General features: G+C 61.9%; 239 protein-coding genes, 4 tRNA genes and 1 pseudogene (2 of these 244 only partly in view). 110 read left to right on the top strand and 134 right to left on the bottom strand.

Annotated elements, in window-relative coordinates; all coding sequences use genetic code 11:
• The 9 genes from HL657_RS02745 to HL657_RS02705 form a co-directional block, all read left to right on the top strand.
• Positions 1 to 263, top strand: the final stretch of a protein-coding gene (locus HL657_RS02745; protein WP_317295301.1) for a ribonuclease III family protein. The gene continues 520 nt to the left of window position 1, outside the view; only the last 263 of its 783 coding nucleotides appear in the window; its start codon lies off the left edge, out of view; it ends in the stop codon at positions 261 to 263.
• A 4-nt stretch (positions 264 to 267) separates the two neighbouring features.
• Complete coding sequence (locus HL657_RS02740) at positions 268 to 1,446, top strand: DUF362 domain-containing protein (RefSeq protein WP_317295300.1); 1,179 nt, start codon at positions 268 to 270, stop codon at positions 1,444 to 1,446.
• 49 nt (positions 1,447 to 1,495) lie between these two features.
• Positions 1,496 to 1,861: an HIT family protein gene (locus HL657_RS02735; protein WP_317295299.1), complete on the top strand. Its 366-nt coding sequence runs from the start codon at positions 1,496 to 1,498 to the stop codon at positions 1,859 to 1,861.
• Between the two features lie 155 nt (positions 1,862 to 2,016).
• Positions 2,017 to 3,927 carry an NADH-quinone oxidoreductase subunit 5 family protein gene (locus HL657_RS02730; protein ID WP_317295298.1) on the top strand — a complete coding sequence of 637 codons (1,911 nt, stop codon included), beginning with the start codon at positions 2,017 to 2,019 and terminating at the stop codon, positions 3,925 to 3,927.
• Positions 3,924 to 4,802, top strand: coding sequence for a respiratory chain complex I subunit 1 family protein (locus HL657_RS02725; RefSeq protein WP_317295297.1), 879 nt, complete (start codon positions 3,924 to 3,926; stop codon positions 4,800 to 4,802). Before HL657_RS02730 ends, HL657_RS02725 begins: the two co-directional genes overlap by 4 nt.
• Before the next feature lie 5 nt (positions 4,803 to 4,807).
• Positions 4,808 to 5,290 carry an NADH-quinone oxidoreductase subunit B family protein gene (locus HL657_RS02720; RefSeq protein ID WP_317295296.1) on the top strand — a complete coding sequence of 161 codons (483 nt, stop codon included), beginning with the start codon at positions 4,808 to 4,810 and terminating at the stop codon, positions 5,288 to 5,290.
• The gene (locus HL657_RS02715; RefSeq protein ID WP_301676659.1) at positions 5,287 to 5,667 is read left to right on the top strand and encodes an NADH-quinone oxidoreductase subunit C; all 381 of its coding nucleotides are present in this window, start codon (positions 5,287 to 5,289) and stop codon (positions 5,665 to 5,667) included. The genes HL657_RS02720 and HL657_RS02715 overlap by 4 nt, the downstream gene beginning before the upstream one ends.
• Positions 5,652 to 6,731, top strand: a complete 1,080-nt coding sequence (locus HL657_RS02710) for a hydrogenase large subunit (protein ID WP_317295295.1) — start codon at positions 5,652 to 5,654, stop codon at positions 6,729 to 6,731. Before HL657_RS02715 ends, HL657_RS02710 begins: the two co-directional genes overlap by 16 nt.
• A 7-nt stretch (positions 6,732 to 6,738) precedes the next feature.
• Entirely contained in the window at positions 6,739 to 7,152 is a 414-nt protein-coding gene (locus tag HL657_RS02705) for a 4Fe-4S binding protein (protein WP_317295294.1), read from the top strand.
• A gap of 713 nt (positions 7,153 to 7,865) precedes the next feature.
• Here HL657_RS02705 and HL657_RS02700 read toward each other — a convergent pair.
• The 5 genes from HL657_RS02700 to HL657_RS02680 form a co-directional block, all read right to left on the bottom strand.
• Complete coding sequence (locus tag HL657_RS02700; RefSeq protein WP_317295293.1) at positions 7,866 to 8,264, bottom strand: hypothetical protein; 399 nt, start codon at positions 8,262 to 8,264, stop codon at positions 7,866 to 7,868.
• 449 nt (positions 8,265 to 8,713) lie between these two features.
• The gene (locus HL657_RS02695; protein ID WP_317295292.1) at positions 8,714 to 10,084 is read right to left on the bottom strand and encodes a dihydrolipoyl dehydrogenase family protein; all 1,371 of its coding nucleotides are present in this window, start codon (positions 10,082 to 10,084) and stop codon (positions 8,714 to 8,716) included.
• 96 nt (positions 10,085 to 10,180) lie between these two features.
• Positions 10,181 to 11,968: an SLC13 family permease gene (locus tag HL657_RS02690; RefSeq protein ID WP_317295291.1), complete on the bottom strand. Its 1,788-nt coding sequence runs from the start codon at positions 11,966 to 11,968 to the stop codon at positions 10,181 to 10,183.
• Positions 11,969 to 12,061: 93 nt separating this feature from the next.
• Complete coding sequence (locus tag HL657_RS02685; protein ID WP_317295612.1) at positions 12,062 to 12,772, bottom strand: YkgJ family cysteine cluster protein; 711 nt, start codon at positions 12,770 to 12,772, stop codon at positions 12,062 to 12,064.
• A gap of 88 nt (positions 12,773 to 12,860) precedes the next feature.
• Positions 12,861 to 13,622 (bottom strand): SagB/ThcOx family dehydrogenase, encoded by a 762-nt coding sequence (locus HL657_RS02680; RefSeq protein ID WP_317295290.1) that lies wholly within the window; start codon positions 13,620 to 13,622, stop codon positions 12,861 to 12,863.
• 125 nt (positions 13,623 to 13,747) lie between these two features.
• Between HL657_RS02680 and HL657_RS02675 the strand changes: the two genes are divergently transcribed.
• Together HL657_RS02675 and HL657_RS02670 are read left to right on the top strand one after the other, a co-directional pair.
• A complete protein-coding gene (locus HL657_RS02675; RefSeq protein ID WP_317295289.1) occupies positions 13,748 to 14,677 on the top strand; it encodes a calcium/sodium antiporter in 930 nt (309 codons plus the stop codon).
• A gap of 615 nt (positions 14,678 to 15,292) precedes the next feature.
• Complete coding sequence (locus tag HL657_RS02670; protein ID WP_317295288.1) at positions 15,293 to 17,212, top strand: beta-propeller domain-containing protein; 1,920 nt, start codon at positions 15,293 to 15,295, stop codon at positions 17,210 to 17,212.
• Here HL657_RS02670 and HL657_RS02665 read toward each other — a convergent pair.
• Both HL657_RS02665 and HL657_RS02660 read right to left on the bottom strand, forming a co-directional pair.
• Positions 17,170 to 19,929 carry a cation-translocating P-type ATPase gene (locus tag HL657_RS02665; protein ID WP_317295287.1) on the bottom strand — a complete coding sequence of 920 codons (2,760 nt, stop codon included), beginning with the start codon at positions 19,927 to 19,929 and terminating at the stop codon, positions 17,170 to 17,172. The genes HL657_RS02670 and HL657_RS02665 overlap by 43 nt on opposite strands.
• Before the next feature lie 236 nt (positions 19,930 to 20,165).
• On the bottom strand, positions 20,166 to 20,501 hold the full coding sequence (locus tag HL657_RS02660) for a cupin domain-containing protein (protein ID WP_317295286.1): 336 nt from the start codon (positions 20,499 to 20,501) through the stop codon (positions 20,166 to 20,168).
• Between the two features lie 195 nt (positions 20,502 to 20,696).
• On the opposite strand from HL657_RS02660, the gene HL657_RS02655 reads away from it, so the two are divergent.
• From HL657_RS02655 to HL657_RS02645, 3 genes are all read left to right on the top strand, one after another.
• Positions 20,697 to 20,924 carry a type II toxin-antitoxin system HicB family antitoxin gene (locus HL657_RS02655; RefSeq protein WP_231476498.1) on the top strand — a complete coding sequence of 76 codons (228 nt, stop codon included), beginning with the start codon at positions 20,697 to 20,699 and terminating at the stop codon, positions 20,922 to 20,924.
• Positions 20,921 to 21,154 carry a type II toxin-antitoxin system HicA family toxin gene (locus HL657_RS02650; protein WP_048111751.1) on the top strand — a complete coding sequence of 78 codons (234 nt, stop codon included), beginning with the start codon at positions 20,921 to 20,923 and terminating at the stop codon, positions 21,152 to 21,154. The genes HL657_RS02655 and HL657_RS02650 overlap by 4 nt, the downstream gene beginning before the upstream one ends.
• A 92-nt stretch (positions 21,155 to 21,246) precedes the next feature.
• A complete protein-coding gene (locus tag HL657_RS02645) occupies positions 21,247 to 22,365 on the top strand; it encodes a TIGR04084 family radical SAM/SPASM domain-containing protein (protein WP_317295285.1) in 1,119 nt (372 codons plus the stop codon).
• 26 nt (positions 22,366 to 22,391) lie between these two features.
• Here HL657_RS02645 and HL657_RS02640 read toward each other — a convergent pair whose 3' ends face one another.
• On the bottom strand, positions 22,392 to 23,183 hold the full coding sequence (locus tag HL657_RS02640; RefSeq protein WP_317295284.1) for a hypothetical protein: 792 nt from the start codon (positions 23,181 to 23,183) through the stop codon (positions 22,392 to 22,394).
• 157 nt (positions 23,184 to 23,340) lie between these two features.
• On the opposite strand from HL657_RS02640, the gene HL657_RS02635 reads away from it, so the two are divergent.
• The gene (locus HL657_RS02635; RefSeq protein WP_317295283.1) at positions 23,341 to 23,505 is read left to right on the top strand and encodes a hypothetical protein; all 165 of its coding nucleotides are present in this window, start codon (positions 23,341 to 23,343) and stop codon (positions 23,503 to 23,505) included.
• Between the two features lie 3 nt (positions 23,506 to 23,508).
• Here HL657_RS02635 and HL657_RS02630 read toward each other — a convergent pair whose 3' ends face one another.
• The 3 genes from HL657_RS02630 to HL657_RS02620 form a co-directional block, all read right to left on the bottom strand.
• Positions 23,509 to 24,951 carry an ATP-binding response regulator gene (locus HL657_RS02630; RefSeq protein ID WP_317295282.1) on the bottom strand — a complete coding sequence of 481 codons (1,443 nt, stop codon included), beginning with the start codon at positions 24,949 to 24,951 and terminating at the stop codon, positions 23,509 to 23,511.
• Positions 24,952 to 25,253: 302 nt separating this feature from the next.
• Complete coding sequence (locus tag HL657_RS02625) at positions 25,254 to 25,829, bottom strand: flavin reductase family protein (RefSeq protein ID WP_317295281.1); 576 nt, start codon at positions 25,827 to 25,829, stop codon at positions 25,254 to 25,256.
• Between the two features lie 87 nt (positions 25,830 to 25,916).
• Positions 25,917 to 26,846 (bottom strand): DUF475 domain-containing protein, encoded by a 930-nt coding sequence (locus HL657_RS02620; protein ID WP_317295280.1) that lies wholly within the window; start codon positions 26,844 to 26,846, stop codon positions 25,917 to 25,919.
• 122 nt (positions 26,847 to 26,968) lie between these two features.
• On the opposite strand from HL657_RS02620, the gene HL657_RS02615 reads away from it, so the two are divergent.
• Positions 26,969 to 27,421 carry a CBS domain-containing protein gene (locus HL657_RS02615; protein WP_317295279.1) on the top strand — a complete coding sequence of 151 codons (453 nt, stop codon included), beginning with the start codon at positions 26,969 to 26,971 and terminating at the stop codon, positions 27,419 to 27,421.
• Positions 27,422 to 27,467: 46 nt separating this feature from the next.
• Here the strand turns inward: HL657_RS02615 and HL657_RS02610 are convergent, their stop codons facing one another.
• From HL657_RS02610 to HL657_RS02595, 4 genes are read right to left on the bottom strand one after another with little or no spacing between them, the layout of a single operon-like run.
• Complete coding sequence (locus HL657_RS02610) at positions 27,468 to 27,926, bottom strand: YbhB/YbcL family Raf kinase inhibitor-like protein (protein WP_317295278.1); 459 nt, start codon at positions 27,924 to 27,926, stop codon at positions 27,468 to 27,470.
• Between the two features lie 57 nt (positions 27,927 to 27,983).
• Complete coding sequence (locus HL657_RS02605) at positions 27,984 to 28,451, bottom strand: YbhB/YbcL family Raf kinase inhibitor-like protein (RefSeq protein ID WP_317295277.1); 468 nt, start codon at positions 28,449 to 28,451, stop codon at positions 27,984 to 27,986.
• Positions 28,452 to 28,504: 53 nt separating this feature from the next.
• Positions 28,505 to 28,996, bottom strand: coding sequence for a YbhB/YbcL family Raf kinase inhibitor-like protein (locus HL657_RS02600; protein WP_317295276.1), 492 nt, complete (start codon positions 28,994 to 28,996; stop codon positions 28,505 to 28,507).
• A gap of 16 nt (positions 28,997 to 29,012) precedes the next feature.
• The gene (locus HL657_RS02595) at positions 29,013 to 29,717 is read right to left on the bottom strand and encodes a phosphoribosyltransferase (protein ID WP_317295275.1); all 705 of its coding nucleotides are present in this window, start codon (positions 29,715 to 29,717) and stop codon (positions 29,013 to 29,015) included.
• A gap of 140 nt (positions 29,718 to 29,857) precedes the next feature.
• On the opposite strand from HL657_RS02595, the gene HL657_RS02590 reads away from it, so the two are divergent.
• Together HL657_RS02590 and tsaA (HL657_RS02585) are read left to right on the top strand one after the other, a co-directional pair.
• Entirely contained in the window at positions 29,858 to 30,283 is a 426-nt protein-coding gene (locus HL657_RS02590; protein ID WP_317295274.1) for a ribonuclease HI family protein, read from the top strand.
• A gap of 4 nt (positions 30,284 to 30,287) precedes the next feature.
• Positions 30,288 to 30,725 (top strand): tRNA (N6-threonylcarbamoyladenosine(37)-N6)-methyltransferase TrmO, encoded by a 438-nt coding sequence (tsaA, locus tag HL657_RS02585; protein ID WP_317295273.1) that lies wholly within the window; start codon positions 30,288 to 30,290, stop codon positions 30,723 to 30,725.
• A gap of 10 nt (positions 30,726 to 30,735) precedes the next feature.
• Here tsaA (HL657_RS02585) and HL657_RS02580 read toward each other — a convergent pair whose 3' ends face one another.
• Positions 30,736 to 32,535, bottom strand: a complete 1,800-nt coding sequence (locus HL657_RS02580) for an aldehyde ferredoxin oxidoreductase family protein (RefSeq protein WP_317295272.1) — start codon at positions 32,533 to 32,535, stop codon at positions 30,736 to 30,738.
• Between the two features lie 451 nt (positions 32,536 to 32,986).
• On the opposite strand from HL657_RS02580, the gene HL657_RS02575 reads away from it, so the two are divergent.
• Together HL657_RS02575 and HL657_RS02570 are read left to right on the top strand one after the other, a co-directional pair.
• Positions 32,987 to 33,889: an Mrp/NBP35 family ATP-binding protein gene (locus tag HL657_RS02575; protein ID WP_317295271.1), complete on the top strand. Its 903-nt coding sequence runs from the start codon at positions 32,987 to 32,989 to the stop codon at positions 33,887 to 33,889.
• A 1-nt stretch (position 33,890) separates the two neighbouring features.
• A complete protein-coding gene (locus HL657_RS02570; RefSeq protein ID WP_011843179.1) occupies positions 33,891 to 34,208 on the top strand; it encodes a hypothetical protein in 318 nt (105 codons plus the stop codon).
• Between the two features lie 82 nt (positions 34,209 to 34,290).
• Here HL657_RS02570 and glnA read toward each other — a convergent pair whose 3' ends face one another.
• Positions 34,291 to 35,619, bottom strand: a complete 1,329-nt coding sequence (glnA, locus tag HL657_RS02565) for a type I glutamate--ammonia ligase (protein ID WP_317295270.1) — start codon at positions 35,617 to 35,619, stop codon at positions 34,291 to 34,293.
• A gap of 104 nt (positions 35,620 to 35,723) precedes the next feature.
• Between glnA and HL657_RS02560 the strand changes: the two genes are divergently transcribed.
• The 8 genes from HL657_RS02560 to HL657_RS02525 all read left to right on the top strand — a co-directional run bounded on the left by HL657_RS02560 (position 35,724) and on the right by HL657_RS02525 (position 42,990).
• Positions 35,724 to 36,776: a class II glutamine amidotransferase domain-containing protein gene (locus HL657_RS02560; protein WP_317295269.1), complete on the top strand. Its 1,053-nt coding sequence runs from the start codon at positions 35,724 to 35,726 to the stop codon at positions 36,774 to 36,776.
• Positions 36,773 to 38,290, top strand: coding sequence for a glutamate synthase-related protein (locus tag HL657_RS02555; RefSeq protein WP_317295268.1), 1,518 nt, complete (start codon positions 36,773 to 36,775; stop codon positions 38,288 to 38,290). The genes HL657_RS02560 and HL657_RS02555 overlap by 4 nt, the downstream gene beginning before the upstream one ends.
• A 5-nt stretch (positions 38,291 to 38,295) precedes the next feature.
• Complete coding sequence (locus HL657_RS02550) at positions 38,296 to 39,033, top strand: GltB/FmdC/FwdC-like GXGXG domain-containing protein (RefSeq protein WP_317295267.1); 738 nt, start codon at positions 38,296 to 38,298, stop codon at positions 39,031 to 39,033.
• A gap of 5 nt (positions 39,034 to 39,038) precedes the next feature.
• Entirely contained in the window at positions 39,039 to 40,058 is a 1,020-nt protein-coding gene (locus tag HL657_RS02545; protein WP_317295266.1) for a Coenzyme F420 hydrogenase/dehydrogenase, beta subunit C-terminal domain, read from the top strand.
• Positions 40,059 to 40,412: 354 nt separating this feature from the next.
• Complete coding sequence (locus tag HL657_RS02540) at positions 40,413 to 40,907, top strand: class I SAM-dependent methyltransferase (RefSeq protein WP_317295265.1); 495 nt, start codon at positions 40,413 to 40,415, stop codon at positions 40,905 to 40,907.
• Between the two features lie 37 nt (positions 40,908 to 40,944).
• Positions 40,945 to 41,205: an AbrB/MazE/SpoVT family DNA-binding domain-containing protein gene (locus tag HL657_RS02535; protein ID WP_317295264.1), complete on the top strand. Its 261-nt coding sequence runs from the start codon at positions 40,945 to 40,947 to the stop codon at positions 41,203 to 41,205.
• Between the two features lie 49 nt (positions 41,206 to 41,254).
• Positions 41,255 to 42,238: an ATP-binding cassette domain-containing protein gene (locus tag HL657_RS02530; protein WP_317295263.1), complete on the top strand. Its 984-nt coding sequence runs from the start codon at positions 41,255 to 41,257 to the stop codon at positions 42,236 to 42,238.
• Positions 42,239 to 42,240: 2 nt separating this feature from the next.
• Positions 42,241 to 42,990 carry an ABC transporter permease gene (locus HL657_RS02525; RefSeq protein ID WP_317295262.1) on the top strand — a complete coding sequence of 250 codons (750 nt, stop codon included), beginning with the start codon at positions 42,241 to 42,243 and terminating at the stop codon, positions 42,988 to 42,990.
• Positions 42,991 to 43,036: 46 nt separating this feature from the next.
• Here HL657_RS02525 and HL657_RS02520 read toward each other — a convergent pair whose 3' ends face one another.
• A complete protein-coding gene (locus tag HL657_RS02520) occupies positions 43,037 to 43,264 on the bottom strand; it encodes a hypothetical protein (protein ID WP_317295261.1) in 228 nt (75 codons plus the stop codon).
• A 460-nt stretch (positions 43,265 to 43,724) separates the two neighbouring features.
• Here HL657_RS02520 and HL657_RS02515 point away from each other — a divergent pair, with 460 nt between their 5' ends.
• Positions 43,725 to 45,119 carry a sensor histidine kinase gene (locus HL657_RS02515; protein WP_317295260.1) on the top strand — a complete coding sequence of 465 codons (1,395 nt, stop codon included), beginning with the start codon at positions 43,725 to 43,727 and terminating at the stop codon, positions 45,117 to 45,119.
• Positions 45,120 to 45,148: 29 nt separating this feature from the next.
• On the opposite strand, the gene cca is transcribed toward HL657_RS02515, so the two are convergent.
• Both cca and thpR read right to left on the bottom strand, forming a co-directional pair.
• Entirely contained in the window at positions 45,149 to 46,522 is a 1,374-nt protein-coding gene (cca, locus tag HL657_RS02510; protein ID WP_317295259.1) for a CCA tRNA nucleotidyltransferase, read from the bottom strand.
• The gene (gene thpR, locus HL657_RS02505) at positions 46,519 to 47,058 is read right to left on the bottom strand and encodes an RNA 2',3'-cyclic phosphodiesterase (RefSeq protein WP_317295258.1); all 540 of its coding nucleotides are present in this window, start codon (positions 47,056 to 47,058) and stop codon (positions 46,519 to 46,521) included. Before thpR ends, cca begins: the two co-directional genes overlap by 4 nt.
• Positions 47,059 to 47,432: 374 nt before the next feature.
• Here thpR and HL657_RS02500 point away from each other — a divergent pair, with 374 nt between their 5' ends.
• The 3 genes from HL657_RS02500 (at position 47,433) to HL657_RS02490 (ending at position 53,789) form a co-directional block, all read left to right on the top strand.
• Positions 47,433 to 47,561 carry a hypothetical protein gene (locus tag HL657_RS02500; RefSeq protein WP_317295257.1) on the top strand — a complete coding sequence of 43 codons (129 nt, stop codon included), beginning with the start codon at positions 47,433 to 47,435 and terminating at the stop codon, positions 47,559 to 47,561.
• The gene (nrdD, locus tag HL657_RS02495) at positions 47,558 to 52,618 is read left to right on the top strand and encodes an anaerobic ribonucleoside-triphosphate reductase (protein WP_317295256.1); all 5,061 of its coding nucleotides are present in this window, start codon (positions 47,558 to 47,560) and stop codon (positions 52,616 to 52,618) included. Before HL657_RS02500 ends, nrdD begins: the two co-directional genes overlap by 4 nt.
• Before the next feature lie 133 nt (positions 52,619 to 52,751).
• Positions 52,752 to 53,789, top strand: a complete 1,038-nt coding sequence (locus HL657_RS02490; protein WP_317295255.1) for a DUF1786 domain-containing protein — start codon at positions 52,752 to 52,754, stop codon at positions 53,787 to 53,789.
• A 165-nt stretch (positions 53,790 to 53,954) separates the two neighbouring features.
• On the opposite strand, the gene HL657_RS02485 is transcribed toward HL657_RS02490, so the two are convergent.
• The 9 genes from HL657_RS02485 to HL657_RS02445 all read right to left on the bottom strand — a co-directional run bounded on the left by HL657_RS02485 (position 53,955) and on the right by HL657_RS02445 (position 64,110).
• Positions 53,955 to 55,418 carry a hypothetical protein gene (locus HL657_RS02485; protein ID WP_317295254.1) on the bottom strand — a complete coding sequence of 488 codons (1,464 nt, stop codon included), beginning with the start codon at positions 55,416 to 55,418 and terminating at the stop codon, positions 53,955 to 53,957.
• A gap of 304 nt (positions 55,419 to 55,722) precedes the next feature.
• Positions 55,723 to 56,172 carry a NusA-like transcription termination signal-binding factor gene (locus HL657_RS02480; RefSeq protein ID WP_317295253.1) on the bottom strand — a complete coding sequence of 150 codons (450 nt, stop codon included), beginning with the start codon at positions 56,170 to 56,172 and terminating at the stop codon, positions 55,723 to 55,725.
• A gap of 3 nt (positions 56,173 to 56,175) precedes the next feature.
• Positions 56,176 to 56,463 carry a 50S ribosomal protein L30e gene (locus tag HL657_RS02475; RefSeq protein WP_317295252.1) on the bottom strand — a complete coding sequence of 96 codons (288 nt, stop codon included), beginning with the start codon at positions 56,461 to 56,463 and terminating at the stop codon, positions 56,176 to 56,178.
• 11 nt (positions 56,464 to 56,474) lie between these two features.
• Positions 56,475 to 57,635, bottom strand: coding sequence for a DNA-directed RNA polymerase subunit A'' (gene rpoA2, locus HL657_RS02470; protein ID WP_394804641.1), 1,161 nt, complete (start codon positions 57,633 to 57,635; stop codon positions 56,475 to 56,477).
• An 8-nt stretch (positions 57,636 to 57,643) separates the two neighbouring features.
• Positions 57,644 to 60,292 (bottom strand): DNA-directed RNA polymerase subunit A', encoded by a 2,649-nt coding sequence (locus HL657_RS02465; RefSeq protein ID WP_317295250.1) that lies wholly within the window; start codon positions 60,290 to 60,292, stop codon positions 57,644 to 57,646.
• Positions 60,293 to 60,311: 19 nt separating this feature from the next.
• The gene (rpoB, locus tag HL657_RS02460; RefSeq protein WP_317295249.1) at positions 60,312 to 62,126 is read right to left on the bottom strand and encodes a DNA-directed RNA polymerase subunit B; all 1,815 of its coding nucleotides are present in this window, start codon (positions 62,124 to 62,126) and stop codon (positions 60,312 to 60,314) included.
• Positions 62,123 to 63,664: a DNA-directed RNA polymerase subunit B'' gene (locus tag HL657_RS02455; RefSeq protein ID WP_317295248.1), complete on the bottom strand. Its 1,542-nt coding sequence runs from the start codon at positions 63,662 to 63,664 to the stop codon at positions 62,123 to 62,125. Before HL657_RS02455 ends, rpoB begins: the two co-directional genes overlap by 4 nt.
• Before the next feature lie 42 nt (positions 63,665 to 63,706).
• Entirely contained in the window at positions 63,707 to 63,958 is a 252-nt protein-coding gene (locus HL657_RS02450) for a DNA-directed RNA polymerase subunit H (RefSeq protein ID WP_317295247.1), read from the bottom strand.
• 78 nt (positions 63,959 to 64,036) lie between these two features.
• A tRNA-Lys gene (locus tag HL657_RS02445) sits at positions 64,037 to 64,110 on the bottom strand.
• 191 nt (positions 64,111 to 64,301) lie between these two features.
• Here HL657_RS02445 and HL657_RS02440 point away from each other — a divergent pair.
• Positions 64,302 to 64,733 (top strand): phosphate-starvation-inducible PsiE family protein, encoded by a 432-nt coding sequence (locus HL657_RS02440; RefSeq protein WP_317295246.1) that lies wholly within the window; start codon positions 64,302 to 64,304, stop codon positions 64,731 to 64,733.
• Positions 64,734 to 64,864: 131 nt separating this feature from the next.
• Here HL657_RS02440 and HL657_RS02435 read toward each other — a convergent pair whose 3' ends face one another.
• Positions 64,865 to 65,500, bottom strand: a complete 636-nt coding sequence (locus HL657_RS02435) for a response regulator (RefSeq protein WP_317295245.1) — start codon at positions 65,498 to 65,500, stop codon at positions 64,865 to 64,867.
• The gene (locus HL657_RS02430; protein ID WP_317295244.1) at positions 65,500 to 65,859 is read right to left on the bottom strand and encodes a roadblock/LC7 domain-containing protein; all 360 of its coding nucleotides are present in this window, start codon (positions 65,857 to 65,859) and stop codon (positions 65,500 to 65,502) included. Before HL657_RS02430 ends, HL657_RS02435 begins: the two co-directional genes overlap by 1 nt.
• A gap of 209 nt (positions 65,860 to 66,068) precedes the next feature.
• Here HL657_RS02430 and HL657_RS13425 point away from each other — a divergent pair, with 209 nt between their 5' ends.
• The 5 genes from HL657_RS13425 (at position 66,069) to HL657_RS02410 (ending at position 68,803) form a co-directional block, all read left to right on the top strand.
• A complete protein-coding gene (locus tag HL657_RS13425; protein WP_394804638.1) occupies positions 66,069 to 66,359 on the top strand; it encodes a helix-turn-helix domain-containing protein in 291 nt (96 codons plus the stop codon).
• Positions 66,360 to 66,780: 421 nt separating this feature from the next.
• Positions 66,781 to 67,566 (top strand): cell division ATPase MinD, encoded by a 786-nt coding sequence (gene minD / locus HL657_RS02425; RefSeq protein WP_317295243.1) that lies wholly within the window; start codon positions 66,781 to 66,783, stop codon positions 67,564 to 67,566.
• A gap of 74 nt (positions 67,567 to 67,640) precedes the next feature.
• Positions 67,641 to 67,766 carry a hypothetical protein gene (locus HL657_RS02420; protein ID WP_317295242.1) on the top strand — a complete coding sequence of 42 codons (126 nt, stop codon included), beginning with the start codon at positions 67,641 to 67,643 and terminating at the stop codon, positions 67,764 to 67,766.
• A 63-nt stretch (positions 67,767 to 67,829) separates the two neighbouring features.
• Positions 67,830 to 67,903: transfer RNA gene (locus tag HL657_RS02415), tRNA-Pro, on the top strand.
• Positions 67,904 to 67,945: 42 nt separating this feature from the next.
• On the top strand, positions 67,946 to 68,803 hold the full coding sequence (locus HL657_RS02410; RefSeq protein ID WP_317295241.1) for a damage-control phosphatase ARMT1 family protein: 858 nt from the start codon (positions 67,946 to 67,948) through the stop codon (positions 68,801 to 68,803).
• Positions 68,804 to 69,541: 738 nt separating this feature from the next.
• On the opposite strand, the gene HL657_RS02405 is transcribed toward HL657_RS02410, so the two are convergent.
• From HL657_RS02405 to HL657_RS02340, 14 genes are all read right to left on the bottom strand, one after another.
• The gene (locus HL657_RS02405) at positions 69,542 to 70,756 is read right to left on the bottom strand and encodes a phosphoglycerate kinase (RefSeq protein WP_394804637.1); all 1,215 of its coding nucleotides are present in this window, start codon (positions 70,754 to 70,756) and stop codon (positions 69,542 to 69,544) included.
• A gap of 22 nt (positions 70,757 to 70,778) precedes the next feature.
• Positions 70,779 to 71,405, bottom strand: coding sequence for a V-type ATP synthase subunit D (locus HL657_RS02400; protein ID WP_317295240.1), 627 nt, complete (start codon positions 71,403 to 71,405; stop codon positions 70,779 to 70,781).
• Between the two features lie 6 nt (positions 71,406 to 71,411).
• The gene (locus HL657_RS02395) at positions 71,412 to 72,797 is read right to left on the bottom strand and encodes an ATP synthase subunit B (RefSeq protein WP_317295239.1); all 1,386 of its coding nucleotides are present in this window, start codon (positions 72,795 to 72,797) and stop codon (positions 71,412 to 71,414) included.
• Between the two features lie 2 nt (positions 72,798 to 72,799).
• On the bottom strand, positions 72,800 to 74,554 hold the full coding sequence (locus tag HL657_RS02390; protein WP_317295238.1) for an ATP synthase subunit A: 1,755 nt from the start codon (positions 74,552 to 74,554) through the stop codon (positions 72,800 to 72,802).
• Positions 74,554 to 74,856, bottom strand: coding sequence for a V-type ATP synthase subunit F (locus HL657_RS02385; protein WP_317295237.1), 303 nt, complete (start codon positions 74,854 to 74,856; stop codon positions 74,554 to 74,556). Before HL657_RS02385 ends, HL657_RS02390 begins: the two co-directional genes overlap by 1 nt.
• A 1-nt stretch (position 74,857) precedes the next feature.
• The gene (locus HL657_RS02380; RefSeq protein ID WP_317295236.1) at positions 74,858 to 75,916 is read right to left on the bottom strand and encodes a V-type ATP synthase subunit C; all 1,059 of its coding nucleotides are present in this window, start codon (positions 75,914 to 75,916) and stop codon (positions 74,858 to 74,860) included.
• Positions 75,917 to 75,928: 12 nt separating this feature from the next.
• Positions 75,929 to 76,507, bottom strand: coding sequence for a V-type ATP synthase subunit E family protein (locus HL657_RS02375; RefSeq protein WP_317295235.1), 579 nt, complete (start codon positions 76,505 to 76,507; stop codon positions 75,929 to 75,931).
• Positions 76,508 to 76,518: 11 nt separating this feature from the next.
• Positions 76,519 to 76,776 (bottom strand): ATPase, encoded by a 258-nt coding sequence (locus tag HL657_RS02370; RefSeq protein ID WP_317295234.1) that lies wholly within the window; start codon positions 76,774 to 76,776, stop codon positions 76,519 to 76,521.
• 4 nt (positions 76,777 to 76,780) lie between these two features.
• Positions 76,781 to 78,724 (bottom strand): V-type ATP synthase subunit I, encoded by a 1,944-nt coding sequence (locus HL657_RS02365; RefSeq protein WP_317295233.1) that lies wholly within the window; start codon positions 78,722 to 78,724, stop codon positions 76,781 to 76,783.
• Complete coding sequence (locus HL657_RS02360; RefSeq protein WP_317295232.1) at positions 78,711 to 79,040, bottom strand: V-type ATPase subunit subunit G family protein; 330 nt, start codon at positions 79,038 to 79,040, stop codon at positions 78,711 to 78,713. The genes HL657_RS02365 and HL657_RS02360 overlap by 14 nt, the downstream gene beginning before the upstream one ends.
• A 51-nt stretch (positions 79,041 to 79,091) precedes the next feature.
• On the bottom strand, positions 79,092 to 79,628 hold the full coding sequence (locus HL657_RS02355; RefSeq protein ID WP_317295231.1) for an alpha/beta hydrolase: 537 nt from the start codon (positions 79,626 to 79,628) through the stop codon (positions 79,092 to 79,094).
• Positions 79,612 to 79,764, bottom strand: coding sequence for a hypothetical protein (locus HL657_RS02350; protein ID WP_292367173.1), 153 nt, complete (start codon positions 79,762 to 79,764; stop codon positions 79,612 to 79,614). The genes HL657_RS02355 and HL657_RS02350 overlap by 17 nt, the downstream gene beginning before the upstream one ends.
• A 68-nt stretch (positions 79,765 to 79,832) precedes the next feature.
• A complete protein-coding gene (locus HL657_RS02345) occupies positions 79,833 to 81,770 on the bottom strand; it encodes a type II secretion system F family protein (RefSeq protein ID WP_317295230.1) in 1,938 nt (645 codons plus the stop codon).
• Positions 81,770 to 83,416 carry a type II/IV secretion system ATPase subunit gene (locus tag HL657_RS02340; protein WP_317295229.1) on the bottom strand — a complete coding sequence of 549 codons (1,647 nt, stop codon included), beginning with the start codon at positions 83,414 to 83,416 and terminating at the stop codon, positions 81,770 to 81,772. The genes HL657_RS02345 and HL657_RS02340 overlap by 1 nt, the downstream gene beginning before the upstream one ends.
• Positions 83,417 to 83,693: 277 nt before the next feature.
• Here HL657_RS02340 and HL657_RS02335 point away from each other — a divergent pair, with 277 nt between their 5' ends.
• The gene (locus tag HL657_RS02335) at positions 83,694 to 84,530 is read left to right on the top strand and encodes an RAD55 family ATPase (RefSeq protein WP_317295228.1); all 837 of its coding nucleotides are present in this window, start codon (positions 83,694 to 83,696) and stop codon (positions 84,528 to 84,530) included.
• Positions 84,527 to 85,222 carry a KaiC domain-containing protein gene (locus tag HL657_RS02330; RefSeq protein ID WP_317295227.1) on the top strand — a complete coding sequence of 232 codons (696 nt, stop codon included), beginning with the start codon at positions 84,527 to 84,529 and terminating at the stop codon, positions 85,220 to 85,222. Before HL657_RS02335 ends, HL657_RS02330 begins: the two co-directional genes overlap by 4 nt.
• A gap of 82 nt (positions 85,223 to 85,304) precedes the next feature.
• Here HL657_RS02330 and HL657_RS02325 read toward each other — a convergent pair whose 3' ends face one another.
• The 5 genes from HL657_RS02325 to lonB form a co-directional block, all read right to left on the bottom strand.
• Entirely contained in the window at positions 85,305 to 85,931 is a 627-nt protein-coding gene (locus HL657_RS02325) for a hypothetical protein (protein ID WP_317295226.1), read from the bottom strand.
• 242 nt (positions 85,932 to 86,173) lie between these two features.
• Entirely contained in the window at positions 86,174 to 86,437 is a 264-nt protein-coding gene (locus HL657_RS02320) for a pro-sigmaK processing inhibitor BofA family protein (RefSeq protein WP_317295225.1), read from the bottom strand.
• Positions 86,438 to 87,730, bottom strand: coding sequence for a TldD/PmbA family protein (locus HL657_RS02315; RefSeq protein ID WP_317295224.1), 1,293 nt, complete (start codon positions 87,728 to 87,730; stop codon positions 86,438 to 86,440).
• Positions 87,727 to 89,055: a TldD/PmbA family protein gene (locus tag HL657_RS02310; RefSeq protein ID WP_317295223.1), complete on the bottom strand. Its 1,329-nt coding sequence runs from the start codon at positions 89,053 to 89,055 to the stop codon at positions 87,727 to 87,729. Before HL657_RS02310 ends, HL657_RS02315 begins: the two co-directional genes overlap by 4 nt.
• A 6-nt stretch (positions 89,056 to 89,061) precedes the next feature.
• A complete protein-coding gene (lonB, locus tag HL657_RS02305) occupies positions 89,062 to 90,999 on the bottom strand; it encodes an ATP-dependent protease LonB (RefSeq protein WP_317295222.1) in 1,938 nt (645 codons plus the stop codon).
• Between the two features lie 81 nt (positions 91,000 to 91,080).
• Here lonB and HL657_RS02300 point away from each other — a divergent pair, with 81 nt between their 5' ends.
• The 5 genes from HL657_RS02300 (at position 91,081) to thsA (ending at position 95,781) form a co-directional block, all read left to right on the top strand.
• Positions 91,081 to 91,938 carry a ribose-phosphate diphosphokinase gene (locus HL657_RS02300; protein WP_317295221.1) on the top strand — a complete coding sequence of 286 codons (858 nt, stop codon included), beginning with the start codon at positions 91,081 to 91,083 and terminating at the stop codon, positions 91,936 to 91,938.
• Positions 91,925 to 92,911 carry an RNA 3'-terminal phosphate cyclase gene (gene rtcA / locus HL657_RS02295; RefSeq protein WP_317295220.1) on the top strand — a complete coding sequence of 329 codons (987 nt, stop codon included), beginning with the start codon at positions 91,925 to 91,927 and terminating at the stop codon, positions 92,909 to 92,911. The genes HL657_RS02300 and rtcA overlap by 14 nt, the downstream gene beginning before the upstream one ends.
• On the top strand, positions 92,908 to 93,363 hold the full coding sequence (locus tag HL657_RS02290) for an NOB1 family endonuclease (RefSeq protein ID WP_317295219.1): 456 nt from the start codon (positions 92,908 to 92,910) through the stop codon (positions 93,361 to 93,363). The genes rtcA and HL657_RS02290 overlap by 4 nt, the downstream gene beginning before the upstream one ends.
• A gap of 22 nt (positions 93,364 to 93,385) precedes the next feature.
• Positions 93,386 to 94,000, top strand: a complete 615-nt coding sequence (locus tag HL657_RS02285; protein ID WP_317295218.1) for an orotate phosphoribosyltransferase-like protein — start codon at positions 93,386 to 93,388, stop codon at positions 93,998 to 94,000.
• A 191-nt stretch (positions 94,001 to 94,191) separates the two neighbouring features.
• Positions 94,192 to 95,781, top strand: a complete 1,590-nt coding sequence (gene thsA, locus HL657_RS02280) for a thermosome subunit alpha (RefSeq protein ID WP_317295217.1) — start codon at positions 94,192 to 94,194, stop codon at positions 95,779 to 95,781.
• 1 nt (position 95,782) lies between these two features.
• On the opposite strand, the gene HL657_RS02275 is transcribed toward thsA, so the two are convergent.
• Positions 95,783 to 95,986: a thiamine S protein gene (locus HL657_RS02275; RefSeq protein ID WP_317295216.1), complete on the bottom strand. Its 204-nt coding sequence runs from the start codon at positions 95,984 to 95,986 to the stop codon at positions 95,783 to 95,785.
• Between the two features lie 51 nt (positions 95,987 to 96,037).
• On the opposite strand from HL657_RS02275, the gene HL657_RS02270 reads away from it, so the two are divergent.
• Together HL657_RS02270 and HL657_RS02265 are read left to right on the top strand one after the other, a co-directional pair.
• Positions 96,038 to 96,122, top strand: a tRNA-Ser gene (locus HL657_RS02270).
• Positions 96,123 to 96,532: 410 nt separating this feature from the next.
• Positions 96,533 to 98,422: a PAS domain S-box protein gene (locus tag HL657_RS02265; RefSeq protein WP_317295215.1), complete on the top strand. Its 1,890-nt coding sequence runs from the start codon at positions 96,533 to 96,535 to the stop codon at positions 98,420 to 98,422.
• An 18-nt stretch (positions 98,423 to 98,440) separates the two neighbouring features.
• Here the strand turns inward: HL657_RS02265 and HL657_RS02260 are convergent, their stop codons facing one another.
• Together HL657_RS02260 and HL657_RS02255 are read right to left on the bottom strand one after the other, a co-directional pair.
• Entirely contained in the window at positions 98,441 to 98,632 is a 192-nt protein-coding gene (locus tag HL657_RS02260) for a hypothetical protein (protein ID WP_317295214.1), read from the bottom strand.
• 42 nt (positions 98,633 to 98,674) lie between these two features.
• Positions 98,675 to 99,529, bottom strand: coding sequence for an Mrp/NBP35 family ATP-binding protein (locus HL657_RS02255; protein WP_317295213.1), 855 nt, complete (start codon positions 99,527 to 99,529; stop codon positions 98,675 to 98,677).
• 326 nt (positions 99,530 to 99,855) lie between these two features.
• Between HL657_RS02255 and HL657_RS02250 the strand changes: the two genes are divergently transcribed.
• The 4 genes from HL657_RS02250 to HL657_RS02235 are packed head-to-tail and all read left to right on the top strand — an operon-like array spanning position 99,856 to position 102,218.
• Positions 99,856 to 100,944 carry a (Fe-S)-binding protein gene (locus HL657_RS02250; RefSeq protein ID WP_317295212.1) on the top strand — a complete coding sequence of 363 codons (1,089 nt, stop codon included), beginning with the start codon at positions 99,856 to 99,858 and terminating at the stop codon, positions 100,942 to 100,944.
• 18 nt (positions 100,945 to 100,962) lie between these two features.
• Positions 100,963 to 101,454: a pyridoxamine 5'-phosphate oxidase family protein gene (locus tag HL657_RS02245; RefSeq protein ID WP_317295211.1), complete on the top strand. Its 492-nt coding sequence runs from the start codon at positions 100,963 to 100,965 to the stop codon at positions 101,452 to 101,454.
• Between the two features lie 5 nt (positions 101,455 to 101,459).
• On the top strand, positions 101,460 to 101,939 hold the full coding sequence (locus tag HL657_RS02240; protein ID WP_317295210.1) for a hypothetical protein: 480 nt from the start codon (positions 101,460 to 101,462) through the stop codon (positions 101,937 to 101,939).
• A gap of 6 nt (positions 101,940 to 101,945) precedes the next feature.
• Positions 101,946 to 102,218, top strand: coding sequence for a 4Fe-4S dicluster domain-containing protein (locus HL657_RS02235; RefSeq protein ID WP_317295209.1), 273 nt, complete (start codon positions 101,946 to 101,948; stop codon positions 102,216 to 102,218).
• 662 nt (positions 102,219 to 102,880) lie between these two features.
• On the opposite strand, the gene mch is transcribed toward HL657_RS02235, so the two are convergent.
• Complete coding sequence (mch, locus tag HL657_RS02230; RefSeq protein WP_317295208.1) at positions 102,881 to 103,825, bottom strand: methenyltetrahydromethanopterin cyclohydrolase; 945 nt, start codon at positions 103,823 to 103,825, stop codon at positions 102,881 to 102,883.
• 134 nt (positions 103,826 to 103,959) lie between these two features.
• Here mch and thiM point away from each other — a divergent pair, with 134 nt between their 5' ends.
• Together thiM and thiE are read left to right on the top strand one after the other, a co-directional pair.
• Positions 103,960 to 104,799, top strand: coding sequence for a hydroxyethylthiazole kinase (gene thiM / locus HL657_RS02225; RefSeq protein ID WP_317295207.1), 840 nt, complete (start codon positions 103,960 to 103,962; stop codon positions 104,797 to 104,799).
• Positions 104,799 to 105,434: a thiamine phosphate synthase gene (thiE, locus tag HL657_RS02220; protein WP_317295206.1), complete on the top strand. Its 636-nt coding sequence runs from the start codon at positions 104,799 to 104,801 to the stop codon at positions 105,432 to 105,434. The genes thiM and thiE overlap by 1 nt, the downstream gene beginning before the upstream one ends.
• Here thiE and HL657_RS02215 read toward each other — a convergent pair.
• Positions 105,431 to 105,799 (bottom strand): nuclear transport factor 2 family protein, encoded by a 369-nt coding sequence (locus HL657_RS02215; RefSeq protein WP_301676596.1) that lies wholly within the window; start codon positions 105,797 to 105,799, stop codon positions 105,431 to 105,433. The two genes, thiE and HL657_RS02215, sit on opposite strands and share 4 nt — an antisense overlap.
• Positions 105,800 to 105,965: 166 nt before the next feature.
• Between HL657_RS02215 and HL657_RS02210 the strand changes: the two genes are divergently transcribed.
• From HL657_RS02210 to HL657_RS02190, 5 genes are read left to right on the top strand one after another with little or no spacing between them, the layout of a single operon-like run.
• Positions 105,966 to 106,769, top strand: coding sequence for a molybdate ABC transporter substrate-binding protein (locus tag HL657_RS02210; RefSeq protein ID WP_317295205.1), 804 nt, complete (start codon positions 105,966 to 105,968; stop codon positions 106,767 to 106,769).
• Positions 106,766 to 107,257 carry a tRNA (N6-threonylcarbamoyladenosine(37)-N6)-methyltransferase TrmO gene (gene tsaA / locus HL657_RS02205; RefSeq protein ID WP_301676594.1) on the top strand — a complete coding sequence of 164 codons (492 nt, stop codon included), beginning with the start codon at positions 106,766 to 106,768 and terminating at the stop codon, positions 107,255 to 107,257. Before HL657_RS02210 ends, tsaA (HL657_RS02205) begins: the two co-directional genes overlap by 4 nt.
• A gap of 2 nt (positions 107,258 to 107,259) precedes the next feature.
• Positions 107,260 to 108,072, top strand: a complete 813-nt coding sequence (locus HL657_RS02200; protein ID WP_301676593.1) for an ABC transporter permease — start codon at positions 107,260 to 107,262, stop codon at positions 108,070 to 108,072.
• Positions 108,073 to 109,122 (top strand): ABC transporter ATP-binding protein, encoded by a 1,050-nt coding sequence (locus HL657_RS02195; RefSeq protein ID WP_317295204.1) that lies wholly within the window; start codon positions 108,073 to 108,075, stop codon positions 109,120 to 109,122.
• A gap of 32 nt (positions 109,123 to 109,154) precedes the next feature.
• Positions 109,155 to 109,676: a hypothetical protein gene (locus tag HL657_RS02190; RefSeq protein WP_317295203.1), complete on the top strand. Its 522-nt coding sequence runs from the start codon at positions 109,155 to 109,157 to the stop codon at positions 109,674 to 109,676.
• 103 nt (positions 109,677 to 109,779) lie between these two features.
• Here HL657_RS02190 and HL657_RS02185 read toward each other — a convergent pair whose 3' ends face one another.
• From HL657_RS02185 to HL657_RS02165, 5 genes are all read right to left on the bottom strand, one after another.
• On the bottom strand, positions 109,780 to 109,941 hold the full coding sequence (locus HL657_RS02185) for a rubredoxin (protein ID WP_317295202.1): 162 nt from the start codon (positions 109,939 to 109,941) through the stop codon (positions 109,780 to 109,782).
• Positions 109,942 to 109,945: 4 nt separating this feature from the next.
• Positions 109,946 to 110,164, bottom strand: a complete 219-nt coding sequence (locus tag HL657_RS02180; protein WP_317295201.1) for a hypothetical protein — start codon at positions 110,162 to 110,164, stop codon at positions 109,946 to 109,948.
• Positions 110,165 to 110,287: 123 nt separating this feature from the next.
• Positions 110,288 to 110,446, bottom strand: coding sequence for a rubredoxin (locus HL657_RS02175; RefSeq protein ID WP_317295200.1), 159 nt, complete (start codon positions 110,444 to 110,446; stop codon positions 110,288 to 110,290).
• An 86-nt stretch (positions 110,447 to 110,532) separates the two neighbouring features.
• Complete coding sequence (locus HL657_RS02170) at positions 110,533 to 112,152, bottom strand: ATP-binding protein (RefSeq protein WP_317295199.1); 1,620 nt, start codon at positions 112,150 to 112,152, stop codon at positions 110,533 to 110,535.
• 87 nt (positions 112,153 to 112,239) lie between these two features.
• Positions 112,240 to 113,616, bottom strand: coding sequence for an MFS transporter (locus HL657_RS02165; protein WP_317295198.1), 1,377 nt, complete (start codon positions 113,614 to 113,616; stop codon positions 112,240 to 112,242).
• Positions 113,617 to 113,748: 132 nt separating this feature from the next.
• Here HL657_RS02165 and HL657_RS02160 point away from each other — a divergent pair, with 132 nt between their 5' ends.
• Positions 113,749 to 114,969, top strand: a complete 1,221-nt coding sequence (locus HL657_RS02160; RefSeq protein WP_317295197.1) for an MFS transporter — start codon at positions 113,749 to 113,751, stop codon at positions 114,967 to 114,969.
• Here HL657_RS02160 and HL657_RS02155 read toward each other — a convergent pair.
• The 5 genes from HL657_RS02155 to HL657_RS02135 all read right to left on the bottom strand — a co-directional run bounded on the left by HL657_RS02155 (position 114,959) and on the right by HL657_RS02135 (position 118,195).
• Positions 114,959 to 115,306, bottom strand: coding sequence for a DUF5518 domain-containing protein (locus HL657_RS02155; protein ID WP_317295196.1), 348 nt, complete (start codon positions 115,304 to 115,306; stop codon positions 114,959 to 114,961). The genes HL657_RS02160 and HL657_RS02155 overlap by 11 nt on opposite strands.
• 70 nt (positions 115,307 to 115,376) lie before the next feature.
• A complete protein-coding gene (locus HL657_RS02150) occupies positions 115,377 to 115,715 on the bottom strand; it encodes a DUF5518 domain-containing protein (protein WP_317295195.1) in 339 nt (112 codons plus the stop codon).
• 63 nt (positions 115,716 to 115,778) lie between these two features.
• Complete coding sequence (gene arcC / locus HL657_RS02145; RefSeq protein ID WP_317295194.1) at positions 115,779 to 116,723, bottom strand: carbamate kinase; 945 nt, start codon at positions 116,721 to 116,723, stop codon at positions 115,779 to 115,781.
• 4 nt (positions 116,724 to 116,727) lie between these two features.
• Positions 116,728 to 118,026: an arginine deiminase family protein gene (locus HL657_RS02140; RefSeq protein WP_317295193.1), complete on the bottom strand. Its 1,299-nt coding sequence runs from the start codon at positions 118,024 to 118,026 to the stop codon at positions 116,728 to 116,730.
• 4 nt (positions 118,027 to 118,030) lie between these two features.
• Positions 118,031 to 118,195 (bottom strand): hypothetical protein, encoded by a 165-nt coding sequence (locus HL657_RS02135; protein WP_317295192.1) that lies wholly within the window; start codon positions 118,193 to 118,195, stop codon positions 118,031 to 118,033.
• A 222-nt stretch (positions 118,196 to 118,417) separates the two neighbouring features.
• Here HL657_RS02135 and HL657_RS02130 point away from each other — a divergent pair, with 222 nt between their 5' ends.
• Positions 118,418 to 118,618 carry a hypothetical protein gene (locus tag HL657_RS02130; protein WP_317295191.1) on the top strand — a complete coding sequence of 67 codons (201 nt, stop codon included), beginning with the start codon at positions 118,418 to 118,420 and terminating at the stop codon, positions 118,616 to 118,618.
• 36 nt (positions 118,619 to 118,654) lie between these two features.
• Here the strand turns inward: HL657_RS02130 and HL657_RS02125 are convergent, their stop codons facing one another.
• On the bottom strand, positions 118,655 to 119,149 hold the full coding sequence (locus tag HL657_RS02125; protein ID WP_317295190.1) for a hypothetical protein: 495 nt from the start codon (positions 119,147 to 119,149) through the stop codon (positions 118,655 to 118,657).
• 346 nt (positions 119,150 to 119,495) lie between these two features.
• Here HL657_RS02125 and HL657_RS02120 point away from each other — a divergent pair, with 346 nt between their 5' ends.
• From HL657_RS02120 to HL657_RS02065, 12 genes are all read left to right on the top strand, one after another.
• A complete protein-coding gene (locus tag HL657_RS02120) occupies positions 119,496 to 120,446 on the top strand; it encodes an ATP-binding cassette domain-containing protein (RefSeq protein WP_317295189.1) in 951 nt (316 codons plus the stop codon).
• Between the two features lie 2 nt (positions 120,447 to 120,448).
• The gene (locus HL657_RS02115; protein WP_317295188.1) at positions 120,449 to 121,285 is read left to right on the top strand and encodes an ABC transporter permease; all 837 of its coding nucleotides are present in this window, start codon (positions 120,449 to 120,451) and stop codon (positions 121,283 to 121,285) included.
• Between the two features lie 26 nt (positions 121,286 to 121,311).
• Positions 121,312 to 122,178: a DUF4097 family beta strand repeat-containing protein gene (locus HL657_RS02110; protein WP_317295187.1), complete on the top strand. Its 867-nt coding sequence runs from the start codon at positions 121,312 to 121,314 to the stop codon at positions 122,176 to 122,178.
• Positions 122,179 to 122,223: 45 nt separating this feature from the next.
• Positions 122,224 to 123,177, top strand: coding sequence for a chemotaxis protein CheW (locus HL657_RS02105; protein ID WP_317295186.1), 954 nt, complete (start codon positions 122,224 to 122,226; stop codon positions 123,175 to 123,177).
• Positions 123,178 to 123,301: 124 nt separating this feature from the next.
• On the top strand, positions 123,302 to 125,683 hold the full coding sequence (locus HL657_RS02100; RefSeq protein ID WP_317295185.1) for a methyl-accepting chemotaxis protein: 2,382 nt from the start codon (positions 123,302 to 123,304) through the stop codon (positions 125,681 to 125,683).
• Positions 125,684 to 125,694: 11 nt separating this feature from the next.
• Positions 125,695 to 127,959, top strand: a complete 2,265-nt coding sequence (locus tag HL657_RS02095; protein ID WP_317295184.1) for a hybrid sensor histidine kinase/response regulator — start codon at positions 125,695 to 125,697, stop codon at positions 127,957 to 127,959.
• Positions 127,960 to 127,979: 20 nt separating this feature from the next.
• Entirely contained in the window at positions 127,980 to 129,296 is a 1,317-nt protein-coding gene (locus tag HL657_RS02090; RefSeq protein WP_317295183.1) for a hybrid sensor histidine kinase/response regulator, read from the top strand.
• A gap of 54 nt (positions 129,297 to 129,350) precedes the next feature.
• Positions 129,351 to 130,757, top strand: coding sequence for a PAS domain S-box protein (locus tag HL657_RS02085; RefSeq protein WP_317295182.1), 1,407 nt, complete (start codon positions 129,351 to 129,353; stop codon positions 130,755 to 130,757).
• A 10-nt stretch (positions 130,758 to 130,767) separates the two neighbouring features.
• Positions 130,768 to 131,244 (top strand): GNAT family N-acetyltransferase, encoded by a 477-nt coding sequence (locus tag HL657_RS02080; RefSeq protein ID WP_317295181.1) that lies wholly within the window; start codon positions 130,768 to 130,770, stop codon positions 131,242 to 131,244.
• 56 nt (positions 131,245 to 131,300) lie between these two features.
• Entirely contained in the window at positions 131,301 to 132,404 is a 1,104-nt protein-coding gene (locus tag HL657_RS02075) for a DUF362 domain-containing protein (protein WP_317295180.1), read from the top strand.
• A 1-nt stretch (position 132,405) separates the two neighbouring features.
• Positions 132,406 to 132,975, top strand: a complete 570-nt coding sequence (locus HL657_RS02070; protein WP_317295179.1) for a flavodoxin family protein — start codon at positions 132,406 to 132,408, stop codon at positions 132,973 to 132,975.
• A gap of 52 nt (positions 132,976 to 133,027) precedes the next feature.
• Complete coding sequence (locus tag HL657_RS02065; RefSeq protein ID WP_317295178.1) at positions 133,028 to 133,375, top strand: 4a-hydroxytetrahydrobiopterin dehydratase; 348 nt, start codon at positions 133,028 to 133,030, stop codon at positions 133,373 to 133,375.
• Here the strand turns inward: HL657_RS02065 and trxA are convergent.
• Positions 133,372 to 133,788, bottom strand: coding sequence for a thioredoxin (gene trxA, locus HL657_RS02060; RefSeq protein ID WP_317295177.1), 417 nt, complete (start codon positions 133,786 to 133,788; stop codon positions 133,372 to 133,374). The two genes, HL657_RS02065 and trxA, sit on opposite strands and share 4 nt — an antisense overlap.
• Before the next feature lie 196 nt (positions 133,789 to 133,984).
• Here trxA and HL657_RS02055 point away from each other — a divergent pair.
• A tRNA-Met gene (locus tag HL657_RS02055) sits at positions 133,985 to 134,059 on the top strand.
• A gap of 280 nt (positions 134,060 to 134,339) precedes the next feature.
• Here the strand turns inward: HL657_RS02055 and purF are convergent.
• From purF to HL657_RS02040, 3 genes are read right to left on the bottom strand one after another with little or no spacing between them, the layout of a single operon-like run.
• Positions 134,340 to 135,776 carry an amidophosphoribosyltransferase gene (purF, locus tag HL657_RS02050; protein WP_317295176.1) on the bottom strand — a complete coding sequence of 479 codons (1,437 nt, stop codon included), beginning with the start codon at positions 135,774 to 135,776 and terminating at the stop codon, positions 134,340 to 134,342.
• 9 nt (positions 135,777 to 135,785) lie between these two features.
• On the bottom strand, positions 135,786 to 135,968 hold the full coding sequence (locus HL657_RS02045) for a 50S ribosomal protein L37e (RefSeq protein WP_011843084.1): 183 nt from the start codon (positions 135,966 to 135,968) through the stop codon (positions 135,786 to 135,788).
• 14 nt (positions 135,969 to 135,982) lie between these two features.
• Entirely contained in the window at positions 135,983 to 136,210 is a 228-nt protein-coding gene (locus tag HL657_RS02040; RefSeq protein ID WP_317295175.1) for an LSM domain-containing protein, read from the bottom strand.
• Positions 136,211 to 136,320: 110 nt separating this feature from the next.
• On the opposite strand from HL657_RS02040, the gene HL657_RS02035 reads away from it, so the two are divergent.
• From HL657_RS02035 to HL657_RS02020, 4 genes are all read left to right on the top strand, one after another.
• Complete coding sequence (locus HL657_RS02035; protein ID WP_317295174.1) at positions 136,321 to 136,818, top strand: RNA-binding protein; 498 nt, start codon at positions 136,321 to 136,323, stop codon at positions 136,816 to 136,818.
• A gap of 50 nt (positions 136,819 to 136,868) precedes the next feature.
• Complete coding sequence (locus HL657_RS02030; protein WP_317295173.1) at positions 136,869 to 137,246, top strand: cell division protein SepF; 378 nt, start codon at positions 136,869 to 136,871, stop codon at positions 137,244 to 137,246.
• Entirely contained in the window at positions 137,246 to 137,773 is a 528-nt protein-coding gene (locus HL657_RS02025) for a ZPR1 zinc finger domain-containing protein (RefSeq protein WP_317295172.1), read from the top strand. Before HL657_RS02030 ends, HL657_RS02025 begins: the two co-directional genes overlap by 1 nt.
• Before the next feature lie 77 nt (positions 137,774 to 137,850).
• A complete protein-coding gene (locus HL657_RS02020) occupies positions 137,851 to 138,087 on the top strand; it encodes a hypothetical protein (protein ID WP_317295171.1) in 237 nt (78 codons plus the stop codon).
• Between the two features lie 214 nt (positions 138,088 to 138,301).
• On the opposite strand, the gene purM is transcribed toward HL657_RS02020, so the two are convergent.
• Together purM and HL657_RS02010 are read right to left on the bottom strand one after the other, a co-directional pair.
• Positions 138,302 to 139,300: a phosphoribosylformylglycinamidine cyclo-ligase gene (gene purM, locus HL657_RS02015; protein ID WP_317295170.1), complete on the bottom strand. Its 999-nt coding sequence runs from the start codon at positions 139,298 to 139,300 to the stop codon at positions 138,302 to 138,304.
• A complete protein-coding gene (locus HL657_RS02010) occupies positions 139,293 to 140,681 on the bottom strand; it encodes an aspartate kinase (protein ID WP_317295169.1) in 1,389 nt (462 codons plus the stop codon). Before HL657_RS02010 ends, purM begins: the two co-directional genes overlap by 8 nt.
• A 72-nt stretch (positions 140,682 to 140,753) precedes the next feature.
• Between HL657_RS02010 and tfrA the strand changes: the two genes are divergently transcribed.
• Together tfrA and tfrB are read left to right on the top strand one after the other, a co-directional pair.
• Positions 140,754 to 142,385 carry a fumarate reductase (CoM/CoB) subunit TfrA gene (gene tfrA / locus HL657_RS02005; protein WP_317295168.1) on the top strand — a complete coding sequence of 544 codons (1,632 nt, stop codon included), beginning with the start codon at positions 140,754 to 140,756 and terminating at the stop codon, positions 142,383 to 142,385.
• On the top strand, positions 142,382 to 143,845 hold the full coding sequence (tfrB, locus tag HL657_RS02000; RefSeq protein WP_317295167.1) for a fumarate reductase (CoM/CoB) subunit TfrB: 1,464 nt from the start codon (positions 142,382 to 142,384) through the stop codon (positions 143,843 to 143,845). Before tfrA ends, tfrB begins: the two co-directional genes overlap by 4 nt.
• Positions 143,846 to 143,884: 39 nt before the next feature.
• On the opposite strand, the gene HL657_RS01995 is transcribed toward tfrB, so the two are convergent.
• Entirely contained in the window at positions 143,885 to 144,034 is a 150-nt protein-coding gene (locus tag HL657_RS01995) for a hypothetical protein (protein WP_317295166.1), read from the bottom strand.
• A gap of 97 nt (positions 144,035 to 144,131) precedes the next feature.
• Here HL657_RS01995 and HL657_RS01990 point away from each other — a divergent pair, with 97 nt between their 5' ends.
• Both HL657_RS01990 and hepT read left to right on the top strand, forming a co-directional pair.
• Positions 144,132 to 144,527 (top strand): nucleotidyltransferase domain-containing protein, encoded by a 396-nt coding sequence (locus tag HL657_RS01990; RefSeq protein WP_317295165.1) that lies wholly within the window; start codon positions 144,132 to 144,134, stop codon positions 144,525 to 144,527.
• Entirely contained in the window at positions 144,524 to 144,973 is a 450-nt protein-coding gene (gene hepT, locus HL657_RS01985; RefSeq protein ID WP_317295164.1) for a type VII toxin-antitoxin system HepT family RNase toxin, read from the top strand. The genes HL657_RS01990 and hepT overlap by 4 nt, the downstream gene beginning before the upstream one ends.
• Before the next feature lie 128 nt (positions 144,974 to 145,101).
• Here hepT and ablB read toward each other — a convergent pair whose 3' ends face one another.
• The 3 genes from ablB to HL657_RS01970 form a co-directional block, all read right to left on the bottom strand.
• Complete coding sequence (gene ablB, locus HL657_RS01980) at positions 145,102 to 145,941, bottom strand: putative beta-lysine N-acetyltransferase (RefSeq protein WP_317295163.1); 840 nt, start codon at positions 145,939 to 145,941, stop codon at positions 145,102 to 145,104.
• Complete coding sequence (gene kamA, locus HL657_RS01975) at positions 145,931 to 147,244, bottom strand: lysine 2,3-aminomutase (protein WP_317295162.1); 1,314 nt, start codon at positions 147,242 to 147,244, stop codon at positions 145,931 to 145,933. Before kamA ends, ablB begins: the two co-directional genes overlap by 11 nt.
• A 141-nt stretch (positions 147,245 to 147,385) precedes the next feature.
• Positions 147,386 to 147,637, bottom strand: a complete 252-nt coding sequence (locus HL657_RS01970; RefSeq protein ID WP_317295161.1) for a hypothetical protein — start codon at positions 147,635 to 147,637, stop codon at positions 147,386 to 147,388.
• An 80-nt stretch (positions 147,638 to 147,717) separates the two neighbouring features.
• Here HL657_RS01970 and HL657_RS01965 point away from each other — a divergent pair, with 80 nt between their 5' ends.
• Positions 147,718 to 148,128 (top strand): hypothetical protein, encoded by a 411-nt coding sequence (locus HL657_RS01965; RefSeq protein ID WP_317295160.1) that lies wholly within the window; start codon positions 147,718 to 147,720, stop codon positions 148,126 to 148,128.
• Here HL657_RS01965 and HL657_RS01960 read toward each other — a convergent pair.
• Entirely contained in the window at positions 148,031 to 148,633 is a 603-nt protein-coding gene (locus tag HL657_RS01960) for a CDP-alcohol phosphatidyltransferase family protein (RefSeq protein ID WP_317295159.1), read from the bottom strand. The genes HL657_RS01965 and HL657_RS01960 overlap by 98 nt on opposite strands.
• A 140-nt stretch (positions 148,634 to 148,773) precedes the next feature.
• Between HL657_RS01960 and HL657_RS01955 the strand changes: the two genes are divergently transcribed.
• Complete coding sequence (locus HL657_RS01955; protein WP_317295158.1) at positions 148,774 to 150,213, top strand: ATP-binding protein; 1,440 nt, start codon at positions 148,774 to 148,776, stop codon at positions 150,211 to 150,213.
• Between the two features lie 8 nt (positions 150,214 to 150,221).
• Here the strand turns inward: HL657_RS01955 and arsM are convergent, their stop codons facing one another.
• On the bottom strand, positions 150,222 to 151,058 hold the full coding sequence (gene arsM / locus HL657_RS01950) for an arsenite methyltransferase (RefSeq protein ID WP_317295157.1): 837 nt from the start codon (positions 151,056 to 151,058) through the stop codon (positions 150,222 to 150,224).
• A gap of 15 nt (positions 151,059 to 151,073) precedes the next feature.
• Complete coding sequence (hgcC, locus tag HL657_RS01945; protein WP_317295156.1) at positions 151,074 to 151,355, bottom strand: HgcAB-associated protein HgcC; 282 nt, start codon at positions 151,353 to 151,355, stop codon at positions 151,074 to 151,076.
• A 111-nt stretch (positions 151,356 to 151,466) separates the two neighbouring features.
• Between hgcC and HL657_RS01940 the strand changes: the two genes are divergently transcribed.
• Positions 151,467 to 151,661 carry a hypothetical protein gene (locus HL657_RS01940; protein ID WP_317295155.1) on the top strand — a complete coding sequence of 65 codons (195 nt, stop codon included), beginning with the start codon at positions 151,467 to 151,469 and terminating at the stop codon, positions 151,659 to 151,661.
• Between the two features lie 7 nt (positions 151,662 to 151,668).
• Here HL657_RS01940 and HL657_RS01935 read toward each other — a convergent pair whose 3' ends face one another.
• Together HL657_RS01935 and HL657_RS01930 are read right to left on the bottom strand one after the other, a co-directional pair.
• Entirely contained in the window at positions 151,669 to 152,844 is a 1,176-nt protein-coding gene (locus tag HL657_RS01935; RefSeq protein WP_317295154.1) for an FAD-dependent oxidoreductase, read from the bottom strand.
• A gap of 112 nt (positions 152,845 to 152,956) precedes the next feature.
• A complete protein-coding gene (locus tag HL657_RS01930; RefSeq protein WP_317295153.1) occupies positions 152,957 to 153,457 on the bottom strand; it encodes a rubrerythrin family protein in 501 nt (166 codons plus the stop codon).
• 87 nt (positions 153,458 to 153,544) lie between these two features.
• Here HL657_RS01930 and HL657_RS01925 point away from each other — a divergent pair, with 87 nt between their 5' ends.
• Positions 153,545 to 154,453: a cation diffusion facilitator family transporter gene (locus tag HL657_RS01925; RefSeq protein ID WP_317295152.1), complete on the top strand. Its 909-nt coding sequence runs from the start codon at positions 153,545 to 153,547 to the stop codon at positions 154,451 to 154,453.
• Here HL657_RS01925 and HL657_RS01920 read toward each other — a convergent pair.
• Positions 154,445 to 155,035 (bottom strand): flavodoxin family protein, encoded by a 591-nt coding sequence (locus HL657_RS01920; protein WP_317295151.1) that lies wholly within the window; start codon positions 155,033 to 155,035, stop codon positions 154,445 to 154,447. The two genes, HL657_RS01925 and HL657_RS01920, sit on opposite strands and share 9 nt — an antisense overlap.
• A 104-nt stretch (positions 155,036 to 155,139) precedes the next feature.
• Between HL657_RS01920 and HL657_RS01915 the strand changes: the two genes are divergently transcribed.
• From HL657_RS01915 to HL657_RS01875, 9 genes are all read left to right on the top strand, one after another.
• On the top strand, positions 155,140 to 155,382 hold the full coding sequence (locus HL657_RS01915; protein WP_317295150.1) for a zinc ribbon-containing protein: 243 nt from the start codon (positions 155,140 to 155,142) through the stop codon (positions 155,380 to 155,382).
• A 10-nt stretch (positions 155,383 to 155,392) separates the two neighbouring features.
• The gene (locus HL657_RS01910) at positions 155,393 to 155,518 is read left to right on the top strand and encodes a desulfoferrodoxin FeS4 iron-binding domain-containing protein (protein ID WP_048183354.1); all 126 of its coding nucleotides are present in this window, start codon (positions 155,393 to 155,395) and stop codon (positions 155,516 to 155,518) included.
• 5 nt (positions 155,519 to 155,523) lie between these two features.
• Complete coding sequence (locus HL657_RS01905) at positions 155,524 to 155,874, top strand: carboxymuconolactone decarboxylase family protein (protein ID WP_317295149.1); 351 nt, start codon at positions 155,524 to 155,526, stop codon at positions 155,872 to 155,874.
• A 3-nt stretch (positions 155,875 to 155,877) separates the two neighbouring features.
• Positions 155,878 to 156,522 (top strand): peroxiredoxin, encoded by a 645-nt coding sequence (locus tag HL657_RS01900; RefSeq protein ID WP_317295148.1) that lies wholly within the window; start codon positions 155,878 to 155,880, stop codon positions 156,520 to 156,522.
• Positions 156,523 to 156,727: 205 nt separating this feature from the next.
• The gene (locus HL657_RS01895; RefSeq protein ID WP_317295147.1) at positions 156,728 to 157,552 is read left to right on the top strand and encodes a universal stress protein; all 825 of its coding nucleotides are present in this window, start codon (positions 156,728 to 156,730) and stop codon (positions 157,550 to 157,552) included.
• Positions 157,542 to 159,035 carry a BCCT family transporter gene (locus HL657_RS01890; protein ID WP_317295146.1) on the top strand — a complete coding sequence of 498 codons (1,494 nt, stop codon included), beginning with the start codon at positions 157,542 to 157,544 and terminating at the stop codon, positions 159,033 to 159,035. The genes HL657_RS01895 and HL657_RS01890 overlap by 11 nt, the downstream gene beginning before the upstream one ends.
• A 50-nt stretch (positions 159,036 to 159,085) precedes the next feature.
• The gene (locus tag HL657_RS01885; protein WP_317295145.1) at positions 159,086 to 159,697 is read left to right on the top strand and encodes a flavodoxin family protein; all 612 of its coding nucleotides are present in this window, start codon (positions 159,086 to 159,088) and stop codon (positions 159,695 to 159,697) included.
• A complete protein-coding gene (locus HL657_RS01880) occupies positions 159,694 to 160,302 on the top strand; it encodes a flavodoxin family protein (RefSeq protein ID WP_317295144.1) in 609 nt (202 codons plus the stop codon). Before HL657_RS01885 ends, HL657_RS01880 begins: the two co-directional genes overlap by 4 nt.
• A 214-nt stretch (positions 160,303 to 160,516) precedes the next feature.
• Positions 160,517 to 164,593, top strand: coding sequence for a PAS domain S-box protein (locus HL657_RS01875; RefSeq protein WP_317295143.1), 4,077 nt, complete (start codon positions 160,517 to 160,519; stop codon positions 164,591 to 164,593).
• A gap of 47 nt (positions 164,594 to 164,640) precedes the next feature.
• On the opposite strand, the gene HL657_RS01870 is transcribed toward HL657_RS01875, so the two are convergent.
• Complete coding sequence (locus tag HL657_RS01870) at positions 164,641 to 165,225, bottom strand: site-2 protease family protein (RefSeq protein WP_317295142.1); 585 nt, start codon at positions 165,223 to 165,225, stop codon at positions 164,641 to 164,643.
• A 95-nt stretch (positions 165,226 to 165,320) separates the two neighbouring features.
• Here HL657_RS01870 and HL657_RS01865 point away from each other — a divergent pair, with 95 nt between their 5' ends.
• Complete coding sequence (locus tag HL657_RS01865; RefSeq protein ID WP_317295141.1) at positions 165,321 to 165,605, top strand: chorismate mutase; 285 nt, start codon at positions 165,321 to 165,323, stop codon at positions 165,603 to 165,605.
• A 68-nt stretch (positions 165,606 to 165,673) separates the two neighbouring features.
• On the opposite strand, the gene argB is transcribed toward HL657_RS01865, so the two are convergent.
• The 7 genes from argB to HL657_RS01830 all read right to left on the bottom strand — a co-directional run bounded on the left by argB (position 165,674) and on the right by HL657_RS01830 (position 171,278).
• Positions 165,674 to 166,543 (bottom strand): acetylglutamate kinase, encoded by an 870-nt coding sequence (gene argB / locus HL657_RS01860; RefSeq protein WP_317295140.1) that lies wholly within the window; start codon positions 166,541 to 166,543, stop codon positions 165,674 to 165,676.
• Entirely contained in the window at positions 166,540 to 167,679 is a 1,140-nt protein-coding gene (gene argJ, locus HL657_RS01855; RefSeq protein WP_317295139.1) for a bifunctional glutamate N-acetyltransferase/amino-acid acetyltransferase ArgJ, read from the bottom strand. The genes argB and argJ overlap by 4 nt, the downstream gene beginning before the upstream one ends.
• The gene (locus HL657_RS01850) at positions 167,676 to 168,158 is read right to left on the bottom strand and encodes a CBS domain-containing protein (RefSeq protein WP_317295138.1); all 483 of its coding nucleotides are present in this window, start codon (positions 168,156 to 168,158) and stop codon (positions 167,676 to 167,678) included. Before HL657_RS01850 ends, argJ begins: the two co-directional genes overlap by 4 nt.
• Before the next feature lie 10 nt (positions 168,159 to 168,168).
• Entirely contained in the window at positions 168,169 to 169,155 is a 987-nt protein-coding gene (argC, locus tag HL657_RS01845; RefSeq protein WP_317295137.1) for an N-acetyl-gamma-glutamyl-phosphate reductase, read from the bottom strand.
• A 26-nt stretch (positions 169,156 to 169,181) separates the two neighbouring features.
• Complete coding sequence (locus HL657_RS01840; RefSeq protein WP_317295136.1) at positions 169,182 to 170,087, bottom strand: ADP-ribosylglycohydrolase family protein; 906 nt, start codon at positions 170,085 to 170,087, stop codon at positions 169,182 to 169,184.
• Positions 170,088 to 170,292: 205 nt separating this feature from the next.
• Complete coding sequence (locus HL657_RS01835) at positions 170,293 to 170,805, bottom strand: hypothetical protein (protein WP_317295135.1); 513 nt, start codon at positions 170,803 to 170,805, stop codon at positions 170,293 to 170,295.
• Positions 170,806 to 170,969: 164 nt separating this feature from the next.
• Positions 170,970 to 171,278, bottom strand: coding sequence for a hypothetical protein (locus HL657_RS01830; RefSeq protein WP_317295134.1), 309 nt, complete (start codon positions 171,276 to 171,278; stop codon positions 170,970 to 170,972).
• A gap of 236 nt (positions 171,279 to 171,514) precedes the next feature.
• Between HL657_RS01830 and HL657_RS01825 the strand changes: the two genes are divergently transcribed.
• From HL657_RS01825 to HL657_RS01815, 3 genes are all read left to right on the top strand, one after another.
• Positions 171,515 to 172,099, top strand: coding sequence for a nucleotidyltransferase domain-containing protein (locus HL657_RS01825; RefSeq protein ID WP_209727679.1), 585 nt, complete (start codon positions 171,515 to 171,517; stop codon positions 172,097 to 172,099).
• Complete coding sequence (locus HL657_RS01820; RefSeq protein WP_209727678.1) at positions 172,099 to 172,581, top strand: HEPN domain-containing protein; 483 nt, start codon at positions 172,099 to 172,101, stop codon at positions 172,579 to 172,581. Before HL657_RS01825 ends, HL657_RS01820 begins: the two co-directional genes overlap by 1 nt.
• Positions 172,582 to 172,854: 273 nt before the next feature.
• Positions 172,855 to 174,579 carry a M28 family metallopeptidase gene (locus HL657_RS01815; protein ID WP_317295133.1) on the top strand — a complete coding sequence of 575 codons (1,725 nt, stop codon included), beginning with the start codon at positions 172,855 to 172,857 and terminating at the stop codon, positions 174,577 to 174,579.
• Positions 174,580 to 174,631: 52 nt separating this feature from the next.
• Here HL657_RS01815 and HL657_RS01810 read toward each other — a convergent pair whose 3' ends face one another.
• The 15 genes from HL657_RS01810 to HL657_RS01740 all read right to left on the bottom strand — a co-directional run bounded on the left by HL657_RS01810 (position 174,632) and on the right by HL657_RS01740 (position 187,456).
• A complete protein-coding gene (locus HL657_RS01810; protein WP_317295132.1) occupies positions 174,632 to 175,543 on the bottom strand; it encodes a hypothetical protein in 912 nt (303 codons plus the stop codon).
• A gap of 257 nt (positions 175,544 to 175,800) precedes the next feature.
• Entirely contained in the window at positions 175,801 to 176,001 is a 201-nt protein-coding gene (locus tag HL657_RS01805; protein WP_317295131.1) for a hypothetical protein, read from the bottom strand.
• 221 nt (positions 176,002 to 176,222) lie between these two features.
• On the bottom strand, positions 176,223 to 176,639 hold the full coding sequence (locus tag HL657_RS01800; protein WP_317295130.1) for a hypothetical protein: 417 nt from the start codon (positions 176,637 to 176,639) through the stop codon (positions 176,223 to 176,225).
• A 1-nt stretch (position 176,640) separates the two neighbouring features.
• A complete protein-coding gene (locus tag HL657_RS01795; RefSeq protein WP_317295129.1) occupies positions 176,641 to 177,636 on the bottom strand; it encodes a hypothetical protein in 996 nt (331 codons plus the stop codon).
• Between the two features lie 345 nt (positions 177,637 to 177,981).
• Positions 177,982 to 179,088, bottom strand: coding sequence for a hypothetical protein (locus HL657_RS01790; RefSeq protein WP_317295128.1), 1,107 nt, complete (start codon positions 179,086 to 179,088; stop codon positions 177,982 to 177,984).
• A 4-nt stretch (positions 179,089 to 179,092) separates the two neighbouring features.
• The gene (locus tag HL657_RS01785; protein ID WP_317295127.1) at positions 179,093 to 179,674 is read right to left on the bottom strand and encodes a hypothetical protein; all 582 of its coding nucleotides are present in this window, start codon (positions 179,672 to 179,674) and stop codon (positions 179,093 to 179,095) included.
• Complete coding sequence (locus HL657_RS01780) at positions 179,671 to 179,979, bottom strand: hypothetical protein (RefSeq protein WP_317295126.1); 309 nt, start codon at positions 179,977 to 179,979, stop codon at positions 179,671 to 179,673. The genes HL657_RS01785 and HL657_RS01780 overlap by 4 nt, the downstream gene beginning before the upstream one ends.
• Before the next feature lie 250 nt (positions 179,980 to 180,229).
• A complete protein-coding gene (locus HL657_RS01775) occupies positions 180,230 to 181,087 on the bottom strand; it encodes a hypothetical protein (protein ID WP_317295125.1) in 858 nt (285 codons plus the stop codon).
• 9 nt (positions 181,088 to 181,096) lie between these two features.
• A complete protein-coding gene (locus HL657_RS01770) occupies positions 181,097 to 181,507 on the bottom strand; it encodes a transglutaminase-like domain-containing protein (protein WP_317295124.1) in 411 nt (136 codons plus the stop codon).
• Between the two features lie 314 nt (positions 181,508 to 181,821).
• On the bottom strand, positions 181,822 to 182,376 hold the full coding sequence (locus HL657_RS01765; RefSeq protein WP_153020038.1) for a hypothetical protein: 555 nt from the start codon (positions 182,374 to 182,376) through the stop codon (positions 181,822 to 181,824).
• Between the two features lie 76 nt (positions 182,377 to 182,452).
• Complete coding sequence (locus HL657_RS01760; RefSeq protein ID WP_067077882.1) at positions 182,453 to 183,394, bottom strand: calcium-dependent protein kinase; 942 nt, start codon at positions 183,392 to 183,394, stop codon at positions 182,453 to 182,455.
• 1 nt (position 183,395) lies between these two features.
• On the bottom strand, positions 183,396 to 184,184 hold the full coding sequence (locus HL657_RS01755) for a hypothetical protein (RefSeq protein WP_317295123.1): 789 nt from the start codon (positions 184,182 to 184,184) through the stop codon (positions 183,396 to 183,398).
• Positions 184,185 to 184,999: 815 nt separating this feature from the next.
• A complete protein-coding gene (locus HL657_RS01750; protein ID WP_011842993.1) occupies positions 185,000 to 185,446 on the bottom strand; it encodes a hypothetical protein in 447 nt (148 codons plus the stop codon).
• Positions 185,447 to 185,473: 27 nt separating this feature from the next.
• A complete protein-coding gene (locus HL657_RS01745; RefSeq protein WP_048115122.1) occupies positions 185,474 to 185,923 on the bottom strand; it encodes a hypothetical protein in 450 nt (149 codons plus the stop codon).
• Between the two features lie 171 nt (positions 185,924 to 186,094).
• Positions 186,095 to 187,456 carry a hypothetical protein gene (locus HL657_RS01740; protein ID WP_161485897.1) on the bottom strand — a complete coding sequence of 454 codons (1,362 nt, stop codon included), beginning with the start codon at positions 187,454 to 187,456 and terminating at the stop codon, positions 186,095 to 186,097.
• Between the two features lie 442 nt (positions 187,457 to 187,898).
• Here HL657_RS01740 and HL657_RS01735 point away from each other — a divergent pair, with 442 nt between their 5' ends.
• The 5 genes from HL657_RS01735 (at position 187,899) to HL657_RS01715 (ending at position 191,185) form a co-directional block, all read left to right on the top strand.
• On the top strand, positions 187,899 to 188,591 hold the full coding sequence (locus HL657_RS01735; RefSeq protein ID WP_317295122.1) for a hypothetical protein: 693 nt from the start codon (positions 187,899 to 187,901) through the stop codon (positions 188,589 to 188,591).
• Positions 188,592 to 188,606: 15 nt separating this feature from the next.
• Positions 188,607 to 189,383, top strand: coding sequence for a PepSY domain-containing protein (locus HL657_RS01730; protein ID WP_317295121.1), 777 nt, complete (start codon positions 188,607 to 188,609; stop codon positions 189,381 to 189,383).
• Between the two features lie 26 nt (positions 189,384 to 189,409).
• Complete coding sequence (locus HL657_RS01725; RefSeq protein WP_317295120.1) at positions 189,410 to 190,225, top strand: hypothetical protein; 816 nt, start codon at positions 189,410 to 189,412, stop codon at positions 190,223 to 190,225.
• 119 nt (positions 190,226 to 190,344) lie between these two features.
• On the top strand, positions 190,345 to 190,818 hold the full coding sequence (locus tag HL657_RS01720; protein ID WP_317295119.1) for an ArsR/SmtB family transcription factor: 474 nt from the start codon (positions 190,345 to 190,347) through the stop codon (positions 190,816 to 190,818).
• Between the two features lie 190 nt (positions 190,819 to 191,008).
• Positions 191,009 to 191,185 carry a hypothetical protein gene (locus HL657_RS01715; protein ID WP_317295118.1) on the top strand — a complete coding sequence of 59 codons (177 nt, stop codon included), beginning with the start codon at positions 191,009 to 191,011 and terminating at the stop codon, positions 191,183 to 191,185.
• Between the two features lie 525 nt (positions 191,186 to 191,710).
• Here the strand turns inward: HL657_RS01715 and HL657_RS01710 are convergent.
• From HL657_RS01710 to HL657_RS01690, 5 genes are all read right to left on the bottom strand, one after another.
• Positions 191,711 to 192,085, bottom strand: a complete 375-nt coding sequence (locus HL657_RS01710) for a hypothetical protein (protein WP_317295117.1) — start codon at positions 192,083 to 192,085, stop codon at positions 191,711 to 191,713.
• A 19-nt stretch (positions 192,086 to 192,104) separates the two neighbouring features.
• Positions 192,105 to 193,109, bottom strand: a complete 1,005-nt coding sequence (locus tag HL657_RS01705; RefSeq protein ID WP_011842981.1) for a hypothetical protein — start codon at positions 193,107 to 193,109, stop codon at positions 192,105 to 192,107.
• 502 nt (positions 193,110 to 193,611) lie between these two features.
• On the bottom strand, positions 193,612 to 194,187 hold the full coding sequence (locus HL657_RS01700; protein ID WP_011842980.1) for a hypothetical protein: 576 nt from the start codon (positions 194,185 to 194,187) through the stop codon (positions 193,612 to 193,614).
• A gap of 38 nt (positions 194,188 to 194,225) precedes the next feature.
• Entirely contained in the window at positions 194,226 to 195,182 is a 957-nt protein-coding gene (locus tag HL657_RS01695) for a hypothetical protein (protein ID WP_245526620.1), read from the bottom strand.
• 15 nt (positions 195,183 to 195,197) lie between these two features.
• Positions 195,198 to 195,941, bottom strand: a complete 744-nt coding sequence (locus HL657_RS01690) for a DUF6345 domain-containing protein (protein WP_011842978.1) — start codon at positions 195,939 to 195,941, stop codon at positions 195,198 to 195,200.
• A 484-nt stretch (positions 195,942 to 196,425) separates the two neighbouring features.
• Here HL657_RS01690 and HL657_RS01685 point away from each other — a divergent pair, with 484 nt between their 5' ends.
• Complete coding sequence (locus HL657_RS01685) at positions 196,426 to 197,358, top strand: AEC family transporter (protein ID WP_317295116.1); 933 nt, start codon at positions 196,426 to 196,428, stop codon at positions 197,356 to 197,358.
• Between the two features lie 35 nt (positions 197,359 to 197,393).
• On the opposite strand, the gene HL657_RS01680 is transcribed toward HL657_RS01685, so the two are convergent.
• From HL657_RS01680 to HL657_RS01640, 9 genes are all read right to left on the bottom strand, one after another.
• Positions 197,394 to 197,834, bottom strand: a complete 441-nt coding sequence (locus HL657_RS01680; protein ID WP_317295115.1) for a hypothetical protein — start codon at positions 197,832 to 197,834, stop codon at positions 197,394 to 197,396.
• 158 nt (positions 197,835 to 197,992) lie between these two features.
• On the bottom strand, positions 197,993 to 198,712 hold the full coding sequence (locus HL657_RS01675) for a hypothetical protein (protein ID WP_317295114.1): 720 nt from the start codon (positions 198,710 to 198,712) through the stop codon (positions 197,993 to 197,995).
• Between the two features lie 178 nt (positions 198,713 to 198,890).
• The gene (locus tag HL657_RS01670) at positions 198,891 to 199,745 is read right to left on the bottom strand and encodes a prenyltransferase (protein ID WP_317295113.1); all 855 of its coding nucleotides are present in this window, start codon (positions 199,743 to 199,745) and stop codon (positions 198,891 to 198,893) included.
• Between the two features lie 6 nt (positions 199,746 to 199,751).
• Positions 199,752 to 200,576 carry a phytoene/squalene synthase family protein gene (locus HL657_RS01665; RefSeq protein WP_317295112.1) on the bottom strand — a complete coding sequence of 275 codons (825 nt, stop codon included), beginning with the start codon at positions 200,574 to 200,576 and terminating at the stop codon, positions 199,752 to 199,754.
• Positions 200,577 to 200,584: 8 nt separating this feature from the next.
• Positions 200,585 to 202,060: a phytoene desaturase family protein gene (locus HL657_RS01660; protein ID WP_317295111.1), complete on the bottom strand. Its 1,476-nt coding sequence runs from the start codon at positions 202,058 to 202,060 to the stop codon at positions 200,585 to 200,587.
• Positions 202,061 to 202,134: 74 nt separating this feature from the next.
• On the bottom strand, positions 202,135 to 202,887 hold the full coding sequence (locus HL657_RS01655) for a carotenoid biosynthesis protein (protein WP_317295110.1): 753 nt from the start codon (positions 202,885 to 202,887) through the stop codon (positions 202,135 to 202,137).
• A gap of 73 nt (positions 202,888 to 202,960) precedes the next feature.
• Positions 202,961 to 203,116 carry a hypothetical protein gene (locus HL657_RS01650; protein ID WP_161485896.1) on the bottom strand — a complete coding sequence of 52 codons (156 nt, stop codon included), beginning with the start codon at positions 203,114 to 203,116 and terminating at the stop codon, positions 202,961 to 202,963.
• Between the two features lie 188 nt (positions 203,117 to 203,304).
• Entirely contained in the window at positions 203,305 to 203,535 is a 231-nt protein-coding gene (locus tag HL657_RS01645) for a hypothetical protein (protein WP_317295109.1), read from the bottom strand.
• Positions 203,536 to 203,692: 157 nt separating this feature from the next.
• Complete coding sequence (locus tag HL657_RS01640; RefSeq protein ID WP_067077850.1) at positions 203,693 to 203,923, bottom strand: hypothetical protein; 231 nt, start codon at positions 203,921 to 203,923, stop codon at positions 203,693 to 203,695.
• A 266-nt stretch (positions 203,924 to 204,189) separates the two neighbouring features.
• On the opposite strand from HL657_RS01640, the gene HL657_RS01635 reads away from it, so the two are divergent.
• Positions 204,190 to 204,675 carry a helix-turn-helix domain-containing protein gene (locus tag HL657_RS01635; protein WP_067077845.1) on the top strand — a complete coding sequence of 162 codons (486 nt, stop codon included), beginning with the start codon at positions 204,190 to 204,192 and terminating at the stop codon, positions 204,673 to 204,675.
• 14 nt (positions 204,676 to 204,689) lie between these two features.
• On the opposite strand, the gene HL657_RS01630 is transcribed toward HL657_RS01635, so the two are convergent.
• The 7 genes from HL657_RS01630 to HL657_RS01600 form a co-directional block, all read right to left on the bottom strand.
• Positions 204,690 to 205,502 (bottom strand): hypothetical protein, encoded by an 813-nt coding sequence (locus HL657_RS01630; protein WP_317295108.1) that lies wholly within the window; start codon positions 205,500 to 205,502, stop codon positions 204,690 to 204,692.
• 1 nt (position 205,503) lies between these two features.
• Entirely contained in the window at positions 205,504 to 206,601 is a 1,098-nt protein-coding gene (locus HL657_RS01625) for a carboxypeptidase-like regulatory domain-containing protein (RefSeq protein ID WP_317295107.1), read from the bottom strand.
• Positions 206,602 to 206,635: 34 nt separating this feature from the next.
• Positions 206,636 to 207,082, bottom strand: a complete 447-nt coding sequence (locus HL657_RS01620; RefSeq protein WP_317295106.1) for a hypothetical protein — start codon at positions 207,080 to 207,082, stop codon at positions 206,636 to 206,638.
• Between the two features lie 20 nt (positions 207,083 to 207,102).
• On the bottom strand, positions 207,103 to 207,504 hold the full coding sequence (locus tag HL657_RS01615; protein ID WP_292561830.1) for a hypothetical protein: 402 nt from the start codon (positions 207,502 to 207,504) through the stop codon (positions 207,103 to 207,105).
• Positions 207,505 to 207,712: 208 nt separating this feature from the next.
• A complete protein-coding gene (gene lon, locus HL657_RS01610) occupies positions 207,713 to 210,094 on the bottom strand; it encodes an endopeptidase La (RefSeq protein WP_317295105.1) in 2,382 nt (793 codons plus the stop codon).
• Between the two features lie 56 nt (positions 210,095 to 210,150).
• On the bottom strand, positions 210,151 to 210,570 hold the full coding sequence (locus HL657_RS01605) for a MarR family winged helix-turn-helix transcriptional regulator (RefSeq protein WP_317295104.1): 420 nt from the start codon (positions 210,568 to 210,570) through the stop codon (positions 210,151 to 210,153).
• A 288-nt stretch (positions 210,571 to 210,858) separates the two neighbouring features.
• Complete coding sequence (locus HL657_RS01600) at positions 210,859 to 211,524, bottom strand: hypothetical protein (protein ID WP_317295103.1); 666 nt, start codon at positions 211,522 to 211,524, stop codon at positions 210,859 to 210,861.
• Between the two features lie 285 nt (positions 211,525 to 211,809).
• On the opposite strand from HL657_RS01600, the gene HL657_RS01595 reads away from it, so the two are divergent.
• Positions 211,810 to 212,544 carry a winged helix-turn-helix transcriptional regulator gene (locus tag HL657_RS01595; RefSeq protein ID WP_317295102.1) on the top strand — a complete coding sequence of 245 codons (735 nt, stop codon included), beginning with the start codon at positions 211,810 to 211,812 and terminating at the stop codon, positions 212,542 to 212,544.
• Positions 212,545 to 212,585: 41 nt separating this feature from the next.
• On the opposite strand, the gene HL657_RS01590 is transcribed toward HL657_RS01595, so the two are convergent.
• Positions 212,586 to 213,266: a hypothetical protein gene (locus HL657_RS01590; RefSeq protein WP_317295101.1), complete on the bottom strand. Its 681-nt coding sequence runs from the start codon at positions 213,264 to 213,266 to the stop codon at positions 212,586 to 212,588.
• Positions 213,267 to 213,609: 343 nt separating this feature from the next.
• Between HL657_RS01590 and HL657_RS01585 the strand changes: the two genes are divergently transcribed.
• Complete coding sequence (locus HL657_RS01585; RefSeq protein WP_317295100.1) at positions 213,610 to 214,578, top strand: ABC transporter permease; 969 nt, start codon at positions 213,610 to 213,612, stop codon at positions 214,576 to 214,578.
• Positions 214,579 to 214,754: 176 nt separating this feature from the next.
• Positions 214,755 to 215,303 (top strand): YIP1 family protein, encoded by a 549-nt coding sequence (locus HL657_RS01580; protein WP_317295099.1) that lies wholly within the window; start codon positions 214,755 to 214,757, stop codon positions 215,301 to 215,303.
• 66 nt (positions 215,304 to 215,369) lie between these two features.
• On the opposite strand, the gene HL657_RS01575 is transcribed toward HL657_RS01580, so the two are convergent.
• The 5 genes from HL657_RS01575 to HL657_RS01555 form a co-directional block, all read right to left on the bottom strand.
• Complete coding sequence (locus HL657_RS01575; protein ID WP_317295098.1) at positions 215,370 to 216,281, bottom strand: energy-coupling factor ABC transporter ATP-binding protein; 912 nt, start codon at positions 216,279 to 216,281, stop codon at positions 215,370 to 215,372.
• Positions 216,278 to 217,042 (bottom strand): cobalt ECF transporter T component CbiQ, encoded by a 765-nt coding sequence (cbiQ, locus tag HL657_RS01570; protein WP_317295097.1) that lies wholly within the window; start codon positions 217,040 to 217,042, stop codon positions 216,278 to 216,280. Before cbiQ ends, HL657_RS01575 begins: the two co-directional genes overlap by 4 nt.
• Positions 217,043 to 217,068: 26 nt before the next feature.
• The gene (locus HL657_RS01565; RefSeq protein WP_317295096.1) at positions 217,069 to 217,542 is read right to left on the bottom strand and encodes a hypothetical protein; all 474 of its coding nucleotides are present in this window, start codon (positions 217,540 to 217,542) and stop codon (positions 217,069 to 217,071) included.
• Positions 217,539 to 218,168 (bottom strand): cobalt transporter CbiM, encoded by a 630-nt coding sequence (cbiM, locus tag HL657_RS01560; RefSeq protein WP_301676441.1) that lies wholly within the window; start codon positions 218,166 to 218,168, stop codon positions 217,539 to 217,541. Before cbiM ends, HL657_RS01565 begins: the two co-directional genes overlap by 4 nt.
• A gap of 93 nt (positions 218,169 to 218,261) precedes the next feature.
• A complete protein-coding gene (locus HL657_RS01555; RefSeq protein ID WP_317295095.1) occupies positions 218,262 to 218,915 on the bottom strand; it encodes a PGF-CTERM sorting domain-containing protein in 654 nt (217 codons plus the stop codon).
• 392 nt (positions 218,916 to 219,307) lie between these two features.
• Here HL657_RS01555 and HL657_RS01550 point away from each other — a divergent pair, with 392 nt between their 5' ends.
• Together HL657_RS01550 and HL657_RS01545 are read left to right on the top strand one after the other, a co-directional pair.
• Positions 219,308 to 219,874 carry a hypothetical protein gene (locus HL657_RS01550; RefSeq protein WP_317295094.1) on the top strand — a complete coding sequence of 189 codons (567 nt, stop codon included), beginning with the start codon at positions 219,308 to 219,310 and terminating at the stop codon, positions 219,872 to 219,874.
• A 147-nt stretch (positions 219,875 to 220,021) separates the two neighbouring features.
• Positions 220,022 to 220,912 (top strand): annotated as a pseudogene (locus HL657_RS01545) (Na/Pi cotransporter family protein); the annotation flags it as partial.
• 723 nt (positions 220,913 to 221,635) lie between these two features.
• Here HL657_RS01545 and HL657_RS01540 read toward each other — a convergent pair.
• Positions 221,636 to 222,736 (bottom strand): ATP-NAD kinase family protein, encoded by a 1,101-nt coding sequence (locus HL657_RS01540; RefSeq protein ID WP_317295093.1) that lies wholly within the window; start codon positions 222,734 to 222,736, stop codon positions 221,636 to 221,638.
• 10 nt (positions 222,737 to 222,746) lie between these two features.
• Positions 222,747 to 223,379, bottom strand: the 3' portion of a protein-coding gene (locus HL657_RS01535) for a TrpB-like pyridoxal phosphate-dependent enzyme (protein WP_317295092.1). The gene runs 726 nt beyond the window's last position; the window shows 633 of its 1,359 coding nt (coding positions 727–1,359); its start codon lies off the right edge, out of view; its stop codon occupies positions 222,747 to 222,749.

The following is a 223,379-nucleotide window of genomic DNA, read 5'->3' as shown; positions in this document are numbered from 1 at the left end:
TCGTGCTCGCGATCTTTGAGGAAGAGATCGCGGGATGCGACGTCCACCGGAACTACCGCGGAAGACTCCAGGAGTATGTTGCCCGGGAGAACCTCGGTGAGCTCGAGTACGCCTTTCGCCAGACCGGACCCGGGAGCTCCCCGGTCTGGGCCGCACGGGTGGCCGTCGGGGGAAACCTCCTCGGCGAAGGAGAGGGACGGACCAAGCAGGGGGCGGCGATGCTCGCGGCAAAAGAGGCCCTCGGCCGCCTCGGAGGGAGGTAAGGCGGTGCTGCCGACCGAAGGCGACGCGCCCGTCGCGGTCGCCCGGTGCGACGGTTACGTGCCGGGAGAGGTCGAAGCGGCCGTCCGCCGTGCAATCGACCTCGCCGGCGGCATCGGGAGGTTCGTCTCGCCGGGACAGCAGGTTCTCCTCAAACCGAACCTCCTGCAGGGGCAGGAGCCGGAACGGTGCGTCACCACCCACCCGGAGGTCGTCGCTGCCGTCGCCCGGCTTCTTACGGAGCACGGGTGCCAGGTCGTCATCGCCGACAGCCCGGGAGGGGGAATTGTCTACAGCGAGGCGAACCTGCGACGTGCATACGCGCGCGCGGGGTATATGGTGGTGGCCGAAGAGACCGGCGCCGCCCTGAACTACGATACCGGGTCGCAGATCGTGTCGTTCCCGGAAGGCGAGGTGATGAAACAGTTCTCCATCATCACCCCCGCCGTAGAGGCCGACGCGATCGTGGTCGTCTCGAAAGCCAAGACCCACATGTGGACGCGAATGACGGGTGCGACGAAAAACCTCTTCGGACTCATCCCGGGACTCGAGAAACCGGTCTTCCACTTCCGGTTCCAGGACGAGTACGCCTTCGGGAGGATGCTCGTCGACCTCAACGAGTGCATGAAGCCCCGGCTCCAGGTCGTGGACGCGGTTATAGGAATGGAAGGGGACGGCCCGCAGGCAGGCACCCCAAAAAAGATCGGGGCGATCCTTGCCGGGAGCGATTATGCGGCCGTGGACACCGTCCTCGCGCGGCTCATCGGCATGGACCCGCTCGAGATCGGGAGCATCAGAAGCGCGGCTGATCGCGGGCTCCTCGATCCCGCGGCCGTCCGGACGGTCGGCGACGACCCGGCGGGGTTCGCAGTCCCGGACTTCCAGAAACCTTCGACCTATGCCGGGGGCAGGACGGGCATCTGGCGGCGGGTGATGCTCGCCGTCGTCCAGCGTTTCGGGAGAACCTACGCCCCCCGCCCCGGTGTGATCGCTTCTTCGTGCATCGGTTGCCGGAAGTGCGAGCGGATCTGCCCCGTGCACGCGATCACCGTCAGGGAAGGCAAGGCGACGATCGATCTATCGCGCTGCATCCGGTGCTACTGCTGCCACGAGATGTGCACTGAGCACGCCATCGCCCTTTCGCGGGGCCTCACCGGGAAGCTCCTCGCCCGCCTGCTCGGGTGAAGACGCCCCCGCCAAAAGACTCATGAGCGATCGGGAAAGAGCGGGGGCCATGCCATGCCCGTTCTGCAACCCTGCCCCGGAAGATATCGTTGTCGCAAACGACCTCTGTTACGCCCGCTACGACATCCACCCAGTCAGCCCCGGCCACCTGCTTGTCATACCGTTCCGGCACGTCGGGAGTTACTTCAATACGACCGATGAAGAGAGGATGGCCATAGCCTGGCTCATCGACGACTGCAGGGCCCTCACCGACCGCGACCTCGCCCCCGACGGTTACAACATCGGCGTCAATGTCGGTGAGGCCGCGGGGCAGAACGTCATGCATCTCCACATCCACTTCATCCCGCGCTATCGGGGAGATGCCGGAGAGCACGGAGGGGGCGTGAGGGGCGTGATGCCGTGCAAGCCGGAGTAGCGACGAAGAGCGACCTCCGGGCATAATTTCCGGATATGTCATCGTGCCGCCGTGCCCGGGGCAACGGCACCGGGCGTTTACCGGCCGATGCCCGGATGCCCATTTAGAATGATTAATTATGCAAGTAAGGCATAGTTACCCTACGAGGGACTTTAGTGCAGACGCTGCTCTTCCTAATACTATTCCCCATCCTCGTCGCGTGTCTTTTATTGTTCGTGAAACGGACGACACTGCGTTACGCGGTGGTTGCCCTCTCCGCTCTCATTATCGGCGGGGCATCGATATACCTGCTTATACGGTATGCGTTCGAAGGCGTGGTCTACTTTGCCGCGCCCTCGGAGGCGGCCAGCCTTGCTATGGTGGCCATCGAGATGGGCCTGGCGCTCTTTATTATCTACATGGGCGCAAAGTTCAGGAACTACCTGGCAATCGTGCTTGCCGTCGTCCAGGCGGCGCTGGTGGTATACCTTGAGACAACGTTTTCGGGGAACATTCACGCGGTTAACAACCTCTTCATCGACCAGTTCTCCATCATTATGGCCCTGATCGTGGGGCTCATCGGGAGCCTCATAGCCGTGTACGCGGTCAGGTACATGGAGACATACCACCACCACCACCCGGAGGTGCGCGACCGGCAGAAGATGTTCTTCTTCGTCATCTTCATCTTCCTTGCCGCGATGTTCGGCCTGGTATTCTCCAACAACCTCATGTGGGTCTTCTTCTTCTGGGAGATCACCACAATCACATCGTTCCTGCTGATAGGTTACTCGGAGACCGAGGAAGCAACAAAGAATGCTTTCCTTGCGCTGGTGATGAACCTTCTCGGCGGGGTCGCGTTCGTCGCTGCGCTCATCTTCCTCGCCGCAACCGAGGCAACGAGCGGGGGCATCGATCTCGCCCGGGTGCTCGCCTCAGGGGACACGGCCGTCATCCTGATTCCGGCCGTCCTGATCGGGTTTGCCGGGATAACGAAAGCCGCGCTGATGCCGTTCTCCTCCTGGCTCCTCGGGGCGATGGTGGCCCCGACCCCGGTCTCGGCCCTGCTCCACTCAAGCACCATGGTCAAGGCCGGTGTCTACATCCTGGTCAGGTTCTCACCGGTCTTTGCCGGGACGTTCGCCGGATTCTCCATCGGCCTCGTCGGCGCCGTGACCTTCGTCGTCGCATCCGCGATCGCGATATCACAGAGCAACGCTAAACTGGTTCTCGCCTATTCGACGATCGCAAACCTCGGCCTGATAGCCGCCTGCGCGGGTGTCGGAACTTACATGCTCGTCTGGGCGGCAATCCTCCTGATCATCTTCCATGCCGTCGCGAAGTCGCTCCTCTTCCTCGGGACCGGTGCGATCGAGCACCGGATCGGGAGCCGGGACATCGAGGACATGGAAGGCCTGATCGTCCGGATGCCCAGGATGGCGGTGATGATGTTCATCGGGATCGCCGGCATGTTCCTTGCACCCTTCGGCATGTTGATCTCCAAGTGGGCGGCGATCGAGGCGTTCGTCCAGGTCCAGGCTCCTTTCGGCCTGGTCTTCATCGCGCTCCTCGCCTATGGGAGCGCCATCACGGTCTTTTTCTGGGCGAAATGGATGGGCAAACTCATCGCGATCACCAGGAACAGGGAACAGGTCGAGAAAGGGTTCTTTGAGGAGCCCTGGGCTCCCCTCTACATCATCACCGGCCTCGTGGTAGCGGCCGTCCTCCTCTTCCCGGTCATCTCCTCGACGCTGATCGAGCCCTACGTCCTTGCAATCTATGGGGTTACGGCACGCCTTGCAGAGGCGAACGTCGCCATCATGCTCCTGATGATGGCCCTCTTGCTGATCCTCCCGGTCTCGTTCCTCCTCTTCAGGAGGAGCGCAAAGCATCTCCCGGCCTACATGAGCGGGAGAACCGCCACGCCGGATCTGCACTTCACCGGGTCGCTCGGCCTGACCCGGGAGGCACAGACGCGGAACTACTACCTCACCGAGTACTTCGGCGAGGCAAAACTCTTCCTTCCGGGAGCAGTGGTCTGCACCGTCCTGATCCTTGCATCGTGGGTTCTCGCGGGGGTGGCGCTATGACCTGGACCTGGCTCATCGGGGCAGTCCTCTTCCTCGTCCTCGCGCCTGTCATCGGCGGCCTCATCGCGGGAATCGACCGAAAGATCACCGCGCGGATGCAGGGGAGAGTCGGACCGCCGCTCCTGCAGCCCTTCTACGACGTCGGCAAACTCTTCGAGAAGGAGAGCGTCGTCGTCACGACGGCGCAGAACTTCTACATTCTCGTCTATCTGATCTTCATCGCCCTCTCCGGCGCGCTCTTCTTCGCGGGAGGGGACCTCTTACTGATCATCTTCGCCTTCACGCTCGCTCACGTCTTCCTGGTGCTCGGGGCCTATGCGGCCCACTCCCCCTACAGCCACATCGGGGCCGAGCGCGAACTGATCCAGTTGATGGCATATGAACCGATGATCATCCTCGCGGCCGTCGGATTCTACATGGTCACGAACAGCTTCTACGTCTTCGATATCGCCGTCTCGACCGTGCCGGCCATCCTCTACCTGCCCGGCGTATTCCTGGGCTTCGCGACCATCCTCACGATCAAACTCCGGAAGTCCCCCTTCGACATCTCGACGTCGCACCACGCGCACCAGGAGATCGTCAAGGGCATCACGACGGAGTTCTCGGGATCGACGCTCGCCCAGGTCGAAATCGCCCACTGGTATGAGAACGTCTTCCTCCTCGGGTTCATCTACCTCTTCTTTGCCTGGAACCCCGTGATCGGGATTATCGCGGTCGTGGTCACGTATCTCGCCGAGATCTTCGTCGACAACGTCACGGCACGGGTTCGATGGCAGGCGGCGCTGAAGAGCGGGTGGCTCGCGGCAGTACTCGGCATCGTGAACCTGGCGATCCTCGCCTATATCCTCGCCTATATGATGACTGGAGGTGCATAAGTACCATGGCATTCCTGAAGCGATCACCCTGGATCCTTCACTACGATGCGTCCAGCTGCAACGGGTGCGACATAGAGGTGCTTGCATGCCTCACCCCGCTCTACGATGTGGAGCGGTTCGGTATGATCAACACCGGGAACCCGAAGCATGCTGACATTCTGCTGATCACCGGCGGAATCAACACGCAGAACCGGGAGGTGGTCGAAAACATCTACGAGCAGATGCCGGAGCCGAAAGTCGTCATTGCAGTTGGTATTTGTGCCGCAACCGGCGGCATATTCCGGGAATGTTACAATATCGTAGGGGGCATCGACAAGGTTATCCCCGTGGATGTCTACGTTCCGGGATGCGCGGCAAGGCCGGAGCAGATCATCGACGGTGTCGTAACAGCGCTCTCGATTCTCGAGGAGAAACGGGCGAAGATGACCGGGGCGGCGAAGACGAGAGAAGAAGAGCAGCACGCGGAACAGGCAGGTGAGAGCACATGACGGTTAACGAAGAGCAGACTACCACCGGTATCGCGCTGGAGGATCTCCTGCGAGAGGTCGAGGCGCTTCACGCCGGAGGATACCGCCTCGTCCAGATCGGGTGTACGGATCTCGACGGGTCTTACGAGCTCAACTACTCGTTCGATAAAGGCTACCAGTTCAGGAACCTCCGCCTGACTGTCGGGCCGGAGACGGAGGTTCCAAGCATCTCCGGGATCTACTGGGGGGCGTTCGTCTACGAGAACGAGATGCACGACTCCTTCGGGATTCCGGTCAAAGGAATTAATATCGACTTTAAAGGAACGTTCATCAGGACGGATGAAAAATATCCGTTCAGCGTCACGAGAAGGGGAGGCGACCGATGCCAGAACGCATAATCGTGCCGTTCGGACCCCAGCATCCGGTGCTGCCGGAGCCGATCCACCTCGACCTCGTTCTCGAGGACGAGAAGGTGGTGGAAGCGATCCCCTCGATCGGCTACATCCACCGGGGACTCGAGCGTCTCGTGCAGAAGCGCGAGTATACCGAGTATGTCTACGTGGCGGAACGGATCTGCGGGATCTGCAGTTTCATCCATGCGCTCTGCTACAGCCAGGGCGTCGAGCATATCATGAAGATCGAGGTTCCGGACCGGGCACGGTATCTCCGGACAATCTGGTCGGAGTGCTCGCGTATCCACTCGCACCTCCTCTGGCTCGGGCTCTTTGCGGACGGGATGGGTTTTGAGAATCTCTTCATGCGATCCTGGCAGCTCCGGGAGAGCGTGCTCGACGTGCTCGAGGACACCACCGGCGGAAGGGTCATCCAGGGTACCTGCAAGGTCGGCGGGGTCAGGCGCGACATCGGGCAGGAGAAACTCGACGAGATGCACCGGACACTCGATCCCTTCGAGCAGAAGTGCCGGGATCTCGGCGATGTCTTCCTAAACGACGATACGGTGAAATACCGTCTCAAGGGACTCGGGGTCATCTCAAAGGACGAGGCCTACGACCTCGGGGCGGCGGGGCCGACCGCCAGGGGGAGCGGGGTCGCGATGGACCACCGCGAGACCGGCTACGCGGCCTACGGGGATCTCGGCTTCAAGCCGGTCGTCGAGACCACCGGCGACTGCTACGCCCGGTGCGCTGTTCGGGTCAAGGAGGTTTACGCGTCCATCGACCTGATCCGGCGGGCGATCGAGGAGATGCCCGAAGGACCCATCGATGTGAAGGTGAAGGGAACGCCCGACGGCGAGTACTTCTCCCGCGCGGAGCAGCCCCGGGGCGAGGTCATCCACTACCTCAAGGGCGACGGGAGCAAGCACCTTGCCCGGGCCCGTATCAGGACGCCGACGCTCGCGAACATCCCGCCGCTCGTGAAGATGCTCCCGGGCATCCAGCTCGCGGATGTCCCGGTCGTCGTCCTCTCGATCGACCCCTGCATCGGCTGCATGGAGAGGTGAAGTGAGAATGGGAATTTTTCAGATGACAAAGACGGTTCTCCGGAACCTTGCAGGCGGTCCGGCCACCCGGCAGTACCCGGCGGTGCCGGCACGGACATCCTCCCTCACCCGGGGGCACATCGTCTTCGACCCGGCCACCTGCCGCTCCTGCAGCCTCTGCGTGAAACGGTGCCCGTGCGAGGCGATCCGTCTCGATAAAGAGGCGAAGGTCTGGGAGATCGACCGCATGCGGTGCATCGCCTGCGGCGACTGCGTCGAGGGCTGCCCGTTCGGGAGCCTCACGATGGAGCAGAGTTACCACCCTCCGGTGACGGAGCACGTGGTGGAGCGCTACACCATCACCTACGTGAAGCCCGAGAAGCCCGCGAAGAAACCGGCCGAAGAGAGCACAAAGGAAGAAGGCGTCGGCGAGAGCGCGTGAGAAGGGGGCGGGGCCCTGGAATCCCCGGCGCGATCTTTTTTTAACTACTGTTTCTATCCAGCAGCAGAAGCGTTAACAGTTGATGGCATCTCGAGCGCCGCCTGCTTGCGATTGCAACAGCCGGAGTGGCTGGAACTATGGGGAGATCCGGCAGGTGGGATTCTGGCTGCCGAAACAACCGAAACTATGGGGCGACCCCGTACACTGGACCATGGGGATATCGCCACGAGGGGGAAGGGGCTGACGGGGAGGGGGGAGCATCCCCCCTCCCCTGTCCCCACGTTACACCTTCAGACTTCATTGCTGCAGACTGTTCTACTCCTGCAACCCCCACTCGAAGACCTCCGGTCTTCTCTAGCTCCGGTTCTAACGAACCGTCGCACCCCGCCCGGCCTCCGGCCTCCTCAGTTGCACCTGCGGGGCTCATGCTCCGGCCCGTCGGCCCGTCGCAACTCGCACCTGCGGTGCTCGAACTCCTTCCCCTTTGGGGAAGTCGCACCCCACACCTCAGGGTGGGGGCAGTGCGTGGCGATACCCCCTAGTAAGCCGTGTATGAGTTGTGACTGGTGCGGGTGTTCATAAGGACAAAATCGGAAACTCGCATAGAATAAAGTTTTTGGCAGCAGACAAACAAATACTACATCGTTGTATGCGCCATACGAACCGATAAATTGGAGTTTAGTTGCTTTAGTGTTATGCTTATAACACGGATATTATTCTATCTGCTCTTTTCCGGCACCTATCTCCCTAAGTGCCTTTGTTAACAATGGGAGAGTTATATAGAGTGCTTTAAGATTATTACTTAGCATTGTATGTTGCCAAGTACCTTGCGCTAATTTTTTCTGCGCTTTCTCAGATTTACTAATCAAAGAATCTATTGACGCAAACGCTTTTTTCAAATCATCTTTTGAATAATAATCCAAAGCATCACTTTCGGCTAATTCTTCTGAAATCAAAGATAAAGCTATATTAAGCGCTTGAAGCCGGTTCTTTTGTAACGTATGCTGAGGAGTACCTTGTGCGAATTTTTCTTTTGCTTTCTCAGTCTTGCTAATCATTGAAGTTATGACTCGGAGTGCTTCCTCCATATCTTTCTTTGTAAAATTATCCATAAACTCAACCCCCGGATCCGCAATTTAAACTACCCGATAAGTTCCTGTTTATCTATGTGCTTTTTCAATTAAATCATGGCAGACTGCAAAACAAAAAGAAAGATAAGCAAACAAAAACAGGCTGATGATGTGTCGGCCTGTTTTTGTCCTTAATTTTTGTCCTTATTAACATCCATTGACTGGAGGGACAGGACCCGAACACCAGAGAACGACAAACCTCCAGGAACAGAGCTCGAGCACCGAAGAACGACGTTCCGGTAGGAACAGAGTTTGAGCACCGTCAGGTGCGAAGGTGCGTAGCCCCCACGGTCCAGTGTACCGAGTTCCCTCATGTTCGGTCGTTTCGGCAGTCACAATCGCACCTGCCATGACCCCAGAAGTACAAGGACCGTTTTTTCTGGAACGGGGTGTCTACCACCTAGCCTTTTTGCATCACCTTCCAGTTAACCTCACTTCCTCACCAGCGGATACACCATGTGGATGATGTCGTAGGTGTTGCTCGGGTAGGCCCACGGGATCGCGTCCAGCGTCAGATCGTCCACCGTCAGACCATGTTTGATCGCGAGGGCGAAGATGTTGATCACCTCCTCGACGTGGGGCCCGATGAGGTGGGCGCCGAGGATCCGGCGGGAATCCTCGTCGACCAGGAGTTTGTAGCCGGCGTGCTTCTGGCCGATGCTCCGGTTCGTGAACCGCCCGGAGAGGTCGCCGGCGTTGGCGACGTAGGAGATCCCCTTCTCCTTCGCCGCTTCTTCCGTGAGCCCGACGGAGGCAATGGGCGGATTCGTGAAGACGGCGCTCGGGACGACGGAGTAGTCCGCGACGCGGGCGTTGCCGCCCAGGATGTTGTCGACAACGATGTGGGCGTCCATCACCGCCACCGGGGTCAGCTGCGGGCTCCTCGGGTTCGCGTCCCCGGCAACGTAGACGGCGGGATTCGAGACGCTCCGGAGACGGTCGTCGACCACGATCCCCCGGCGGTCGGTCTCGACGTTCCCGGCCGCAAGGTCGAGCTCCTCGACCGCCGATACCCTGCCTGCGCCGTGGACGACCATATCGGCGCCGAAGGTCTTCTCCTCTCCCTTCCTCCCGGCCCGCACACGAAGGCCGGTGCCGTTCTTCTCGACCGAGACGAGCGGCATGTTCACCTGCACGTCGATCCCCACCTCCCCTGACGCCAGCAGCAGCCGGTCGACGATATCGGGATCGAACTCTTTGAGCACCCGCCCGCTCCGCTGGAGGATGGTCACCGCCGACCCGGCAGCAACGGCGATGTGGGCGAATTCAAGCGAGATGTAGCCCCCGCCGACGAATATGATCCGTTCCGGGAGCGCTTCAAGGTAGAAGAAGTCGTCGCTTGAGGTCATCAGGTCCTCGCCCGGGACGTTTAAGGGGCGGGGGTGCGCACCGGCGGCGATCACGATGTACCGGCCCGTGAGCGTATCGGCGGCGACCGCCACCCTATCCGGCCCGGTAAAGCGGGCAAGCCCGTGGTAGGTATGGATCCCCGCACTCCGGAAGCCCTCCTCCTTTTGCCGGGGAACGGGATCGGTGAAGGTCCTCTCAAAGGCGATCAGTTCCGGCCAGTCGATCGCGATCGCACCCCTGATACCGTTCCCCTGCTGGTCATGGGCACGGGAAACCACCTCTGCGGCACCGGCGAGCACCTTTTTGGGGACACAGCCCCGCAGGGCGCACGTCCCCCCGTAGTCCCGGGAATCAACGATCGCTACCTGCATCCCGGCCTTCCTGCAGTGCCAGGCGATGTCAGAACCGGCGTTCCCCGTTCCGATAACGACGACGTCGTACTCCCGCTCCATGGTGTGAGTCCGGTCGCCATGGACCGGCATAAAGGTTTACCCGGGTAGGAAGAATGCGGCACCGCCAGCTGCCCGGTCCGAGGACGGCACGGGAAGTCAGAAGTAGAAAAGAGAGACGATGCCGACGGCGACGAAGATGAAGACGATCGTCAGAGCACCCCCCGCCACAAGATAGTCCCGGGTCCGGTAGTTCCCCGGGCCCATCAGGAGGGCGTTCACCGGGTGCGTCGGGAGGAGGAAGGAGTTCGACGTGCAGATCCCGACGAGGAGCGCGAGGCCGCGGGGATCGAGCCCGAACGAACCCGCCATAACCAGCGCGAGCGGGACCAGGAGGACGGTGGCGGCGATATTCGACATGACAAGCGAAAAGGCGGTCGCGAGAACCGCAACCGCGATGAGGATGAGGGGCGTCGGATATCCGGCGACCAGGCCGGCCGTCTGGTCGGCGATGAATCGGGCGGTCCCGGTCGTGTCCATGGCGATGCCGAGGGGAAGGAGGCCGGCAATCAGCGCGAGCGTCCGCCAGTCGATAGCGCGGTAGACCTCGCCGATCGGAACGATCCGGAGGAGGATCATCGCGAGCACTCCCGAAAGAAGGCTCGTCGCGATCGAGAGCCCGGTGTAGGTGAGGCCGACGGCGGCAAGAAAGCAGAGGACGGCGGCGGCCGCACCGCGCTCGCGAACCCCCGCCCGCCCCTCGACAGGGGTCACCATGACGAAGTTCCGATCCGTGGCGAGCGCCCGCAGCCGTTCCCAGCGGCCTAAAACGACCATTGCGTCCCCCGCCTGCAGCGGGCGGTCGGCAAGGTTTTGCCGCTGCTCCTCGGTTCCGGAGAGGAGGATCAACACCTCGACGCCGTAAGTCACCCGGAACTCGAGATCGCGAAGCGTTTTGCCGACGATCCCGCCATACGGCCGGACGATCACCTCCGCAAACCCCACGTTCGGGTCGGCCATGACGTTCGCGGTGCTCTCCCCCGCCCGAACCCACTCAAGCCCGAAATCGTCTACAAACCGCCTGACATCCTCATCCTGTCCGAGAATGCCGAGTTCCTGCCTGGCGGCGAACCGGGTATGCCGCCACGGCGTGTAGGTGATCTCGCCCCGCTCGGCGAGGGAGATGAGGTGGAGGTTGTAGCGCGAGATCATATGCACCGCCTCACGTGTCTTCCCGACGATAGGGCTCCCGGGTGGGGCCCGCAGGTAGGATATGCGGCACGGTGGACACCATGTCCGGATGAGTTCCTCCTGTGGGCTCAACCGCGTCTTCTCGCGCCGAGGAAGGACCCGGTCCCCGAAGAAGTAGAAGAAGACGATCCCGGCAAGCAGGAGCGGCACCCCGACGGGGGTGACCGCAAAGAGCCCGAAGGGCGGATATCCGGCCTGCCGCAGAAGGTCGTTGAGGATGATGAGGGTGCCGGCCCCCACCATGCTGACGGTGCCCCCGATGGTCGCGGCGTAGCCGACGGGCAGGAGGAGGCGCGATGGCGCGATACCTGTAAGCGACGAGACCCGCAAAAGTGAAGGGAGGAAGACGGCGGTGGCCCCGACACTCTGCATGAACGCCGAGAGAGAGCCGGCGACGAGCGAGGCGGCGGCGGTCAGCCCTCGTTCGCCGCGACCGGCAATCCCGACGATCGCCCGGGCGATGCGGATGGTCACCCCGGTCCGGTCGAGCCCGCGGCCGAGAACCATCACCGAGAGCATCGCGATGACCGCGTTGCTCGAAAAACCGGAGAGGGCCTCTTGCGGGGTGACGATCCCGAGCCATGTTAGCGCGAGGGTCACGAGCATGGCAGCGACGTCGACCCTGACGATGCCGGAGATGAAGAGAACGGCAGTGCCGGCCAGCACCAGCAGGGTGAGGAGGATCTCGGTCTCCATCGGGCACCCTGCGCGGGAGGAGCTAAAAAAAGGTGAGGCCGGTCCCGGTAGGGGAGGTACCGGACGGGTTACCCCGAACGAGGCAGGCCCCCATCACTCGTACACGTCGCGGGTGACCCGATGCGGCTCAAACCGGCCACGGTGAAAGACCCGGACCTCGACCTCGGCACCTTTCCGGAAGTCCCGCATCAGGAGATCGTAGGTCCGCCGGACGTAGCGCAACCCCTCCTGTGCGAAGAGATCCCTGAGCGATTCCCGGAACCGGATTGCCTGGTCGAGAAACGCCGCCTCGTAAGCCCGGGTCTCCCGGGCAATCCGGGCGCACTCGGCATCGTCAATCGGGTTGTTGTAGCATCCGTGTTCGTTCAAACCCCCGATCTGCCGCCAGTCGACGGTGCCCGTCTCGTCGGCCTCCCGATGGAGCATGTAGGGGTAGACACGGCAGATGGCGAACCGCCGGTCGTAGATGCTGCACCTGCCGCCCTCAAGGAAGATGCAGGAGCCGTCAGGCTTTGTCCAGAGGGCGTAGCCCGAGACGTAGAACCTCCCCTGCTGGTCGCAGGCATCAAAATCGGGTGCCGGAATGATGGCGTCGGGCGCAAACGAGCGGACGCTGTCGGTATCCTCCTCCAGCAAAAAGACGTGGCCGTTGAACTCCCGTGTGCAGCACCGGCCGCAACAGTCGCAGGAGAACCCCACCTCCCGGATGATCGCGATGAACTCGTCTTCCGGGAAGCGGAGAAGCCTTTTGCGTTCTGCTTCAAGAGCAGCAATCTGTTCGTCGAACGTGAACGTAACCGGCAGCCTCCGTTTGTCGGCCCGGCGCGAATGCCGGGACTCTTCACTCAGGTGTTGGACGGGGAGGTGGATATGCCCTTCGGCACCCGCCTTCTTACGGTTTTTTCCCGACAGCCGCAACGTAGATCAGGAACTGGCGTTCGCCGTCGATGCCGAGAAGCCGGTTCATCGCCGCGTCGTCGAAGGCGGCGATCGCGCAGACGCCGCACCCCACGCCCGATGCCGCCAGGTAGAGGTTCTGGCAGACGTGGCCGGCGTCGAGATGCATGTAGCGGTAGCCGCGCTCGCCGTAGCGCCATGTCATCCGGTCCGGGACGGCGGTCCAGAGGAAAGTGACGGCACTCTCGAGGATATGCGGCTGGTTCAGGCACCCCGCCGTTACCAGCTGCGCGATGCCGGGGTCGCGCGACTCTTCGGCGAGGCGGTGCTCCAGTGCCAGGTAGCGGTAAAGTCCTGGGGGAACATTCTCGACCCGGTTGACCAGCAGGTAGGTCTCGAACGCGTGCCGTGCGCCTGCTGACGGGACGGTGCGGAGGGTGAACGTCCCGTCGACGGCCTGCCGAACCCCCTGGGTGCACCAGAGGAGGAATGCAGTTTCCGCAAGCGTGAGCGGTTCCGTCGTGTAGTTCCTGACGCTCTCCCGCTGCTCGATCGCGTCCCGGAGATCGACGTCAGGAATAGCAATATCGTCGGGCGCGGGCAGCGGAACGACCGTCTTCGCCTTCGTGTACGGGACCTCGAGAGGAGGAGGCGGGCGGCCCAGCATCTGGTCCGACGGGGGCTGGGTCCCGTACTCGGTCCTCTGCATGAACTCCCTTCCTGCCCCGCTCAGGGACCGGGCGCCAGGATTGAACATAGTGGTCCGGTGGTTGACGGGAGAGATAACCCTTTGCCCGGCACGCCGCCCGGAACCCGGATTCGGAAACGTATTAGCAGACCGCATCCAACGTATACCATCACTCCCGAGGCATCGTTGTGATCGTGACCGTTATCATATTCATCGTCGGCGTTGCCCTCCTCGTTAAAGGGGCCGACCTCTTCGTGGGCGGGGGGAGCGGCCTCGCCCTCCGCCATAGCATCTCCCCGGCCCTGATCGGGTCGACGATCATCGCGTTCGGCACCTCGCTTCCCGAACTCGTCGTCAGCACGAACGCAGCAGCCACAGGAAACTCCGACATTGCGCTTGGAAACGTCATCGGGAGCAACATCGCAAACGTAGCTCTCGTTCTCGCTCTCTGCACCTTTATCCAGCCCGGCATGGTTGCCGCTTCAGGGACTTCGCGCTCTGCGCTCATCCGGCACACCATGCTGATGCTTGCCGCAACGGCAGCATTCGCTCTCTTTGCCTTAAGAGGCACGCTCGACATCGTCGCCGGAATGGTCTTCCTCCTCCTCTTCGTCGGTATCCTCTTCATCCTCCTGCGGGAAAGGCGTGAAGAGGGGGAGGTCGTGATCAGGTCCCACGGATGGGCCGACGCCCTCTACATCGGCCTCGGGCTTGTCGCCGTCATCATCGGGGCACAGCTGGTCGTCGACAGCGCTGTTGCGCTCGCAGAGGTCTTCGCAATCCCGGCCTTCGTCATCGGCGTCTCGGTCGTCGCCGTCGGCACGTCGCTCCCTGAACTTGCGACCTCCCTCGTCGCGGCCGTGAGAGACGAGGGCGCCATCTCCATCGGCAACATCCTGGGGAGCAACATCTTCAACCTCCTCCTGGTCCTCGGGATCAGTCTCCTCCTCGCCCCGGCCGCCGTCGGGTCGCCCATCGACATCATCGTCGTCGTCCTCATCTCGGTCGCGATCCTCCCCCTGCTCTTTGCCCGCCCCTCCGTCGTCCGGGGCTGGTCGGCCCTCCTGCTCCTCGGCTACGCCGCCTACATCGCCTGGAACTTCGGGGCGGTGCCGATCGGGTGAAAGTTTCTTTGTGAAAAATGGTTGACCGGACATATCCGCGATACACTCCCGGATCCGTGCCCGGTTCGCATAACTGAAAACCCAGGTCTTCTCAAGTGCATAGGGTTCCGTTCGTCGTGAAGAGAAGAACGTCAGTTGTCTCACGCTCTGCACTCTCGATGCTCAAATCGGCGTTTCATTCGTCTTTCCTTAAAACTCTCCAGGTTTCTCACGGCTCATTGTCGCTCAGTACGTTTGCACCTCGAAAACCTTCGGACATCTCAAACCCCGGAAGTTATGTCAGTCACACCTTAGATCAGTTGTACTGAGTATCGTAAACCCATCCACGGCTTTCCACCGGATATCGCGACTGGGGGAGGGGTTGCAGGGGAGGGGGGATGCCCCCCCTCGAAACTCTTCGAGTTTCTCATGCTCGCTACGCTCGCACTCCCCTTTGTCCCCACCCCCCATGGCGATACTCCCACGGTCCACTGTACCGAGTTACTTGGAAAATATACCTGACTCCGCCTCCCCGAACTCACCACCACCCCACCGGAAGACTTCGAAAATATTCGTAGGTTACGCAAACCTGAAGCATAGGGACGTGCATCTCCCTCTATCGGAAGGTGAACGGATATGTGGAACCGAAACGCGGTGCTGGTGGCCGTCCTCGGGTGTCTCGTGATCGCCGCGATCATCGGGACCGCCCTCGCGTCGGAGGGCGGCGGGGAGGAGACCCTGGGGGATTTAAAGAAGTTTTCGTCGAAAGAAGAGATCGAGGTGTTCCTGAAGGAACACGCGCAGGGAACGAAGGGCAGTAACGGCTACCCCTGGATGACGGGGACCGGACAGGAGACTGCCATGGACGCGCCTGCACCGACGAGTGCGCCGCCCGCCCCGTCGGCCGCACGCGACTACTCAACCACGAATGTGCAGGTGCAGGGCGTGGACGAGGCCGACTTCCTGAAGAACGACGGGAGATACATCTACATCATATCGGGCGAGACGCTCTCGATCCTCGAAGCATTCCCGGCAGAAGATACCAGGATCGTATCCGAAACCCGGATCGAAGGATTCCCGACGGCGCTCTTCCTTGCCAGCGACCGCCTGGTGGTCTTTGCCACCGGGACAGAAGATCGCACGACCTCCGTGAAAGGGAGTGTAACACCCGTCCCCGTCCAGCGGACGGTGACACACGCATACATCTACGACATCGGCGACCGGAGCAATCCCAACCTGGTCCGGACCCAGACCTTCACCGGCAGTTACTACGACGCCCGGATGATCGGCGAAAACGTCTACATCATCACGCAGGAGGCCCCCGTCTGGATACGGGACGAGATCGTCCTCCCCGAGGTGCGGACGGACGGCGGCGAGCCCATCCTGCCCGACGTCTACCGCCCCGGGACTCCGCTGCAGAACTACGTCTTCTACACCGCAAGCGCCTTCTCCGTCAAAAACGACAGGGACACCCCCGACGCCGAGACGTTCCTCCTCGGCTACGACACCACCCTCTTTGCATCGCAGAAGAACCTTTACATCGGCTACCGCTACATGGGGACCGCCTCCTCCGGCCCGGCCGCAACGATGCCCGACTACGCCGGCAGCCGTGAGGAGACGATCGTCCACCGGTTCGCGATCGATGACGCAAGGATCGACTACAGGGCTATGGGCAGGGTTCCCGGGCACCTCTTGAACCAGTTCTCGCTCGACGAATACGGGGAGAACCTCCGGGTGGCGACGACCGTCGAGGGATGGACGCGTGAGGGGTCCTTCCAGTACAACAACGTCTACGTCCTCGACCCCGCGATGGAGACCATCGGGACGCTCGAGCATATCGCGCCGGATGAGCGGATCTACGCTGCCCGGTTCGTCGGCGACCGGCTGTATCTCGTGACGTTCAAGCGGATCGATCCTCTCTTCGTCATCGATCTCTCGGACCCGAAACACCCGGGCATCCTCGGGAAACTCAAGATCCCCGGCTACTCCGATTACCTCCACCCCTATGACGCCGACCGCATCATCGGGATCGGCAAAGAGACGAGCGAGAACGATTGGGGCGGCGTCTCGGTGGAAGGCCTCAAGATCGCGCTCTTCGACGTCTCGAACGTGAATAATCCGATCCTGATCGACAGCATCGTGATCGGGGAGCCCGGAACCGACTCGGAGGCTCTCCGCGACCACAAGGCCTTCCTCTTTGTAAAAGAGAAGAACCTCCTCGTCATCCCGGTGAGCGAGATAAAGCGGGTGGAGAACCCCGAATCGAGGTACCCCGGCTCCTACGGCACCACGACCTGGCAGGGCGCCTACGTCTACTCGGTGACCCCGGAGGAGGGGCTCACCCTGAAAGGCACGGTCGCCCACGCCGAGAAGGGATCCCCCTACACCTGGGACTCGCCCGACGCCGTGCGGCGATCGCTCTTCATGGACGACACCCTCTACACGGTCTCGGCAAGAAGCATCGTCATGACCGACCTTGCCGACGGCAGCCGGGTGAACGAGGTCTTCCTCCCCTACCGGTGGGGGATCTCCCCGACCCCGGTTCCGGTGGGGTGACCGGGGGGGCGGTGTCTCCGGACCCCCTTGAAGATCTCCATCACGATCACAACCGAGGAGGCCAGGGCGATCAGTACGAGCCACTCGACCAGGGAGACGGGCTGCAACTGGAGGACGTCCTGGAGGAAGGGGACGTAGAGTGCGAGGATGTGGATGCCCTGCGCGGCAACGACGCCGGCAATCAGGAAGTAGTTGCGGCTGATGGGAACGTGGAATGCGGAGAAGTACTCCGACCGGCAGTTGAAGACATGGAAGTTCTCGAAGAGCACCATCAGCAGGACGAGCAGGTTCCGGGCCGCGAACTCGTCCCACCCGTTTGAAAGGAGCCAGTACCAGGCACCGAGCGCGACGAGAGCGATTGCCACGCCGGAGATGACCGTCTCCTCGATCATCAGCTGGTTGAAGATCCCCTCCTCCGGCCTTCGCGGCGGCCGGTTCATGACGCGGGGGTCTCCGCCCTCGAACGCCAGCGCCACGTCCTGGATGCCATTCGTCACCAGGTTCAGCCAGAGGAGCTGTACCGCAAGGATAGGCAGCGGCAGGCCTATGAGGAGGGCAAGCATGAAGAGGAGGACCTCTGCAAACCCGGTCGAGATCAGGAGATAAACAACTTTACGGACGTTGTCGTAGGCATACCGACCCTCCTCGATCCCGGCGACGATCGAGGCGAAGTTGTCGTCGGTGACGATCAGCGACGCCGTGTCCTTGGCGACGTCGGTCCCGGAACCCATCGCGACCCCGATGTTCGCGCTCCGGAGCGCCGGCGCGTCATTGACCCCGTCCCCGGTGACCGCGACGTATGCCCCGCTCTCCCGGTAGGCCTCGACGATCCGGAGTTTCTGCAACGGCGTCACCCGGGCGAAGACCCGGGCACCCTGCACCCGGTCGATGAACGCGGGCAGCGTCGGGAGTTCGTCATCACCCAGTTCCATGCCGGTGACGACCTCGTCTGGCGAATCCGTGATCTTGAGGTCCCGCGCGATGGCGAGCGCCGTTGCGGGGTGATCCCCCGTCACCATCACCACGTCGACCCCGGCGTCGCGGCACCGCCGCACGGCGTCGGGCACGTCGGGCCGGATCGGGTCGATGAATCCGATCAGGCCGAGGAGCTCGAGACGAGGGAGCTCTGGGTTCTCCGCGGAGACCACTCCTTCCGCCCGACCGTGAGCCACGGCAAGGACCCGGTAGCCCCGGGAGGTGAGGCTGTCGAGGTCCTCCTGCACGCGGTCCGAGTCGAGGGGCACGCTCCCTTCCTGCCCTACTGCGGTCATCGTCCTGCAGAACGGGAGAACCGTCTCAACGGCCCCCTTGACCGCCACCAGGGTCTCCTCCCCCTCCCGGTACCAGACGGCGGCATACCGGCGCTCGGACTCAAAGGGGATCTCGGCAACGGCGGGCGCACTCTCACGGATACCGGCAGGGTCGAGCCCCAGTTTGTAGGTGAGCGCGAGAAACGCCACGTCGATCGCGTCGCCCCGGTGTGTCCAGTCCCCCTCATCGGTCCGCTCCAGGGCGGCCTCGTTGCTGATCGTTGCGGCCCGGGCCAGATGCTCCAGCCGGCTACGGGCGGGACCGGATACGGGGCTCCCCTCCTCGCTAACAACCTCTCCCTCGCCCGCGTACCCGGCCCCGGTGACCGAGAACATTTCGCCCGTGGGCAGGGCGACGACCCGGGCGGTCTGCTGGTTCACCGTGAGGGTGCCGGTCTTGTCGCTCGCGATCAGCGTGCAGCTCCCGAGACTCTCCACGGCGGCGAGGAACCGGACGATGACGTTCCGCCCGGCCATCCGTGACGTCGCGATCGAGAGCGCGACGGTCAGGGCGACCGGCAGGCCTTCGGGGATCGCCGAGACCGCGAGCGCGACGGCGAGGAAGAAAACCTCAAGGGGAGGTACTCCCTGGCCGAGGACGATGATCGCAAGCACCCCGGTGGCGACAAGGACAGCGATGCTGATCTTTCTGGAGAAATCTTCCATGCGCAGGACGAGCGGGGGTTTCCCCATCTCGGACGCCGTGACCGTCTCTGCGATCTGCCCGATCTCGGTGTTCTGGCCGGTCGCGACCACGACTCCCATGCTCCGGCCGGTCATGATAGTGCTGCCGGCATAGAGCATATTCAGACGGTCGGCCAGGGGCAGCGAGGCATCGAGGGCATCCGGACGCTTTTGAATCGCATGCGACTCACCGGTCAGGAGCGACTCGTCAACGGCGAGTGATTGCGCCCTGACGATGCGGACGTCGGCAGGAACCCGTTCGCCCGACTCCAGGACGACGCGATCGCCGGGAACCAGATCCTCCGCCGGGACAGTCGCCTCCCGCCCGTCCCGCCGCACCCGTGCATAGATCTTGAGCATCTGCTGCAATGCCGTTGCGCTCCGCTCCGCTTTCACTTCCTGGAACGTCCCGATGACGGCGTTAATCAGGATGACGATGAAGATGAAGACCGCGTCGGTGAAGTCGGCGAAGAGGATGGAGATAATCCCTGCTGCAAGGAGCACGTAGATGAGCGGGCTCGTGAACTGGCGAAGGAAGACCTCAAACACCGTCGGAGGGCGCTTCTGTGGGAGGGCGTTCTCCCCAAAGATCCCGCGCCGCCGGGCGACCTCCTCATCCGTAAGGCCCCCCTCCGGCGAGGCGAGACGCCCGGCTGCTTCGTCCGGCGGTAGGGCGTGCCATGCCGTCGTCCGGGACTCTTCGGGCGAGAGGGATGTATCCATACGATCATCTCACGGGTCTACGCCACAGGATGCAGGTGCCCCGGAAGAAGAAGTGCACCGGCCATGCCGAACGATCCGTATCAGCAGTAAATCGACCGGAGGGTGAAGTCTTTCCGCCCGGTGAGGCCTGGAATGCCGTCAACACCGATCTCCCGGAACCTACCAGGGAGGAGATCCGTCGCCCGCATATAAAAAACCTGCAGACCGGTTTTGAGAGAAGGCCTCTTCCCGGCGGATCACGCGTGGATCATCGTCAGCATCATCTTGAACCGCGTGACGGTGTGGACGGCGTGGGGTTTTTCGGCCGGCATGATGATCAGGTCGCCTGTCTTCATCGGATACTCCTTGCCCGCGATGGTGACGAGGGCCTCCCCGTCGATGACCTGGAGGACGGCGTCGTAGGGTGCGGTGTGCTCCGAGAGGCCTTCGCCCTCGTCGAAGGCGAAGACCGTGATGGTGCCGGACTTCGTGTAGGCGAGCATCCGGCTGACGATGGAACCGGGCTGGTAAGCGACGAGGTCGCGGGGATCGATGATCTGTTCAGTGAGATTCTCTTTCTTCGCTTCAGGCATAGGAGTCCGTTACTCCCTGCAGGGTATTCTGTCTTGCGCCTGAAGCGACGAACAGGCATACAAACTCCTAACCCTTATGGACAGTCTGAAGGTATGACCCACTCTCAAATCCGATCACCGCCCGATCCCCGGTGAGAAGAATATTATAACGGGTGAATGAACTGTTAATGGTCGAAGGTGATACCATTGACAAAGGTGCGACTAACTATTCTGATCTGGGAGGAAGAGGGGACCTATGTTTCAAAGTGCCAGGAACTCGAGGTTGCCAGTTGCGGCGATACTCCGGAAGAAGCGCTGGATAATATCCGTGAAGCGATCGAGCTCTACCTGGAGAATGCAAGAGAACTCGGGATGCTGCAGGACATTGAGCCTATCCTGACATCGCGGCACAAGTTCACCTCGGTCATTGAGGTCGAGGCATGACGAAGCTGCCTCAGATCTCTTCCGATGACGTCATAAAGAAGTTGAAGGCAATCGGGTTCGGTTACGCTCCTCACCGGGGAAAGGGAAGCCACGTAGCTCTCTATAAAATCGGGGACGACGGGAGCAAACTGCTTGTCATCGTTCCTCGACGCGATCCAATTCCCCGCGGGACGCTTCTCTCGATCCTGAAGCAGGCACGCCTTACAAAAGAAGAGTTCCTTGATCTGTAAAAGTTCAGCACCGGAGTCGTCCGGAGAAGATTTGAAAGTCCCACATCCTCACCTTTTTTTCACCCGGCCCACCAAATAGTAAGAGACCCTCCGTGTACTACCACCTCATCCTGACCGACAACTGCAACCTCTGCTGCACCTACTGCCGGGGGAAGGCATTCACCGTCGAACCGCCGGAACTGCCCGATATCGTCATCGACGAAGACCTTCCGGTCGACCTCGATATCGACCTTCCCGACCTTTACCGGTTCCTTGCAAAAGATCCCGACGCCGTGCTGACCTTCTACGGCGGGGAGCCCCTGCTCGCCGCCGATCTCATCCGCGAGATCGCACGCGACGCCCCGGTCTCGGCGCTGATCCTGCACACCAACGGCACGCTTCTCGACCGCCTCGAACCCGGGGTCGTGAACGGGTTAGATACGATCCTGGTCTCGATCGACGGCCCGGAGGAACTCACCGACACCCACCGCGGGGAGGGGACGTTTGGGCAGATCATAAAAAACCTCAACCACCTCATGGCGGGTGGATTTTCCGGCGAACTGATCGCCCGGATGACGGTGACCGAGGATACCGATATCGTGGAGGCCGTGCGCTACCTCACGGAGAACGACTTGTTCTCCTTTCCGGCCGTCCACTGGCAGATGGACGCGAACTTCTGGAACGATTACCACCTGCGGGATTACGCCGCGTGGGTGGAGGAGAGTTACAACCCCGGCATCCGGTCGCTCATCGCGTTCTGGGTCGAGACGATGCGCGACGAGGGGCGGGTGCTCCGGTGGTATCCCTTCATCGGCCCGGTGGAGGATATGCTGTTATCGCGGCCAAGCATGCTCCGGTGCGGGTGCGGCCACGCAAACTACAGTATCATGACCGACGGGCACATCGCCCCCTGCCCGATCATGGTCGGGATGAAGGACTACTACGCCGGACACATCGCCACCGCCGATCCGCTTCGCCTCCCGGTGACGGACATCGGGGGTGCCTGCACAGAGTGCGATATCCGTGACTTCTGCGGCGGGCGATGCCTCTACTCGAACATCACCAATCCCTGGCCGGAGGAGGGGCGGCGGATCGTCTGCGGGACGGTCAGGAACCTCCATTCCGCGCTCTCGACGGCGCTCCCGGAGATCCGGGACCTCATCCGCGACGGGAGAGTCCGGATGGAGGATTTCGCTCACCGGAAGTACAACAGTTGCGAGATTATACCCTGAAAAAAGAATTCAGGAGAAACCGAACCTTATTCGGCGGCATCAAGGAGTTCCCGGGCTCCGTCCACCATGGCGCGGGCGGCTTTCGCCTTTGCCTTCACGATGGCGTGGTTGCTGTCGCCGAGCGCCGCTTCCGCTTCCTGGTAGAGGGTCTCAGCCCGGTCGGTCCGCGCTCTGGACTTCCTGACGTCCTGCCCCTCGGTGGCCGCAAGCTCGACCTCTTCCTGGACGGCGAGGAGATCGCCGTAGAGTTCCTCCAGGAGTTCGCGCAACTCTTCGGTCTTTGCCAGATCCTCCTCTCGCTTCTGCCGGCCGCGCTCGCGGAGAGCCTCACGGGCCTCCTCCTGCCCTTCGAGGATTGACTGGAGTTCGTCCTCCACGTCTTTGACCGCCTGCGCGAGCACCTCGGCGAACGCCGTCCTCTCCTCCCGGGAGGCCTCATAGCCGTCATAGGCCCCGTACGCCCCGCCGGCCGCCGCACCGCCGAGAGCGCCGCCGATGACGTCGCTGACGTCCCTGCCTCCTCGTACGATACCCCCAAGGAGACCCCCGAGGCCCGCCCCGGCGATGGCTCCCGCGATCCCCTTCTTGACCTCTTTATGCTCCCGGTCGACGGTGTAACTCACCCGGACGTTCTCGCGGTCGACCGTGACCTCCATCTGCCCCTCTTCGCCGGTATGCCGGACATCCATCCTCGAAGACGCATCCCCGATATTCTGGTGCGTGATCTCCGTACCCCTGAGCGCGAGCTGCGACATCAGCCGTTCCACGAAATCGCCGTAAAGAGACGATACTCCCTGCCCGTAGTAAATAAACGCCATAGGATCACCCGTTATGGTTTTCGATTGTAGAAGATCGTTTTGTATTCAATAAAAACCTTCCCGGACGCCCCCGGAGGGAACGTCGGCACAGGAGCGGCTCCTCGCAGGGAGAAGCCAACATTCATCCGTCCGGAAGGAAGATTATTTGCAGAGACCCATGACGGCCATCGGACAGATCCTCTGCAGAATTGGCCTCCACCGGTGGGGCAGGAAGCGGGGATACGACGAATATTCCTCAAACGTCATCGAATGGGAGCAGCGATGCGAACGGTGCGGGAAGAGAAAGCGGTGGGTCGAGGTGAAGCAGGACCGGCGGCGGTGAGAATCAGGCGGCGGCACCGGCATCCCGGACCCGCCAGCCGCCTTCCGGCACCAGTATCTCGAACCGTGCCCCTTTCCCGGGCTCCCCGGTCTCCCGGATGGCAAGCCCGGTGGCCGAGAGGATCTCCCGGACGAGAAAGAGACCGAGACCGGTGTTCCTACCGAAGCCACGTATGAATATCTTCTCTTTGTCTTCCGCCGGGATACCAGGGCCGTTATCCTCGATGACGATGATAAGGCTTCCCTCCTGGCGACGGCACCGAACCCTGACCGTCGGGGCCGGTCCGGCATACCGGATCGAATTCTCAAAGAGATTGTAGAATGCCTTCTCCAGCATCGGATCGGCGTAAATCTCGACCCCCTCGACTTCGGCAAGGAGAGTGAGATCCCGGGAGTTGAGGTCCGCCGCCGCACGTGCCACGCATTCTCGAAGTCCCCGGTAATCCGGGGTCCGGACCCCGAGGTCCTGATAGTCCTGGGTGAACGCAATCTGGTGATTGATGAATCCGACGGTCTGTTCCTGCCGGTCCAGGTATCCAAGGAGAACCGGATCGGTGATCCGCTCTCTCATGAACTCCAGGTTGCCCTGAAGGACGGTCAGCTGGTTGAGGATGTCGTGCCGGGTGATGCCGGAGAGGAGGTGCATCTTCCGGTTCGCAGCTATCAGCGCGGCTTCTGTCTGCTTCCGTGCGGTGACATCCCGGACGATGGCCTGAAGACGGCGCGGACCTTTCACGTCCAGCCGGCTCGCGCTCATTTCCACGTCGTAACGCTTCCCGCTCGGCGTGGCGATCCGCCATTCGAAGAACTGCGGTTGCCCGGAATACGCCGCGCGCATCTTCTCGACAACGCTCGTAAGCGCCGGGAGACCGTCCGGCTGAACGGGGCTGGAGAGTTCCCAGGGTTTCTTCCCGATGAGGAACTCCCGGGTACACTGGAACGTCTCGAGGGCTTTTGAGTTGCAGTCGGCGAACCGGTCTTCCTCAAAGATGAATATGGGATCATTTGCCCCCTCGAAGAGGGCGCGGTATCGTTCCTCGGAGTCACGCAGCGCCTGGATGGCACGCCGGCGCTCCACTGCCTGCACGACACGGTGCTCAAGCTCGGCAAACAGGGAGCGGGAGTCGCCTCCTTTCTGGATGTAGCCGTCCGCACCGCAATTGAGCGCCTCCACGACAACCTCTTCGCGGCCGCGCCCGGTAAAGAGAATGAACGGGATATCACCGAAGTGCTGGCGCACCTCTTTCAAGAGTTCGATGCCGTCCATTCCGGGCATCTGGTAGTCAGTGATGATAGCGTCGCAGGCCCGCTCCCCGAGCCGGCTCAGGGCTTCCCGGGCCGAGGAGATGGTCTCGATGGTGAGCGCACCCGAGCGCTCAAGAAATATTTTACCGACTTCGAGAAGGGCTGGTTCATCATCGACATAGAGTACAGAATACTGAACCATCTGCAACGCTTCCAGTTCCCAATAATACCCGAGCAACCATATAATAACTTATCGGAATAGTGCGACGGCGCTGAGATGCATAATTCAGAAGTTAAATCACAAATATAGAGTTTTTTTACCGAAAAGCAGCGCTCCCGAGACCGATCCGTGTAACCCTGTATTATACGACGTCGTTCCCGGGGCAAACGGCAACCGCTCCGGTGTCGATGCCGCTCCAACCGGCACCGGGGAGGCCCGAAAAGAACGGCTCCATCCTGTAGCGTCCGGAAAAACCTGAGGTATCACGTAAGGCGAAAAAGGAGTTATCGCTTGAGTTCCTTCCCCGCAGAGAAGGCCTTTGCGATCACGCCGCCGAATCCGTAGTACTCCTGCCGCATCGAATCGTAGGCGAACGGCCGGATCTTTCCGATATCGGGTTTGCCGTCCTCTCCAAGGACGCTCTCGTCCACCTTCACGTCCAGGATCTCCCCGATGAACTGGGTATGCACGCCGATCTCGACCGTCTGGAGGAGCCGGCATTCGAGGACGACCGGAAACTCCCCGACGTACGGCGCGTTCACCAGGTCACCTTTCACCGGCGTAAGATTGGTCGCGGCGAACTTATCCGTATCCTTGCCGGAGACGATGCCGAAGTAGTCCGCCTCCCTGACGTAGTCCGTCGAAGGTATGCTGATCGTGAACTCGCGCTGCTCCATTAAGTTCGCGTAGGTCTGCCGGGCCTTCTGAACCGAGACCGCCACCGCCGGCGGGCGGGACGAACAGATGCCGCCCCATGCGGCGACCATCGCATCCGGCCGCCCGGAAGCATCGTAGGTCCCGATGATCAGGTCCGGATGAGGGTAGAGGAGTGTCCGTGGGCCAATCGATCGTTTCGTCATGGAGATACGATTCGTACCCTGACCCGGATAAACCTTTTCAAACCCGATACGCCGGACGGGAAGAACGGGAGAGAGGAGGGGGGCAGGTCACGCGGCACCCGCCGGCCCCATCTTCTGCTCCTGCACCGAGCGGTAGAGGAAGTAGCCGACGATGGCGAATGTCGCCACCGGTGAGAGCCAGGCGGGGATATGGAACCCGAAACTGTCCGCGAGCATGATCGTCCCGAGCACCAGGATGGAGTACATCGCCCCGTTCTTGAGGTAACAGTAATTCCGGATCCGGTCGACGCCGCGGACAGTCAGTTCCCTGACCACGACCGCCCCGATGCCGTTGCCTATCAGGATGAGCGGGACCGAGAGGGTGAAGGCGAACGCACCGATGACGCCGTCGATAGAGAAGGTCGCGTCGAGGACTTCGAGATAGGCAACCTTCGAGAGATCCGACATCCCCGGCTTCCGGAGCCGGGCCTCCTGCACCTCGGCGTTCTGCCTGAATCCGTGGACAATGAAGAAGGCGGTCGACCCGAGCACGGCCGCGAACCCCATCATGACGTTGACCTGCAGGGCGAACCAGACAAGGATCGCAAGCAGGATCGAGACGACAGCGTAGAACCAGACGCTCTGCCGGGAGAAGAACCGTTCGCTCCGGAGTCCGCAGGTCTTCTCCTCCACGAAGAGCCAGTGGAAGAAGAGGAAGACGAGGAACGTCCCTCCGAAGATCAGGAGGATCGGGGCCGAACTCTCGATCGCCTCGGTGACCGCGAGATCGTTTGAAAACGTCGCGAGCAGCGCATCGACAGGACCGAGCGACGGTGTCGTCGCCCAGACGATCAGCCACGGCAGGAGCCCCCTGACGACGAAGACTGCAAAAATCAGGCCCCAGAGAAGGAACCACCTGCGGGCCTTCTCCCCCATCGTCGCGAGGACGTCGGCGTTTATGATGGCGTTATCGATGCTTGAGACAATCTCGAAGACCGAGAGACCCGCTACGGTAAGAACGATCAGCAGCCAGTCCATTTTGTGTGGTGTACAATCTACCGCTGATTGCATATAAGGGAAGGCGGCCGGGCCGGGCGGTACGGGTTACGTTCATATACCATACCGGCATGAATCAGTCGCCGTCAACGGAGGAAACAGATATGGGACTTGTGAAGTGCTGCCGCGAGCAGGTGGTCGCCGTCTCGCCGGACACGCCGGCAGTGGAGGTGGCGAGGATCATGGGGGAGAAGAACGTCGGAAGTGTCGTCGTCGTCACCGGCGATAACCGCCCCACGGGCATACTAACCGACCGCGATCTTGCAATCCGGGTCATGGCGCAGGAGAAGAACCCGGGCGAGATCCGGGCGGAGGATGTCCTGACCCGGGACGTGATCACGTTCCAGGACAGCATGGGGATCTACGAGGCCATCCAGAAGATGACCGATGCAGGCATCCGGAGGATGCCGATCGTCGACGACGCCGGGAAGCTGATCGGGATCGTCACCATGGACGACATCGTCCGGATGCTCGGGGAGGAGATGGCCGCAATTGCAAAGAATATCGAGAAACAAAGCCCCCCCATGCAGAAGCCGAGCGCGCCCATACCCATGTGAGGGGGCCGAAACCCCCTTTTTGGATGTTGGCCGCGAGTCCGGCCACCTATCCGGTGGCGAAGACTACGGCCTCCCCGGACTGGTTCATCGACCCCTCTATCGCCCGGACCATCTCCTCCCAGGTCGCCCCGGGCGCGAGCGCGAGATCGAGGTCGAGTGCATACACCCTGAAGAGGTACGCCTCGGCCTCCCCGGTCTCCGGGCAGGGACCCCGGTAGCCGATGCTGCCGAAGTCGTTCGTCCCCTGGACGGCATGGAGCGGCGATTCCACCACCTCCCCTTCCGGGAACCCTTCCGGGATCCGCGGGACGGCAGGGAGGTTCCAGAGGACCCATGCCACCTTTGACGGCCCTTCCTCGGGGCTCGTTGTCGCAAGAATTGCGAGCGATTTGATGTTCGGCAGGATCCCCTCGACCCGGATCGGGGGCGACCGGTTCGCTCCTTTGCAGGTGTAGTCCAGAGGAAACTCATCGAAATCCAGTTTTACTACCAGTTTTTGCGTCATGCCAGGCTCCGTCGACACTCTCCTTCCGGAACCATGGTATAAAAAGGGTGCGTGCGGTCACCGGGAGTACATGGCGGCGGTCTCGCCGAACCCGAGGACATGCCCCTGCATCGCGGCGATGAGGTCGTGCTTGCCTGCGCCGGCCGCCAGATCAAGCATGGCATCGAGCCCGTAGACCTTGAAGAGGCAGCGGTGCGTCTCGCCCGGAGGGGGGCAGGGGCCGCGCCAGCCGAGGGTTCCGTAATCGTTCGTCCCCTGGACGGCATTCAGCGGGGCCGTCACGACATCCTGCGGCGGGATGCCCTCGGGGATCAGGGGCGACGGCGAGAGGTTCCAGATGATCCAGGTCGTGAAGGAGCACCCGGGTTCGAAGGGGTTCAGCGCAAAGACCGCCATCGATTGTGTCTCAGGGGTGAGTCCCCGGATCCTCAGTTCTGGCGAGAGATCGGGGCCGTCGCAGGTGTTCCAGACGGGAAACTCCGCCGAACGGAGGGAGACGACCAGTTTGGCAACTCCAGGGGTCATGTGGAGGCTTTCGGCGCAGGGTGATTAAAAAGGTTGCGGGGGCCTTGAGCGCCTCACGTCCGGTGCCCGACCGGGGGCCGGGGGCCGGGGACCTTTCCGGGTTCGTAAATCGCCACTGTCTCGCCGTACCCCGTGGCGGCGACCGCGAGCGTGTCCTCCAGGCGCGACCGACCGGCTCCCGGCGCAAGATCGAGTTCCTGCCCAAGACCCCAGACCCGGATGAAGAAACGGTGCGACGCACCCTTCGGCGGGCAGGGACCGCCGTAACCGATCCTCTGGAAGTCGTTCGTCCCCTGGACCGCAGGAACCTGGTGGGAGACCCGGGGTTCCAGGGGGATCCCGCCCGGGATCTCGCCGGTTGCCGGAATGTTCCAGGCAAGCCAGTGGGTGAACGTGCCCATCGATGCGTCGAGGTCTTCCATGACGACTGCAAGATACGGTGCTCTGACGCCGAGGACCGTAATCTCCGGCGAACGGTCGGCGCCATCGCAGGTATGCTCCGGCGGGAAGACGCCGAAGCCCAGTATCACCGTTAAGGGCTCCATCGCCATTCCGCATCCATCATAAGAGCCCCATGTCCCGGGCCTGGATCAGCAGTTCCTGCACCTCCTGGTCGGTGACGTCGTGCCACTGCTCGTATGCCTGCGCCACCGCAAACGTACGGCTGGTTCTGACGTTTAAGCAGATGACGAGGTCCGCCTGCCGGGCGATGAAGTTGACGGCGTGGAGGGAACCGGTGGGAACCGCCACGACGACCTGACGGGGCGACCCGGCCCGGGCCGCCTCGATGGCGGCGAACATCGTATACCCGGTTGCGAGGCCGTCGTCGATCAGGATCGCGTCCTGACCCTCGATCTCCGGTTCTTCCCGGCCGCTGGCGAACTTCTCTATCCGCTCCGCCACGTTCTTTCTGGCTTTTGCGATGGCGGCGTTCACTTCGGCCTCAGAGAGGTCGAGACCGGTCATGAGGGAACGGTTCAGGAAGACTCGCCCGTTCCAGGTCACGGCACCGAACCCGGCCTCCGGGTCCCAGGGAACCTGCACCTTCCGCACCACCGCCATCCGGAGTGGGGCCTTCAAGGCCCGGGCCACCTCAAGCCCGGGCGGCACCCCCCCGGCAGGGATGGCACAGATCACCGGTTCGGCGATCGTCTCGAGCGTTGAGAGGGGCGCGGCAAGTTGCCGCCCGGCGTCGGTCCGGTTCTCAAAAACGCTCAGCCGGTCCCGAAGCGATCTATCCTCAATGATTCGGCCCGTATCCAGCATAGGTCCGCCTTTACTGCACCGGAATATTAACGTCTTCCGGTGGGCGGCCTCCTGCCCCCGAGAACGATACCAATAACTCTCAAAAGATCGATTATCAACCGGCATATGATGGTTACAGAGAGAGGCCGGAGGGGGCACCGGTGACGGAAACCAGTGCGGTGACGCTGTATACCGACGGCGCATCGCGGGGAAATCCCGGGGACGCCGCCTGGGCATACGTGATCGTGCGGGGTGGGTCTGTCATGGCCGGCCGTTCGGGGTTTATCGGGACGGCGACCAACAATGTGGCAGAGTACCATGCCGTCATCAACGGCCTTGACGCCGCACGGGAGTTCACCAGCGGCGGGCTTATAGTCAGGTCGGACTCGGAACTCGTCGTCCGCCAGCTCACCGGCCGGTACCGCATCACCAAAGAGCACCTTGCAGACCTCGCCGAGGAGGTGCGGCGGCGGATGCGCAGCTTCGCAGAGGTCAGGTTCGAGAGCGTCCCGCGGGAGCACCCCTGCATCCAGGTCGCGGACCGCCTCTGCAACGAGACGCTCGATGCGGAGAAGCGGAGGAGGTAGAGGTATGGCTGCGATCGAGTGCATCCCCATCGGCGTTGTCCGGTCGCCCTACCGGGCCCGGGGCGACGCCCCTCGCCAGGGACGCCTCGCGGATACCGTCGCGGAGATCCATGTCCATGACGCCTACGCCGCCGGGCTTGAGGACGTGGAGCGGAGCAGCCACCTCATCGTGCTCTACTGGCTTGATCGGGCGGAGCGGGGACAACTCCACGCAAAGCCGCCGGGAGAGAGCCGGGAACGAGGAGTTTTTTCGACCCGATCGCCCGCCCGACCGAATCCGATCGGTCTCGGGATCGTCGACCTGGTCCGGCGGGAGGGAGGCGTCCTGGTAGTCCGGGGGCTCGACGCCCTGGACGGGACGCCGGTGCTGGACATCAAACCCTACTCTCCCGAGATCGATTGTATCCCGGAAGCGACGGGCGGCTGGCACATTAAAAAATGAGCGCTCGGGGTCAGGGTGCAGGCACTGCCTCATGCCCCAGACCGAGGTCGCGGAGTTTCTCCGGCGTGGGACGGCCCTCCCGGTCCCATCCCCGGACCCGGTAGTACTCATCGAGAAGAGGCTCCCGCTCCCAGACCCGGCCTTTCGGGGCGCCTTCGGTGAGCGGCTCCCGGAGGAGACGCGGCGGCAGGGTGTCGTCCTCCCGGGTGCACCCGGCTCTTATGTTGAAGACCTTCTGCAGGTTCCAGATCCGCTCGCCGATCCGGAGCACTTCGCCGGCATCGATGTCGTAGCCGGTGACCGCCGAGACCATGGCCCCGTAATCCGCCGCCCCGAGCGGGAACGAGGTGAAGAGACAGCTTCCCGACGAGTCGATGAAGGCGGTGAGATCCTGGAACGTCTTCGTCCAGACAGCTTTCCCCTCGCTCGAGTAGGGGTCGAGTTTCTCCGGCGACCCGAGCACTTCGGGGGCGATCAGGTAGGCGTAGACATGGTCGCCGCCCCGGACCGAGGTGGCGTAGGCAAGACCGTGCCCCTGCAGTCCCCGGGGGTCGTAGGCAGGGAGTTCCTGCCGCTTGACGCTCATAGAGAGTTCTGGGTGCCCGTGTTTCCTTGCGAAGCGGAAGGATCCTTCGGCGAGTTCGTCACCGATGCCGTCGCGGTAGCCGATCCGGTGGACGAGGTCGAGCATCCGCTCTGCATCGCCGAACCGGAGCTCCTCGTCGATGTAGCCCTTCTCCGAGAGTTCCATGGCGCAGGCGATCGTCGATCCGGTGGAGATCGTATCGAGGCCGAGGTCGTTGCAGAGATTGTTCGCCTCCACAACAGCCGCAAGGTCATCGATCCCGCAATCGGGGCCGAACGCCCAGATCGTCTCGTACTCGGGACCTGCCGTCCGCTTCCCCCCGACCTCAACCTCGCGGCCGCACCGGATGATGCAGCCCTGGCATCCCATCTTTCCGGCGAGGATGGTATCGGCCATCCGCTCCCCCGAGACGTTCTCCGCTGCGGGGAAGTGTGCGGTCTGGAAGTTCCGGACCGGGAGGATGTAGTTCTCGTTGATGATGTTCACGAGGACCGCCGTCCCGAACTGGGGCAGCCCGCCGCCCGAGATGGCATTCTCCCGGATCTTTTCGGCGATCTCTGATTTAAGGGCAAGGAACCGGTCGCGATCGGCGACGGTGCACCGGCCGCTCCCCCGGGCGGCGACCGCTTTCAGGTTCTTGGACCCCATCACGGCGCCGACACCCCCGCGCCCTGCGGCCCGCGAGGTCTCGTTGATGACGCCGGCGATCCGGACGAGGTGCTCGCCCGCGGGGCCGATGCAGGCCACGCTCACACCGGGATCGCCAAGATCCTCCCTTATGGCCGCGGCCGTCTCGCTCGTCGTCATGCCCCACAGCTCCGAAGCGTCCCGGACCTCCGCATGCCCGTCGTCGAGGAGGAGGTAGACGGGCCTCTGTGCCCGACCCCGGATCACCACCGCATCGTAGCCCGCACGTTTCATGCTGGTGCCGAACTTCCCGCCGGAGTTCGCGCTGGTCATCGTCCCGGTCAGCGGGGACTTCGTGACGATGTCGTACCGGGACCCCAGGGGAAGGCCGCTCCCTGCAACCGGCCCGGTGGCGAAGACCAGCACGTTCTCAGCGCCGAGAGGATCGCTGCCCGGGTTCACCAGGTCCCCGATGATGCGAACCCCAAGCCCCCTCCCGCCGATGTACGCCCGCCTCCACTCTTCGGGAAACGGTTCCTCCATCGTCTGTTCTCTCGCGAGGTCAACGTGGAGGATCTTCTCTGCATAGCCGTTCATAGGTTGTCACCATGTCCATATGACCTCGTTTTGGGTAATAAGACTGCGGGACGAAGAAAATGGTTAACTTCCCCTTAAAAGAAAAGACATCACATCATACCCGGGCGCCAGGAAACCCTCTCAGCCGGATGTGCACGAGGGTAGACTGTTCCGCAGGATACGAGCGAAGAAAGACACCGTAACGGTGAAAGACAGGGCCTACTCGTCAACATCTTAAAAAACGGCAGGAACGCCCTCGAAAGCGGCGATCTCGAACCATCACTCAAAGGCAACGGCACGGTCGACCCTCTCTATCCCCGCCGGCAGCGGTGTCCCTGTGTCCGAAAAGGTGCGCCGGGGGCAGAACAGGGTTACGTGCTACCACCTATACCTTTTTGTTGCAATTGTCGTTAATATATAGTAGCTTTAGATCCTTCTCTAGAAGGATACTATACCGCAGAGGATACTTGCTATGACTCAGACGAATGAACCCAATAAGGAAACCTGCACCGGGAACTGCTCCAGCTGCCCGTCTGCAACCGGATGCGACGACCCGAAAAATGCGGATGCCCCGAAGGGCCTCCCACCGAAGGCCGATGTCAGCGTCAAACACGTCGTCCTCGTCCTCTCGGGGAAAGGCGGCGTCGGGAAGAGCACGGTCTCGGCAAACCTCGCCTACGCCCTCGCCAACCGCGGCTTTAATACGGGACTCATCGACCTCGACATCCACGGCCCGGACATCCCGAAGATGCTCGGGATCGAGGAAGCCCGCCTCCAGTCCTACGACGGGAAGATCATCGAACCGGTCAAGATCACCGGCAACCTCGCGGTCATCTCCATGGCGTTCCTCCTCCCGGAGCGCAACACTCCCGTGATCTGGCGCGGACCGATGAAGATGACGGTCATCCGGCAGTTCCTCGAGGACGTCAACTGGGGCGATCTCGACTACCTGATCGTCGACCTTCCGCCCGGCACCGGCGACGAGGCGCTCACCGTCGCCCAGCTCGCCCCGAACATCGCAGGCGCGGTCATCGTCACCACCCCGCAGGACGTCGCGGTCCTCGACTCGAGCAAAGCGGCCGAGTTCATCAAGAAACTCGAACTCCGGGTGCTCGGGATCGTCGAGAACATGAGCGGCTTCATCTGCCCCCACTGCAAGGAGGAGATCGATATCTTCGGCAGGGGCGGCGGCAAGAAAGAGGCGGAGCAACTCGGGGTGCCCTTCCTCGGCTCCATTCCGCTCGATCCGGAGATGCGCAAGGCAGCGGACGAAGGAAGGCCGTTCATCATCCGCCAGGCCAAAGCCGAAGAGAGCCCGACCTGGAAGAGTTTCGACGCCATCATGCAGGCTCTGGTAGACCAGATCGAGGAGTAATATGGATTACTCGAGGATTCTTGCCGGCCGGGGGGAGGGCCTCCCGGTCTTCGCGCGGGTCGTCGAGGCACTCGAAGAGTTCGAGGAGTTCCCCTTCCTGCTCGAGCCCATCTACCGCGAGGCCTCGGAACTCGGGGACGACGATCTCGACCGCCTCCGGTTCGGCCTCGTCCGCCTGCAGGTCTACGCCGACATCCACCGCTACGAGGATATGGAGACGGCTCAGCGGATGAAGTACGTGGCCGCCACGATCGAGCGGGTGCTCTTCGGCAAACTCCTCCTCGAGGGGGAGGAAGACGGCAAACAGCAGTGCTGCTGAGCCGGCCGGCCCGAAAAGATCATAGAAGCCCTGCTTTTTTACACCACAAAGAGGCGGCAGCAATCCGCCCAGAAAAAAGAGTTCAGTAGGTCGCCAGGTACCGGTCGAGTTCCCAGGGGTGGACAGCCGTCCGGTAGGCGTCCCACTCGGCTTCGGCAACGCTCGTGAGCGCCTCGACGACGTGGGGGCCGAATGCACTGCAGATGAGGTCGTCGGCGAGCAGGGCCTGGTTCGCCTCGTAAAGGTCTCCGGGCAGCGTCTCGATCCCGGCGCCTTTCCGCTCCTCGACGGACATATGGTAGATATTTGTATCGACGCCCACCGGCGGCTCGATCCTCTCCCGGACGCCCTCCATCCCGGCGGTGAGCATCGCGGCGAAGGCGAGGTAGGGGTTGCAGGTCGGGTCGGGGCTGCGGAACTCGACCCGGGTGCTGTTGCCGCGGGGCGACGGAACCCGGACCAGGGCGGAACGGTTGCCGGCGCTCCAGCTGACGTAGCAGGGCGCTTCATAGCCCGGGACGAGCCGTTTGTAGGAGTTGACCGTCGGGTTCGCAACCCGGGTGATCGCCTTTGCGTGTTTGAGCAGCCCGCCGATGAAGTGCATGCAGGTCCTGGAGAGCTGGAGCGGCGCTTCGGGGTCGTAGAACGCGTTCTTATCGTTCTTCGCGAGCGAGCAGTTGGTGTGCATTCCGCTCCCGCAGATGCCGTAGATGGGCTTTGCCATGAAGGATGCGTGCAGGCCGCGCATCAGCGCAATCGTCTTCGCGGCGAACTTGAAGGAGATGACGTTGTCGGCCGTGTGGAGCGCGTCGCTGTACTTGAAGTCGATCTCGTGCTGGCTCTCGGCGACCTCGTGGTGCGACGCTTCGATCTCGAACCCCATCTCGGTGAGCGCGAGGATGATCTCGCGCCGGACGTCTTCCGCAAGATCGGTCGGCGCGAGGTCGAAGTAGCCGCCGACGTCCTGGAACTGCGTGGTCGGCCGCCCCTCGTGCATCCGGAAGAGGAAGAACTCCAGTTCCGGGCCGGTGTTGAAGACGTAGCCGTCCTTCGCGGCGTCCTCCATCGCCCTCCGGAGCACGTAGCGCGGGTCGCCTTCGAACGGTTTGCCGCTGGCCTTGTAGACATCGCAGACGAAACGCGCCTCCGCGTAGTCCCCGGACCTCCATGGCAGGAGGGTGTAGGTGGAGAGGTCGGGTTTGAGCACCATATCGGACTCCTCGATCCGGACGAACCCCTCGATCGACGACCCGTCGAACCCGATGCCGCTGGTCAGTGCCTTCTCAGCCTGTTTCACCGGAATCGCGACGTTCTTGGGCATACCCAGGAGGTCGGTGAACTGCAGGCGGAGGAATCGGACATTATCCAGTTCGATACGCTCGAGCATTGCAGAAGTGGCATCACGGGACATGTGGAAGTCTACTTCTATCCGATGAAATAAATACCTATTGACACAAATATTCCCGGGCAGAGTTCTAGAAAACGGCAGTAGAACATTATCTCACCGAGGTTACCATGTGCGGCATTTTTGGTGTAATGGATAAGAGGCGCCAGATGATGGATGGTTCCGGAATCCGGCAGGCCCTCTCCATGATGAATGAGCGCGGCAGCGGCGAGGGGGCGGGGTACGTAGCCTACGGCATCTACCCCGACTACCGGGACTGCTATGCGCTTCATGTCTTCTTTGACAATACTTGCGAAAGCAAAAAAGTTGTCGACGCGACGCTGGAGCAGTGGGGAACGATCGAACATGACGAGGCGATCCCTACGTACGACCAGCCGAATCTCCGGGTAAACTGCACCCCCTGGCGCTACTTCTTCAAGCCCGACGCCTCCCTCGCTCCGGGAAGCGCATCGGCGGAGAAGGACATCGTCACAAATCTTGTGATGCAGATCAACGCCGCGTCGAACGGCGCCCAGGTTGTCTCGTCCGGCAAGAACGTCGGCGCCTTCAAGGCCAACGGCTGGCCCGAGGACGTGGCGGACTACTTCCGGATCGAGGACTACGAGGGCTACATCTGGCTCGCGCACAACCGGTATGCAACGAGCAACCCGGAGAAGTGGGAGCGGCCCGACCCGTTCAACCTGCACGACTGGAGTGTCGTGGAGAACGGTAAGATCACCACCTACGGGACCAACCGGCGCTACGTCGAGAGTTTCGGGTACACCTGCTCGATGTCCACCGACAGCGAGGTCATCACCTACTTAATCGACCTTCTGACGCGCAAGCACGGTCTTGGGATCGACCTCGCCATCCAGGCGTTCGCCCCACCTTACTGGGAGGAGATCGACCGAATGCCCGAAGCCGAGCAGAAACTGAACCGCGCACTCCGGTTCGCCTACGGCTCTGCGACGATGAACGGGCCGTTCACCGTCGTGGCTGCGAACCCCGACATGATGGTCGGGTTCACCGACCGGGGCAAGCTCCGGCCGATGGTCGTCGGCGAATGCGGCAACCGCCTCTACATCGCAAGCGAAGAGACGGCGATCCGGGCGATGGAGCCCGGGATCGAGTCAATCACGCGGCCTGCTGCGGGTGAGCCGGTGATCGGGAGGGTTGCTCCATGAGCAGCAACTTCGGCAGCATGCCGCTCCGCTACCGGATCACGATCGACCGCGAGCAGTGCATGGAGTGCGGACGGTGCATCGAGAACTGTTCCTACGGTGTCTTCCGGCGGGACGGCGACAGGATCCTGATCAACTCCCGAAACTGCACCGCATGTCACCGGTGCATTGCCTACTGCCCCCGGGATGCCATCATGCTCGAGGAGCAGCCCTGCGACTACCGGAGCCATCCGGTGTGGACCCGGACGGTTCGGGAGTCGATCTATAATCAGGCCCGGACCGGCAAGATCATCCTCGCTGGCATGGGCAGCGTCGCGAACCTCCCGATCATCTTCGACCACCTGATGCTGGACGCCTGCCAGGTCACCACACCTCCGACCGACCCGCTCCGCGAGCCCGTTGAGATCCGGACCTACCTCGGCAAGAAGCCGTCGAAGCTGGATCTCCGGCAGAAGCCGAACGGTGACGTCGAGCTCGCCACGGAACTCGCCCCGAACCTCATGATCGAGACGCCGATCCTCCTCGGTCACATGAGTTTCGGTGCAATCAGCCTGAACGCCCACCTCTCGATGGCCCGCGCGGCACAGGAGGTCGGCACCTTCATGGGCACCGGGGAAGGCGGCCTGCACCCGGCTCTCTATCCCTACCAGGACCGGATGATCGTCCAGGTCGCCTCCGGGCGGTTCGGTGTGAACATCGATTACCTTGAGCGCGGCGCCGCGATCGAGCTCAAACTCGGCCAGGGTGCAAAACCGGGCATCGGTGGACACCTCCCGGGAGAGAAGGTCAGCAAGGACGTCTCCAGGACACGGATGATCCCCGAAGGAAGCGACGCGATCAGCCCTGCACCGCACCACGACATCTACGGCATCGAGGACCTCCCCCAGCTCGTCCGGTCTGTCAGAGAAGCGACGGGGTGGAAGAAACCGATCTTTGCGAAGATTGCGGCCGTCAACAACAACGCTGAGAACGTGGCGGCCGTCGCCCGTTCCGGGGTGGACGCCATCGCCATCGACGGGTTCCGCGGCGGGACCGGCGCAGCACCGCGGGTCTTCCGCGACCATGTCGGCATCCCGATCGAGGTTGCCATCGCGACCGCCGACAGGGAGCTTCGCAGGCAGGGGCTCAGAAACGAGGTCTCTCTCATCGCCTGCGGCAGCATCCGGGAGAGCGCAGACGTCATGAAGTCGATCGCCCTCGGCGCTGATGCGGTCTACATCGCAACCGCAGCCCTCGCAGCGATGGGCTGCCGGGTCTGCGGGAACTGTTACCAGGGCCTCTGCCCCTGGGGTATCGCCACCCAGCGCCCGGACCTCGTCGAGCGCTTAAACCCTGACGTGGCATCGAAACAGATCGCGAACCTGATTCACGCATGGACGCTTGAGATGACCGAACTGATAGGCGCGGCCGGCATCAACAGCATTGAGAGCCTGCGGGGCAACCGCGACCGGCTCCGGGGTTACATGCTGGATGAGGGCCTCCTCGAAATTCTCGACGTCAAATCGGTGGGAGCGTGAGCATAATGGCAAAACAGGTCACGATCGATGCGAAGGGAGTGCATTACACCCCCTTAAACCAGCAGATCCGGAAGGCTATCGAGGACGGGGCCGACGAGATCGTCGTCAACAACGTCCTCGGGCAGCGGTTCATCGGCGACGGTCTCCGCGGAAACGCCACCATCCGGGTTAACGGTGTCGCCGGCGGAGATCTCGCTATGTTCATGAGCGGGCCGACCGTCATCGTCAACGGCAACGCGGAGCACGCGCCCGGCAACACAATGGATTCCGGGAAAGTGGTGATCCATGGAAGCGCCGGCGATGCGGTGGCGCACAGCATGCGGGGCGGCAAGGTCTTTGTCCACGGGGATATCGGCTACCGTGGCGGGATCCACATGAAGCAGTATGAGACGCAGCGCCCCATACTGGTCATCGGAGGATCCGCCCAGATGTTCCTTGGCGAGTACATGGCGGGCGGCCTCCTGATTGTTCTGGGTCTCAACGGAGCCATGAAGGCCCGCGAGATCGGGAGCGGGATTCACGGCGGTGAGATCGTCATCCGCGGGGACGTGGACGACGCCTGCCTCGCTGCAGGGGCAAAGAAGGTGCCGCTCACAGACGAGGACAGGGCACGGATCGCCCCGGTTATCCGGGAGTTTGCAGGCGACTTCGGGCTTGATCCGGAACCATTGATCAACGCGGACTACACCCGGATCGTTCCTGCGAGCGCAAGGCCCTTTGCCGGGAAGTATACGTGGGAGTGATAGGCATGGAGATGAAGACTTATAAAGACCTGGAGGCCGAGATCTGGGACACTGAACTCTGCTCCGGGTGCGGGGCGTGCGTGGCGGTCTGCCCGGCGGATGCCCTCCGGTTCGAGCCGGGGAACACCGACACACCGGTGAACATCGGCTACTGCAAGGCCGAGAACGACTGCGTGCCCTGTGGGGCATGCTACGCGGCCTGTCCGCGGGTCGACCTCGCGGCGCAAGGGAAGATGCTCGGGTCGTATCAGGATATCGTTGCGGCCCGGTCGGTATTCACCGTTGAGCGGAAACAGAGCGGCGGTGCGGTGACGGCAATCCTCGTGAACGCTCTCGATGAGGGGCTGATCGACGCGGTCGTCACCGTGACGAGAGATCCCTGGACGATGAAGCCGTCCTCAGCGGTGATTACCTCCTCGGAGGAGCTCGTCCAGCACGCCGGGAGCCGCTACTCCTGGTGGGTGCCGCTTCTGGCTTCCCTGAAGGAGGCCGTGGTCACCCGGAAGTACCGGCACATCGCGGTCGTGGGCGTGCCCTGTGTGGCGCGGGCAACCCAGGCGATCCGGGCGAGCGACCATGAACTCCTCCGGCCCTACGCGAAGGCGATCCGGCTCGTGATCGGCCTCTTCTGCACGGAGACCTTCGACTACGCGAAACTGGTCGAGGGGAAACTGCAGTCCGACAAGCACATCGAGCCCTGGGAGATCCGTCACCTGGACATCAAGGGAAAACTGGATGTCTACCTGCAGGACGAGCGGCACCTCTCCATCCCGCTCGCTGAGCTGGAGGAATCTGTCCGGCCCGGGTGCCGGGTCTGCACCGACTTTACGGCGGTGAACGCGGACGTCTCGGCGGGTGCCGTCGGGTCACCGGACGGCTACACGACGCTCGTCATCCGTAACGACATCGGGAGAGGGTTCGTCGACCGCGCGGTCTGGCAGGGAAAACTTGCGACCGGCAGTGCCGTCGACCTCCCTGCCATCGAGCGCCTGGCCGAGAGAAAGGCACAGCGCCGGCAGGAATAACACTTTTTTTTAGCGCTGCCCGGAGCCCCGGGCATTTCATGCTTCTGAAACGGTTTCATCGGGTGTAGTACCGGGCAACGCGTTTTCAGACCGGCCTGACCCGTAAAGCAGACGGCCTCCCCACTTACTCTCATCGCAACGCTCGGGGCCGGAGGAGGAGACGCAGCCGGGAGGGAGATCTACGTAGTATGTTTAATCATATATGTTTGAAAAATATGAATTACATGAGAACGTTGCACCAGATCCACAAAGGCACCCTGGAGCCTGCACGGGGAGGAAAGAGCCCGCATGATCAAAACAGGGCATGAAACCGCAGAACGCGCAGACAGGATGCCGGGTTTCTACTTCCGGTTGATGTCATGCACCATACATATCAGGGACCGCTTCAGGCCTCCGGCGAGGCTGCTTGATGAGGTCGGGATCCAGGAAGGCATGACCGTCGTTGACTACGGCTGCGGGCCGGGAAGCTATATCAAAAAGGCCTCCGGGCTCGTCGGTGCGACCGGCACCGTCTATGCGGTGGATGTCCACGAGCTCGCTGTCGGATCCGTTTCACGGAGGGCCCGGAAAGAAGGGCTTACAAATGTCGTTCCCATCCTTGCGAAGGGCTACGACTCGACCCTCCCCGACGCGGCTGCAGACCTCGTCTATGCCCTTGACATGTTCCATATGGTCGAGGACCAGAAGGCGTTCCTCGCGGAACTCCACCGGATTGCAAAACCGAACGGCACCCTGATCCTCGACGAAGGGCACCAGTCCCGGGAGAAGACGCGCCGGGCACTTCAGGCATCGGCGGTATGGACAATAGAGGAGGAGACAGGGGAATACCTGCGGTGCCGGCCGCGATAGGCCGGCGGCCGAGAATACACGATAAGTGAGTAGAATTATGTTCCACGATCACCACCGCTGCCACGACCATGGCGGCAAAAAACACATCTTCGGGACGGTCAAGGTGGGCGAACGCGGCCAGATCGTCATCCCGAAAGAAGCGCGGGAGACCTTCGATATCAAACCCGGTGACACGCTGATGGTCCTTGGCGACGAGGGGCGCGGAATCGCCATCGTCAAAGCGGATAAATTCCGTCGGATAGCAGAGGAGATGCTCCGGATCTTCGATACAGTGCCGGAGGAGCCGCCTGAGGATTGAACGAGGTGCTCGAATGCATACGAATCCTCCATACCAGGGAACCATACCCATGCCGGCTATAGACGCGCGGAACCTGACGAAATCCTTCGATAGCCTCGTCGCTGTCGACGGCATCTCGTTTACCATCGAACGCGGCGAGATCTTCGGGCTCCTCGGCCCGAACGGAGCGGGGAAGACGACGACCATCTCCATGCTCTCGACGATGCAGAAGCCCACCTCGGGCACGGCGACGGTCAACGGCCACGATGTCGTGACACGGGAAGACGATGTTCGCAAGTCCATCGGGATCGTCTTTCAGGACCAGAGCCTGGATGAAGAGCTGACGGCATACGAAAACATGGACTTTCACGGCCGCCTTTACCGGATCGGCACAGAGGAGCGCCGGCGGCGTATCGGCGAACTCCTGACCCTTGTCAGCCTTGCTGACCGGAAAGACGACCTCGTCAAGACCTACTCAGGCGGCATGCGGCGCCGGCTCGAGATCGCCCGGGGACTGCTCCACGAGCCGAAAGTGCTCTTCCTGGACGAGCCCACCCTCGGTCTCGACCCGCAGACCCGAAACCACCTCTGGGAGTACATTGCACGGTTAAACGACGAGAAAGGCATCACCATCATCCTCACCACCCACTACATGGAGGAGGCCGACCGGCTCTGTGACAGGGTGGCGATCATCGACCGTGGAGCAATCATCGCGCTCGACACCGCGGAGAACCTGAAACATTCCATCGGCGGCGACGTCGTCACCATAACCTCGCCCGACCCCGATAAAATCGCCGAGATCCTGACCGCCCCGTGGGTCTCCGGGATCGAGCGGCACGACGGCTCGGTGACGGTCCGCCTGCAGGAAGCCGACCGGCACATCCCCGGGATCGTGACCGCCATCCACCAGAGCAGCATCGGCATCACCTCCCTCTCGGTGAGGAAACCGACGCTCGAGGACGTCTTCCTGCACTATACGGGGAGAACGATCCGGGACGAGGGGGCAGACGGCAAAGAGACGATACGCATGTCCCAGCGGGCAAGGAGGCGGTAAGGGTGGATATCGTCTACACCATCTGGCTGCGGAACGTCAAGCGCTACCTGCGGTCGAAGAGCAGGATCGCCGGCAGCCTTGGGATGCCGCTCTTCTTCATGCTGGTACTTGGATTCGGGCTGAACTCAATCGTCCGGATTCCCGGCATGGAAGAAGGCTACCTGGAATTCATCATCCCCGGCATCGTGGCGATGAGCGTCCTCTTCACCTCGGTCTTTTCGGGGATCCAGATCATCTGGGACAAACAGTTCGGGTTTTTGAAAGAGACGCTCGTCGCCCCGGTCTCGCGGCTCGAGATCATGATCGGCCAGACGCTCGGCGGTGCAACGACGGCGGTTATCCAGGGGCTGATCCTGATGGTGTTTGCGCTCTTCATCGGGCTCAAGCCGGCCGGCATCGCCGGATTCCTGGTCGCCATCGGGTTCATGGCGCTGATCGGCGTGACCTTCACCGCGTTCGGGATCGCCATCGCATCGAGGATGGAGGATATGCACGGCTTCCAGCTCATCATGAACTTCGTGATCTTTCCCATCTTCGGACTCTCGGGAGCGCTCTTCCCCATTGCCAGCCTGCCCGACTGGATCCGGCCCCTGACGCTCGCCGACCCCCTGACCTACGGCGTCGAAGGGATCCGCTACGGCCTCTCGGGCACCGCCCAGATTCATCCGCTCGCGAGCCTCGCTGTTATGGCCGGCTGCGCCGTGCTCATGACCGTCATCGGGGCGTACCTCTTCCGGAAGATCCGGATGTGAGTTGTGGGCAGCGGGAGGGGACCCCACTCGAAGACCTTCGGTCTTCTCATGCTCTGGTTCTACGAACCGTCGCACCCCGCACGGCCTGTCCGGCCGCATACCCGATCCCGACCGCGATGATCGGGATGGTGAGGTAACGAAGGCCGATCTCTGCCATGTAGGTGCCGGCGTCCATCCCCGAGAGGGGCAGGAGGAAAGCGGCGCCGAGCGCCCAGTTGATCAGGAGCCATACGGCGCCGAGCAGGGCGCCCTCCCGGACGAAACGGTCCCGCACGCCCCTGAAGTAGACCAGAATGAGGACGGTCCCAAGCGCGGCCGAGAAGACGATCAGGAACGACTCGACCAGAAAGGTGTCAGAGAGCTGAACGCTCTCCGGCGAATAGAGAGACCGAGAGGAGGAGCCAGATGAGGAGACCCTATGCTGAAAAATAACCCTTCAACGTAATATACGGATCGGAAACGCACCGGGGTACCGGGCGGGCGCAACGGTTTTTCCGGGAGAGAGGTGTGAACACCTGCACGGTCGGGAAGATTTATTGTATCGTGGGGGAGAATGCAATCGGCAATCGGGCTGCTGCAGTTGCTCAGGCTCCGGCCGTTGTATGCGGAAACCGGCCGGCCAAAGAGAGTTTCCGACCGCTGGTTTCACCAGGCGCGGCATTGCACGAAACCCCCGCAGACCGGGGTTACCGTAGCATGCAGCAGATCCCGTCCCGCATCTGCCCGGGGTGCGTATGAGCAAGGAGTCCCAGCCAGTCAACCTCTACCTCACGCTTGGAAAGGTGGGCGTATTCGCATTCGTCCTGATGAGTGTCTACCAGTCCATGAAGGACTACTTCTACCCGAACATGACGCTCGCGGAATCGCACATGCATACCGTCCTCTTCACCACCCTGCTGGCCGTGACCGCCACTTACTTCGTCTTTCGCAAACAGCAGACTCTCCTTCTAATGCTGACCGCCGAAGCAAACGAGCGCAGGGTGACCGGGGAGGCCCTGCAAAAGAGCGAGGAGAAATTCCGCTCCATCGTGGAGATGGCAAACGAGGGTATCCTCCAGATAGACAGCCGTTATATGACCACCTACGCCAATCGCACCATGGCCGGCATGCTCGGTTATTCGGTCGAGGAGATGCTCAGACGGCCGTTAACCGACTTCCTGTTTACCGAAGAACTCGACGCGCACCGGAACCGCATGGTAGCAAGAGAGCAGGGCCTCGACGGCAGGTACGAGTGCCGGCTCAGGCACCGGGACGGCAGCGCGCGGTGGGTGCTGGTCTCCGCAACCGCCAGAAAGGATGAGGACGGCAGGTTCGCCGGATCCTTTGCCATGTACACCGACATCACCGAACGAAAGCAGACCGAAGAAGCGCTCCAGCGCCACACCGAAGACCTCGCCCGGCTCCACCAGCAACTCGACAGTGCGAACCGCGAGGCGAACCTCTACCTGGACATCCTCACGCACGACATCAAGAACACCGAGAATGTCGCGAACCTCTACACCGATCTGCTCATCGAGACCCTGGATGGCGATTCACGAACATACGTAGAGAAACTCCAGCGGAGCATCAAAAAGAGTATCGAGATCCTGGGTAACGTCTCGACGATCCGGCGGATCCACCAGCCGTCCGGCGGGCACAAGCGCGTGGACCTGGACGCGGTCATCCGCGATGAGATCGCGCAGTTCCCCGAAAACGCCATTCATTACGAGGCGGCCGAGCGCCAGGTGCTGGCCGACGACCTCCTCTCAGAAGTCTTTTCTAACCTCATCGGCAACGCCGTCAAGTTCGGCGGCCCCGGCGTTGAGATTACCGTCCGCGTGGAAGACGAAGACGGGTTCGTCCGGGTCTCGGTCGAGGATACCGGTCCGGGGGTCCCCGACGACCAGAAGCAGGAAATCTTCCACCGCTACGAGAAGAGGAGAAGGGGCGTCGGCGAAGGGCTCGGCCTCTTTCTCGTGCAGGTGCTCATCGAGCGGTATGGCGGCCGGATATGGGTGGAGGATCGTGTGCCGGGCCGGCCTGAGGAAGGGGCGGCGTTCCGGTTCACGCTGCAAAAAGCCGTCCAGGAAAAACCGGGGGTTCCAGCCGATGGCGACGCGCAGGGGTGCAGGGTTCCCCTGATCGGTTGAGAGATGCAGGGAGCCGGGCCGGCAGATCCCTACTTCCCTGTCATCCTTTTTACCCTCGCGAGCGGCGATGCGCGGTCAAGGAACCTCGAGACGAAGACGGCGAACTCCTCGTCCCAGCACTCCGCACCGGCCTTCACCGTCCAGCCCTGCTTCATCGAGCGGCGGACGTGCTTGCCGAGCGCGACGTCAAAGAGCGCCTTCGACCGCAGGAGGTCGACGGCCCGGGTGTACCGGCGCGGGAGTTCGACCACGTAGCGGCCGTCCTCCACGTAAGGGCCGGCGAAGACCTCCTCACGGACGTACTTCGCGAGGAACTTCTCGGCGTTCTCCCGTGCCGAGAGCGGCGGGCCGATATGCCGGCGCACCGCCGGGACGGTCTCAGCCATCAGCTCGAAGAGGAGCATGCACCGCTCATTTCCCATGCAGACGTCGATGCGATTCGCCGGAAACCCGCTCCTCTCAAAGAGTTCCCGGATCGAATCGGCGGACTTGCGGAGTTGGGGAACCACCGTGTCGGGCGTGTAGTCCGGCGTTGCGAGGATGAGTGCGAAGAGGTATGTCCCTCGCGCGGAGAGGAGACGGGCGAAGACCTCCCGGGTGAGCGGGGGCGAAGGAGGCCGGCAGAAGAACGCCTCCGACGGCTCCGCGAGGTAGCCGCGTGCGAGCTCCACGAACTCGAACATCCGCGAGAGCGAGAGCGCCGCCGCCACGTTCCTCTCGGGATCGACCGGGTCGATGACGACGAGCGGGTCCTCAAACCGCTTCGCCCCGTGTTCCTCGATATCGATCACCTCTCCCGGCTTCCAGCGGGCGGCGGCGCGAAGAAGCGCATGGAACCCCCCGTAGTAAATCGTCAGGATCTCGCAGAGGTAACCGGAGAACCCCTCGGTCATGTGGTCCGACCCGTAAACCCCGCCCGCCTTCGCGAACTGCTTGAAGAGGAGGACATCGTCGGCATAGTCGTTGATGTGCGCGAGGATGTAGCGGGTGTGGAACGGGGTGCGGTCCACAGCGCTCTTGATCTCAGTGGCGCTTGGTACGGCGTAGCAGGGGACGAGATCGATGTCGAGCGAGTTAATCGTCGCATTGACATAAGGGTGTTCCGCGTACTTCTCGCGCCAGGTCGCGCCGAACTCCTCTGCGATCCGGCGCGCCAGGGTCAGCCCCTGCTCCTGCAGCTCTTCCCGGGAGAGGGCGGGGTCGAAGAGCATGAAGACATCGAGGTCCCGGTCGCCCCGGACAAAGGTATCGCGGGCGACCGACCCCACCATCATCGCCTTCGCCTTTCCCGAACGCTCCACCGCCTCGATCAGTTGCTGCCCGATCGCCCGGATGTAGGTCCGCTCCTCAGGCGTGGGGCGGATCCTATTGAGCACCTCCTCCTCGCAGGGGCACCAGGTCACAGCGGGGCCTCCGCAAGGTCTTCATAGATCGAGCCACGGGGTGTCAGCGTGCTCTTCTTGAGCCTGATACTCTCCACCCGGCATGTCCCAAGCGGTTCGCGCGGCAGTGACGCCACCTGGAGGCACTGCGAGGGGTGGAACTCCTTCACCCGTGCAAGGGTCACGTGGGGTCGAAAGGGGCGGCTTTCCCGGCGAAATCCGAGCGGGAGAAGGAGATCGTCCACCTGCCGGGCAAGGGCGGCGCTCTCCCCCAGGTCCGTGACGTCGCACCAGATCACCCGCGGCCGCCGTGGCGGGTTGCAGACCGCATGCCCGATTGTCATCTCGAAAGGGTCGGCACTCACGGCCCGGAGAGCCTCGATGATCGGTTCGATCAGTGCCGGATCGACCTCCCCGAGAAACTTCACCGTGATGTGGAGGTTTGCGGGGTCAACGATAGAGAGCCTCCCACCAGACCGTTTCAGGATCTCCTGGGATTCACGGGCTCTCTCGCGGATCTCCTCCGGCAGCTCGATTGCAACGAACGTCCTGACCATATTACCGTACTATCGTGCCTCACCCTACAAAATGGTGATTGTCCTAGAGAGGCGCACCCGACGGAATATGGTAGAAAGAGAGTTCACGGCCGAATCTAAGATATTTCCTCGCTGTGATCCCCACTAGCACCACGAGTGTGTGCTCCCCGGCAAACTGTTGCCCGTTCGTAAGAATGGTACCTGTTATATTCGTCCAGAGCGAAAACATAACGACCGACTCCGGGGGTATTCTCATTTCCGATACAGCACAATTCATCATATATACATTGGAATTCTGCCCGAATTGCGAGATTCTCAAAGAATTCCTGGCTTCCAGGAATGTTCCCTTCACCGAGTGCGATATGGCGTCCGCTGAAGGGCTGACGGAACTCCGTATGAACGGCGTATTTGTTCAGGAAGCGCCAGTGCTGCAGAAGGGCGACGCATTCTATACATCCGCCGATCTCTTTAGCGGAGGCGCGTTCCAGGAACACCTTGTCGCCGACCTGATTGCGGGGGCATGAGGTTGACACGCAAGTCGACGCAGGCAACTCTATTTGGGGAGTTCGTCCCCACTTTTCCCAAGGTCCGGACCTCGCGAGGGTATCTTCTCGACTGGAACCGCAACCGGATTGTCCGGCAGATCCTGGAGGAGAGCCGCCTTGTTGAAGTCTTCTACGGCTACGAAGGGGCCGATGAAGAGACAGCAAAGGATATCGCCCGGCGTGTAGAGAGGAAGATCCAGATGCTGGGCCTCCAGTCGCTCTCCGGCCCTTTGATCCGCGAGATCGTCAATATGACGCTCCTTGAGCGCGGGCTTACATCGTACCGCAACGTCTGCACCCGGGTGGGAACGCCGGTCTTCGACGCGCACCTCATCGATGTGGGGAGGGGGTTCGAGGCGCACGACAACGCCAACCTCCAGGAGAACGCCGAGACCTCGCACAAGAAGAAGGCGGACAAGATCAGCAAGGAGCAGTACCTCCTGCAACTCCCTCCGGAACTCGCGGACCACCACCTCCGCGGCGATCTCCACATCCACGACCTGGAATACTTCGGGACGCGGCCGTTCTGTATCGACGGGAGCACGGTCGTACCCCTGCGGATGGAGAACCGCATCAGGAGTACCCTTCTTGCCGAACTCCCGATCGACGGCGATGCGTGGATCCCGCAGGATCTCTGTGCGCTCACACCGGGGGGCTGGAGGCGCGTCGCAAAGGTGACCCGCCGGAGAGTGAACCCGGGCGAGATGTTCCGGATCCGGACATCTGGCGGGCGATCGTTGCTGGTCACCGGCGAGCACCGGATCCCGGTGCGAACCGACGAGGGGATGACCATCCGCCGTGCCGATGAGGTACGTCCGGGAGACGCCCTTTACCGGATCTCCCCAACCAGCGCCGTCCGTGGAGAGACGATCGAATCAATCGACCTTGTCCGGGAATTATTCGCATCGGTTCCGACCGAACTTCTCGAGAACGTCTACGTCCGCGGTGCCGAAGAGATCTTTGCCGGCGTGGTACAGAGCGGGCGGGCCGCCTCGTACGCCGAGATTTCGCGGGAACTCGGCATCGAGCACCGAAAGCAGTGGTATACGCGCGGAATCATGCCGGTCGCGCTCTTCAACGCTTTCTGCAACCGCTACGGCATCGAAGACTATGCCGGGGTCACCATCGGGGCCGCCGGGAGCGAACACGAACTGCCGGCCCTTCTCACCCTTACGCCGGAACTCGTCCGGCTCCTCGGGTTCTTCGTCTCGGAGGGGAACTATAACGCCGTTCCAGCGGTCGGGCAGTACAACCTCGCGATCACCGAGAACCGGCAGGCGTCCGCCATAGGGGCCGCGGCATGCACCGCCCTGAATACCTATGCAACGATCGCCGGAGGCGCCCCCGACACCACGACCATCTACGGGATCGAGGTGGAGCGCAACCGGGCACTGCAGGTCTACTTCGGTGGCAAGGTACCCTATCTCCTCTTCCGCTACGTCTTTGCCATCCCAGAGGGTGCAGCAGGAAAACGCCTCCCCTGGATCGTCTACCATCTCGACGACGTGCTCCTCCACGAGTTCCTCTCCGCCCTCTTCACCGGGGACGGTTCGGCCTACTACCGCCCGGAGAAGTCGGACTGCATCGTCAACTACACCACCGCATCGCCGGCGCTCCGGCAGGAACTCTCGCTCCTGCTCACAACGCTAGGGATGACCCCCCACATCGTCGAGCTCTATGGGGACGACGGGGAGCGGCGGACACTCTACCGTCTCCAGCTCAACGGTCGGAGGAACATCGAGGCGTTCGCCCGGTATGCCACGTTCCTCGATGAGCGGCAGAACCACATCGACGGTTTCCTCTCCGCGGTGAAGGAGCGGGCGGCTGGAGAACGGGAGGAGGCTGTCGTCGAGGTCTCTATGGCAGAACCGACCGGCGCGTACGTCTACGACCTCTTCCTCGACGGCGACGGGAGCGAGGAGAGCCATACGTTCTACTCCTCCGACGGCCTCCTCATCCACAACTGCCAGGATTGGGACCTGCGCTACTTCTTCTACTACGGCCTGATGCCTGACGGCAACGGGACGAAGGCCTCGGTCGCCGGCCCGGCGAAGAGAGCCGAAGTGGCGGTCCTCCACGCGGTCAAGGCGCTCGGGTCCGCCCAGACGAACTTCGCCGGCGGCCAGGGCTACTACAACTTCCTCACGTTCATGGCGCCCTTCCTCGAGGGGATGGACTACGAGGAGATCAAGCAGCTGATGCAGATGTTCGTCTACGAGATGACCCAGATGATGGTCGCACGCGGCGGCCAGGTGGTCTTCTCGTCGGTCCAGCTCTCCCCGGGCGTCCCCACCCTCTGGCGGGACAAACCCTGCGTCTACCGCGGCAAAGTCTGGAACGGAGAACAGGCACCGCTCCGGACCTACGGGGAGTTCGAGCGGGAGGTCCGGCTCCTCTTCAAGGCGCTGATGGAGGTGATGCTCGAGGGCGACTACTGGGGCAAGCCCTTCTCCTTCCCGAAACCCGAGATCAGCATCGAACCCGACTTCCTTAACGAGGACGAGGAGTTCAACCGCGAGCACCCCGACCTCCCGACCTACCAGGACCTCTACCTGATGACGTTCGAACTCGCGTCCAAGTACGGCACCCCCTACTACGACAACCAGATCCCTCCCTACCGGGGCGCCGGCGAGGGGATCTCGTGCTATCAATGCCTGGCGGGTGACGAACTGGTTCCCATCGTGGATTCGAACGGCAGGACCCGGATCCAGGAGATCGAAGATCTCTTCAAAGACATGCCTGAAGAAAACAGGCAAACCGACCTGTACGGAACGGAGTTCGCCCCCCTCGACGCAAAGACCCTGAGTGTCGACATCGTCGGCATGACGGCATCGTTGCGCCCCTTCCGCGGGGTCATGCGAAAGAAGCACTCGGGAGAGGTGCTCCGCATCACCCTCGAGTCCGGCCGGCGGATCACCGTCACGCCGGATCACCCCGTCTTCACCCTGGCTGCAGGCAGGTTCACGAAAACGTCGGCACGAAGACTCAGCACCGGGGATTACCTCCCGGTGGTCAAAACCGCCGAGTTCGGCAGCAACCCGGTTCGGGAACTCGACACCGCAGAGGCGCTTCGCGCCGCCGGACATGCCGGTGAGATCGTGCTCCGGGACGGTGAGGTGAATATCCGGAACGCAAAGAACCGCGGTCTGTCTGAGATGCTTCCCGTAACACAGGATTTCGTCAGGTTCCTCGGCTACTACCTCGCGGAGGGATGCAGCGACACCAGCGGACGGCGGTATACGGTAAGGCTCTCCTTCGGAAAACACGAAGAAGACCTGATCAAGGATGCTGCAGCGTGCATCAAAGGCTTCCTCGGCTATGAGCCGCTGATCTCCGAGGAGGCCACGGCCGTCAACGTCACCGTCAATAGCAAACTCCTCTATCTCCTTCTCGATGCGATAAGCTGCGGAAAATGCGCTGCCGAGAAGAACGTACCGGATCTGCTCTTCGACGTCGACAGGGAACTGGTAGGCACGTACCTCGATGCCGCGTTCCGCGGTGACGGCAACATCAGCGTCCAGGCAGGGCAGCAGGGGTCGTACATCCACCGCGCAAGGAGCATCCGGATAAAACTGGTGTCGCGGAACGCAGTTCAGAAACTTGTCTGGCTCGCGCAGCGCATCGGAGTCCAGATGAACTACGTCGAACAGGAGACGACCGTCACGCACCCCCAGACCGGCAAGCCGTACGCTCTCACAGCCTACACCTGCACGATCACGGCTCAGGACCAGATCCGGCGGTTTTCTCAGAAGACAGGGTACGGCACGACAGCGATCACCGGGTCTTCAAGGCAGACCGGAGGGATCTTCACCCGCCTCCCGATAGAAGCAAGCGGGCTCCAGTACACCGGGCTTGTCTATGCCAGTCAGTATGCCTCGTCGGGCCATCATAGCGCGCAGGTCTCCCTTATACGACCGGAGGCACAGACTGGAAATGTCGAACGGCTCATCAACGGCGATATTCACCCGGTCCGCATACGGTCTATCGAGAGACTGCCCTACGACGGCTACGTTTACGACCTCGTGGATGTTGCTGACACCCACACCTTTACAAACGCGCTCGGGATCGTGACAGGAAACTGCTGCGCATATCAATTTTCCTCCCTCGCCGACGAGGACGACGAGTTCGAGGACAAACTCTACTTCCGGGAAGGGAAACACTTCTCGATGGGGTCCTGGCAGGTGATGTCCATCAACTGCCCGCGAGCGGCGTACAAGGCGGAAGGCGACCAGGAACGGCTCTTTGCCGAGTTGAAATCGTTCATGGATATCGCCGTCGACCTCTATCGGATCAAGCGCCGCTGGATGTCTCTCATCCGGACGAACGGCCGGATGCCGTTTGCGATGCAGCGGCCGAAGGACCCGAACACCGGCGAACGGGGCACGGTTGGCGTGGACCTCGAGGGGCTCGTCTACACCATCGGTGTCGTCGGCGTCAACGAGATGGTGCAGCATTTCACCGGCCACCAGCTCCACGAGTCCAAGGAGGCGTTCCGTCTCGCCGTCCGGGCCATGACCGAACTCGAGATGTACGCGCGCGAACTTTCAAAGAAGCACAACATGACGATCGCCCTCGCCCGCACCCCGGCGGAGACGACAGGCCAGCGGTTCGCGGTCGCGGACCTCCTCGACGAGCGGTTCCGGGAGCACGCGCTCAAGGTCATCAAGGGCGACGCTGAACAGGCGCTCGATATGCTCGGCACGACGCTCGACCTTCCCATCTACTATACCAACGGGACCCATGTCGCCCCAGGAGCCCCTGTCCCGCTTACGAAGCGGATCGAGATCGAGCATATCTTCTTCCCCATCGTGGATGGCGGGAACATCTTCCACGTATGGCTCGGGGAGGCGCGCCCCGACCCCCGGGGACTGATGGAGATGGCGATGAACCTCTGCCGGACGACCCAGATCGGCTATTTCGCCTTCACCCGGGATCTCACAGTCTCCCTCAAGGAGTACCGGGAGTATAAGCCGGTCCGCCAGGACCGGGGCACCGGTGCCGGCCTCTCCCCGGTTGCAGACCGGGCGGATGCCTGACCGGGCCCACACCGTTTTTGACTCTGGGTTTCACAGCACGAAGCAACTCTCCAGAGCACCTTTTTGGCTTTGCAGGATGACTCGATATAGAAGCCGCCCGGCATGACGCCGCGGCAGCGCGTGAGGCTCATCCATGATCGACCTGACAACTTCACTCCTCGCCATCGACGTCGGCAGGGGCACCCAGGACATCCTGGTCTACGAGCCCGGCCGATCGATTGAAAACAGTATCAAACTGGTCCTCCCCTCACCGACTGTGGTGACGGCGGGGAAGATCCAGGAGGCGACCCGGGCCGGGCTCCCGGTCTTCCTGGACGGATACCTGATGGGCGGCGGCGCGAATACCGGCGCTATACGGAAGCACCTCTCCCGCGGCCTTCCCGTCTACGCCACGCCGGAGGCCGCGGGAACCCTCCACGACGACCCGGAACGGGTGCGGGCAATGGGTGTGGAGATCCGCGCCGATCCTCCAGGGGATGCGGCGATCGTCCGCACCACCGACTACATGGAGCCGGAACTCAGGCAGGCGCTCGCCCTCTTCGGCGTCGACTACCCGGAGAACGTGGCGATAGCGGTCCAGGACCACGGCTACTCCCCGCACCGGAGCAACCGCATTCACCGGTTCGAACTGATGCGGGACCGACTGGACGCCGGAGACTGGGACCTCCTCTCGCTCGCGAGCGACCCCCCAATCGCTGATATGACCCGGATGCAGGCCGTCCTGCGCCAGGCGCCGGGCGCGCTCGTCACCGACACCGGCCCCGTCGCTCTCATCGGGGCGCTCTGTGACCCGGTGGTCCGGCGCATGGCAAAGGCCGGGGTGACCCTCGTCAATGCCGGGAACGGACACACCCTCTGTTTCACTTTGAGAAGGCAGGAGATCCACGGGCTCTTCGAGCACCACACCGGCGCACTCGACCCCGAAAAACTCCAGCACTACATCCGGCGGCTCGCCGACGGCACGCTGACCTCGGAAGAAGTCTTCGACGACGGTGGCCACGGGGCAGCGGTCAGAAAGCCCCTTGCCACCGATGCCGTGGTCGTCACCGGCCCGAATCGGCTCCGGCTGCTCCCGGAGGCATACCAGGCGGCGCCCTTCGGGGACATGATGCTCTCGGGGTGCTTCGGGCTCGCGTATCTCTGGAAGGTGTTTAGAGAAACGACGCTCTGAAAGAGCGGAGTTTGAGAAAACGCGAAGCGTTTTCGAGCGACGACTGGCGTGAGCATAGCAAGCGGCGGAAGTTCGAGCACCGCAGGTGCGAGTCGCGACGCTCTGAAAGAGCGGAGTTTAATCTGGAGTTCCGATAGGAATCGGGAAAAAGTATCTCATCCCCATTCACGAAGCACTTTCCTGGCCCATCCCAAACAGCCCCCAGAAGAACTCCATGATCTGGTCGAATACCGACGGCGAGGACGTGGACTGGTCTCCTTCCCCGGTCCCTCCTTCCAGGTCGTAAACGGCCGCAATCTCTTCTTTCCCAAGATTGCTCAGGGCCTCGAGGTGCCCAATAGCCCCGGCAACGATCGTATCGTGATCGACACCCCGCGCCCACGCCCCGGCCATCGTCTCCGACGGGCGGAGCGTCGAGTTCTCGACGCCCGAAAGCGCGTAGAGTCCGGGAAGTGAAGATGCCTCCGCCAAGCCCGCGCTCCCGTCAGACTGGATGGCGAGCACCGGATCGGAGACACCTGTGGAGAGCACCTCCTGGTTGCCTGCAAGAGCGTATGCCCGGAAGGCGAAGGCGTCCGGGTTCGACGTCAGGTTGGTGACCAGTCGCTCCTCGGGGAGGGTGAGGTTTGCAAGCGTCAGCCTCCCGGTGCGGGTGGTGACTGAGAACTCCCAGACACCGCGTTCTCCGTCCCCGAGAGCTCGGGGCTCGCGGGTCCGCGTGATCTCGTAGACCCCGGTCTCGTCTGGCGGCGGCACCAGGACGACGTAGGCCGGGTGATCGCCCGTGACCGTCAGGTTCCTCGCCTCAACCGTCACAGTGACGGTGAAGGTCTCACCTTCGAAGACCGCCCGCGGGTGCCGACCGCCCAGAAGCATCGCCGGGTCGAGGAGCCAGTCGAGGTTCGCTATCTCCACCCCGCTCCGGGTGAGGGCAACTTCTGCGGGTGTCCGGTCGAGGATCACTCCGACACCCCTGACGAGCAGACCGTCGCGTGCGACGACGGCGACCGGGGCCGCCATCCCGGTCTCGTTCTCATTCTTCTCAGGGGTATATGACGTTCCAGGATTGACCAGTTGGTGATCGCTCTGCACCAGCGGCCGGTCGTGAGAGTAGTGTGCTTTCGCCATCGTCGCGCTCGGGCGTGGCGGAGCATACTTTGCCAGGGTAGAGGTCGCTTTCGGCTCCTCCTCCACCTCCTCATCTTCGGAGTCGTCGACGTATTCGGTCTCCGTCGCGGCGGATTCCGGAAAGGTTGTTGCATTCGCAGATGGTGTTGCCGTCAGCGTCTCCTCCGTCTCCGCACCGGGGGTCTCGTTGGTGGTTGCAACCGTCGCCCCGGTAAACTCCGACAGGGTCGTTGCGGCCGGGGGAGACGTGAGCGGCGCAGGCGGTTCCGTTTTCTCCGATGGAGGCGCGGTCTGTGTCGGCGTGGTCCCACCAGTTACCAGGATGCCGGGCTCCTTCTGTGCTGCGATCTTTTCATCCGTCTCTTCAGGCACCGGGGTCTCTTCAGAGACAGCAGGCGTCCTCGCGGTGACTGATTTCTCGCCGCTGACTTTCCCCTCCGGTGCATTGGTGGTGCCGTTCTCCCCCGGATCCGGGAGGGCGGACGCGAAGGAGGTGACCATACTGATAAAGATCACCAGAACCACAGATGCGAGAAGAAGGTGCTTCAATAGCGCCACCCCGGGTATCCAGGAACTCCATGCACCTTTTTCGCCGGTTCTGCTACAGATGAAGCAGGCTTCACTATCCGGACAGACCCACCGCTCATAGGAGTGTCATGGAGCACACACAGATATAAATAATTTCTGGATAGGAGCCCGCTCGAAACCTTCTGCGTGGATCGGTCCCACGAGAACGTCCCCGATGGAACAACATACCGCCCGGATCGGGCCGCATCAGGGTAGCTGCAAAAAAAGAGGGGAACGTTCAGGCAGTGTCGTTCTGCATCAGCTGGACATCAGCGATGTCGTGCTGCCGCTGTGCGAGAACCTTTGCCTTGAAGATATTCTTCCCCGCTTTGCCGATGGCAAGGCCCCGGTCCTCGTCGCGAACCTCGATAAGGGCAACCTGCTGATCCTCTTCATTGGTGTCGAAGTCGATACCGGTAACCTGGGCGGGAAGGAAGCAGTTCCGGAGGAACTGGCCCGGATCCGCGGAGTATTCCACAACCTCGATCCTTTTACCCATCACATCGGAAGCCTTCTTGATACTCGACCCACTCTTGCCGATAGCGAGTCCCATGTCGCCGGGATTGACCACAAAGATAATCCGCTCGTTGCGGTTATCGACGATACAATCGCGGCTGCCTGCGCCGGTAAGGCTCTCGAACTGGGAGATGAGGCGCATGCACTCCTCAGTCAGCGTGACCTGTGGCATCGTCTACACTCTCGCAGCATTCAGGATATCGGATTCGCCTGGCTCGACCACGGCAAGCGCACTGACGACGTACGGCATGCCGCAGGCTTTCCCGAGCTGGACACTCGAGCCTTCGTAGACGTAGACAGGGACATCGATCTCATTCACCAGATTTTTGACGGATTCCGGGCTGTTCCTGGCCACCACGACAAGTTTCGCCTTGCCTTCCTCGATGGATTCCTGGGTCTTGTTTCGGCCCAGGAACACGGTACCAGTCTTCACGGCTTTACGTAGCGAAGCATTAAAGTCCATTATAATTTCTCCTAGATTTTCAGGTTTATGGGTTTTGCGATGAGTTTCACATCACCGGTACCAAGCTGGATAGGCTGGCCTACGATCACGTTCTCAGTGACACCGTTTAATTCGTCCACCTCGTTCGCGATTGCAGCATCCAGCAGATGGTTGACCGTCACTTCGAATGCAGCCCGGGAAAGGACACTCTCCTTCTCGCCGGCAATACCGTGCCGGCCGATCTGCTTGACCTCGCCTTCCATGCACATCATATCCGCGACGAGCATGATATGACGGACATCGACGCCGATACCCTGTTCGTTCAGGGTACTTAAGGCCTCCTGGATGATTGCATTCCGGCCGGCCTCGATACCGAGCACATCGGCGATCTCGCTGATGTTGTTGCTCCGGGTGCGGGAGGTATCGACTCCTTCGACTTCGAAGACATCTTTTAGGTTGGAGCCCTCAGTATAAAGGATATACTCTCCACCCTCCTTTCTGACGACCACTCGTTCGATGTCGTCGATACCCTGGACTATGACGTGCCTGACATGCTCTGCGAGCTGGAAGAGGTTCTGGTAACTCTCCCGGTTCTTCGGGGTGAACGTAATCGAAGCCTTTTTCAGGTCTCCCTCAACATCAAAGTCACGGAAGTGCCGCTTTTCCCGGATCTTCCTCGGGGCAGCCTCGAGGATCTCTTCCACCGAGATCTTGCGCCGGTCGCAGACCGCCTTGTTCAGCAGGACAAGAACCTGCATGTTCTCCATGTCGATGGTGATATCCCCGAACTCGTGAAGCGGCGCGGCCTCGATCTGCCAGCTCACCTCACGGGCACGGTCACGGTTGAACGCCCAGTCGTTGTGCAGGTAGACCGCCATCGTGGGGGTGCTCGGTTCACGCCGGGCATCCATGATCTCGATGAGACGGGGAAGGCCAAGGGTAACGTTGATCTCGGCCACACCCGCGTAGTGGAAGGTTCGCATCGTCATCTGGGTGCCGGGCTCGCCGATCGACTGCGCCGCCACGACACCGACCGCCTCGCAGGGCTCGATACGGCTCTTCCTGTACTCGGAGAAGACCATCTCAAGGATCCGGTCGAACTCTTCGTCGGTGACATCCCGTTCCGCAAGACTCGCTTTGAGGTCTTCCCGGGTTCGGTAGGGCAGCTCGAGGGTATCGATCCGCTGTTCCATGTCGCTGTTCATTTGACCTCCTCCTTTAAGACGCTCTCAACGATGCCCTTCACGTCCACCGGGGCGCCGTAACTGCTCCTTCCGGGGTCGGTTCCATCCTCGCCGTAGCAGAACTGGATGATCCGGCCGCCCGTCGTCCGGACAGTGCCGTCGTATGCCACCTTGAGGTCCTGCAGGGCGTTGATCATCCGCCGCTGGAGGTACCCGCTCTGCGACGTCCGGACCGCAGTGTCCACAAGACCCTCACGCCCACCGATGGCGTGGAAGAAGAACTCGGTGGGGGAGAGCCCGCTCTTGTAACTGTTGGTGATGAACCCGTGCGCTTCCGCACCGCGCTCATTCCGCCTGAAATGCGGCAGGGTCCGGTCCTCGTAGCCACGCATGATCCGCTCGCCACGAACAGACTGCTGTCCGAGACACCCGGCCATCTGCGTCAGGTTCAGCATCGACCCACGGGCGCCGGAGACCGCCATCACCACAGCGCTGTTGTCCATCCCAAGATGCCGCCCGGCGATCTCACCGGTGCGGTCACGAGCCTTGCCGAGCACCTGCATGATCTGCATCTCGAGCGTCTCCTCGAGCGTCCGGCCCGGCATCGGTTCGAGCTGCCCCTCGTTATAGATCTTGATCCGGCGCTCGACGTCGCTGAGAGCGCCGTTGAGCACCTCGTCGATCTGGCCGTACTCGGTCCGGGTAAGGTCTTCGTCGTCGATACCGAACGAGAACCCTTCGAGCATGATGCCGCGGATCGAGAGCTTCGTCACGTCGTCGATGAACCGGGCGGCCCGCTTCATGCCGTGCTGCCGGATGATCCGGTGCAGGACCTGGCCATCGAACGCGCCGATCCCCTTCTTGTCGATGGTGCCGGAGACCAGGTTCCCGTTGATGATCCGGACGAACGCGTCGTTCTCGCACATCTCCCGCCGGCAGGTCTCGCAGTTCTGGCACGACGAAGCCTGGAACACCATGTTCAGGTTGTCGGGGAGGACAAGCGAGAAGACCTGCTTGTTGGTCCAGAGGGGTTTCCCGTCGGCGTCAGTCGCAGCAGGCTCGGGCAGGTGCTCGACGGGCAGGTGCTGGGTGAGGTAGAGCACTTCCTCTTTGCTGAAGTGGCGAACGGTGTGCGTCAGGAGGAAGATGCCCGAGATGTGGTCATGGATACCTCCGATGATCGGGCCGCCGGTCCTCGGCGAGAGGATGTTTGCCTGCACCGAGACCAGGATCTCGGCCTCGGCCCGCGCCTCCTCAGTCTGCGGGATATGCAGGTTCATCTCGTCACCGTCGAAGTCAGCGTTGTAGGGGGGACAGACCGCCGGGTTCAGCCGGAACGTCTTTCCGTCCATCACGATGACACGGTGGGCCATGATGCTCATCCGGTGCAGCGAGGGCTGCCGGTTGAAGAGGACGATATCGTTATCCTTTAACTGCCGCTCCACGGTCCAGCCCGGTTCGAGCATCTCCACGACCGTCTCCAGGTTCGCATCCGACAGACGCATCCTCCTGTTGTCCGGCCGAATAGCGTAGTTTGCGCCGCAGGGCGACCTGATGGTGGGGCGCTCGGGGCCGTTCAGGATGTACTGCCGCATCTCCTCGATATTAAACGCGGTCACCCGGATGGGAAGCGTCATCTCGTTTGCAATGGCGAGCGGGATCCCGACCTCACCAATCGAGAGGTTCGGGTCGGGAGAGATGACCGTTCGGGCCGAGAAATTGACACGTTTACCCGAGAGCGAGCCGCGGAACCGCCCTTCTTTCCCCTTGAGACGCTGCGAGAGGGTCTTTAGGGGCCGACCGCTCCGGTGCCGGGCGGGCGGGCATCCCGCCACCTCGTTGTCGAGGTAGGTGGTAACGTGGTACTGCAGGAGCTCCCAGAGATCCTCGATGATCAGTTGAGGCGCGCCGGCATCCTGGTTTTCTTTAAACCGCTGGTTGATCCTGATGATGTCCACGAGTTTGTGGGTCAGGTCGTCCTCGGATCGCTGCCCGTTCTCGAGGATGATCGAGGGGCGCATCGTGACCGGCGGAACCGGGAGGACGGTGAGGATCGTCCACTCCGGCCGCGCGACGTCCGGATTGACCCCCAGAGCCCGGAGATCGTCGTCCGGGATCCGCTCGAGGCGTGCACGGATGTCGGCCGGGGTCAGTTTGTGCTCGACCTTCCGCCCCTCCTCCACGAAGACCTCGGAGAAGGTGGTAGGCTTCTCGAAGTTGATCTTGAGCTGCTGCTCCCCGCAGTGGGGACATACCCGTTCTTTCTTGATATCCTTCTCAGAAACGATCTCGCCCGCGAGCTCGCTGTCCTCGTGGCCGATGATCTTCTCGACCTCTTCGGACGTCATCAGCAACCGGGAGCAGGACCGGCAGGTTACCCGCAGGAGTTTCCGGATCAGCCGGGTGTAACCGACGTGGATGACGGGCTTCGCGAGCTCGATGTGCCCGAAGTGACCCGGACAATCGGCCGCTTTCTGGTCGCAGGTCTTGCACCGGAGACCGGGGTCGATGACGCCCAGGCTCAGGTCCATCAGGCCCTGCGGGTAGGGAAACCCGTCATCATCGTAGGTGTCCGCCCAGATGATCTTTCGAACACTCATCTTGCGGATCTCCTTCGGGGAGAAGAGCCCGAACTCGATCCTTCCAACACGTTTTGGACTGGTCATAGTTTGATTGTGCCCCCTCTTACACCATATCGTCGAGCCTCAGGCGGGGAGCAATGCCCATGCTCTTCATCTCGTCGAGAAGGAGCTTGAAGGCGTAGCTCATCTCGACGGGGTAGATATCGGTCTCGCTGCCGCAGGCAAGGCACCGCGTCACCTTCCGCTTCCGATCCAGCATCGCCACCATACCGCACTTCGCGCAGACCCACTGGGTCACCTTGTCCGACTCGTCGAGGAGACGCTCTTTCAAGGCCATGGCCGCGCCGTGGCCGATCATCACGTCCCGCTCCATCTCACCGAACCGGAGACCGCCCTCGCGGGCACGCCCTTCGGTCGGCTGGCGGGTGAGCACCTGCACGGGGCCGCGTGACCGAGCGTGCATCTTGCTCGATACCATGTGGTAGAGTTTCTGGTAGTAGATAACTCCGATGTAGATGTCAGCTGCAAACTGCCTGCCGGTGATACCGTCGTACATCACTTCGCGGCCATTGTGGGCGAACCCGAGTTCCTTGAGGGAATTCCGCAGAGCGGTCTCGCGCTCTCCGCGGAACGCGGTCGCGTTGATCCGGTGCCCCTCGAGGGAACCGACCTTGCCGCCCAGCATCTCAAGCATATGTCCGATGGTCATACGGCTCGGGACGGCGTGGGGGTTGATGATCAGGTCCGGCGTCATGCCCGACTCGGTGAACGGCATATCCGCCGAAGGCTGGATCAGCCCGATAACACCCTTCTGCCCGTGCCGGGACGCGAACTTGTCACCCACCTCGGGGATACGGAGGTCGCGGGTCCGGACTTTGACGAGGCGCGAGGAGTTCTCGCCCTCGGTGATGATGACGGTGTCCACGATACCGTGCTCGTTGCTCCGCATCGTGACCGAGGTGTCGCGCCGCTTTTCGACGGCGATCAGCTCGCTCGTCGGCTCTTCGAGGAATCTCGGCGGCGAGGTCTTTCCGATCAGCACATCTTTTTCGCGGACGACCGTCTCGGGATTGATGACGCCGTCGATATCGAGGTTCGCGTAGAACTCGGCACCGTGCGCACCGGAGACCTCTTCATCCGGGATCTCGATCCGGTCGACCTGGCCGCCGGGATAACGCCGCTCTTCACCGTCGTAGGTGCGGAAGAAGTGCGAGCGCCCGAGGCCCCGGTCGATGGAGGCCTTGTTGATGACCAGTGCATCCTCAATGTTGAACCCCTCGTAGGAGATGATAGCGACGACGAAGTTCTGGCCTGCGGCCCGATCGTCGGAACCGATCACGTCGGAGGTCTGGGTGTAGGTGAGTGGCTTCTGAACGTAGTGGAGCATGTGCCCCCGAGTGTCGGGGCGAAGTTTCATGTTTGCAGATCCGAACCCGAGCGCCTGCTTGACCATCCCGGCACCCATGGTGACACGCGGACTGGCGTTGTGCTCGGGGAACGGAACATGCGCCGCCCCGATACCCAGGATGAGCGAGGGATCGATCTCGAGATGCGTGTGCTCGGGGGTAAGGTCCGCCTCATTGATGGCGATGAAGAGATCTTCCTCCTCTTCGGCGTCGACAAACTCGATCGCGCCCTGCCGAACCACGTCCTCGAAGGTCATCTCGCCGTTTCGGAGGCGTTCGATGTCGTCGTCGGCCACCTGTGGCATGCCGTCCCGGACCACGATCAGGGGCCGGCGCGCTCTGCCGCGATCGGTGTGGACGATGACGTCATTGTTGAACTCCTTGTAGGAGACGTTTACCTCGGAAGGGATCTCGCCGCGCCGGCGCATGTCGCGCATCCGCCCGACAAGTTCCCGGGGGTCATCCACGAGCCCGATAAGGGCTCCGTCTACGAAGACACGCGACTGTCTCATGCCGTTTCTCTCCGGAGGGCGATGACGCCCATATCGTATAGAATGTTCTTCACTTCCTCTTCGTTGATTACGCCCTTGCTGATCTCGACCATCTGGGCGAAATTCTTCACCAGTCCACAATTCGGACCCTCAGGCGTCTCGCTCGGACATATCCGGCCCCACTGGGTGGGGTGCAGGTCACGGGCCTCGAAGTGAGGCTGCGAGCGGGAGAGCGGGGAGATCACACGCCGGAGGTGCGAGAGCACCGCCATGTGGTCAACCCGGTCCAGGAGCTGCGAAACACCGGTGCGCCCGCCCACCCAGTTGCCGGTGGCAAGCGGATGCAGCAACCGTTCGGTCAGGACATCCGCGCGCACGGCGGTGCCGATCGAGAGGTCGCGGTGGCGCATGCTGGCCCGCTCGAGTTGGTACTTCACGTCCCTCGTTAAGCGGTTGAGCGAGATCCGGAAGAGGTCTTCCATCAGGTCGCCGGCAAGTTTCAGCCGCTTGTTTGCGTAGTGGTCTTTGTCATCGATCCGGCGCCGGTCAAGCACCAGGTCAAAACAGGCCTCGGCCATGCGGCCGAGGAAGTGCGCTTTCGCGAGACGGACACCCTCGACTGTGTGCCGGTATGCGGGATCTTCCTCTTTCAAACCCACCGGCATCAGGTAGTTTAAGTGCGGAAGGAGGTAGTTGTCGAGGACGAACTCGGCTCTCTTGCGCTGGTAGTCCCGGGTCTGGTTGGGCGCGAGCTTTTTGCCGACGTACATGACGCCGTCGTCGACGGTGTCACACTCACTCTCTTCCAGGTTCTGCATCATGAAGGTGAGGATCTCTTCATCGGTGGAGACCGCCTCCACGATGTCGTGGTCACCCTGCAGCCCCAGCGCCCGCATCAGGTCGACGAAACGGAGGTGCCCGGCGACCGAGGGGAACGAGACCTCGAGCAGATTTTTGCGGTTCCGTTCGACGATCACGAGCGCCCGATAACCCCGGTACTGCGAGAAGACCTTTGCTACGTATATCCGCTCGTTGTAACGCTCGGTGAACTCGGTCATGATCTTGTTCGAGGCAAGGTCCTCGAGCGTCATCAGCACCCTTTCTGTGCCGTTGACGATGAAGTAGCCGCCGGGATCGAGAGGATCTTCTCCGTGCTCGGTCCGGTCGGCGTCGCTCATGTTGTAGAGGTTGCAGGCGGCCGAACCCACCATCACCGGCAGCTGCCCGATGATGGTGACGATCGGGTCCTGCGACTCTTCACCCCGGACAAGCGTCATCTCGAGTTGAATGGGTGCCGCGTATGTGAGATTCCGGAGGCGTGCCTCGCTCGGAAAGAGCTCGGACTGCGACCCGTCCGCCTCGCGGACGAGAGGTTTCTTCACCTCGATCTTGCCCAGTTCAACCCATACAGCCTCTTTTCCTTTACCACGGGTCTCGATATCAGTCTCGATGATACGTTGTTCGTCAACGACTTTCTGAAGATTATGCAGGAGGAAATTATTATAAGAGTCTAACTGGTGGCGCGCTACATGCTCCCGCGAAAAATATGCTCTCGACAAAACACTTCTGTCTAACAGATGGATCAGCTCCCGGCCTCTGAATTATTTCTTCGGTCTCTTCACGACGAGCCTGTAAGCTTCGGCTCTGCCCGCGGTGCGACTGTCACGAGTAATCCGAATGACGTTCCCGACATCGCCCCCGATAGCCTTCGCCGCAGGATCGTCATGATACATTTTTGGCAGTTGTTCTAGAGAGATATGGTACGTTGCGAGGAGGTCGGCGACCTCTTCTTCGCCCATAATCTGATGGTCTGGCACCATCTCATGGTTAAGTACGTCAAGTGTTGTGCCCATCGCTTACACCTCACCGACGAAAAAGTTGCGTATCAGATGCATCACCTTGTTAAAATCCATAGACATCGCCCATGGCAACGGGCCCAAGGGGATTTGAACCCCCGACCACCTGGTTAAAAGCCAGGCGCTCTACCTAACTGAGCTATAGACCCCGCGCGTACTGCCATCCAGCATTATTACAATGCAAGAATAGTATAAATAATTTACTTGCAGGCGTATCATATCATTCGCAGTCTAACGATATAAACCTTTCAATTCCCCACGCGCTAGAGATCTACCGGAATATTTAATGCTCTCCGAACGTCCAGTATATATACGTATTCCCGAGGACCAGGGTGCCCGCATGATTCCTTCTAAAAACTCCACTGATACGGCCATATCCGCCATATCGTGGATAACGCAGGGCATATACCTGCTCATTGCTGCCTCTCTCTCCTTGCTCGCGATATTCTCGTTCTACGACGTCATCCTCCAGGTAGTGGCGCTCTCCCATGCCGAAGACATGACGCAGGGCGTGCTCCAGGTGCTGCACGCGCTCCTCCTGACCCTCATCATCGTGGAGATCCTGGAGACCGTGACGGCGTACTTCAGGACCAACAAGGTGCAGGTGACGCCAATCCTGATCGCAGGCATCACCGCGATGGTGCGGCGTGTCCTGACCTTCGGAGTCGAGCACGTCACGCCCCTCGACATCGGGATGACACTCGCGGCAATTCTCGTTCTGACGATCGCGATCGTCTATATCGGAAGGCAGGAGCGCGCGGACGGTTATTAAGGAAACGCCCGAGTGAGACAACCGTGAAGAAGGGGTCCGGGCCTCGATCGACCGGTTGCCGTTGCACTGCACTTTGCGCCCGTGGGTACGCCGGCTTAAGGAGGGGAGCTGAAAAGCAAGGGGCAAAACCCTCAACGTGTCGTGAAGAGCTCTTCAAACTGGGTCCGGACCTGATTCAGGCGCTCTTCCTGGAGTTTGATGCTCGCCGCCATACTCTTTATAGCTCTCGTGATGTCCTCACCCATTCCCGCCCGGGCATCCTTGATGCTGTAGGTGGTCTCCAGAATCTTCAGGAGGCGCCTGTTGATATCGACGCTTTTTGAAAGGCGTTCGTATTCGTCGACAATCTGGGGATCAACGCCGGCCTCGCGCGCCCGCTCAATGTCGGCGGTTATCGAGTGCCGGCGTGCCAGCACGTGCTCGATGGCCTCGTAGAGCTGGTGGTGGGTGGTGGGTTTGAGGATATAGTCCTCGATGTAGGTGCCGTATTCGTTGGCTTCCTCCGGGGTGAGAGGTTTCGCGGTCAGCATGAGGACGGGGATATTCTGTGTCGCAGGGCTATCCTTGATTTTCTCGAGCGTCTCCCAACCATCCATCGGCTCCATCATAATATCCAGAAGGACCAGGTCCGGGGGGGTCGCATTCAGGACCTTCAGACACTCTTCGCCACTATAGGCGGTGATTGGCCGATAGCCACCACGCTCCAGCATGGTAACGAAAACGTCGACGATCATGGGGCTATCGTCGACAACCAGTATTGTGTACATCATGCCTCCTCTCCGATCCTGACTGCTATATCCAGCAACTCTCTCTGTACTGTTGAGAGATTTGCAGACTTATCTATTACCGCTGTGATCAGGGCGGCCTCCCCAACACCCACAATGAGAATTGTAGCGTCGGTTGCGGTGATAATGACCATAGACGGTCGCTCTATATTGGCGCTGCCGCAAGCTGCCTCCGCCGATGCAAGGACCGTGGCGCACGTCGCTGCAAAAAGAGACGACGAAGCACCTCCCTCCCGGAAGTACTTGCCCATTATTGTGCCCTCACTGGAGACGAGAGCGCATGCAGTGACACCGGCGACTGACCGAATCTCATCGATGTGTCCCTGGGCATTCTCTTCCATGAAGGAATGACTACTCATTCGATTAACCCCCGGTTTATCTCATTGAGATATCTGCGTCGCATCATATATGAATATCGAATCGATATTAAAGCAAATATCGATTCAATATTGCTTTAGGATCAATACAGGGCTAATCCCCGCCACTTCACTGGCCGGATACAGCTCGTCCACTGATACAGTTATGGGTTGTCCCTACCGATGTTCTCATTGTGCCTAAAGCGTATCGCTATCGACTCCGTCCAACGAGATTTCACGTCTCCAGGCTGGAGCGGACGTTGGAGATCTGCCGGTGGACCTATAACGAGACGCTCGCATTACGAAAGAACGCATGGGAGCAGGAAGGGCGTTCAATCTCGTGCCAAGAGTCGAAACGCCAGATCCCTCTCTGGAAGAAAGAGCACTCCAAACCCTCCACAGTCTATTCTCAGGTCTTGCAGGATGTCTCCATGCGGGTGTATCTTGCCTTAAGTCTTCTTCCGGCAGGTGAAGACCTGGAATGATCGCCATAAAGACGCTCTCAGATCGCGTTCACTCCTGCCCGCACTGTGGGTTGGTGATGGATTGCGACCAGAACACACCGATCAATAGTATGCGATCGGGATTGCAACTTCAGGGATAACATCCCTGGATGCCCCCGACGAGAGGAGGGGAGCAGTCACTCTTGCTCCTACCTTGAATTCTGGCATGCCTGGCAACGGATTTCTCCCCGGCATCGGAAGGTACTGCCGCTACAGAGCAGGCAGCCTTTGCAGCAGCCGCAGGGAACCAAATTGCGGGCAGAAATTCGGGAGCCCACATGCCCATTTTTCAAGATAACGACCACATGAAGGCGCTAAAAACGCATTTAAGTCAGGCAGGAGAAGGGGACAAACAAATAAATTTAAATTCAACGACTACTATCTATCCTTGAGACGGTTTTAGATGATCAGGGCCTATACCATCGCCTCTGGAAAAGGGGGAACCGGGAAGACGACCGTCACCGCAAACCTGGGAGCAGCGTTGGCCCAACACGGCCGGAAGACCTGCATCGTAGATATGGACATGGGTATGGCCAACCTGGCGCTGGTGCTGGGGCTCGCTGAGACACCGGTAACGCTCCACGAAGTCCTGGCAGGGGAGGCGCCGATCCGCGATGCGATATACGAGGGGCCTTACGGCCTCAAAATCGTTCCGAGCGGCCTCTCACTCCGAGGATTCCAGAACGCGGACCCTGAACGGCTCAAAGATGTAATGCGAGATCTCACCGAACGCTGCGACTTCCTGCTCCTGGATGCGCCTGCCGGCATCAGCACCGATGCCGTCGTGCCCCTCACCATGGCAGACGAGGTCCTGCTGGTTGTGAACCCCGAGATTGCCTCGCTCGTGGATGCTCTAAAGATCAAGATCCTGACGGAGACGATCGGCGGCGCCATCGGTGGGGCTATTATCAACCGAGCAGACGGGGAGAACTTCGACGTGAACCGGAAACAGATCGAGAAGATGCTCGGCGTGTCGGTCATCGATACGATCCCGGAAGATGCAAACGTGCGAAGGGCAGCAGCGGCAAGGACACTGGTCGTCGTGAAATCACCAGGATCCGGATCATCAAAAGCGTTCCGAAGAATTGCAGCCTCTTTAGCGGGCTTCCCTGTGGAGGAGGAGCCGCAGGAGGTGCAGGACGGGTTTATTGAGCGGCTTGCCCGCGCACTATTCAGGAGAGAACCATGATGACTGATATGAATGCAATCATGATAGTCTTGCTCTCGGTAACCATCATTTGCCTGCTGTTTATTATGTACGTGATGTACGTGCGCATCCAGCAGCTCCTCAGGGAGGTTGACGCATTGTCAGGCAGGATGGAGATCACCGGCAGCGAACTGGAGCAGTTGACACGAAGCGTCGAGGAATATAAGAATATGCGGGGATAGGTGTTCTAACTCGCCTCCACAAAGCGAAGATATATGTGTGATTCAAACACATAGTATGAGGGAGGGGCCATAGGGTAGCCTGGCCATCCTAGGAGACTGGGGGTCTTCTGACCTGCGTTCAAATCGCAGTGGCCCCATTAGACCATTTTTTCTCTTTCCCTGACATAGTTATCTGCAGCATGAGATTGAATCAGGGCTGCACGGATTGCCTGATAAGCCGGGTTGAGTACGAGAGTCGGCTTTGTATCGACGATCCGATGCGTGTCGCCGAAATCGTCGATGCGTGCCGGGACCTCCTTGGGCGCATCATCGCCGACCCGGTGCCCGCACCAGTCATCGCGAGCCAGGTACACCGGCTCGCCTACCGGATGATCGGCGACGACGACCCCTACCGATCATTGAAGAGAGGCAACAACGAGGACGCAGCGGCGGTTTGCCGGAAGGTGCGCGGCGATCTTTCGACGTTCCACGATCTGGCGCTGGCATCGGTCATCGGCAACACGCTGGACTACGGTTCGAAGGCGCATACCGTCACCGATAACTTCGTCGAGTTCTTCCGCCGGGAGTTTGCGGCGGGGCTGAGCGTCGACGACACAGAAGCGATAGAGGCGCTCACCTCCCGGGTAGTCTACCTCGCCGACAACTGCGGGGAGATCGTCTTTGACACCCTTCTCGCGGATCACCTCAAGAAGACCGGATCGCATGTCACGTTCGCCGTCCGGGGCGCGCCGATCTTAAACGACGCGACGATAGAGGATGCCGTGGCGCTCGGGCTCGACCGCAGGGTCGACCTGCTCACCGGCACGACGGACGGCATTGCCGAGCTCGGCCTCAACCGGGAGCTCGCTCCGCCTCCCCTTGCCGATGCCCTTGACCGTGCAACGCTCGTCATCGCCAAGGGTATGGCCAACTACGAGTCACTCTCCGATGAACGTGACCTTCCGCCCGTGGCTTTCCTGATGTCGGTCAAGTGCGGCCCGATCGGCGCGGATATCGGCATTCCGGTCGGTTCCCGGGTTGCTCTCCTCCGCGAATGACTCCGGCAGGCGGGTGCGAACGGCAGCCCGGGGGGCGCGGGTACCGGGGTTTCCCCCGGATACATCGTCTGACAACCAGCACCACATATAAGCATGATGGTCAAAATTTACCAGAATCTAAGCCAATCTCTCGGTTAAACAGAATTTTTTAGAATTTTATTTCGTATTTCGACCAATATATTAACCCAGATATTTATTGGAAAATATTATATAATGAGCACTATAGATATTGGATCGGGGAAAGACCACACCCAGCAACCACCAGTTTACTCAATTCCAGTCAGCAATCACCACACCCTACAACACCCACACACCTTACCGAAGACACAGGGTTCGGTCAGGAGCAGGCCTGGGCATACGGCGCTCCTGCACCAGTGTTCAGCGATCACAACGAAATTACACCGGGCCATGAAATCTTCGGGTGTGGCCCCCCACCTCATTCCATAAGGCCAAACCCCACCTCATTTTTCCCATCACCCGGCTGGCAAGCAGCCAGAGCAGCGCCGGTATACCGGGCACGCCATCGGTGCGGCACAGGCTTTGCTGTCCGGCGTGAAGCAACTGTGGAGCAGAGCTGATGCACTCCTGACGGTGCTCAAGCTCCGGACGTTGTCCATCGCACTCCCCGGCCCAGCGCAACTCGTACCCTGGTGGTGCTCCAGCTCTGACGACCCATCGCAACTCAAAGACCTTCGGTCATCTCAAGCTCCTGCCCTACCAGGCAGTCGCACCGTGCCCTCACCCGAAGATTTTCCGGGATATCTCCAGCGCTTCGATGGCGGGCATCTTCTTCCCGGTCAGGAACTCAATGGCCGCCCCTCCGCCGGTGGAGATGTGGGTGAACCGATCCTCGATACCGAGCCGCTCGATGGCCGCGCCGGAATGCCCGCCGCCCACCACCGAGAACTCCACGGTGGATGCCGCCCTCAAGAGCTCGAAGGTGCCGACGGCGAACTGCTCCTCCTCGAAGAGCCCCGCCGGACCGTTCACCACGACCGTTCCCGAGCCCGAGATCGTCCCGGTGAGGCTCTCGATCGAATCGCTCCCGAGATCCAGCACCTGGGCGTCCTCCGGGACGGCGTTCAGGGGGTACTCGACCCGCTCGCCGTCTTCGCGGACGGCGACCGAGTGCGGCAGAGAGAGCCGATCGGCGTAGGATTCCAGGAGGGCTTTCGCCTTATCGATCTCAGCCCGGTAGCCGAGGTCGTCGATCAGCCGGGCCGACGGAAGCCCGATCTCGTAGCCCGCCGCAAGCAGGAAGACGTTTCCGACCACGCCGACGACGATCACGCGGTCGGCCGTTCCCCGCTCAAGGACGTTCTCTGCGACCGCGATCGAGTCGTCCACCTTCGTCCCGCCGAGCACGAAGGTGACGGGACGCGGGGCGCCGGAAAAGACCCGGGAGAGGTTCGCAACCTCCTTCTCCATCAGGAGGCCGGCCACCGATGGGAGCACGAGCGGCAGCCCCACGATTGATGGCTGCGACCGGTGTGCTGTGCCGAACGCATCGTTGACGTACAGGTCAGCCATTGACGCCAGCCTCCGGACAAGGAGAGTCTTCTTCGCATCCTCGGGCTTTAAGGTCAGGTTCTCCTCGGCGGCAAACCGGAGATTCTCGAGCATCAGGACGTCCCCGCGCTTCGCACCCCGGATGGCATCCCGGGCGCACCGCCCGAAGATGTCCTCCACATACGTCACCGGACGGCCGAGCAGCCGCTCCAGTTTCGCCGCATGCGCCTCAAGCGTCGTGAAATCCTTCTTGCCGGGCCTGCTCTGGTGCGTGAGGATGACAAGCCGCGCGTCCTCGAGTGCCTGCACCGTCGGCAGGTGTTCCCGGAACCGTTTGTCGTCCAGGATCTGGTTTGAGGAGGGATCGATGGGCGAGTTGAAATCAACCCGCAGCATCACCGTTCCCGTCAGTTTCCCAGCATCAGCGAGCGTACCGATCTCCACCGGGTATCACCAGTCTCTCTCTTCAGGTGCTCCGTGCCTTAATCTTTTTCAGGCGGAAGAGCTCCTCACGTTCCATCTCATCGAGCCGCATCTTGATAAAGTCTCTGGCCTCGGAGAGTTCCGGGATCACCTTGAACTCGAGCGCGTTCACGCGCCGCTTGGTGCTCTCGATCTCGTCGAGGAGTCGCTTCATGGTCGTCTCGATCTCGGCGGCCTCGATGATGGCCTCGAGCAGATCCTCGAACGCCTCCGCGGTCTCGTCGATGACGGCAGAGGTACCGAGCATCCCGTAACCGCGGTCGAGGACGCCCTTCCGGACGGAAGACGCCTGGATCTCCGGGACGACGACGCCCATGATGTTCTTGCTCTTTAAGGAGATCGCGGGGACGTCCGCCGTCGAAAAGGCGGCGGCCTTCACCCCGATCGCACCCTCGACGGTCTCCGCAAGGGCGATCATCTCCATCGCACGTTCGTAGCGCTCCAGCAGTGCGCCGCGGCTGTCTTTCGCCTGCTGCAGCACCTTGAAGAACTCCAGGATCAGCCCATCGCGCTTCATCTTGAGGATGTTATAGCCGCGCTCCGATAGCTTGATCCTCCGCTTGATGTTGATCAGCTCCGAACGCGTCGGCTTGATATCTCGTAGCGCCATGGACGTTTACCCCTGTGCCTTCTTCCGGTACTTCGGGTGGTACTTCTGGATCAGTTCGCGGTCGATACGGACGAGCTGCTCTTCGGGCAGCGTCGAGAGGAGTTCCCAGCCGAGGTCGAGCGTCTCCTCGATCGACCGGTCCTCATACAGGCCCTGCCTGACGAAGCGGTCTTCGAAGAGATCTGCGAACTCTAGGAACATCCGGTCGCGCTCCGAAAGCGCGTCCTTGCCGACGATGGCGACCAGGCCGCGGAGGTCGTTGCCCTCCGCGTACGCCGCGTAGAGCTGGTCCGAGACCTTCTTGTGGTCCTCGCGGGTGTGACCCTCGCCGATACCGAGGTTCATCAGACGCGACAGCGAGGGCAGCACGTTGATCGGCGGGTAGATACCCTTCCGGTGCAGATCACGGTTGACCACGATCTGTCCTTCGGTGATGTAGCCGGTCAGGTCCGGGATCGGGTGGGTGATATCGTCACCCGGCATCGTCAGGATCGGGATCTGAGTCACCGAGCCCTTGACGCCCTTGATGATACCGGCACGCTCGTAGATGCTCGCAAGGTCCGTGTACATGTAGCCGGGGTAACCGCGCCGCCCGGGCACTTCTTCACGGGCCGCGCCGATCTGGCGGAGCGCCTCGCAGTAGTTGGTCATATCCGTCAGGATGACCAGCACGTGGTAGCCGAGGTCGAACGCCAGGTACTCGGCGGTGGTGAGCGCAAGACGCGGCGTGATCGTCCGCTCGACGGCCGGGTCGTCCGCAAGGTTTAAGAAGACGACCGAACGCTCGAGAGCGCCCGTCTTCTCGAAGTCGGCCATGAAGTAGTTGGCCTCTTCCCGGGTGATACCCATGGCCGCAAAGACCACGGCGAACTCTTCGGTCGAACCGGGCACCTTTGCCTGCCGTGCGATCTGAAGCGCCACGTCGTTGTGGGGCAGACCCGATGCCGAGAAGATCGGGAGTTTCTGGCCGCGGACGAGAGTGTTCGTCCCGTCGATCGTCGAGATACCCGTCTGGATGAAATCCTCAGGCGAGGAGCGGGCGTAGGGATTGATGGCCGCACCGGTGATCTCGAGCCTCTTCTCGGGCACGATCTCCGGACCGCCGTCGATCGGCTTGCCGCCGCCGGAGAGGATACGCCCGAGCATGTCCTTTCCGACCGGCATCTTGATCGTTTCGCCGGTGAACCGGATGCCCGAGTCCCTGCCGATGCCTGCGGTGGTCTCGAAGACCTGGACGACCACGATCTCGTCGCTCGTATCCAGCACCTGGCCGCGCTTGACCGTGCCGTCGGCGGTCACGATGTTGACGAGTTCGCTGTAGCCGACCGGCTCCGTCTTCTCGACGAAGACCAGCGGCCCTGCAATCTGTGCAACCGTTCTGTATTCCTTCATGGTCACACCGCCCTCATCGCGTCAAATTCAGCTTCCATATCCTTCATGATCTTCGCAAGTTCGGGCTCGTAGTCCTTGATGAACTTGATCTGCGGAAGCTCGTTCTTGCTCTTGATGCTGATGACCTGCTGCGGGGTCGCACCGCCCGTCTGGGCGGTACGCGCGAGGTCGGCGTAGTGCTTGATCGCCTTCATCATGTCGTACTGCTTGGACATCGGGCAGAACGTATCCACCGCATCGTAGGCGTTCTGCTGCAGGAAGATCTCGCGGATCATCCTCGCCACCTCGATGGTGACCTGCTCCTCGTCGGGCAGGGCGTCGGAACCGACCAGCTGAACGATCTCCTGGAGTTCGGCCTCCTTCTGGAGGACGCCCATCGCCCACGCCCGGAGCGGGTTCCACTCGGGCGAGACCTCTTTGTCGTACCACTCGTTGAGCGAGTCCAGATAGAGCGAGTAGGAGTTCAGCCAGTTGATGGCCGGGAAATGCCGGCGCTGGGAGAGCTTCGCGTCCAGTGCCCAGAAGACCTTGACGATACGCAGGGTGTTCTGGGTGACCGGCTCGGAGAAGTCACCGCCGGGCGGCGAGACCGCACCGATGACCGATACGGAACCGCCCTCCCCGTTCAGGGTGATGACACGGCCCGCACGCTCGTAGAACTCCGAGAGGCGTGCCGCAAGGTACGCGGGGTAGCCTTCCTCACCGGGCATCTCCTCGAGACGGCTCGAGATCTCACGCATAGCCTCCGCCCACCGGGAGGTGGAGTCAGCCATCAGCGAGACGTCGTAGCCCATGTCTCTGAAGTACTCGGCGATCGTGACACCCGTATACACGGACGCTTCACGAGCCGCGACAGGCATGTTCGAGGTGTTCGCGATCAGCACCGTCCGCTCCATCAGCGGCTTGCCGGTCTTGGGGTCCTCCAGTTCCGGGAACTCGGTCAGAACCTCAGTCATCTCGTTGCCGCGCTCGCCGCAGCCGATGTAAACGACGATCTCGGCGTCCGACCACTTCGCAAGCTGCTGCTGGGTGACCGTCTTGCCGCTCCCGAACGGGCCGGGGATGGCCGCCGTTCCACCCTTCGCGATGGGGAAGAGACCGTCCAGGATACGCTGACCGGTGATCAGCGGGATGTCCGGGTTCAGTTTCTGCGTCACCGGGCGGGGCACACGAACCGGCCAGCGCTGGAGCATCGCGATCTCGGTGCCGTCCTCAAGGACGCAGACGGTCTCGTCGACCGTGAAGCTGCCGCCCGAGATCTTCTTGATCTTGCCGCCCTTCGCTTTGGGCGGAACCATGACCTTATGGACGATGTTCGTCTCCTGGACCGTGCCGAGGACATCGCCGGCTTTGACTTCGTCGCCGGCTTTCACCGTGGGAACGAACTCCCACTTCTTCTCGTGGGAGAGGCCGGGAGCCGAGACGCCGCGCTCGATGAAGTTGCCCATCTTGTCCACGAGCACCTCGAGCGGCCGCTGGATCCCGTCGTAGATACTGGTCAGCAGACCGGGCCCGAGCTCCACTGCGAGCGACAGACCGGTATTCTCCACCGGCTCACCGGGCCTGATGCCGGCGGTATCTTCGTAGACCTGGATGATGATGTTCTCACCCTGGATCTTGATGACCTCCCCCATCAGTTCTTCATTGCCGACCTTCACCACGTCGTACATGTGTGCGTCGAGACCGACAGCAGTGACGACCGGCCCTGAAATCCGCTTCAGGACTCCCTGAGCCCTGTTTTCTTTTCCTTTTTCCATTACTTCCACAGATCAACACCCACCGATCTCTTGATTCTCTCTCTCATCGTCAGGCCGCCCTCTTCTCCGCCGATGGCGATCACCGTCGGCTTAACGGAGTTCTCGAGGGTGGTGCGAAGCCGCAGGGGGATCCGCTCCATGTCACTCCCTTTCAGGACGAGAATGCCGACGTCTTTGTCATCCAGCACCTGGTTGATCTGCTCGACCAGCCGCTCGTCGGTCTCGGCCACGTAGGTTTTTCTGACGCCCGCGAGCCGAAAGCCGAGGATGAACTCACCGGTACCGACAATTGCGATCTCCATTCTACATCACCAGGTAGCCCTGTAATCGCTCACCGGGGAGGCCGGCTTCCTTGCCCCGGGCGAGGGCGCGAAGGTTCGCGACCTCATACTTCTTCTCCTCCAGATAGACGATGACGGGCAGAACCGAGAACGGGTACCGCTTCGACATCCGCTCCATCTGATCCAGCTGAACCCGGGTCAACGCAACCTCAATCTCGTGGATGGCGCTCTTGCCCCGGATCGCCTCGAGCGTGTTTAAGAGCGGGACCGTCCTCACTCGCTTCTTTAAGCCGTCGATGAATTCATCCCGGTCCTCAAGTGCTGAGAGTCGCTGCAGTTCCTCCACCGAGAACGAGCCGCCGGGGATCATCAGTTCCCGCACGTCCTCAAGGACGTGCCCGGCCCGGAGGCGGAAGAGGTTCTGGATGTTCCGGGTGTCAATCTCGAGCTCGATGTACTTCAGGAATATATTCCCGCCCTTGACGCCCTCCTTCGCGTCGGCGATGAGCCGTGCGTAGTAGCCCTTGTAGAGTTCGTTCTCCAGGTGGGCGAACGATCCGGTCTCCATCGCATGGGGGAGCTCCTTCTCGAGGGTCGGGTAGAACCGCTCGCCCCTGAGTGCCTCGACGACCCGTTCCGGCGACTCTTCAGCGAGAAGACGGTCGAGAGCGACCTTGTCCAGCCTGCCGGCCGGTATCAGGACTTCCTTGATCTTACCCGGCTGCAGCCCCTGCATCTTGCCGCGCAGGATGGTGACGACGTTCTGGATATCCCATCGGCGCAGGTAACTGATGGTGAAATACTTCAGTTCCCCGGGCACAAGTTCCAGGATGCTCTGATACTCCTTGGCGAGGTTCCAGCTCAGGGCCACCTCGACGAGGTTGATCCCGGAGAAGGAGGTGCCGAGTTCATCGATCTCGGACCGGTAGTTGGTCTCGCCGATGAACCGGGTGATCTCAGGCAGGCTCATATTCAGCATCCGGAGATAATCTTCTCGCGGTATCAGCAGTGATCTACGCACCCGCATGCGGGTACAGGCGTAGATGTAGTTGGTTGCCAATCCGCTACCTACCCCTGCCATATATGAACCTCCTCACGCAAACAGGATATCTGACGCATCCTTCAGGGCGGATTCCCAGACTTCGTCCAGGAACGTGCCGTAGCTGTAATCGATCTGCAGCTCGCCGTCGTTGCTCTCGATGATGACACCGCCGGAGATCTCAGCTGGATCGCCGACCGTGTAGCCGGAGAGGGATTTTGTCTCACCGAGAATCTTCTCGACAACAGGGATATCCCGTTCGTTTGCGTGCACGACACCCTTCTTGATCTCCTTTGCCGCTCTCTTCAACAGGTCTGTGAGCGCCTTCTCGTGGAACTCTGCAGGCAGATCACCGACAGCAGCGAGCGAGGCCGAATAGACCTGATCGAGGAGCGTCTTCTGGGCGTTTAAGACCTGTCGCTTGACGACGAGGTTCGCCGCCGAGGCTTCCTGATTGGTGATGTGGGTGGCCGCCCGGTCCGCCTCCTCTTCAGCCGAGAGTTTGATCTCGGCGGCGCGGGCCTGTGCGTCCTTCAGGATCTCTTCGACTTCGGCACGGGTCTCTGCCCGGACCGCCTCGACCTCCTTTCGCCCTTTCTCCCGGATCTCGTTGACGACTGCTTCGAGTCCCATGGTTCACTCCATCAGAACAGAAGCAGCAGTGCAACCACAAGACCGAAGATGACAATGGTTTCGGGAATTACCGTAAGGAGCAGCACCAGACCGAATACGTCACGGTTCTCTGCCGTCGCTCCGACGGCTGCAGAACCGATTGCCATCTCTGCAATACCGGATGCAATGCCGGTCAGACCGACTGCGAGGCCTGCGCCGATTGCCTTCATTCCCAACTGCGATGCCTGGATCATTTCAAGAGTCAGTTCTGCTGTGCCAAAATCTACCATTTTCTTATTCCTCCGTAAACTTTGATTTCATTCCGAATGGGTTGTACTTTATGCCTCCACCTTTGTAGAACTTGGTGAAGAACTCAACATAGTGAAGACGAAGTGAGTGCAGACCGCCTCCAAGGAGGCCGAGTGCCGTGTTCAGCGCGTGCCCCATAAAGAGGACGAGAACACCAAAGATGATGAGGATCACACCGACCGGGGTGATCGCTTCAAGCTGGGGCTGTATCAGCAAGCCGATCGCGATGAAGTTAATCACCATCGCTATGGCGACCGATGATAAGCCCACCGCCATCAGACGGGCGTAGGACAATACGTGACTGATGATCGTCGGAAGTTCGACCAGTTCAAGCGGGTTCTCCTGCGCAATACCGATGACACCTGCCACCAGGACGACGACGCCGACTGCGATGGCGACAGGGAAGCCTGTCAGGTCGGGCATCATCGGCATGGGGAATAATGACCAGATCAAGATAAGGATACCCCACATCGTCCCGAGCCAGCCGGCATTGGCGATTAACGCCTTTGTCGCGTGCTTCCCGTGGTAGAGCTTCCGGGCATTGATCATGCCGAGGATACGCCCGAGCGTGATGTGCAGGATACCAATCCAGATCACAAGGAGCATGAGCTCGACGACCTGGGGGCCGTGACCGTGCACTTCCGTTCCGATGTTGAGGTGGCGGGAATAGATCATTGCATCCCACGGGAGCGCGAACCCAAAGAACTCGCTGTAGAGTATGCCAAAGACAATGCTTGAGATGCTTGCGTAACTGAGCACCTTGAGGAGCATCCTTCCTTCGTCGCCTTTCAGGAACTTCCGCAGCCCGAGGCTCAGGGCGAGCAGGATTGCTCCGTAACCCACGTCACCGAGGATCAACCCGAAGAAGATGGGAAACACAAAGGCTACCATCAGTGTCGGGTCGAGTTCGGAATATCGGGGCCGTGCGTAAAGGTCCATGAGCACCTGTGTCGGGGATGCGACCGTCGGGTTCTCGTACTCCACCGGAACCCTGGCAGCGTCATCGATCTCCAGTTCTTCGATATAGATCCTGCCGTTGGTCGCTTTCTCCAGCGCCTGGCGGATCCTGTCCGCCCGGTCGTCAGGCACCCAGCCTTCGGTAATGAAGGTCTCCTCTGTGGTAGCAAATCGTAATGGGGCTTGCGCCCGCTCTACGTCAGCCGTGAGTAGTTCATCACATGCTACCAGGAAATCGGTGTGCCTCTCCCGGATACGCGCAATCTCCCTGTTGACCTCAGCTATCTCGGTGCTGGCGCTCTGGACTTCGGCAAGATGGACCTTCTGATTGTCGACCGGAGACCCGGTCCCTTCCGGGACGGGGATAGCCTGGAACCCGGCATCGAGAAGAGTCCGCTCGACCTGCTCGCGGTACTCGTTCTGCACCACGACGACGATCATGTTGCCGTCCACCCTGTCGGAAAAATATTTCTCATGGGGGACGTCGACGGAAACGTCGCGCGCGATATGACCGGTAAAAACGGTGAACCGCGTGTACCCGTGGTAAAGATCCAGATCCAGGGGGACTGCCGCGAACGGTTCGAGTTCTTTCGCGCGCTGCTCACGCTCCTTCTGCCGCGCCTCCAGTCTGGAGCGCGTTGCGACGAGGCCTTTCACCTCCTCGAGGATAGCAGGAAGATCCGTACGGATCATCTCACTGACCTTCGAAGCAGGAAGTTTCTCTTTGACTTCGACGCTATCCGGGTTTATCCCGCACGCGCTTTCAATGGCTCTGACATCGTTGAGCGCCGAGGCCACATCGCTCGCCCCGGGAAGCGGGTGGCCGATCGACAGCGCTTCAGCGGACTCGCTCTCCGGCACGAAGTCTTCAATGTGATAGACGTTGTGGCGGTAGAGTTCTCCGATGATGGTATCGATCTCACCCTGCGGGGCCGCGATGAGCAGCCGGCGCATCCGTTCAGGCCTTAACATGCAGCTGCTCCTTAAATCGTGTAACAATAAAGTCTACAGCTTCTGCAAGGTTCTTGTTCCCCGTTGCTTTCAGCGCCTCTGCGCGCGCTTCACCCTCCCTGACAATCTCTTCGTACCTGCTCTGCGCCTGGGCCCGTGCCTCTGCTAAGCGCTGATTCCTGTGCTCCGCGGCATCCTTCTGTGCCTTGAGGACCAGGTTCTCAGCCTCTAGCTCGGCATCCGAGAGGCTCTTCTTCCTCTCCGCCTGCGCATCACGGATCATTGCCTGATACTCTTCTTCAGTTTCCCTGATGCTTTTCAGGACATCGGTCTTCATCAAACCCTCCTTCTCACGGCGTATGAATATTTGATGAAATTGAGCATATATTTATTGTTGTTTGTCCGCTGAGGTTTTTTCCACATCCAGATGTATTATTTTCACACCGAGAGGAAGATTTTTCATCGTAATGCCCCCGGGAACCCCGGCAAGCGAGAGCCCCGAAAACTCCGCCGATGAACAGAGCAGGTGCTGCTCGGGGTGGGTTCCCCGGCGGATATCGCAGGCGAAGAGGATCTCCGGGGCGACCGAGACGACCATCGATAACCGTTTCGAGCCGGGGTGATCTTTAGGAAGGACTACGAGCGGGATGTGGTAGCGCCGGACCAGCTCAAGCATCATGCGTGCCTGCTCGATGGGGCCGCCTTCCGGCATGGAGACGGCAACCAGATCGTCAGGGTCGACCCCCTGGCAGTACTCGTCGTCAGGGGTCTCGATGCAAAGTGTAAACCGGCAGCTGGCTTTTGCAACAAGTAGAAAAGAACGTTCTCCCTGGATAAGGAGGGGTTCATCGCCGAGGGGTATGGTCGCAACACCCGACCCGGCAGAGGAAAACCCCGAAGCGCCGCCTTCAGACTTCTTCGACATCTTCCGACTGGCAGCTCGGGCACATGGGCCGCTTGCCGATACCCTTGAACTTCTCGCCGCATTCTTTGCAGCGGTAGTTTGTGCCCTTCACACGCTCATTGAACTCGATATCGACTGGTCCACCGACTGTGCACATCTGGCATCACCAGGAAAGAGATAGCGGGCAGAGGATAAAACCCTATCGTGGCCATCCAAAAGGCAGGGCTACAGAAGGATGGTGAAGATCACAAACGCAATAAAGACCATCACAGCCGCGTGTTTGACCCCCGCCCGGATCGAGCCCTCTCCCATCTCCCCGGCGATCAGGCCGGAGAAGAGTGCCTGGATGAGGCAAGCGTGGAAGAGGAGACGCTTGAACGTCACGATGGCAGTGTCCCCAAACGACATCGAGCCAGGCATGTACCCTGTCGTCGTAACGTCGACCGTGGCCAGCACGGAGAGGAACTGGGCGTCGATAACCGCCACGACAAATATAAAGACGGTGCACACCAGGTAGACGATGATGACGTAGATGAACATCTCGCCCCGCCTCTCGCGTTTGAGGGTCTCCGACATCGCGACGTCGCGGGCCGCGATGTCCAGAACATCGCCGATGCTTCCGGTCATCTGGCCCGCTGTCGTGATCAGGGTGACGGCCCGGGCAATGGTGGGGGTCTGTACCCGTTCCTCGAACCGTACAAGCGCATCCCGGACAGTCGCACCCCACTCGATGTCGCGCTTGATCTTTTTGATCTCGTAGGATAACACCCCGAGATCAGCCTTCACGAGAATCGTTATCGCCTGCGCGAGCGTCAGACCCACCTGATTTATCCCGGAAAGACGGTTCAGGAACTCAGGGATAGAAGCCTCGATCGCCATTGCCCTCTTCTGCCAGAACAGGTGGGATATGCCGAAAGGGGCAAGGACGAACAGCAACGCTATGATGAGGTGGTCATCGATGACGTCGATCATCACCTCGATATCGGAGTAGGCCGGGGTACTGAGGACGGCGAGGATGACATAAGCAAGCGCAACCGGCACCGTCACATAGAACGTCCGGTTCGGTTCGATAAGAAATGCTTGAAGTGGGTGGCGCAGAAAGGTTCGAAGGTTGCGGATCCGGTCGTAGTGCGCAAGCTGCCGGATGAGCGGTTCGTCGCCGGGCCGTTCCTCAACCCGGACGTCGCCAAACTCGTGAAGCCAGCGTTCCTCGATGCATCGCTCTATCCCCTCGGTCTTGATCGAGATTGCGTCGACGAAGAGGATAAAGAAGAGCGAGCCAACCGGGACCAGGAGGTAGATGACGACCGAGAGTTGCATAACGGGCGTGCTGCTCACGAAACCCATAACGATCATGACAATGATGAGGAAGAGCGGTCCGGCGACGAAGAGCGTCACATAGGCTTCGGCCACCAGCTGGAGTGTGGAGAGGAAGGTCATCTGCTCAAACCGGGCATCCTCCTGGTAGGTGCGTACCCGGGTATCGAGAAAGGCGAGCAGGTCACCCCCGCTCTCGACCACGGAGACAAGATCCTGTACGAACTCACGCAGTTTATCTGACGGAGTTGTCTCCTGCAGGTGCCGAAGCGCCGTGAGCACATCGTAGCCGAAGTAGTCGGCGTCCCGGACGGCACGCCGGAACTCCAGGGCTGCTTCCCCGTAGACTGCTGGGTTTGCGCTTATTGAGCGGAAGACCGCCATAATTTCCGCGCCACCCTGGCGCATGGCATACATGTAGGCGACGGCGTGGTGGATCAGGAGGTTAATCCGGATCGCCCGGTTCTTCTTCACCAGAGACGGGTACCACAGGAAGAAGGCATGGATCATGTAGGCAGCAAGGACGAAGATGAATATGCTTGCAACAACCTGCAGAATAACGAGTGTCGGATCCGTCAGCATGGACGCCGGCAGGTGGAGGGAGAAGACATTGTAAACCCTGGTGCCCACCTGTGGGAGAACAAAAAGCCGCATTGCGAGGAACGCCGCAACCGCCCAGAAGGTGCCGAAGAGCCCGGAGACGGTGAACACCCGCAGGAGGTAGCCGTCAAGGGTGACTCCCAGGTTCGCCGCAACGAGATCTTCACGGAGATGCCGGTAGCGTATGGGGTCGCGCTGCACCAGCCGACGGACGAGGCGGTAAGCGTGTGCACGGCCGGGCAGCATCACCGGATCAACCTGCCGAGGTCGTCGAGGGAGGCAAGCACCCGATCCCGCTCGGTAGTGAAGGCCTGAATGATGCGGGCGACCGCCCTGTAGTCCCTGATACCCTGCTCACGCATCGCGAGAAGGACGCTTTGCCGGATCCGCAACTCTTCCTCCAACTGGACCCGGCTCCACCCGCGATACGCCATGATCTCAGTGAAGATCCGGGAACGCCCCGAGAAGGTGAAGGTGTCGGGCACGGGGTTGTACTCATAGACCGTGTTCACCTGGATGTTGCCGGTAAGCGAGTCGATCCCGGCAAGCTCGACGATCTCCCGGCACCGCCTGACATGGTCGCGCCCCCGGTGAGTGAGCGACTGGACAGATATGATGTCCAGTGCCTGGAGCATGCTTCTTGGCACGTTGAGCGGTTCATTCTCCAGACGGTGGATCGCCGCGTCGACCCCGCCGGCATGCATGGTGGAGAACGTCGTATGCCCGGTGCTCATCGCCTGGAAGAGGGTTTGGGCCTCGCTTCCCCGAACCTCGCCGACCAGGATGTACTCAGGACGCTGTCGCATGGCAGCCTTGAGGAGATCAAACATCCCGATGGAATTGGTGCCGGGCCCTTCGGATACCGTCTCGCGCGTGACGGTCGCAACCCAGTTCTCATGGTAGAGCGTGATCTCACGGGTGTCCTCGATGGAGACGATCTTTGAGAGCGGCGGGATGAAAAGGGCGACAGCGTTGAGGGATGTAGTCTTCCCCGACGCGGTGCCGCCGATAAAGAGCAGGCTTTTGTTGTTCTCGATCGCTATCCAGAAGTAGACGAGCTGGTCGACGTCGAAGGTGTTCGTCTCCATCAGTTCGACGGGCGTGAACGGCTCCTCCCGGAACTTCCTGATCGTGAACGAGGTGCCCCGGGTAGTGACTTCGTTGCCGAACGTCAGTTGCAGCCTCGAGCCATCAGGAAGGGTCGCGTCCACGAGTGGACTTCCTATAGAGACATGCTTGCCCGAACGCTGGGCGAGCGTGATCGCAAATGAGTTTAAAGCCTCCTCGTCAAAGAGGATGTTTGTCTTGATGTTCTGGTGCTCCCGGTGATACAGGAAAAGGGGGACGTTTGTCCCATCACAGGAGATATCTTCGATCAGGGGATCGTTTATCAGCGCATCGATGCGCGACCAACCGAGGAAGTTGCGCCCGAGGAAATAACGGAGCCGAAAGATCGAGGCATCGGTGAGTGTGAGGCCGTACTCCACGAGCAACTCCTGCATCTTCCTGGCGAGAACCTTCCGGCGATCGGATGTCAGGTCGTGATCTTCAAGGATCAGGGTGTCGCGGAGGTCTTCAAAGAGCCGTTCCAGGAGTTCGTACTCGAAATCCGAGAGCACAGGCTCGAAGAGAAGGTACTCTGGCTGGTTCGTCTGCACATTTCGGGTGATTATAGCGAGCGAGAGGCCTTCGGCGATCCAGTAGCGATCAAGTTCCTCGTAGCCCGGAGGGACCTTCGCTTCCACCAGGGGGCCATGCATTGCGGGGTCGTACTCACCTGCAGCTGCGCCGTCCTTCCAGGAGAGGAGAAGACGGCCTAGAAAACCGGGCAGGCCTGATCGCTTCGCGGCGGGAGGGTTACGATCTGCCGGCAGATCGCTGCCCGGTGTCATTGCAGCACCCGCACAGGAAACGTGCCCGTCGTGCACACCACCTGCATCACGGGATCCCTGACGATATCTCTCATATTCACCGTGACCAACGTTTTTAACCCGGGATTCGAAGACGAAGCGCAATTCCCGGGAGTTGCTTGAGTCAATAGGAGATGTGGAGGACTTGCTTATAAAATCTGCTTTTTTAACGAGGGATGCCAATTGGACCTCCGAAATCCATGAATGCCGCACAGAACCAGAATATTTTAATCGTTCTCCCTATATACGATGTGTATCTATGCACGATCGCCTCGAGTTACGGATGCCGACGGGCATCAACTCCCTCGATCCCGTACTGGAAGGGGGTATCCCACCGGGGTCAGCGGTGCTGCTCCTCGGAGAGCATGGCGCCGGCAACGTCGAATTTGTGCAGACCTCGCTCATACAGCTCTCCCTGATGAAGCGGAGCGGGGCGGGCGGGGAGCACCTTCTGCTCCCGGAGAGCATCTCGTACGTAACGTTCACCCGTATGCGGGAGGATATCCTGAAAGAGATAGCGCTTTCATTCAATCCGGACCTCTACGATCGACTTGGGGAGGAGATAGTCTTTTACGACCTCTCGGAACTCTACTTCGATGCCAGCATCGTCCCTCCGGACTGGTACGGGGAAGGAAGCGTCGTCGAACGTCTGCAGAAGAAGCAACGCAAGGAGAACGATGACATCCTTGCGGAACTCGCCCGGGTGGTTGGTGGATGCGCGAAGAACAGCCTGATCGTCCTGGATTCGCTGACCGATATTGCACCGTCACTGATGGAAGGGGATCAGCGGCATGCATTTATCGCCTTCCTGCGCGGGCTGCAGCGAACAGCAAAACGCCGGAACACCACGATCTATCTTCTGCTCACCTCCGGGATCCTGGATCAGTCATGGGAACTTGAGATCGTCGACTGCGTCGACGCCACGATCTTCTTCCGCTGGGAGGAGGGGGGTGCACAGCGCCGGCAACGGGTTATGCACTTTGAGAAGTTCCGGGGCGTGATGCCTCGCCTCGAGGATAAGGATCTGGTGAAGTTCGCGCTCTCGATTTCAGCATCAGGCGGGTTTGAAGTGCGCAACATACGGGTGGTAGTATGACGATGCGTCGGGTGAAGTTCGGAGTCGAAGGGCTGGATGCGATGCTCTTAGGGGGACTTCTTGAGAGGAGCATCTGCGCGCTCGTCGGCACCTATGGCACCGGGAAAACGACGTTTGGCCTCCAGTTCGCATACGAGGGACTCCGCCAGGGGGAGAAAGTGATCTATATCAGTCTCGAAGAACGCGAGGAACTCCTCCGTGCCACCATGGCACAGAAAGGCTGGGATACGGAGGCGTTCAGCGACCGGTTCTACCTGCTCAAGCTGGACCCAACCGACTTTAATCTCGCAATCAGCAGCATCAAGAGCGAGCTCCCCGCCCTCATCAAGAGCACCGGAGCCTCCAGGGTGATCATCGACCCGATATCCCTCTTCGAGGGACTCTTCGAGGACGCGTCCGACCGGCGGCGGGAGATGTTCAGGCTCATTGAAGTGATGCGGGATGAGGACTGCACCCTGGCGCTGACGAGCGAGACCGACGTGGCAAATCCGGACGGGAGCAAGTACGGCCTCGTTGAGTATCTGGCGGATACGGTGATCCTCCTTCGCTATATCCGCTCTCCAGGACTCACCGAAGTACACCTGGCCCTTGAGGTCGTGAAGATGCGTCGTTCGGCCCATTCACGGGAGATCAAACCGTTTGAGATACTCCAGGACCAGATAATGGTTTACTCGGAGGCAAGTTTGTTCTAAATGCGACGCTTCGCAGAACCAGATCTCGAAAAAGTTACGCAGCAATTTTTTGGTCAGCGACGCCTGCCCTTCCGGACAGGCTTTACGCCCTCGAAATGTCGCTCCGACCGGGTGCCCCCTTCTTCCGCATCCTCTGCCACCGCTTGAGGACGAATGCCGCAACGACAAGGGCGAAGAGCGCATTGAAAAGCACCCATATGATCGGCTCCTGGAAATCGGTTCCGATCAGGTTTCCGTGCACGACGGCAAAGAGGAGGACGACATACATCAGGCCGTGAGCCCACCGCCAGTACTTCGGGATATACTTCCGGAACAGCACGCCGGCGAACGCGATGTAGAGGAGGTAGAGCGCGGGCCGGCCTGCGAGTGCCCAGAACCTCCCCCAGGGAGAGAAGATGGGGATGAATATGGCAGGATTCATCGCGCCTATGGCAAGGGTCACCGGGTGCAGCGTAGGGAGGAGAAGCCCGATGGCGGCGAAGGTATGGTGCACCGCGAGAAACGGCCTGCCGAAGACCTTCATGATCTCCCGGAGGAACGGTGTCATAATAGCTGCAATGGCGAGAGCCAGGAAACCCCACAGAGCGAGAAGGCGCGCTACGACATTGAACGGATCTCCATAAGGCGCGGTCAGCACCACTGCAGCAACACCCGCATACAGGGCCAGGATGACGGCTGCAAGAAGCGCACCCGCCCGGGGCAGAGGCATGGTTCCAGAGAACTCACAGCAGGGGATAAGGGTTTCGCCCCGGATTTACCATCCGCCGCTCTTCGCGTGAGGTGTATCGCTATCCTTACGGGGCTTCTACCAGCCCTGTCTTTGAGATGGTCTCACGCGAAGGCGCAAAGGACGCGAAATGGACGATCGACACCTGTGTGGACTTCGCGATTTCGCGGCTTCGCGTGAGTTGACGGAGGGTATCAAAAAGCAAGAAGTGGTCGAAAACCCTCTCAGATCGCAATCCCCACAAGGTGAAGCAGGACCAGAACCAGGGCACCCGGAAGTCCTCCGAGGGCGCAGATGAGGATCGTCACCAGGTTGATCTGGATGTCGGGAGCACCGAACCAGCTGAGAACGTCGAAGTAATTCAGGAGCCAGAGCGTGATGAGGCCGGCGATGGCGTTGATGACGAGCGTCATGGCCTTCTTCATGAGGTAGTAGAGCGCCGCGGCTATCGCGACCGCGAGAAGGATGGCAAGGATCTCTTCCATCATCTATTTACCAATGATCTGCTGGTTATTTAACCGTATTGATGGAATCGTCAGCCGTCCGACGCGTCTTGTATCTTTTCCGAGCCCCCCGATCTCCCGAAGCATCTCAAAGACGTTCCCGGAGAGCATCGCCGTACGGATGGGCTCGACGAGATCCCCACCCTCCATCCAGAAGGGATTGGAGATCTCCACCGAGAAGTCGCCGGAGAACGGGTTCGCGGTATGGGCGCCCACGACGTCGTGGATCCAGACCGCCCGCTCGTCGCCGGGCTCTTTCGCCCGCGGGCCGTCGACGAAGAGGTTGTGTACGCCGATCCCGGGCGGCTCGCCCCCGGAGCGGACGGCGCTCCCCGTGCTTCCCTCGCCGTAGCGGTAGCCGGTCTTGAGGTCGTAGGCGAACCGGCCAAGCACCCCCTGCTCCACGAAGACCTGGCGCCGGGTCGGGATCCCCTCCGCGTCCCAGGTGGTGCTCCCGAGGCCGGGAGCAAACGGGTCGTCGTAAACGGAGAGCGATCCGTCAAAGACTTGCTCGCCGAGTTTGTCCGCGAGGAACGATCGGCCGGCTTTCACGTTCCGCCCGGAGAGGGCCGGGAGGAGAACATGGCCAAGAATGCTTGCGGCCGCAACCGGGGAGAGGACGACGTCGTAACGCCCGGTCGCGATATCCCGCCCCGATAGAGAGCGTGCGGCAAGCGAGGCCGCCTGTTCCCCGACCGACCGGGCGTCAATATCGGCACGGAACGGGGAGGCATCGAATTCATAGCCCGTGGACTGCTCCCGGATTGCTTCGAGGGATACCGCCGCCACCGTCCGGTTCATGCCGTAGAGGACACCGCTCGTGTTTGCGACCATGAGGTACGACCGGGCGAGGTTCGCGCCCCCGCCGACGACCTCCACCGGGTGCTCCGCGGCACCGGAAAGGAGGTCCGCGACCATCCCCGCCGCATCCTCCACCGCGACGACCAGGTCGCCGTCCGATGAGGATGCGGTGCTTGTTAGATTTGCCGGTTTCGGGAATCCTCCCCACTGCTGTGGGGTGGCAAGTCCACCGCTCGCGAGCGCCGCATCCAGGCACTCCTTCCACCGGTCGGGATCGCCGGTGCTCGAGAACCCTATCCGACCGTCTTTGACGGTCCGGATAGCCATGCTCCAGGCCTCCGACTCCTCGGCGGTGCCGATGATGCCCTTCTTGATCTCGGTGCTGACGCTCTCTCCCCGGGCGTAGAAGACCTCGACCTCGTCGGCCCGGCGCTCGCCCTCCCGGAGAATCCTCTCGATCAGGTCTTCGCCGTTCATTCGCCCCGCCCCCCGATGGTTGCGTTCTCGAGCAGGAGATGGGGCGCGCCGTCGCTGACCGGCACGCTCTGTCCACCTTTGCCGCAGTAGCCCGGGCTCATCTTCCGGTCGTTCCCGACGAGAGCGATGTTGTGGAGCGTCGAAAGGATCTCACCCGAGAGCGAGACGTCCCTGACCATATCGGTCGTCTCGCCGCCCTCAATCAGGTAGCCGTACTCCGCGTTGAACTGGAAGACGCCGCGGCCGGGGTCGACCTGGCCGCCCCTTGATCCGATCAGCAGGATGCCGTCCTTGCACTCGGAGAGAATCTCATCGTACATCGCATTGCCATTCTCGATGAAGGTGTTGCTCATCCGGACGATCGGCGGCGCCCCGTGCTCGGCGCGGGCGTGGCCCCCGATGCCGTTCCCGACCGCTGCGAGGGTCTCCCGGTTGTGGAGGTAGGAGGTGAGGATGCCGTCGCGGATGATCTCGGTTCGCTGCACCGCGACACCCTCGGCGTCCACGGGGATGAACCCGAACTCATGAAGCGTCGGGTCGTCCACGATGACCAGCCCCTCGCACCCGATCCGCTCGCCGATCCTGCCCCCGAGTACCGATGCACCCTCGCGGACGAGGTCACCCTCGCTCGCGTGGCCGACCGCCTCGTGGGTGAAGACGCCGGCGAGCTCCGGGTCGAGCACGGCCCGTTTCGTCCCGCCTTTCGGGAGCTTCGCGTCGAGCAGGGAGACCGCGACCTCGCCTGCCTTCCGGCCGAGGTCCTGTTTGCCCCGGAGGTTGAACCCGGTGGTGATGTGGTCGCGTTCGCTCCCCATCTGCATCACGCCGTTTCTGGACGCGATGGCGACGACCGAGAACCCGGACCGGACGGCCTCGTAAGAGTACTCGTTTTCACTCGAATCCAGGAACCGGACCGCATCGATCCCCTCGGTGTAGCGGGCGCGGGTGTTTCCCACCCCGGCAACCCGTGCCGCAGCTTCGATCCCGGCAAGCAGCCGGGTCTTCTCCTCGAGGTCGACGTCCCGGGGGTCTTCCCCGAGGGGCGGGACGGGGAGCACGCCCCGCGGCGCATCGGCAAGGTCGAGGTGGTCCTGTGTGACCGCAGCGAGGCGTGCCGCCGCTTCGACGAGGGTATTTACCTCACGCTTCGAATCGATATCGACGTGGTCGCGGGTGAGGATACCCCAGCCTTTCGGCCCGAGCACCCGGATCACGGCTTTGTCAAAAAATGAGGTGCCTGCGGACTCGATCACCCCGTTGTCGATATCGACAAGGGTGGTCTCGCCCCGTACGCACCTGATGTCGTAGTATCTTACATCAGCCATAGGCTATCAGACCACGGAGCGCCCGGCGTTCGGGTCGAAGATGGTGGTCGGGGTGACTGCCATCTTCCGGAGCTTCGAGAGGAACCCTTCGCGGTTCTCGGGCACGAGTGCGTTCTGGAGGACCTCCTCGATGTGGTCGACCGGCACCACCTCGACCATCGTGCGGTAATGGTCCTCGATGAGGACGTCGTCTAAGTTCGACCGCGGGATGATCACCTTCTTGATCCCGGCTTTTGCGGCCGCCTCGATCTTGTAGGTGACCCCGCCGATGGGAAGGACGTCGCCCCGGACCGAGAGCGAACCGGTCATCGCGACGTCCTGGCGCACCGGGATATTCTCGATGGCGCTGATCACCGCTGTTGCCACGGTCACGGACGCGGAGTCCCCCTCGACGCCGCCGTAGGTGCCGATGAACTGAACGTGGATGTCCATGTTCCTGACATCCTTACCAGTGAACTTCTTGATCAGGGCGCTGACGTTCGTGATCGACTCCTTGGCGATCTCCTTGAGCATTCCGGTCGCGATGACCGTGCCGGTCGCTCCCTGGCTCGGGGTCACCTCGGCCATCACCGGGAGCACCGAGCCGGAGTCGCTCCCCATCACGGCAAGCCCGTTCACCCGCCCGATCCTGGTGCCCTCAACGACGGTGATGTCGTAGTCGCGGCTCCGCCGGATATACTCGTCGGAGATCTGGTCCTCAATCGAGCGGGATGCCGACTTTGCGGCGAGGACATGTTTCACGGAGGTGAACTCCGCACCTTCCTGCCGGGCGAGGTCGCCCGCCACCCGGATGAGCCCGCCCATGTCACGGAGTTTCAGGGTCAGGTGGCCCTTCCGGTTCGAACGGCGCCGGGCTTCGCGAAGAACCTCGAGCATGGCGCCGCGGTCGAAGTGGGGGATCTTCCCGTCGTTCTTGACCTCCTGCGCGATGAACCGGAGGAACTTCTTCCGGTTCTCCGGGGTGTCCTCCATTGTCTCCCGCATGTAAACCTCGTAGCCGTATCCCCGGATACGCGACCGGAGCGCCGGGTGCATCCCCTGGATGGCATCGATGTTGCCTGCTGCGATCATCACGAACCGGCAGGGGACCGGTTCGGTCCGGACCATCGCGCCGCTCGAGCGCTCGCTCTGGCCGGTGATCGGGAAGGTGCCTTCCTGGAGCGCGGTCAGCAGGTTCTGCTGGGAGTGTGGGGTGAGGGTGTTGATCTCGTCTATGAAGAGCACCCCCCCATGCGCCCGGTGGATGGCCCCGCCCTCGACACGGTCGTGAGACGGGGTCTCGAGGCCGCCGCTCTGGAAGGGGTCGTGCCGAACGTCGCCGAGCAGGGCGCCCGCGTGCGAGCCGGTGCCATCGACGAAGGGTGCAGGGGTGTTCGGGTCGTGGGAGATCAGGAGCTTCGGGACCATCGTCTCCTCGCGAGGCGTCGAATACTTCAGCGCCATGAAGATGAACGCGGCGGCGATGATACCCATGAGCCACTGATAGGTGATGATCGCGTAGCCGATGATGCCGATGATGAGGAGCATAATGAGGGTGCTCCGCATCTGAATCTTCTTCCTCGCCTCCACCTTGTGCGCGTTGACGATCTGTTTGCCGCGGCTCGCCGGCACGGTCCTGATGATAGGGTTATTGTTATCCTCAGGGTTCGGATAGACCAGGATGTCCTGCAGTTCCTCTTTGGGCAGGAGCTCGGCCATCGCCTTCGCCAGCATCGATTTGCCGGTTCCGGGGGTGCCGATCATCATCACATGCCTGCGCTGGACCGCGGCCTTCCGGATCACCTCGACGGCGTGTTCCTGGCCGATGACCTGGTCGATAAGGTTCGGGGGTACGTCGATATCTGAAGATGCGCTCAGCTCGAGACCTGAAAGGACGTCCATATCCTCCAGTTCATCATTCGTGAGCTCGATGTTGGGAATTTCTGTTGATGTCGTCGAATCCATCGTCGAGTTTACCTCTTTGCTCCACTAGTACTTATATAATTTATTCATCCTCGTTCAAATACTTTCTAGCAAAGGTGTTCTATGAGAATAATCAGTACGGAACGGTCCCAGGTTCTCGCGGCCCGCATTGCCGGAAAGCTGGGGGCTCCACTGGTCGAGACAAAATTCACCCGTTTTCCTGACGGAGAACTATATCTTCGCTGTAGAGAACTTGACGATAAGACCCTGATCGTCAGCAGTGTCGTGGATAACGATATGCTCGTGCAGACCCTTCTTGCAATCGATGCCGCTGACAGGTCAAGAACCACGCTGGTAGTCCCGTATCTCGGCTACTCGCGGCAGGACAGGCGTTTTTTCCCGGGCGAGCCGATCAGCGCCCGGGCGGTCGCACGAGCCCTCTCGACCGGTGTCGAGCGGGTCTATATCGTCAACATCCACGACCCGGGCGTGCTGGATCACTTCAGCGTCCCGGCAACAGACGTCACTATCGCCCCGGCCGTCGGGGGGTACATCGGCGACCTGCGCCTGCAGAACCCCCTGGTCCTCGCTCCGGATGAGGGAGCGATCGACTTTGCTGCCGACGTTGCGGCCGTCGGCGGATGGGACTGCGATCACCTCGAAAAGACCCGTCTCTCAGGTGAGGAGGTCCGGATCGCCCCGAAGACCATCGATGCGGCCGGCCGGGACGTCGTGATCGTAGACGATATCATATCCACCGGCGGGACCCTCGCGACCGCCGCCTGCATGCTCCGGGAGCAGGGAGCTGCTTCCATCCACGCAGCCTGTGTTCACGGGGTGCTCACGAGCGGCGCCTACACGCGCCTGCGGGCAGCGGGGGTCTCCTCGGTCGTCTCCAGCGACACTTACGAGAACGCCTCAAGCTTCATATCGGCCGCGAGCGCAATCGCTACCGCGATCAGGGAAGATGCTCACCGTTGATGGAACCCACCTGGAGGGAGGGGGACAGGTCCTCCGCCTGGCGGTCGCCCTATCGGCGATCTCTCGAACTCCGGTGACCGTCACCCGGATCCGGCAGAATCGGAAAAACCCCGGGCTCGCGCCTCAGCACATCGCTGCGGTTCGGGCGGTCGCCGGGGCCTGCGATGCCGAATACACGGATCTTTCGCCCGGGAGCAGTCAGATAACCTTCACTCCGGGACAACTTCGGTGGGCCGAACAGGACATCGACTCCGGAACCGCCGGGAGCATTCCTCTCATCCTCCAGGCATGGCTTCCGGTCGCCCTTCATGCCGGCGGGAGCATCACCGTCACGGGCGGGACCGAGGTGGCATGGAGCCCGACGATCGATTACCTGGACCGCGTTCTCGCACCGGTGCTCCGCCGCGCCGGGGCCTCGATCGAGATTACGGTACTCGAACGCGGGTACTATCCGCGGGGAGGCGGGCGGGTGCACGTCCGGGTGGAGCCGGCCCGGCCCAGCCCGATCGTGATCCCGGAAGAGGAGGAGCGCCGATGCGGGATCGTTTCCTGCTCGGCGGGCCTTCCCGGGCACGTCGTGGAGCGCCAGGCAGCCGCCGCCCGGGACCTCCTCGCAAGCGATCTCGGCCTCTCCTGTATCGCCACCCTCGACCCCCGGGAGGACGGGGCGAGCACCGGGAGTTCGGTCACGGTATGGAGCGGGGCGAAGGGCGCCGTCGCTCTCGGGAAGAGGGGGCTTCCCGCTGAAGAGGTGGGCCGGGCGGCCGCCCGGGCCCTGATCGGGGAGTGCCGCAGCCCTGGCACGGTCGACGTCCACCTCGCCGACCAGCTTCTGGTCTACCTCGCCCTCTGCGGGGGGGAGTACAGCACCCACACCCTCTCGATGCACGCGAAGACTGCCTGCTGGCTCCTCTCCGGGTTCGGCTACCCGGTCGCATGCCGGGAGAACGATACCGTGAGGTTCTCAGCATGACGCTGGTCCTCGACGCCTCGGTCTTTTTTGCGGAGGTGCCCATAGAAGAGGAGGCATGGACCACCCCCACAGTAGTGGAGGAACTCGGCGACTTCCATGCGAAGTGCCGGTTTGAGGCGCTCGCGGCTGCGGGACTCCGGGTCCGGGAGCCCCGTGAGGAAGACCTCATGCCGGTCGATGCGGCCGCACTCCGGACCGGGGACGCCGGGGTGCTCTCGGCGACCGACCGGGATATCCTCGCACTCGCGCTGGAACTCTCGGCCGTCCTCGTCACCGACGACTTCGCGGTCCAGAACGTCGCCCACCGTCTCGGTGTCGAGACACGGAGCATCCGGCAACGGCCGGCCCGGGCGATCCGGTGGCGCTACCGGTGCAGCGGGTGCGGCCGGTACTGGCGAGAGCCGGGAGAATGTCCGATCTGCGGCGCAGCAATCAAAAGAAAACTTAAATAGATTCCCTGGCGATCTCTACTCCATGTCCGCCCTTGAAGAGTTGATCACGAAGGCAAAGGCACTCCAGGCAGAAGGGCACACTCCCGGCCAGGTCTCCGACGAGCTGGGCCTCTCGATGGAGACGGTCACCTGGCTGCTCACCCAGCAAAAGGGCATGGAAGCCCCAAAAGACGTTCACATAGACTGGACGGCGATAGGGAGCCACGGAACCCTCCTCAGCGACATGGCGATGATGATGCTCAAGCGCTTCCTCTACCTGCCGGAGGCGGAGAGTGCGTATCCCCCCGGAGAGATCCCTGATACAGTCGTCGGCATCGCGCTGTCGGGGATCCCCCTCGCCACCCTGATCGCCGCGGAGGAGGGGTTGAAACTCGCGGTATACCTCCCGGCGAAACATAGCAGGAGCGAAACCCCTACCGGATCCCTCTCGGGCACCTTCTCTACGATATCCGGGCAGCGCTGCATCATTATCGATGACGTCGTGACGACCGGGACGACGCTTACCGAGGTAGTACAATTCCTCCGGCGGCACGGGGCCACGCCAATGGCGGTCTGGTCGCTCTTCAACAAGCAGGGTGTCCGGGAGATCGACGGCGTTCCGGTCCATTCGCTCTTCGCGATATCGAGACTCGGGTGAAGACCCGGATCCCGGTCCCCGTGGCGGGCCGGTGCATCAGGTACGCCTATCAAGGGTGCCAGGCGCGTAACGCTAACAGGAGAGCGATCCGCACCCGCCGAACGGCGGATGCACCGGGGGATGGATGGGGCCTATCGATTAATATATATAGAACCTCTGAACAAACCTAACGAGCAAAGGAGGATTATACAATGCTTGCTGGACAGCCCATCATTATTTTACGGGAAAATGTTGAGCGCACGCGCGGATTCGAGGCGCAGCGCTCGAATATCATGGCTGCAAAGGCAATTGCGGCCGCCGTTCGGACGACGCTCGGTCCCCGGGGAATGGACAAGATGCTGGTCAGCTCCAGCGGTGATGTGGTGATCACGAACGACGGGGCAACCATCCTGCACGAAATGTCCGTGCAGCACCCCGGCGGCAAACTGATTGTCGAGGTTGCGGAGACACAGGACGGCGAGGTCGGTGACGGCACCACGACCGCGACCGTACTCGTCGGGTCGCTGATGGAGGAGGCAGAGAGGCTTCTCGCCCAGGAGGTTCACCCCACAATCATCGCGAACGGCTATCAGCTTGGTATGGAGAAGGCCCTCGCGATCCTCGACGAACTGGCCATCTCGGTCGGGTTCGGCGACCGCGACGACCTCTTGAAGATCGCCGACACCGCCATGACTGGCAAATCCATCGAAGCCGTCAAAGACAAGGTTGCCGGCATCGTGGTGGACGCGGTGCTGCAGGTCGCGAGCAAAACGGACCAGGGCACCTACGTCGTGGACGAGGACGACATCAAGATCAGGATGCAGGTCGGCGACTCAATGCACGACGCCGAACTGATCCGGGGCGTTGTCATCGACAAGCAGCGTGTCTTCGAGCAGATGCCGGAGAAGGTCAGGGACGCTAAAGTAGCCCTGCTCGCACTGCCGCTCGAGGTCACGAAGACCCAGGTCAAGTCGAAGATCAAGATCACCTCCTCCGACCAGATGAAGGCGTTCTCCGAGCAGGAGCGCGAGTCCCTCCGGAAACTTGCCGACCAGATCGTTGCCTCTGGCGCAAACGTCGTCCTCTGCCAGAAAGGAATCGCCGACGCGGTGCAGTATTTCCTCGCCAAACACGGCATTTACGCCGTTGAGGACGTGAACGAGAACGACATGAAATTCGCCGCGAAAGCGCTCTGCGGCACCATCGTTAACAAACCCGAGGAACTCAACGCGGCGACGCTCGGCCACGCTGAAAAGGCCGGGGAAGTTCCCGACACCGACCTGACGGTCATCTCCGGCTGCGACAACCCGAAAGCCGTCACGATCCTCCTGCGGGGTACTTCCCAGCTGTTGCTGGACGAACTCGAGCGGGCGGTCTACGACGCGACCCGGGTTGTCCAGGACGCCATTGAGGACGGCAAGTTCGTCGTCGGTGGCGGATCGGTGGAGACCGAACTCCAGATGCGCATCCGCGACTATGCCGCAACCGTCGGTGGCCGGGTCCAGCTTGCCATCGAGGCGTTTGCGAACTCCTTCGAGATCATACCGAGGACGCTCGCTGAGAACTCCGGGTTCGACACGATCGACAAGGTCGTCGACATGCGCAAGGTCCACGCCGACGGCGCGAAGTACGCCGGGCTCAACGTCTACACCGGCGAGGTCGTGGACATGCGCGAGGCCGGCGTCATCGAGCCCCTGCGGGTGAAGACCCAGGCGATCAAGAGTGCGACCGAGACGGCCATGCTCCTCGTCCGCGTCGACGACATGATGGTTACCCAGACCGGAAAGCCGGGCCCACAGTAAGTCATCCACGCGAGGAGGCCAGGAAGATCACGACCTCCTCTTCCTCGATATTTTTATCCTGCGGCAGGCTTCTTCCACGGCAGAAAATAAGCGCCGCATCTGGATTGAGCCCGAAAGAGAGGAGAGCGGCCTCGTAGGTATCGCCCGGCCGCCCCTGGTAGATCAGCACGCCGCCGTCCGGGATGAGTGTGAATCGACAGAGCATATCTCGATACTATTATAGTGAAAGAACCTAAATACTCTAGGCTGATTCTGTGCCGAGGTAGTCTAGTCCGGGAAGGCGGTGGCCTCGAAAGCCACTGGTGTTCGGCACCTCGGGAGTTCAAATCTCCCCCTCGGCGTCCATCTTGCTGTTCAGGTTCTCGGGGTTACTCGAAGTGAACTACCCCACCCTGAAGGGTGGGGTCTTCCCGCTCCGCCCCCTTCACCCCCGCAAAATAAAACACCACCAGAAACCCCATTTTTTAGAGAAGCCTTTCTATGGCATCATCTCCCCTTCGGCACTTTACCACGAGACCAGGGAAACACCGGGATACTCCACCGGCGCCCGATACGACCCTGCGAGATCGCTTCATCACAGGACGAATCGCATCGGGATAGGACCCATCCTCCAGAACGGTTACCCATAACCGCGGCATCCAACGGATAGCGGGAGTTCCAAAAAGAAATATGTTAGTTAATCAGCAAAGGTAAGATAACATACGGCGTCCGCTGTCCGGGATCATCCCGCACCGGCCGATGGAGATCTCCCGTGTACCGCTGCTTTGACGAACTGGACGATGCTGTCGTCATCCTTGACCGGGATAATACCGTTGTGCGGCTGAACCGATCGTTTTGCGAGACGTTCGGGATCGGTGATGACGCTGCACGCGGCGTGGAGATAGGTGACCTCATCGCCCGCCACCTCGTACCGCTCTTCGAGGGGGGAGACTCTGCCGACCGGATAATCGAAGCACTCCGGTGCCAGCGGCAGGTGGCGCACGCCACCTGCCGGATGCAGACCTCCACCGGTGAGGTGCGCTGGTTCTCCTTTTCGTGCCGGGTGATGTCCGGCGAGCCGTACGCCGGGATGGTGCTCGCCCGGTTCCGGGACGTGACCCCCGAACGCGACGAGGCAGTGCGGAGCGCCCGGGCTGCGAGAGCACGGGTCGGGGCCGAGTCGGTCTTTGCCGCCGTCGGGGAACTGGTGCCCTACGGCATCTGGATCTGTGAGCCGGACGGCACTGTACTCTACGTTTCTCCCTCGTTCCTCGACCTGGCGGGGAAGACACTCGATGAATGCCGGCAATCGGGATGGCTGGAGTGCATCTCGCTTGAAGATGCTACAGTGCGTGCCGACTTGAGACGGTGCCTCGATACAGGGTGGCGGTGGGATCGTGAGCTAAGGGTTCCGGATCCCGACGGGGAATGCCACACCATCCTCTCCCGGGGAGCTCCGGTCCGTGATGAGGACGGGCAGATCGTTCTCTGGGCCGGAATCAACCTCGACATCACCGCGAGAAAACAGGCCGAGCGGCTCACCGCCGTCCGGGCGGCGCAGCAGGCAGCCGTCGCGGACCTCGGCCAGTTCGCTCTTGCAGGGGCGGAACCTCCCGAACTGATGAACGCCGTGGTCCAGGTGGTGGCGGAGCGCCTGGAAGTCGAGTACGCCAAAGTGCTCCGCTACCTGCCAGAAGAGGATCTCTTCATCCTTGAAGCGGCGGTGGGGTTCGGCGGAGTCCGGGTCGGTACCGAGAAAGTGGATGGAGGAACCGATTCCCAGGCGGGATACACTCTTCTTTCCCATGAGCCGGTGATCGTCGAAGACTTCGACGCCGAGACCCGGTTCCGGGGCCCGGCCCTCCTGCGAAACGAGGGGATCCTGAGCGGCATCAGCGTCATTATCCAGGGTGACGAGGCGCCGTACGGGGTGCTCGGCGCCCATACCCGGACCCTGCGCAGGTTCACCCGGGACGACATCAACTTCGTTCAGGCGGCCGCAAACGTTCTGGCACTGGGATTCAAGCGAAAGGCGGCCGAAGAGGCGCTCAGCAAAAGCGAGGAGAAGTTCCGCGAGATAGCGCAGCGGAGTTTCGACATGATCTATACCTGCTACCACGAGAGCGGGATTGCCTATATATCTCCGGCCGTGACCCGCATCCTTGGCTACACACCCGCCGAACTCATCGGCCAAAAATGCCGGGACTATGTCAGTCCCCTCTCCCTCGCCGCGTGGAAGGCGGCACAGACGAAGCTAGCCCGAGGCGAGCCGGTCGAGGGACTCGAGGTCGAGTTCCGCCGCAAGGACGGGACGTCGGCGTTCGTCGAGCTGAACGAATCACCGATCGTGGAGCATGGAAAAGTGGTCGGCGTCCAGGCGGCCGGCAGGGACATCACCGAGCGGAAACAGGACGAGCGCCTTCGGCAACAGGCATTCGAGCAGATCGAGCGGAACATCGAGCAGTTCGCCGTCCTCGGTGACCACATACGCCAGCCCCTGCAGGTGCTCCTCGGTATGGCCGACCTGGTCGACGATCCGAAGGCGTCGACGGTCATCCGTGACCGGGTCGAGCGGATCAACGAGTACATCAGACAGCTGGACCGGGGATGGGTGGAATCGCGAATGGTCCGCGAGTTTCTTCGGCGGCACGAGCAGGATTGAACCCACCCTGCGGATCGCTCATCTATAACGCCGGGTGAGCGGTTTCTCCGTGACCGAGTCTATCCCGATGCTGCAGTCCTGTATCGCGCCGTGCCCGGAAAAGACCGAACGGATCTCCTCAAGAACCCGCTCGGCCAGTATCCGCGCGTCGCGCTCCTGGTCGGTGTCCATCTCGATGAACCCGGTCAGTTCTATACGGAACTTTTTCATGTCTCTCCTTGCCTCCGTCTCATTGGAGCATCCGCTTGCATCCTACTGCGCCTCTCCGATACTGCGGAGAACTGCCTGCATGACATCGTCCACATGCTCCCACGTGAGGTTATCCGCACTCATACCCGGACGCCGGACGATGAAGGGGCGTCCTTCGTCACCGGCTTTGCGCATGTCGGGGTCCAGAGGGATGTTGCCGAGGTACGGCACGCCGAGGTCTTCTGCAGCCTTCTTCCCGCCGCCCTGTCCGAAGAGGTCGATCTCCTTGCCGCAGTGGGGGCAGACCATGCCACTCATGTTCTCGACGATGCCGAGAACCTTGATATCCATTTTCTCGACGAACTTTACGGCTTTGGTCGAGTCGAGTATGGCAACCTCCTGCGGCGTCGTCACGACAACGGCACCGGCAACGTTCGGGGCGAGCTGGATGATCGATAACGCCTCGTCTCCCGTGCCCGGGGGCAGATCCACCACGAGGTAGTCCAGGTCTCCCCAGTTGACATCCGCAAGGAACTGTTTGATGACCTGCATCTTCATGGGGCCGCGCCAGATGACAGGAGTGCTCTTATCCGGCAGGAGAAACGCCATCGAGACGACACCGAGTGCCGGCACCACGTATACTGGTTCGATCCTCGTGCCGTTCGTCGACGTGAGTTTGGTCTCCTCGATGCCCAGCATCTTGGGGATGTTGGGGCCGTGGATATCGAGATCGAGAAGGCCCGTCTGGTAGCCGTGGTTCGCAAGCGCCATTGCAAGGTTCGCGGCCACCGTGCTCTTCCCGACGCCCCCCTTTCCGCTCAGCACCAGGATAACATGCCTGACACTCACGGCGACCTTTTCAAGCGGGTTTTTCTGCTGCTGTCCAGCATCCTTCGTTGTATTGTCTGTTTCTGCCATAACGTACCCTCAACACCTCATCTTGGTGGGCGGAATCGTCCGTCCACCGGTCACGAAGTGATTGTGAGCCCACACGAGTGTTCTTCCCGAACAGGATCATGCAACACGGCTCGCACAATAATGTTAACAACGTTAACAGAAAGTAGTATTGATACTTACATGTTCGGCCCCTCTCAGGGATACACGGCGATCCACGGCACCCACCGGATCTACTCCCTGAACGGTTCTCCGCCGGGAAAGGGCCGGAGATCGGTTCGAAACCTGTCTTGCCGGGAACCCCACGTTAAAGAGAGGGTATTGACACAGGTTAAAACGAGGGATGTGTGATGGCATTTGATCTATCGAAATGCGACTTCTCCCGCTGCAGGGGAGAATGTCTCGCCCGCTGCCCGTACGTATCGTACGACGAGGACGACGCAAAGAAAGCCATGAAATCCCTGATAAAGGGAGAACGCCACCCGATCCTGAAAGAGTGCATCACCTGCGCAGCATGCAACGATTTCTGCCCCCTGGGCGCCGATCCCTGGGACCTCATCGCGCGACGGCAGGAGGAGACGGGTGTTCTCGGCATCCCGGCGGACGCAAAGCCGTCGAGCGACTGGCTGACGAAGCCGGCGACGGTCATCAGGAGGGGGAAGCCGGGCGGCCCGCTGATCTCGGCCGGCGGGATCTACGAGGTGGTGCCCCAGGCGGAGTTCCTCACGGGACAGGTGTTTGAGGAGGCAACCATCATCGGGGGCGGGCCGTACGCGTGCGGGTTCACCGAGACCCACCTCGGCCGGGCGTCCCGGCCGCTGAAGTTCCTTCCGCAGTTCATCGAGAACCTTGCTAAAGCGGCCGAAGAGTTCGGGGTCGACGAGATCGTCTTCACCCACGACGCCTGCTACAACGTGGCGACGACCATCGCGACGCAGCAGGGGATCGAGGTGCCGTTCCGGCCGGTCCACATTCTCGAGTACATCCGGAACTGGCTGCGGGAACATCCGGATCGGATCACGAATCCGCTCGGCATCAGCATCGCGGTGCAGGGTGGCTGCACGACGCGCTACGCCCCGAGAGGCGGGGACCGCGAGATCTGGTCGGACTGGCTCGCCGATATCTTCGAGATGATCGGTGTTACGTCCGTCGAAGAGAAGCGGACCTACACGGGAGAAGACCGGCTCTGCTGCGGGTGCGGGATCTTCCACACCCAGCACGAGCGGGCGCTTGAGATCCAGCGCAGGAATATCGGTGACGCCGCCGAGGCCGGCGCCGAAGAACTCGTCTTCATCTGCCCGGCCTGCATCTCCGTGATGCGGGCGACCTGCCGAAAGATGGAGATCGAGCCGATCTACATCACCCAGCTCGTGAAACAGGCGCTGGGCGAGGAACTCGGCCCTGCCGGAACCGCCGCGTTCGGGTATCCGGTGAAGTAGCCAGACGAGGTGAGAAGAATGGTGAAGCTTACGAAGGAGATGAAAGAAGCCCTGCGGGTTCCTGGCAAGGGAGGGAGCCTGATCTACCTCTGCACGTCGAACCGAGACGGCAACCCGAACATCGCCGCGATGCGGTTCGTCGCCACGCACATGGACGACAAGATCCTGATCGCCGATATGTTCCTCTTGAAGACGAAGGCGAACATCAAGGAGAACCCCGAGGTCGCGGTCACGATCTGCCACCCGCTCGACGAGGGGCGGTGGTGGGTCTTCCGGGGGAAGGCCGTGGACATGGAGTACGGGTTCCCGCGTGACTTCGACTGGTACGGCGCAAACGCGACGGATATCCTGAACGAGTGGGGGAACTGGAACAAGGCCGAACCGCCGGACGAGGTGCCGCCGGACATCGTCTTCCCGAAAGCCGTCCAGCGCGGGGTCGTGGTCGTGCACGTCGAGGAGGCCTACTCCATCGAGCCGGGGCACGTGGGAGAGAAGGTTCTAGAGGGGTGATCGAGATGACGGTGAATCTTACAGACAGGATGAAGGCCTGGATCGAGGCGATGGGTTGCCACCTCTGCGTCGCGACGCCGGAAGGCGTGCCGTTCGTGGTGTTGGGCCGCTATGCGAAGGCGACGGCCAACGATGAGGTGGCGTTCGCGCTTGCAGAAGACGAGATGAAGGTCATCGCACCCGCGCTGTCGGAGAACCCCCGGGTTGCGTTCGGCGTCTCGCGCCAGGGCGGTATCCGCGCGGCGTACCAGTTCAAGGGAACCGGAGAACTCCTCCGTTCCGGATCGGTCTTCGACACGGTCGCGGCACAGGCAAAAGAGGAGAAAGGGATAGACGCCGGGGCCGTGCTTCTCGTCCGCCTGACCGAACTCTACTGCACGAAGCCCGGCTACGAGGCCGGGCAGCGGCTCGACGGCATGTCGCCAGAGGATCTTGACGCCTGGGAGCGACAGCGCTGGAAGGACGTGCCGAGAAAAAAGGACTGAGTTCTGATGAGCAGCGACGAAAAAAAGATCCCTAAACAGTTCCCCTGGATCATTCCCTTCTCATGCGAGGGGTGCGGCGACTGCGTCGAGGCCTGTCCGACCGGCTCGATCGAGCTCGTGGATCTGGGAAAGAAGATCGACAAGGCCTGGATCACGAACCCGGAGACCTGCATCGGCTGTGGGAAGTGCGCCGATGCCTGCGTTGTCGGCGCCGTGCAGATGACGTCCTACGTCGAGAAGGCGCTCGAACGCTACCGCGAGAAGACGAGCCCGGAGTGAACCGGGGCCCGGCTATCTTTTTTACGTTCCCTGAACAGTGTCTCGCTGCCGATGGAGGCGAGGGCATCCTGAAACACACACCTATGAGAGTGTGTTGGGCCACAGCACCTACCAGTACGCTGGACCGTGGTGGCTGCGCACCTGATGGTGCTCGAGCTCCTGCCCTTCGGCCAGTCGCTTATCGCCATTGGGGGAACGACTGTCCGCAGGACGCGACAGTTCGCTAGAACTGGAGCGTGAGCACCGAAGGTGCGAGACAGGAGTTCGAGAAACCTGAAGAGGTTCGCTGTGGGGCTGACAGGGAGTGCGAGCGAAGCCAGCTTGAGCACCGGAGGTGCGAGTGCGATGCTCCGGAGGAGCGGAGCACGAGAAGCCGTGAGGCGTCGAGGTGCGAACGGAGTGAGCATGAGAAACTCGAAGAGTTTCGAGGGGGGAGCATCCCCCCTCCCCTGTCTCTACTCCATAAGGCTATACCTGTGACCCCCACCCCACCCGGCCTCCGGCCTCCTCCCCCGCCCCCTTGGGGGCGGGGGCAGTGCGTGGCGATACCCGGGAATATCGGTTGATGGGGTTATGTGAGTAGAACGGAGTTGCCCTGAAATACTTCCTGAAGAAAGTAGAGGAGTTCAACAGAGCCCTTGAATCCAGACTCATACCTGGTTCTACAGAAACCCGAACGACTCAAGCAGCACGTCGGCATTCAGCCTGCCGAAGTGATGGACTTCGCCGCTCTCCGAATCGTTCACCGTGACCTCCGCCGGCGAGAAAGCAAGCAGCGAGTCCACCTTGAGGAAGTCGTAGCCGGCATCCTTGAGCACCCGGGCAAACGGCCTCCCGTAGTCGGGGGAGGTCTGTGAGGGGAGGGTCGCAAAGACCGGGTCGTAGCCCTCCGCGACGAGGGAGACCGAGCCGTAGTAGATGTTGCAGTCGTTGGTCGTCCCCATCGCCTCGATGCCGGTCCGCTTTATGGGCGCGATCGGCGATCGGCCCGCCGCGTGGCTGATCCGATGGACGTCGTAGCCCTTCTCCTCGAGTTTGTGGAGAGTCGCCGTGACGACCCGGCCGGAGATCTGCACCGAGCCGACCAGGCTCCGGGTTGGGGCGACGAGGACGTAGAGGTTTTCGGGTTCGATGCCGCACTTCTCCGCGATGAAGCCCGTGACTTCCTCGCCCGGGAGGGTGTCCGCCTCCAGCGCGAGGATGCCGGTCCGGGAGGTGTCGCGGTAGCCAAGCATTTTGTAGGTATTTTTCGGCTTTAAGGAGAGCGCCCGCGCCGGACCGGAAGCCATCGCGGAGTAGCCCCCGGCCTTGAGCACCCATCCCGCCTTCTGCGAACCGAGGCACGCGAGAGCGGGGCGGCTCACGGTGAGGTGCAGGAACGGGACGGGCACGTCCCCCACCCGGCCCATGGTTATCGCCGCTGTCGCAAGCCCCGCAAGGCAGGTCTCCACGAAGAGGGACCCCGCCCGGTAGCTCCCGGGGACGTGCACGCCGCAGTCGATGCACGTCGCACCGTTCTCCTGCTCCGCGACCGCCACCCCGAGTTCGTCCCGGCGGTCGATCAGTTCTCTCACGGCGGGCATCGCCGTGCGGTTTACGCTGAGCATCGTCCTCACCTATCTCAGCGGAGGGGTGGGGTGCAGATCGCTTTAGCAGTTCCCTTCCAGGCATGCAATCCGGCCCGACGCGCACCCGGCAACGACCGGCTTTATGCAACTGCCCGAGAAATAGGTAAGTACCTATGCCGGACAGCACGAACAACAGTTCATCGGCACGCTTCGTGGACGGCGCGATCCCCGCCGGCCTCCTTGCCGCCGTGCGGTCAGGGCGGCCGCTGGTGCATCACATCACGAACAGCGTCACGATCAACGACTGCGCGAACATAACCATCTGCGCCGGGGCCGCCCCGGTGATGGCCGAGGCCCCCGAGGAGGTCGCCGGGATGGTCGCGGCCGCTGGCGCCCTCGTCCTGAACATCGGGACGCTCTCGGCTGCGCAGGTCGAGGCCATGCTGATTGCCGGCCGCCGGGCAAACGAACTCGGTATCCCGGTCGTCCTCGACCCGGTCGGCGTGGGGGCGACGGAGTTTCGGACAGCGACCGCCCACAGACTCCTCGACACCCTCGATATCGCCGTCCTGAAAGGCAACGCCGGGGAGATCGGCGTTCTTGCCGGGACGGGCGGGAGCGTCCGGGGCGTGGACTCCGGCGGGGTCGCCGGCGATCCCGTCGAGACTGCGCGGGAGTGCGCACGCTCGACCGGAACGGTCGTGGCGATGACGGGGGCGATCGACGTTGTGACCGACGGTAGCAGGGTCTTCCTCGTCAGGAACGGCAACCCCGCGATGGACCGGCTCTCGGGGACGGGGTGCATGGCCTCCTCGGTCACCGCGGCGTTTGTCGCGGTCGCGGACGATTACGCGGTCGCGTCGGCCGCGGCGCTCGCGGCGTTCGGCCTTGCCGGGGAGCGGGCAGCCTGCGGGGCATGTGGCCCCTACACGTTTCGGACGGCGCTCTTCGACGAACTTGCCGGGCTTTCACCCGATGACCTTGCCGGGCATGCACGGATCGAGGAGCGGTAATGGCGTATGACCTCTACGTAGTCACCGACGAAGCGATCGGGCGCGGACGCACTCACACGGAACTTGCCCGCCTCGCCGCCGCCGGCGGCGCGGACGTGATCCAGCTCCGCGACAAGAGGCTCCCGGGCCGGGACCTCCTCAGCGCGGCGGTTGCCATACGCGAGATCACCCGGGACGCCGGCGCGCTCTTCATCGTGAACGACCGTCTGGACGTGGCCCTCGCGGCCGGTGCCGACGGCGTCCACCTCGGCGCAAGCGATCTGCCCGTGGGCGAGGCGCGGCGCATCGCCCCGCCGGGGTTCGTCATCGGGGCATCGGTCGGGTCCGTCGCCGCGGCTGTCCGGGCCGCCGCAACGGGTGCCGACTACGTGGCGCTCAGCCCGACGTTTGCGACCGGGTCGAAGGACGACGCGGGGCCGGGGTGCGGGCTTGCAACGCTCTCGGCGGTCCGTGCCGCGGTATCCCTCCCGCTTGTTGCTATCGGGGGGATCACCGCAGCAAACGTCGCCGACGTCATCGCCGCGGGTGCGGACGGCGTCGCGGTGATCTCGGCGGTCGTGGGAGAGGACAACGTCACCGCCGCCGCACGGAACCTCCGCGACCGCATCGCCGCCGCGAAAGCGGAAGGGCGTTAGTCCGCCGGGCAGGTCACCGGGGAAACAGGCGTCCGCTGGTGGAAGACCGCCCGCCACCGGCCGTCGCTCCGTGCATACACGGTCGATACAAAGATCGTCTGCCCGCCGAAGGAGACGGTATACGCGAGGACGGCACCCTCCTCACCGAGGGACACCACCTTCGGGTCAGTGATCGTATACGCCGGCAGCTCGTTGGGGTTCTCCACGAGATCGCGGAGGATCCCTTCCCTGTCCAGGACACCGAAAGGAGTGACGACAAAGGCCTCCGGCGCGAGATAATCACGGTAGAACGTCACGTCCCGGACATCGGCAGCCCTCCAGGCCCGCTTCTCGATATCCAGCAGAATAGCTAACAGGTCTTCCATAAGGAGCGTCTGGACGCACGAGTCGATAATAATCGTTTCCCCGGGTCCAGTCCACCCTGAGAACAGCAAGATTAAACAGGGACGGTGTCAAGTAAAACAATTTAAATCAACTCAAAAGTAAAAGAAATCGCTTTAATACCAGTATAACGGGTACTGAATAGTATCCATGTCAAAAAATGCCATAGCACTGATCACGCTCGCCCTTCTCCTCTTCGCGGCGGGATGCACCACCGTCACCGGGGATGACACCACTGCCGGCGACGACGCCACACTGCTCGTCTACTCCGGCGCCGGCCTCAAGAAGCCGATGATCGAGATCGGGGAAGTATTTGCCGACAAATACGGCATCGGCGTCGAGTACACCTTCGCCGGTTCGGGTACGCTCATCACCCAGATGGAACTCTCGCGGAAGGGTGATGCCTTCATCCCCGGTGGAACGCCTGACTACCGGATCGCACAGGATAAAGGGCTGGTCGGAGATCCGGGATACGCCGCCTACCACGTCCCGGTGATCGCCGTCTGCAAGGGGAACCCGAAGAACATCACCTCGGTCGACGACTTCACCCGGCCCGGGCTGAAGATCGCGCTCGGTGGCGCGAACACCACCGCGATCGGCAGAGCCGGTGACAAACTCTTCCGGGCGCACGGTATCTTCGATGCCGTCGAGGCAAACGTCATCCTCCGGGCGCCGACGATCAACGAGGTGGTCGTGGCGATGAACATGGGCACCGCCGATGCCGCGCTCATCACGCTCGATATGGTGAACCCCGAGACGATGGACACGATCGCTCTGGCGCAGGAAGACAGCCTCACCCTTATCGTCCCGATAGGGGCGACCACCTTCACGGGGCAGCCTGACGCCACCCGGCAGTTCGTCGAGTTCGTCACCTCCGACGAGGGGAAGGCAATCTTTGTCAACCACGGGTTCCCGGCCTACCCCGACCCGGCATACGAGGGGGTGGAGCCTTGAGCGGCACGGAGTACCCCTGCAGGGCTATCGGTGTCGCCCGGACGCCGTTCACCGACCCGGCCGCCACCCCCATCCAGGCGGCCTTCTCCACCGTTCGCGGAACAGTGGAGGTCTACCCCGGGTTCCGAGACGGCCTTTCGGCGCTCGCGGGGTTCTCCCACCTCATCCTCATCTACCGGTTCCACCGGGCCGCCGGTGAAGAAATCGCCGAGCGACCGCTCATCGACGGGGCGGAGCCGCACGGCATCTTCGCCACCCGGCACTTCAACCGCCCGAACATGCTCGGGATATCGGTCGTCCGGCTGGCCGGGATCGACGGGGGCACGCTCGCCGTCGAGGGCATCGACCTCCTGGACGGGACACCGATCCTGGACATCAAACCCTACATCCCGGCGTTCGACTGCATCGGGGACGCTTCCTCCGGGTGGGTGACGCCGCAGCACGTCGAGCAGATCAAGAAACAGAGCGCGTCCTTCAGGGTAGATTAACCGTGTTTCCGCGCCGGGCCGCTCTCCCCCGCCCCACCCCGTTCAAGGCGTTCTTTCTCGCCGTCTCATTCGCCCTGATCGCCTACATGCTCGTCGTCATCGGCGGCCTCGTGACCTACCCGCCGCTCCCGGCTCTCATCGAGAGCCTGCTCTCCCCCGAGATCCTCTTTGCCGTCGAACTCTCGCTCGTCACCTCGGCGGTCTCCACCGCCTTCTGCGTCGTCGCCGCCGTACCGGTCGCCTACTCCCTCGCCCGGTTCTCGTTTCCCGGCAGAGGGATCGCAAACACGATCTTCAACATCCCGCTCGCCCTCCCGCCACTCGTTGCGGGCGTGGCGCTGCTCATCTTCTACGGTCCCTCGACGTTCGGGAAGATGCTCTCGGAGTGGGGGCTCGACGTCATCTACACCCCGCTCGGGATCATCGTCGCCCAGTTCTTCGTCAACCTCCCCTACATGGTCAGGGTCGCCCGGTCGGGCTTCGAGACGATCAACCCCCGGTACGAGCACGTCGCCCGGACGCTCGGGTGCACCGAGTGGGGAGCGTTCCGCCAGGTCACCCTTCCTCTCGCAAAGAGCGGCCTCATCGCGGGCCTGGTCATCACGTGGTCGAAATCCATCGGCGAGTTCGGCGCCGTCCTCATGCTCGCGGGGGCCACCCGGATGAAGACCGAGACCCTGCCCATCGCGCTCTTCCTGAACATGTCGACGGGGGATCTCGACCTTGCCGTCGCCGCATCCGTCATCCTGATCGCCATATCGGTGGTCTCGCTCGCGGTCTTCGAACGCTACACCGGCGGAAGGGGGGTGTTCTAGGTGCTCAGGATTGCCGGGCTCGCCAAACGCCTCGGGGACTTCGCCCTCGACGGCGTGGATATGACCGTCGCCGACGGCGAGTACTTCGTCGTCCTCGGGCCGACCGGCGCGGGAAAGACCATCCTCCTCGAGACCCTGGCGGGAATCTACTCCCCGGACGCCGGGACGATCGATCTGGACGGCCGTGATATCACCCGCACCGACCCGAAAAACCGGGGGATCGGCATGGTCTACCAGGACTACATGCTCTTCCCCCACCTCACCGTCGGGGAGAACATCGGGTTCGGCCTCAAGCAGGGGAAGGCCGATCCCGCCCGCATCAGTGAGAGCGTGCAGGAGACCGCGGCCCTCCTCGGGATCGGCCACCTCCTGGAACGGACGACAGGGACGCTCTCCGGCGGCGAGCAGCAGCGGGCGGCGATCGCCCGGGCGCTCGTCCTCCGGCCGCGCGTCCTGCTCCTCGACGAACCGCTCTCGGCGCTCGACACCGTCACCCGGGAACGGCTCAGGAGGGAACTGAAGGCGATCCACCGGGCGACCGGCACGACGGTCATCCACATCACCCACCACTTCGAGGACATATTCGCCCTTGCCGACCGGGTGGCGGTGATGCAGGATGGGAGGATCGTCCAGACGGGCACGCCTGATGAGGTCTTCCGGCGACCCGCCACCGAGTTCGTCGCCGCCTTCACCGGCATGGAGAACGTCTACTGCGGGATTTCCAGGGTCCGGGACGGGGAAGCGGCGATCGACCTCGGGGAGATCGTCGTCCGGACAGTCACCGCGATCGAGGGCGACGTCTGCGTCGGCATCCGGCCGGAGGAGGTGATCCTCTCCCGCCAGCCGTTTGAGTCGAGCGCTGCGAACACCTTCCCGGGCACGGTTGCGGAGATCCGGCGGAACGGCATGTTTTCGCGGGTCGTCGTGGACGCGGGGCTGCCCTTTGTCGCCGTCCTGACCCGGCAGAGCGTCGCCCGTCTGGCCCTCGTCGAGGGCGAGCCGGCCAGTGTCACCTTCAAGGCTTCTGCGGTCCACGTCTTCAAGCGGTAGTATTTATCCGGTCCCCCGTCGCAGGGCGACCGATGGAGACCGACGAAATCCGGGAAGAACTCATATTTGCCGCTCAAGAGGCCGCCCTCGCCGAGCGGTTCGGAATACCCGCCGACGCGCTCGTCCCCCTTCTCTTCTCGCTCCGTTACGGGGGCGACTGGAGCTACGCCGCGGAGGGTCTCACCGCCATATCGGCCGTGAAGAAGACCACCGTATACGATGATGAACGGCTGATCGGCTACTCGCTTGAGGAGATCTTCCTCTTCATCGACCCGATGCTCCTGCACCGGGAAGGAACCGTCTACCGGCTGGAGAAGTGCGGCAGCGCTCCCGCGCGGCTGCTCGTAAACCGGCCCTACCGGGTACGGCTCGGCGCTCGCCGGGCGATTAAAATGATCGTCAACCCGCTTGAGAGGACGATCCGGGTCGAAGACCTCGATGCCGCGGAGATGACGTTTACAGGCTCCACCGCCTACGGGATCGACCACGAGATGGAGCACCTCGCCGGGCGCGAGATCTGCGGGGAGGGGCTCAGGGCCTTTCGGTTCGGGTGAGGGAGGTTGTGCGGCCGGGAGAATAGAACATCATATAACGCTCTCGTACGACCACGCCCTTAAAAGAGAAGATTTGTTGTGGGGGTCCGGCTCCGAACCCCCCTTACGCCTTCCGAAACAGGTTCTTCTCCGCACCGCACCGGGAACATGCCCAGTCCTCGGGCAGGTCTCCAAACTCCGTACGGGGCTGGACACCATGGTCGGGCTCACCGGCCCTGGGGTTGTAGACGTAGCCGCAGAGTCCGCACCGGTATGAATCCATCATCTCTTCACCACCTCGCCCCCCGACCGGCCGCAACGTCGACCGGGGCACAGCACCCGTGTATCCCGGGGGAGATAAGTACTCCGGTCAGGTGATCAGGGGGATGGGGTTTCCTGCCGGCAAGCCCATCAGGGAAGACGAAGACCGTCTCCGTTGCCTTCCGGGGAGGAACGCCGGTGTAGCGGACGTCTGCCTGGTGAAACGACCGGCAGACCGACTCTCCCAAGATGAACTGAGGCACCCCCGTCGGCCGGGAGAATCAGGAGGAGGTACTCAAACCCTTCCGTGCGGGCGGGATGCCCTCACCCTACTTCAGAAAGCAGTAGAGATCCGGGAGTGTCCACTACTCTCAGATCTTCTTAAACCGGCTCTTCGGCGCACCACACCGGGGACACTTCCAGGTATCGGGCAGGTCTTCGAAGGCCGTGCCGGCCTTAACGCCATGGTCGAAATCACCGATGGCGGGGTTGTAGATGTAACCGCACAGAGTACACTTATATGAGTCCATCGCTTCTTCACCTCTCCGCCCAACCGCCCGTGTGGGCTACAGGGCATAAGATCTCCTATACTCACGCGGGAGGATAAGCACTCCGGTCATAACGCCGGGAAGAGAAGTTCCTTCCCCGTGCAGCCGTCGAGAAGGAGCGAGCGTTCTCCCCGCTCCGATGCGAACCGGATCAGGTAGACCGGGTAGTAGATCGTATCGAACTCAACGATCTCCGCCGTGGGTTCGAGCCCTTTTAAGATGATCCGGAGGGAGGATTCGGTGACCCTCGCCTCGAGGGGCTCCTCCTGGAGCGGCTCCATCGGGAGGTCCGCCCCCCGCCTGAGGGCGGAGAGTGCCGGAACCTCGTCTGCAAGCAGGGGCACGTAGACCTTCGTGTCGCCCACCGTCTTCATCTCCGTGATCAGTTTCGCCCCCGCAAGGCTCTTTATCGCCTTCTTCACCGCGGCCGCCGGAAGGTGGGTGTCGGCCTCGATCTCGGTCAGGGTCGAGCCGCCGTTCGCGAGCCCGGCAACGATCCTCACCGCAGCCTCATCGAGCCCCAGGAGCTCCGAGAACCCCGGCCGAACTTTCAGGCCGCGATCCACCTCGACAATGCACCCGGTGCAGCCATCGAGGACGAACGACGCTGTTTTCGTCGCCTTCCGGATAAACCCGCCGATGTAGCGGATCTCTACCCGGTGAAGCGGCCGGTAGACCCGCTCTCCTGAGACGATCCGTTCTTCGGGCTCCAGGATCAGGAACCGGCGTTTTCGTTTGGCTTTCGCGATATCGAGCGCCTCCTCACGGAGCAGTACCGGGACAACTGCATTCATGGGACCTGCGGTATTCGAGGCATTCGCGGCATCCGTAGTGGCGAGCGGCACCACCGGCTCTTCCCGGGGACTGCCGCCGCACGGTTCTTCCCGGGGCGATTCGGCCGGCCGGACCGGCGCTGCGGGCATGAGTTTGGGCGTCAGCCCCCGGTGCTCGCAGAGCCGGGCCCCAAAGCGCATCTTCGTCGCATGCTCCCTCGAGAGTTTGCCCATCACGAAAAACTCCCCGGGCTCAAGATCCGCGAGCTCTCCGGCCTCTTTCCGGGACGGAAAGAAGAGACTGACCGCTTTTAAATCGTTCTCGATCGAGAGCTTCCCGAGGATCTGGCTGTTGCACTGCGAGAGAACGTTCTTTGTCACGAGTGATGGCCGCTGGGTCGCGACTAAGAGGCCGAGTCCGCGCTTGCGCCCCCGGCGGGAGATCTCCTCAATCTTTTTGATGGACTCCCCCGACTGGGGAATGAACTTGTCGGCCTCCTCCACAATCAGCAGGAACGGCTGCTTTAACTCGCTCTCAAGGTCGTAGAGGACTTCCGCGAGGTAGGACACCCGCTCCTGCATATTGACCTCCGAGACGTCGAAGATCACCGCAGTCCGGGAGCAGATCGCGTTCTGCATCAGTTCACGGAGGTTCGCCTGCTCGATATCCACGTCGCAGTCCTCACTGGAACCGATCCAGAGGAGAGGGAACCGGTCCCTGAGCGAGAAGTACTCTCCCTCCGTATCGATGAGGCAGTACCCTACCCGCGCCTGCAGGAGTTGCTCGCAGATGACCGCGATGCCCCAGCTCTTCCCGGCACCCGACTGCGCGATGACACAGGTTCTGCCCGTGACCAGTTCCTGGGCATCGATGGCGATGTCACGGTCGCCGTCTTTTCCGATAACCAGTTCCATCTGCTCAAAGAGATCACAGGATGCCGGGGGTTTTAACGCTTCCTCTTCGCTCCAGGAGGGTTTGTTCGGGGAATTCGGCACCGTTTGTCAGCATTTATTCCTGCGGAGCGAGAGGAAGACCCCGAAGGCCGAGAGGACCGCAAAGGCGAGGAATATCAGCTGCAGGCTCGCGAGGAACTCTGGGAATATCGCCGGGGTAACGGTCGTCGACCCCATGATGACCGCAAAGACCACGAGAACCGCCCCCATGCTCAACATCATCCCGAGCGACCGCATCATCGCCACCATTGCCGACGCGCTCCCGTAGTAGCGTTTCTCCACGCAGCCCATGATGGCGGTGGTGTTCGGGGATGAGAAGATCCCGAGCCCCACGCCCAGCAGAACCAGAAGGGCGAGAATCGCGGCGATCGGCGTCATCTCACCGAGCAGAGAGAAGCCGAAGAGGCCCACGGCCGTAATTCCCATCCCCACCGAAGCGACGAGTCCGGGTTGCATCCGGTCGGCCAGGCGGCCAGCCGCCGGGGCGACGAAAACCTGGACGATCGGCTGGAGGAGGAGCAAGGTGCCTGCAGCAACGGGCTCGTAGCCCCGGATGTACTGGAGGTAGAGGGAGAGGAGGAACCCGACCGCGAACGTTGCGCTGTAGTTGATCAGGGCGGCGGCGTTCGAGGCGGCAAAGACCCGGTTCTTCTCGAGAAGCGTGACCGGGAGAAGCGGGTTTTGGCGGCTCCGCTCCACCCGGAAGAAGACCGCCCCGAGCACGAGGGATACCGCGAGGAGCGTTGCGCCGGTCGGGGTGGTCACCCAGGCCAGGCCCAGGAAGAGGCAGAGGATCAGGGCGGAGGAGAGGATCAGACCCGCGACGTCGAAGCGCTCCCGCTGCCGCTCGTTCAGGAACGCCGGGAACTTCCCGGCGTAGAAGAGGACCGGGACGGCGAGGAGCGCGGTCACGATGAAGATGCTCCGCCACCCGAGGAACTGGGTCAGGGCCCCTCCGAGGAACGGCCCGAGCGAGAGCCCGGCGTAGACGGCGGTGGTGTTGAGCCCGATCGCGTAGCCTCGCTCGCCGGGTGGGTAGAGGTGGGTGATCAGGGCCACGCTGTTTGCGTAGATCATGGCGCCGCCCATACCCTGGATGAACCGGAAGACGAGGAGGAGGTCCATCGTGGGCGTGAAGATGGTGAGGAGGGAGCCGGCAGTATAGACCACGATCCCGGCTAAAAAGACGGTGACCTTCCCCCACGAGTCGCCGAGCCTCCCCGCCGGGAGGAGGAAGATGACCGACGCGAGGAGATAGGCGCTCGTGACCCAGGCGAGCGTGGCGGCGTCGGCGGAGAACTCAGCCCCGATTGCGGGGAGAGCAAGGTTGATTGCGGAGCCCGTGAAGGGGTTTAAGAACGTGGCGACGGTGACCAGTATGAGGATGAACCTTCGCGAATACGATTGATCGCCTTCCTGCTCCACGGTATCCCTCGTGCCCCCGGAACCTCCCGCCCCGGATATGTGCGATAAGGATATTCGCGGCGAGCACAATTAAGGGCATCCCGCCGTCCGTGCAGTACTTAATGAGAATGGCCCCCCAAGACCCCGGTGAATATGTCCGATCCTTCCCGGGACACCCGGCAAAAGGTCCGTGACCTCTCGATCCGGCTTATCCTGCTGCTCGGCACGGCAAGCCTCCTGGGGAGCCTGGTCTCGAACGGTGCCCGGAGCGTTACCGGCCCCTATATCCTTCTTCTCGGAGGGAGCGCCGCCGTCGTCGGGCTGATCGCCGGCGCCGGCGAGTTCATAGGGTACGCGTTGCGGTCAGCCACCGGCGCCTATGTCGGCCAGAGCCATCGTTACTGGAAGGTGGCGATGACTGGTTACGGCCTGCTCGCCGCCATCCCGCTCCTCGCCGTCGCCGGCCGGTGGGAGGCCGCGGCCGTCCTCATCATCGCCGAACGGATAGGAAAAGCCGTCCGGACTCCGGCGCGGGATACGATTCTCTCCCACGCGACGACGACCGTCGGGAGAGGATGGGGATTTGGGGTCCACAAGGCGCTCGACCAGGTCGGTGCGGTCATCGGCCCGCTGGTCATGGTCGCCGCCCTGGCCCTCACCGGCGGCTACGCAACGGGCTTTCTCCTGCTCGGCATTCCTCTCGCCGGTGTTGCGATGGTCCTCTTCCTCGCCCGGTCGACGGTGCCCAGGCCCAGCCGGCTTGAGGCAAACGGGGGGACCAGGGAGAACATGGACAATATACGCGGGTTCCTGCCATACGCTGCGTTCATCTTCCTCGGCATGGCCGGGTTCGTCAACTTCCCGCTCATCTCCTTCCACCTAAAAGCCCAGTCGATCATCCCCGATGCCGTCATCCCGCTCTATTACGCCTCAGCGATGATAGTCTCGGTCGTCGTGGCGCTGGTCTTCGGACGCGCCTTCGACCGCATCGGCACCCACGTTCTCCTCACCATTCCGGTCTTCAGCACCGTGACGATCCTGCTTGCCTTCTCGCTCGACCCGGGCGTGGCGATCGCGGGATCGCTCGCCTGGGGGGCCGGGATCGGAATCTTCGAGACCTCCCTCCGGGCGTCGATCGCAGAGTCCACGACGGCGGCCCGGAGGGGGCAGATCTATGGCACCGTGAGCGCGGTCTTCGGGACGGCGTGGTTCGTGGGGAGTGCCGTGATGGGCGTCCTCTACGACGTATCGATCGGGCACATCGTCGCCTACGTCGTCGTCGTCGAGGCCGCGGCGGTCGCCGCCTATCTCTGGATGTACCGCTCCCGGATCGTGGTGAGGCTCCAGGAGGGAGTCGGGGATCTCATCCCATAACCCCGTGGCGCGATATCATCCACGCTTTCAGCGCCCCGCCGATAGCGCCGCCGACGGCGCCGAGGATACCGAAGTAAAGGGCGAGAGCAAAGAGAAGAACGGCGATCCCGAGGCCGATGAGAGCGCCGATTGGGCCGAGGAGCGCCGTGCCGCCGACGACGGCGACGACCGAGAAGATCGCGGCGACGACGAGCCCGCCGAAAAGCCCGCCGAGCGCGCCCCGAACCGCCCCCGGGGTCCCGAGGTAGCCGCCGATGATCCCTCCGACGATCGGGCCGCCTACCGGGAAGAACGGGCTGATGAAGAGCATGAATATGATGCCTACCAGCGCAGGCACCCAGAATGAACCACGTTCGGCCAAACCAGTCACCCGGTCGAGAAGGGGCGGGGAGGGGCGCCCACCCGTCTCACCGCCGGATCGCCCCGGCGATGACGCCGCCGATCAGGGAGAGAAGACCCTGGTAGACGAACGCCATCACGATGATGACGAGCGACGTCCCGAGGCCCGCGATGAACCCAAACGCCCCGAGAAGAACCGTGCCGCCGACCAGGAGCAGCACCGCGATGACGATGGCGCCGAGGATGCCGGCAAGCAGCCCGGCCTTTGCGCCATTACCTATCCCGCCCCGGACCATCCAGCCGGCGACGAACCCGCCGATTAAGGGTCCGATGACCGGCAGCAGGAAGCCGAGAATAAGCCCCACGAGCCACCCGACGATGACTCCTGTCCAGAAGTTATCCGCCATATCCTTCCATCACCGCCGGGCACATCGGGAACGTGGTATATAAGTGTTGGGGCAGGTGGCCGGTTAAGGGCGGATCCGGGTCCCGGCCCGCCCGGCAAGGGCGGGCGAGGCCTGCTCCAGCGACGCGATGGTTGCGCGGCTTCCTCCGGCATCGAGGAACTCGACGGCCGCTTCGATCTTCGGCCCCATAGTCCCGGGCGGGAACTGTCCCACCGCAAGGTGCTCGCGTGCCTCGCGAACCGTCATCTCACTGATCTCTCGCTGCCCCGGCCGCCCGTAGTTTAAAGCCACACGCTCGACGTCGGTCAGGATCAGCAGGTCGCCGGCGCCGGCGATCCGGGCAAGGAGGGCCGCGGTGTAGTCTTTGTCCACCACCGCCTCGACACCCTGGAGGGTGCCCCTGGGTCCCGCGACCACCGGAACACCGCCGCCACCAGCGGCGATCACGACCGCCCCCGCTGAAACGAGCTGGAGTATCACCTGTTCTTCCACGAGCGCGATCGGGCGCGGCGAGGGGACCACCCGCCGGTAGCCCTGTCCCGGGATCTGCACCATCCGCCAGTCCTTCTCTTTCTCAAGCCTCTTTGCCTGCATCGGCGTGTAGAACGGGCCGATAGGCTTCTCCGGGTTTGCGAACGCCGGATCGTTGCCGTCCACCAGGGTCTGGGTGAGCACCGTCGCGACCGGACAGCCGAGCCCGACCGCCCCGAGCGCCTCCTGCATTGACTGCTGGAGCAGGTAGCCGATCATCCCCTGGCTCTCCGCCCCGCAGACGTCGAGCGGCATTGGTGGGAGGGTATCCTTCGCGAGCTCGTTTTTAAGAAGGATGTCTCCCACCTGGGGACCGTTCCCGTGGGTGATGACAACGGCGTAGCCGTCGCTCGCGATCTCCGCGATATGCCGCGAGGCTCTCCGGACGTTCGCGAGCTGTTCTTCGGCCGTCCCCGACTCCCGGTGCTGCAGGATGGCGTTCCCGCCGAGCGCGACCACCACGGTCTTTTCCGGCATCTCATCACCCCCTCTCCAGCGTGCAGGTCATACAGTGGGGGCCACCGTAGCCCCCCGTCAGGTTCTCGAGATGAAGCGCAGAGACCTCAATGCCGTGCCGGGAGAACTCCGCCTTGTGTGGGAAGAACCGTCCCCCGTCCTTTATCCGGCGATAATCTTCCTCCGCATGGCGTAATAGCTGCCCATAGCGTTGCGGATCGCCTGCGGCTTTACGCTCCAGATTGAGGAGCACCGTCTGCATCACCCGCTCCCCCTCCACCGCAAGGATGCTCCCGTCCCGGACGCAGAGGACATTTGCGGCGTAGGAGAGCTGCTCCAGAATCGAGAGATCAATTACGGAGAATCCCTTCGCCCGGATATAGTCGTAGAGGCTCGCGGTCTCGCCCGACGGCTCGTAACCCCCGTCCGTCCGATAGTAAACATCGACCCGCGCCCTCTTGAGTAGGACTTCAGAACCGATCACCACTCCACTTCCCGCGACGTTGAAGTAGGTATCGAGGTGCATATCGACCATCGGGTCGGGCCGGTCGCTCGGGATGAGCGGGTGGCCGGGCTGGTGGACCACGCCGATCTCGTCGAACCCTGGGGTGCAGCCAAGGAACTGGCACACTCCGGCACGGTTCGTCCGGTCTCCGGTGCCGACAAGGGCGAACTCCCCCATCGGCATGAAGTCGCCGCCCTCGAAGGTCCCCGGCTCCTGCACCGTCCCGGCGATGGGGATGCCGAGGATCCCCCAGAGGAACCGGGTGATCCCGGGCTCCCGGGCCCGCTGCCGTTTTGCCGGCCGGCCAACGACGAGGCCGCAGTCGGTCATCGCCTGCTGGTCGCGCATGAAGTAGAGGTTTGCGAGCGGCTCCTGCCCCGTGATTCGGACGTCCACCCCACGGCGGGGGTGGTCGCTTCGGACTTCGAGGACCGGGTTTAAAAGGAGGAAGGTGAAGAAGTGCAGCGAGTCCAGGGCGTCGGCGTTCTGCTCCATGCTCCGGCGGGCTTCCGCCACCTCTCTTCTCCCGCCCCGGATGGTGACGGTCTCGTGCGCCCAATCGACAAGCCGCCGGCGTATCGCCGGGTCGTGGTCGGCGGCATCGAGGACTGTCTCCTTGAGGTGCAGGACCCGGACGCCAAACTCCTCGCGGAGGGTGCGGGTGAGGCAGTCGTGCTCCCGGCGTGCCTCGTAGCGGCTGAATGCCCGCTCATAGAGCGCGGCGTAGGGGTCCAGCAGCCCGAAGAACATCTCGATCCCCGGCCGGTGGACCGCCACCCTCCGGAGCTGCTCCCACTCTGCCCGCACACCCGCCACCATCTCCTCACCGCCTCCGCCGTGACACGACGAAAAACTCAGCGATCATCACTCCGACGGCCGTCGCTGCCGCGAGGATCCAGTTCACCCGTCCGCCGACGATGAAGCTGATCCCGGTATAGACGGCAAACGCCAGTATGCCGTAGAGGAGGGTTCTTGCGTATCGATGCATCTTATGAGTCCTCTTGCTGGCGAACGGATAAACCTGCCGCGGGCAGAGCTCAGGGTGTTCGGGACAGAAACCAGTCCAAACCCCTGATCCGGGAAAACATAGGCCTCAATCTCCTGCCGGGGTGACTGACCGCTCCGCCCGAAAAGCGAAACCGCAACGATTAATATTCGAGGCAACAACCGACACTCAGGAAACATTATCTACCCGCCAGGGGGTGTTTACATGAGAATCAGACGCTACAGATCTCCCATCTCAACGACCGCGAAACCGTTCAGGGTAGTGCGGCGACTGCAACGCAACCCGACCTATACCCCGCTCAGGACCGGGCCGCTGATGAACGCTGTCGTGCTCGCGGCTCTCTCAGCGACATCCTCCATGTCGGGGCTGACCCTTGGGGTCTGCATACGCCTCGCGGGATTATGAGGGCGGCAGCCCGCCAATAATACCTTTTACAACTTTTCACAGCCTGAGGATGTCCATCACCTGGAGCCCGAACCGGACCATCCCCGACCGCAACGCACCAAGAAAGTTATTTCCCTCGATCGTGGTCGTGCCGTTCCGCATCGCCGCCCGGAACGTGTCGAACGGCCGGTCGGAGACCATGACCTCCTCCACCGTCGCAGAATCGGTGGTCACGGTGACGATCGGGTCCGGGCACCCCTTTACGTCGAACTGAACAATTTTGCGGTCATAAAAGGTGATCCCGATGACCAGCACACCATCGGGGGACGTAACATAGAGGTTGACCTTCTCGTCCTCAAACGGTCCTGTCACCCATCCCGGCAGCCGGTCGGCATACTCGTTGTAGGTCAGGGTATACTCCCGCATTGCAAAGAGGAGATTCACCTCCGCCGGGGTCAGGTCGGCGTTGTCGACCACGAGCCCGCCTGCTGTCGGCACAAGCGCCAGCGCTACGACAAGGAGGGTGAGGGACACCCGGAATGGCGGGGTCACCGCCACCCTCCCGCCTGCTCCTCGTGCTCCGGCGCGCCGGTGCCGGGAACAGCGCAACATGCCAACCGAACCCGCTTATCGCCTCTCTGGGTAAACAAGCAGCAGCCGTACATGCCGTCTCCGAGCATGGATGGGGAGTTTTGGTATTTGAGAATATCTATCAGGTCTCGGCCGCAGAAAGGATGCCGGGGTGCATTTACCGCACGGACCGGCACCCCGGGCTACAACTGGGGTAGGGAAACAGCGATCATGCGATCTCCCGGGCGGTCAGCCGCATCCGGGGGGAAAAGGAGATATGACCACACCGTGCATGAGGATGCAAGAGCGTGGGAGCAGATGGTGATCAATGGAAGGGGACGATATCATCGAGGTGCGGGACCTCGAACACACGTTCGACGGTTTTGCGGCGGTGCGCGGCATCAGCTTCACCGTCAGAAAAGGGGAGATCTTCTCTTTCCTCGGCCCCAACGGCGCGGGAAAGAGCACTACCATCAATATTTTAACAACGCTCCTCCCGCTCCAGAAGGGCACCGTACGGGTGGCTGGCTACGACGTCGCGCGGGAACCCGGACGGGTCCGGGAGTCCATCGGCATCGTCTTCCAGGACGACGTGCTCGACCGGGACCTCACCGTCCGGGAGACGATGGAGTTTCACGGTCGGCTCTACTCCATCCCCCGGGATGAACGGCGGCGGCGGATCGACGACCTGCTCCGGGTCGTCGAACTCGGCCCCAAGCGAGACGAGCGGACGAAGAACCTCTCCGGGGGCATGAAACGGCGGCTCCAGATCGCCCGGGGGCTGATGACCCGGCCGGAGGTCCTCTTCCTGGACGAACCGACACAGGGGCTCGACCCGCAGACACGGATGCGGATGTGGGAGTACATCCGGCAGGTGAATCAGTCCGGGACGACGATATTCCTGACGACTCACTACATGGAGGAGGCCGATATGCTCTCCGATCGGATCAGCATCATTGATGATGGCAAGATCATCGTCTCCGGCACCCCGGAGGAACTGAAGAACGCTCTCGGTGAGGATGTTGTCTACCTGGAGACCGAAGACGACAGGAGAGCACGTGAAACGCTCCGGGGGATCGGGGAGATCCGGTCGGTCACGGAGTCGCCACGCGGCCTCTCAGTCACGATCTCGGCCGACGGGAGCCACTGCCTCCCGCAGATAATCGACGCGGTGCGGGGCGCCGGGATTGGGATCTCGAGTGTGAACTTGAAAAAACCGACGATGGACGATGTCTTCGTCCACTACACGGGGAGAGATTTGCGGGATACGGGGGCGTGAGGATGGCGTGGGAGTTCCTCACCGTCTACTGGCGGGAGATGATCCGGTTTGTCCGGTTCAGGACGCAGCTCCTTGCATCGCTCCTGCAGCCCGCGCTCTGGATGGCCTTCTTCGGCGTCGCGATGTCCTCGAACCTCGACCGGTTCGCCTCGGCCATCCCCGCCCCGTCAGGCGTCTTTTCGGTCGATTACCTCACCTTCATGGGCGCCGGGGTGATCGCGATGACGACCCTTTTTACGAGCCTGTTCGGAGGGATCAGCCTCCTCTTCGACAAGAACTGGGGGCTGATGCGGGAGATGCTCGCGAGCCCCATGCCCCGGACCCACATCATGCTGGGGGTCAGTCTCTCGGGGATGACAAAGTCGTTTATCCAGGTGACGATTATCATGGCGTTCGGGCTCCTCATGGGAGTGCAGTTCTTTCCCGGGTTTCCGGCCGTCCGGATCGTCCTCTCGATCCTCGGGATATTCGCGTTCGTCGGCGTCTTCTCGCTCGGGTTCCTACTCTTCTCCTCCACCATCTCGATGCGTCTTGAGAGCCCCGAAGGGCTGCAGGGGATCATTACGCTCCTCACCCTGCCGCTCTTCTTCGTCTCGAACGCCCTCTACCCGATCCAGGCGTTTCCGCCGATCCTGCAGGCCCTCTCGATCTACAACCCGCTCACCCACCTGGTCAGTGGTGTCCGCTACTTTGCCCTCGGAGGCGACTTCTTCGCCGTCGGTGCCCACTACACCACCACCACGGCCGACGTCCTCGCATCATTCGCTTACCTCGTCGCCTTTGCAGCAGTGATGTATTTCCTCGCCCGCCAGACGTTTCAGAAGGCGGTAGTTACATAATGGAAAACTGAGAGAGAGAGGTGACCATGCAGAAAACCGTGTGTGCATCGTTGGCCCTCATCGTTCTCGCCGCCCTCACCGTTCTTCCTGGATGCACCGGGGTGCCGGGCCTTGAGGCGACGGAGGAGTTCAACCGGACGATCACGGTGGAGCCCGGGAGCGCCCTCACCGTGATCAACCGCAACGGGGGCGTGACTCTGGATGTTCAGGAGGGGAACACCGTCGCCGTCAGTGCCGTCAAACGCTCCGCCTACGGCCAGGGTGAACTCGATAAGGTCCAGATCATGGTGACGGAGGGCGACCCCCTCAGGATTGAGACGGTGCATACCGGGCTCAACCCACGGGTGAGCGTGAGTTACACGATACATGTGCCGCCCACCGTCGTCCTCGAGCGCGTCGAGAACTCGAACGGCCCTATCGAACTTTCCGGGGTGCAGGTAAACGAAACGGACCTCCGGACGTCGAACGGTCCCGTGCGGGTTGACGGCGCTCGCGGTGGCAATCTCACTGCAGCCTCCTCGAACGGTGGGATCGAGGTGCGCGGTGCCGAAGGATATGTCACCGCAAGAACCAGCAACGGCCCTATCACGGTGGAGGGGGCCGGAGGGGTCGCAGATCTGGATACATCAAACGGCCCAATATCTGCGGAAATTCCCGCTGTCCGGGGTGACGTGGATATCAGGACGAGCAACGGCCCCATCACGCTCCGGTTCGCGGAGGGCCTCGACGCCCGGATAGTCGCGACTACCTCGAACGGCAGGATAGCAGTGAACGATCTCGCGCTCCAGCTCGAGGAGTCGTCGGGAACCCGTGTTTCGGGCACGCTCGGCCAGGGAGGCCCGACCATCTCCGCCACCACCTCGAATGCGATCATCGACCTTTCGGAGCTCTGACCCCCGCAACCTTTTATTCGCCAGGGACCAATCTTCGAGCACCCGATGAACCATTCATACCTCCTGTTCTGCACCGTTGCAGGGGTGACATGCGCTCTCCCGCTCGCCGCAGTCCGGCAGGTCGTCGGCATGGTGGCGCTCTCACCCGAAACCTACGGGCATCCCGGGGCGGCAGGCACCATGAACCTACACGGCAGGACCGTGCCGGTCTACTCCCTGAGGAACCTCCTCGGCCTTCCGGACCGTCCGCCCCTCCCCACCGAGGTCCTCATCATCGTCAGCCCCGACCGGGACTGCGCGGCCCTCCGGGTGGACGGGGTGCGCGGGGTGCAGGAGAAGGCGGTGCCGCCTGACGGGGACGGGACCGGTGTGCTGCTCACCGACGACGGGACAGTTCTCATCCGCGATCTCCATGCCCTCCTTGCCGGGGACGCGATCGGACGGCTCCCGCGCCTCCCGGCCGATGAGGAGGCACCCCCGGAGACCGGGGCGGCCGGCGCGATCCTCGCGAACCGGGCGCGAGTGATTGGCGAGCCGGAAGAGGAGCCGCGCGAGACCGCGCTTTCGGAAATTCTTACCTTTCGGATTGCCAACCGGGAGTATGCCGTCGAGACACGGTACGTCCGAGAGGCCTTCATCATCCGCGAGATCACCCCCGTGCCCGGGACACCCGATTTCATCGCCGGGATCTGTGCCGTGAGAGGCGAGATCATCTCCATCGTCGACCTTTCGCGGTTCTTCTCGATGCCTGAGCGCGGATTGACCGACCTCAACCGGGTCATCGTGCTCTCCGACGGGACGATGACCTTCGGGATTCTCGCGGACTATATCACGGATATCGGCACCACGCCAGCCGGCGACCTTGCTCCCGTCGGTCCCGATGTGACGCCAATCGGAGAGCGCTATCTCCTCGGCACTACAGAAAGCTCGCAGATCGTCCTCGATGCAGCGGCGATCCTGGCCGACCCCGCAATGGTGATCCGCGAAACCCGAAAGTAGCGCCAGGATGCTCGGATTTTCCATGCAGCGCGGCGCAAACTCGCCATTCTACTGACGGATCATTATTTAACCCTCCATGTGCATCAATCTATTACCCATACAGAGTGAGTGGAACGGATACACCATGTTCACATTTTTTTCAGACATGAAGGTCGGGACGAAGATCCTCGTCATCTGCCTCTTTCTTGCGATCATCCCAACGCTTGTGCTCGGCCTGGTAGCGTATTCCAGTTCGAGCGGTGTGATCAACGACCAGATCGAGACGCTGCTTGAGACGCAGGTGCATGACGCGAGGGGATGGACCAACGACGTCTACAAACTCACGCGCAACAAGGTGAACAGCGACCTCAACGTGCTCCGGGAGAACTTCTACGCCCGGGGCACGCCAGAGGTCATCGACGGGCAGCTGGCGCTGATAAACGACAACGGTGACGCGTACATCATCAACGGCAACTTCGAGATCGTCGACCAGGTCCAGTCTCTGGTCGGCGGGGCAGCGACGGTCTTCCAGGTGAACGAAGACCATGCCGTCCGCGTCTCCACAAATGTCATCGGGACCGACGGCTCAAGGGCGGTCGGGACCGAACTGACTCAGAACGTCTACGACGTCGTGGTGAACCAGGGGGAGACCTACTACGGGAGCAGGGACCTCTTCGGGAAGCGCTACGTCACCGCATACGAACCGATAAAGGACAGCAGCGGGAAGACTGTCGGTGTCCTCTTCGTCGGGACGGAGGAGGAAGAGACGCTCGATGTCGTCAAGGCGAGCCTCCGGGAGACGGTCATCGGCACAAACGGCTACATGTTCGTCATCGATAGCAATGGCGAACTGCTCGTACACCCGTCTCTGGAGGGAGAGGACTGGTCCAACGAGGACTTCGTCGAGGAGATGATCGAGAATAAGGTCGGGGTCATCCGCCACCAGGTCGACGGGACCGACATGATCGACGCGTACACCTACTTCGAGCCGCTCGACTGGCATATCGTATCGCGTGCCGAACTCTCGGATTTCACCGGGCCGATCGACACCATACGAAACACGATCATCGTTGTTGTCCTCGCGTCCATCGCCATCGGCGTCGCCATAGCCTTCCTCTTCGGCCGCTCGATCTCCGATCCCCTGCAGCAGGTCGTGCTGATGCTTAAAGAACTCCGCAACGGGCACCTCTCCGCCCGGCTCAACATCAAGCGGCAGGACGAGATCGGTGTCATGGCCGCTACGATGGACGAGTTTGCCGGCGACCTCCAGACGAACGTCGTCGGGAACTTGAGGAAGATCGCCATCGGAGAGTACGTCCAGGAGTTTCCGGTCACCGACGAGGGCGACGAGATCCGGCCCGCGCTCGCGCTGATGGTCCAGTCCCTCGACCACCTCCATAAGGAGACGCTCAAACTCACGGACGCCGCCCGCGCCGGCGACCTCTCTATCCGCGGGGACGAGACGGCGTTCCGCGGCGGCTACCGGATGATCATCGCCGGGTTCAACAAGACCCTCGAATCGATTACCGAGCCGGTGAACGAGGCGATGCGGCTTGCAAGGTTCTATGCTTCCGGCGACTTTACCGCCCGATTCGACGAGAAGATCCCGGTTGCCGGAGAGTTCGTCGCCTACCGCGACGCCCTCAACACCATCGGGATCGAACTTTCGCGGTTGATGAAGTTGATCAGCGAGGAACTCTACGAAGGAGTCTCAGTCCTCTCTCTCGCATCGAACGAGATCCTGGCGGTCACGACACAGCTCTCCGCGGCCAGTTCACAGACCGCCGCAACGGTGAACGAGACCTCGGATTCTGTTGAGAGCGTCAGGAAGAAGACCGAACTGGTGAACCAGAAGACAAAAGGCGTCTCTGAGAAAGCGATGCGGGCGCTCGACGTCTCAAAGGACGGCCAGAAGTCCGTGCGCGAGATCCTGGAGGGTATGAACCAGATCCAGCGGGAGATGGATATCGTCCGGATGAACGTCATCAGGCTCTCGGAGCAGAGTCAGGCTGTCGGCGAGATCATCGCGACCGTGACCGACATCTCCGAACAATCCAACCTGCTGGCGGTGAACGCCTCCATCGAAGCCGCGAAGGCCGGGGAGTTCGGGAAAGGGTTTGCAGTCGTTGCAAACGAGATCCATAATCTTGCCGAGCAGTCGAAGAAAGCGACCTCAAACATCCGGGTCATCCTCACCGACATTCAGCAGGGGGTCTCCTCAACCGCGGCCTCGACCGAACAGGGGATCCGGTCTGTCGCAGATGCGGCCCGGCTGACGAACAACGCGCAGGAGGCGATCGAGGTGCTCGCCCGGTCGATAGCGGACACCTCGCAGGAGGTCATCGAGATTGCCGCCTCGATTCAGACGCAGGCCTCCGGGGTCGACCAGATCTCCGGTGCAATGGAGAACATCCGCGACGCAGCACAGAAGAACCTTGAAACCACCCACAAGGCGGAGAAGACCGCCGAGGACCTGCACGAGCTCGGTGAACGCCTGAAGAGGATCACCCAGCAGTACCGGGTCTAGCACGACCTGCCATGACCGGATCGGACGAAGCATTCCGCGCCCGCCTCCTCGAGATGTTCCGGGAGGAGGCGGACGAGTACCTTGAAGCGATCACCGGAGGGCTGATCGAGCTCGAGAAAGCCGGGCTGGAGCCCGAACTGGTCGAACGGGTCTACCGCACGACCCACAGCCTGAAAGGCGCCGCACGGGCGGTCAACCTCCGGGAGATCGAGTCCATCTGCCAGAACCTCGAGACTGTCTTTTCGCTCATGAAACGGGGCGAGTACGCTCCCGGAGCGGACGGCTTCGACCTCTTCCACCAGGCAATTGCGGTCATAAAGAGCCTTCTTGGGGAAGAGAGGCCCGATACCCCGACGACGGAGATCATCGCGGCGCTTCGGGCCATCCCCGGCGGCAAGAGGCCTGCCGGGGACGAACCGGGCCCGGCCTCCCGGAAAGACCACACCCACGGAGCAGCGGTGGGCCACAACGGCGGTGAACCGGGCCCGGACGGAGGCACGGTGCGGATTGCAGCCCAAAAACTCGACAGGCTTACCGCCGGGGCCGACGACCTCCTCACGGCGCGGCTCTTCATCACGCAGCGGATACGCGAGCTTGAAGAGATGACGGGCCGTTTTGCCCTCTGGCAATGGAACCACTCCCAGGCGTTCAACGACCTGCACCTGATCCGCAGGAAGGTCTTCGGTGAGGAGAAAGCAGCGATCCCCCCCGACCTGGTCCTGCCTCTCCAGCGGGCGGTCGAGTTCCTGGAATACAACCGGGAGTTCGTCACCTACCTGCAGCACGACCTCGCGACGCATCTACGCGCCATGGAGATCGACCGGTCGGCACTCGAGGCGAGCACCTCCGAGATCTCCGACCTGATCCATGACGCCGCACTGCTCCCGGCCTCAAGCATGCTCACGCCATTTTCCGCGTTCGTAAGAGAGTTCTCCCGCACCTCAGGAAAATCGGTCGACCTCACGATCGAGGGGGGAGAAATCGAAGTGGACCGGCGCATCCTCGATGCCCTCAAAGAGCCCGTCATGCATCTCATAAGGAACAGCATCGACCACGGGATCGAGGACCCACAGATTAGGGTATCCCGGCAGAAACCCGCCACCGGTACTGTGCGGATCCGGGTCTTTCCCCGCTCCGGCAGCAGAGTCGGCATCGAGGTGGCCGACGACGGTGCCGGCATCGACAGCAGAGTGATTCGGCAAACTGCCGTCGAGAACGGGGTGATCACGGAGGACGAGGACGCGGCCCTCACAGACAGCGAGGCGATCTGGCTCATCTTCCGGTCGGGGATGACGACGAGCAGGATCATCACCGAACTCTCGGGAAGGGGGCTCGGGCTTGCGATCGTGGAGGATACCGTGTCCCGTCTCGGGGGAGAGGTGACGGCCTCCTCGGCCGCCGGAAGGGGGACGACGATCACCCTGACCGTCCCGGTGCGGATGGTTACCCTCCGTGGGCTGCTTGTCCGGGCGGAGAAGCAGACGTACGTCATCCCGATGCAGCAGGTGAAGCAGGTCCTCCGGGTGCGACAGGACACCCTGACCCTCTCCAGGGGCCGGCCGATGATCCAGCTCTCAGGAGAGACAATTGAGGTTGTCCGGCTCGCTGATATCCTGGGGATCGCCCCCTCCTCCCCCGGTCCGGAAAAAACGCGGCCGACGCCCCTCGTCATCATCGCATACGGTGCGGGCCGGATCGCCTGCATGGTCGACGAAGTGATCCGGACGCAGGAGATCATCGTCCGGCCGCTCGGGAGCCAGCTGTGCTCCGTCCGGAGGGTCGAGGGAGCCGTGATCCTCGGGGACGGCACCGTGGCGCTCGTTCTCGACCCCCTCGAGCTGATCCAGGATGCAACGCAGGCGGATCGGCCGGAAACTCCCCCCATGCCCCCGGGAGAGGCGGGGCAGCGTGTCCTTGTCGTGGAGGATTCGGTTACATCAAGGGCCCTGCTGCAGACGATTCTCGAACAGGCAGGATATCAGGTAGAGACTGCCGTCGACGGCGCCGATGCGTTCGCAAGGCTTAAGCAGCATGAGTTTGATATGGTCGTTTCGGATGTAGATATGCCCCGAATGAATGGTTTTACGCTCACTGAGAAGATACGTGCCGGCGGCCGACAGATGGCTGATCTTCCGGTGGTGCTGGTCACGTCGCTCGACTCGCCTGAAGACAGGGAGTGGGGGAGAGCGGTCGGGGCGGATGCCTATATCGTCAAGAGCAGCTTTGAAACAGGAGACTTTCTCGGCATGATTCGCCGTCTGATGTGCTGCCGCTGAACGAGAGGAGGCAGGTAGATATGGAAGAGAGACACGAAAAACCGACGCTGGACATTCTGGTGGTGGAGGATAGCCGGACGCAGGCGGAGTTCATTCGCCACATTCTCGAGACGGAAGGATACAATGTAACCCTGGCGGGGGGCGGCATCGAGGCGATACGACGGATTGAGGCCGTCCGACCCGATATCGTCCTGACCGACATCCTGATGCCCGGTATGGACGGCTACGATCTCTGCCGCCGGATCAAGCAGGATTTTCCGTCCATCCCGGTCATCATGGTCACCAACCTCTACGACCCCGCCGACGTGATGAAAGGGCTGGCCGCCGGTGCCGACAGTTTCATCGTCAAGCCCGTCGACCCGGGGCTTGTCCGCTCCCAGATCGACGCCGTCCTGCGGACGCGGGAGATACCCGACCCGGACGCCACCCTCGCGGAGCTGGAGGTTCCTTTCTCCGGCAGCACCTACACCATCGCTGCCGGGAGGCTCAAGATACTGAACACGCTCCTCTCGACGTACACCGTCGCGGTGGCGAAGAACGCCGAGCTCCAGGAGGCACAGGAGCAGCTGCACTCCTTAAACGATCAGCTCCGGGAGGCCGTCGAGGATCTCTCGCGCAGCAACGAGAGTCTTGCGGAGGAGAACCAGGAACGGAGGCGCGTGGAGAGGGCGCTTGCGGACGCCAACAGAAAACTCCAGCTCATGGCGAGCATCACCCGTCATGACCTCTTGAACCAGCTCGCGGCGCTCGGGGGGTATCTTGACCTGGCCCGGGCGTTGCGTGAGAGGGAACCGGAGAACGCGTGGCGCCACATCGAAAGCGCGAGCGAGATGGTGAACCGGATTAGCAACACCCTCAGGTTTACGGCCGAATACCAGAAGGTAGGGGCGGCACCTCCCCTCTGGCAGGAGATCAGAACGCTCGTGGAGCGAACGGGGAAGTACATCCCGGCGGACACGGCGATCCTTAAGAACGCCGTTCCGGCAGGGATGGAGATCTACGCGGACCCGCTCGTCGAGAAGGTCTTTGCAAACCTTATTGAGAACTCCGTTCGCTACGGAGGGAACGTCACCACCATCACCTTCAGCATCAAACGGGAGGGCGACACATATGTCATCCTCTGCGAAGACGACGGTGTGGGGATTCCTCCCGACAAGAAGGAGAAGATCTTCTCCTACGCGCACGGTATGAACACCGGCCTCGGCCTCTTCCTCGCACGCGAGATCCTCGCCATCACCGGGATCACCATCCAGGAGACGGGCGAGCCGGGAAGGGGAGCCCGGTTCGAACTTCTCTGTCCGGCGGAGGTGATCCGTGGCGGCCAGCACACAGGGTGAACGCAGCCGCCCGGGAGCGAACTCCCGGTGCAGGCAAAAACCGCAGGTCCTTCCATGAACACCGGAACCCCCCTCGCCATGTCCTTCTCCAGCACACGGAACCGGATCGCGCTCATCACCGGACTGACCGCGCTGACCCTCGGCGGAAACCTGCTCGGCATGGTTCTCGGCGCCCCGGAGGGACTCCTCCCCCTCCCTGCCCTCCCGCTCAGCATCCCCATCATCCTCGCGAGTTACTGGTACCCGCGGCGCGGCGTCCTCTTCTCTATCTGCCTTGCGGCCATCTATGCCGTCACGGTCTTCCTCCTCTCCCCGTCCGCTCCGCTGTTCGCTCTCACCATCCTTCCCCGTGCGATCTTCCTTGTCCTCGTCGGCGGCGTGGTCGCGCTCCTCGCAACGAGACTTCGGGAGTCCGAGCAGCAGATGAACCAGATCATCGAGTTCCTGCCTGATGCGACCTTCGCCATCGACCGTGAGGGAAAGGTCATCGCCTGGAATCGCGCGATCGAAGAGATGACCGGGTTACAGAAGAACGCCATGCTCGGCAGAGGAGACTACGAGTACGCTGTACCCTTTTACGATGAGCAGCGGCCGCTGCTCGCAGACAGGATCCTGCAGGGCGACCCCGAGGCAGGATATCCATCGGTCAGGAGAGAGGGGGGCGTCTTCATATCGGAGATCCATACCCCGCATCTCAGGAGCGGGCGAGGATCCCATATCCGGCTCGCAGCGACTGCGCTCCTCGACCGGAACGGAAAGGTCGCCGGAGCCATCGAATCCATCCGGGACGTCAGCGACGAGGTCATGATGGAGGCTGCGCTTCAGAACGCCAGTCGCCAGCTCAACACCCTCTCAGGAATCCTGCGCACCGACCTTGCGAACCGGCTTGCAGTCCTGTACGGGCACCTCTCGGTAGGTGTGATGAAGTTCGACGACCCCGAGGTTCTCTCATTTATCGACGACCTGCACGAGGCTGCAAACGGTATCCGGCGGCAGATCGAGATCTCCCGCGAGTTCCGCGACATCGGGACATCCCCCCCGGCATGGATCCCCGTGCAGGAGACCATCAGGAACGCGGCCGCGGGTCTCTCTTTCGGCCCCGTCTCCCTCCAGGCATGGACAGAACGACTCGAAGTCTTCGCCGATCCCCATCTCGCGACGGTCTTTACCCACCTCTTTGAGAACGCCCTTGACCCGGCGACCGGGGTGACCCGGATCGTCGTCACCTACCAGCTGCGGTCGGACGGGTGCGCAATCATCGTCGAGGACGACGGGACCGGCATCCCCAATGAGGAGAAGGAGAAGCTTTTTGTTCAGAACGCGGAGGGGTACGGGCACGGCCTCTTCCTCGCCCACGAGATACTCGCGATTACCGGGATCGCCATCCGCGAGACCGGGACGTTCGGAACGGGCGCGAGGTTTGAGATCCTCGTGCCGTCCGAAGGTTGCAGAATTGTCTGAGGTGATAGGAATGACGACAATTGCTCTTCCAGAGATCGAGGCGGACGAAGTCCGGCCGGAAGTCCGTGAATTAACGAGTGCGGAGTTCCCTGCGGCGAACGAGGTCTGGCGCGATTACCACGGCGTGATCGGTGACCCCGGGTGGGACAGGGTTTTTGCGGCCTTCCTTTCCGGGCGGATCGTCTCTCTCGCCCGATGCAGAAGGCATCCCGACGGCAGCATGGAAGTCGACGGCGTCTTCACGCCCGGGGCCTTCCGCGGGAGGGGGTATGCCCATATGGTGATGAACGCTCTGGTCGTGGCCTGCCACAACGACGACCTCTACATGTATGCGGTCGAGAGCCTTGCCGGATTTTACGCGGAGTTCGGGTTCATTTCGATACCAGAACGTGACCTGCCTCCCCCTATCCGGGAGCGCTATGTCTGGGCGGCAGGAAACATGGAGGGCGCAGAGGTCCGGCCGATGTTCCGGAGAGCCGGGCTGTAGCCGGCACAATTCTTATCCCCCGGCAACCAGAATACCAAAAGAGGGAGCAGAGACTGATGGCAGACGTGTATTTCGCGAACCTCAGGGCAAGGAGCCACCATGAAAGCAAAAGCGAGAAGATCCGCCGTCTCTTCGACGCGGCAGGGTTTGCGGAGGTGGTCCAGCCGGGGGACCTTACGGCTGTCAAACTACACGCCGGGGAACGTGGTTGCGACACCTACCTGCACCCGCTCTTTGCCCGGCAGGTGGTCGACAAGGTGAAAGAACGCCGGGCGCACCCGTTCATCACGGATACCGCCACCCTGTATGCGGGGAGCAGGGGCGATGCCGTCAGGCACACCGTCACTGCGATCGAGCACGGATTCGACTACGCGGTTGCCGGCGCCCCGGTCATCATTGCCGACGGCCTTCGCGGCGGCTACTGGAGAGAGGTCGCCATTGGCGGGGAGCACTTCGAGAGCGTCCGGATCGCCGGGAGCATCCTTGATGCCGACAGCATGGTCGTCCTCTCGCATGTCAAGGGCCACGATCTCGCCGGGTTCGGGGGGGCGATCAAGAACCTGGCGATGGGCTGCGCCCCGCCGTCGGGGAAGGCAGAGCAGCACGCGGGCCGGCCGTTCGTGGAGATCGAGCGGTGCGGCGGGTGCGGGAAGTGCACCACAGTCTGCCCGCAGGCAGCGATGACCCTCGCCAACGGGAAGGCGGTGCTCAACCCGGAGCACTGCGTCGGGTGCGGCGACTGCATGCGCTCCTGCCCGACGGGCGCGATCGAGTTCGACTGGACGACAGAGATCCGGCCGTTCATCGAGCGGCTCTGTGAGTACGCCCTCGGCGCCGTCAGCGACAAGCCCGAAAGGGTCGGGTACATCAATTTTCTCCTTAACATCACTCCCGACTGCGACTGTGTTCCCTGGAGCGACGCGGCGATCGTCCCCGATATCGGGATCCTTGCCTCCGCCGACCCGGTCGCGATCGATCACGCGAGTTTCGACCTCGTCAACAGCGAGCAGGGATTCTCCCGGACACTGCTCGCGGAGAACCTCGCTCCCGGGGAGGACAAGTTTAAGGGGGTCTGGAACTACACGGACGGCGAATACCAGATCGCTTACGCTGCCGGGATCGGGCTAGGGGATGCCGATTACCGGCTGATCGAGGTGTGAGATGTCGACCGGAAAAGTAGTGCTGCTCTGCGGGAGTCCCCGGCTCGAGGGGAACACCGCACAGGTGCTCAGGGAGTGCGCAAACGTCCTCGAGCGCGAGGGTATCGAGACCGAGACCGTGCTGCTTGCCGAGATGCATATCCTTTCCTGCACCGCCTGCGGCCTCTGCACCGGGGGGGAGTGCGCCCTCGACGACGGCTTAAACGAGATCATCGCGAAACTCCGGGAGGCCGGGGGGTTCATCGTCGGCGCCCCGGTCTACTTCGGGACAGCGCGGGGCGACGTCATGTCAGTGCTGCAGCGGATCGGCATGGTCTCGATGTCGTCGGACTCGTTCCTCTCGCGGAAGGTGGGCGGGCCGATCGCCGTGGCGCGACGTGGCGGGCATACTGCCACGCTCCAGGAGATGCTGATGTTCTTCTTGATCAACGACATGATTGTGCCGGGATCGACCTACTGGAACATGGTCTTTGGAAGGGGGCCGGGGGAAGCCATAAACGACGAAGAAGGGATAAGGACGGTCCGGCGGTTCGCCGAGAACGTGGCATTCCTGATCAAGAAGCTCGCCTGAGGAGCCGGCGCCGAAGAATAACCTTTTTCACCCTATTCGGAGAGGGATCATCATGGATCTTTCGTCTGAGGCGATCAGATCGGATGTCGCGGATACGGCACCGCTGAACCGGCGGGAGATCGCCGACCTCCTGCCGGAGGTCCCGGATTGGTCGCTCGTGGACGGGCGTCTCCACGCCCGGTTTGCCTGTAAGGGGTTCGGTGACGCCGTGGCATTCCTCAACGAGGTAGCCGGGTTTGCCGCGCGGGAGAACCATTTCCCGGATATCAGCATCCACGAAGGCAGGCTCGTGGATGTCGCCTGGTACACCTACGCCATCGGCGGGCTCTCCCGGAACGATTTTGTCATGGCCGCACGGCTCTCCGGGCAGCTCAGGTCCCGGCAGGGAGCGGACCTCTAGCCGATACCGAAGGCCCGCACGACCCTTGCTTTGATGACTTCTTCCGGGTACGCACCGACCGCCCGGTCGACAAGCATGCCGTTCGCGAAGAACAGGAGCGTCGGTATCGCGGTGATGCTGAAACTCGCTGCTATGGCCGGGCTCTGGTCGACGTTGCACTTTCCAAAGGTCACCTGGCCGGCGAACTCACGCGCAAGTTCTTCAATGACCGGGGCCACCATCCGGCAGGGGCCGCACCATTCCGCCCAGACGTCGACGACAAGGGCGGGGTGCTTTTGCAGGGTCTCCTGGAACGTATCGTCGATGATCTCGATGACACCACCCGGCGTACCCGTGAGCCGTGCCTCGAGTTCCTGGAGGCGCTCTTCCCGGAGACGTTGCAGGTCGTCATCCAGCGGCCTTTCTTCTTCCATACAGCGAAATTATGCTGCCTGTTGATATTAAATGATTGGAGGAGTGACTGGCGCGAGCATAGCGAGCGGCAAGAGCTCGAGCGCCGTCAGGCACCGGTGCAGGAGCATGAGCGCCGGAAACACAGGTTACGGCAATTTGGCTCGCACAAAAGTATATAAACCCTGGAAAACAATGGTATATACCTCACAGATGGGAAGCGAGGTGGGGTAGTCAGGATATCCCGACGGGCTCATAACCCGTAGATCGATGGTTCAAATCCATCCCTCGCTATGCTCGGTTCTTCAGCAATTCTACGTGATTTTGTATCTTGTGCTCACTCTCCGCTCCCGGAGGTGTTCTATACGGGTCCTTCTCCCCAGGGAGCCTTTTCGCCCGAAAATCAGAGCGTTCTCGCCTGGTAAGCCCGAAAAGAGTAACAGGGCCTGGCGCGCGGGTGCATGCGACGGGTGAAACGCACCGTGCGGCGAACATCATCGACCCGGGGATGCACTTCACTCCCGCATGGTGAAGGGCGGGGAATACCGGAACAGAAACTCAACAAAAAGAGGTGTTATGTCTGTTCCTTCCCGGCCCTGAAGGTCGAGAGGTCGGACTGGTGAGTGCCGGCCACGTAGTCCACGACACAGTGGCAGCTCTTCTCCCCATTGATCTCCACCGGGTAGCACCCCGTCAGGCATCCGGTGCAGAGGTTCTGCTCGCCGCACCCGATCGCCTCCACCAGATCCTCAAGTGGAATATAGGTGAGCGACGTCGCGCCGACGCTTTCGCGCACAGCCTCGACCTCCTTGCCGCTCGCGATCAGCTCCGTGCGGGTGGGCATATCCACCCCGAGGTAGCAGGGGGCGATGATCGGCGGGGAGCCGACCCGGAGATGGATCTCTTCGGCCCCCGCATCCCGGATCATGTTCACGATCCGCCGGGAGGTCGTCCCGCGGACGATGCTGTCGTCGATGAGCACCACCCGTTTGTCCTTCAGGTTTCCCCGAACGGTATTGAGTTTGATCCGGACCGCCCGCTCCCGCTGCTCCTGGGTCGGCATGATGAACGTCCGGCCCATGTAACGGTTCTTCATCAGCCCCTCGATAAACGGGATCCCGGAGCGCTTGGCGTAGCCTGCGGCGTATGCGATCCCGGAATCGGGAACCGGACAGGCCGTATCCGCTTCGACAGGATTCGCATCGTAGAGTTTCTGCCCGATCCGGCGTCGCACGTCGTAGACCAGCGTCCCGTCCATCACCGAGTCGGCGCGGGCGAAATAGACATACTCGAAGATGCAGTACGCCTTCCGGTTCGCGGTCGCGATCTGGATGGAGGTGAGCCCGGACTCGTCGATCCGGACGAGTTCACCGGGGCGCACGTCCCGGATGAACGTACCGTCCAGCGCATCGATCGCCACGCTCTCCGACGCGATGATGTAGCCGTTATCGAGCTTTCCGATGCAGAGCGGTTTGATGCCGAGCGGGTCGCGGAAGGCGTATACGGTATTGTTCAGGAGGGCCACGGTGGCGTACGAGCCGCGCAGCCGCCGCATGCAGAGCAGGACGGCGTCCTCCATGCTTTTGGAGGTCCGGAGCGCATCGGCGATGATGTTGCCGATGATCTCGGTGTCGGTCGTGGTGCAGAAGATCTGCCCCCGGTGCTCGTACTCCTCCCGGAGTTCAGCCGTGTTGACCAGGTTGCCGTTATGGGCGATCGAGAGATCGAGCCCCCGGTACCGGAAATTGAACGGTTGAACGTTCTCCGGGACCTTCGACCCGGTTGTCGGGTAGCGGACGTGTCCGATTCCGGCGTTGCCCCGCAGCTCCTGCAAGGTCTGACTGTTGAAGACCTCGGCAACGAGTCCCTGTGCTTTGTGCGTGTGCAGGGTCCTGCCTTCAAAAGTAGAGATCCCTGTGCTCTCCTGCCCCCGGTGCTGGAGAGCGTACAGGGCATAGTACAGAGGAAACGAGACACCGCCAGCATCGACGATGCCAACGATACCACACATGATGCAACTCTAATGCGTCGGTACCTTTGCCTTCTTCTCCGTCCAGCGGTAACTGCGGATCCTCCGGCTTTTGCCGAATCCACAGGCCGCACAGACTTTGTGCTGTGCGTGGAATGATATCTTGCCGCAACGCCTGCAGGCGATGTGGGTGCGCTTCTGCCGCTTGCCCATCGATGGTGTGCCTTTTGACATTCTCTCACCTAATGTTATTCAACTGAAGGAGTAATGTAGATCACATTGTCACCGCGGACGATCAACGTGCCGAGTTTCTGCGCCGCGCCGTCCACTTCTTCTTCTGCTTTGTCCAATACCAAATTCATGTGAACGTCGTATCCCTGGAGGACCCCCCGGATCTCTCTCCCACCTTTGAGGCTGATGATTACGGGCTGACGATTCAGTACCTGATCTAAAATATCCAACGGTCTTGGCGTCATATGATTACCCTGTGCCGTCCTTTCTGGAGTAATATATTTGAGTGAGGAAGCTACTTAAATATAACCGCGTTGTTGCGCGAGGGTTAACGTTTTCCCGAGGTCTCGATTCCATGCCAAAAATTACCGTTAAAAAACGCCATGTCATTCGAAAGTCACAGATAGCCGATCTCCTGCACCTGCTTGCCGACGAGATCGGAGCGTCAGCCGATCTCTTCCGGTCCGACCGGATCGAGCGGGTGGAGACGGACAGCCCTATCGGGATCTACCTCGTCGACAAAAAACCCTTCCTGATAGCTACCGATGATTGGGCCTTTCCCAGCCTGCGGGGCCTTATCGAGCACCCGATCCCCGAGCGGCGGGTGGTGGTCGATTCCGGCGCGGTCAGGTTTGTCGTAAACGGCGCGGATGCCATGCGCCCCGGGATCGTGTCGATCTCGCCGGACATCCGTGCGGGGCACCCGGTGCAGGTCGTCGAGGAGCGGCACGGCAAACCGCTTGTCGTGGGGATTGCGCTCTTCGATGCAGCCGATATGGAGCGCCAGGAGAAGGGCAAGTCCGTTAAAAGCATCCACTATGTCGGGGACGATCTCTGGAATCTGGAGATCTGACGGAGAAAATAATGGATACAATTAAATAAAATTCATTCCTCAATTTTTCTATGGTTAAAAAGCTCTTTGACAGCATCCTCGGTAAAAGCCCAGCACGCAATGAAGAGGACTACATGGAACTCGATCTCGCCTCCTACGAGGGGAAGAGCGACGAAGAACCGGCATCCATGTACATCAAGATCGCCACCATCGCCGACCTCAAGGATACCCCCCGCGTCAAAGACGAGGTTTACAACGGCAATATTGTCATCGTCGATATCGGGCGGCTGAAGATGGACAAGGTGACGTTCGAGCGGGTCCTAAAGGACCTTCGTGACGTGGCAAAGGACGTAAACGGCGACATCGTCGGGCTCGGTGAGCAGAAGTACGTCGTCATCACGCCCATGTCCGTCAAGGTCTCCCGCGAGAAGATCGGCGGTGGCCTCTAGTGCGGGAGTCCTATCCGGGAACCTGTCCCGCCTGCGGGGGCGAGATCCAGATCGTCCATCACCGTCTCGACATCCCCCACTTCCCCGACCTCCTGCTCGTCTCCATCGCCTGCGACGCCTGCGGCTACCGGCACACCGACACCATCATCCTCGGGGAGGGCGACCCGGTCCGGTGGACGGTGCGGGTGGAGGAGCCCGATGACCTCGCCATCCGGGTGGCGCGGAGCACGACGGGGAGGATCGAGATCCCGGAACTCGGCCTCGCGGTCGAGCCCGGCACCGCCTGCGAGGGGTTCGTCACCAATATCGAGGGGGTCCTCTCCCGCTTCGAGCAGGCGGTGGAGACGATCCTCGCGAACCCCGAAAGCGAAGACGAACGGGCGGCCGCACTCCGGATGCAGGAGACGATCGGCGCTGCACGGGAGGTGGCCTTCCCGTTCACGGTCATCCTCGAGGACCCCGCTGGAAACAGCATGCTCGTCAGCGAAAAAGCCGAAAAGATGCTCCTCGATCAGGGAGAATCCTGACCCTTTTTTCGACCCCCCGGTGCGTTAACCTGAAATAGAACCTCTCCCCATACGGCAGCGCCGTGAGGTGAAGAGCAATGGCAAGAACAATATCTGTGCTGAAGTGGGAGAGTGAAGCGGAAGTCGAGAACGCCGTCCACGACATAAGAGCGGAGATGGACCGGAAGGGGGGGCTTTCCAAGGAGACGGAGCGGGCGATGCAGCACTCGCTCTGGGTGGCCGACCCCGATCTCGCGAACCACTTCCTGAAGCGGATCCGTGAGCAGGTTCCCGAGGTGCTGCACTACTTCGAGGAGGAAGGCGGCGGGGCGTGAGTCACGACCTTATAGTACAGCCGGGCGAGGAAACGTTCTGGTACAGTGGACCGTGGGAGGGGGGCTCCTCCCGTTTCCAACTCACACCTTCGACGCTCGAACTCCGTTCCTCACACCTGACGATGCTCACGCTCCTGCTCGAAGCCTAACGGCTTCTCAAACCCCGGACATTGTCCGTCGCACCGTCCCGGCAGTCGCGCTCCGGAACGTCGTGCTAACGAACCGTCGAACCCTTCAACCGCACTCCCGGCTCCTCCGTCACCTCGCCGACCACCCGGGCGTCGGGGACGGTTGCCTGGATTGCAGCGACGCTCTCGGCCGGGGCGACGAAGGCGTAGCCCATGCCCATGTTGAACGTGCGGTACATCTCCTCATCACTGATCCCGCCGGTCTCCTGCAGCCAGCGGAATATATCGGGGACTTCGAGGGGGTCGGTGAAGGAGAACCCGTACTCCGAGAGCCTCTTGAAGTTCAGGAGGCCGCCGCCGGTGACGTGGCACATCCCGTGGATGGTGCAGGCCTCCGTCACCCGGAGCACTTCCGCATAGATCCGGGTGGGCGTCAGGAGCTCTTCGCCGAGGGTCTTGCCGTTCGAGAGACGGGTATCGTAGGATGCACAGTCCTCGACGACCTTACGGGCGAGGGTTAAGCCGTTGCTGTGGATGCCGCTTGAAGGAACCCCGACGATCAGATCACCGGGGACGACCCCCTCGCCGGTGACGACCTTCTCCTTCTTCTGGACGCCGAGGCAGGTCCCCGCGAGGTCGAGACCGTTCACGAGCCCCTTGAGGGTCGCGGTCTCGCCGCCGACGATGTTCATGTTCGCGAGCCGCGCCCCCTCGTTCAGTCCTTCGCCGATCTGGGCCATCTTCTCAGGCAGGAGCACGTCGGTCGCGATGTAATCGACGAACGCCACGGGCTCGAGATTCATCACGTAGAGGTCGTTGACGTTCATCGCGATGCAGTCGATCCCGACGGTGCTCCAGTCACAAAGCGCGTCGGCGACGAGCATCTTGGTGCCGACGCCGTCGACCGCAAGCGCGAGGACATACGGGCCGAAGTCGATCAGCCCGGCAAAGTGCCCGACCTTCCCGAGCATCGGGAACGCGCCGCTCCTCCGGTAGGTGAGGGAATCGATCAGCGCCCGGACCGCCCGGGCCTCGAGGTCGATATCGACCCCGGCTTCGCGGTAGGTATGTTCGTTATCAGTCATCTGAGTTCTCCGATAGCCGGAATTCGTCGTGCAGCACCTGCAATGCGCGCTTTCCGTCCCCGTCCGTCACGACGAAGGAGACGTTCACCTCGCTCGAGCCCTGCGAGATCATCATCATGTTGATGCCGGCCCGGCCGATTGCCGAGAAGATCCGGCCGCCGGTTCCCGGCGTGCCAGCCATCCCCGCACCTACGACCGCGACCGCGGCGACGTCCCGGTCGTAGGTGACCTCGCGGACGACACCCTGTTTCACGATCGGGTTGAGGGCGGCGATCGCGGCATCCAGGTGCGACTCGTCGATGATGAGGGAGATGTTCGCCTCGCTCGAACCCTGCGAGATCATCATGACGTTCACCTCCCGCTCGGCAAGCGCGGAGAAGATCGTCTTTGCCACGCCGGGGCGGCCGACCATCTGGGCGCCGTTGATGTTGACCAGCGCCACCTTCTCGATCAGGGCGAGAGCCTTGACCACCCGCTTCTCCTGGTGCTTGTCCCGGAGGACGAGGGTGCCGGGGACTTCGGGTTTGAACGAGTTCTTGACCCGAATCGGGATATCCTTCTGCATCGCGGGCTCGATCGATCGCGGGTGGAGAACCTTTGCGCCGAAGTAGGAGAGTTCCATCACCTCGAGGTAGGAGATGTCGGCGAGGACCCGGGCGTCTTTGATGATCCGGGGGTCGGAGGTCATCACCCCGTCGACATCAGTCCAGATCCAGATCTCGTCGGCATCGATCCCGGCACCGACGACGGCGGCCGAGTAATCGGAACCGCTCCGGCCGAGAGTGGTGATGACGCCCTGCTCGGTCGCTCCCATGAAGCCCATGATCACCGGGACGGTATCGACGAGCAGCGGGGCGACCCGGGCACGAATGCTCTCCCCGCTTACCGGGAGGGCGCGGGCGTCCCCGTGGTTCGCGGTCGTGACGATCCCGGCCTCGGCACCGTCGAGGACGACCGAAGGGATGCCGCGCTGCCGCAGAGCAGCGCTCACGATCGGGGCGGAGAGCCGTTCCCCGAACGAGATGATGTAATCGCGGGATCGGGGAGTCAGTTCCTTCAAGGTGTGCACCGCGGTGAGGATGTTCTGCAGCCGGGTGAGCCGGTCATCGATGACCGCCGTCACTTCGTCGATGTAGTCGGGAGCAGTCTCCGCGAGGAGCCGGGTGTGCCGGGTCCGCATCGCTGAAAGGAGCATGCCGATCGGAGGCTGCTCCTTGCTCATTATAACCTCATCGGCCACCGCGATGATCTGGTCGGTGATTCCCGAGCATGCCGATACGACCACCGCGACTTCGTCGCCTGCTGCACGGTTGGATTCTACAATGTCTGCGACCCGCCGGATACAGTCTGCCTCTCCGACGGAGGTGCCGCCAAATTTCATTAAAAGCCTCATTCTGGCTCACTTGTCCCCTGCAATTACTTTATGGTATTATACAACGCACCGACTAATAAGATGCTTGTAGACGAGATTGTGGACGCGCACGTGCTGGTTATCGGAAGTGGCGGCGCCGGGGTACGGGCTGCCGTCGAGGCCTCCCGGTACGGCGGCGTGGTCATGGTCTCCAAGACCATCGCCGGCAAGGGCGGGTGCACGACGATGGCGGAGGGCGGTTACAACGCCGTGCTGCGCGACCGGGACTCGGTCGACGTCCACCGCGAGGACACGCTGAAAGGCGGGGCATACTTAAACGACCCGGCACTCGTGGACGCGCTGGTCCGCGAGGCGCCGGAACGGATGACCGACCTCGTCCGGTGGGGCGCGGTCTTCGACGTGACGGACGACCGGCAGGTCGCGCAGCGGCCGTTCGGGGGGCAGCGGTTCCCCCGGACCTGCTACGCCGGGGACCGGACGGGACATGAGATGATCATGACCCTCCTCGACCGGCTCGACGCGACCGATACGCACCTCTACCAGGAGGTCTCGGTCATTGACCTGATAAAAGACGAGAATGACGCCGTCGCCGGCGCGATTGCTCTCGACCGGGACGGGGACGTCTTGCTCTTCCGCGCAGACGCGACGGTGCTTGCGACCGGCGGAGGGACCCAGGCTTACGATATATCCACGAACTCCGCCGCCGGAACCGGCGACGGGTTCGCCATGGCCTATCGGGCAGGGGCGGAGCTGATTGACATGGAAATGATCCAGTTCCATCCCACCGGAGCGATCTACCCCTACGATGCCCGTGGCCGCCTGGTGACGGAGGCGGTCCGGGGCGAGGGGGGTATTCTCTTAAACGCGCGGCGGGAGCGGTTCATGGAGCGCTACGACCCCGACCGGATGGAACTCTCGACCCGGGACGTGGTGGCGCGGGCGATCGCGACCGAGGTGCTGGAGGGGCGCGGGACGAGCCGCGGCGGGGTCTACCTGGACGTGACCCACCTTCCGGCAGAAACGATCGAGGCCCGACTCCCGGTGATGCTCGAGCAGTTCCTCGCCTACGGCGTGGATATCCGGCGGGAGCCGATGGAGGTAGCCCCCACTGCCCACCACATCATGGGCGGACTCCGGATCACCCCCGAGTGCCGGACGACTCTTAAGGGCCTCTTTGCCTGCGGTGAAGTGACCGGTGGGGTGCACGGCGCAAACCGCCTCGGCGGAAACGCGCTTGCCGATACGCAGGTCTTTGGGAAGCGGGCCGGGGAGTTCGCCGGGAAGGCGCCCGCACGGAGCGGCCGGATCGACGACGCTGCAATTGAAGAGAAATTCCGGATGCTCGACGGTTTCTTCGAGGGGGCGGTAAACCCCACGGACGTCAGGAAGGATCTGAAACTCACGATGTGGAACCAGGCCGGGATCTTCCGGAGCGCCCCCGACCTCCGGACGGCCTTAACGCACATCCGCCGGCTGGCGGACAAGCGGCTCTGCGCCGCCTCGACCGCAAACCTCCTCGAGTGCTGCACAGTTCGGAACATGTGCACCACGGCATCCCTGATCGTCCGATGCGCTCTGCTGCGGCCCGAGAACCGGGGGGCGCACATCCGGCTGGACGCCGAGGTGGCTACCGATCCGGCGACGTCGCCGTTTTCCCACACCTACGTCTCGCTCACCCGGGAGGGGATCGAGCGGCGGGAGGTGGCGGCATGAAGACGATTACGATCCAGGTCTCGCGCTTCGATCCCGCCGTAGACACGGAGCCGCACCTCGAGAAGTACGCTATCCAGGTAAATGAGGGCGCCCGGGTACTCCACGCCCTCCACGCCGTCCGCGACGAGCACGACCCGACGCTCGCCTACCGCTACTGCTGCGGGTCAGGGCAGTGCGGGAGCTGCGCCGTCCGGGTGGACGGGAAACCCGTCCTCGCCTGCATGGAGGAGGCCCGCGACGGGATGACAGTCGAGCCGCTGGCCCTCCCGGTCCTGAAGGATCTAACGGTCGACCTGGAGCCGGTGATAGCAAAGATAGCCCGGATCTGCCCGGCGCCGGACGCTGCCCTCCCGGCACGGGAGGAGATCGAGGCGATCAAGCCGCTCCGGGACTGCATCGAGTGCCTCTGCTGCGTATCGGCCTGCCCGGCGCTCCAGGTGACGGATTTCGCGGGGCCGACGGTGCTCCGGCAGGAGATGCGCCTCGCCCTCGATCCCCGCGATTCGGGAGACAGGATAACCGACGCGATCGCGAAAGGGCTCTTCTACTGCACGACCTGCAAGCGCTGCGTGGAGGTCTGCCCGAAGAAGATCGATACTCCGGGCAAGGCAATCGAGAAACTCCGTGAGATCGCGAACCGCCGCGGGCTGACCCTCCCCCGCCACCAGGAGGTGGCGCAGCTGGTGCAGGAGACGGGCCGAAGCGTCGAGCGGACGCAACCGACCTTCCTCGAGCAGGTGCCGGAGGTGATCGAGCCCGACGGCCCCGTCCGCGGCGAGGTGGGGTTCTTCGTCGGGTGCATGTTCAACGGCCGGGTGCCGCAGACGGCGCTCGACGCGATGGAGGTCATGAAGCGCAACGGCATCCGGGTAATTATCCCCCACGAGCAGGTCTGCTGCGGCTCGCCACTGATCCGGACGGGGCAGACGTCATTCATCGATGACCTAAAGCGGAAAAACATCGACGCCTTCGCCAGCCGGGGGATCAGGACCGTGATGACGATCTGCGCCGGGTGCGGCGCGACGCTGAAGAACGATTACGAGACGCCGTTTACGGTCAAAGACGTCACGGAGATCCTCACGGAGTACGGGATCGAGCTCCCCTCGAAACTCGACGTCAGGGCGACTTACCACGATCCCTGCCACCTCCTCCGCGGCCAGGGGATCAGCAAGCAGCCGCGGGAACTCCTGCGCCTGGGGGTCCGGGAGTTCGTGGAGATGCCGACGCAGTGCTGCGGGGCCGGCGGCGGCGTCCGGTCGGGGGTGCCGGAGGAGGCGAAGGCGCTCGGGGCGAAGCGCGACGAGTGCGTGAAGGCGACCGGCGCTGACGTGGTGGTGACGGTCTGCCCGTTTTGCGAGTTCCATATTGCGGATTGCACGGACGTGCCCGTCAAGAACCTGACGACGATCCTGCTCGAAGGATACCGGAAGAAGGACATGGAGCGGAAGGGTTCCGCGTAAACTCTGAAGAACTCTTTTTTACTCGAGGAGCGCCCGGTATCAGACGTTCATGCTCCCGAACCCGCCGCAGATGTTGATGTTGTTCGTGAGCGTCCCGGCGCGGACAACCACGCCGTTGATCAGGTAGGAGAGCGCCCGGGCGATGGTGACGGGGGTCTTCATCCTGGCCGCCCGGATCTCCTCCTCCATCCACAAAAGGAGGAAGCCTGAGTAATCCCCTCGCCGTGAACCCTCATGCAAACGTTATTAGGAGACAGATGCCATCTATGGATGAGGGTGTTTCGGGATGAGAACAGCGGAGCAGGATCTTCGGCATGCACTTGAACGGCTCAAGACCGTCGAAGGGTTCGATAAGGTCCGCTTCATCATTCTCTACGGCTCGGTCGCGCAGGGGCGGGCGAGAGCGGGGTCCGATATCGATCTCGCCGTCTACTACGATGGAGACCATAAGGAGGGTGCCCGGTTCCGATTTGCGGCGCTCTCCGAACTTGCGGACGACCGCTACGACATCCAGATCTTCTCGCACCTACCACTTTATGCCCGGACGGAGGCCCTCCGCGGACGGATCGTCTACTGCCCCGACGAACGACTCCTCTACGACATCGCCTACCGGACAATCAGGGAGTTCGACGATTTCAAGCACCGGCTGTACGACTATATCGGGAAGGAGGCGATGGCGTGACGGAGAGGATCCGGGACACGGTCATCCGCATCAAACTCCAGGAGATGGCCGAGAGCGTCGATATGGCCAGAGGGCACTTTCCCGATTCGGTCGATTCGTTCGGGCAGCTCGGTATCATAAAGGACGGTATCTACAAGCGTATCGAATACGCTATCGAGAATGTCTTTGACGTTTGCGCTATCTTAAACACGGATCTCCATCTCGGTGTCCCTGGTAGCGATGAGGATATCCTCGAGAACCTTGTGCAGCACGGAGTATTCGGCTCCGGCATGCGGCAGAGCCTGAAGGCGATGAAGGGATTCCGAAATATCGTCGTCCACCGCTATGGTGCAATCGATGACGCGCTTGCCTTCTCGATCCTGAAGGAGCACATCGGAGATTTCGCTCTTTTCCGGCAGGAGGTTGAGAGGTTCCTGCAGTCACCGGAGGCGCGGGGCTCCGCGTGAACCCTTGCAAATAGTTTCGACGCCCGGACGTTCAAGCGAAGAACGCGAAAGAGGTTGCCGGGAAGATCCCCGGACTTTATGGCTTCACGTGAAGCAAAAGAGTGACGTTGCCCCCTCCGAAAGGTAATCTACTCATCCAGCGTCCGGTACCAGACGTTCATGCTCTCGAACCCGCCGCAGATGTTGGTGTTGTTCACGAGGGTCCCCCCACAGGCGTAACCCGCCCGTGCAAACGTGGCGTTGATTGGATAGGAGAGCGCCCGGGCGATGGTGAAGGCGGTCTTCATCCCGGCCGCCCGCATCTCTTCCTCCATCCGGGAGAGGAGCAAGGTCGAGAGGTTCTGGCCCCGGAAGTCCGGGTGCACGGCGAAATCAGTCATCTCGACGTTCTCGTCCTCCCGGTAGATCTCCGCCGAGGAGGCCGCGGCAAGCCGGCCGTCGGCGGTGCGGACGAGGAAGTAGCAGTAGTCCCCGGTCATCGTCTCTCGCAGGTAGCCGGGATCGGCGATGGGAAACGGGTAGGTCGCAAAGACCACGTCGTAGAGCGCGGCAAGGTCGTCGGCGTCGTCTTCTGCCGCAGGCGCACACGTCCAGCCCGGCGGGAGGCCGGCGGGGCGGGCATCGCCGGCCTTCTCGCGGACGGCCGCGAGGACCGCGGAGACATCGGCTGACTCCTGCCGGCGTTCCGCATCGAAGAACTTCGCCGCGAAACACCCCACCTCCCTGCCCCGGAAGAACCGGGGAACCCGCGCCTCGACAACATAGCCCCGGGCGACGAAGAGCGAGAGGGCAGAGACCGGGACTTTTGCGAATATCTTCGTGTAGCGCTCTCTCTCTGCGAGCCCATCCAGGTCGTCGAGGATTCCAGGGAGGTCAGCGGGCGAGAGGTGCATCACGTAGATCCGATCGCTCAACCGTCCGTGCTGGACGAGGGTGCTGCCGATCGTCGTGATGGTATCAGGACTCATTTCTCCGCTCGAACCGCTCGGTGTTCTCCGGGACGAGCGCGGTCGTCGGATCCTCTTCGGAGAGGAGTTTGACGATCCCGACGGCTTTGGACTCGTCCGCGCCCTCGAGCCTGAGGTACTGCCCGCAGGTCGCGCACTTGCGGTCACACCAGACCGGTTCGTAGGAGTCGGGCTCGCGGTAGGTGGTGATCACCCCCTCGAAATTGCGCAGCACCACCCGGTTCGTGGCCCAGGAGATGAGGTACTGGGGCATCACCGGGATCTTCCCGCCGCCGCCGGGAGCGTCGATGACGTAGGTCGGGACCGCGAACCCGCTGGTATGCCCGATAAGGCTCTCGATGATCTCGATCCCCTTGGAGACCGGGGTGCGGAAGTGGGTGAGCCCCTCGGAGAGGTCGCACTGGTAGAGATAATAGGGGCGGACCCGGTTTCTGACGAGTTTGTGTACCAGGGTCTTCATGATCCGGGGGCAGTCGTTCACCCCCGCCAAGAGGACGGTCTGGTTGCCGAGCGGTATGCCGGCATCGGCAAGCCGCGCGAGCGCCTTCTGTGAAGACGTGGTGATCTCCGCCGGGTGGTTGAAATGAGTGTTCACCCAGAGCGGGTGGTGCCGGGCGAGCATCGCGCAAAGCTCCTCCGTGACCCGGTAGGGGAGGACGACCGGAACCCGGCTGCCGATCCTGACCACCTCAACGTGCTCGATGTCGTCGAGTTCAGTCAGGATCCAGTCAAGGCGGTCGTCGGGAAGCATGAACGGGTCGCCCCCGGAAAGGAGGACGTCCCGGATCTGGGGATTCTCCCGGATGTAATCGAGGCTCTCGATGACCTCGGCCTCCGACGGGATGGAATCGACGTCCCCAACCTTCCGCTTCCTGGTGCAGTGCCGGCAGTACATGGCGCAGACGTTGCTGACTAAAAAGAGCACCCGGTCGGGGTAGCGGTGGGTGATACAGGGGGCAGGGTGGTCGGCGTCCTCGGCGAGCGGATCTTCCATGTCGTCGGGTTCGACCTGCAGCTCCGCCGGCGACGGGAAGCATTGCATGAAGATCGGGTCGTTCCAGAGATCCTTCGCATCGATGAGCGAGAGGTAGTACGGCGTTATCCTCAAGGGGAACCTGCTCGCGGTCTCTTCCAACTCCCGCCGCTCGTCCTTCCCGAACGATACGCCGAGCAGCCGCTCGAACGTGGAGATCTCAGTGATCGCGTGCCGGACCTGCCACTTCCAGTCCCGCCAGACTTCGGCGGCAGTACCTGCATCGATCCTGTCTGCTATCTCCTGCTGATTGGTTGATAAAATGGCCATTTGCAGTTCCTCCGGGTCACACTGTACCGCCAACCATATATAATAGGATCGATCTCGAATCAACGGGCCCGAAATAGCAAACAGGGCGTTTAAAATTGATATTACAGAACAGAGCGCCCTGCCCCGGCGGTTCGCGGGGCGTCAGTCCGGCCCTTCGCCGCGTTTCAGGAGCATCATGCTCGTAACGATCCCGGGGAAGACCACCTGCACCCCGGCGAGGAAGAGGGGCAGCGCCCAGACAGTGTTTGCAATCTGGAAAAGCGGGCCGAACCCGGCGGCGGCCCAGTCACGGAGGTGCCCGAGCCCGACGAGGTCGCCGCCGTCGGGCTCGCCATCCCCCTCACCGTGGCTCTCGTCGGGGCATCGGCCTTGGAAAACATCGGCTACGCGCAAAACTGAGTCCTTCGCACCATGCTCGCCGACGACTGGCGTGACGCGCTCAAGTGATAAACGCCAATACCCCCGATCTCGACGTGGACTATACTACGCAGTCTTTGGGACCGATGTTCCCGCCCGGAACCGACCCGGAGCTCAAGCACTATCGGCTCGTCTACGAGTCCGCGCCGGACCCCGACACAAACGTGAAAACCTTCGAACATGTTGAGGGCGCCGTGATCCCGGGTGAGGGCGTCGTCGAGGCCACGGTCGTCACCAACACCGGCCGGGAGTTCGTCGACCGGCAGGCGAGCGAGAACGGGACGTTCGTCTTCACCTACTCCACGACCGGCAACTCCTACGATGTGAAGATGGTCGGAGGCTACCGGATCGCCGGTGGGACAGGTGATTTCACGGTGACCGAGGAGGCCGCGAGAGGGGGCGCGTGGCCCCCCGGACACAGAGGAGCCGCCGGATTGCGGTGGCGTTCGTCGCGACCGCGAGGATAACGAGCGCCGGGAGGACGAACCCGGTGAGCAGCCCGATGATGATGACCGCGAGCCGCTCCGGCCGGGCGAAGATGCCGGCCCGGCACTCGATCCCGAGCCCTTCGGCCCGGGCCCGGGCGTAGCTGACCATCAGCGACCCGACTGCCGCGGCAAACGCGGCCTCGACAGCCCAGGGCGCCCCCGCCCCCGCGTAGTAGATGACCAGCCCGGCGTAGACCACGGCCTCGGCGTAACGGTCCAGGAACGAGTCGAAGAACGCCCCGAAGGTCGAGGCGGCCCCGGTCACGCGGGCGAGCGCCCCGTCGAGGGCGTCGAAGGTGCAGGATGCGGCAACGACGAGCCCGGCGAAGAAGAACAAACCTGCGGCACAGAAGATGCCCGCGGCCGCCATCCCGAGAAAGCCGAGCAGGGTGAGGGTGTTCGGGGTCGCCCCCGTCCGGGCGATGAGGGCAGCGATTCGTGTGAGCGCCCCGCTCGTCCCCGCTCGGAGCCGCTCCTCGATCATTGGCCTATCATCCCGAAGAGCTGATCCACGACCGTTCCCGACCGTACCATGGCAGGGGATCGTCGCTCCCGGGAGATAAGGGTGTCTCTCCCGGCGGCACCATAATGATTATATCTATAATAATTATATCTATAATCATTATGAGGTTCTACGGCAGGGAGCGGGAACTCCAGCTGATGGAGCACCTCTACGCCCGGACTCCCTCCTTTCTCGTCGTCACCGGCAGACGAAGGGTCGGCAAGACCGAGCTGATCAAGGAGTTCTGCAAAGGAAAACCAGCTCTCTACTTCTACGTGGACGCAAACAAGAGCATCGAAGCTCTCATGGAGGAGTTCGGAAGGCTGACGGCAGAGACGCTCAACCTTCCCGGCTACATCAGGACCGACACCCCGGAGACGTTCCTTGAATTCCTCTTTTCCTACGATCAGCCCCTGATCGTCGTCTTCGACGAGTTCCAGCGTTTCCTCAAAGTCCACCCCTCGTTCATCTCCCAGATGCAGCGGTTCTGGGATCTGGCGGGACGGGACTCGCACCTCTTCGTCATCGTCTCCGGCTCGTCGGTCGGGATGATCCGGGAGATCTTCCTTGAAGGAAACGCCCCCCTCTTCCGGCGTGCCGACAATATCCTGACGCTTCGCCCGTTCGGTACCCGGGAATGCCTCGCCATCCTCGAAGACCTGGGTGTCAGGGACCCGGCAGAGCGGCTCGACCTCTACCTCCTCTTCGGGGGGACGATCTACTACTACACGTTCCTTGAGAAGTACGGGTGTACCGACCTTGAAAGCGCTCTCGATCGGCTTGTCCTCGACGACCTCGCTCCCCTTCGCCGGGAGATGAGCGATGTCGTGGTCGAAGAGTTCAGGCGGGAGCACGCGACCTACTACGAGATCCTCGCTGCCATCGCCGGGGGGAAGAGATCGCAGAAGGAGATCGCCGACGTTGTCCGCCTTCCCCCGACCTCGCTCCCCCCGTACCTGCGTGACCTTGTCGACCTCCTCGGGGTCATCGAGTACCGTGTCCCGGTCACCGAAAGAGGGAAACGCTCGAAGATGGGAAGATATGTCTTTGCAGACAACTTCTTCCGGTTTTACGCCCGCTACATCTATAGGAACATGAGCCTGTACGAGAGCGGCCGCTTCGACCTCCTGAAAGACCGGATCCTCCGGGAATGGAAGGGGTTCTCGGGCCGGGCCTTCGAAGAGATGCTGCGAAGCCTCCTCGCCCGGGACCTCGCGGAGAGGTACGAAGAGATTGGCCCCTGGTGGAACCGCCGGGGAGACGAGATCGACCTCCTCGCCCTCGGCCCGGAGGGAAGCCTCGCCGTCGAGATCAAGAACCGCGACCTCACCCTCGCCGAGGCACGCGGCATCCTTGCTGCCCTTGAGGAGAAGTTGCCGCTCGTAAAGGGTCTCGGCCGGCCGGCGGCAACCGGCATCGCCGCCCGCACCGTCGAGGGCAAGGAAGTGCTCAGGGCCGGGGGGTTCTATGTCATGGACCTCGACGACCTCGGGATCGGGAAGCAGGCTCCCGGAGGCCTGGAGAAAAGGGGGGCCGCGCAACTCCCCGGATCGCAAAAATAGGGAAGCGCCTAACACATCCCGTCGCAACCGCAGCCCGCCGGTTTCCTGGCACCGACCTTGATGCTCACGATGCTCTTTTCGATCGACGCTCTCTCGTCCTTGCTGAGGAGCCCGGCAAGCTCCGGCTCGCTCACGATAAGATCGAGCGGGAAGACCGTCTCCCCCTGGACTGTGACATTCATAAAACCCGCACCGGCGATGCTGCCGAGGTACTCGTCCTTCGCCAGTGCTCCCGCGACACAGCTGCTGTAGAGGAGCGCCGACTCAGCGAGCGGGACCGGGAGGGGCGCCGTCAGCACGACGTCGGAGACCATGAGCCTGCCGCCGGGGCGGAGGACCCGGAACGCCTCGCGAAACACCTGTGATTTATCGGTGGAGAGGTTAATGACGCAGTTCGATATGACCACGTCGACCGAACTGTCCGCCACCGGCAGGTGCTCGATCTCGCCGAGGCGGAACTCCACGTTCGCCCGTTCGCTCTTCTTTGCGTTCTCCCGCGCCCTGTCAAGCATCTCGGCCGTCATGTCGATGCCGATGACGCGGCCCGTCGGTCCGACCCGCTCCGCCGCAAGGAACGAATCGAACCCCGCTCCCGACCCCAGGTCGAGGACGACCTCGCCTTCCCGGAGGGAGGAAAGAGCCACAGGGTTGCCGCACCCAAGCCCCAGGTTCGCGCCCTCCGGCGCCTGTTCGAGGTCTTCTTCCGAGTAGCCGATGCCGAGGCTCACCGATTCGACGGTCCTCCCGGTGCCGCAGCACCCGGTGCCGCAGCCGCATCCGCCCTGCCGAGCGGCCACCTGCCCGTATGCAGTCCGTACCTGCTTGTGAATATCTTCTTCCTTCATCGCAGCAACTCCTGGTCAGTCCTGTTCTCCTCTGCCTGCAATCTCCTCCGTCATGGGAGAGAGCAGCGCCGTCACCATGCCGTTGAAGCAGCTCGCCTTGATCAGCGTGATGCAGCAGACGTCTCCTTCCTTCCCCCAGAAGACGACCGCAAGCCGGTCGCCGGGAGCGATCCCCGCTCGTTCGCGGATATCTTTCGGCAGCACCACCTGCCCCCGTGCGTCGACGCTCACGACCGCCTCGATCGTGCAGGCTCCGGAACAGGAGAGATTCCGCCCGTCTCTCGGGGTACCTTCCATATGGATCAGGGGTTGTCGGCTGGAGCATATCAATGTTCCGAATATTCAGAATATTCTGAAAAATGGAGTTTTTCTGAGGGTGCGGCGCCACTCCGGAAGTGGTCCGGGAGAGTGCCGGGGAATGCAGCAGGTACGCGGACTCAACGCGTTCGCTCTCCCGGTGAACGGGCAGTCCGGGACCTCGCCCGCGAGATCCTGGCGCACCATCACCGAACCGATCTCCCGGTCGAACCGCTCTGCTACACCGACGAGGAGTTCGGCAACCCGTCCGTCCTCCGGGCGCCGGCCGAAGGGATCCGGGTATAGGCCGGTCTCACGCGGCGACAACCCGCTCTTTCGCCTCCTCGCCCAGGAGGTAATCGTGCGCCTCAATCGCCGCCTTCGCCCCCTCGCCGGCGGCGACGATGATCTGCTTGGCCCGAACACAGGTCGCGTCCCCGGCCGCAAAGATTCCGGGAACGCTCGTATGGCAATTCTCGTCAATATCAATCTCGCCCCGCTCGTTCAGCACCACCAGGTCTCCGAGGAACTTCGTATTCGGCACGAGCCCGATCGCGAGGAAGAGCCCGGAGACATCAAGGGCCGTCTCCTTCCCGGTGTTCCGGTCGCGGATCGTGATCCCGGTCAGGGAATCTTCGCCATGGAGGGCCGCCACCTCGTGGCGGAGGTAGATCTGCACGCCGAGGTCCTTTGCCCGGGCGATGTAGACCTCGTCGCACCGGAGATCGCTTCGGATGATCATCGCCACGGAACTCGCGATCCTCGTCATCTCGATCGCGGTCTGGATCGCCGCGTTCCCGCCGCCGACGACGGCTACCGGCCTGTCACGGAAGAGCGGGGCGTCGCAGGTCGCGCAGATGGAGATGCCCCTCCCAATCAGCCGGTCCTCGCCCGGAAGCCCCAGGGTCCGGGGCTCTTTCCCGGGAGCAAGGATGATCGCCCGGCAACGGAACGTGTGCTCCGAGGCGGTCCGGACAACGAAGGCGTCGTCCTCTCTGTCGATACCCTCGACGCTATCGAGCTCGAGGTGAACGTGGAACCCCCGGACCTGCTCTTCGAACTTATGGATAAGGTCCTCCCCCCTGATCATCGTAAACCCCATGTAGTTCTCGATCGTCCAGCTCCAGGCTGCCTGACCGCCGACATTTTCGGTAATTATAGCGGTCTTCATCAGTTTCCTGGCACAATAGACCCCGGCCGTCAGCCCGGCCGGGCCGGCGCCCACGATGACCACATCGTAGACCCCTCCCGCTGCCGGCGTCCCGAAGATCTCCCGGAGCCTTTTTGCATCGAACCCGACGACCATCTCGTTGCCAGAGACCGTGACCGGCACCCCCCGCTGCCCCGAGATCTGGATCATCTCCCGGGCCGCCTCACGGTCTTTCCCGACGTCTACGATCTCGTATTCGACACCCTGCTTCCTGAGGAACGCCTGGACCATCCGGCAGTAGGGGCAGTTCTCCGTCGTGTAGACCTTCACGCCTGCCATAGAATGGGATATCTCAGGGCCCCTATTTAACTTGTGGGGGAGAAGGAGGAACAACATCCCGGGGCGAGGTGGTTCGCGGGTACGGGCGGCACCGGGCCAAAAAGAAGATAGGTTATTGAATCTCGCGGAACATCCGCGCCGGAACCCCGCAGATCGGACACTTCTCAGGCGACTCCCCGAGTTCGACGTTGCCGCAGACCGGGCAGAGGAAAACCTTCTCCGCGTCGAGGTCTTTTCCTTCCCGGACGGCCTCAAGCGCCTGGAGGTAGAGGTTCGCGTGCACCTCTTCCGCCTTCATCGCGTGAGTAAAGACGATCGAAGCCTCGTTTTTGCGCTCCTCCTTTGCCTCAGCGACGAACGCTGGATACATCTCCATGAACTCGTAGTTCTCCCCCTCCATTGCACCTTTGAGGTTCTCCTCGGTGCTTCCGACGGCGTTCATGATGAAGAGGAGACGTTTTGCGTGGACGGCCTCCGCTTCACTTGCCGCCCGGAAGAGCTTCGCCACGGCAGGATATCCCTCGGCGGCTGCCTTCTCTGCAAAGACGGAGTACTTTCTGTTCGCCTGGGATTCCCCGGCGTACGCATTCTGAGCGTTCTCATCAGTCGGCATGGATGAATCATTTCGGGACGCTCTTATTAAATCTTTCACCTTCCTCCCCCGGAAACCCTATGCCGCCGGAGAACCACCACCTGTTGCATGGACAGGCCCGGAGCTCGAGAAGACCAGAGGCCTTCGAGTGCGACGGGACGAAGGGTGCGGCGGATCTTCCTCATCGTCCTCGCCTTAAACCTCTCCGTCGCACTCGCTAAAGCCGTCTTCGGCCTCCTCGCCGGATCAGTGAGCATGGTAGCAGACGCTCTCCACTCAGGGTTCGACTCCTTCTCAAACGTCGTCGGCATAGTCGCCCTTTACTTCGCCGCGAAGCCTCCCGACCCCGAACACCCCTACGGCCACGGCAAGATCGAGACGCTCGGCACCCTGGTCATCGGGGCGATGCTCCTCCTGACCGCCGCCTGGATCGTCTTCGAAGGTTATCAGCGGCTCGTCGAGCCGGTTGTCCCCGATATCACCGCAGTCACCGCCGGGGTCATGGTCGGGACGGTCGCCGTCAACCTCGCCGTCTCCACCTACGAACGCCGGAAGGGAGAAGAATACCGGAGCCAGATCCTCGTCGCCGACTCCCAGCACACGAGAAGCGACGTCTTCGTCTCTCTGGCTGTCCTCGGCGGCTTCCTCGCCGTCAGGCTCGGGTTCCCGGAGGCCGACCCGATCATCGCCTTTGCCATCGGCCTCCTCATCGCGAGGATGGGGATCGGGGTTCTCTACGACGCCGCCCGGGTTCTCACCGACACGATGAACCTCCCCTGCGACATGGAACTCATCCGGGCAGTGGTGATGGACGTCCCGGGGGTGACCGGGTACCACGACTTCCGGTGCCGGGGAAAACCCGACGAGATCCTTGCCGACATCCACATCACCGTCGACCCCGTCCTCCCGGTCTCCCGGGCTCACGAGATCTCCGACGAGGTGGAGCGGCGGCTCAAAGAGACGGTGCCGGGGCTCGCCGAGGTCGTGGTCCATATCGAGCCCGACGACTCACCCTAACAGGTTCCCGAGTTCGTAGCCCTTCCGGTAGGCCGCCTCCATCACCTCCGGCCGCGTCCGGATGTCCCGGACCGTGTCCATGTCGTTCTGGAGCACCTCGTCCCAGTAGGGGCAATCGATGATCTCCCCAAACGCCCGGGCGGTCATCTTCACGCCGAGAAAGACGTTCGGGATATTCATCCCGGCGATCGATATGAAGAGCATCTTCCGCTTTTTCCGCCGTTCCGGAGAGATGAACGATTTCCCCCGGTGGTATTTTGCCATGTAGAAGACCTGGAACCTGTCCATGAACGATTTGAGTCTCCCGGGAATGCCCATCGTCATCACGGGAGTGGCGATGATCAGGCCGTCCATCTCGCGGAACTTCCGAAAGACCCCCTCCATTTCGTCCTGGATAAGGCAGGTCTCGCTCCCCATGCACTGGAAGAACTCCATGCAGGGCAGAACGTCCATGTGCGCGACCTCAAGCTTCTCGACCTCGCATCCGGCCTCTTCTGCACCCCTGACGGCCTCGTCGAGGAGACGGGCGGTGTTCCCGTCGAGAATGGGGCTTCCGAGCAGCGCGACAACCTTCTTTGGCATGGAGCAGGGTTGCGCACGACCCTATTAAAAGGATGTGGGTACCCCTGGACGGAAGAGGAACTGCTAAATATCTTGTGAGGCAATTACCGACCTGGTGAATTTCTGTGGCCGAACCAGAGACTAATAAGACAGCGAAAGCTGGTGAGAAGCCGGGCCCGGGCCGGTTCATCTGCATCGACTGTGGACGGGAGGTCCGGATCGACAGCAGCGACGAGGATCTCGTCAAATGCCCGACCTGTGCCTGCGAGATGTACAACTGCCTCCCGATGACGCACATCAGGCCGGACATCAAGACGCCCGAAGACGTCCTGAATCCTCCCGAGAGAAAGAAACCGGAGAACCACTGAGGTGAGAAGAATGGTGAACGTATCGGCAAAAGGGCAGGTCTACCACTGCGAGATCTGCGGAAACGTGGTCCAGGTGCTGGAAGCCGGCGGCGGCGAACTGGTCTGCTGCGGCGAACCGATGGTGCTCGAGGAGTGATCGAGATGGAAGAGAAGAGACTCGAAGAGAAGATCGGAAAAATTCCCGTGATCTTCAAGGAACTCAAGGAGACTGACCCCGACCTCTACGCCAGCGTCATGGGGCTCGACCAGATGATCTGGGCCGACGGCGCCCTCTCGAAGCAGACGAAGAAGGTCATCGCGATCGCGATCGCCGCCGCGCTCCGGGACGGGCACGCCGTCCGGGCGCAGATGGCCGGTGCCGGGAGCATCGGTGTATCGAAGGAAGAGATCGAGGAAGGACTCAGGGTCGCGTTCCTGCTCGCGGGGATGCCGGCCTACGTCCACGGCAAGACCGCCCTCGAGGAGTACCTGGGCAACCGCCCGAAGAGGTGAATCATGGAACCTGAAGAACCGCTCCAGATGCCGGTTATCGGCGAAAAAGCGCCTGATTTCGACGCGCTGACAACCCACGGGCGCCTGAAACTCTCGGACCTGAAAGGAAAGTGGGTCATCCTCTTCTCCCACCCGGCCGACTTCACGCCGGTCTGCACCACGGAGTTCATGGCGTTCGCCGCGATCGCCGACGAACTCAAGGAGCTGGACGTCCAGCTCGTGGGCCTCTCGATCGACAGCGTCCACTCGCACCTTGCCTGGGTTCGAAACATCAAGGAGAAGATGGGCGTCGAGATCCCGTTTCCCATCATCGCTGACCTCGACATGAAGGTCGCCAAACGGTACGGGATGCTCCACCCCGGGCAGAGCAGCACCTCGACCATCAGGACGGTCTTCTTCATCGATGATAAGGGCATCATGCGTGCCATGCTCTACTACCCGATGTCCAACGGCCGCTCCATGCCCGAGATCCTCAGGCTGACGAAGGCCCTCCAGACCTCGGACGCGCACGGCATCGCGACGCCGGCGAACTGGGAGCCGGGGGAGAAGGTCATCGTCCCGGCGCCAAAGACCCCCGAAGAGATCGAGAAGCGGATGAAGGAAGGCTACGAGTGCAAAGACTGGTATCTCTGCTTCAAGAAACTCTGAAACTCCCTCTTTTTCCCCCGACGGCCAAACGATAGCTGTTGCCCCTCCAATGCGGTGAGACGCAAAAGAACCTAAACCACCGGGAGCCGACGCCGACGGACTGGCCCGGGATCGACTTCGGTGCATTAATGGTGCCGGAACCCCGACATTACCGGTATTCAGGATTTGCCGGGCGGCGGCCTGGCGTTCTTGAGGTGTCCTGGCGATGTTTGAAAAGATGCTGATTCCAGTCGCCTACGGAGAGAGGCCTGAAGAGGTGAGAAAGGCCGGAAAGATCCTCAAAAGCCTCGGGGCGAGCTCGGTCTGTCTCTACCACGTGAACGAACCCGGTTCGTTCTTCCGGGGAGCCGACCTCTCGTGGCTCACGCTTCTATCGGAGGCGCTTGAAGAAGCGGAGCTCACCGTGGAGGTAAAGACCGGGGAAGGCCACATCGCCTCGGCAATCGCGGAGACGGCGCTCCTCGAGGGCGTCGACGGCATCTACATGAAGGCGAAGCGGCGGTGGCACATCGAGACGATGCTCCTCGGGAGCGTCTCGCGGGATCTCCTCCGGCTTGCCGACGTTCCCGTATTCGTGCATAAGGTCAGGCCACGCCTGCCGGACGACGGTGACGGACGCGAGGACCTGACCGTCCTCTACGCGACCGACCTCGACGAGACTTCGGCCCGCCCGCTCCCCTACGTGATGGAGTTCCAGGGTGCTTGGTGCCATCTCCTCCACGTCAGGGGGAGGATGGCCGATCCGCTGGCGGAGCGGGTCCGGCGGGAGGCCGTCGAGAGAGAGCTCGGCACGGTGGCGGAAGAACTCCGCCCGTACTTCGGGCGCGTCACCATCGAACAGAGGATCGGGGACCCCGCCGGGCAGGTGCTGTATGTCTCCGACCAGATTGAGGCCGACGTCGTCGTCCTCGGGAGGAAGAGCGCGGCGTTTCTCTCCGCCCCGATGGGGTACACGGCGGAGCGGATCGTGACCGGGTCGAGGGCTTCGATATTCCTCGTGCCGCAGCCGGGGAGCCGCAATGCTTCGTGAGTACCTCAGGAGGGAGGGGGTCTTCCTCCTCTCCGCCGGGATCATCCTCTTCTTCATCGGGTTCGGGGTCGCGAGGCCCGACCTCCTCGATTCGGCTTCATCCGCGGTCCACGCCGCGATCCTCGACAACTTCAGCTGGCTCTACCTCATATCGGTCTTCTTTTTCCTCGTCTTCGCGCTCTCACTCGCGCTCTCGCGCTATGGGACGATCAAACTCGGCTACGACGCAGAACGGCCGCAGTACGGGTTCTTCGGCTGGGTCGCGATGCTCTTTGCCGCCGGGATGGGAATCGGGCTCCTCTTCTGGGGAGTCTCCGAACCGCTCGTCCACTTCCTCCAGCCGCCCCCCTTCATCGACGCCGCATCCCCCGACGCCGCCGCGTTCGCCATGCGCTACGCGTTCTTCCACTGGGGGATTCACCCGTGGGCGATCTACACCATCGTCAGCCTTTCTATTGCGTATTTCTCGTTCCGGCGCGGGATGCCCGCCCTGATCAGCTCCTGCTTCTACCCGGTTCTCGGCGAGCGGATCTACGGCGCCGCCGGAAAGACGGTGGACGTGCTCGCGGTCTTTGCGACGGTCTTCGGGACCGCGACGTCGCTCGGGTTCGGCGCCCTCCAGATCCACAGCGGGCTCACCCACCTCTACGGGCTCTCGTCCGCGATCTCCGTTACCATCGGGATCATCCTCATCGCGACGGCGCTCTTCATGGCGTCCGCGATCATCGGGGTGGAGAAAGGCGTCCAGGTTCTCTCGAAGTTCAACATCGTCCTCGCGACGGTGCTTCTCTTCGCTGTCCTCGCCCTCGGATCGCCGCCTTACGTCCTCAACGTCTTCACCTCCACCCTCGGCGGCTACATCAACAACATCATCGACCTGAGCCTCCAGTCCTACCCGTTTGCGGGGTTCGAGTGGAGCAGGGACTGGACGGTCTTTTACTGGGCATGGTGGATCTCGTGGTCGCCGTTCGTAGGGCTCTTCATTGCACGGATCTCCCGGGGCCGGACGATCCGGGAGTTCGTCCTGACCGTTCTCACCGTCCCGACCCTCTTCACCTTCGTCTGGTTCACGGTCTTCGGGGGATCGGCGCTGCACCTCGAACTCGAAGAGGGAGCGCATCTCGCCGCCGTCGCGGGGGAAGACGTCTCGCTCGCCCTCTTTGCGTTCCTCGAACACTACCCGTTCGCAGGCCTCCTCTCGGCCATCGCGATCTTCGTCCTGATCGTCTTTTTCATCACGTCGGCAGACTCCGCAACGGTAGTCCTCGGCTCACTCACCTCAGGGGGGAGCCTGAGCGTTCCGACCTACAAGAAGGTGATCTGGGGACTCTCCCTCCCCGCCGTCGCGATCACCCTCCTCGTCACCGGGGGCCTCGCATCCCTCCAGATGATGGCGATCACGGCGGCGTTCCCGTTCATGTTCGTGATGATCGTCCTCTGCTACACGCTCGCGATCGGGCTGTCGCAGGAGAAGGTGCAGTGACGTGGAAGTCCCGGCACGTTTTTTGCCTTCGCCGGGACAACACATCATATATGACCATAGACGTCCTCGCGTTTGCGACTTCCCCCCGCCGCCACGGCAACTCCGAGACCCTGCTCGACTGGGTGCTCGCGGCGATGGAGGAGGAAGGGGCTGCGGTTGAAAAGATCGTCGTCGCCGAGGCCGACATCAGGCCCTGCCGCGGCTGCAACCTCTGCGAGGCGCTCAACCGGTGCGTACAGCGGGACTACATGGACTACGTCCACGACCGGATCGTCGCGGCAGACTGCATCATCCTCGCGTCTCCCATCTACTGCATGGGGCTCGCCGCGCAGGCGAAGGCGCTGGTCGACCGGGCCCAGGTATTCCGCTCCCGGAAGTACGTCCTCCGCCTCCCGGTCGTCCCGCCCGAGCGCAAAGGAAAACGGATGGGCATCTTCCTTTCGACCGCCGGACAGAACTGGGACTACGTCTTCGACGCGGCAATCCCGTCGGTGAAGTGCTTCTTCCACGTCGTCGACATCGGAAACAAAGATCTCCGGTACCTGATGGTGAACGGGGTCGACGAGAAGGGCGCGATCGCCCGTCACCCCACGGCGAAGGACGACGCGGAGAGCCTGGCACGGGAGGTTGTTGCGCACCTGCGGGAGGTCGGGGCGGCATGACCGTAAACGTCCTTGGCATCTCCGGCAGCCCCCGGCGGCACGGGAACACCGAGACGCTGCTCGACGCCGTGCTCGAGGGTGCCCGCGAGGCGGGGGCGGAGGTTGAGAAGATCGTCCTCCGGCCGCTCGAGTACGCCTCGTGCCGGGGGTGCAATGCATGCCACAAAACAGGGGTCTGCGTCATTAAAGACGACCTCACAGAGGTGTTTGAGAAGATCGCCGCCGCCGACGTCCTTGTTCTCGCGTCCCCCATCTACTCGATGGGGATCACGGCGGAGGCGAAAGGGCTGATCGACCGGGCGCAGTATCTCTGGGCGCGCAAGTTCATCAAAAAGGATCTCTATTACACGAACGATCATATCCGCCGCCATAAGGGTATCTTCGTCTCGACCGCGGGGCTCGGGTGGGAGAACGTCTTCGACGCGGCGTTTCCGGCGCTCACTGCCTTCTTCAACACCACCGGTTTTGAGTACTGGGACAACGTGATCGCAAACGACATGGATCGCTACGGCGGGATTGCGGGGCACCCCACCGCGCTCGCGGAGGGGCGGGAGAAGGGGCGGAATGTGGTGGGCCTTCTTGGGAAGATGCAGACGAAGCCCTGATCTTCAGCCGCGTTCGGCCGGCTCCGGGATGCAGGAGTGAGAAATATTTCTAAAATCACCGGTTCTGGCAGGAATATCGTTACCCGGGGGCGGCTGCACGGAACAATAGTCTTCCCGTCGGTTCGCAAACCGGAACAGATTAATATGTTTTGATAACCTCCATCTTCAGTAAGCACCTTAAGGATGCTTTTCAGGACCACAGAAGGACCTATACGTGACCCCCGCCGAGCCACCGGAACATCCCTACGCCGCGCAGCTGGACTACCGGGTACTTGAAAGTCTCGAAGACGGGATCCTCGTGTTCGATGAGAATGCCGGCATCATCTGGGAGAACACGGCCTGCCGCCGGATGCTCGGCGTGCCCGGGAGCGAGCCCGGACGGATCGCCGACGCACTCGGGGCGATGAGCAACCTTGCGAACGGGGACAGGATCCCGGAGTTCGAGTGCCGGCTCCCGGGCCCGGGCGGAGAGCGGCGGTATCGCTGCTCGGGCTCCCGGGCGCCTTCCGGGAAGGGGTGGGTGCTCCGGCTCCGGGAAGCCCCGGACAGCAGGGATTACGAAGTGATCGTCGATTACACCGGGACGGCGACGATCCTCATCGAGGGCGACGGCACCATCTCGGTGGCGAACACTGAGTTCGAGCGGCTCTCCGGATACCCGCGCGCCGAGATCGTCGGCAAAAAGCAGCTGATCGATTTCATTGCCGATGCAGATGACCGGCGGCGGCTCATGGGATACCACACCCTCCGGCGGAAAAATCCTGCAGCCCCGCCGAAGAACTACTCCTTCACGTTCATCGATTGTTCCGGAAACCTTCACGCCGTCGAGGTCACCATCGGCCTGATTCCGGGGACGGCCCGCTCGGTGATGTCGCTCCTTGACGTAACCGAGCGGAAGCGTGCGGAGCGAGCGCTGCAGAAGAGCGAGGAGCGGCTGAACCTCGCGCTCTCGGCAGCAAACGACGGGCTGATCGACTGGGACGTCGGCACCGGCACGATCTTTTACAGTCAGCGGACCTTCACGATGCTCGGCTACGAGCCGAAAGCATTCGTGCCCACGCTTCCTGCGATCCTCTCACTCGTCCACCCGGAGGACCGCGGCCGCGTGGGAGCAGTTCTCACCGATATGGCCGCCGGAAAACGCGATCACTGTCAGATGGAGTTCCGGATGAGGTCGGCATCAGGGGAGTGGGTCTACATCCTCGACCGGCTCCGGGTGGTCCGCCGCGACGGCGACGGGAAACCGCTCAGGATCGCGGGGACGCATTCCGATATTACGGAGCGTAAACAGGCGGAGAAAGAACTCCTGATCCGGGGTATGGCAATCGAGTCGTCGTTTGCCGCTATCGCCATCGCTGACCTCGACGGGTACATCACGTTTGCCAACCGGGCGCTGCTCGCGATGTGCGGGTTCGCCGATCTCGATGAGGTCCTCGGGAAACATCTTTCGACACCCTGGACAGACCCCGAAAAGGTTGAAGAGGCCCTCTGCACGCTCGCCGAGCGGGGGGTGACCACCGGAGAACTGGTCGGTCGAAGAGTCGACGGAACGGAGTTTACCGCCCACGTGACCGCGAACATCGTCACCGACGAGTCCGGAAATCCTGTCTGCATCCTCGCTACCGCCGTCGATATCACCGAGGAGCGACGCATGGAGCAGGCGCTCCGGGAGAGCGAGGAGCGTTACCGGACGCTTGCGGAACTGGCGCCGGATGTCATCTTCCTCATCAGTGTAGAAGGGGATGTCCTCTACGTGAACAGTGCCGGCATCCGCCTGCTCGGCACGGATCTGGAGAGTATCCGGGGGAAGAACATCAGGGACCTGTTTCCGCCTGTCGTTGCGGATCGATGGCTCACGACGATCCGGACCGCGGCGAAGTCACCCGGGGAGATCCTCACCGAGGAGACCCTGATACCCGGGGACGATGGGGGCGTCTGGCTTGAGGCGCGCCTCATCCCGATGGCTGAAGCCGACGGTGCCGTCCGGCGACTGCTCGGGATCAGCCGCGACGTCACCGACCGGAAGCGGGCGGAAGAGCGGCTCCGGCTCCAGGCCCGGGTGCTCTCGCAGGTGGAGGACGCCGTGATCGCGGCCGACACGGAGGGGCGGATCACCTACATGAACCGGGCCGCAGAAAGGCTCTACGGCGTTCCTTCAGGCGAGGGGCTCGGCCGGCCTGAGGGGGATCTCTTCACCTACCAGTGGATCGACCCGGAAGACAAACGGGAGGCACGGGATGCCCTCCGGGCTTCCGGGGCCTGGCGCGGCGTCACCGTCCACCGGAAGAGGGATGGAGAGACCATGTTCGTCGGTATGACCGTCAGCACCTTAAACGACGAGCACGGGAACGTCACCGGGACACTCTGCTCCATCCGCGACATCACCAGTCAGAAACGTGCCGAGCTCGAACTCCAGATCAAGGATATGGCGATAGCCTCGGCACGCGAAGGCATCTCTCTCTCCGATCTCGACATGGGGATCATCTACGTCAACCGTGCCTTCCTCGCCATGCACGGGTGGGAGCAGGAGGAGATCGTCGGGCAGCCGGTCTCGGTGCTCTGGGCCGACCCGGAGGAGATGAACCGGGTCAAAAAGGATTTCATCCGGAACGGCGCCTGGTCGGGCGAGGTGAAAGCGCGGCGAAAAGACGGATCGACCTTCCCCATGCAACTTGCCCTCTCCTTCGTCACCGATGAAGCGGGTCGACGGATCTGCACGATGGGCTCGGGGATCGATATCACCGAACGCAAGCAGGCCGAGCAGGAGCTCCGGATCCGGGAGATGGCGATAGCGTCGTCATCGAGCGCGTTCACCATCGCCGATCTCGATGGCCGCCTGACCTACGTCAACCAGGCATTCCTCTCCATGTGGGGCTACGGCTCCCCCGCCGAGGTGATCGGGAGGCTGGTCAAAGAACTCTGGGAGGACGAGGAGGATGCCCTGAATACGTTCCGGAAAGTCGTCCACACCGGCAGGCACATCGGCGAGCGGATCGGCAGGAGGCGGGATGGAACAATATTCTATACCATGTTCTCCGGAAACCTGGTCAGGAACAGCGACGGAATCCCCATCTGCATCACTGCCTCGCTCACCGACATCACCGGCCAGAAACAGGCCGAAGCCGAGATCCAGGCCCATAACCGCGAGCTCTCGGTCTTAAACCGGATCATCGGCGCATCGGCGTCCGCAACGGACATCGGCGAGACGCTGGAGAGGGTGCTCACGGCAACCCTCGACCTCCTCGAGCTCTCCGGCGGTGGGATCTACCTGATCGAGCCGGGGAGGCAGAGCGCCCGGCTCGTCTGCGTGCAGGGCCTTCCCGAAGGATTCCCTCCGCAGCCGTGCATCCCGGACATCACCGTCCAGCCCTACACAGGGGTGCTGGTGGCAGGGGAGACCCGCTTCTTCGACGACTACCCCGATCTCCGCTACCCCGGGGAGAGAGAAGGAACACCGCACCCGTCTGCCAGCATCCCGATCATGGCGCACGGGAGGGTCATCGGTGCCCTGAACGTGGTAGCTCAGGCCGGCAATCGGTTCACCGACGCCGACCGATCTCTCCTTACGGCCATCGGGAGGGAGATCGGCACCTCCATCGAGCGCACCATGCTGATCCGGCAGCTGGAGACCGCCGAACGGGAGGCAAACCTCTATCTCGATATCCTCAGCCACGATATCAGGAACGCCGAGAACGTCTCGGGCCTCTACACCGACCTTCTCGTCGATATGCTCGAGGGGGAGGCGAGAGGCTACGCAGAGAAACTCAGGAGCAGCCTCAGGAAGAGCGTCGAGATCTTGAGAAACGTCTCGACGATCCGCCGCATCCATCACGAATCGGCCGATCTCGTGCCGGTCGACCTTGATAGGGTGATCCGGGACGAGAGCGGGATCTTCTCCGGGAGCCGGATCCGCTACGAGGGCACGAACCTCGTGGTCATGGCCGACCCGCTCCTTCCCGAGGTTTTCACGAACCTCATCGGGAACGCCGTCAAGTTCGGGGGGTCGGAGGTCGAGGTCACCGTCCGGGTGGAGGAGAACGACGGCGAGATCGTGGTCTCTGTCGAGGATACCGGGCCGGGGGTTCCCGACAGGATGAAGGATACCATATTCATGCGGTTCGGGCAGAACAGGAACCGGAAGAGCGGCCAGGGACTGGGGCTCTACATCACCCGGATGCTTATTACACGCTACGGTGGCCGGATCCGGGTGGACGACCGGGTGCCGGGCCGGCCTGAATGCGGCGCGGCGTTCCGGTTCACCCTGAAGAAGGCGTCAACTACCCCTGACTGAAGTCGGGGGGCTCCTCAGCCCACGATCCTGAAAAAGGAGAAGGTCCCTCAGATGAGCGACCAGACGAGGAGGCCGGCAGAGGCGGCCATGAGCACGGCAAAGATGGCAGGGTTCCAGGCGAGAACCTTACGCCCGTCGAGAACACTGATCGGGAGCATGTTGAAGGTCGCGATCATCGCGTTGATCCGGAGCCCGACGAGGCCCACGACGGCGAGGAGCCCGCCGCCGAAGAGCATGAGGGCCGCGAACGGTATGCAGAGGAGGAGGTTCGTGATCGGCCCTGCCGCCGATATCCGCCCGTTCTCGGTCCGTGTCGCATTCCCGTAGATGTAAGTCGCCCCCGGTGCCGCAAAGACCACTCCCACAAGCGCTGCCAGCACCACGGCGACGAGGAGCATCTGGTTATCCTTCTTGAACTCCGCCCAGTAGCCGTAACGCATGGCGGCGAACTTGTGCGCCAGCTCGTGGAGGACGAAGGCGACGCCCACCGTGACGAGCGACATCACGAAGAAGAAGACCAACCCCATGACGTCAATCCCACCCCTGACGTAGATCAGGGTGAAGGCGATCGAGATGGCAAGCCACGCGATCAGGAGATCCCGGCGTTCGCGTGGCGGTATTCGTTCCAGCATATTTGGTACCAGGTTTGTCCCGGCATCATAATATCCTTCGCTTCCCGGGGGCCGGGCCATCAGGTTTATTCCCCGCCCGGATTCAATCATGTAATATGTCCCTTGATGCCGTCAGGAACGGAGTCCAGGAGATAGATGAGCGGATCATCGATCTGGTTGCGGAACGGCAGAAACTCGCGGCGAGAATCGCCCGCTTCAAGCAGGAGAACGGTCTCCCCATCCGCGACGAGGAGCAGCGGAGAGTGGTCCTCGACCGGGTCTTCACCTACGCCGTCGAGAGCCGGATCGACCCGGTCGCCGTCAGAAGGATCTTTGAGATCCTGATCGAGATGAACGAAGAGCGGCAGCGGGAGTGCAGCGGGGACGGCAACCTGCCATAGAGGTTATCCCAAAGCGCCTCCGGGGCCGCATCGGCCAGAGCGTTTTGCTATGGCCACGTAAAAAAAGGTTACAGGGTGAGCATCGTCCCGACGCCCTGGTCGGTGAAGAGCTCGAGGAGCAGGTTGTGCTCCCGGTTGCCGTTCACGACGTGGGCGCTCGCGACACCGTTCCTGACCGCTTTCATGCATCCTTCGAGTTTCGGGATCATCCCGCCGGCGATGACCCCCGCACCGATCATCGCCTCCGCTTCGGTGAGCGAGAGGCGGTGGTAGACCGTCGTCCGGTCGGCGTCCATCACCCCGTCGACGTCCGTTAAGTTGACCAGTTTGAACGCGCCCAGAGCAATCGCGATCTCGGCGGCCGCCGTGTCGGCGTTGATGTTCAGGCTCCGGCCCTGCCGGTCGATGGCGATCGGGGCCACCACCGGGATGTAGTTCTGGGCGAGGAGGCAGTGGAGCACCTCGGGATCGACCTCCTCGATCTCGCCAACCTGGCCAAGATCCACCTCCTGCATGACCTCGCCGACCTGCACCCGCTGCGGGTCCATCTTCCGGGCGATGAGGAGGTTGCCGTCGTTGCCGGAGATCCCAACCGCACGAGTGCCGCAGTTTGCGATGAGAGAGACTATGCCATCGTTGATCTTGCCGACGAGAACCATCTGGGCGATCTCGAGCGTCTCGGGATCGGTGATCCGCAGGCCGCCGACGAATTTGGGCTCTTTGCCCATCGCCTGCATCTTTGCGGTGATCTCCGGGCCCCCGCCGTGGACCAGGACGACCTTCATCCCGACGTAGCGGAGAAGGACGGCGTCCCGGATCACCGTCTCGAGGATGCTCTGGTCGACCATCGCGTGGCCGCCGAGCTTGATCACGATCGTTTTGCCGTAAAACTTCTGGATGTAGGGGAGTGCCTCCATCAGCACGTCTTCTCGTTTCATGTCGTATACTTCCCGTTGATCTCTACGTACTTCTCGGTGAGGTCGCACCCCCACGCGGTCGCCTTTCCGTCGCCTGCCGCAAGGTCGAGGTCGAACGCGACGGTCGCACCGCGCATCGCGGCCTTCGCCGCTCCGAGATCGGCGACGATTTCGCCGCGGCGGACGAGCGGTATCTCCCCGACCCGGAGCGAGACGGCGTAGGGGTCGAACTCCACGCCGGCTCTCCCCGCCGCCGCGACAACCCGGCCCCAGTTCGGGTCCTCGCCGTAGACGGCGGTCTTGACGAGCGGGGAGGCGACGACCGTCCGCGCCACGGCGGCGGCGGCGTCCTCGTCGGGGGCGCCGCGGACGGTCACCTCGAGGAGTTTCGTCGCCCCTTCGCCGTCGCGGGCGATCTGGACGGCGAGGTCGCGGCAGACGGTCTCGACTGCCCTCGCGAGCTCGGCCCGGTCAACCCGGCCTGCGGCGCCGGTCGCGGTGCAGAAGGCGACATCGTTCGTGCTCGTGTCCCCGTCGACGACGACCCGGTTGAACGACCGCCGGGTCGCCTGACGGAGGATGTCCTGCAGAACCGGGGCTTCGACCTCGGCATCGGTGTAGATGAACGCGAGCATCGTCCCCATGTTCGGGGCGATCATCCCGCTTCCCTTGGTGATCCCGCCGACGGCAAACGACTCCGTCCGGACGAGGGCGTGTTTGGGGAAGGTGTCGGTGGTCATGATCGCCCTCGCCGCCGCATCCTCGGCGTCAGCACTCCGGGCGAGGAGCGGGGCCGCCCGCCCGCACTGGTCGCGGATCCAGGCGAGATCGAGGTAGCGCCCGATCACCCCGGTGCTCGCGACGCCGACCGACCCGGGGTCGAGACCGAGCGCCCCGGCCGCGATCCCGCACATCTCCACCGCGTCGCGGTAGCCCCGCTCGCCGGTGTAGGCGTTCGCGCACCCGCTGTTGACGATGACGGCATCGAGTGTTCCCCTCTCTATCCGCTCCATCATCACCTCGACCGGGGCCGCCCGCATCTTATTCGACGTGAAGACCCCGGCAGCGGTTCCGCTCGCCCGGATCAGGGCGAGCCCGTACTTTCCTTCCCTGATCCCCGAGGCGGTGACGCCCTCGACCGCACAGATACTCTTCACGATTCCTCCCCCGAAGACGCCCCGAGGCCGTGGACGATATCCGCCCGGGTGACGATCCCGACCAGTTTGTTGTCGCGGAGGACCGGGAGGCGTGCAATCCCCTCGCGGAGCATCAGGGAAGCCGCATCGGCGATATCCGAGTCTTCGTCGATGGCGATGACCGGGCTGCTCATCACCCGCCGCACCTCCATGTTGCTGATATCGGTGAGCGCACGCTTCGTCCGCTCCCAGTTGATGAACTCCCTGACCGGCACCTCGATCACCTCGAGCGGCGAGGGGAGCCAGAGATCGTCGGAGAGGTCACCGGTATCGAGGAGCGAGAGGATATCGGTCTCGGTGACGATTCCCGCCACCCGGTCACCGTCCATCACGGGAAGCCCGCCGATGTGGTACTTCCGGAGCAGTCCCGCCGCCTCGCTCACCGGCGAGTCGACCCGGACGGTTACGGGGTCCGGGGTCATAACGTCTCTTACCTTCATCTTTATCACCTCAGGGGAGCATCCCGGCGGTGCGCAGACCGGTGTCTTCCGCAAACCCGCACATCAGGTTCATGTTCTGGATCGCCTGGCCGCTCGCGCCCTTGACCAGGTTGTCGATCGCGGAGACCGCGACGATCCGGTCGCCCTCGCTCTCGACGGCGACGTCGCAGAAGTTCGTCCCGCGGACTGCCGCGAGGGTCGGTTTCTGGTAGCGGACGAAGAACTCGTCGGCGTAGAACTCCTTATAGAGCGCCTCGGCCTCGTCCTGCTCCATCGGCTCGCGGAGGAGGATATGGGCCGTCGTCAGGATGCCCCGGTTCACCGGGAGGAGGTGGGGCGTGAAGTAGCACCGGGCGGTTGAACCGAGCCGGGCGACCTCCTGCTTCATCTCCGCGAGGTGCCGGTGGGTCGTCCACTTGTAGGCGCTGAAGTTGTCGCCGACGTTTCCGTAGTGGGTGGTCGCGGAGGGGGAGGTTCCCGCGCCCGAAACCCCGGTCTTTGAGTCGTAGATGATGGTGTGGGCGAATTTTGCGAGCGGCGCCGCCGCAAGCGTCGCCCCCGTCGGGAAGCAGCCCGGGTTCGCGACGAAGGAGGCGCCCGGGATCTCGTCGCGGTGCAGTTCGGGGAGACCGTAGGGGGCCTCGAAGTAGGCTTCGTGGGTCACGCCGTAGATCTTTTCGTAGACGTCTTTTGGGAGACGGTAGTCGGCCGAGAGGTCGACGGTCCTGATCCCCCGCTCTGCAAGCGTTCCGGCAACCTTCATCGCCGCGGTGTGCGGGACGGCGAGGAAGGCGAAGTCGGCGTCGATATCGCCGGCCCCGGTGTTCCGGAAGACGAGATCGGTTAGTCCCCGGAGGTGGGGGTGCACCGAGGCGACGGGGGTGCCGTCCAGTTTCCGGGATGTCGCGGCGACGACATCTGCGGACGGGTGCTGCAGCAGGAGCCGCATTAACTCGCCGCCGGTGTATCCGGATGCACCGATAATCGCAATTTCCATAAGAAGAGAGTGTCTTTTATAGAATCTTAAGGCTTTGCGGTGTAGCGTTCGTAGAGCCGGGCGGCTATGGATTCGATCTCATCTCTTCCCTCGAGCCCGTCGAGGAGATCCGGCGGGAGGGCGGATTTCCCGTAGGTCGCGCCCGCGTAGGCTCCGCAGATAAGCGCGATGGTGTCGGTGTTCCCGCCGACGTGCGCCGCGGTGGTGAGGAGGGCCGTGACGTCTTTGATCCTGTTGATCAGGAAGAACGCGAGCGGAACGGTCTGGTAGACGGTGACGTCGTTTCCTATCACTGATAGAGCGCTTTCGAGGCTGATCCCTTCTTTTGCAAGATTCACGGCGTCGCGGATCTTGTTGCCGAGGGCGACGTCCTCGAGGACGGCATGCTTCCCGGCAACGGAGAGGGCGTCGGGACGGCCGCGGACGGCGTGGTGGACGAGCATCGCGACGGTGACCGCTCCCGCGTGCGCCGCCGGGTGGGTGTGGGTGACGCTGCAGGCCTGGACCACCCGTTCGGTCACGTCGATGGGGTCACCGTAGAGAAGCCCGAACGGGACGGCGATCCCGGTGCAGCCGGCGGTGTTGGAGGAGACGCCGCCGGGTTTGCCGCTGGAAAGAAGGAGATGGCGGCACGCGGCGTCCACGGCCCCGTCGGGGAATCGGAGCTCCTCGTTCGCGTACATCCGGGCAAGGGCGGCAGCGTAGGCACTCTCCGAGTAGGTGCCGTCGGCGAGCATCTCTGCCACAAGGAGCATCATCTGGGTGTCGTCGGTGAACTGCCCGGGTTTCAACCCGGCGTTCGGGTGCCCCCGCCAGGCACGGCGGTAGCCCTCGTGGAGGCGCTGGAAGTCCGGCGGCGTGCTCTCCCGCGCCATGCCGAGCGCGTCCCCGATGGCGGCCCCGAGGAGACAGCCCTTGAACTGATCGAGCATTTGAGTAGTAACTCTCTTAAGGTTCCTCTTAAGGGTTGTTGTTCTGCGCGCGAGCGGTCGAGAGAGAATCGCTCCCGCCGGACATCTCTTTCCTCAGACGCTTTTTTCGGCGACCGCAAGGCCGGGGCACCCGGATTACAACCATTCGGGCTGACCGGGCGCGGTTGGGGTACCCTACCCGCTCCCGCATGGGCTCCGGTCAACGTCACGGCACAGCGGTGACATCGATCTGTTTCACCCATTCGGGCAGTTGTTCTACCCGTTCAACGGATGATACCGTCCCGTTGGGTGTGTCGAGGATAATATTGTAGTTCTCCCAGCCGGTGGTATTGACGGTGCTCTCCCGGCCGACAGTCTCGCCGCCGGCATCAGTAACGGCGGTGACCACTCTATAGGCATCGATACTCTCCCGTGCCGCAGGGCCGGAGTCCGACGCCGCCTGCCGGAGAGGAGGAAGACAGATGAATGCTACCGATTCTCCCGTCTCGTTGAATACACCGCCCTTGAAGATGTAGCCTCCCTCGATCAGGTCCCGGACTTCGCTGTCGTTTCGCAGTATCCGGGTCATCCGGTCATACCCGGACACTCGGTCGATCCCGCCGTGTGCGGCTTCGTCATCACCGGCACAATCCGTACTCACCAGGAGGAAAGCGAAGAGGACTGCAGAGAGCACGGCGGCGATCCCCAACAATACTCCTATTATCTTCTTTGAGTCCATCGGCCCTCCATGGTTGCTGCCGGAGGATTGGCGGGAGCAAACATCCCATTCCCGGAATACCCGGTTCTTTCGGGTACCCTGGAAATGGCCCCTCCCTTATCCATAGTCAGCTCCCAAAGTCGTTCAGGTGCCTGGAGGCAGGGGAGCGTACCTCCGAGCCACGCTCACGGTGCGTCCTTCCCGCGGGACCTCCGGATGAGGACGTACCCCACCGCGAGCACGAGCACGGCTCCCAGGCCGCACGCGAGAAGCACGGGGTTGTAGAAGATGCTGTACGCACTTTCGGAACCGTGATACGTCGTCGTATCTCCGGGCTCCGCCAGCACGGCCTCCCGGCCCTCCCCCGCATCGGCCGGCGGTTCTCCACCCGGAGATGCGCACGCTATACCGCTGCCGGCCAGGATGAAGAGCAGCAGGGCGATGCAGATCAGCCCTCCCCGACCGGTACCGTTCATGAATTGCTTTTCTTCCACCGATTTCACCTGCCGGCGCGTCCCGGGAGACCGATCCCGGTATTCATGACGGAAAAGTCAACGCCCTTCTATAAACCTTTTCTGTGACACGCATCTACACATCGGGTCTTTCCAATCGGTTTCACACCAAAAACAGGCCGCAACGGGCCGGGAACCGGGGCCGCGCTAAACAGTAGAAATTGAAACCACCCCAAACCGGAATCCTGATACAGGGGACTGTCCAACATTCTGGACATATGTCTAAAATATTGGACATCCGGGAGGACCATCTCAGGGTTCTCTCTCTCTTCACCCGGGGCTACGACCGCGAGATGTACATCCGGGAGGTCTCCAGGTGCCTTCCGATCAGCCGTGGAACGGCCCAGACGACCCTTGAATACCTTGAGGCAAAGCAGGTCCTCCGCTCCACCACCAGGGGCAGGACGCGGCTATTCTCCCTGCGCCGGGGCGATCATGCACGGGACTTCTGCACCCTTGCAGAAGTCTACCGGAGGATCTGTCTCCGGGAAGAGGAACCCTTCGTCGCCGGAGTTCTCAGTCGGGTCATCCCCCTTATCGAGGGATGCGGTGCTGTCTTCGGGAGCCACGCCGAGGGGACCGCGGACGAGGAGTCCGACCTCGACCTTTTCGTCGCTGGAGAATGCCGGGTGGAGGAGATCGAGAGAGTCGGGAAGACCTACGGCATCAAGATTCACCTCACCGTCTACCCGGTGGAGATCTTTGATCGTAGTCTCCACACAGACCCCTTTCTCCAGGAAGTGCTCCGGAACCATGTGCTGATCAAAGGCACCGAACACTTCGTCGAGAAGGCGGTGGGATGATGGACCAGCTCGTATGGTGCGGCCGTATCAAGAACGGGATCTCCCTTACCGCCCCGAACGAGACCCTGGCGTCGGCATACCTGGAGAAGGCCGAAGAGGCCCTTGAGACGATGCAGACGATCACCGCTCACGACTGGAGGATAACGACCGCATACTACGCGATGTACTTCTCCCTCTACGCTGTCCTCACACGAACCGGGATACGGTGCGAAAACCACTCCTGCACCATCCTGCTCATGGAACGGCTTCTCTCTGATTACTTCACTCCGGAGGAGGCGACACTCGTGGAAAAGGCAAGGGGAGCACGGGTCGACGCCCAGTATTATGTCTCGCGAGAGATCCCCGATCTCTTCTGCGACGAGTTGATCCAGGCCGCTCCCCGGTTCCTGGTGAAATGCACGGGCATCGTCGGGGCGATGAGCGAGAAGACCATCAGGGTCCTGAGGGGGCGCCTAGCGGAAGCGTTGCAGGGAGAGGGGTAAGGGGGATCGCCACCCCGCTCACCTACCGGAACCACCGATGCCGCGAGCCGGGAACCGGGGACAGGAATAGCGATCCACCCCGGCGACCGATGAGACGGCCTACGTTATTTCGTCTGCCGGGGGTTCTCCAGTCACGCGGAAGTATCAGAAAGGAATCTGCCGGCGCCCGCATCCCCGGCAGCCCGAAGAGTTGACTCCTGGCACAGAAATCACTTATAGCGCGACAACAAGCTCTTCGATCAGGAGGGGGGCCGCCTATAACGAGAGAGAACCATGAGACAACCATTAATACTAAGGGTCGCCGCTGTGCTCCTGGTGGTGCTCGCCGGGATCGCGCCGGCGGCCGCCCTCGACGATCTTACGGCCGATCCTGCACGGATCGAGGAGATGACGTATGACCTCTGCACGTTCGAACGGGCGCTGGGGTCAAAAGAGCGGACTGCAGCGGCTACCTACATCGCCACCGCGATGGAGGAGCGCGGGCTCTCGGTCAGCACCGGGAGATTTTCGTACGCCAACTGCTACTTCGACCCGCCGCTGGCCCTCTCCTCAAACATCATCGGCGTCAGGGAGGGGGCGAGCGACCGGATCGTCGTTATTTCGGCGCACTACGACACCGCCGTCCCGGAGACTCCCGGCGCCGACGACAACGCCGCAGGCGTCGCAACGATGCTCGAGGTCGCCAGGATCCTCAACGCCACTCCCCTGAATCAGACGACCTACTTCATCGCCTTCGGCGGCGAGGAGACCGGGCTTGAGGGGAGCACACGGTGGCTCGCCGACAACCCGGACCTCCACGACCGGATCGTCGCGGCGATAAACCTCGACTGCATCGCCTCCGGGGATCGGCTGCTCGCAACAGCGCTCCCTCAGCACCGGTGGACCCTCGATCTGCTCCCGCCGTGCATCGAGGAGACGCCGGCGCGGCTGCTCGACGCTGCACGGGGAGACGAACACGCCTTCCGTGCCGCCGGGATACCGGCGCTCCGGCTCTACGAGCGCGACAGTCATGCGATCATCCATACTCCCGACGACCGGCCTGAGAAGCTCAACTACACCCTTGCCGCGGAATGCGCAGAGATCGTCGCCGGGACGATTGTGGGGATTGACACGGCCGATGACGCGCCGGAGATCGATCTCTCGGTCGAGAACGGAACGGTCACCTTCAGAACCCCGGATGACGCGCCGGTCGAGGTGATCGTCGACGGGACCGGCCTCGGGGTGCTTCCGTCCGGGTCGGTCACCCTCCCGGGAGGGTTCCACGTCGTGCAGGCGGCCACCTACGGCCCTACCGGGGCGAAAGCGGTCGCGACGGTCATGGGGGAGGGGGTAGAGATCGTGCCGCCGGCGGTATCCGGGAGCGTCATCACCATCCCCTGGGGGGACGAAGCCGGACCGGACGAAGGCCCTCCAGTCCTATTCACCTTTGCGGCCGTCCCGCTCTCCTACCGCCTCGAACGGCCAGAAGTGGTCGCCCGTGCCGACGGTTACTTCGACGGGATCCTGATCCGGGATCTTGAGGACGGCCAGACGGTCAGCCCGGTCCCGGGGCCGCACTCCTTCACGGTCGTGGCCTACGGACCGGACGATGCGGTCCTTGGGGCCGACCGGGCCGACTTCTCCATCTCGAGCTACGGGATGGTCGACCTCGACGGGGGAATTTTGCAGGTCGATGAGACCGGCGGGGCAACCTGCTCGGCATCGGCTCGAACCTACACCCGCACCTACACTCCCGGCGAGCGCTACCGTATCGTGGTGGGGTGCGACTACCGGGACACCGCGGATGCGTTCCTGCGGGCAGCGGAGTTCCGGGTGGATGGTGATGGTGGCATGAATAGCGTTCGGAAGTTCTTTGATCTGCCGGTCCTCAACGACTCCCAACGACAGGAGATCGGGTTCTGGCTGGAGCCGGAGGGGCCCGGGGTCTATCAGTGGACCATCTCCTGTAGCGAGGGGGACAGAGGTGGCGCGGAGACCGGAAGCCTCGTCCTCAGCTGATCCGGCTACCCGGGGGCCGGCCGGTACCCCTGCAGCAGCGACCCCTCAGTCATCAGGCTCTTCCCGGCCCCATAGCGTCGATCAGGCTCTTTGCGAGGCTTGCAACCCGGGCCCCGGTAGCTTCCGGAGAGCCCCCGTCCCCGTCCGGCGGCACGCAGCGATCGACGGCGAGGGGCCGGAATCTCGGGATAACGTCCCGCTCGTCGTAGATGACATGCACTATCCTCCGCTCTCCGTCGACGTCGGCAGTCCCGGCCTGGTCGATGACGAGCGACGTCGAGCCGCACCGGACCGTCCCGAGGATCACGTCGGTGCCGACCGTGAACGCGGCGGAACTCCCGGGCTCCCCGGCGACCGTCCCCTCAAAGCGCCATGTAGAAGGAAGGGCGACGGCAAACGTGCCCGACTCGTTCTTGACGAAGGCCCGGGCGCCTTCCGCAACGGGGCCCGGCACCGGTTCGAGGTCGAGCACGAACTCCCCGCCGGGGAGGCGGAGCGTCACCGGACCCCCCGAACCCGCGTCGGCGACGAACGCCGCCGGGTCGGCGGTCACGAGGTCGTACTTCCGGAGGGGCGGAAGGCTTGTGAGGTTCGGCCGCGAGGCAGGCGGAACCGGGCTGAAGTACGCAGGATCGGTCATGACCACGTGCATCGCAGGGCCGGACGGCAGCCCCGGCGCCACCACGCACCCGGCGTCGGGGAACGTCACGTTCTCATCGAGCAGGATCAGGCCGGGGTATTTCTCGACCAGTTCCGGGCCCGGGCGCTTCGGCTCTTCGGGAACCACCGGTTTGTTGTACATCGACATATCCCGGGGCGTGACCCACTCGTCGAAGGTATCGAGCCAGTTTGTGCTCCCGCCGGCAGAGGACACCGGAGCGGCGGTGGAGATCGCCGGAAGGATGAGCGCCGCTGCGATCAGTATCCTAATTCCCTGCATACCCTGTTCACCCGATCTTTTCATTGGATGAGAGGGATCTCGGCGTTCTTCTATAAACGATTTCTGTGACGTCCGTCTACACGTCGGGACTTCCGGATGGTTTCACGCCGGAAAACGGCAGCCATGTGCAGGGGACAGGCACCGCACCGGGTAGCAGCGGCATTCCTTGCCGAAGAACTCCCGCCAGTGGTCTCGATGCATTTGGATCCGGGCAGCAGGAGAGCAAGCGCGAGAACGACGAGGATTGATTTTTCCCATCAGGTCACCACCTTTTCCCGGGTTTACCTCCGACCCTCCACTTCATGTCCACCCAGGCTGCGCATCACGATGCCTGCAACCGGGCAGACGACCGCTACACCGAAGAATACCTCCAGGTACAGCCCGGCCAGCAACCCGAGAGAGAAGAAACCGCGATACCCGGGTTCCCCGGCGGTTCCGATCGCTGCTGCAAGAGCATCGAAGAGTATGCCGAAAACGGGCAATTCTTCCGCGAAGATCGCGGAGGGGCGCCGGGCATTGCCCGTACTGGCCGTGCTGTGTACTCCGGCGTGGCCTGCTCCGTGCCGGTGTACCTCCTGGTCCCATCCGGCGGAATAAGGAGGTCGAAGGTCAGTATTCATCCTCTGGGGGATGACGGCGGCGTTGAGCCGCACCGGACCAACGGTTCGATTGTGTCTCCTCCGTCCGGTGAGATTACGACTTCCTATCGGTGCGTCCCGGTGGGTGTGGGGACCGGCACCGTGGGCGCTTCGCCCCCGGGTGGCGTCGATCCCGGCTGCGTTGCCGGGAGAACGATGGCGGGAGTACGTTTGTAATTCTTTGCGACGGCAACTACCGCCTCCTTCTCCAGATCCACGAACACCCAGAGACGCACGTCTCCGGCATCTATGGTGACGACAGGCAACCGTTCCGACCGTTCCACACCTCCGGAGGCACTTGTCAACGTGCCGTAGTACACATCCTGAATCTCGTACTCTCCAGAGAGATACTCCCTTACTGTGGTGTTCTCCAGGGCAATTCGAACCGCTTCCGCTTTCTCGTCCTCCGTCTCCACGCACCCGGATACAAGTGTTGCAAAAATGAGAATGATCACTCCTGTTACGAACAACCGTTCTGTCATATCAGATCCAGGTAAAGTACTTCCATGCGTTTCCTACTATGCTGTGGGATTCTCGTATCGGACAGGGAACAGGAGAACTGAACCACTGCGTGGGAACTTCCGCGTTCCACCACACCGCACCATTCCCTTGATAGAGGAAACCGTCTTGATAAACCGCAATACCTGAGTCGTCGGTCCAGGCAGGAACACTCTCGTCCGACCAGATCTCATTGGCATAGTTAACATCGTTTTCTCTGAACGCCAAGTGTCCGCTCCGCACCCACTCTCCATCGATCCAGATATGGTACAGGTAACCACTGCTTTCATATGTGTCGGTTACGTAGATGATGTAGTTCCTGTAGGTTGACGAATCGGTTTCGCCGTGGAACTGCCACCCACCCTCATCATTATCGTACGTAAAGCGCTGTTTCACGTTATCCGGGACAGACCTTGCAACACCCACTTCGGTCCAGCATTCGGTCGAGGGATTCGGCTTCCTTCCAACATGTGTCGTAATTACATGTTGATACGTCCCTTCTTGTTCGACGATCATCTGGCTTGGCTTCATATATGTGTTGATTCCCCTGTACACGTTGTTATTTGTGACGTACATCATCTGGAGGGCCTGTTCAAGTGCTCTCGTACCTACTTCGGCATCAAATGGTGAGTAGTCTGAACCACGAATTTTCTGAATGATTTTCATTTCTTCAGATGAAGGAGGCGTCCCCTTCCAGCAAGCTCCGGTTTTGGGATCCCAACCATAACCCTGTTTCGCCAGTTCTCGCGTAATGTCCTCAGTTGTGTAGTTTTTAGACTTCAATTCGTCGATAAGTATCGCTACAGGGCTTTCAAACTCATTGAGTTTCTCTACTTCTTCTTTTGCAGGCAGGCATTCTCGGATAACTACAGGATCGGCAGATTCGTACTGTTCGGCCGCTCCAGGCACTGCAACTACCGCACTCACCAGCAGCATCGCCAGAAGCACGGAGACTGCCCAAACTCCAACTTTTCCGTTCATGTGTTTTCCCTCCGGTTTTTCCCCGGAGGCAGGAGGGGCACACCTTCAAGTGCAGAAAGTGCATACACTTCCACTGCCTCCAGGCTTGCGGGGCGCGTCATCCGGGGCGTCAGACCTGGGGATGGGCAACCCCCCCACACGAGCGGGCACCGCACGCGGCACCCGATGCGATTCTGGGTCGTTAGAACATATAAAATCAGCAGGCATCGTTCGGCTGGAACCGAACACATCATAAACCTTCTTATTGCAGAACGATTATCCAACCTGTGTCTCCCTGCCCCAGAGTTAGATCCACCGATACCCCGCCACCCCGGACGCAGGGTTATGGCGGGGTTCTATCTGGCATCAGTACTTTATGTACATCCCAAGCACCGCCGATCCGCCATCGGCCGTCGGGATGAGGGCCACGACCCTGCTGTACTCGTCCAGCCGCTGCGTCGACGTCCATGACGCGGCTCCGTCCTCATCGAACCTCTCCACCCGGAGTTGAGCACCGCCGTAGTTGTTCTCGGCGAGGGCCGCCGAGAGGTACCCGCCGTCAGGAGTCCAGGTTACGGGAGCCGAGGCGTTTATCGCGTTCTGCCGGAGGATGCTCCCGTCCTCGCCGAGCGAGACCTCCAGAACTCCCGCCGGTTCCGCACCCGTGAACCCGGCAAGCAGGCTGTAGCCGCCGGCCGGGTCCTGCCGGGCCGCCGAGAGGAGGTAGCGCTCTCCAGGATCGCACCGGAGCGTCGTGTTCCAGACCGGTGCACCCCGGTCGTCGAACTTCGCCGCTATGACGGTTCCGGGCGCCCCTGCTGCTTCCCCGGCGACGAGGCATCCTCCCGCCGGGTCCGGGACGATAATCGGGATCGAACCCGGACTCACGCCTCCGGCCGGCTCCTGCCAGGCGACGCTGCCGTTAGCGTCGATCCTCGCAACCTGGTCGTCACCAGCCGCGATCCAGCCTCCGGCACCCGAGGGTGCGATCGCCCAGTAATCCCCCTCCGCGGCAAGGTCCGTGCGGTGCCGCTCGCTCCCATCTGCGTCCGTCAGGATGAGGAGGCCCCGGGAGGCCGCGACGGCGAACCCTCCAGCACCGGCAGGCGCGATCCCCGTCCCGCGGCGGTCGTCCGGTGTCGGGTAGGTCGTATTCCACGTCACCGCCCCTTCTCGATCGAGGAGGATAACCCGCGGCGTCGGATGAAACTCGCCTGCATCCGAGACCGAACCGGCAATCGCGTAGCCGCCGGGAACCTCGACGATGGAGAATGCTTCGTCGAACCTCCCGCTGTCGATGACGGTGAACCACTCCCGGTCCCCGGCATCGCCCAGTTTCAGCACCCAGACGTCCCCTTCCAGCGTGCGATGGCCCGGGGTCAGCGGCTGGTCGAGGCATCCGGCAACGACGGTCAGCAGGATGAACGCGGCAACCGACGCAAAGATCCGGAGGTTTCTTTTGGTCGGTGTCATCGCTTCATCCTCCAGTTGCACCTTCACCCGGGCTGCGCATCACGATTCCCACAACCAGGCAGACAGCCGCTGCACCGAGGAATACCTCCAGGTACAGCCCGGCCAGCAGACCGAGAGAGAAGAAACCCCGGTACCCGATCTCCCCGGCCGTTCCGATTGCTTCTGCAAAAGCATCGAAGAGTATGCCCAGGAGGGGCAGTTTTTCCGCGAAGACCGGCGGGGCGGCGCCGGGTAATCTATCGGGGCCCACGAACAGGGCAACCAGGAACGGCAGCTGAAGCAGCGACCCGGCTGCAGCACATAGTCTTCTGCCGTTCGGAGCAACGTTCCCGAACAGGAAACACGCCGTCGCCACGGCGGATGCCGAGACCGTAACCATCAAGAGCAGGATTATACCGGATACCAGCGGGGCGGCGGGAGCGCCTGCGTAAACCGTGGCGATCGTGCCGGACGCCACCGCCACGACTCCTATCCCGAGCGAAACCGCCGGGCGCCGCTTTTCCTGTCCCAGCCTCCCGACCAGGGTTATGAGAGCGAACGGCCACGCAAGGACGAAGGCGACGGCCGGAAAGAAGAGCAGACTCACGGTGCATCCTTCCCGCGGGACCTCCGGGTGAGGAAGTAGCCCACCGCGAGCACGATCACGGCCCCGAGAGCGCACCCGAGGAGCACGGGGTTGTAGAAGGTGGTGGACGCACTTTCGGAACCGTGATACGTCGTCGTATCTCCGGGCTCCGCCAGCACGGCCTCCCGGCCCTCCCCCGCATCGGCCGGAGGTTCTCCACCCGGAGATGCGCACGCTATGCCGCTGCCGGCCAGGATGAAGAGCAGCAGGGCGACAGAGATCAACCCCCTCCGACCGATACCGCTTATGAATCGCCTTTCTTCCATCGATTTCACCTTCCGTCGCGTCCCGGGACACCGAACCCGGTATTCATGACGGAAAAGTCAACGCTCTTCTATAAACCCTTTCTGTGCCGCGCATCTACACATTGGGTTCACCAGATTGCCTTCGAACCCAAATGCGACCGCAAGGGGGCCAGAAAAGAGTGCCGCTCCGGACGACGGAAAGGCTTACACGGCGGCGAGAGCAGGTAACCGGGTTGTTGAACAACAAAAAAGGGCATCCGTAATTCTGGCCCTATCTCCGCCTCCGGTACAGGACAAAACCCACCCCGGCACCAAGAACCGCGAAGACCGCCCCAAACCCCGGCGTCGTTGTCTGGATCGACTGCCCGGACGCCAGATCCGAAGGGACCTGCACAACATCGGTCTTCTGATCGGCTCGAACGGTAATCTCCCAGACAATCCGGTCGCCGCCGTAGACTTTCAGCACGATGTTCTCGACGCTGGCGCCCGGGGGCTGTCCGGAGAGGGCCTGCGCCTCCGCTTCGGCTCTCCCGACCGTGAGGTTCTCCTCCGAGACGTATGTTGTAGAGACAATTTCTCCTCCTGAGAGGAGGACGATGTACTCCGTGAACACGCCGGTATCGTTGATGAAATAGACCTGCGCACGCGAAGGCCTGGCCGTAACCTCCTCATAGCGGTTTGGGGATTGACTCTCAATGTACGACCGCAGCTCTGCATCGTTGCTGAGCGCCGGGTACTTCGCAAAGATCTCCGGGAACCGGAGCTCTGCGGCCAGGGGCATCGCCTCGTCGCAGCCGATAATCCAGATGCGTTCAATAGACTGTTCGCCGCCGTGTTCATCGGCTATCCGGTTAAAGTAGACGAGCTGTTCTTCGCAGGTGTTCGCCGGCACGACGTACACGTACTTGTGGGTGTGATTGTACACACCCTCATGCCACCAGATCTCTCCGTGTTCGGCTATGAACGCGGTAATCGTCTCGTTGGTCTTCGCGTTCGGGTGGACCCCGTACAGGATCTGGGTCTGGTTTCCCTGTCCGGGAAGGGGCGTCACTACTGCACCTGCAGAGGCGCTGCAAGCGAGTACCGCAATGACGAGCCCGAGTGCCAGAAGGACAATATCTTTCTTCATAAAAAAGGGTTAATTGTACCTCGGAACCTCTCCGAGGAGAATCTGTGTTCTGAAGTCTTCATACCTAAGAATGCCGTCGCCGGTCGGGTCGTTCGGATCCAGGGTGTAATAGGAGTCATCGGCGTCACCGTAGACAGTGATGTTGATGTGACTGTTTCCTGCTGTCTTATAAACTTGCGGGTTATCAAACGAGTTCCACGTCGGATCCGAGTGTATCCAGGCATTTCCATTCCACGATTCTGCGATGGCATGCCCTGATACATTACCAGTAGACACTTCTTGCATGGTGAACGACAGGAACCGCGTCGGGATGCCCAGCGCCCGGGTGGAAGCGGTGTACAGAGTCCCATACTCATCGCAGACTCCCACGTACTTCCCGTCTATGGGGGATGGGTGATCCATAGTGTACAGGTCGGACATGTCTATTTTGAGCAGAAGGAAATGCGTTATATGCCGTTGGATTGCCCACGTTGTCAGGAAGCCGCCGGATCGGGCAGATACGGGTCGACCAGGTCCCGGAGTTCGTCGCGGCCACGTGAAGCGCCCCAGGCCCCGCAACCATCCCCCAGCCGCGTGATGATCATGTTCTCCGGCTGGTCCTCGAGATGCAGAAAGGAGATCGCTTCGTCTATAGGGATCTCCCGTGGGACCCATCGATGATATAACTCGTCTCGAATGTCGTTGGAACCGGGAAATGCATCGCGACACAGGTGCCGTTCCAGGCCGAGAGATCGTCAAGCACCCTGCCGCCGCTTTCGGGCGCTTCCAATCTGCCGGAGTGGAACGAGAATCCCGAGGACCGGGAGTAGGACGTCGAGCCCGAGCAGATACACCCAGACCTCGATAGCCGGGAAGAACGAACCGTGCACCTGGAGCAGAACAAAAGAGACGATGCCGAACCAGGAAAGGATCAGTAGCGGCAGGCAGAAGACGACCACAGCGAGCCAGGCAGACTCCCGCACCGGGATGTTTCCCCCGGTGAAGGACGGTCGAAAGAACCAGACGAAGAGAGCAGCGGTGAAGAGGGCCGCAAGGGTAGAGATCACCCACAGGGAGAGGCTGAGCCAGCGGAGCAGGATCGCCATGGAGAGGAGAACGGTACTGAAGGCGATCAGGATATACTCCTTTGTCGTGATCCGCCCCCGGTCCCGGCCGGTGAGGCGGGGCCAGGCGTACCAGAGAAAGAGAACAACGGCAAATGTGCCGAGGAGGAAGAGATAGACCCGACCCAGGGAAACTACGGTCTCCAGAGTCACAAGAACCACCTGAGTAAAGCCGAATTCAGTCATGCCGGTACTCCGGAGGGCGTATCCGCGGGCAGATTTCTCCTACGGATATCCAAAAACCGGGGAAGAAGGGTAGATCTCACTGCTTCCCCTCATCGGCAAAGACATATTCGACATACGGTTCCTCAACGCCGTCCCGGAGCGCGGTTCCGGAAAACGCATAAACCGGCCGAACGAGGTCCTGCACAAAGCCCCTTGGCTCCATCCAGTAACCAATCGCGATATGCTCGATCGTGATCTGATCGTACTCTTGTCCCGTGTGAGGGCGGACAGTCCGTGCTGCACGAAGATCCTCATACGCCTCCCCGGGGGATCGGAGGCTGACATTCCCGTCCGGCGTCACCTCACGCCAGATTTTCACGAGCCCGACGACCTTGCCGCCGTCACCCAGGATCGCCGCGAATTCGTCGCCATAGACCGGCAGTCCGTCGAGTGACCGGCCGAACCTGACTGCCTTGGTGATGTCGTACGACACCTTCGGCTCGGTGGCACCTGCTTCCCAGGCCTCCTGCTTCTGGTTCACCTCGGTCTTCACGACCCGGGCATCCGGCGACTGCATGCCGGTCTTCTCCAGGAACGCAAGCGCAATCTTCTCTGCCTCCGCATCCGAGGGAAGGTCCGGCTGCCGGGTCACTTCGGTCGGCAGTTCCAGATCAGGGATGTGGTAGGCCACGGCGCCGGAATGTGCATACACCGATACCTGCTCCTCCGGGTCCTTCGAGGCATCGATGAGGAGGAACTCCCCGGTCTTTTTGTTCATCGTCCCCGGTTCCCCCGCAAGCCCGAACCGCTCCGCAACCTCCCGGACCTGCTCTTCCGTGACGGTGACAGGGACTGCCCGGTAGAGCGTGTACGAGTCCCGCACCTCCGGGAACTCAGCGTTGAGGGAGTATCTGTCTTCACCTGCGCCCGCCCTGGCGGGAAGAGGGCTTTCCGGGACCTGGCCCGGACCAAGAACCCATACGCACCCGACTATGATCGCGAGAGCGAGACAGACGAGTGCACCGATCTTTCGTGGCATTTTAAGACCTTCTATGTACTATCCCGGGAGATTCCGCTGCCCGGGGCGGGAGGGGCGTGCCTTCGCACACGGAATGCGTAGACCCTGTTGCCGCTTCCTGTGCCGAGCAGGGTGCGAGCGGCCTTGCACCATGAAGCGAATAACTCCGGAGCATAAGATTCTCCAAGGTAGCAGTGTGATCAGGGAGAATGGCCGGCCCGACCACCCCATAGTAAACAACGAAGTAATCGTCGTGTTCCGGGGACAGCGGCTTCTCAACAACGGTGAAATAACCAAAAGACGTTTCATTATCGAATTTTGTTACGGCAACGGGACTAAAGATCGGTTCCCCCTGTGATAAATCAGGTTCTTTGGAGAGGAACAGCTCAGCGGAAGAGACATTCCCAGATGCTCGGAGGTGGCTGCAGAGGACCATCTCAGCCTGTAAGAGGTCTGCCTTGTCATCGAAGTACCAGTTGACGACCAGATACCGATCACCCGACACGGTGTCGACATACATTGCATAGCTGCAGTGCCGTGAGAGGACCGGGAATAAGAATGGACACCCGTCTTCGATATCGCCGAGCAGGACAACATTCCCATCGATCGTTCTATTTACGGCGACAGAGCCGTTCTCCGCATACTCGTACCGGGGCTGCGGGATATACCATTTCTGCAGGGCCTCAGGGGGAGGATACCCAGGACCGATGGCGAGGAGGTCAATGAGCAGGAGGATACCGAAAGCACCGATAGCGATCAGGAGGAGAATGAATGCGAATTTGCTGGTTCTGTCGGTTTTCAGGGATTTCATCTGGATCTACCACCATAAAGAGGGGTCAGGGCCTCACCCAGGTCGCCATGGCACCCCACCAGTTACCATAGACTACGTTATGGATCTGAGTATCCCATGTGTCATGTATGGACACCCAGCCCTCCGTATAGTCGTGATAACCTACGCAGGCAACGCTGTGATCACCATAAGGCCTATCTCCTCCTATAGGCATGCCGCCGCCCCACAGGCTGAACAAAAGGCCTCTGTGCACCCACCTCGCTCTTTACCTCATCAAACGTCATCCAGGCATCGTCGCTTGAATCCATTGAAGAATCACACATTTAAGTGCACAGAACGCCTACGTGCCCATTGCCTCCGGGCATGGGGGGTGCGTCATCCGGGGCGTCAGACCTGGGGATGGGCGACCCCCGCACACAAATGGGTACCGCACGCGGCACCCAATCCGATTCTGTGTCATGAGACCATATAAAACCGGCAGCCATCGTCCGTTTTTTTTCCGAATTCATCTTAAACCCTCTCATTGTGGGGCGATCGCACGGCAGTGTGCCCCCGTCCCCGCCAGGGGGTGTGCCCGAAAGGATGCACTCACCCGATCTCTGGAGAACCGGTTCGGAACAGAAAAACCCAAACCTTTTCTTCGCTGAGGGGGGAGAATGGTACCTCCCGAGATTTTCCCCCAGTCGGCCTCTAAGGCCGGATAATAGCGGGATAGGGTGGCCCGAGGCCAGGCGGTGACGCCCAGACTGATGTTGTGGTTCAGTTCACTTCCTCCGACTTGCCTCCCCCGTGGAAAGAGGCGATGCATATCGAGCACGGGCGACGGGGACTCCCCTTCAGGGCCATGTCGTCAGGACCACGTAATACGCACCCTCGTACTCCATGAGCGGGTACAGCCCCCTCCCCTCTCGGGGACCGTAGGCATCATGGAGCGCCTTGCTCTCCGTGTACGAGACCTTAGTTCCCCCGATGACACGTTGATCCCGGTAGCCCCACTCCCACGCCGAGGGGTTCCGCTCCTCACCCCGGATGACTGCGGCGAGTTCGGGGTGCTGTTCGAAGTCCTGCTCAGTCAGGGGAACGATCACGCTCCCCCCCGGCTCCGCTCTCTCCATAACGTAGAACATCGGCTGTTCCCCAGAACTCTCGTGAGCGTAAATGATGAGGGCGTCGGCGAGCATGAGGCCGAGCGCGATGGCGATGACGCCGGCAAGACCACAGGCGACGACGAGGGCCGCCGTTTTGAGCCGGTTTCTTGATTTCGGATTTTTATCTTCTTCCATTCCAATAGCACCTGTTTTGACCCGATTTTAGGGGATCAGGATGAGAAAGTAGTAATACGCACCCTCGTATTCGATGTACGGCTGGTTTCTCGCCTCGACATCGGGACCAAACGACTCGATAAGTACTTCCCGTTCTAGGTATGTCACCGGAGCGCTCCCAATCGTTCGCTCGTCGAGGACACCGTACGGTGTGTCTCCCGAATACCAGGGTCCGGGACCCCGGTTGTCGCCCCGGATTGCGGAGTCGAGCGCCGGGTGCTGCTCGAAGTCTTTCTCGGTCAGGTGGATGATCGATGCATTTTCCGGCGGCAGTTCGCCCCTGATCTCCCAGACGTCCAATCTCGGGGATCCACCGCTTGCTTCGAGCCAGTTGAAGAGGGCGGTGCACATGAGCACAACCATCGCAACGAGGAGGATGACGCCGATGAACGCCAGAACCCCCTCGATAACCAAACGTCTGTCATGTTTCGATTTCATGTGACCTCTTTTATCTCTTTCGCCCGATCCTGCCAGAAAGAGAACGCCCCGGATCCTTCCGGCGGCCCCCATTCTTCTTTTCTGACACATGCTGCCCGGGGTTTCTGTACCACCAAACCACCCGGTAACAATTTAAAAAGGTGGTAGGGGTGAGACTCGCATCGGCTCCCATCAGGAGTGATAGTTCGCAACTGTCCATTTCGTCTCCCGGATTCTCCTTGCGTTGTCGTGATCGGCATCCCCGTGGTAGTCGTCCGATGAAAATTCAGTGGTACTCATCAACTCATTGAAGTAACTGTATGTCACGGTATTCTTGAGGTTGAGGGGAGGAGAAAACGGTTGATACCACTGGTAGGCCCTACGGTAAGACGGGATCGTCCGGTTTTCATCCAGCTCCTGGTGACCAGCATCAAAGAGGTGCCCCAGTTCATGGATGCTCACGCACCTGCGGCCGTGTGTGGTACCCAGGTACAAGATGTCGTCAGGGACCATCTGAGCCCAGGCATGCCGATGATGATATGGGTAGTAGCCGTAAGTAGCCCCCTGTGCAGAACCGTCTGCATCGTAACCACCAACATACAGTGCAATATCTGCGGCCCAGAGATCAAGGTCGGTGTTCGGATAGATCGCTTGGACCGCAACAACGGGGTTGCTCGTGATGTTAGAATGGTTTGAGAGTTGAACCCGCTTTGAATCGGTATACGCCATTACACAGAGCGTCACCCTAATATCGTCCCGGTCAAACTGCCGGTTCGCTTCGGCTACGATATCCTGAGCGACTGTTTTCCAGTTGTCCTGATCCTGGTAGAACTGGTTATCGGTAACCACCAGCAGATTGACCGTGGCATACTGGTCCTGGAGTTCTCTCATGGAAGATTCCAGATTCTCGGGAACTTCGATCGGAGTGTATCCTTCCGGGGGCGTGAGCGTCCCGTAGTCGATAAGACTCCATTTTTCAGGATTTTCAATATCCTGAGAGCTGTAGATGACATGCAGAGGCGATGCTTCTCCCTTTGCGCGCGCTCGCGACTCGACCGGGGTGATCCAGAATGTTTCGTTACCGAAGGTTACACTCCCGACAAGGGCGTTTTCCCCGGTCGTCAGGAGAACATCGCTCCCGCCAACGCCGACGATCACCCCCTCGTACGAGTCGATGCCGTCGTCGATCTGCTCAAAATCCATCCTGTGCAGTTCGGCCTGGTACTCCTTGCCATGGATCTGGAGGGGGAGTACGCCCCGTATCTGCTTGTTCAGTGCAGCATGATCGAACGTCACGAGATCGTACCGGGTAATGCCCTTCGGGATGTTCAGCTCTTCTGGAGCGTTGATTCCGGATGCTCGCATATCGGATACCGATGTAGTACCCGTGATGAGTACATCCATAGAATCCCCGATGACCAGGACCGGCTCGCTGCTATCTGCGGGAAGGGTCCCTGTGACATCCTGGGCGCTCACCGCAGACACAACCCCCACGCCCACCAGCAGCAGCGCCGTGAGCAAGGAGAATACCCGCATTCCAGTTTTTCCGTTCATTTCGTTTTCCTCCAGTTTCTGTCCACGGAGGCAGGAGAAGCACACGTTTAAGTGCGCAGAATGTGTACATCCTGTTGCCTCCGGGCTTGCGGGGCGCGTCATCCGGGGCGTCAACCGGGGATGGGCGACCCCCGCACACAAGTGGGCACTACACGTGGCACCCAATGCGATTCTGGGTCGTTAGAACATATAAAATCGGCAGTCATCGTTCGGTTTTGACCGAATTCAACATAAAGCTTCTTATGGTAGGGCGATCTTCCGATCCGTAGGACCACGCCGCCTGGGTGCCTCACCTTCATCCATGCCGTCACGCAACGGATCGCAAAGTTTAAGATTTGTTCGGTTCTAACCGAACTACAACGGCGGGTTTTATAAGATTCCCCCTCAAATTCGGGTTTAGTTCCGGGTGCAGGAATGCCCGGGCGCTCCTTGAGGGATACTTATGAAACAATGGTTATTCATGCTGGCAGCACTCTTCCTGCTCGCGGCTCTGCCTGCTGTCGCCAGCGCCGCACCACCCGCGCACAACTATGACTGTTCGGATACGACGCCGACGGCCTACGACGCACGGGTGGATCAGGCAGCGATGTACTACTCCAGCTCGTCGTCCACGAATGCACACGCATCGACGGCTTACAGTCAGTTCAGGTCGGATGCGGTGTTCTTCTTCAACGGCCACGGCCTCTACTACGACGACTCGCATAAAGGCGGTGGGATAAAGTTCTCCTCGAAATCCTGGATACTTGCCGACACCGACGGCCACTACCCGGGAAACGACCGGTACTACATAACTGATTACGGGACCGACATCAGGGATGTCCTGCTCGCGGTCTACCTCGCCTGCCATTCGTCCCACTACAACCCTTACAACGGAGATCTTCTCCAGCAGACCATGAACAAAGGCGCAGACATCTGCCTGGGGTTCGACGGCGAGGTCGAGGTCGAAAACGGAAAGTGCTGGTCCGGGAGTTTCTGGGACCGGTTGCGAAACGGGGAGACCGTTGCAAGCGCCGCAAGCAATGCAAAGGACGACTGCTACTTGCACTGGCCGTTCGGTTACCACGGAGTGGATACCTACGAGATCTCCGGCAGTTACAACAGTTGTCTCACTCCCGCTCGCTACGGAGTCTATTAATGAGGTGATTCAATCATGAAACGGATATACATTGTTGCAATGCTATGCCTCGTCGTCGCGGTCTCGGTCGTGTCGGCAACTGGCGCCAACGCTCCGATCGGGGTGGATACCGCGAAAGGAAAAGCACAGGACTTTCTTAACGCACCCGACGCAACCGTCCAGTACCAGAAGACCGAACGCCTGAATCTGGGAGAGTACTATGTCTTTGGTACCGGAGAGGGACAGGTTTACGTCAACGCCCGGACCGGGGTGATCGAACGTGCCACGTTCGATTCCGCACGGAAGGATTGCCGCGATGTCCGGCTGGATCGGGCCGCAGCCGAAGTAACGGCAAGGGCCTACGCCGAAGAGAAGTACAGCGGCTTTGCGAAGAAGAGTATGCAGCTTACCAGATCGGACCTGGTTTCTCACGGTGATGCGGGCAGCGAGTACTCGTACATCTGGAGAGAAGAGATCAGCGATGTCCTCACGCCGAACACGGTCGTCGTGAACCTTAACCCGAGCACCGGCGAGATCGTCTCGTACATCGGGATCCAGCGGGAGATCAAATGTTCGCTTGAGCCGAAACTTTCCCGGGACGAGGCGCTGAAGATCGCAGCCGGGCAGTTCCCGGGAATCCGGGTGACCGGTGCAACGGCCGACCTCTCCGTCGAGTACACCCGACCGGACGTACAGACGCTGACATGGGTGATTACGATGAGAGGCGAGCCAGAGGACCACGTTCTCCAGGGAGGGCTTGTCGTTATCGACGCACAGACCGGAGAAGTGCTGATGGTGAGTCCATACCTCTAAATCACCTCTTTTCCTAATGTGATACAATGCACTCGAAAATGTGGGTATGGCTTGGCCTTTGCGCAGTTCTCATTCTTGCTACGGCAAACCTCGCCATACTCGCCGCCTTTCCCCCGGGACAGCAGCATGTGCAGGAACCGCTCAAGCGGGTGGACTGGATACTGCCGTTCGGGCCGGGGTTCGAATACCGCAGTTCCTACGAGAGCCCGGTGATCGTATACGACAGGATGAACGAGACCTGGAACCTGCGAAACGCCACCGCCTGGAACCGGACTATCTCCCTCGAGGATCGCTACAGCCTCGACCCGGCCCGCCCGGAGGATATCCGGTACACTCCCGATATCGCAATCGAGAGCGACAGGATCAGCCTCGACTTCTTCATCCGGAACCTCGCGGGCGAAGACTGCGCCCGGGCCGATCTTGCCGTGACGACGGAAACCGCGAGCCTGAACACCACCACCGGGTCGCCGGAGGGGGATGTCCTCCCCGGCGCCTCGACCTCGCTGCCCGTCGACGACCTCGCCGCCGGGGAGTGGCGCGAGGTGCGGGTGATGGCGGACCTCCCGCAGCCCGGCCCGGAGGAGGTCCTCTCCCTGACGATCGGTCTTGCCGCCCCGTACACCCTCACGACCCCGAACGGCACACCGATCGACTTCGACTTCCGGCGGGCGACCGTCACCATACCGGGTTCCAACACCTCCTGGAAAGAAGAGATCGACCCCGGCTCTACCCCGGACCCCAACCTCAACAGGGACCGCCTCCCGGGGGGATCGGCAACGTTCGTCGTAGTAGGGATAGGTGCACCGGAACCGGTCCCACCCCCGACCCTCCGGGCGGAATGACGGAGATCGGCGCATCCTCTTTTTCGGCAGTACCGGGACAGTTCCGGAACGCTTTTCTCTCCCGGCAGGGGAGTACCTGATTGTTTCGGACCAGACCCATATCGGAGAGATTTCAAATCATGGAAGAAGTCACGCTCGACCGGGGCGATATCGCTGCGCTATCCTCCGACGTCCGGGTCGCTATCCTCAAAGCGCTCGATATCCGGCCCATGGCGATGAGCGAGCTCGCCGACGGGCTCGGTCTTGCAAAGTCGACTGTCCACGAACACCTTGCCGTTCTGGCCGATGCGGATCTCGTGGCCCACGAGAACGCCCGGAAATGGCGGGACTACACCCTGACGGAGAAGGGGCAGCGGATCCTTCATCCCGGGAGGGATCACCGGATCATCTTCCTCCTCGGCACATCCCTGGTTGCCATGACTGCCGGGGTGCTCTGCGTGACCTCGTATCTCCGCGGTTTTGTCGTCCAGGGGGGGAGCGTCGTCAGGGAACCCCTCCTCCTCTACGCGGGCGAGGCGCTCCTCGGCGTGACATTTGTGCTCTGGTACATCGCGTTGCGGTGCCGGCGGAGAACCGCCCCTATACCGGCGTAGTTTCTTTCCTGTCCGCACAGCCGCTCTTCGGCGACGACTTCCCCTTCTACGTCGCCACCTTCAACCTCCCCGTTTTTCGATCGGGATCGCGCCTCCGTCGGCTCGGTGGAGAGCACGAGCCCCATCCATCGATGCGGTCGACCCCCTCAGCCGGGTAACCACACCATTTGCGATGATCATCGTCGGGACGATGCACGTAACATTCCTGGCGTGGGAGATGGTCGACAACTGGCGGATCTGCGCGGCAAGTGTCGCCCCCCTCCTCACCCGGGTCTTTGCCGACGCCCGGCATACCTCTCAGATCGTCTTTGTCTCGACGAACGGGTCGTCTGTTACGGTTCCGCTGATGACGACGGTGCTACTGTAGGGCAGGAGGGGACGCAACCCGATCACCGACCATCCCTGGTTTAACTACGAAGAACTCGATAACCCCGGGAACACACAGGAAGGGGGATCTGCCGATCGGTACGCCAGGACCTGATCGCCGGCATAGTAATACTACAGATACGGCTGGATCGTTCAGCAGTTAAAGGGCTGTCTCTACTCCCTCGGTTGCCTTAATCAGGTAGTACCCAAGTCCCCTCTCCAGATCGACCTGCTCCTCCGGGGGCAGTGTCGATTCCCCGCAGGTATCTTTCTGACCTCTGTAACAAACCGGGTCTTCTCTTCTTCCGACAGATCCGTTGCGGCATCTTTGACAAAAGCCCAATCTTCTTCGGTCGGCTCACATATCTCCGGTCCGATATCCCTCCACGACGAGAGGATCGGGACGGCCTGCGGGGGTTTCGAATCCCCGGTTGCCCGGATGACAGTCAGGTTCCCGGCCCGCCCGGGCTCTTTTGCCGGGGTGGGCTCCGGGGCTGGCATCTATACCAGGTCCTGCAGAGGCTGTTCACTCTGCAGCAATTGAAGAATTAACTGGAGGGAACGACCGCCAGATTTTGTAAACGTCCCCGTCGTAGGTCACAATAACCTGTAAACCTTCGAGCGGTTCGTGCGTAGTGCTATTGAAGCGATCGATGTAGACCATATGGTGTTCTTTAAGCCTTCCCTCACGTACGTCAGAGACGGTGAGCTTTCCGACGGTGATCCGGAACGAATCATTCTCAATTGTTTTAGCAACTCCCGGATAGGAAAGGGCAACGATGACCGCATCTGCTTGAGAGATGGGTTCTGTAAGTGAAATATTGATATATTTCGATTGATTCATCGGTTGCTCTTCAACGCAACCCGTACAACAAAAAAGGAGGACTGAGATGATTACCATCAACCCTATTCTTCTTTGTTCACGCGATCCACGTGTCGATTCTGTATGCATTCGACCACCATGGTCTGTAGAAATCGCCATAAACACCTTCCTGCGTATCTGCATGGAGCTGTGTCGGGTGTGCTAACTGTGCATCCAGCTGCTCGTTCCACCATACACCATATCCGTCGTAATAGACGTAGGAATCACACACATAGGAGGTTGATACATCGGAGAATGATCCGGGATCGTTTCTGACGTATTCGTGTACCTCGTTCAGATCGCCTTCCGCAAACGGAACGTGACCGACCCGGACGACCTGTCCTTCCCATAAGATCATATAGGGATAGCCCTCCGGGTACTGCACGTCACTTACGTAGATCTCGAAATTGTAATCCCTGTCGCCGTTGGTAAGGTTACTATGCACAACCATCGGTCGTGATATGTTGTTGTTATCATAGGTGAAAACATGGTAGCGAGCCGGATTCGGATCATCGCAGACTGACTCTATACCTATCTCGATCCAGTTAGCGGTCGTACCGATCTTTTTTCCAAGATGGGTCGTAAGAAACTGGCGTCTGGTGCCATCCGAGGAGCATTCCATCAGTCCGGGATGTACCCATCCATTAACACCCTGAAAAACTGTGTCAAACAGCCAGATGCCTGAAGAACACATCTTTACTGCCGAAACGCCATCCTCTGTCAGAGGATCTATCTCGCCGTACATCGAATAGTTCACCTCATCCCTTGCCTGTTGCAAAAGGGGCGATACCCGTTCGTCATCAGCCTCTGTCCATCCGTCAAGGTATGAAACTCGCGGCAGGCTACGGATTGCCTCGGCAATCTCTTCTTCGGAACATCCTTTGCTTCGGAGTTCGCTGATGAACGAGGGAGATCGTTCCTGAAGTGTTGCAGGATCCACGATGTCCAGCTTCTCAATATCGAGTGCCCCGGCATCCATTGCCATCGCCGGCACCATCACCACACTCACCAGCATTATCGCCAGGAGTGTGGAGAATGCCCGCAGTCCAATTTTTCCGTTCATCTGTTTTTCCTCCGGTTTTTCCCCGGAGGCGGGAAGAGCATACCTTCAAGTGCAGGAAGTGCATACACTTCCATTGCCTCCGGGCTTGCGGGGCGTGTCATTCGGGGCGTCAACCGGGGATGGGTGCCCCCGCACACAAGCGGGTACCGCATGCGGCACTCGATGCGATTCTGGGTCGTTAGAACATATAAAATCAGCAGTCATCGTTCGGCTGGAACCGAACACATCATAAACCTTCTTATGGCAGGACAATAATTCCTGCCCCTGGAGACAGGACCCGCCGTCGGGCGCCGGGATAATGGTCACGGCCCTGCCACGCTCGTCGAACCTCCCCCCACGGAACCGGGCACCGTCGCAGTTGTTCCCGGCAAAGACCGCCGAAAACTATTCCCCTCATACATCCCGGTTGCCGGCGCGGAGGCGTTGATCGTATTCTGCCGATTGGACGGGTCTGTTTTGAACAGACGAAATGCAAATATATACCACTGACCGTCTACGCCTGTCAGGACGCGGCCCGACCGACCAAAAACGGATCAGCCAGAACCCGAAGTTTTTCCCGGTCGCGCGAAGCGTCCCAGACCCCGCAAACATCTCCCAGTCGCATGATGATTATGTTCTCCGGCCAGTCCTCGAAATCCAGAAAGAAGACCGCTTCGTCTGCAAGGATCTCCTTCGGCGACCCATCGACGATATAACCCGTCTCGAATCTCGTGGGAGCAGGGAGATGCATCGCGACATAGGTGTCGTTTTGTTTCATGGCGTCCAGCTCAACCCGCGAGAACCCCATCTTATACTGACCACAGGTGCTCCGGATCTGCTCGCGGCACTCTGCTTCGATGGCAGGATACCCGGGATCTCCTGGATAGAGGATAACGCCCGGGTCTCCTGCATGATGAATCTCGATAAATGATGTATTCTCCCGGGGAACGCCTGTCGGGCGGGGTGTTCGGTTCTCCGGAACCTCCGTCGGTATCTCACCCGGCCCTTGCAGATCCGGGTTCGGGAGTATATGTATTCCAACCAGGACCAGCATGCCCGCGGCGGCACAGGTGATGACGAGGTACAGAATCTTCTTCATAGACTTTCGCTCCGAAAAAGAAGAGGAACCTGGGGCGGTCACTTTACCGCCGGGATACCCTCCCCAAGGTCGGGGGACGCGGGGATGTATCTGACGAATGCGGTTCCCCCGGTCTCATCCCGCACCTCGCCCCTGAAGATGTAGACCGGGACGAGGTAGGTAGGCTCATCCATCGCCGGTGCTTCATAATACCCAAGTTCGATCCCGGTGATAACCGCGGTCGGGCCTTTTCCGTCGACCGCCAGCCCAGTCGCCTTCAATTCTTCAAAAGCTTCCTGTGGCGTTATGACTGCTATCTCCTTCTCCGGGGCATAGTCTCTCCAGAGTTTGTAAACATTCAGGATATCCCCGCCGCCGCCGATCTCAGCCGTCAATTTCGAACCCACAACCGGCCGACCGTCGATTGTGCGGGAGTAAGAGACCTGGACGTCTTCAAAGGCGATACCGATCACCTCACCATCCTCGTTATACTCAACGATTTGGGGGTGGGCAACGCCACACAGGATTGCATCGGGGGGCATCAGCCCGGTCTCCTCCAGGTACTGTGTTGCGATCTGGATCGCCTCATCGTCCGAAGGAAGGCTTTCCGGCAGGTCTTTGTCGTTCGGGTTCATCCAACGGGGGATATCAATCAGAGCGACTCTCCCCGACTTCATATGAACCTCCAACGAGTGGGGTTCATCGGAGAGCAGCATCTGGTCGTACGATTCGCGCACCGTTCCCTTCAGGCCTATCTTCTCCGCCATCGATGAGACAAGTTCCGTCGTGATCTCCGGCTCCAGCACCCGATACAGGATAACCTCCGCAGGCGTCGGCGGGAACGGAACAGAGGCGGTGTAGGTGAGGTTTGCAGCACCCGCCGATTTCACGCCACCTATCTGGTTGGATTGACCACAGTCAGGTGTATGACTGTCGCTGAAAAACACGGGTATGCTGACAACGCAGATGACTCCAAGAAGCGCCAGGACACCGGCACTAACTCCAATTAGTTTCATGTTCATGTGATCACCTCAACACTGGTACGTACCGTACAGGAACGACGTTCCGGGTGTCCCCTGGCTCCCGTGCCCGTAGACATAATCGGACCAGCAGCCTTCTCGGGCAAGGGCTGCCGCATACGTGGTCGAAGGCTCTGTATCCTTCGCTGCAATGAACCATGCCGTGATGATCGGTTGGGTGGTCCACGTACCGACCATCCGGTGTACGAAGTTAGAGCCTCTGTCCGAGACATCGTGACATTCAGTATGGAACCCGGTCATCGAGTGTAGGCCGCCAAATGCATTGTACCAATTTGTATGGCTATTCTCGCGCAGAACAGTGCAGGCATCAATGGTAATCCAGTCCATCTGCGTGTTTCCCCAGAGAGCATCACTGTAACTCAGGAAGGTATCGTCTTGGGAGGAGGAAAATGCAAATCCTTCTGGGGCACCATGGCCCGAAAAGAACGCAAAATGTGTATCATCTGTGTAAATATAGTCTATACCGTTTCCGGACTTACTGGGATCTTTCCAGTGTCTTTCCAGGGCCTGACCATCGCCATAGATAAAGTCTCCCCACCAGGATGAGTCACCACCGAGCTGGTAGTAAAACCCCTGTGCGTTTTCATCATTGTGCTCCAAGTCGGATGGTGGGGGATAGTTGTTCACCCATTCTGCACAACAATAATAGTATGCGCTTGCGGGCACCATAACCACGCTCACCAGCAGCAGCGCCAGGAGCATGGGAAATGCCTGCAATCCGGTTTTTCCGTTCATTTACTTTCCTCCTGTAGTTTTCCGGAGGCAGAAAAGGCACATATTTAAGCACGCAGAACGCTTACGTTCCCTTTGCCTCCGGGCTTGCGGGGCGCGTCATCCGGGGCGTCAACCGGGGATGGACGACCCCCGCACACAAACGGGTACCGCACGCGGCACCCAACGCGATTCTGGGTCGTTATAACATATAAAATCGGCAGTCATCGTTCGGCTGGAACCGAACACATCATAAACCTTCTTATGGTGGGATAATGATCCCGGCCCTTGAAGGCAAGACCCGCCGACACTTCACAGTCCCGAACAGCCTCACCCTTCCTCTACGCGGGCGAGGCGCCCTCTGTGCGAGGAACACGCCGCGATCCCGAAAAACCCCGCTCTAAAACCCAGGCAGGCTCCCGCTCGCTCACTGCACCCCACACCCCCGAGCAGAACCGTAAAGGGGTACCGGCGCCCACCCTGATGAACCAGACGGAGCGGTGCCCATATGAACGGTGCGGTCACGGATTTCCTGATAGTCGCAGACCAGATCTTCATCCTGGTCCTCCTGATCGCCGCAGGCTACGTCGCCGTCTCGACGAAGATCGTGGATCCCCGGGCCACCCGGGGGCTCTCGGGGCTCCTCATCAACATCACCATCCCGGCGCTGATCGTTGCCTCGATGCAGGTGCCCTTCACCCCCGAGCGCCTCGCCGGCGCCGAGACGCTGATCCTCGCGACCGGGGCGCTCTACGTCTTCTCGTTCGCCCTCGCCTGGGCGGTCTCGAAGGCCATGCGGGTCCCGGCCGCAGAGGAGGGGGTGCTCCAGTTCGCGATCGTCTTCGGGAACGTCGGGTTCATGGGGTTCCCGGTCGCCCTGACGCTCTTCGGGCAGGAATCGCTCTTTTACGTCGCGATCTTCAACCTCGTCTTCAACGTCCTCGTCTTCTCGGTCGGGATCGCGATGCTGACCGGGGGGAGGGGAAAGGGGTTCGATCCAAAACTGCTCTTAAACCCCGGGATCGCGGCCTCCGTCGTCGGGCTCGCCCTCTTCCTCGGCTCGGTGGAGATCCCGTCGCCCTTCATCGACTCGATCGAACTCCTCGGGGGGGTGACGACGCCGCTTGCCATGATCATCGTCGGGGCAATGCTCGCGACGTTCCCGGCCCGGGAGATGGTCGGGAACTGGCGGATCTGGGCGGCAAGCGCCGTCCTCCTCCTCGCCATCCCGGCGGCCTACTGCTACCTCCTCGCCCCGGTCTTTGCCGACCCCTACATCAACGGGATCATGATCACGATGGCCGCGATGCCCGCCGCCGCGAACACCGTCATCTTTGCCGAGCAGTACGGCGCCGACTCCCGGCTCGCATCGCAGATCGTCTTCGTCTCGACGATCGGGTCGCTCGTTACGATTCCGCTGATCGCGACGGTGATGCTGTAGGACGGGAGCGAGAGCGACCCGAACACCGACTGCAGCTATGGAGGCGTCCCGGCTCCCCCGGTTGCCTCAACCAGGTAGTACCCGAGTCTCCTCTTCAGAACATCCTGCTCCTCCCGGGGAAGTGCCGATTCCCCGGCGAATATCTTTCTGATCTCCGTAACAAACCGGGTCTTCTCTTCTTCCGATAGATCCGTTGCGGCATCTCTGACGAAAGCCCAATCTTCTTCAGTCGGTTCGCATCTCTCCGGTTCGATATCCCTCCACGACGAGGGGATCGGGACGGCCTGCGGGAGTTTCGAATCCCCGGTTGCCGGGATGACGGTCAGGTTCCCGGCCCTCCCGGGCTCTTTTGCCGGGGCGGACACCTCTATCGGGTCCTGCACAGCGCCCGCGCCCGGTGCGTGGAGGAGGAGCAGGGCCGCGAGCAGCACTGCCGAAAGAGAGAGGAAGAGCCATGTTAACGATCTCCTCTTCATCGGAGCATCCTCCGCAGACCGCGCTTACCCTGCATCATAGGCCTTCTCTCCTCCGCACACGATCACGGCAACGGGTTTCCGTAACAGGTCGTCAAGAATCCCCCCAACAGCGGCAAGAGCCGTCACCGTAATCCCGTAGAGACGTACAGCCCTGATCCTCATAGGAACCCGATACCTCCTGCGATAACCCGGTAATCGGCCGGAACCGGGACGAAGCCGGACTCAGTGCTCACAACGGCCGTATTCACCATTGTCGTCCAGGTATTCTCTCTCATCAAACGTTTCGTGCCCCCCACTCCCCGGTAGTCGAGGCTGAACGTGACCACCGCTGCATCCTCCGGCGACGGGACGAAGCCATCGAGGAATACAACCGAGGTGTAGGTCCCGCTCGAAACCCGGCTAAACTCAGCGACGCTCATGTTATCGGGTGTCGCAAGCACGGGCACGAGCAGCCGCGGCTCCCTCTTCATCTCCCATGCGGTCAGGTTGGTAGGCCGCTGGTGCAGGGGCAACCGCTGCAGTTCATCTTCAGTCTGCACCACCTCAAACGATACGGATATATCGGGCGCATACTCTCCCGTCGTCGTGAACGCGAGCATCTTCCCGTACGGCGTCTCCCGGATCTCTGCCTGCCACCCGACGACCCGGCCGCTGGAGAACGTCCCCTCCGGGATCACCGGTTCACCCGTTGCATTCGCCGGGAGCGGGACCATGACCGTGGCGGTGCCGTTCACGGCAGGACCGGGTAGATCGGTGATCGAGATCAAGTAGTAGTTGCCCGGCAGGACGGTCTCGGTGAACGCAGGAGAAAAGAGGAACAGGAAGACAACCACGGCAAGAACGGCAGTGATCGCCTTGAGAACATAATCAACCTTCATACGGACCTCGCGACGTGCTGCCGGGCGTCGAACCCGGATCTGGTCTGCACATGACCGGGTATCGGCATCTACGGGTGAGAGGTCAACGTTCTTCTATAAACCTTTTTTGTGACGCGTGTCTACGCATCGAGCCTCAGGAAGGGCTCCGGAGGGGAGATCGGCCATCACGGCTCCCGCCCTACCACGCCGCCGTCCGCAGGGTTGCAAGAAGAAAGACCAGACCCCCGAGGCCGGTGTTGACGTACGGCAGGTACCAGTAGACCCGGTCGATGGAGAGGCCATCCCGGAGGAGAAGGGCAAGGGGGACGGCCGGGTAGATCAGGACGAGCAGGCTTGCCGGGTGAAGACCGGCAAGATAGATGACGAGGGCGGCAAGCCCCGACCAGAACGCGAGGCAGAGGAGGAGCGAGCGTCGCCTTCCGAGGACGACGGCCGTCGTCGTCATCCCCGCGGTCGCATCCCATCCGATATCGGGGATCGCGGAGAAGAGGTGCATTGCAGAGATGTGAAGGTAGCCGGCAATGACGAGAGCCAGCGGCGGGAGGGCGCCGCTCGCGAGATAGTAGCCGAGAATCCCCGGAACCACGTAGAGCATGTTCGAGGAGAAGTCGAGGACCGGAACCTCCTTGAACCGGAGCGGCGGGGCGCTGTAGAAGTAGGAGAGGAAGAGGAACGAGAAGAGGAGCGCCTTCCCGACAGTATCGAGCACGAAAAGGAGCGCGACGCTGACGGCGCCCGCAAGAGCGAGGAGGAGGAGCAGGCTCCGGCCGTCCGCATCACTGATGCGGTACTCCTTCACGTCTTTTTTGGGGTTGAACCGGTCGGTCTCCTGGTCCCACCAGTCGTTCACTCCGTAGATGAAGAGGTTTGCCGGGAAGAAGAAGTAGAGCAGGAAGAGGACGTAGCCGGGATCGAAGAAGGCCGTCCAGGAGTCCATCCCGAGAGCGTAGCCCACCACGTAGGTTCCGCCGGTGTAGATCCAGAACCGGAACCGCGAGACCCGCCAGGCAAGCGAGAGGAGCCGGGGAGGCATGGACCGTCACGCCTTCAGGGTATTTGTTGCGGCGCCGGAGACGATCCGGATCACCGACGGCTTCACCTTCCGCCGGTGGACGACGGCCGGGTCGCGCTCGATCGTCCGGGCCGTCCAGCGGTACATATCCGACGCCGTCCGGATCGGGATCCGGTAGCGCCGGGGGATGTGCCCGAACCCGGCTTCCGCCTGCTCCTGCCACTCCCGGTAGCGCCGGAGCTGGAACCGGAGAAATGCTGCAAACCCCCGGGGGTCACGGGAAGCCGCGGCCGCCGAGAGGTCGTCAAGCCCGAACGCCTCCATCTCCTCGCGGGGAAAGTAGGTCCGGCCGAGAGCGAGGTCTTCTGCGATGTCGCGGATGAAATTGACGTACTGCATCGCCCGGCCGAGGTTCTGCGCCGCAGGGTAGGATTCCGGGGGGAGGTCGAGGAGCCGGGCCATCATCAGCCCGATCACCTCGGACGATCCGTAGAGGTAGGCCTCGAGATCCCGGATCGTCCGGTAGGAACCGACCGTGATGTCCCTCTCCATCGAGCCAAGAAACGCCGTTGTCCACGCTCGATCAAAGCCTTTCCTCCCCGCAAGTTCGACGAACGAGTCGATCACCACATCCCCCGTCGCTTCCCCGGCCATCGCCATGGCGTAGCGGTCGGTGAAGGCGTAGAACTCCTCGACCTGCTGCGGCACCGCGTCCACGTAATCGTCGGCGGTGCGGACGAAACTGTAGAGGGAAAAGACGTCCTCCCGCACCGCCGGCGGGAAGAAGAGGGTCGAGTAGAAGTAGGTCCTGCTCCCCCGCCGAAAGATTCCGTAGATGGTCCGGTCGATCACGATGCACCTCACCGGCGGTAACGATCGGTCAACTCGCGGGCGACGATCTGGGAGGATATCAGGGTCATCGGCACCCCGATCCCCGGGTGGGTGTACTGGCCGGTATAGTAGAGATTCCTGACACGCTTGCTCTGGTGTGAAGGCCGCCAGAGCGCCGTCTGCCGGAGGGTGTGGGAGAGCCCGAGCGCCGTCCCCCGGTAGGCGTTGTAGCGGTCGGTGAAGTCGGATAGAGCAAATATCCGCCGGGTCACGACCGAGTCCCGGATATTCTCGCCGAGGATCTCCTCCATCCGGTTCATGAGGCGGTCGTAGAACCGCTCGCGCAGTTCCGGGGTATCCTCGATGCCGGGGGCGAGTGGCGCGAGGACGAAGAGGGTATCGGTGCCCTTCGGGGCGGCGGTCGTATCCGTCCTCGAAGGGACATTGACGTAGAACGAGGGGCTTTCCGGCCAGGCGGCTTTTTTGGGATCGAAGATCGTCTCAAACCCCTCCTCCCAGTCGGGCTCGAGGAAGATGTTGTGGTGGGCGAGCGCACTCACCACCCGGTCGACGCCGAGATAGGCGACGAACGTGGACGGGGCGAGGACCTTTTTTGCCCAGTAGGAGGCGGGGTACGACCGCGAGCCTTCGGGGAGGAGGGAGAGTTCCGTAAACGGGTAGTCGGCGTTGACGACGACGACGTCGGTCTCGTGCGCCCCGAGCGGGGTGACGACCCTCCGGGCAAGCTCCCCTTCCACGTCGATGGCGGTCGCCGGTTCGTTGTAGCGGTACTCGACCCCGAACTCCCGGCCGAGCGTGACGAGGGACTCGACGACCGCCCGCATGCCCCCCTCCGGGTACCACACGCCCATGTTCAGGTCGATATGCGTCATGATGTGGTAGAACGAGGGGGTGTTTCTCGGCGAGCCGCCGAGGAAGCCGATGGAGTACTGCACGACTTTCCGGGCTTCGTCGCTTGAGAATCGCTTCTTGACGAAGGACTCCAGGTTCTCGAGCGGGTTGAGTTTCCTCCCCCCGGCAAGGAGCCGCCGGTCGAAGAAGTCGAATATGCTCCGGTATTCCCGGTAGAGGAGGTCGCTCATGGTGATCCCGTAAGTCTCCTCGGCCTCGGCGAGGTAACCCCGGAGTTTTTCGGCCCCGCCGGGTTCGAACGACTCGAAGAGATCGTAGTTCTTCCCGAGGTCGGCCGAGACGTCCGCGACCCGCTCGTCGGCGAAGAAGACCCGGTAGGAAGGGTCGAGCCTCGCGAGCGGGAAGTAGTCTTTCGGGCTTTTCCCGAACTCCGCGAAGAACCGGTCGTAGACGTCGGGCATCAGGTACCACGACGGCCCCATGTCGAACGTGAACCCCCCATCGCGGTGAACGCTCGCCCGGCCCCCGGGCTGCTCGTTCTTCTCGATCACCGTGACGTCGAAACCGCCCTTCGCAAGAAGAGCCGCGACGGAGAGCCCCCCGAACCCGGCCCCAACGATTACAGCCCGCATAATTCCCCCCTTCCTGAATGGAAAACGGGTGCAGGAAGACACAGGTGGCATATATATTTTGGCGTCCGGGATCGTCACGGGAGAGCCGGCGGCGATGCGGTGCTATCACCACCGAAGGCGACCGGCAGGGTTGCAAGGGCGAGCGCCGCCCCGAGGAGTGCCGGTACGGCAAGATCGTTCCGGGCGAGGTAGCCGGTCCAGAAGGCGAGGATGAGGAGGAGACTCGCCGCCACCGTCCCCGGGATCGGTCGGGCGCCCGCGATGAGCCGGAAGAGGGCGATGTAGACCGCTCCGGTCAGAACCCAGCCCGCGAAGTTCGAGACCGGCACGCCATAGTAGGCGCCGCCGGCGGACCAGACCCAGAGCCCGGCGTGGACGACCGCCGGGTCAATGATGAGGTCGATGAGGAGGAGGACGAAGACGCCGGCCGGGATCAGCCGGCTCCAGGCGGTCCCGGCAGCGGCCGCGGCGAGGGTGACGGCGCCGAGGAGCATCGGGAGGTAGGCGAATGCGACCGTCCAGGGGACGAGGCCGAAGACCCGGTAGCCGAGGTCGGCCGAATACGTGAAGTTGCCATACGGGATACCGGTCGCGACGGCGTATGCCTCGACGGCGAGCGGGAGGAGGCTCAAAAGGAGGAGGAGCGCGATGCCGCGGGCGGAACCGAGCCAGCGAACGAGGGCGATGTAGGAGGGGAGGGCGAGGGCGACTAGGAAGACCACCGGGACGGCGGGCGGAACCACCGGATCGTCGAACCGGACCACCAGGAAGGCGGCGAGGAAGAGGGCGAGGGCGGTGAGGAGGAGAGCCGCCCGGACGATGCGCATGGGCGGGGGAGGGCGGCGGCGGGGATAAAGGTGACCGGTATGACCGGGTCTGCCGTGCCGCGATCGCCGCCGGCTACGCCCCGGTCCGCCCTGCGAAGTCGCTCGCGACCAGGATCAGCGCCACCACTGCGGCGATGACGAGCATCAGGATCCACTGGTAGGTGACGGCTGCGTACAGGCCGGCCGCGATGCCGGCGGCCAGCAACAGGGCGAGGTATTTGCGTTCCATGTATGTAATGACCTGAACGTTCGGGGATATACGTTTTCTGTCACGTTTCTCTACACGTCCGGGAGTTGTGACCGGAAATAAAGAGCCTTGATCTCCACAATGGATTAAGAGAGACGCTCGCATCCAGGTTGATCGCTCCCGGAACGGATCTCCCTGTGCGGAGAAAAGCTCTATCCGGATAACTGCCGTCATCCCCCACGGCAAAAACCGTACAGGCGCCGGACGGCGAGGAGCACCAGACCGATGATGCAAAATACAGTGAGCACCAGGAGAACGAGACCGATAGCCTGACCAGAGAGCATGAAGAGAGGGTCGAGCGCCGGATGGAGCCCCCTGATAGGGTCGTAGAAGAGCAAGAGAAGGAGCATCGCGGCAAGCAGTCCCGTTAAGAGTGTGTCCATCGATACCCTGCGCTGCATGCTTCACCCGCCTCGCTACGGTAACAAAGATCTGAACGTCCGCTCATTTATGTCTTCTGTCCAACTTCCCTATACGTTCAACACAGGTGGTGACCCGGCAACGAACACCCGCTCCGCACCAGTAGCGGTCCGGGAATGCAGCGCCTGCACTCCCCAATTACCTGATGGATTTACCTTCCTTTGCACTACTGATGCTCCGCATCTTCAGGCCGAAATAGACAAACGACAGGGTCAATGCCGTGGCATAAACTGCCCCGATCAAAGCTCGCGGATCCGGTACAATCGCGATTGGTATCAGAGAAACGATCACCCACAGGGGAAAAAAGGCCAGGACGATGACCGGCACCGACAGGGCCCCTAAGAGTTGATTGAATTTTTCTTCGTCCATAAAGGCTCCTCCAGAGGTGTGAACTGGTTTGCACCGGAATCCACGCGTGAATGGTCAACGTTCTTCCATATACCTTTTCTGTGCCGCGCATCTACACCTCGGCTGACGGATGGGCTTCGAGGAAAAAAACAGCAGTCCGGGTTCGGAGGAGGTACTTCTCCCTCACCGCCCCCCTGAAACCGGGAGAGGAGAAGATTATCCCTCATGACGAGCACATTGACCGTATGAGGGAAATATTATCTTAAGGATCATACCATAGTAGAACAATGCTTTCGCGAAAGATCTTCGAGACCGACTTTGCCGACGCGCTCCAGGAGGAACTCGCCCGGCAGGATATGAGCATCCGCGACCTCGCGGAACGGGCCGGGATCCCGCCCGCAACCCTCTACAAACTCACGTCGGGCAGGGCGGATCCACGCCTCTCGACCGTCCGGCGGATCGTGAACGTCCTCGAACCCCGGGAGAAGAGTTTCATCGCGGTGATCGCGGCCCGGTTCCTGCTCGACGAGATCGACAACCGCGACCTCCCCATCGGCGGGAAGCAATACCACATCCGGGGCTACGCGGCCGATTCCCTTGAAGAGTGCATCATCGCCGCCGTCCGGGCCGACAAGGAGGGGGCGCTCGGGATCATCTGCGCTCCGATCCTCGCGCCGATCGTGGAGAAGATCGCCGACTGCCCGGTCGCGATCATCAAGCCGCAGCAGCAGACGCTGATCGAGGCGATCGAGACGATAGCAAAGAGGGTTTAGGGGACCATCGCAGCCTAACTCTCGAAGAAGTCGATCACGTAGTAGTTCCCGCGATACTCCGCGATCTTCCCCCGGTAACCCTCTACGATGCGCATCGTCTCGTTCTCGGAGAGCGGAACCTCCATAAAGCCGGTGCGGAGGGTCTCGTTCACCCTGGGGAGGTCGACGAGATCGGCATCGGTGAGCGGGACGATCTCGTGGCCGGCACTCAGGAAGTCAGCTTCCGTCCAGCCTGCAGGGTACCCGGAATCCTTTAGATCCCCGTTGCTGATGTTGTAGAGCGTGAGATAGCAGCCGCTCAGCCCTTTCACGTCGGCGGAGGAGAAGAGATAGTGGATGACCTTCCCCGGGGATTCGGTGTCGTACCGCCCGGTGCTCTCCACCCAGTATGCGACGCCGCCGGTCTCGAAATAGCCGCGAAGGACGTCGCCGCTGATGGTCAGGTGCGCCCTGCCGTCCCCGGAAAGGGTGCCGGTGAAGGAGCCGGTGCCGTGCAACGACTCCTCGAGAACCGCCGTGCAGGGCTGCCCGGCGATATGCACCGCCAGCGGTTCGCCGGAAAGCAGGCGATCACGGATACCCTCCGTATCGTAGACCGCGAGTTCGTAACGCAGGATCGAGGAGAGGATATCCACGCCCTCGACCGGGACATCCCTCTTCTCCGTGAAGAAGTCGATATGGACCAGGGCCTGATCCTGTGGGGCAATCTGCTCATGCGGGGTTACGGTGACCTCCGTCAAGGGCGCGAAAGCCGCAAACCCCGCCGCCAGCGCCGTGACCGCGGCGGTGAGGAGGAGCGCCAGGATTACTGAGCCGCTCTCTGTCATCTCACCACCCCCTCCGGCCGATGAGGAGGAGCCCCACCGTGAGCGAGAGAGCCGCGATCGGGGGACCGAACCCCGGGACCGCCCGGGGCAGGGGCTCCAGTTCCAGGTCGAGGGTGTTTGTTGAGTTCTCAAAGATGAACTCCTCCCGGAGAGTGGAATAACCCTCCTTCTCGACCGTGACCGTCTGCCGGTAGCCGGGGGTATCTACCAGGTAGCCGCCGTCCTCCCCGGTCACGTTCGTCCCCGCAAGGGGTTCGTCGTCGAGCGTAAACACCGACTCGAACCGAACCAGTGCACCGGGAACCGGGTTGCCGCCGGTATCCGTCACCCTGCCCGAGACGGCGATCGCCGGGGGCGGCGGGAGACCGATACGGACGGTCACGTTCACGGTCTTCTCGGCCAGGGGTCCATGGGTGTCCGCCACGACGGTGATCGTGTTCTCCCCGGCGGAGACCGGCACCGAGCAGGCGAACTCGGGCCGGTTCCCGCACGAGACCTCCCCGGTTCCGCTCCGCACAACCACGTTGTGCAGACCTGCGGGGGCGTGCACCTCCCCGACGACGGCGACGCGGGGCGGCACGACGTCGATCCAGACCGTCTCGCCCTCGGCCGGGGAGGTGATGTTGATGGCGATCGGGTCTTCGACGGGCGGCGGGTGCTCGTTGATGACGGTCAGGATGAGGTTCCCGGCCTTGCCGAAGATGAAGGTCGCGTTGTCGTGATGATAGACCCGGGAGTCGTTCGGGAGCTGGTGCACCCAGGTGCAGGGCTTCTCGACACCCGCAGGGGTGGGGACTTTTGCAGAGAGTTCGTCGCTGATGGAGAGCAGCTGGTTGCCGTCGCTATCGAAGATCAGTGTTCTTGCGTCGGCAGTATGAACGACGATCGAGCCGAACGGTATCCCGGTGGTCACACTCCCGTCCCATTCCGGCTGAAGGCTCAACACCCCGGAGATGGCGATCGTCTCGATCGACTCGTTCACCTTCAGTTCCGGGATCAGGTGTTGATTGGGACCGAGATCTGCGCCCGCCGCCGGGACGACCGCGAGCAGCAGCGCGAGGAGGAGGGGGAGTGTCCGCGTTCTGGTTGTTCTGCTCATCCGTTCACCTCAAAGTATCTCCAGATCATGTCCTTCACGGCCACGTCGTCACCACCAGGTAGTACTCCCCCTCATACTCCAGGTGCGGGTAGACCCACGTCTCCCGGTCGGGGCCGTAAGTGTCCTGGAGCGCCCTGCTCTCCGCGTACGAGACGTTGGCTCCCCCGATGAAGCGCCGGTCGCTCATACCCCACTCCCATCCTGACGGATTTCGTTCCTCGCCCCGGATGACCGCGTCGAGCGCCGGATGGTCGGCAAAGTCCTTCTCGGTCAGGGGAACGACCATGCCCCACTCGGGCTGCACATCCGTCCTCTCCATGACGTAGAGCATCGGCTGCCCGCCCGAGCCCTCCATCGCGTAGATGAGGAGGGCGTCGGCGAGCATGAGGCCGAGCGCGACCGCGACGATGCCGGCAAGACCGCAGACGACGACGAGCCCCGCCGTTCCGAGCCGGTTGCCGGGTTTCTTACCTTCTTCCATTCTGCACCTCTTCATGCATCCTAATGGATCAGAACGCGGGTGGCGTAGTATACTCCGTCGTACTCGAGGATCGGCGCATTCGCCGTATACACACCACAGGACTCGGTGAGTACGAGGCATTCGGCCCCCGTCATCGGGACCAATGCGGATTTCACCACGTTGGGGTTGCTGCCGGCCTCGCGGATCGCAGAGGCAAGCACCGGGTGCTGCTTCAGGTCCCGGTCGGTCAGGTGAATGATGGATGCATTCTGCAGATCCTCTTCCCCGACCACCCGCACATCCAGCTCCTGTGGAAGACCGTCGACTCCCGTGATCAGGGTGACGAGGGCGGTGCACGTGAGCACGACCGCCGCGACGAGAAGGACGACGCCGATGAACGCAAAGATCCCTACGGCAATCAGGCGCTTCCTGTCAGGTTCCATGCAATCTCCTCCGGTCTCGGCGCAGGCCGGACAGATCCCGCACATCGGGGCACCGATTCCGGCAGCTATCGGTGAGAGCTCGACGTACCTCTATAAACGATTTCTGTCACGATCCTCTACACGTCGAACCGCCTCAAGCCTATTTGCTCCCGGAGCGGGGCTCGAAGGAGAGAAAGGGGGGTATGGCGAGACGATAAAAAGAGGGTGTTCAGAGGTCGTGCATGGGCACGCACCGGTTCTTCCCCACATACGGCAGGACCGGCCCGTGGAGTTCTATCCCGAGCGCCTCGCGGAGGACATCCTCGATGGTCTCCACGGTCACGAACGCAAGGTCGCGCCGCACGTCCTCAGGAACGTCCTCGAGATCGCGCTCGTTCTCCCGCGGGAGGATGACCGTCCTGATCCCGGCCCGGTGCGCCGCAAGAACCTTCTCCTTGATCCCGCCTACGGGGAGGACGGCGCCGGAGAGGGTCACCTCGCCGGTCATCGCGACCGTCGGGTCGACCGTTCTCCCGGTGACGAGGGAGGCGAGGGCCGCAAAGAGGGTCACGCCCGCCGACGGCCCGTCCTTCGGGGTCGCCCCCGCAGGCACGTGGATGTGGACGTCGCTTGCGAAAAAGTCGAACCCGGTCGTGGTGGTCGCGAGCCTCGAGCGGATCAGGCTGAGCGAGATCTGGGCCGACTCCTTCATCACGTCGCCGAGCTGGCCGGTCAGCGTCAGTTTCCCTTTGCCGGGCATGAACGTCCCCTCGATGAAGAGGATATCGCCGCCGACCGGCGTCCAGGCGAGCCCCGTCACGACGCCGGGCGGGTTCTCTTTTCGGGCCACGTCCGGCCGGACGGTCTCCCGGCCCAGGATCTCGGGGAGCATCTCCGCCGTCACGACGACCGGCAGGTCGACCGTCCCCGAGACGACTTTTGCGGAGACATACCGGGCGATCCGGGCAAGCTGCTTCTTGAGCGTCCGGACGCCCGCTTCCCGGGTGTAGCGGTCGATGATCGCCGAGACGGCCTCGTCCTCGACCTGGAGGTGATCCGTGGTCAGGCCGTGCTCCTCGAACGTCTCCGGCAGGAGGTGGTCTTTCGCGATCGCGAACTTCTCGTTCTTCGTGTAGCCCGAGATCTCGATGAGCTCCATCCGGTCGAGGAGCGGCGCCGGGATCGTCGCGAGACTGTTCGCCGTCGCGATGAAGAGCACGTCCGAAAGGTCGTAGGGAACCTCCAGGTAGTGGTCCGAGAACGTGCTGTTCTGCTCGGGATCGAGGACCTCGAGGAGGGCGCTTGCCGGGTCGCCGGAGTAGGAGACGGCGAGCTTGTCGACCTCGTCGAGGATGAAGACCGGGTTCTTCGCCCCGGCCCGCTTCATCCCCTGGATGATCCGGCCGGGGAGCGACCCGACGTAGGTCCGCCGGTGTCCCCGGATCTCCGCCTCGTCCTTGACGCCGCCGAGACTGATCCGGACGTACTCTCTCCCCAGCGCGTCCGCGACGCTCCGTCCGAGGCTCGTCTTCCCGGTCCCGGGCGGGCCGGTGAGGAGGAGGATCGAGCCCTGCTTCTCTTCCTTGAGCTTCATGACGGCGAGGTGCTGGACAATCCGCTCCTTGACCTTCTCGAGGCCGTTGTGGTTGCTCTCCAGCACCCGGCGGGCCTCCTCGATATCGATGCTCTTCTTCTCGACCGTCCAGGGCAGATCGAGCAGGAGGTCGAGGTAGTTCCGTATCCCCTGGCTCTCGTGGTGCTGGCTCCCGCCCGACTCGAGTTTCTTCAGCTCGGCGAAGGCCTTCTTCCGCACCTCCTCGGGCATCGTCGAGCACTCGATCCGCTCCCGGTAATTCTCCTCGCCGGACGAGCCGTCGCACCCGTTGAGCTCCTCCTGGATCACCCGGAGCTGCTCGCGGAGCATCGCTTCGCGGTTCGCCTTCCCGACCTTCTCGGAAGCCTTCCTGGCCACCTCGATCCGGAGGTTGATGCTCTCGTTCATGTTCACGAGGAGGTCGAGGAACGCGGCATGGCGCTCCCGGACGGAGACGGTCTCGAGGAGGGCCTGCTTCTGTTCGACGTCCACCGGCATGAAGGGCATGACGAACCCCATGATCTGGTCGACGGACTCCATCCTGTCGACGGGGCGGGTGAACTGCTCGGAGCCCTGGAAGTTGCCGCTGAGCTCGTGGACGGCCGCCTTGACGCGCCTGAGCATCTCCGCCCGGGTCTCCTCGTCGAGGTCCGGCACGTCCGGGAGGGGTTCGGAGATCGCATAGAACAGCCCGCCCTTCTCCGAGAGGGTTACGGCCTTCACCCGGGAGGTTGCGTGCGCAAAGACCAGGTAGCCGTCGTCTGCAGGCTGTACGTGCGCGATCATAAGGAGGTTTCCGGTCGAGTAGAGCGCTTCGGCCGGATCCTCAGGGGTTTCCGCCTCGCTCTTCGCGGTCAGCCCGACCGCATATGCCGATCCGTCGCTCTTGGCGGCGATCAGCGCTTCTCCGACGGCCGTCTCGACCTGAAGCTTCGTCCGGGTCTCGGGGTAGACCACGGTCTCGAAGAGCGGTATGACAATGTGCTCTTTGCTGGTGTCTGGTTGTGGTGAGTGCATGGTGACTCCGGGTTGTTTAGTTCGCATTTACCTAACTGTTTTGCCGGGCAAAAAAATCATCCGACCTTCTTCAAGATCTCCACCAGGAGATCCACTTCGTTCTCATCGAGCGTCCGCACCACCCTCTCGATCATCCGGTTCAGCGCGTTCCGCTCGGCGTTTGCCAGCATCCGGCCCTTCTCGGTCAGCCGGATGTAGGTGACCCGCCCGTCGTCGGGGCACTTCTGGCGGTAGGCGCACTCCATCCGGACGAACCGATCGACCATCTCCGTCACGGTGGGCTTCGAGTTCCTGGTGATCTCGGCAAGACTGCTGAATGTCACGTCGCCGTGCTCGTCGATCGTCTTCAGGTAGGCGACCTGCTTCACCGTCAAACGGCTGAGCCCGCATTCGGAGAAGATCTCAGAGGAGCATTCGTTCTTGATGGCGATCAGGCGATCAAACACTTCGAACAGGTGCTCGTGTCTCGCCGCCATGGTTGATACTGATTAGTTTGGTTTGACCTAACTATAAAGGTTGTGATGAGCGATCTCCAGGAGGCACTCCAAAAGTATACGTCTCATTCGACGGAGTTGTTCTCCTCCGGCGGACGGAGGACTTCGAAAAAACTATCGCGATGATAGATCCGCGGCTCTACGGGAATGATCCCGGTTCCTCCGGCAAATCCGCTCGACGGTCTGGGTTGGAGTGGTCGGGCCTCTGCTCGCCGGAGGTTCTGCCGCCGATAGGGTGAAGTCAACACTGACCGGGATGGGTTTCGCCTATCAAAGATAGATCCCTCCGGCAGCGACATGGTACCCGGCCGAGACCGGGACAAAACCGGACTTTGTGCTCGGAACAGCCGTATTCACCGTCGCCGTCCAGACATTCTCTTTGATCAGATGCTTCACACCTCCGCCGCCCTGGTACCTGAGGTCGAACGAGATCGATGTGGCGTTCTCCGGCGGGACAAAGCCGTCGAGGAAGACGACGGTGGTGTAGGTGCCGCTCGAAATCCGGGCAAACTCGGCGACGCTCGCGTTGTCCGGGGTCGCGAGGACCGGCACGAGCAGCCGGGGTTCTTCTTTTGTCTCGAATTCACTGGACGATACGAAGATATCCGGCGCGTAGTCTTCCGTCGTCGTAAACGCGAGCATCTTCCCGTACTGCGTCTCCCGGATCGCCGTCCGCCACCCGGCGGGCTGGCGAACGCTGGACGACTCGAAGATCACCAGCTCGCCCTCCGCGTTCGCCGGAACCGGGATCATGACCGTGGCGGTGCCGTTCACGGCAAGACCGGAGAGACCCGTGATCTCGATCATATAAGAGTCGTTCGGCATGGTCGTCGAGACGAATGCAGGACCAAGGAAGAGCAGGAAGACCACCACGGCAAGGATGACAAACGCTATGAGCAGGTTCAGTACGGTCTTTCGGGTATTGTTTCCGTCCATCTCCTCACCATCGCCCGGCCGGATGGACCCGTCTTCCGGGATCTATGCATGAGAACTCAACGTTCCCCTATAAACGATTTCTGTCACGATCGTCTACACGTCCAGCCGGATCCGTTCGTTTTGCTCCGGAAAATTCGCCGCAGTCAATCAGGGGCGTTCGCTGCGCCGGTCGATACCGGGCCCAGACAGTGGAGGGGACCGGCTACCCGAAGGCACGCAGAGGTGTGCGATGAGGGGATAACAGAATAGCACCGTTTTTATACTCCCGGCCACCTGATCTTTTTAATGCGGCATCAACTCCCTCTCGCGAGGACTGCTCTGCTCCTTATCGCCCTCCTGCTTATAATCGCCCCGGGGAGTGCTGCCGGCACCATATCAAGTGAGGGGGAGTTTCCGGAGACGATACCGGACGATCCGGCCCCGCTATATATCTGGAACGTGCCGCTCAAGCTGATCCTGCTCGACTTCGTCTTCATGACCGCACCCCTGCTCTTCCTCCCGGTCCAGTTCCTCATATCAGTAGCCGTATGGCTCGTTCTCGGTCAGAGGAGGATCTCCAGGAAGAATGTTCTCGAACACGACACCCGCCGTGCGGCATACCTCTGCATTCGGGAGAACCCCGGGATCAACCACGCTTCCCTCTCACGCAGGCTGGGGGTTAACATTGGAACGCTCCGGTACCACCTTGCAACCCTCTGCGAGTCCGGACAGATAGTAGCTGAGCGCGATCACGGCTTTTTGCGGAATTATGCGAACGGCAGGGCGGCCCGTGAGGGAGAGGGCTATCCCCTCAACGGGACGCGGAGAGAGATCCTCGATCTCCTCGCACGGAACCCAGGGATAGCGCGAAAAGAGGTCGCATCCGCGCTCGGGATCTCCGGCGCATCAGTGACCTGGCATACGGGGCTGCTCATCCGGGACGGTGCCATACGGAGCGAGAGGGACGGGAGGATGGTGCGCTATTTCCCCAGGCGGGATATCGTATTCCGGGCGGATAGGAGCGCAGACGCAACCGGTTAGGTCACCCAGGGGCGGTTTGGGCTGCGGTTCTCGACGCTCACCTACCCGTAGACTACAGACTCGGCTGCCGCGAGATCCTGCCGGGTGAACGCAATAAGAACCTCTTCTGGAGGTGGCGGGGATCCCGGGCTCCGGTGGGGAGTGATCGTGATGGTGTACCAGCGCGCGTCCGGGCCGAACATCACTTCTTTCACCGGGCGGAACGCCCCGTCCGAGACCTCGTAGAGCCTTCCCCGGGTCTCGTTGTAGTGGTCCCCGTACGCGTTCGGGCTTAAAAGAATGGTCATACCCTGCTCCCGGAAGGGAATATCCTCCAGGGCGATAGCGTCGACCTCCCGCAAGAGTTCGAGGGGGTGCACCCCCTGCACGGAAAAATTGAACTTCTGCGATTTGGCCGATACCGTTCCGCCCGGCCCCACATACGCCTCGTAGCCGTGCTGTTCGCCGTCCTTATCGCCGTAGAAGATGAGCCATATCACCCGAATCGCGCCGTCCCCGGCGAGATCGACCTCCAGTTTCCGCAGCACAGCCGACTCGTTCTCGACGCCGGTGTTCTCGACGGCGATCTCCCAGAGGTCCAGGATGGCCGGATGGTATGCCGGGGACTCAAGATGGGTGATATTCTCGATACGGGTGACGTCCGGAGCCTCCGGTAAGACGAAGAAGTGCATGCAGGCGTAGACGACTATTACTCCGACGACAACAGCAAGGATCGGTCTCATGGTAGTATCCGGGCCGATGGAATCGGCGTGGTTAAAGTCAGTATGGGACCAGCCGGGCTTGAAGTTTCCGAAACAGACCTGTGTTCTCGTTCGTTGCACCGCATCGTCGGTGTAACCGGACCGTCAGTCTGTTCCTGCTATATCAGATTCCTGACGTGTAGAGGAATGTGAGAGAAAAGGTATATAGATCGACAGCCCAGTCTCAGAACGTCAATACCCGCAGGAGCATCTTTGAGGAGCCCGTTACGGGCGGCGGACATTCTCAGGGGCGTGCGTATCCTTGCGACCACGAACGGAGTATGAGCATGGAGATAGAACTACGTGGACTGACCGGTGAGAGCAGATGACAGCGGAACGGGTCTTCACCGTGGCCCAAAAAGAGTTCACCGACCAGATCACGGGCTGGCGGTTCCTGGTGATCCTCGCCCTGTTCCTCGCCATCGCCATGGTGGGGACGTACAGCGGGGTCGTGAGCTACGAGAGAGAACTGGATAGGTACTCGGAGCAACTGGCCGCGATGGATAACCAGAATGACGGACCGGCCGGGATGATGCCCGCAAAACCCCCGGTTGAGGGCGTTTACTCCTCGATGTTTCTCACGCTGGTCTCCTACGGGGGCCTCCTTGCCATCGCCGTCGGGTCAGGCCTGGTCTCCGGGGAGAAGGAGTCCCGGTCGCTCAAAAGCCTGCTCTCCCACCCGGTCTACCGCGACGAGATCATCAACGGCAAGGCGCTCGGGGGCGTCGCGCTGCTTGCCCTCGTCGTCGGGAGCGTGCTCGCCATATCCACCGCGCTCCTCCTCGTCTTCTCGATCGTGCCCGCCCCCGGCGATCTCTGGATGATCCTGACCTACGCCGGCGTCATCCTCCTCTTCCTCGTCACGTTCTTCTCCATCGCGCTCGCCCTCTCCACCCTCTGCCGGGAGAGCGGCAGCGCCCTGCTCCTCTCGGTGGTTGTCTTCGTCCTCCTCGTCTTCCTGGCTCCCTACGCCACCACGCATATCGGGATGGCGCTCATGACGGAGGAGCCCGATCCGGCGGCATACGGCGGGGATATCTCGTCGGAAGAATTCCAGGCAGCGATCACGGCGTATTACGGTCAGTTTGACCTTATCCAGAGCATTGGAAACCTCGCATCACCGCAGATGGCGACCAACGCCCTCATCCAGGGGATCGGCAACGCCCCGACATCGGGGGCGACCCTTGAGGATACGCTCGGCAAGATATGGTCGAGCGTTGTGGCCCTGACCATCTATCCCGTCGCCTTCTTCGCCGTCGCGTACACGCGGTTCATGCGGATGGATATTCGGTGACCACTCGTGAGAGAGGGGACCGTGCGCCCCGGCCCCTTCGTAATATCGAGAGAAAATAGATCGAAACCCCGACGTGTAGACGGTTCGGACAGGGAACGTTTATAGGAGAACATCGATTTCTCCTTCATCGATACCGGAACCGGACGGATGGATGCGGCCCTTCCGGGAGGAGGAGCGTGTCGACAGGAACAATCATCACCGGCCCACGGCGCCGTTTCCGGCAACTCAACGAAAAGCCGCTGCGCGACGACCTCATACTCTACTTCGCGATCGTCGCCGCCGCATCGGTCTTATTCATGGTACTGCCCCTCCTTACGGGAGAGGCGCCGGAGATTGACGGAATGCACCGGATCGGGTTCATCGTAGTCGGCACCCTGATCGTCCTCGTGCAGGGCCTGATAACCGGGGCCGTCGCCCTCCTCGCCGTCAGCCTCGTCGAGCACTTCTTCCTGCTCTTCGTCGACGTCCGCCGGGAGTTCGAGAAGACGATGAAATCGGCGGTCTATGCTCTCTCGCCGCTCATCCTCTTCTCCTGGGCGGTCCTCCTGCAAGTCCCGTTCGCCGGCCTGCTCCTCCTCGCCTGGTTCTGCCTCTCGACCTACTTCGGTGTATGGATATTCCACGAGAAGTCGAAGGACCGCGCCGTCTTCGTCGCTCTGGCAACCGGTGCAGCCCTCGCGTTCTACCTCCATCGGTGGATCGTCGACCCCTGGCTGGCCCTCTAACGGTTCAACCCCGGCCGGGACGGGGATACGGTCGTTTACCCGGAGAAAAAGAGTATTTCAAGCCGCTCAGTACTCGAACCGCTCGAACACCTCGCGGAGTTCTTCCGCGGTCCGGCCGTCCCGCCTCAGGCTGATCGCGCCCCCGTTCTCCTCGAGCGACGCATCCAGAGCAGCGGGAGCGTCCGCGACCGAGAGAGGAAGAGCATTGCAGCAGGCATAGCCGTAACAGCCCATGATGCGGAAGAGTTTATAGGCCTCCGGCGCTTCGAGGTTGTTCTCCTTCAGCAGTTTGCTGTCCGAGAAGATGCTGTGGGCGTCCCCGTCCGCGACGATCGTGGTGTTGAGCACGACGACCCGGTCCGCCAGGTGGGAGACGGCGTTGACGTCGTGCATGGCGACGATGGTGGTGATTCCCTTCTCCTTGTTCAGCCGGTTGATGAGATCGATGAGGAGGGCCCGGTTCTTCGGATCGAGGTTTGCGGTCGGTTCGTCGAGGACGAGGATCCTGGGTTCCATGGAGAGAACCGCCGCCAGCGCGGCGCGCTTCTTCTCGCCGTAACTCATGTGGTGGGGAACGCGGTCCTCAAATCCGGAGAGTCCGACGGTTTTAAGGGCCTCCCTGACGCGCCGGTCGACCTCGTCCCGCGAAAGCCCCATGTTGATCGGGCCGAACGCCACATCGTCGTAGAGGGTGGGCATGAAGAGCTGGTCGTCGGGGTCCTGGAAGACGACGCCGACCTTCTGTATGCGTTCCTCGATCGGCATGGACCGGACGCTCTCGCCGAAGACGAGCACGTTGTCCAGAGGGCTCCTGATGGAGCCGTTCAGGTGGAGGAAGAGCGTCGTCTTCCCGGCCCCGTTCTGCCCGACGATCGCGAGCCGCTCGCCCCCATGCACCGTAAGGGAGACATCCTCGAGCGATACGGTGCCGTCCGGGTACTGGTGGGTGAGGTCTCGAATCGTCACGGCTTCGTTCATAGCGCCACCAGCGGATAGACCTGCAGTCCCCCGGCGATGCCGATGAGGAGGAGACCTGCGAAACAGTCGGCTGCGGTGATCGAGAAGGGGGCAACGGTGATCGGCTTCCCGCGATACCCTCTCGCCTCCATGCCGCAATAGACCCTCTCAGCCCTCTCGTAACTCTTCACCAGCAGCATACCGACAAGGTTCCCGATGATGGAGAGCCCGTACCTGTTCGGCCGCAACGTGTAGCCTTTCGCCCGCATCGCGCTCCAGATGCTGAGAAATTCGTCCATCATGACATATATGTAGCGATAGGTAAAGAACAGCATCTGAACAATGACTCCCGGAACCCGCAACAGCGAGAGCGCCCGAAGCGTCGCCTCAATGCGCTGCGTTCCAAGGAGGGTGAGGACGAGCACGATCGCCGCGACGGCCCTGATCGTTATGAGAACCGCATACGACAGACCCTCCTCCGTAAAAGCAACCGGGCCAGCCGACCAGATAGGGGTTCCGGGGACGGTAAGCGGCATCAGAAGAAGGATCGGGAGGACGAAAACCAGGATTGGCGTCGAGCGCTGCAGGACGAACCGCACCGGCAGGCGCGAGAGGATCAGGATCAGCAGGGCTACCGCAAGCGCCAGGAGCGCAGCGGGAATATTTCCGACGAAGACCGCAGAAAAGATGAGGACGGTGAACGACAGGATCTTGATCCGCGGCTCAAGCCTGTGGATCGGAGAGTCCAGCCATGCGTACTTATCGATGTCCGGGTAGCGCATGAGTCACCGTACTCATCCGGAGCGGATCACTCCGGGCCCCTGTTCTGCATCTTTGCCGAATAAATCATCGCGATGCCGGCAAGCCCGAGCAGGTAGCCGAACCCGGCGACGATCCGCGCCACAAGCGGGAGTTCCGCACTCTCCGACCCCGTCGAGGTCCCGGATTCAAGGTCGAGGTCGATCTCTGCCCGGTGCCCCGTCTGCTCGACGAGGATACGGTACTCAGTCACCCTCCATTCGGGTTCAAACGAATAGAAGCCCAGTTCGTCGGTTACGTCCTCGATGTAGACCTCTTCTTCACCGTCCCGGACGGCATAGATGGTAATATCGGCATCGGCCATGGGGGCTCCCCCTTCGTACCATGCCCGGATCATGACCTCGTCCTCTACATCGCCCGTCATGAAAGCACCGGCAAAGGCCCTGTGCGCCGATACGGGGGCAATGCATGCGGTAGAGAGGAGGAGGACGAGCAGGCCGAGCAGCAGTATCTTTCTCTTCATTTTTTCTCTCCTTTGAGTGGAATAGGAAGTAATTCGGGTTTTACCCGTACGAGGTATCCAACCACCGCCCCCGTCACGATTGCTTCGGCAACGGCGATCGGGAGATGGGCACCGGCGAGAAGCCCGGCTACCGCAAAGAACTGGTCTCCCGAGACGACGAGGACCAGCACCAGCAGGACTACCGTGAGAAGGACGCCGAGCCCTCCGCAGACCCCGCCGATCGCGGGGAGCGGGATCCCCCGCTTTGAGCCGGCCAGGAAGGCCAGGTAGCAGATGAGGGCGGGTATGCCTACGTTCACGGTGTTGATCCCGATGACCGTGATGCCGCCGTGCTGGAAGAGCAGCGCCTGCAGCGTAAGCCCGATAAAGAGGGCGAGATAACTGAGCGGCCCGAGCACGACGCCGACGAGCCCGTTTAAGATGAGGTGGGCGCTTGAGGGCGGGATGTCGATGTGGATGAGCGAAGCGACGAAGAACGCTCCCGCCATCACCGAGAGTTTTGGGATCTCTCTGGCGATATCGCCCTTTTTGGCCGCCCACCGGAGTGTTCCGGCCAGCAGGATGATGGTGATCACCCACCCGGCGACGATCACCGGCATGGGCAGAACACCGTCTGATATGTGCATGGATGCTACTCTCCTGATACTGGTTTGAATTCCAGAGAACGGCTATCGCTGAGAATAAAGGGACCAAAGGGGAGAATTCCCCCCTGCATGCCCTTACCTCCTGTGTGCGGCATATGCAACCGCAGCAAGTCCGCCAAGGGCTGCAACCGCTCCAAATCCGGGGCTCTCTGCGGGTGAAGAGGGTGCCGGTGCGGCGGTCCCTGCGTCAAGGGCTGCAACGAGCGCTTCCGTGCTCCGGACCAGGTTCTTTGCGTCACGCTCCGCCTGGTGTGCGGCGTCGTGGACGCTCTCCGCGTTCGCTTTGTGAGATGCGGGTACAACCTCCTCCAGTTCGTGGACATTCTCGTGTTGAGATTCCAGGAGCGCCGTGTAATTCCCGGCATTCACGCCGATATCGGCGACGATCCCGTCAATCGCAGCCCGGTTGGTCACCGGATCGGCGACCAGGGTCTGGAGTTCGAGGGCATCGTCCTGGATGTGCTCCGCAATGTGCTCGAGTTCGTGCGAAGCCATATGGATCGGCTTCGATACCAGTTTTATCTCATCGGAGACGTTTGCATCCCTGTTGATGACCTTGGTCTCTTCGAGAATGGTCGTCGCATCATCGTACAGAGCGTCTGCAAGCTCGATGATCCCGGCGACCTCGGCCTCGATTGTCTCCTGGCTTGCCGATGCCGGCATGCAGATGAGTGCAAACAGAAACAGTGCCGCGGCACATGCTTTGAGAACTTTTCCATCGTGGTTCATGCAAATACACCGTGTTAGATTGTAATTAGTCCAGATAAGGTACATTTGTTTAAACTTAAAATAATTTGTTATTCGTCGACAGGGCTTCTTCGATCAAAAAACACGCTTAACCTGCACCTTATCCTCAATGAACCGGCGAAACCGTTTTTCCGGCGATAATACCTGCATGTTCTGAGGGAGGGGTATCGCCCTGCATGACGGGATCCGCGGGACCGTATGTCCCGGCCGTTTGCAGCCCGCCCCATGAGCAGAATGGGTTGACTCACCCCGACGTGTAGAGGATCGTGACAGAAATCGTATATAGTAAGAAGGTAACTTCTCAGGAAGAGTTACAGGATCTAACAGCCAGACCGCGGAATTCAATCCCCGGTTCACGTCCCGGACGGTGCAGTATGTCAGGTAAGATCGTCGCCTCGCTCCCCAAAAGCCCGCTATCGCCGACCATCCCCCCGCTCGTTGCGGTCGTCGCATGCGTGATCTGGGCGGGTACTGCGAGAACCGCCTCCGGGATCATCGGACCGGCGCCACCGTTCGTCCTCCCCGTCTTCGTTCTCGTGATGGTCACCCTTGCGGTCGCGGGAGCCGCGACGCCGCTTCCGCTTATCTCGGGCGCCGTCCCGATCAGGAGAGAGCGGCAGGCGATGCTCGTCGCCGTTGCAGCCTCGGTTCCGTTCGTCGCCGCCCTCCTGATAAACCCGGGCCAGTGGGAACGGGACGACGCCCTCCCGCTCCTCGTGGACAGCGTGCCGGCATTCGGGTGGCTCTTCGACGGGATCATGAACGTCCTCCCCCTCACCGCGGGCACCCTCGCGTATAGCCTGCTCTTCTCCGCCTTCGGGGTCTTCGGGTTCTACCTCGAGTGCGTGCTGGTCGCCACGGTCATCTACGCCGTTCTCCGCCTGATCGCCGCCTCCGCCCCGGGGCTCCGGGAAGAGAGACACACCGAGGAGGAGGGGTGAGAACGGCTCCGGAGAGACAGGCGCTCCCCCTCGCGTACCACCAGAGTGCGGCGCAGCATCAATAAAAAACCCCCTTCCGGAGCCACACGGCCGGGATGCGTTTAGAGAGGTATTTGAGGGCGGCGACTCCATACTCCCTGAACAGCAATGGTCCCGTGGGAACTCCTATTCGCCATCATACCCGGCCTGATCCTCTTCTTCTACGGGATAGAGAACTTCTCGCGGGAGATCCTCGCGGTCGCGAAAGGCAGTTTCGCGAACATCCTGGGGCGGCTGACGTCGCGGCCGGTCGTCGGCGCACTCATCGGCGCCGTCGTCACCGCCCTCGTCCAGTCGAGCGCGGCGACCACGATCATCACCATCGGGCTCGTCAACGCCGGGACGCTCTCCTTCCTCCAGAGCCTCGGGATCATCATCGGCTCGAACATCGGCACGACCGTCACCGCCCAGCTCGTCGCCTTCAAGATGACCGCTCTCGGGCAGGTGCTGATCCCGGCCGGGTTCCTCGTCGGGATCTTCGGGCGGCGCTACCGGTTCCTGGGCAAACCCCTCTTCTACTTCGGCCTGGTCCTCTTCAGCCTGAACCTCATCTCCACGGGGCTTACCCCGTTCCAGAACGATCCCGCGGTCATCGCGCTCGTTGCCGAGTACTCGGCCCTCCCGCTCGCCGTCCTGATCGGGTTCCTCTTCACCGCCGCGGTGCAGTCGAGTTCCGTCACCACCGGCCTCGTCGTCGTCCTCGCCCAGCAGGGGCTGCTCACCCTCCCGCAGGCGATCCCCATCCTGCTCGGCGCAAACATCGGTTCCACCACGACGACCCTGATCGCCTCCGCCCGGATGAACCTCCACTCCCGGCGGGCGGCGGCGGCCCACTTCATCTTCAACCTCGGCGGGGTGCTCCTGATCCTGCCCTTCCTCGTGCCGTTCGCCGACATCGTGACGGCGATCGGCGGGACCGAGGCGCAGATGGTGGCGAACGCCCACCTCATCTTCAACCTGATCGCGGCGGCGGCCTTCCTCCTCTTCATCGGGCGGTTCGGGCAGCTCGTGGAGCGGGCGGTGCCCGGGAGCGAGCCCGAGATCCTGATGCGGACGCGCCACCTCGAGGACGGCATCCCCGACGACACGCAAGCAGGGTTCGAGGTGATCCGAAAGGAACTCAGACACGCCCATGAGGTCACGCTCGACCTCTTCCGGGCGGCGATGACCTACCTCGCCACCTCAAAGGAGGCGGACTACCAGATGGTCGAGCGGCTCAAGAGCCTGAACAACTACCTGGATCAGAGGATCGAGCAGGCGCTCCGGGCGATCTCGAAGAGGCAGCTCTCTAACGGGGAAGCGACCGAGGTGGTCTTCCTGGTGCGGATGTCAAACGAGATCGAGCGGCTCGGCGACCTCGGGGCGGACCTCGGGGAGTTCTTCCGCAGGATGTCGGGGAACGGGAACGGCGCCCCCGCCACCCTGGTGAAGAAGACGGACGGCGTCTACCGGATTCTCGACGAGAACATCGTCGGGCTCGGGCTCCTCTTCCCGAAGATCCTGGACGCGACCGTCGCGGAACTCCGCGGCCGGGACGTCGAACTCCAGCACGCCATCAACGAGCGCTACCGCGAACAGCTCGTGAGCCTCAAAAGAGAGGGTGCGTTCGCGGACAGCCGCTACCTCGAAGTCCTCTCGATCATCGAGGCGGCGAACGCCAAAGTCCGGGACCTCCGCAAGCTTGCCGAGCAGTACTCGCGCGAGAAGACGGCCGGGACACCGTCAGTTGGTCTGGACGACCCGCTTTCGCTGCGCAATCCGGTAGCCGGAGACGACCTGGAGAGAGTCCCCGACCTCCCGGTCGAGGGCCGGATCGCCGGAGTCGACGTAGAGGAGGGGTGTTGCGGCGAGCTTCCCCGGCGTGGCAACCACGATCAGGTTCCGTAGCCCGGCCTTCCGGATCACCGCGGGGCTGATCTGCTGGTTCCCCCTCCCGAGGACGAACCCCTGCGCCCCGATGGGGCTCGCGACGATCTTCGCCCGCGGGTGTTCGTCGAGGAGGGCGAGCAGCGTCCGCTCGTCGGCATTGCGGGCGAGGACCTCCCCGTTCCTGACGACGTCGACCCCGAGGAGTGTGGGGAGAAGCCCGAGCCGCTCCAGGATCCGCGCCGTCGTGCTCCCGGCGCCGAAGACGTAGAGGGTATCCGGGATCATGATCTCGGCGATGAACGCCGCGATATCGTTCTTCGCCCGCTCCTCGTCCTGCTGCTCGAAGACCTGCTTGCCGCCCTGCGTCCGCTCCGCGATGTAGGGGACGCATGCGTAGCCGTAGAGCCGGGCGGTAAGCCGCCCCGAGCGGTAGGCTTCCTCGTCGACGTCCATCACCTCGGAGTCGCGGCAGGGGACCTCCCCCGCCCGGCGGATGAGGTCGGCCGCCGCCGGGGGGTTGACCGCGAAGACCGCCGAGTACATCTTCACCCCGGCAGGGATGCCGAGGATAGGCACCTCCCGCCCCACTGCGTCGAAGACGTCCCGGGCCGTCCCGTCCCCGCCGCAGAAGACGACGAGATCCACCCCGGCATCGAGGAACGCCCGGCACGCGGCCTTCGTGTCGGCCGCACCCGTCGGGACGGCGGGCCGGTAGAGGACGGTGGAGCGGTCGATTCCGGCCGCCGCGAGGACGTCTTCGCCCATCGGCGCGGCACAGGTGCACCACTCGATATCCCCGGCCCGGAGGGCGGAGAGGGCCTGCACCGCCCGGTCGGCAGAGTGCGGGACGGCGCCGCGCCGGAGGGCTTCGGCCGCCCTCCCATCCGTCCCCGCGAGCCCTACGGCCCCGCCCATCCCGGCGATGGGGTTGACCAGGAACCCGACGATCGTCACGCCGCCGATCTCACCCCGTCACCGGCAACCGGGCGAGCGACTCTTTGATCAGCTCTGCCGGGTACTCGTAGTCGACGAGTTTTCCTGCAAAGTAGGCTTCGTAGGAGGAGAAATCAAAGTTGCCGTGCCCGGAGTTGTTGAAGAGGATCGTCTTCGCGTCACCGGTCTCCCGGCAGCGAAGGGCCTCGTCGATCGCGGCCTTCACCGCGTGAGCGGCCTCGGGCGCGACGACGATGCCTTCCGTCCGGGCGAACATCACGGCGGCCTCGAAGACCTCGTTCTGCCGGTAGGCGACCGGCCGGATCACCCCGTCCTGGGCGAGCCGGGAGACGAGCGGCGACGCCCCGTGGTAACGGAGCCCTCCGGCATGGATCGCCGGCGGGACGAAGTCGTGGCCGAGGGTGAACATCCGCATGAGCGGGGTCAGCCCCGCAACGTCGCCGAAATCATAGGCGTAGAGCCCCTTCGTCAGGGTCGGGCAGGCGGAAGGCTCCACCGCAATGAGATCGGTCTCGGGATGCTTCCCGGTAATCTTATCGCCCGCAAACGGGAAGGCAAGCCCCGCATAGTTGCTCCCGCCGCCGACGCACCCGATCACCACGTCGGGATAGGCGTCCACGGCCGCGAGCTGCTGCTGTGCCTC

This window comes from Methanoculleus nereidis (assembly GCF_032944295.1).
In the GTDB taxonomy this organism is placed as follows: domain Archaea; phylum Halobacteriota; class Methanomicrobia; order Methanomicrobiales; family Methanoculleaceae; genus Methanoculleus; species Methanoculleus nereidis.
The sequence above is the reverse complement of the archived record's forward strand: the minus strand, read 5'-3'. Positions and strand labels throughout refer to the sequence as shown.

Bases quoted from the DNA above. Each gene is read 5' to 3' on its own strand.
- HL657_RS02735 (WP_317295299.1), top strand. From the start codon at position 1,496: ATGCCATGCCCGTTCTGCAACCCTGCCCCGGAAGATATCGTTGTCGCA.
- HL657_RS02725 (WP_317295297.1), top strand. From the start codon at position 3,924: ATGACCTGGACCTGGCTCATCGGGGCAGTCCTCTTCCTCGTCCTCGCG.
- HL657_RS02720 (WP_317295296.1), top strand. From the start codon at position 4,808: ATGGCATTCCTGAAGCGATCACCCTGGATCCTTCACTACGATGCGTCC.
- HL657_RS02715 (WP_301676659.1), top strand. From the start codon at position 5,287: ATGACGGTTAACGAAGAGCAGACTACCACCGGTATCGCGCTGGAGGAT.
- HL657_RS02710 (WP_317295295.1), top strand. From the start codon at position 5,652: ATGCCAGAACGCATAATCGTGCCGTTCGGACCCCAGCATCCGGTGCTG.
- HL657_RS02705 (WP_317295294.1), top strand. From the start codon at position 6,739: ATGGGAATTTTTCAGATGACAAAGACGGTTCTCCGGAACCTTGCAGGC.
- HL657_RS02700 (WP_317295293.1), bottom strand. From the start codon at position 8,264: ATGGATAATTTTACAAAGAAAGATATGGAGGAAGCACTCCGAGTCATA.
- HL657_RS02695 (WP_317295292.1), bottom strand. From the start codon at position 10,084: ATGGAGCGGGAGTACGACGTCGTCGTTATCGGAACGGGGAACGCCGGT.
- HL657_RS02690 (WP_317295291.1), bottom strand. From the start codon at position 11,968: ATGGAGACCGAGATCCTCCTCACCCTGCTGGTGCTGGCCGGCACTGCC.
- HL657_RS02680 (WP_317295290.1), bottom strand. From the start codon at position 13,622: ATGTTCAATCCTGGCGCCCGGTCCCTGAGCGGGGCAGGAAGGGAGTTC.
- HL657_RS02670 (WP_317295288.1), top strand. From the start codon at position 15,293: ATGTGGAACCGAAACGCGGTGCTGGTGGCCGTCCTCGGGTGTCTCGTG.
- HL657_RS02665 (WP_317295287.1), bottom strand. From the start codon at position 19,929: ATGGATACATCCCTCTCGCCCGAAGAGTCCCGGACGACGGCATGGCAC.
- HL657_RS02660 (WP_317295286.1), bottom strand. From the start codon at position 20,501: ATGCCTGAAGCGAAGAAAGAGAATCTCACTGAACAGATCATCGATCCC.
- HL657_RS02650 (WP_048111751.1), top strand. From the start codon at position 20,921: ATGACGAAGCTGCCTCAGATCTCTTCCGATGACGTCATAAAGAAGTTG.
- HL657_RS02640 (WP_317295284.1), bottom strand. From the start codon at position 23,183: ATGGCGTTTATTTACTACGGGCAGGGAGTATCGTCTCTTTACGGCGAT.
- HL657_RS02635 (WP_317295283.1), top strand. From the start codon at position 23,341: ATGACGGCCATCGGACAGATCCTCTGCAGAATTGGCCTCCACCGGTGG.
- HL657_RS02630 (WP_317295282.1), bottom strand. From the start codon at position 24,951: ATGGTTCAGTATTCTGTACTCTATGTCGATGATGAACCAGCCCTTCTC.
- HL657_RS02625 (WP_317295281.1), bottom strand. From the start codon at position 25,829: ATGACGAAACGATCGATTGGCCCACGGACACTCCTCTACCCTCATCCG.
- HL657_RS02620 (WP_317295280.1), bottom strand. From the start codon at position 26,846: ATGGACTGGCTGCTGATCGTTCTTACCGTAGCGGGTCTCTCGGTCTTC.
- HL657_RS02615 (WP_317295279.1), top strand. From the start codon at position 26,969: ATGGGACTTGTGAAGTGCTGCCGCGAGCAGGTGGTCGCCGTCTCGCCG.
- HL657_RS02610 (WP_317295278.1), bottom strand. From the start codon at position 27,926: ATGACGCAAAAACTGGTAGTAAAACTGGATTTCGATGAGTTTCCTCTG.
- HL657_RS02605 (WP_317295277.1), bottom strand. From the start codon at position 28,451: ATGACCCCTGGAGTTGCCAAACTGGTCGTCTCCCTCCGTTCGGCGGAG.
- HL657_RS02600 (WP_317295276.1), bottom strand. From the start codon at position 28,996: ATGGAGCCCTTAACGGTGATACTGGGCTTCGGCGTCTTCCCGCCGGAG.
- HL657_RS02595 (WP_317295275.1), bottom strand. From the start codon at position 29,717: ATGCTGGATACGGGCCGAATCATTGAGGATAGATCGCTTCGGGACCGG.
- tsaA (WP_317295273.1), top strand. From the start codon at position 30,288: ATGGCTGCGATCGAGTGCATCCCCATCGGCGTTGTCCGGTCGCCCTAC.
- HL657_RS02580 (WP_317295272.1), bottom strand. From the start codon at position 32,535: ATGAACGGCTATGCAGAGAAGATCCTCCACGTTGACCTCGCGAGAGAA.
- HL657_RS02575 (WP_317295271.1), top strand. From the start codon at position 32,987: ATGACTCAGACGAATGAACCCAATAAGGAAACCTGCACCGGGAACTGC.
- HL657_RS02570 (WP_011843179.1), top strand. From the start codon at position 33,891: ATGGATTACTCGAGGATTCTTGCCGGCCGGGGGGAGGGCCTCCCGGTC.
- glnA (WP_317295270.1), bottom strand. From the start codon at position 35,619: ATGTCCCGTGATGCCACTTCTGCAATGCTCGAGCGTATCGAACTGGAT.
- HL657_RS02560 (WP_317295269.1), top strand. From the start codon at position 35,724: ATGTGCGGCATTTTTGGTGTAATGGATAAGAGGCGCCAGATGATGGAT.
- HL657_RS02555 (WP_317295268.1), top strand. From the start codon at position 36,773: ATGAGCAGCAACTTCGGCAGCATGCCGCTCCGCTACCGGATCACGATC.
- HL657_RS02550 (WP_317295267.1), top strand. From the start codon at position 38,296: ATGGCAAAACAGGTCACGATCGATGCGAAGGGAGTGCATTACACCCCC.
- HL657_RS02545 (WP_317295266.1), top strand. From the start codon at position 39,039: ATGGAGATGAAGACTTATAAAGACCTGGAGGCCGAGATCTGGGACACT.
- HL657_RS02540 (WP_317295265.1), top strand. From the start codon at position 40,413: ATGTCATGCACCATACATATCAGGGACCGCTTCAGGCCTCCGGCGAGG.
- HL657_RS02535 (WP_317295264.1), top strand. From the start codon at position 40,945: ATGTTCCACGATCACCACCGCTGCCACGACCATGGCGGCAAAAAACAC.
- HL657_RS02530 (WP_317295263.1), top strand. From the start codon at position 41,255: ATGCCGGCTATAGACGCGCGGAACCTGACGAAATCCTTCGATAGCCTC.
- HL657_RS02515 (WP_317295260.1), top strand. From the start codon at position 43,725: ATGAGCAAGGAGTCCCAGCCAGTCAACCTCTACCTCACGCTTGGAAAG.
- thpR (WP_317295258.1), bottom strand. From the start codon at position 47,058: ATGGTCAGGACGTTCGTTGCAATCGAGCTGCCGGAGGAGATCCGCGAG.
- HL657_RS02500 (WP_317295257.1), top strand. From the start codon at position 47,433: ATGAACGGCGTATTTGTTCAGGAAGCGCCAGTGCTGCAGAAGGGCGAC.
- nrdD (WP_317295256.1), top strand. From the start codon at position 47,558: ATGAGGTTGACACGCAAGTCGACGCAGGCAACTCTATTTGGGGAGTTC.
- HL657_RS02490 (WP_317295255.1), top strand. From the start codon at position 52,752: ATGATCGACCTGACAACTTCACTCCTCGCCATCGACGTCGGCAGGGGC.
- HL657_RS02485 (WP_317295254.1), bottom strand. From the start codon at position 55,418: ATGGTCACCTCCTTCGCGTCCGCCCTCCCGGATCCGGGGGAGAACGGC.
- HL657_RS02480 (WP_317295253.1), bottom strand. From the start codon at position 56,172: ATGCCACAGGTCACGCTGACTGAGGAGTGCATGCGCCTCATCTCCCAG.
- HL657_RS02475 (WP_317295252.1), bottom strand. From the start codon at position 56,463: ATGGACTTTAATGCTTCGCTACGTAAAGCCGTGAAGACTGGTACCGTG.
- rpoA2 (WP_394804641.1), bottom strand. From the start codon at position 57,635: ATGGAACAGCGGATCGATACCCTCGAGCTGCCCTACCGAACCCGGGAA.
- HL657_RS02465 (WP_317295250.1), bottom strand. From the start codon at position 60,292: ATGACCAGTCCAAAACGTGTTGGAAGGATCGAGTTCGGGCTCTTCTCC.
- rpoB (WP_317295249.1), bottom strand. From the start codon at position 62,126: ATGAGACAGTCGCGTGTCTTCGTAGACGGAGCCCTTATCGGGCTCGTG.
- HL657_RS02450 (WP_317295247.1), bottom strand. From the start codon at position 63,958: ATGGGCACAACACTTGACGTACTTAACCATGAGATGGTGCCAGACCAT.
- HL657_RS02440 (WP_317295246.1), top strand. From the start codon at position 64,302: ATGATTCCTTCTAAAAACTCCACTGATACGGCCATATCCGCCATATCG.
- HL657_RS02435 (WP_317295245.1), bottom strand. From the start codon at position 65,500: ATGTACACAATACTGGTTGTCGACGATAGCCCCATGATCGTCGACGTT.
- HL657_RS02430 (WP_317295244.1), bottom strand. From the start codon at position 65,859: ATGGAAGAGAATGCCCAGGGACACATCGATGAGATTCGGTCAGTCGCC.
- minD (WP_317295243.1), top strand. From the start codon at position 66,781: ATGATCAGGGCCTATACCATCGCCTCTGGAAAAGGGGGAACCGGGAAG.
- HL657_RS02420 (WP_317295242.1), top strand. From the start codon at position 67,641: ATGTACGTGCGCATCCAGCAGCTCCTCAGGGAGGTTGACGCATTGTCA.
- HL657_RS02410 (WP_317295241.1), top strand. From the start codon at position 67,946: ATGAGATTGAATCAGGGCTGCACGGATTGCCTGATAAGCCGGGTTGAG.
- HL657_RS02400 (WP_317295240.1), bottom strand. From the start codon at position 71,405: ATGGCGCTACGAGATATCAAGCCGACGCGTTCGGAGCTGATCAACATC.
- HL657_RS02395 (WP_317295239.1), bottom strand. From the start codon at position 72,797: ATGAAGGAATACAGAACGGTTGCACAGATTGCAGGGCCGCTGGTCTTC.
- HL657_RS02390 (WP_317295238.1), bottom strand. From the start codon at position 74,554: ATGGAAAAAGGAAAAGAAAACAGGGCTCAGGGAGTCCTGAAGCGGATT.
- HL657_RS02385 (WP_317295237.1), bottom strand. From the start codon at position 74,856: ATGGAGATCGCAATTGTCGGTACCGGTGAGTTCATCCTCGGCTTTCGG.
- HL657_RS02380 (WP_317295236.1), bottom strand. From the start codon at position 75,916: ATGGCAGGGGTAGGTAGCGGATTGGCAACCAACTACATCTACGCCTGT.
- HL657_RS02375 (WP_317295235.1), bottom strand. From the start codon at position 76,507: ATGGGACTCGAAGCAGTCGTCAACGAGATCCGGGAGAAAGGGCGAAAG.
- HL657_RS02370 (WP_317295234.1), bottom strand. From the start codon at position 76,776: ATGGTAGATTTTGGCACAGCAGAACTGACTCTTGAAATGATCCAGGCA.
- HL657_RS02365 (WP_317295233.1), bottom strand. From the start codon at position 78,724: ATGTTAAGGCCTGAACGGATGCGCCGGCTGCTCATCGCGGCCCCGCAG.
- HL657_RS02360 (WP_317295232.1), bottom strand. From the start codon at position 79,040: ATGAAGACCGATGTCCTGAAAAGCATCAGGGAAACTGAAGAAGAGTAT.
- HL657_RS02355 (WP_317295231.1), bottom strand. From the start codon at position 79,628: ATGTCGAAGAAGTCTGAAGGCGGCGCTTCGGGGTTTTCCTCTGCCGGG.
- HL657_RS02350 (WP_292367173.1), bottom strand. From the start codon at position 79,764: ATGTGCACAGTCGGTGGACCAGTCGATATCGAGTTCAATGAGCGTGTG.
- HL657_RS02345 (WP_317295230.1), bottom strand. From the start codon at position 81,770: ATGCTGCCCGGCCGTGCACACGCTTACCGCCTCGTCCGTCGGCTGGTG.
- HL657_RS02340 (WP_317295229.1), bottom strand. From the start codon at position 83,416: ATGACACCGGGCAGCGATCTGCCGGCAGATCGTAACCCTCCCGCCGCG.
- HL657_RS02335 (WP_317295228.1), top strand. From the start codon at position 83,694: ATGCACGATCGCCTCGAGTTACGGATGCCGACGGGCATCAACTCCCTC.
- HL657_RS02330 (WP_317295227.1), top strand. From the start codon at position 84,527: ATGACGATGCGTCGGGTGAAGTTCGGAGTCGAAGGGCTGGATGCGATG.
- HL657_RS02325 (WP_317295226.1), bottom strand. From the start codon at position 85,931: ATGCCTCTGCCCCGGGCGGGTGCGCTTCTTGCAGCCGTCATCCTGGCC.
- HL657_RS02320 (WP_317295225.1), bottom strand. From the start codon at position 86,437: ATGATGGAAGAGATCCTTGCCATCCTTCTCGCGGTCGCGATAGCCGCG.
- HL657_RS02315 (WP_317295224.1), bottom strand. From the start codon at position 87,730: ATGAACGGCGAAGACCTGATCGAGAGGATTCTCCGGGAGGGCGAGCGC.
- HL657_RS02310 (WP_317295223.1), bottom strand. From the start codon at position 89,055: ATGGCTGATGTAAGATACTACGACATCAGGTGCGTACGGGGCGAGACC.
- lonB (WP_317295222.1), bottom strand. From the start codon at position 90,999: ATGGATTCGACGACATCAACAGAAATTCCCAACATCGAGCTCACGAAT.
- HL657_RS02300 (WP_317295221.1), top strand. From the start codon at position 91,081: ATGAGAATAATCAGTACGGAACGGTCCCAGGTTCTCGCGGCCCGCATT.
- rtcA (WP_317295220.1), top strand. From the start codon at position 91,925: ATGCTCACCGTTGATGGAACCCACCTGGAGGGAGGGGGACAGGTCCTC.
- HL657_RS02290 (WP_317295219.1), top strand. From the start codon at position 92,908: ATGACGCTGGTCCTCGACGCCTCGGTCTTTTTTGCGGAGGTGCCCATA.
- HL657_RS02285 (WP_317295218.1), top strand. From the start codon at position 93,386: ATGTCCGCCCTTGAAGAGTTGATCACGAAGGCAAAGGCACTCCAGGCA.
- thsA (WP_317295217.1), top strand. From the start codon at position 94,192: ATGCTTGCTGGACAGCCCATCATTATTTTACGGGAAAATGTTGAGCGC.
- HL657_RS02275 (WP_317295216.1), bottom strand. From the start codon at position 95,986: ATGCTCTGTCGATTCACACTCATCCCGGACGGCGGCGTGCTGATCTAC.
- HL657_RS02260 (WP_317295214.1), bottom strand. From the start codon at position 98,632: ATGAAAAAGTTCCGTATAGAACTGACCGGGTTCATCGAGATGGACACC.
- HL657_RS02255 (WP_317295213.1), bottom strand. From the start codon at position 99,529: ATGGCAGAAACAGACAATACAACGAAGGATGCTGGACAGCAGCAGAAA.
- HL657_RS02250 (WP_317295212.1), top strand. From the start codon at position 99,856: ATGGCATTTGATCTATCGAAATGCGACTTCTCCCGCTGCAGGGGAGAA.
- HL657_RS02245 (WP_317295211.1), top strand. From the start codon at position 100,963: ATGGTGAAGCTTACGAAGGAGATGAAAGAAGCCCTGCGGGTTCCTGGC.
- HL657_RS02240 (WP_317295210.1), top strand. From the start codon at position 101,460: ATGACGGTGAATCTTACAGACAGGATGAAGGCCTGGATCGAGGCGATG.
- HL657_RS02235 (WP_317295209.1), top strand. From the start codon at position 101,946: ATGAGCAGCGACGAAAAAAAGATCCCTAAACAGTTCCCCTGGATCATT.
- mch (WP_317295208.1), bottom strand. From the start codon at position 103,825: ATGCTCAGCGTAAACCGCACGGCGATGCCCGCCGTGAGAGAACTGATC.
- thiM (WP_317295207.1), top strand. From the start codon at position 103,960: ATGCCGGACAGCACGAACAACAGTTCATCGGCACGCTTCGTGGACGGC.
- thiE (WP_317295206.1), top strand. From the start codon at position 104,799: ATGGCGTATGACCTCTACGTAGTCACCGACGAAGCGATCGGGCGCGGA.
- HL657_RS02215 (WP_301676596.1), bottom strand. From the start codon at position 105,799: ATGGAAGACCTGTTAGCTATTCTGCTGGATATCGAGAAGCGGGCCTGG.
- HL657_RS02210 (WP_317295205.1), top strand. From the start codon at position 105,966: ATGTCAAAAAATGCCATAGCACTGATCACGCTCGCCCTTCTCCTCTTC.
- HL657_RS02190 (WP_317295203.1), top strand. From the start codon at position 109,155: ATGGAGACCGACGAAATCCGGGAAGAACTCATATTTGCCGCTCAAGAG.
- HL657_RS02185 (WP_317295202.1), bottom strand. From the start codon at position 109,941: ATGATGGATTCATACCGGTGCGGACTCTGCGGCTACGTCTACAACCCC.
- HL657_RS02175 (WP_317295200.1), bottom strand. From the start codon at position 110,446: ATGGACTCATATAAGTGTACTCTGTGCGGTTACATCTACAACCCCGCC.
- HL657_RS02170 (WP_317295199.1), bottom strand. From the start codon at position 112,152: ATGGAACTGGTTATCGGAAAAGACGGCGACCGTGACATCGCCATCGAT.
- HL657_RS02160 (WP_317295197.1), top strand. From the start codon at position 113,749: ATGTCCGATCCTTCCCGGGACACCCGGCAAAAGGTCCGTGACCTCTCG.
- HL657_RS02150 (WP_317295195.1), bottom strand. From the start codon at position 115,715: ATGGCGGATAACTTCTGGACAGGAGTCATCGTCGGGTGGCTCGTGGGG.
- arcC (WP_317295194.1), bottom strand. From the start codon at position 116,723: ATGCCGGAAAAGACCGTGGTGGTCGCGCTCGGCGGGAACGCCATCCTG.
- HL657_RS02140 (WP_317295193.1), bottom strand. From the start codon at position 118,026: ATGGTGGCGGGTGTGCGGGCAGAGTGGGAGCAGCTCCGGAGGGTGGCG.
- HL657_RS02135 (WP_317295192.1), bottom strand. From the start codon at position 118,195: ATGCATCGATACGCAAGAACCCTCCTCTACGGCATACTGGCGTTTGCC.
- HL657_RS02130 (WP_317295191.1), top strand. From the start codon at position 118,418: ATGAGAATCAGACGCTACAGATCTCCCATCTCAACGACCGCGAAACCG.
- HL657_RS02120 (WP_317295189.1), top strand. From the start codon at position 119,496: ATGGAAGGGGACGATATCATCGAGGTGCGGGACCTCGAACACACGTTC.
- HL657_RS02115 (WP_317295188.1), top strand. From the start codon at position 120,449: ATGGCGTGGGAGTTCCTCACCGTCTACTGGCGGGAGATGATCCGGTTT.
- HL657_RS02110 (WP_317295187.1), top strand. From the start codon at position 121,312: ATGCAGAAAACCGTGTGTGCATCGTTGGCCCTCATCGTTCTCGCCGCC.
- HL657_RS02105 (WP_317295186.1), top strand. From the start codon at position 122,224: ATGAACCATTCATACCTCCTGTTCTGCACCGTTGCAGGGGTGACATGC.
- HL657_RS02100 (WP_317295185.1), top strand. From the start codon at position 123,302: ATGTTCACATTTTTTTCAGACATGAAGGTCGGGACGAAGATCCTCGTC.
- HL657_RS02095 (WP_317295184.1), top strand. From the start codon at position 125,695: ATGACCGGATCGGACGAAGCATTCCGCGCCCGCCTCCTCGAGATGTTC.
- HL657_RS02090 (WP_317295183.1), top strand. From the start codon at position 127,980: ATGGAAGAGAGACACGAAAAACCGACGCTGGACATTCTGGTGGTGGAG.
- HL657_RS02085 (WP_317295182.1), top strand. From the start codon at position 129,351: ATGAACACCGGAACCCCCCTCGCCATGTCCTTCTCCAGCACACGGAAC.
- HL657_RS02080 (WP_317295181.1), top strand. From the start codon at position 130,768: ATGACGACAATTGCTCTTCCAGAGATCGAGGCGGACGAAGTCCGGCCG.
- HL657_RS02075 (WP_317295180.1), top strand. From the start codon at position 131,301: ATGGCAGACGTGTATTTCGCGAACCTCAGGGCAAGGAGCCACCATGAA.
- HL657_RS02070 (WP_317295179.1), top strand. From the start codon at position 132,406: ATGTCGACCGGAAAAGTAGTGCTGCTCTGCGGGAGTCCCCGGCTCGAG.
- HL657_RS02065 (WP_317295178.1), top strand. From the start codon at position 133,028: ATGGATCTTTCGTCTGAGGCGATCAGATCGGATGTCGCGGATACGGCA.
- trxA (WP_317295177.1), bottom strand. From the start codon at position 133,788: ATGGAAGAAGAAAGGCCGCTGGATGACGACCTGCAACGTCTCCGGGAA.
- purF (WP_317295176.1), bottom strand. From the start codon at position 135,776: ATGTGTGGTATCGTTGGCATCGTCGATGCTGGCGGTGTCTCGTTTCCT.
- HL657_RS02045 (WP_011843084.1), bottom strand. From the start codon at position 135,968: ATGTCAAAAGGCACACCATCGATGGGCAAGCGGCAGAAGCGCACCCAC.
- HL657_RS02040 (WP_317295175.1), bottom strand. From the start codon at position 136,210: ATGACGCCAAGACCGTTGGATATTTTAGATCAGGTACTGAATCGTCAG.
- HL657_RS02035 (WP_317295174.1), top strand. From the start codon at position 136,321: ATGCCAAAAATTACCGTTAAAAAACGCCATGTCATTCGAAAGTCACAG.
- HL657_RS02030 (WP_317295173.1), top strand. From the start codon at position 136,869: ATGGTTAAAAAGCTCTTTGACAGCATCCTCGGTAAAAGCCCAGCACGC.
- HL657_RS02020 (WP_317295171.1), top strand. From the start codon at position 137,851: ATGGCAAGAACAATATCTGTGCTGAAGTGGGAGAGTGAAGCGGAAGTC.
- purM (WP_317295170.1), bottom strand. From the start codon at position 139,300: ATGACTGATAACGAACATACCTACCGCGAAGCCGGGGTCGATATCGAC.
- HL657_RS02010 (WP_317295169.1), bottom strand. From the start codon at position 140,681: ATGAAATTTGGCGGCACCTCCGTCGGAGAGGCAGACTGTATCCGGCGG.
- tfrA (WP_317295168.1), top strand. From the start codon at position 140,754: ATGCTTGTAGACGAGATTGTGGACGCGCACGTGCTGGTTATCGGAAGT.
- tfrB (WP_317295167.1), top strand. From the start codon at position 142,382: ATGAAGACGATTACGATCCAGGTCTCGCGCTTCGATCCCGCCGTAGAC.
- HL657_RS01995 (WP_317295166.1), bottom strand. From the start codon at position 144,034: ATGGAGGAGGAGATCCGGGCGGCCAGGATGAAGACCCCCGTCACCATC.
- HL657_RS01990 (WP_317295165.1), top strand. From the start codon at position 144,132: ATGAGAACAGCGGAGCAGGATCTTCGGCATGCACTTGAACGGCTCAAG.
- ablB (WP_317295163.1), bottom strand. From the start codon at position 145,941: ATGAGTCCTGATACCATCACGACGATCGGCAGCACCCTCGTCCAGCAC.
- kamA (WP_317295162.1), bottom strand. From the start codon at position 147,244: ATGGCCATTTTATCAACCAATCAGCAGGAGATAGCAGACAGGATCGAT.
- HL657_RS01960 (WP_317295159.1), bottom strand. From the start codon at position 148,633: ATGATCGAGGAGCGGCTCCGAGCGGGGACGAGCGGGGCGCTCACACGA.
- HL657_RS01955 (WP_317295158.1), top strand. From the start codon at position 148,774: ATGAGGTTCTACGGCAGGGAGCGGGAACTCCAGCTGATGGAGCACCTC.
- arsM (WP_317295157.1), bottom strand. From the start codon at position 151,058: ATGAAGGAAGAAGATATTCACAAGCAGGTACGGACTGCATACGGGCAG.
- hgcC (WP_317295156.1), bottom strand. From the start codon at position 151,355: ATGGAAGGTACCCCGAGAGACGGGCGGAATCTCTCCTGTTCCGGAGCC.
- HL657_RS01935 (WP_317295154.1), bottom strand. From the start codon at position 152,844: ATGGCAGGCGTGAAGGTCTACACGACGGAGAACTGCCCCTACTGCCGG.
- HL657_RS01930 (WP_317295153.1), bottom strand. From the start codon at position 153,457: ATGCCGACTGATGAGAACGCTCAGAATGCGTACGCCGGGGAATCCCAG.
- HL657_RS01925 (WP_317295152.1), top strand. From the start codon at position 153,545: ATGGACAGGCCCGGAGCTCGAGAAGACCAGAGGCCTTCGAGTGCGACG.
- HL657_RS01920 (WP_317295151.1), bottom strand. From the start codon at position 155,035: ATGCCAAAGAAGGTTGTCGCGCTGCTCGGAAGCCCCATTCTCGACGGG.
- HL657_RS01910 (WP_048183354.1), top strand. From the start codon at position 155,393: ATGGTGAACGTATCGGCAAAAGGGCAGGTCTACCACTGCGAGATCTGC.
- HL657_RS01905 (WP_317295149.1), top strand. From the start codon at position 155,524: ATGGAAGAGAAGAGACTCGAAGAGAAGATCGGAAAAATTCCCGTGATC.
- HL657_RS01900 (WP_317295148.1), top strand. From the start codon at position 155,878: ATGGAACCTGAAGAACCGCTCCAGATGCCGGTTATCGGCGAAAAAGCG.
- HL657_RS01895 (WP_317295147.1), top strand. From the start codon at position 156,728: ATGTTTGAAAAGATGCTGATTCCAGTCGCCTACGGAGAGAGGCCTGAA.
- HL657_RS01890 (WP_317295146.1), top strand. From the start codon at position 157,542: ATGCTTCGTGAGTACCTCAGGAGGGAGGGGGTCTTCCTCCTCTCCGCC.
- HL657_RS01885 (WP_317295145.1), top strand. From the start codon at position 159,086: ATGACCATAGACGTCCTCGCGTTTGCGACTTCCCCCCGCCGCCACGGC.
- HL657_RS01880 (WP_317295144.1), top strand. From the start codon at position 159,694: ATGACCGTAAACGTCCTTGGCATCTCCGGCAGCCCCCGGCGGCACGGG.
- HL657_RS01870 (WP_317295142.1), bottom strand. From the start codon at position 165,225: ATGCTGGAACGAATACCGCCACGCGAACGCCGGGATCTCCTGATCGCG.
- HL657_RS01865 (WP_317295141.1), top strand. From the start codon at position 165,321: ATGTCCCTTGATGCCGTCAGGAACGGAGTCCAGGAGATAGATGAGCGG.
- argB (WP_317295140.1), bottom strand. From the start codon at position 166,543: ATGAAACGAGAAGACGTGCTGATGGAGGCACTCCCCTACATCCAGAAG.
- HL657_RS01850 (WP_317295138.1), bottom strand. From the start codon at position 168,158: ATGAAGGTAAGAGACGTTATGACCCCGGACCCCGTAACCGTCCGGGTC.
- argC (WP_317295137.1), bottom strand. From the start codon at position 169,155: ATGGAAATTGCGATTATCGGTGCATCCGGATACACCGGCGGCGAGTTA.
- HL657_RS01840 (WP_317295136.1), bottom strand. From the start codon at position 170,087: ATGCTCGATCAGTTCAAGGGCTGTCTCCTCGGGGCCGCCATCGGGGAC.
- HL657_RS01835 (WP_317295135.1), bottom strand. From the start codon at position 170,805: ATGGACTCAAAGAAGATAATAGGAGTATTGTTGGGGATCGCCGCCGTG.
- HL657_RS01825 (WP_209727679.1), top strand. From the start codon at position 171,515: ATGTCTAAAATATTGGACATCCGGGAGGACCATCTCAGGGTTCTCTCT.
- HL657_RS01820 (WP_209727678.1), top strand. From the start codon at position 172,099: ATGGACCAGCTCGTATGGTGCGGCCGTATCAAGAACGGGATCTCCCTT.
- HL657_RS01815 (WP_317295133.1), top strand. From the start codon at position 172,855: ATGAGACAACCATTAATACTAAGGGTCGCCGCTGTGCTCCTGGTGGTG.
- HL657_RS01810 (WP_317295132.1), bottom strand. From the start codon at position 175,543: ATGAAAAGATCGGGTGAACAGGGTATGCAGGGAATTAGGATACTGATC.
- HL657_RS01800 (WP_317295130.1), bottom strand. From the start codon at position 176,639: ATGACAGAACGGTTGTTCGTAACAGGAGTGATCATTCTCATTTTTGCA.
- HL657_RS01795 (WP_317295129.1), bottom strand. From the start codon at position 177,636: ATGAACGGAAAAGTTGGAGTTTGGGCAGTCTCCGTGCTTCTGGCGATG.
- HL657_RS01790 (WP_317295128.1), bottom strand. From the start codon at position 179,088: ATGACACCGACCAAAAGAAACCTCCGGATCTTTGCGTCGGTTGCCGCG.
- HL657_RS01780 (WP_317295126.1), bottom strand. From the start codon at position 179,979: ATGGAAGAAAGGCGATTCATAAGCGGTATCGGTCGGAGGGGGTTGATC.
- HL657_RS01775 (WP_317295125.1), bottom strand. From the start codon at position 181,087: ATGAAGAAAGATATTGTCCTTCTGGCACTCGGGCTCGTCATTGCGGTA.
- HL657_RS01770 (WP_317295124.1), bottom strand. From the start codon at position 181,507: ATGTCCGACCTGTACACTATGGATCACCCATCCCCCATAGACGGGAAG.
- HL657_RS01765 (WP_153020038.1), bottom strand. From the start codon at position 182,376: ATGACTGAATTCGGCTTTACTCAGGTGGTTCTTGTGACTCTGGAGACC.
- HL657_RS01760 (WP_067077882.1), bottom strand. From the start codon at position 183,394: ATGCCACGAAAGATCGGTGCACTCGTCTGTCTCGCTCTCGCGATCATA.
- HL657_RS01755 (WP_317295123.1), bottom strand. From the start codon at position 184,184: ATGAAATCCCTGAAAACCGACAGAACCAGCAAATTCGCATTCATTCTC.
- HL657_RS01750 (WP_011842993.1), bottom strand. From the start codon at position 185,446: ATGGAAGAAGATAAAAATCCGAAATCAAGAAACCGGCTCAAAACGGCG.
- HL657_RS01745 (WP_048115122.1), bottom strand. From the start codon at position 185,923: ATGAAATCGAAACATGACAGACGTTTGGTTATCGAGGGGGTTCTGGCG.
- HL657_RS01740 (WP_161485897.1), bottom strand. From the start codon at position 187,456: ATGAACGGAAAAACTGGAATGCGGGTATTCTCCTTGCTCACGGCGCTG.
- HL657_RS01735 (WP_317295122.1), top strand. From the start codon at position 187,899: ATGAAACAATGGTTATTCATGCTGGCAGCACTCTTCCTGCTCGCGGCT.
- HL657_RS01730 (WP_317295121.1), top strand. From the start codon at position 188,607: ATGAAACGGATATACATTGTTGCAATGCTATGCCTCGTCGTCGCGGTC.
- HL657_RS01725 (WP_317295120.1), top strand. From the start codon at position 189,410: ATGCACTCGAAAATGTGGGTATGGCTTGGCCTTTGCGCAGTTCTCATT.
- HL657_RS01720 (WP_317295119.1), top strand. From the start codon at position 190,345: ATGGAAGAAGTCACGCTCGACCGGGGCGATATCGCTGCGCTATCCTCC.
- HL657_RS01715 (WP_317295118.1), top strand. From the start codon at position 191,009: ATGCACGTAACATTCCTGGCGTGGGAGATGGTCGACAACTGGCGGATC.
- HL657_RS01710 (WP_317295117.1), bottom strand. From the start codon at position 192,085: ATGGTAATCATCTCAGTCCTCCTTTTTTGTTGTACGGGTTGCGTTGAA.
- HL657_RS01705 (WP_011842981.1), bottom strand. From the start codon at position 193,109: ATGAACGGAAAAATTGGACTGCGGGCATTCTCCACACTCCTGGCGATA.
- HL657_RS01700 (WP_011842980.1), bottom strand. From the start codon at position 194,187: ATGAAGAAGATTCTGTACCTCGTCATCACCTGTGCCGCCGCGGGCATG.
- HL657_RS01695 (WP_245526620.1), bottom strand. From the start codon at position 195,182: ATGAAACTAATTGGAGTTAGTGCCGGTGTCCTGGCGCTTCTTGGAGTC.
- HL657_RS01690 (WP_011842978.1), bottom strand. From the start codon at position 195,941: ATGAACGGAAAAACCGGATTGCAGGCATTTCCCATGCTCCTGGCGCTG.
- HL657_RS01685 (WP_317295116.1), top strand. From the start codon at position 196,426: ATGAACGGTGCGGTCACGGATTTCCTGATAGTCGCAGACCAGATCTTC.
- HL657_RS01680 (WP_317295115.1), bottom strand. From the start codon at position 197,834: ATGAAGAGGAGATCGTTAACATGGCTCTTCCTCTCTCTTTCGGCAGTG.
- HL657_RS01675 (WP_317295114.1), bottom strand. From the start codon at position 198,712: ATGAAGGTTGATTATGTTCTCAAGGCGATCACTGCCGTTCTTGCCGTG.
- HL657_RS01670 (WP_317295113.1), bottom strand. From the start codon at position 199,745: ATGCCTCCCCGGCTCCTCTCGCTTGCCTGGCGGGTCTCGCGGTTCCGG.
- HL657_RS01660 (WP_317295111.1), bottom strand. From the start codon at position 202,060: ATGCGGGCTGTAATCGTTGGGGCCGGGTTCGGGGGGCTCTCCGTCGCG.
- HL657_RS01655 (WP_317295110.1), bottom strand. From the start codon at position 202,887: ATGCGCATCGTCCGGGCGGCTCTCCTCCTCACCGCCCTCGCCCTCTTC.
- HL657_RS01650 (WP_161485896.1), bottom strand. From the start codon at position 203,116: ATGGAACGCAAATACCTCGCCCTGTTGCTGGCCGCCGGCATCGCGGCC.
- HL657_RS01645 (WP_317295109.1), bottom strand. From the start codon at position 203,535: ATGCAGCGCAGGGTATCGATGGACACACTCTTAACGGGACTGCTTGCC.
- HL657_RS01640 (WP_067077850.1), bottom strand. From the start codon at position 203,923: ATGGACGAAGAAAAATTCAATCAACTCTTAGGGGCCCTGTCGGTGCCG.
- HL657_RS01635 (WP_067077845.1), top strand. From the start codon at position 204,190: ATGCTTTCGCGAAAGATCTTCGAGACCGACTTTGCCGACGCGCTCCAG.
- HL657_RS01630 (WP_317295108.1), bottom strand. From the start codon at position 205,502: ATGACAGAGAGCGGCTCAGTAATCCTGGCGCTCCTCCTCACCGCCGCG.
- HL657_RS01625 (WP_317295107.1), bottom strand. From the start codon at position 206,601: ATGAGCAGAACAACCAGAACGCGGACACTCCCCCTCCTCCTCGCGCTG.
- HL657_RS01620 (WP_317295106.1), bottom strand. From the start codon at position 207,082: ATGGAAGAAGGTAAGAAACCCGGCAACCGGCTCGGAACGGCGGGGCTC.
- HL657_RS01615 (WP_292561830.1), bottom strand. From the start codon at position 207,504: ATGGAACCTGACAGGAAGCGCCTGATTGCCGTAGGGATCTTTGCGTTC.
- lon (WP_317295105.1), bottom strand. From the start codon at position 210,094: ATGCACTCACCACAACCAGACACCAGCAAAGAGCACATTGTCATACCG.
- HL657_RS01605 (WP_317295104.1), bottom strand. From the start codon at position 210,570: ATGGCGGCGAGACACGAGCACCTGTTCGAAGTGTTTGATCGCCTGATC.
- HL657_RS01600 (WP_317295103.1), bottom strand. From the start codon at position 211,524: ATGGACGGAAACAATACCCGAAAGACCGTACTGAACCTGCTCATAGCG.
- HL657_RS01595 (WP_317295102.1), top strand. From the start codon at position 211,810: ATGCGGCATCAACTCCCTCTCGCGAGGACTGCTCTGCTCCTTATCGCC.
- HL657_RS01590 (WP_317295101.1), bottom strand. From the start codon at position 213,266: ATGAGACCGATCCTTGCTGTTGTCGTCGGAGTAATAGTCGTCTACGCC.
- HL657_RS01585 (WP_317295100.1), top strand. From the start codon at position 213,610: ATGACAGCGGAACGGGTCTTCACCGTGGCCCAAAAAGAGTTCACCGAC.
- HL657_RS01575 (WP_317295098.1), bottom strand. From the start codon at position 216,281: ATGAACGAAGCCGTGACGATTCGAGACCTCACCCACCAGTACCCGGAC.
- cbiQ (WP_317295097.1), bottom strand. From the start codon at position 217,042: ATGCGCTACCCGGACATCGATAAGTACGCATGGCTGGACTCTCCGATC.
- HL657_RS01565 (WP_317295096.1), bottom strand. From the start codon at position 217,542: ATGAAGAGAAAGATACTGCTGCTCGGCCTGCTCGTCCTCCTCCTCTCT.
- cbiM (WP_301676441.1), bottom strand. From the start codon at position 218,168: ATGCACATATCAGACGGTGTTCTGCCCATGCCGGTGATCGTCGCCGGG.
- HL657_RS01555 (WP_317295095.1), bottom strand. From the start codon at position 218,915: ATGAACCACGATGGAAAAGTTCTCAAAGCATGTGCCGCGGCACTGTTT.
- HL657_RS01550 (WP_317295094.1), top strand. From the start codon at position 219,308: ATGTCAGGTAAGATCGTCGCCTCGCTCCCCAAAAGCCCGCTATCGCCG.